Source organism: Thioalkalivibrio sp. ALE17, from assembly GCF_000425605.1.
Classification (GTDB): Bacteria; Pseudomonadota; Gammaproteobacteria; order Ectothiorhodospirales; family Ectothiorhodospiraceae; genus Thioalkalivibrio.
Window position 1 is genome coordinate 170,946 of sequence record NZ_AUDT01000001.1, and the last position, 194,183, is coordinate 365,128.

Genomic DNA, 194,183 nt, shown 5'->3' on the forward strand with positions numbered 1-194,183 from the left:
AGCAAGGCGGCAAGCCGCGCCGCCCAGTCCCCCGGGGCATGCGCCCGGCGCAGCCAGTCCCAGGCCTCTTCCAGCGCGGAGATCAGGGCCTCCAGCGGGCCCAGCAAGGCGGCGCTCAGCCCACCGATCTCGTCGTAGGGTTCCACCCCCTGCCACGGTCCCTGGTCGCCCAGGGCGTAGCCCAGCAGCATCCGCCGCAGGCCAAAGCGCCAGGTGTTCTGCTCCAGTCCCTCGGGCAGGCCCAGACCGGCGCGCTGCGCGGCATCCAGGCCCCAGCGCACCCCCGCGCCCGCGGCCCAGGCATGCAGCTGCGCCAGGTCCTCCTCGGCAATGCCGAAGCGCCGCCGGACCGCCGGCACATCCAGCAGGTCCAGCAGTTCGCTGACGCCCATCCGGCTCTCCGGCAGGGACAACAATTGCTCCAGCGCGATCAGCACCGGGTCGCGCCCGCGCGGCCCCTGGTCGGACAGCGTGTACGGGATGAAGCGCGGGTCGTCGGACTCGGGCTGGCCGAACACCGCCTCGATGTGGGGGGCGTACTGGTCGATATCCGGCACCATCACGATCACGTCGCGCGGGCGCAGCGCGGGATCGTGCGCGAAGTGGTCCAGCAGCCGGTCGTGCAGCAGCTCGACCTCGCGCAGCGGGCTGTGCGCCACATGGAACTGGATGGAGCGGTCCGCCACCGCAACCGCGGGCCAGGTCTCCCGCGTCTCGGCCAGCGGCCGCAGCGCGCGGATGTCCTCCTGCAACTGGTGCAGCAGGCAGTCCTCCGGCCCGCGCATGCCGTGCGGCTCGAAGACATCCACCCGCTCCCAGTCCAGTGTGCGCAGCACCCGGCCGTAGTGTTCGGGGTCATCGTGCTCGTCCAGCAGCCCGATGTAGTCGCGCCCCTGCTTGCCCCAGGCGGCCAGCAGCGGATGCGCGTGGTTGTGCAACTGGGCCTCGTCCAGGGCCTCCGGCATCCCGGCCTTGCGCGCCTGGCGCCGCCGGGTGGCGCGCAGCAGGTCCTTGTCGGCCACGATGTCGGCCCAGTAGTACTCGCAGGGGTTGTGCACGCAGACCAGCACCTGGCAGAAGCGCGCCAGCCCCTCCAGCGCCTCCAGGATCTGCCCCGGCAGCGAGGAGATCCCGAATACGATGACCCGCCGCGGCAGACCCTCGGGGCGGCGCTCCAGCGTACGCACCGTATCCAGGTAGCGCGCGTGTACCGCGGAGCGGCTCACCCCCTCCTGCGCGACACCGATATCCGCCTGCAGCAGCCGCCACAGCTCCGCCTGCCAGCGCTGCCCCGGCGCCAGGTCGCGCGCCTGCCCGCGGGCGTCGCGCAGCACGTCGCGCCCGGCCGCCCAGTCGGTCAGCCAGTCCGCGCGATACACCTGGTACTGATCGAACAGGTCCGCCAGGCGCTCGGCGAGCTGGAAGCGCTTGCGCAGGTCCCCGCCCTGGCCCGGGTCGTCGTCCTGCAGGAACTGTCCGAGCGGGGCGAAGGCCTCCTGCCCCAGGCACGTCGGCAGCAGGCGCATCAGCCGCCAGGTCAGCGGGCGCTTGGCATAGGGAGACTCCAGCGGCACGGCATCGGCCCCAAGCACCGCGCGGTAGGCCGACCACACAAAGCGCGACGGCAGCTGCATGTCCAGCGCGGCCGCGATCCCGCAGCCCGGCGGATCGGCATCCGGCGGCGCCGCCAGGGCGTGCCGCAGCCACTGCGCCATGCCATTGCTCTGCACCAGAATGGTCTCGTTCTCCAGCGGCGCCAGCGGCGCCCGCCGCATCCACTCCACCGCCAGCGTACGCAGCGACTCCAGGTGGTTGCCGTGCAGTACCACCATCCCTGGCTGTAACTCGCGCGACTCCCCCAACAGCGGCTCCTTGATCGGTTCCCGAACTCCCCGCGAGGCCTGTTAGCCGGGGGGCAATCCAGATGCGCCTACCCTACCACTCCCGGGCGACCCTCTCCGTCGCGCCGATCACCCCAATGTGCATCAACGGAGGCCGGGCGGTTGGGCCCGCTTTACGCGCGCGGCGCCGCCAGCAAGCTCTCGAACTCGGCGGCCGGGACCGGCCGGCTGGCGTAGTAGCCCTGGTAGTGGTCGCAGCCCAGTTCGCGCAGAACGGCCAGTTGCTCGGCGGTCTCCACGCCCTCCGCCAGCACGCTCAGTCCAAGGCCATGCCCCAGCCCGACGATGGACCGGGCGATCGAGCGGTCGTCGGCATTGCCCGCGCCCTCTTCTTCGGCCAGGCCATCGACGAAGCTCTTGTCGATCTTCAGCGTATCCACCGGGAAGCGCTTGAGCTGCGCCATGGAGGAATAGCCGGTGCCGAAGTCGTCGATCGCGAAGTGGACCCCGCGCTCGCGCAGGCGCTGCAGGATGCGGCGGGCACGGCTCGGATCCGCCATCAGCGCCGACTCGGTAATTTCCAGCTCCAGCTGATCCGCCGGAAAGTCGAAGTCCTCCAGCAACTGCCCCACCTGCTGGTCGATGGGCACGCGCTGGAACTGCAGCGCCGAGACATTCACCGCCAGCCGCAGAGGCGGGTGCCCGGCGGCGCGCCACTGATGTCCCTGCTCGATCACCCGGCGCAGTACCCAGCCGCCCAGTTCGACGATCAGCCCGGTCTGCTCCGCCAGCGGGATGAAGCGCCCCGGCGAGATCGGGCCCAGCTCCGGGTCGGTCCAGCGCAGCAGCGCCTCCGCCCCCAGCAGGCGGCCGTCCGCGACGTTGTACTGCGGCTGGTAGTGCACCTCCAGCGCATCCTGCTCGATCGCCCGGCGCAGCCGCGCGGACAGGTCGATGCGCTCGCGCGCCGCGCGGGTGAACTCGTCCGAGTAGTAGCGATAGCTGCCGCGCCCGTCCATCTTGGCCTGTGACAGCGCGGTGCTGGCCTGCTGCAGGAGGGTATCGGCATCCGCCGCATGCTCCGGGAACACCGCGATGCCCACCGTGGCGGTGACCTCCATCTCCATCCCGTTCCCGAGATCACAGGGGTAGCTCACCTCGCGGATGATGTTCTCCGCGACCAGCGCGGCGTCGTCCACGTGGCCCAGGTTCTCCACCAGCACCGCGAACTCGTCGCTGGCCAGGCGCGCCACGGTGTCGGTCCCGCGGCGCCCCACCTGCAGCCGCTCGGCGACCAGGCGCAGCAGGCGATCCCCGGCCGCATGGCCCTGACTGTCGTTGATGTCCTTGAAGCGGTCGATGTCCACGAACAACAGCGCCAGATGCCCCTGACGCCGCCGCATCAGCGAGATGCCGTGCGTCAGGCGGGCGCGGAGTAGCCGGCGGTTGGGCAGCTCGGTCAGCGGGTCATGGTGGGCGAGGAAGTCGAGCTCCGCCTCGGAGGCCTTGATCCGCGAGATATCCGCGAACACCGACACGTAGTGCGTCAGCCGACCCTGGCTGTCATGCACCGCGGTGATGCTCTGCAGTTCGGGGAAGATCTCGCCGTTCTTGCGCCGGTTCCAGATCTCCCCCTGCCAGTGGCCGTTCACCTGCAGCTCGCGGAACAGGTTCGCGTAGAACGCCTGATCGTGGCGCCCGGACTGGAACATCTTCGGCGTGCGGCCGACCACTTCGTCCTGGGTATATCCCATCAACTGCGTGAAGGCGCGGTTCACCGACAGGATGTGCGCGGTGGCATCGGTGATCACCACCCCCTCGCGGGTGTTTTCGAACACCACCGACGCCAGGCGCTGACGTTCCTCCTGTTCGCGCCGTTCGGTGATGTCCTCGACCGTCGCGACGACGCGGTCCAGCGCACCCTCGGGCGTGCGGCTGCACTTGACGTCGATATCCGCGACCATCACCCGGCCATCGCGCCGCAGCAGGCGCTTCACGACACTGTAGCCGCTGCGTTCGCCGCGCCGCATCTCGGCGTCCAGTTCCGCCTCGCAGCCTCGATCCTCGGGGGTCGCCAGCCGGTTCCAGTCCATCGCCGTCAGTTCGTCCGGGGCATAGCCCAGCATGTCCGCCAGACAGGCGTTCACGCGCTCCCAGCCCTCGCCACCCGGACCCGAGATCGCCATACCAACGAACGGCATGTCGAAGAAGATCCCCAGCATCCGGTCCTGGTCGGCATGGGCCCGCACCAGCGCCAGGTTGCGCCGCAGCCATTGCTGGCGCCACAGCAGCCCGCCGGCCGCCAGCACGACCAGCCAGACCAGCAGCGTGGCCCCGGCCGCCCAGACCGCCTGCTGGCGGGGTGCCAGCTGCACGCCATCGAGATCCCGCTTCAGCACCAGGTCCCAGCCGGCCGGCGCCAGGCCCTGCACACCCGCGAAGAAGCGGCTGTCCGCGTTGTCGAAACGCTCGATCACCACCGCGTCGCGCGGATGGTCCAGGATCCGCTCGCGTAGCCGCGGGAACGCAGCCGGAGCCGGGATGATCACCCCGCCGGCTGCGCTGATCCGGGCAATCGTGGCCCGCTGGTCGCCGCCCCGCACGACGATATGCGCCTGCGCATCCAGCCCGTTCCGGCTCTCCGTCAGCGTCAACAGCGGATGCAGGCTCTCGACCGTGGACGACAGCAACACCAACCCCACCACCGGATCGTGCGGTCGCGCGCGATCCCGCACCGGCACCGCCCAGCTGATCCGCGGGCGGCCGTCCGGGTCGGCATGCAGGATGGGTTCGCTGGTCTCCGCGCTGCGCCGCACTTCGCGCAATACGGCATCCATCTGCGATTCATCCAGCGCGCTGCGCCCCAGTTCGATCACCGGCTGCCGGTCGGCATCCAGCAGGGCAACACCGTCGTAGTCATAGGCCCGGCGCATCAGCTCCAGGCGATCACGCACCTGCTCCAGCGCCAGCACCGAGCGCCGTTCCAGCGCCGTCACCGCGAACAGATTGAATCCGCGCGCCTCGGCCAGCACCACGGCGTCCCCGGTACGCTCCGCCAGCCAGCGATCAATCACGCCCCCCTTCAGGAACGCGGCGCGTTGCAGGTCCTCGCGGGCCTGCGTCTCGGCGGCCGCCACCTGCCACTGCCAGGCGCCCAGCCCCACCGCCGCGGTCGACCCGATCACCGCGGCCGCCAGGGCCAACCAGGGCCAGTAGCCGAAGCGCCCGAGTGCCTGACGGGACCCCACCACCGGTGCCTCCGGGTTCGAGGCCGGCAGCCAGCGCATCGCCGCGTACAGCAATACGCCAGAGACCAGCACAAACCCGATCCCCTTGCCCAGGTTCGCGCGGGTCAATGCGTCAGGCACGTCCGCGCCGGCCCACCACGCCAGCGCCACATCGGACAGCGCAATCCACAACACCCCCACCACGACATAGCCCCCGGCGATCCAGCCGGCCGCGAAACGACGGGTCCTGTGGCGGGCGTCCGTCATCGACCGCCCGCGCACGCCCAAACGGCAGACGCAAAAAGGCGCCGCGCCCCGTTTCCGGTCCGCACGGCGCCCCAAAGGCCTGGTTCAATGGTTGTCACGTCGTCAGTCGACACTGCCAAAGGCATTCGCACCCGCAAAGAGGTCTCTGTCCAAATCCGTTGTCACCGGCATACCGATGTGCTGCCCGGCCCGAACAGCATGGGACCCGCCGAAGCGGGCCCCTAGGGAGACGCTGACTTAATCGCACGTTCGCGCTCGAGTCGCTTTTGCGTGCGAACAAGGCGCGGTGACTGCGGTGCAGTCATTCTGCACAAAGGAGCCGCAACGCCGTTCCCGCGCGAAAGCGGCCGAGCCCCTGCTTTCAATCGCTTGTGGGGTTGGTGCCCCCTGTTCCCCGATCCTGCGTTGCGCCGCTTGCGGGTAGAACCACTACCCGCTACACGACGCGCCTTGTCTCGGAAAACAGGGGGCACCAACGCGGACGTGCGATTAAATCAGCGTCTCCCTCGTACCGGTTCTCGCCCGAGAACCGGGTTACAGTACCGGACTGTACCGGATTGCGTTACTCGGCGACGGTCCGCTCGATGATCGCCTCGATCTCCTCCGAGGACTTCTCCATCACCTCGGCCACACCTTCCGGCATCATCGGCAGAAAGCCCGGCACGTTCATCCGCGAGATGAACACATCGCCCTGGCTGTCCTGATAGATACTCACGCGGCAGGGCATGAACGCGGACACCGGACGGAAGGCATCCTCCTCCAGGATCTGCGCGCTGTAGCGCCCGCTGCACACATCCAGGATCACCACCGGATCAATCGTGAAACCGCGCTCCGACAGCGTACCGGCCATGTTGTTGCGGCCCAGGATGCTCCACCCCGCCTCGGACGCCTCCTGTTCAAACGCGGCAAGCGTGGCCGGGAAGGAATGCGGGCTCGGCGTCACCTTCACCATGTCCGGCTGCTCGCCCCCATGACTGCCGGCCTGCACCGCACCGGCAAAGGCCAGCGCAACCAGCATCGCCAGAAGCGCGAGGAACCGCGCACCATGGCGCGTGGTCATCACATTAGATTGCATCTTGATTTCTCCTTTCCCTACAAGCGGGAATCGTCGTGATGGTCCGCCTCTTCGTTACGTTGGAGGCAGCACCCAGGGGAATTAGGCTAGCGACAATCGCCTGCACCCGTATTGATGCAGGTCAACCAGACACGAATCAGACCCGTTCCAGACGGGTCCCACCGGCGCAGCGTCGCCGCAAACGCAAGGAGATCGACATGGAAGCCACACTGAAAAACGGAACGGTCACCCTGAAGATCGACAAGAAGGCCGCCAAGGACATCGCCGAAAACATCACCGAACTCGGCGGCGAAATCAGCAACGGCGCGCGGGCCCTCGGCTCCGTACTGCAGGAAGGCGTCTACGAACTGGAAAACGAATTCCGCCAGCCCCCGCACGCCTTCGACGAGCACGCCCCCAAACAGCCCTCCATCGAGGACTGACGCGCCCGCCGCGGCCGCAACAAGCCAAACAAGAATACAAGGAGCACGACATGCACCTGGAAAAAGCCGAAAACGGCGAACTCGTCATCACCATGCCCGAGGCCGAAGCCGCCGACGCCCTGGCCACGCTGAAAAAGCGCGCCGACGAACTCGACGAATGCGAGGACCTCACCGAGGCCCTGGAAAACGCCGGCGTCCAGCTACCCGAACAACCCGACCACATCCGCCACGAATACATGCCCCCGGCGGACCACTAACCCCGCCCCACACTCTTGGGGCGGGCACGCCGTCACACCCCGGGGCGATGATTCGGGCCTATCCAGCACCCCATCGCCGAGAGGCTCGGCCCCTGCAGGCCCGAAAGCCCCGGACAGCGTAGGAGCCCAGCCCCCTGGGCGATCCGACCTGTCCAACACCCCGATCGCCGAGAGGCTCGGCTCCTACGCATCCCGAAACCACAGCCCCCGTAGGAGCGTGCTTGCACGCGAAGCCCCCGCCAAAGCCAGTCACGGAACACCTTCCGCAGCCCCCACCGGCTCACAAGCAAGAAGCCCAAATAAACCCATGCCCCAAAAAGAGAAAGAGCCACCCCAGCATCCGTGCCCGGGCGGCTCTTTCAGGGGGCATCCCTGTCCCCGCGACAAAAACTAGCACACAAAGTAGAGGATTCCACCCCATCCGCAAAAAAAATGCCCAACGGTCGTTTTCGCCCCCTCAGCGGTAGCGCCATACCCCACCATCGGACCAAACTCGAGCATTACACGACACCGTCGCATATCCAGCATCCCGGCACCATGCTACAGCCCGCTACTCCCGGCTCCCCCAGATCCCGAATAACCGCAACGCCGTTTCCGCGACAACGCCCCCGACAAGCCCCCTGTAGGAGCGGCCTCGGCCGCGAAGCCCCCGCCAAAGCCCGAAAACCACCCGGTCAGGGCAAACACCAAACCACAACCCTTACGCCTCTCCAGCCCGGCCCAGCGAAGATGCCGTAAGAACCCAGATCTCTCACGCCGGACCGCACCCGACGCCGGAGCCATTCCGGCGAAACCCCGGATAACCACAACGCGGTTCCCGAGATAACCATCGATGCACACAAATCAGCCCAGCAATGCCTGTGTCTCCGCGTCCAGCGCACTCCAGTGCTGGCGCAACCGCTCGGCCAGGTCCTCCGCCTCCAGCAGCATCACCGGCATCGGCAAGTCCGCTGCACGCTCCCGCGCCGCGGACGAGAACCCGCCCAGGTTCACGTACATTCCCCGGTCACCGGCGCCGCGTCCGGTGGCAAAGCGCTCCAGCTCGACCAGCCCCGTTTCGACCGTTGAATCATTTGCCACACCCACCACCAGCCGCGACACATCGTCACCCCCGCCACCGGCCGGAACCGTCACCCGCTCCAGCCACGGCCGGTCTTCGTCCTCCGACGCCTCGACCACCACATACCCCATTCCGCGCAACAGCCCCTGCACCAGCCGCATCCGCTCCGATGCCGCCAGTTGCTCCATCCGCTCAGCCCAGTCATCCATCACCATCTCCCGCATCCACCCCTCGACGCTAAGGGAAAGTCCCCACAGAAGCCAGACCCCCGCCCATCACGCGCCAAACACTGAACCATCCCCCTGTAGGAGCGGCCTCGGCCGCGAAGCCCCCGCCAACGTTCGATAACCACCAACCCCACCTCTTCTATGCCCCGAAGCCCCATCACCCGGCACAGCACCCGCCTCCTGCGCCGATCGGCAGAACCTCGACCGTATCCCGGCAAGACTCGCCCCAGAACACGGAATGGTGTACACTGTACGCTTGGGTGGTACAGACATAAGGACATGTCTCCACGTGCTCCATGCCATTGAATTCATTGAAACCCCAACGTTCACTCGGCAATTCCAGGCGATCGCTACAGATGATGACCTGAAAGAACTCCAGAACACGCTGATCGCCCAACCCGACAAAGGCGACCTGATCCAGGGAACAGGCGGCCTACGGAAAGTCCGCATCGGGTTGGGCCACCAGGGAAAGCGTGGTGGCGGACGCGTCATCTACTTTCTGGCGAGTGCGCAGATCATCTATCTGATTCTGGCCTATCCGAAGAACGTGAAAGACAACCTCACCGCCACCGAAAAAGTGGCCCTGAAAGCACTGACTTCACGGCTAAAAGAGGAAACTCCCCAATGAGCATCTACGACGAACTCCAGAGCTCACTACAGGAAGCCGTCGCCATCAAGCAGGGCAAGAAAGCACCCAGCCGCGTCACACGCCACGAAGTGGCGGACGTGAAGGCCATTCGCGCCCACTTGCACGTTTCGCAAGCCGAATTTGCCAAGGCCATGGGAACGAGCATCGACACCATCAAGAGCTGGGAAGCCAAACGCCGCAACCCCACCGGACTTGCCGCAAAGGTCCTCGCCACCATCCAGGACAATCCCAGCTTTTACAGCGAAATCGCCGCGCACTGACCCGAGCGAAACGCAAAGAATCTTCGTATCCCCCGTAGGAGGCCAGCCCTCTGGCCGATGGGGCGTCGGGCTGGCGTGGGTGATCGGCCAGAGGGCTGGCCTCCTACATCGAATACCGCCCCCGGTGGGGGCGAGTCGCCCACGAAGCCCCCAACGCGCTACTGCACACACCTGATCAATGCGCCGCCACCCAGTTCTCTACCTGCAGCCCGGATACGCGCTCGAATTCACGGCCATTATTCGTGACCAGCACGGCCCCAATGGCCCGAGCATGCGCTGCGATCAAAAGGCCGTTTGCACCAATCGGAGTCCCTACGCGCTCCAGCTCGGCACGGATGTCGCCGTAATGTTCGGCCGCTTCTTCCGGCCAGTCGCACACCCTCGCGAAAGCCAGAAAGCGCTCCAGTGCGGCCTCGCTGCGTTCCCTCTGATTCGACCGGCGAACCCCGTACCGCAATTCCGCCAGAACGACAGCAGAAAGGCCCACCTCCCCAACTGGGACACCCCGCAGCCGCGCATGCACCTCGGGTGGTCGGCGTTTCATGATGTAGATGCAGATGTTCGTATCCAGCATGTAGCGCATGGCTCACAACGCCTCGCGGTCCTGCGCCACGCGATCCTCGATCGAATCGGGAAAGTCATCCGGAAGGGTCTCTCCAGACCCCTGGAAGTAATCATCCCAGGACCTCGGCTTGGCCCGCAGGATCAGCGCATCGCCACGCTTCTCGATAACCACTTCATCCGCATCGAACGCAAAACCCTTGGGCAGCCGAACGGCCTGGCTGCGTCCATTCCGGAACAAACTCGCCGTGCGCCGCTTCATCGCCAACCCCACATCCTTTGCATATGCCTAAAGCATATCCTCCACCCGCTCCCATTCCAAGGCCCCGCTGCCACCCCTGTAGGAGGCCAGCCACCTGGCCGATTGTATGTTGGACAGGCCCCATCGCCCAGGAGGCTGGCCTCCTACAACCAATGCTACCCCCCTGTGGGAGCGGCCTCGGCCGCGAAGCCCCCGCCAAAGCCCGAAAACCACCAAAGCGCGGAACCTAACCCCGAACCCGATCCCCGGAACCCTTCCCCGTAACCGTCAAAACCAAATACCGGAAATAGCCCGCCAGCGTCAGCGACCCAATCATCTTCGCATCCACCTCGGCCAGCCTCTCGGGGTCCGACATATCGATCCCGTTCACCTGCGCCAGCCCGGTAATGCCCGGGCGCACCGCAAACACCCCTCGAGCCTCGCGCGCCGCGATCAACTCCACCTGACTCACCAGACAGGGCCTCGGCCCCACCAGGCTCATCTCCCCCTTCAGCACGTTCCAAAGCTGCGGCAGCTCATCCAGCTTCGTCTTGCGCAGAAAGCCCCCCAGCCGCGTCACCGACGAAGACTCCGCCAGATGCGTCGCCACCGACGCCGTATCCGGGCGCATCGTCCGAAACTTCACCAGCACAAACGGCCGCTGATACCGCCCCACCCGCTCCTGCCGGAACAGCGGCGAACGCGACTCCATCCAGCCCAGCACCCACAACAACGCCAGAACCGGCGCACCCACCACCAGCCCCACCAACGCCAGCACCACATCCAGAATCCGAATCAAAACGCCTCCTAAATCCCAACCAACAACGCCCCGTAGGAGGCCAGCCCCCTGGCCGATTGGACGTTGGACAGGCCCCATCGGCCAGAGGCTGGCCTCCTACACCGAGTGCCGCCCCTGCGGGCCTGGCCTCAAAGAACCCGCTCCAGCGACTGAATACCCGCTTCCACCGAACGCCGAACGGCGTCATGGATGCCAGCCGGGAACCCCGCCGGCAATTCATGTTCCACTCGATCCAGTGCGGATGCGGCCTGCAGAACCACGGATGCCAGAACCTCGTGCACCATCGCCGCAGGCAGACGGGCTGAAGCGCCCGTCTCCAGGAAGTGCCGCCCCTGGATGCCATCCACCCGATAGTGGTTGCGCCGCCCCACAGCGAGCGCCAGCCGAACCTGCTTGCGCTCAACCTGTCGGCTGGCCACGCTGGGCAATATCGTCAACACGTCATACAGCGGCGCGAGCCGGTACCCGCCGCCCGGTTGCAGGAACACACTGAAATTCTTGGCGTGCCCATCCGTGGCGCCGATCAGCCAGAACAGGGTCTGCGCCTTCAACACCGTCGCCTGGTCCGCCCCCGGCGTATCACTGCCCCGCAACAGCCCCAGCACATCCACCAGCCCGGGGCCACCTTCGCTCTGATACTTGCGGCTCGGCGGCACGCCCAGTGCCTGGCAGCAGTCCTCCTGCGGCAAGCGCAGCAACCGCCCATCGCGCGCCCAGTGTCGATCAAACCGCTCCACTACCAGCGCCCGCGCGCCTCCAAAGCGCCCGATCTCCGCGCGGGCGACCGGGAGACCGAACGCCGCCAGCAATCGCAGGCAGTAAAACTCGTTCTCCACGCTGTCCGACAGATCCAGCCCGTTGGGTAACTGCCCAATAGCGGGCTTCAGGATATGCGTAGTCGGCGTCGAGCCATGCGGCTTGAGCCAGCGACCCTCATGCCAGAGTAGTGCCGTCTTCTCCTGGGCACCAGCAATCGAAATGCGGAAAGCATCGTCGTCGCCCAGACCCAGCGGCGCCTGTGCCAAACCGCCCAGCAGCTCTTCGATGCCCCTATCATCGAGCGGCTCCCCCTGAATCCCTCCAGCGGGCCCGGACTCCTGCGCATCCGACAGCGAAAACTGCAAAGCCCCCACACAATCATGCCCGATCGCCGCCAGCAGGCTGTAGGCATCCGTCCCAGCGGCGCCCACACGTTGCGCCACACGCCGCCGCAGGGCATCGGCATCCGGCAACAAGTTCTCGAACACCGCGGCCACGGCCTCGCCGTGGTAGGCATCTTCCCGCAACGGAAGCGATAGCGAGACCGGCAGCGCATGCTCCCAGCCTAGCCAGCTGGCGTCATACCGAAACCGGATCGCCCCGGCCGCCGACTTCTCCAAAAACCCCACCAGGCGACCATTCAGCAAGACACGCAGCGGCGGATGGCGGCGCGTGCGCGGCATCAGAAGATTTCTTCAATGGACGCAGTCGACCGCGCACGGGGAGCAATATGAAACTCCAGATCCAGCGCCGCCAGAACCGCAAGCAACGTCTCCAACCGGGTGGCCGGGTTTCCGTTCTCGATCAGAGAGATCGTCTCCTGGCGCAAGCCCGACTTCTCGCCAAGCGCGGCCTGCGTAAGGCCCTGCTTTCGCCGGACCCGGCGCACAATCGTCCCAATCTGCTTAGGTGTTCGCGCAAGCAATTTCATAACACCCAATTATGCGCCCAACCCGATAACCAATCAATATCGGAATCAACCCATAAATCAAGCACCCCGCCGCCCCCTGCCCGGTCACCACCCCAATCCACACCCCATCGACCAAGGGCTACCCCCTACACCAAACCCCACCCCCTGTAGGAGCGGCCTTGGCCGCGAAGCCCCCGCCAAAGCCGGAAACACCACCAAACCTACCCAACCAACGGAACAACCGCCCGCCGCAACCCCTCATCCACACTCACCGGCGGCTCCCACCCCAGCGTCTCCCGCGTATCCGAAATATCCACCTGCAACGAATCCAGCAACCGCCGCGCCATCTCCCCGCGCCCCACCGCACGCGCCCCAGCCCGCAACACCACCGGCGGCACCGGCACCAACCGCGCCCGCCGCCCCATCGCCACCGCCACCCGGCGCAACAGATCCGTGGTGGAAAGATCCTCCCCATCCCCCGCCAGGAACACCCGATTCGCCGCCGCCGGATGCTCCAGACACGTCACCAGCAGATCCACCAGGTTGTCCAGCCCCACCAGCGAGCGCCGATTCCGCGTCACCGCGCCCAGCGGCAGCGGCACGCCCTTGCCCACCCAGCGCGCCATGCGCGCAAAGTTGCCACCGGCGCCCGGGCCGACCACCAGCGGCGGTCGCACCGCCACGATCTCCATCCCCGTCTCGCGCCCCAGCGCAAACAGCGCCGCCTCCGCCTCCGCCTTGGAGACGCCGTAAGCGTCCTCCGGCGCCGGCGCATCCGCCGCGGAAAAGGCGCTGCCGGGCGCAGTCTGCTCCCCGTTCACCTTGATGGAGCTGACAAACACAAACCGCCGCACACCCGCCTGCGCCGCCTGCCGCGCCAGTGCCAGCGTGCCCTCCACATTGGCGCGTCGATACTCCGCCAGCGGATCGGCCGCGTCCTCGTCCATCACATGCACGCGGGCCGCCGCATGCACCACGGCCTCCACACCCTGCAGCGCGCTGCTCCAGTCCGCTTCCGGGCCAAGCGACGGCGTCACCGCCAGCTCGGCACCCGCCGGCACCGAGACGCTGCGCCGACACCCCGCGACCGGCACCAAGCGGCCCTCAGCCACCAGCCTCTGCACCACGGCGCCGCCCACGAAGCCCGTCGCTCCTGTTACCAGAACCCGCTGCGTCATCCGCCGTGGCCTCCATGCAAACGCCTGTAAATCTCCAGGTGGGCGTCCACCACCTTCTCGATCGCGAACTCCCGCTCCGCCAGCGCCCGCCCGGCACGCCCCATGGCCTGCCGCCTTTCCGGGTCTTCCACAAGCGCCTGCAGCGCATCGGCCAGCGCCGGCACATCACGCACCGGCACCAGCACCCCGGTCTCGCCGTCCTCGATGGCATCGCGGCAGCCGGGCACATCCGTGGTGACCACCGCCCGGCCACAGGCCGCCGCTTCGATCAGCACCTTCGGCAGCCCTTCTCGATAGGACGGAAGCACCACCACATGGCTCTCACGGAAGATCCGGGCTATGTCTTGCCGGAAACCGAGGAACTCCGCAACACCCTCTGCCCTCCACCGATCCACGTCCTCCGCGCTGACCGACGACGGATTACCCGGATCGGGGTCGCCCACGACCAGGAACCTGGCCTGGACTCCCCGCGCTACCACCAGCCGGGCGGCCTCGATGAACTCCTCGATCCCCTTCTCGCGCAGTAGACGAACCGCCATCACCACTACGGGGGTTCCTAAGGGTTCGGCGTGGCAGGCGTACCCTTCCAGGTCCACTCCCGAGCCGCGGATGATTTCCGTCTTCTCCTCCCTGAGACCACCCTCCCGGATCAAGGCCATCCGATCATCCGGATTCTGCAGGATCACAGTCTGGTTTCCATGGCCCAGGGCTACGCGATACATGGCCTGGGCAACCCGTCTCATCAAGCCGGCACGCCCGCCGGACGTGGTGAACAGCGTCCCCAATCCGGAAATCGCGGACACCACCGCCGGCACTCGCGCCAGCCGCGCCATCATCCCGCCGTACAGCACCGGCTTGATCGTCACCAGATGGACCAGGTCCGGCCGCAGGTGCCGGAACAGCCGATACAACGCCCACAGCGAGCGCGCCTCGGCGAACGGGTTGGCACCGCGTCGCGATATCGGTACCGGCACGGCCTTCAGGTCCTGCTCACCGAGCTCCGCCGGCGGCTCGCCCGGCGCCGCCACGTACACATCAAACCCTGCATCCCGGGCACCCACGCCCACGGCCAGCCGATGCGACACAAAAAAGCCGAAGTCGTTGACCACGAACAACAGTTTCCCCCGCACTCCGTTGTTTTCCCGTGTCATTTTCCTCACTCGGAACATTCCCCAGGCGCCCGCTCGTCCGTACGCGCACCCTGAACTACAATCGTCCCGGACGGCACATCCCGGAGGAACCCATGCCCCGGAACACCGACTTCTGCCGCGTCGCTCTGTGGAAGCGGGCTCGCCCGCGAAAGCGGCAACGGCCTGGGTTCATCTCGTTATTCGCGGGCAAGCCCGCTCCCACAGAATTCCCGCGCCCTGTAGGAGCGGCCTTGGCCGCGAACAGCGTACAAAAAGGGCGGGGCCCATTTATCCCGACACAACCTCGCCAACCCTGTCCCAGCCCAGCACCCGCACAGCCTTCCGCTGGTGCTCGCCCTCGCCCCCGTAAATAAGCGTCGGCGAACGAGCCATATCGCCGGCCAGCGCGGTCCAGCGCTCGAGCCCGGTGAAAAAATCCCGATTCAACGTCTGGCCGGACTTGATCTCCACCGGCATCAGGCCACCCGCCCACTCGATCAGCAGGTCGACCTCATTGCCATTACTGTCGCGCCAGAAGTGGAAGAGCGGCGGCTCGCCGCGATTGAGAAAGGCCTTTCGCAGCTCCGAAATCACGTACGTCTCGAACACCTGTCCGCGTAGCGGATGCACCACCAGCTGTTCCGGCGTCTGCACCCCCAGCAGCCAGCACAACAGTCCGGTGTCGTGGAAATACAGCTTCGGCGACTTGATCAGCCGCTTGTTGAAATTCGCATGGTGCGGCCTCAGGAGAAACAGCACATAGCTGGCCTCCAGCACCGAGATCCACGCTTTGGCCGTGTTGTGGGTAATACCGCAATCGGCCGCAAGCGATGACAGATTCAACACCTGACCACTGCGCCCAGCACACAGCCGCACAAAGCGCTGAAAGGCGTCCAGATCCTGAACCTGGAGCAATTGCCGCACATCCCGCTCCACGTAAGCCGTCACATACGCCGGAAACCAGTGCCGTGGAGCCAGCGGCCGGTCATACAATGCCGGATAACCACCGGTAAACATCATCGCATCCAGAGCCGTTGGTGCCTGCCTGGCCTCCACCAACTCCACATGGCTCAGCGGCAGCAACTCCACAAACGCCGAACGCCCGGCCAGCGACTGCGAAATCCCGGACATCAACCCGAACTGCTGCGACCCCGTGAGCAGAAACCGCCCCATGCGTCCATCGCCGTCCACATGCGTCTGCAGATAGGAGAACAACTCCGGTGCCCGCTGAACCTCGTCCAGCACCGCCCCATCGGGGCACTGCGACAGAAACCCGCGCGGATCATCCAGCGCCAGCGCCCGCACATCCGGATCTTCCAGGGAGCGATACGGGCGGTCCGCCATCACCGCGCGCGCCAGCGTTGTCTTGCCGGACTGGCGCGGCCCCGTGACGGTGACGATGGGAAAGCCGCTCAACAGCTCCCGGACCAGTGTTTCGGCAGTGCGCGGTATCATGCGCCTACCCTATCGCCACTTATGCAAACTGGCAATTGCTTTTACAAATTCCATACACCCGTCATTCGCGGGCGAGCCCGCTCCCACAGACCCCCGGGCCCGGACCACCACCGCGCAAACACCCCCCGTGGGAGGCCAGCCCCCTGGCCGATAACTCTCGCGCGACAACCCTCATCGGCCAGAGGGCTGGCCTCCTACAACGAATCCTGCCCCCAGTGGGAGCGGGCTCGCCCGCGAAGCCCCCGCCAAAATGCCCCCGAAAATATTCATCCCACGAGCGGGGTTTGACGCTCAGGGCCAAGCCACAACGTACCGGAGTGCCCGTCGAGCCGAGCCGCTTCGCGGGCCACATTCACATGCATGGCTTCGCGCGCGACCTCCCGCAATGCCGGGTCCACCGATCGCCCTTCCCGGGCGAACCACTCCAGCACATCCGCCAGATGCCAGAGCGCCGACCGGCCCTCGTGCAAAGGCAACGGGAAACTGTCCCGGTGGGTCTGCACCAGCTTGCGCATGTTCTGCCGGGAAAAGCCGAACAGGTCGGCCACATCGGACACCCCCACGAGATCCGGCGCCACTTCGACGAGCACCGCTGCGGGGACCGCGTTACGCACGTCGCGTATCGCACTCGTCACCGCGTCGCACGCCGACGCCGCCTCGCGCGAAAAAGAAAGCGCGAGACGCCCCTCCTGGCCCGTTCCCATCAGTGCATCATCGCACCCGCCCTCGAACAGCCGGGCTTCCAGCCAGGAACGATCCCAATCGGATGGAATAGCGAATTTCAGCGTAAACTCGTAATGACTCATGATGGTTCCTCATCCCCGACAGCCCCGGTACAGCCGTCTACCACACGGACAATCTGGCGAGCATGAGCGGGCGGATTTCGCGGCGTACTCCATACGCTTACGATGCAGAACTCACCACAGCGAGACTCGTTGTCGTTCCACGGGCAATACATGCGTGCCCAGGCATGCCCGCTCGCCTGCTTGACCCGCCACCCACGAGCCTCGGCATAAGCCAGCGCGGCTTCCACATCCTTGTTGGGGTGTTTCCTCCGTTCCATGGGTGTCCTTACACGCTAGGCCCGGCGCCCCCGGTTGTCAACTGACAACCGGGGGCGCCGGGCCACCTGCAGGAGCGGCCTCGACCGCGAACAAGGCCCCGGACTCGGCCCGGATTTCGCGTGCAAGCACGCTCCCACAGGGCGCTGGTTTTTTGTGGGAGCGTGCTTGCACGCGAAACCGGCGGCGGGTTAGGCCCACCCCGCCGTTCGCGGCCAAGGCCGCTCCTACAGGCGAAGATCGGCCGCTTCGGCCGGCAGCACCGACTTCACGTCGAACACCACGGCGTTCTCGCGCCCCAGGCGGCGCACGCCTTCGCCGCCCAGCGCCACGAACTCCCGGTGCGGCACGGTCAGCACCACCGCATCGTACGCGGCGGCCTCCGGCCCGGCCTCCAGCAGGTCCAGGGCGTATTCCTCGCGCGCCTCGGCCGTGTCCACCCACGGGTCCCACACGTCCACCTGTGCGTTGTAGCCCTGCAGGTCGGCGATGATGTCTACCACCCGGGTGTTGCGAACATCCGGGCAGTTCTCCTTGAACGCCAGCCCCATCACCAGAATGCGCGAGCCCACCACCGGGAAACCCTTGCGGATCATCGCCTTCACCAGACGGTCGGCAATATGCCCGCCCATGCCGTCGTTCACCCGCCGCCCGGCCAGGATCATCTCCGGATGGTGGCCCACCGCCTGGGCCTTGTGCGTCAGGTAGTACGGGTCCACCCCGATGCAGTGCCCGCCCACCAGCCCGGGCCGGAACGGCAGAAAGTTCCACTTGGTGCCCGCCGCCGCCAGCACCGCCTCGGTATCCAGCTCCAGCCGGTCGAACAGCAGCGCCAGCTCGTTCACCAGCGCAATGTTCACATCCCGCTGGGTGTTCTCGATCACCTTGGCCGCCTCCGCCACACGGATGCTCGGCGCCCGATGCGTGCCCGCGCGGATGATGCGCGCGTACAGCTCATCCACAAACCGCGCCACTTCCGGCGTGGAACCCGAGGTCACCTTCACGATGTCCGGAATGCGATGCGCCTTGTCCCCCGGGTTCACCCGCTCCGGGCTGTAGCCCAGGAAGAACCCCTCGTTCACCGTCAGGCCGGATTCCGCCGCCAGCACCGGCGCGCAGTCTTCCTCCGTGGCCCCGGGATACACCGTGGACTCGTAGATCACCACATCGCCCTCGCCCAGCGCCCGCCCCACGGTACGGCTGGCCGCCAGCAGCGGTCCCAGATCCGGCCGCCGGTGCGCATCAATCGGCGTGGGCACCGTCACGATGAACACATTGCAGCCCGCCAGCGCCGCCGGGTCCGCCGTCATCTCCAGCTGCGCGGCCGCCGCCAGCTCCTCCGGCTCCACCTCCCGCGTGCGATCATGCCCCCGGTTCAGCTCCGCCACGCGCTGGGCGTCGATATCGAACCCCAGCGTAGGCAGCACCCGCCCGAACTCCGCCGCCAGCGGCAGGCCCACATAGCCCAGGCCGATTACGGCAATGCGTACGTCTTCTCGTTGCTGCATCAATTTAGCCCTGCCCCTTGCCATCAATCCTATTTTCGGGCTTCTCTGCTGCCTCGCGCATGACATCCATCAGCCGAGGCGCCTGAGCCGCTCTGCTGTACCATGTCTCCACCTTCCGACGTCCATGCGCACCCATGGCCGCACGTTGCTCGCCACGCCCGGCCAGCTCCGTGAGAGTTTCTATCCAGTCACCCGTAGCCGACGCCAGAAAGCCATTACGCCCGTCTTCTACGATTTCCCTGTTCACACCAACGGGCGAAGCCACCACCGGAAGGCCGCAGGCCATGTATTGGATCAGCTTGTACCCGCACTTACCGCGTTCCCATGGTGAGTCTTCGAGCGGCATGATGCCGATATCGAACTGCTGAATTGACGAAACCTCGGTCACCTCTGACCAAGGCCAGACCTCCACCGGGGTATTGGCGAAGTCGGCCGCGCGCGCACCCACTGCCACGAAGCGTACGCCTAGATCGCGGTGCAGCCTTTCGAAGACAGGCACCAACGGTTGCAGGTAGCGACTAGTCTTGGGCGTACCGATCCACCCAACCACCAGCGGGCCCTCCGCGCGTTTGGCGGCCGGCTGATACCGTTCGGTATCCACTACCGTTGGGATGATCTCGATACGCTGAGCGCCCGTGGCGCGCGCCCGGTCCGCGAGGTACTCATTGCCGGCAATAACCAGCGCGGAATGGCGCATTACCGAATCGATCTTCCGGCCAAGCAGCCCCCGAACCACTGCCCGTCTGTGCAGATCGTACCGATGAAACAGGGCGTCGTCATAGTCGACCACATAGGGCACGCTGAGTTGGGCCAAGATCCGCTCGAACCAGGCCGGAAGAAAAGGAAACAACTCTTTCTCGATAATCAGTACATCGAACTCGCGTGCCCGTAGCAGGGCATACAGCCGCCTCAGATACCCCCTAACCGTTTCCCGTGCTCGCCCTTTGCCCGCGTAAAGAGCTTCCAGGTAAGCGTTAGAAAAAAGCGGGCTTACCTCCACCCTCCACCCTTGCGCTTTGAAGATTTCAAGGTACTGCATATACCTTACTCGGGAGCTAGCACCAAGTGAGTCGTAACGGCATAACAATAGTACTTTCAAAGCGAGCCCCTCCCGAAATCGCTAGCTTATGCGGCGCTCGAGTCTATTTATACGTTTACTCAAACCGTACGCATGGTTCACCACACGCGCCAGCCCCGGCACCACCATTTGGTAGGCCTCAATAAAAGCGAAAACATTCCTAATGATTGACTCCGAGCGATGCAAACCGCGCCGAAACGCTCTATTCGTACCGTGAGCGTCTTGATCTAGATAGCCTATCTCGATTTGATGTTTCCATCGCAAAAAATCGAAACTCAACTGATCTCTTTTAGACATACCCTCGATCCAGAGCCACCACTCATTCATCATGTCTATCACGTTTGGCTCTAAATGTTTCCGGAATAGAATATTGGTCTCGGTCAGTCCAAATTCTTCCGGAAACCCATAATTCTCAATCGAAGACATCTGCTCTTCAATAACGCCAGGAATATCTTTATTTAGTAATTTGCACTCCCTACCCTCCGAGTAAATACAGCTCCTCGTCGGATGCTTAACACCAACAATCTTTTTACTGCTGTTATTAAAGCTTTCGAGGTGCGGAAGGAGGCCTTCATTGAATGATATATTTCCATCAAGCCACAAAGACATCTCGTGCTTTGGGAAAAACTTATGAGGATTAACCTTGACGAAACGGCATGCCCGAGTCGAATCAGTCGCAATGGAAGTTAAATCGACGATCTTCCAGCCATTTATGTGATCACGCCGATAGTTTTGGTTTGAAAAACAAACGAATTCCATCTTCCCCCTCAAGTTCCTCGGGACAGGCCTCAGAAAGTCATAGGCGTCTGCGATCGCCGTGTAAACCACCGCTTTTCTCATTTAATTATCGCCAACAAGCATTCCACTTGGGCCTCCTGCGTATATAGATATAACGAAAAAATAAATCACGTGCAACACTAAAAGCCCCTTAAAGGATAGAAGCCGATATCCAGTTAGCTGAAGTCCTGCCAACACAATGAGAGGCGAGAAGATCTGAAGGAATCTACTAATAGGCGGAAAGAAAATCACTCCGTATAAGTAGATCGTGATAGCTATTATTGAAATAAGATTATTCTTAATAAAATCTCTTTCTGAGGTTAGCATCAATATAAGCACAACACCCGAATACAGAAATCCAAAGCCAAGATTTAGTGAAATCTTTTCAGCGTACCCGAGAGACAGAGATTCGAGTTCTTTGATTGGAATTAAAACCCACCCGCTAACGATAGAAAGTACTAGGATTGATGACAATATCGCAAAAATATTCAGCGAAAGGAGGCGAACAGAGTTCGTTACTTTTCCGGCCTTTAGCACATTTGCCAAAATCAGTACCACCAACACCAAAAAGAACGAGTAATGTATGAGCGGTGTAATGGCATACAAGACCCACCTCCATCGTCCAGCAAGGTAGAAGTGAGCGTATAAAAGGACCGCAATAGCCACCCCTTGGCGCAAGGTCATGATGTAGTTTACTAGAAACCAAGGAAAAACAAGAATCAAAGCTTTCCAGAAAAAGGGAACACCCCTGCGCTCCAATATGACAAATGACGCGACTAAAGAAGATGAAAATATCAAGACCTTAAGGGCCGACAATTCTGTGTCTGTTACATGAGATAGCGACACCCAGAGAAGAGTAAACACGGGCTCGGATGTGACAATAGAAAGAAAATTACCCTGGAGTAAAGACTCCAGCAATGACTCGTGAACAAAAAAATAATTTAGGTAATTTTGCCGATCCTTGATTTCGCCCCCCCACACAAAGAGAGTCTCGATATTGGCTAGTGCTGATGCATAAGCAGCTGCAACAAAAAAATGCACATAAGAACGTTGAAGGCTTGGGATCATAATTCCGTGAGTGTATGGCATAACGAGCTATTGCATACTCTATTGAACCGCGCTCGCGGAAGCAGGCTGTTCCGGTGGACGCATATGGTTTTAGCAGGATTCAAAAAGCTTTAAAAAACTCGATCTTCCAGCATGCGGATGAGATATTTGCCATAATTATTCTTGGCCAGTGGCTCGGCGAGCTTCCGGACGGCATCAGCATCGATCAATCCCACGCGGTAGGCCGTCTCAGCGGGCGAACAGACTTTCAACCCCTGGCGCTTCTCGATGGTCTCGATGAAGGTGGCGGCCTCGATCAGCGATTCGTGGGTACCGGTATCCAGCCAGGCCATGCCGCGGCCCATGACCTCCACGTTAAGTTCAGCCCGCTCGAGGTAGGCGCGGTTCACGTCGGTGATCTCGAGTTCGCCGCGTGCCGAGGGGCGAACCTCCCTCGCAATGTCGGTGACCTGCGCGTCATAGAAGTACAGGCCGGTGACGGCGTAGCGGGAGCGTGGCTCGGCCGGCTTTTCCTCCAGGCTGGTGGCGCGCCCGTTCTCGTCGAAGCCGACCACGCCGTAGCGTTCTGGGTCCGTGACCGGGTAGGCGAACACCGTGGCGCCGTGCTGACGCTGGGCCGCCGATGTAACGAGCGCACGCAGGTCGTGGCCATGGAAGATGTTGTCGCCGAGAATCAGGGCGCTCGGGTGCCCGTCGAGGAAATCTTCGCCGATAATGAAGGCCTCGGCGAGGCCGTTGGGCTGCTCCTGAACCGCATACTGCAAATCGAGCCCCCACTGGCTCCCGTCGCCCAGCAGTTTCTGGAACAACGGGACATCATCGGGCGTCGAGATCACGAGGATCTCCCGAATACCCGCCATCATCAGCGTGCACAGCGGGTAGTAGATCATCGGCTTGTCGAACACCGGCAGCAACTGCTTCGATATCGCCTGCGTCACCGGATACAGCCGGGTTCCGCTGCCGCCGGCCAGAATGATGCCCTTGCGTTGTTTCATTGGCAGATCCCCCGTCATGCGAAGCATTCGGCCTGTGCCAGTGGCCGTCCCTGCTGGTCCTTGGCGAAGACAAGCGGCTCGTGCTCCAGCGGCCATGCAATGCCAAGGTCCGGGTCATCCCAGCGGATGCTGCGCTCGTGCTCCGGGGCGTAGTAGTCGGTGCACTTGTACTGGAACTCGGCCGTATCGCTGGTCACACAGAACCCGTGGGCAAAACCCGGTGGCACCCAGAGCATGCGTTTGTTTTCGGCCGTAAGGTATTCACCCACCCAACGGCCAAACGTGGGCGAGCTCTTGCGGATATCCACGGCCACGTCGAAGACCGCACCGTGCGTGACCCGCACCAGCTTTCCCTGCGGCTGGCGGATCTGGTAGTGCAAGCCCCGCAGCGTGCCCTGTACCGACCGGCTGTGATTGTCCTGGACGAAGTCGTAGTCGATTCCGGCTTCGGCGAACTTGCGCCGCTGCCACGTCTCCATGAAGAAGCCACGCTCGTCGCCGAACACGGCGGGCTCGATGAGCAGGACTTCGGGGATTGCGGTCGGGGTCACGTGCATCGTCAAATGGCTCCTTCGCAGGCGAGTATCTCGGCAAGGGCATGGTCCACGCCCTGTTGCCAGGCGGGCATGCGCAGGCCGAATGCCGCCTCCAGGCGCGAGCAGTCCAGCCGGGAGTTGCCGGGCCGGCGGGCCTTCACGGGGAAGGCATCGGTAGTAACTGGCGCAATGGCCTGTTCGGTTACTTTGACCGGCCATCCGGCCCGGCGGGCGCGCTCGATCACCCGGCAGGCATAGCCGTGCCACGTGGTCTCGCCCGACGCGGCCAGATGATACAGGCCTTCAAGCTCGGGGTGTTGCATGGCCAGAGGCAGTGCCTGCGCGGTCACATCGGCGATGAGCGGAGCCCCCGTTGGCGCCCCATGCTGGTCGTTGATGACCTGCAAGGCATCCCGTTCAGCCGCGAGGCGCAGCATGGTGCGGATAAAATTCTTGCCGCAGGAGGCATAGACCCAACTGGTGCGGAAGATCAGGTGCCGGCAGCCGCTGTCCTGAATCGCCACCTCCCCTTCGCGCTTGGTACGGCCGTAGACGTTGAGGGGCGCCGTCTGGTCACCCTCGTGCCAGGGGCGCGTGCCCGTTCCGCCGAAGACGTAATCCGTCGAGTAGTGGACCAGCCAGGCGCCAATGGAGCTCGCTTCACGGGCCACCACGGCCGCTGCGGTAGCGTTCACCGCCTCGGCCAGCTCTGGCTCGTCTTCGGCCTGGTCCACCGCGGTGTAGGCCGCCGCGTTGACGATCACCTGTGGTGCGACCTGCCGGACGGTGCTTGCGAGCGCCTCGGGCCGCGTGAGGTCGCCACACAGGCCCTGTTGTTCACGACGCGTTATGGCGATCACCGTGCCAAGCGGAGCAAGGGCACGTTGCAGCTCCCAGCCAACCTGACCGTTGCCACCCAGAACGAGGATGTTCATACAGCGCGCCCCCTGCGGGCGTAATTGGCGTCGATCCATTCACGGTAGGCCCCCGTGCGAACCCGCTCGACCCATCCCGCGTTGTCGAGATACCACTGCACGGTCTTCCTCAGACCGGTCTCGAAGTTCTCTGCGGGCTGCCAGCCCAGTTCATTCTCCAGGCGGGTGTCGTCGATGGCATAGCGCCGATCATGGCCCGGCCGGTCTGAAACGAACTCGATCAATCGCGCGTAGCTCCCCTGCTCGTCGGGCACCAGTTCGTCGAGCGTCGCGCAAAGGGCATGTACAACCTCAAGGTTCGTCCGCTCGCATCGCCCCCCGATGTTGTAGGTGCGCCCGACGGCTCCATGGGCCAGCACATGGCGCAGCGCCCGCGCATGATCCTCCACATAGAGCCAGTCACGGATATTGTCCCCGCGCCCGTACACCGGCAGCGCCTTGCCATCCAGCGCATTGAGGACCATGAGAGGAATCAGCTTTTCGGGAAACTGACAAGGTCCGTAGTTGTTGGAGCAGTTCGTGATCACGACCGGAAGCCCGTAGGTGCGATGCCATGCACGCACCAGATGGTCGCTGGCCGCCTTGCTCGCCGAGTAGGGAGAGCTCGGAGCATACGGCGTGTCCTCCGTGAAGGCCGGATCCTCCGGCCCGAGATCCCCGTACACCTCGTCCGTGGACACATGATGGAAGCGGAAGCGTTCTTTCGCTTCACCCTCAAGCTCCGACCAGTAGCCTCGAGCCGCTTCCAGCAGGTTGTGCGTACCGGTCACGTTGGTCTCCACGAACGCCGCCGGCCCTTCGATGGACCGATCCACATGAGATTCGGCCGCCAGGTGCATCACGGCGTTCGGCCGGTGTTCCCGGAACACCCGTTCCAGGGCCGCACGGTCGGTAATGTCCACATGCTCGAACCGATACCGCGGGTGCTCCAGCGCATCCCCCAGAGACTCGAGGTTTCCCGCGTAGGTGAGCGCATCGACGTTAATCACGGTCGCATCCGTCTCGCCAATGTACTGGCGCACAACCGCCGAGCCGATGAACCCGGCTCCCCCGGTAACAAGTATTCGTTCTGGATGACTCACTTAAACACCATTTTACAAAACATCAAATTTTACTAAATACTAAATAAAGATAAACCAACTAGGAGGATAAACAATGAAATACCCGAACAACCTAACGATGAACTATGATCGGTTCGTTGAGGACATCCGCAATGATCATTCTTACCTGACCGAAACCGAGATTGCTCGCGCCATAGATTCAGGCTTCAAGATCACGCTTCTCGTCTATCACCACAACCGAAATCACCCCGACATCATGAAAACTATCACCACATGGGACGATTACGTTCTTTGGCGTGATCAAGTACGTCTGACCCGATGAAACGGATATCACACTGCGAAAACGGAAAACGGGGAAAGATTTACTTCCCAACCTCCGGCGTGATAGCGGACGGCCAGGCCGGCGCTCGATGCGGCAACCGATAATCTGCTCGACCTCGTCCACGAGGCGCGGGTTACCGGTGAGCTGGCCGCGCTGTAGCGCCTCAGGCATCAGCTTCAGCTCCGGCTCCGGCTCCGGAACGCCCTGCTGCACGAAGCGGGCGTATCGTGCTTGCCGCCTGGCTTCGTTGTCGGCCAGGTCCAGATAGGCCGGGTCCGGGTTGATCCAGCAGTCCTCCCCGCCCGTGCGCTGGCGATAGCCGGACCAGGGGTAGTCTTCGACGGCCGGCCCCAGCAACAGGTGCACATGGTTGGTCAGCAGGCAGTACGCATACACTCGAATGTCCAGCGCACTGCTCAGCTCGCGCAGGTCCTCCAGGTACCGCTCGTAATCCTCGGCCCCGGTAAACACCACCTGCCCATTGTGCCCACGCTGCACCACATGGTGCGGCATATGCGGCAACACCCCTCGCGCCATCCTTGGCCTACCGTTCCTCCTGCATCACCGCCGCATCCTTGCGACGGAAAATCAATCTATCCCCGTTTCGGTCAGACCTCGATCAGCGTTATGCCTGGGGCTTCAGGCGGGTGTCGAAGGAGAACGCTTGCGGCCCGGCGATCGACAGGTCTTCGAAGGCAGGGTGTGCCGGGTTCAGGAGCAGGTTGTGCTCGCTGGGAATCACCGCCGAGGGGACCCACAGGCCGACACTCTGCTGGCTCTCGACCCATTGGCGACCGACTTCTTGCAGCGCGGGATAATCCAACCCCTCCCGCGCGATGGGGCCGAGGTCGCCCGGGTCGACCGCGAGCAGCTCGATAGAGTCTGGGATCTCGATGTCGAAATACACAAACACCTCACCGAAGTCCTCGGCCTCCATGTGGACCAGGACCTCCAGGGTCGCGAGGGATAACGACTGCGCGGTGTAGACGACCGGGACACCGGCCGGGTTCCAGCGTCCGCCCCTGCGGGCGGCGCCCTGGCCACTGAAGGCCGTGTCGGCGCGCTCGCCACGCAGGAGCCGGAACACCCGGGTCAACTAAAGACCCCGTGGTCGATCCGGTGCAGGACGGTCTCGACCAATTCGGTTCCGGCCTCGGTATCGAGCAGGTTGATCGGGACCTCCTCGAGCACGCGGTTGTAGGTGTTCATCCAACGTTTCGCCTTGCCGTGGTCCTCGAAGATGGTCTCGGCCAAGGCCGCAATACGCGCGACCCGATACGCGCGGTCGGAGGCTTCGGGATCCAGGCGCTCGTTCTTGCTCAAGCGGCGCTTGTAGGTGGTTTCAGAAACCCCCGCCAGGTGTACAAGCGTCACGCGCGGGATGCCATACGACTGCCCAATCTGCTCCAGGCTGCGCGCAGGCAGTCCGAGCCGCACCGTTTCGATAATGTGCGCGTAAGGTCCGTCCTTGCCTTGGATGGGGCGGGCTTTGGTCTCGATCCCGATCATCTTGGCGACAAGTCCGTACACCGTGACGCGCTTGCGCGCCTGCTGGGTGTCGAAACGAAACGTGCGCGCCTGATCCGGGCGATTCGGGGTGGCGTTTTCGGTCGTCGTGGTCATGGGGCGCCCTCCAGTGGGCCATTTGGCCTCTCATTGTAGACCATATGACCTCACCGGTCCTCCAGGTACCCCTCGTAATCCCCATCCCCGGCAAACACGACCTGCCGATTGCCCCCCGCTGCAACACATGATGCGGCATATCCGGCAACACCACTCGCGCCATCCTTGGCATAACGCTCCTCCTGCATCACCGCCGCATCCTTGCGACAGAAAATAAATCTGTCCCCGTTTGCCGCGCTTCACGCACACAGATCTCGCCCGCTTTTGAGATCACCGGAACAGCAGGTCCCGGATGGCGCTCTTTGCACCCGCGAACTCGCTGTAGGAGCCCTTGCGCCAAAGACGCAAAACGCCCGGCAAGCGCATCCAGCGGGCCTTGTCGCGTACCGCCAAGCGACCGTCCAACGCCGAGAGGCGATTCTCGAGTTGGCGCAGATAGGCGCTGAATTCGTCGGAAAGCGGCGGTCCCGACCGGTCACGCGCCTCACGCACGCCGGCAAGGAACGCTCTCAGCTGACCAGCAGAAGCAGCGGACTGCTCCTGCTGCTCAGCCCCCTGGATCAAACGGGACACGGACTGCTTGAGCACCATCCCCCGCGTAACTTTGCTGGTCCTGTTTGCGATGAACTGCGATTCATTCTCGTCGTGCCGGCGATACCATTGCAGTACATCCGCGAACACACACTTGCGTCCGACCCCCTCGGCCATCTTGACGATCCAGCCATCGTGGCCCTTGTACCCTGCGGGGATCGGCAGGCACAGGTCGAGCAGTTCCCGCCGCACTGCGGCGCAGCATCCCATCACGAAGCTCGAATCGCGCATACCGGCGGAGGCGATCTGTCCAAGCTTCGTCAACCCGGTGTCGTTGAGGTCGCCATCGGTCAGCGCGGCGTCGTTCATCACCACCAGTGCCTCGGGGTCTTCGAGGGCGTAGCGCTCCATGCGCTCCAGCTTTTCGGGGAACCAGACATCGTCCTGGTCGCTGAGGAAGACCAGATCGCCGGCCGCCTTCATCAGCGCTTTGTTGAAATTGCCCGTGTAGCCGAGATTTTCCTCGTTGCGCTCCCACCGCACTTCGAAGGGCGCCGTTGCGGCAAACGTTTCAATGATCGCCAGCGTGTCATCGGTCGAGCAGTCGTCCGTGATCACCAGTTCGTCCGGCAATCGCGTCTGCGCGAGGAAGCTGTCGAGCTGCTCGCGCAGGTACTTGCCGCCGTTGTAGGTTGCCATGGCGATAGAAACCTTCATCCGGCCGCCCTCTTCTTGATTCGCGCCTCCCTGACATACTCGTACAATGCAAGATCCTCGCGGTAATATTCCTTGATAAAGCCGATCATGTTTTCACTGGAAAACAGTGACTCGTGACGGCTGTTTCTTGGGACGTAGATCATTGACTTCAGGCGTTGCTGCGGGGATTTCGGGACAGCCCGATAAATCACTCTCGCGAACGGGCAACGGACGTCGACCAGACGTCGTACTGCCTCATTGCGATAACCTATGCTGCGGTTGAACACGCGCGGCTCGCACTTGGCGTCTTGCAGTCGTAGTTTTCCCCCGACCCGTGCGCTCAAATTGCGGAAGGAGTGCTCGACCTCATCCACCAAGTAGAAGGCGCCCACCATCGCTCCTTTCTCTAATGCGAATCTTAAAACGCTCTGCTTGCTGAATCAGTTGCTTCTGGTCTTCGGCGGTGCACACATTACTCAAGGCGTTCAAAATTCCCAACTGACTAATATCGTTAGTATACTTAGATAGTAGCTCGCCGCGTTTCAGTGCTGGCGGAACACCAGCGCGTACGATAAACCAGGGATCAAAGAGATCGGTGTTGTGGAACTTTTTTAATCTATAATTATGATTTCTGAGGAGATCCGTTAGGACACTTCCGAATGGTTTATAAAACTCCCAATCAATTATCTTCGGCTCGCCATCTTTGGACACCATAATATTTCGATCTATTAAATCACCATGAGCCCCAGTAACTGGTAGCTTTAATCCACAAAGACTGGCAAGGACGAATTCAGATTCCTTGCTACCGAGAACATCTAAGGCGGTTTCTAAGCTGACCCTATCAAACGAATTTTTCCAATCAACGAACTCCACTGAAACGAATGCATCAACATCTTGGGCAAGGCCATACATCAGCCTATCGACTTCGTCCGTGGTCGCTTGTCGGTCCAGCTTGTAACTTTTCCCGACGACAACTGGAGACCCACTAGGCGTGCACATCTTTAAACAAACTGCCCTGTTACACCAAAATCCATATTGGTCAATTCTTGCCTCATTCGCTAAAAACTCATTACCTATTCTAGACGAGGAAGCACCGACCTGGACTTTGTATACGTGTGAGAAACCAGGGATTACAAATGCCCTCCTTCTCAGGCATCGACGCCCCTGGCGGAATATCTTTAATATCCTTTTAATTAGTCCAATATAAATCACTGAAGTCCTTTGGCAGCCCTCTCCGGACCCCGCCTGTCGACTTCCCCGGATTAGGTCCACGCATAACTAGAGGTTTCCGGGGTGTGTGTAATTGCCGGTATTCGACCGGCGTCAGGTCCCCCAGCGACTCGTGAGGGATGGTTTCGTTGTAGTCCTGCAGCCACTGCTCGGTGTGTTCCCGGACTTCAGTCAGCGTTCGGAAGACGTAGAGGTCCAGCACGCCGCGGCGGTAGCTGCCGTTGAACCGTTCGATGAACCCGTTCTGTATCGGTTTACCCGACTGGATGAAGCTCAGTTCCACGCCCCGCTGCTCGGCCCAGTCAGCGATCGCGGCCGAGACGAACTCGGGGCCGTTGTCGAGGCGGAGTTGCTGCGGATAACCTCGCCAGGCGGCGATACGCTCCAGCACCCGGATCACACGGGGTGCGGGCAGATTCAGATCGATCTCCACGGCCAGCGCTTCCCGGTTGAAGTCATCCACCACGTTGAAGGCGCGAAAGCGCCGTCCGTCCCACAGCGCATCCGACATGAAGTCCGCTGACCAGCACGCGTTGGGGGCCTCGGTCGACGCCAGGGGCCGTGGCTCCCGTGGTGGCAAACGGCGCTTGCCCTTGCGCCGCAGGTTCAGCTTCAGGGCGCAGTACACGCGCCAGACCCGCTTGTGGTTCCAGGGCATGCCCCGACGCCGGATCAGCTTGAACAGCTTGCCAAAGCCCCGTTCCGGATAGCGCTCCACCAACTCCTGCAGTAGCGCGATCACCGCATCGTCCCGGTCCGGTTGCTTGCGGTACCGCACCACCGACCGCGCAACCCCTGCCGCCTGACAGGCCCGGCGCTGACTCAGCCCGTGGTCCTGCGTCAACGCAGTGACCACACGACGCTTATCGTCCGGGCTCAGCGCTTTTTTGTGATCACGTCCTTCAGGGCCGTGTTCTCCAGGGCCAGCTCGGCATACATCCGTTTGAGCCGGTTGTTCTCGTCCTCCAGCTCCTTCAGCCGTCGGACGTCCGCAGCCTCCATGCCACCGTACTTCGACTTCCACTGGTAGTAGGTCGCCTCAGAGACCCCGATCTCCCGACAGACGTCCTTCACCTTCCGGCCGCCTTCGACCTGCTTCAGCGTCTGAACAATCTGGCTTTCCGTAAACCGACTCTTGCGCATCTCGGCCTCCTTTGGCTCTAGTGTGCCCGGAGACCTCCAGCTTTCAATGGACCGAATTTACGGGAAGGCGACACGCCAATCCAACCCTATCCTATGCGAAGCCGTTTTCTCAGTTTTTCTACACCAGAACTAGCCGATAACCACCCTGTCTTAAGGCGCGCTCTCACAAGGCCCCCTTTTCTTGGTTTAATATCTTGGTCCGCGGCGAGCCATATTTCCCTTGTCTTTGATACCCGTCCAATCATTTTAATGTGCGAATAGTTTTCGCTGAGCGCTTTAACAAACTCCTTTTTATTATATGGAGCTTTCTGCACTTCGCGATTTTTTCTTATATGACCCTCCTTTACGATTGCCGGATCGCTGTTATCAATCCACTCTATAAATAAACATGTACCCCCTAAACGTTTCAAGTCCGATACTGCGGAACCAAGGCTGCCATACCTCGCCGAATAAGAATATATCCAGTGAATAATCGCAAATGCAAAAGCGACATCCCCTCTCCCATTATACTTATCTATTGGTGAACAAATCACCCGCGCAGTCTCTACACCAAGCTCTGACGCAACCTCTTCTAGTAGACCCAAATATTCTTTGTCGTGATCCAAAAAATAAAGGTTTTTATAGCCATCGAAATACGCTTGCAGCCCGATTACACCTGCTGAACACCCTATATCGATAACGCTACAATCCGGGGAAATCTGGCGAAGATACGGCCTTATTATCTGATACTTCAATGCGTGTTGCAGTTTTTCGGGTTTTATTCGATTCTTTTTTATTTTATAAGACTGATACCCTTCTACTGTAATGCCGCCATCTTTGTCATGACGAATTCTCGGCTCCTCTTTTTGGCTACCAACTTTTCTCGTATACGCATGTGGTTTGATCATATTCAAAAACTCCAGTTTTCCGCGCAATTGTCGCCATCACTCATAGGGGTCCGGGCCGCAGGTTGAGAACGCGACTGACGTACCCAGCTAGCAATATATTTAAAGAGACTATTGAGACCGCCGCCGCCACTGCGGCGCCCGATGCACCAAGCTTGGGTATTAAAGCGACACACAAGCAGCCGTTAGCTACTAACGCAAACAAGTGCGGCGAAACAATCATTTTTTCGTTCCCGGTCATCATTAAGAGCATCCCAACGGCGCCAAAACCCACGTTTATCAACTGCGCCGCGACTAAAATCACTAGTGGCATGCTCGCTATAGCCGCATACTCGGCTCCAAATACCCAGTCAAGCACAACCGACGGCATCACAAGCATTGGGAGAGCAAGAACAGAAGAGAAAATTAGCGCGACTCGAGCTGATGCCCGGGATAAAGTTTGGAGGCGACGGTGGTTGCCGTCCCTATGCGCTCCGGTGATGTGAGGGCCGATCACTAGGTTTACGATGGTCAGCGACAGAACCACGAGCATGGCACCCTGCTGCGCCACCCGCAGTGCCGCGACATCTTCATCCGTGCCCAGCCACCCAAGGGCAAGGATGCCGATCTGGGCGTTCAGGGTGCTGACAGCGGCCAGCAGGGTGAACGGGAGCAGGGCGCGCCCCCATTCGCCATGACGATAGTCCGGGTCGGCCTGCTCGACCTGCGCGGGCCGACAACGGCTGAGGAGCCACGCACCCAAGAGGAAGGCCAATGCGGTGGCGGCAATCTGACTCCCCAGTGCGGTAGCCGGAGTGAGCGCACCACCGACAAGCAGCACGCCAGCAAACAGCAGATGAAAGGCCGGCCGGGCCAGCAGCTCGGGCAACTGCGCCTGGAACACGTGGCGCAGCCCCCGCAGGGTATGGCTCCGCAAGGCGTTGAGACCCAGAAGAGGCAGCATGAGGCTGGCGATGAACAGCAGTGTCCAGCGGTCGTCCACCGCCCACGCTGCATTGTGGCCGGCAACGATGAGGACGGCGCTGATGATCACCACCGAGCCGAGCAATACCCATTGGTGAGCTCGACGCAGCAGCCCGCGGAAGAGCGACCAGTCCTCGCCATGGTGATAGCGGGCGACTTCGCGCGTGACAAGCTGGCCGAGCCCCGGCCCGATAGGGAGGGCGAGCAGGGCGATCACCGCCATCACGAAGACATATTGCCCATAGCCTTCCGGTCCCAAGGCGCGGGCCAGGAGGATGGACGCCGCCAGCGTGAGGGGCAGGGACAACAGCTTGAGCCCGCCCACACCCATCGCCCCGCGGACAAGCTGGGCACGCAGGCCATCGCCCTGCCCCAACGCCAGCAGTCGTCGGATGACGGCGGTGTTCAATCAAAAACCTCCGCGTTGCGGAAGATCGCGGCCTGCGCGTCCTTGCCGGAGATCAGCGGGTCAGCGTCGAGGGGCCAGTCGATGCCCAGGGCAGCGTCGTCCCAGCGGATGCTTCGCTCGCTGGCGGGGGCGTAGAAATCGGTGCACTTGTACTGGAACTCGGCGATGTCGCTGGTGACCACGAAGCCGTGGGCGAAGCCGGGTGGAATCCATAGCTGTCGGCGGTTTTCGGCGGAAAGCGTTTCCCCCACCCACTGCCCGAAGGTGGGCGACCCGCGGCGGATGTCGACGGCGACATCGAAGACCTCACCCAGCGTGACGCGCACCAGCTTGCCCTGGGGGTGCGGCGGCAGCTGATAGTGCAGACCGCGCAGGGTCCCCTTTACAGAGCGGCTGTGGTTGTCCTGTACGAACGCGACCGGGTGGCCAACGGCCTCGTCGAAGGCCTGCTGGTTGTAGCTCTCGTAGAAGAAGCCGCGCTCGTCTTCAAATACGCGGGGCTCAAGGAGCAGGACATCGGGAATGGATAGCGGGTGGGCTTTCATACTCAAAAGACTCGTTCTTCCAGGACACGCCGTAGGTAGCGGCCATAGCCGTTCTTGAGCAGGGGTCGGGCCAGCTCCTCGAGCTGGTTCGCATCGATCCAGCCGGCGCGGTAGGCGATTTCCTCCGGGCAGGCGACCTTCAGCCCCTGGCGTTTTTCCAGCGTGGCGATGAACTGGCTGGCGTCGAGCAGGGAGTCGTGCGTTCCGGTATCCAGCCAGGCGTAGCCGCGGCCCATGATCTCCACATGCAGTTTCCCGGCATTCATGTAGGCGATGTTGAGGTCGGTGATTTCCAGTTCGCCGCGGGCGGAGGGCTTGAGTTCCCTGGCCATGGCCACGACGTCGGCATCGTAGAAGTAGAGGCCGGTCACGGCGTAGCTGGATTTCGGTTGCTCGGGCTTTTCCTCCAGCGATTGCACCTTGCCGTTGGCGTCGAACTCGGCGACACCGTAACGTTCCGGCTCGTGGACGTGGTAGGCGAACACGGTTGCGCCCTCATCGCGCCGCTTGGCTCTCCCGAGCAGGTCGTCGAAGTGGTGGCCGTAGAAGATGTTGTCGCCGAGGACCAGTGCACAGGGGTCTCCGCCGATGAAATCCTCGCCGATGATGAAGGCCTGCGCCAGACCGTCAGGTGACGCTTGCACGGCGTATTGCAGGCTCAGACCCCATTGACTGCCATCCCCCAGCAGTTGCTCGAAGCGCGGGGTGTCCTGCGGGGTGGAGATGATCAGGATGTCACGAATGCCCGCGAGCATCAGGGTGCTCAGCGGGTAGTAGATCATCGGCTTGTCGTAGACCGGCAGCAACTGCTTGCTGATCGACAGCGTAGCCGGATGCAGCCGGGTGCCGGAGCCGCCAGCGAGGATGATGCCCTTTCGTCGCATTATGCGCTGCCTCCTGTTGTCTCGCAGGCGAGGATCTCGTCGAGGGCACGTAGCGCACCACCGCGCCAGTCCGGCATACGCAGGCCGAAAGTGGTTTCCAGCTTTCTGCAGTTCAGGCGGGAATTGCCTGGACGCCGTGCCGCCGTGGGAAACGCCTCCGTTGGCACGGCCTCGATCGCTTGATCCGTAACCCGGACGGGCCAGCCGGCATCGCGCGCCGTGGCGATCACCAATCGGGCAAAGCCATGCCAGGTTGTCTCGCCTGCGGCGGCAAGATGATAAAGCCCGGAGATCTCCGCCCGGTCCAGCGGTTGCGACAGGATCTGTGCGGTGGTGTCTGCGATGAGCTCCGCGCCGGTGGGGGCACCGAACTGATCGTCGATCACCTGTAGCGCAGCGCGGTCGGCTGCCAGGCGCAGCATAGTGCGGATGAAGTTGCGCCCCCGGGAGGCATACACCCAGCTGGTTCGGAAGATGAGATGCCGACAACCACTGGCCTGGATGGCGGCTTCTCCTTCCCGTTTCGTCTGTCCATACACGTTGAGCGGGCCTGTGGCGTCGTCCTCGGACCACGGGTCGGCTCCCGTGCCATCAAACACGTAATCGGTCGAATAGTGGACCAGCCAGGCTCCAAGGGCTTGTGCTTCGGCCGCCAGGACCTCCGGCGCGGTAGCGTTGATGGCATGGGCCAGTTCCGGCTCCGACTCCGCCTGGTCCACCGCAGTGTAGGCGGCCGCGTTGACGATCACGTCCGGCGCTACCTGTCTCACAGTGGCGGCCAACCGATCCGGTCGCGTGAGGTCGCCACACACCCCACCCGTTTCCGTGCGTGTCGGTGCCGTAATTTCGCCCAGGGGAGCGAGCGCGCGTTGCAGCTCCCAGCCCACCTGACCGTTGCTTCCGAGAAGAAGGATCTTCATACGGCCCGCCCTCGGTTAGCGTAATTCGCGTCGATCCACTCGCGGTAGGCGCCGGAGCGCACGCGCTCGATCCATTCCGGGTTGTCGAGGTACCACTGCACGGTTTTCCTCAGGCCCGTCTCGAAGTTCTCCCTCGGCTGCCAGCCCAGTTCATTCGCGAGGCGGGTGTCGTCGATGGCGTAGCGACGGTCGTGGCCGGGGCGATCCGTCACGAACTCGATCAGGCGTGTGTAGGGGCCCTGCTCGTCCGGTACGAGTTCGTCGAGGACCGCGCATAGCGCGTGGACGACCTCCAGATTGGTGCGTTCGCAGCGCCCTCCGATGTTGTAGGTGCGTCCGCTTGCGCCGTGGGCCAGCACGTGGCGCAGCGCCCGTGCGTGGTCCTCCACATACAACCAGTCGCGGACGTTGTCCCCGCGCCCGTAGACCGGCAGCGGCATGCCGTCCAGGGCATTGAGGACCATCAGTGGGATCAGTTTTTCCGGGAACTGGTAGGGCCCGTAGTTGTTCGAGCAATTGGTGATCACGACCGGCAGCCCATAGGTGCGATGCCATGCGCGCACCAGATGGTCGCTTGCCGCCTTGCTGGCCGAGTAGGGAGAACTCGGGGCATACGGCGTCTCTTCCGTAAAGGCGGGATCCTCCGGCCCGAGATCGCCGTACACCTCGTCCGTGGATACATGATGGAAGCGGAAGCGTTCTTTCGCTTCACCCTCAAGTTCCGACCAGTAACTGCGCGCGGCCTCCAGCAGATTGTGCGTACCGGTCACGTTGGTCTCCACGAACGCCGCCGGACCCTCAATGGACCGATCTACGTGAGATTCGGCCGCCAGGTGCATCACGGCATTGGGGCGGTGCTCCCGGAAGACCCGTTCCAGGGCCGCACCGTCGGCAATATCCACGTGCTCGAACACATGTCGCGCATGTTCGCGCGCATCAACCAGGGACTCGGGGTTCCCGGCATACGTCAGTGCGTCGACATTGATCACTGTCGCATCGGTCTCGGCGATGTACTGGCGCACAACCGCCGAACCAATGAAACCGGCACCGCCAGTAATTAGGATGCGCATCAGTTCGCTCCCCTAACTTCGCTTCTGAAACAGGAAAAAACAGAGACGAAGACCAGAATAGAACAGGAAGCGGCCGCACTCAGCGCGAGGATAAAGGCCTCCACCGAGGTAAAGCCGAGGCCTTCGTGCACGATGTTGAGCACCAGGTTGGTCTGCACCACTTGGGGATTATCCAGCACGCTCAGAAACGGCATGACCGAGGCGACACCGGCGGTTTCCAGCACGGCCATGACGATGACCATGCCGAGCACGAGGCCGCCGCGGCGTTTTTCCTTGGGGGTTAGGAGGGCCAGGGCTTTGCGGTAGGTGCTGAACATTGCTGGGTACTGGATTCCGGGTGCTGGTTCTGGAGGGGGCAGCGCGTGCGAGAGGGGGTAGGTCTCGCGTGGGTTTTCGCGTGCGAGCACGCTCCTACAGGGGTGTGTTCAGCGGTTGAACGCGGATTGGACCATGGTTGGGGGGTTGGGCTCAAGGTTGGGTGGGTGGCTCGGGCAACAGAAAGCAAGGTTGCCGGCCACAGGTAACGATGAAGAGCCCGGGGCTCTGGCCAGTTGGATTCGGGACGTGCCCCATCGCGCAGGCGCCGCATTCCTGCGACGGCGTTGCAATCAGCCGTACGAGCGTGTCTGTAGTAGAAGGCCCTGCCGGCGTCCGACGCGGGCAGGGCCTTCGCGGCCAAGGCCGCTCCCACAGGTGGAGGGTTTAGCGCACGGGGTGGATCTCGATGTCCAGGTCGAGATGGGTCCACGCCCGGTCGGCGGTCAGCACCGGGAGGGCCTTGTCCCTGGCCAGCGCCAGGCAGGCTCGGTCGGCCATTGACAGGCCATGCCGGCGCGAGGACTCCCACAGCTGTGCGGCGAGGTCCGCCTGTTGCGCTGTGAACGGCTCGAAAACGAGCCCGACGTCGACAAACTCCTGCCGCATGCCCTGGACGTCGACCTTGCGCTGCAGTGATTTTTGCAGCACCTCGGACCAGTTCACGGTGGACACGCATCCGCCATCAAGGGCGCGGGCGACCCTGTCCCCGCCCGGCTCGTCATGCAGGAAGGTCAGGGAAACACTGATGAATGTACACGCTCGCGTTGGTACCCCAGGTTTTCCGAGGCAAGGCGCGTCGCGCAGCGGGTAGTGGCTCTACTCGCCAGCGACGCAACGCAGGGTCGGGGAACCTGGGGGTACCAACCCCGCGGGGCTCGGCCGCTTTTGCGCGCGCACGGCGTTGCGGCTCCCTTGTGCAGAATGACTGCACAGCAGTCACCGCGCCTTGTTCGCACGCAAAAGCGACTCGAGCGCGAGTGCGTACATTCATCAGTGTTTCCCTACCAGGGCGGAGGCATCCAGCACGGTGGTCATGACTCCCCATGCTCGTGTTTGGCTTCGGCCCGCCGATCGCCGATGAGTTCATCCACAAGGCTGACGTCCTGCGGGATGTGCCTGAATCGCTCACGGAGCCGCCGCTCGACCCGCTCGCGCCGTTCCAGCACGAGGCTCTCCCCGACCAGTCGGGCGACCAGGCGGTCGCCAGGGCGCAGCTTTAGGGTATTGCGCAGCGCGGCCGGGATCACGACACGGCCTTGTGCGCCGACCTGCACCTCGTTTTCATTTTGTGCCACCGCTTTCTCCCTCTGCCACGCTTGGCTCCAATATGGCACACAAAGGCGGAACGAGCCATGCTGGTCACGGGCGCCTGACATCCCCGCGCCTCGAACCACAACAACCTCCCGGAAACCGCTCAGCGGTTATCCGCCCCCCTCGTCTGGGCCACTACAGGAGCAGTAGATCCCGGCTCTGCGCTACGCGAAGGCCGGGAAGGCTGGTGGAGGTTGCGTGGCTTGGCTAGTTGTGAAGATTGGGTGGTTTTCTGGCGTTGGCGGGGGCTTCGCGGCCAAGGCCGCTCCCACAGGGGGGGGGGAGTGGCATTGGGTGTGGGGGGCCAGGCCTCTGGCGGATTGTGCGCTAAGGGTTGCGGATGAAGCCCATGGCTTCGAGTTTGAGGAGGATGCGGTGGGCAGCTTCGTCCGGGGTCATCTCGCGGGTGTCGAGGCGCAGCTCGGGGCTTTGCGGCTCCTCGTAGGGGTCGTCGATGCCGGTGAATTCCTTGATGAGGCCGGCGCGGGCCTTGGCGTAGAGGCCCTTGCGGTCGCGGGCCTCGCAGGTTTCCAGCGGCGTGGCGACGTGGACCTCGATAAAGCCCCCTACCCGCTCGATGCGTTCGCGCACGCGGCGGCGCATGTCGGTGTACGGCGCGATGGGGGCGCAGATGGCGCAGCCGCCATTCTTGGTGATTTCGCTCGCCACATAGCCGATGCGCTGGACGTTGATGTCGCGGTGCTCCTTCGAAAATCCCAGCTCGCTGGAGAGCTCCTTGCGCACGATGTCGCCATCCAGCAGCGTGACGGCGCGCCCGCCCAGTTCCATCAGCTTGACCCGCAGGGCATTGGCCATGGTGGACTTGCCGGAGCCGGACAGGCCGGTGAAGAACACGGTAAAGCCCTGCCGGTGGCGCGGCGGGAAGGTGCGCCGCAGCTCCTGGATGACCTCCGGGTAGGAGAACCACTCGGGGATCTCCAGGCCCTCGCGCAGCCGGCGGCAGAACTCGGGGTTGTCGAGGTTGAGGGTATGTTCGCCTTCGCGTACCTCGTTGGCCGGCACGAAATCGGCGCGGTCCTGCACATAGGTCATCGCCTGAAACGGGACCATCTCGATGCCGATCTCGTCGGCGCGGCGCCGGAGCAGTTCCTGTGCCTCGAAGGCGCCATAGAAGGTCTGGCCATCCGGGCCCGGGTCGGGGCTGGCGTGGTCCTGACCGACGATCAGATGTGTGCAGCCATAGTTGCGACGGATGATCGCGTGCCACAGCGCCTCGCGCGGGCCGGCCATGCGCATGGCCAGCGGCAGGAGGCTGAGCTGGGTGGTCTGCTCCGGAGCCTGGCGCAGTACGTGCTCGTAGCAGCGCACGCGCACGAAGTGGTCCACATCCCCCCGTGCGGTTACGCCCACCGCGGGCTGAATCAGCAGGTTGGCCTCGGTCTCGCGCACGGCCCGGCGGGTGAGCTCCACCTGGGCGCGGTGCATGGGGTTGCGGGTCTGGAAGGCGACCACGCGGTTCCAGCCGAGCTTCTGGAAGTACTCGCGCAGCTCCGTGGGGCTGTAACGATAGTTGCGGAAGTCGTGGTGGACCGGGGGCTCCAGACCGTGCAGTGTGCCGCCCAGATAGACGGGGCCCGTGCGATGCAGCAGCTCGTTGACACCCGGGTGCGCGGTATCGGTGGTGCCAAACACCTGTTCTGCCTCGCGCGTGTGATCGGGGGTCCAGCGATACTCCACGTCCATTACCGCGATGAGCATGCCCTCCGCGTCGCGCAGGGCGATGCGGCTGCCCTCCTCCACCTGCGCGGCGAAGGCTTCGGTCACGTCCAGCGTGATCGGCATCGGCCACAGCGTGCCATCGGCCAGACGCATGTTCTCGAGCACGCCGTCGTAATCCGCCGGGCCCATGAAGCCCGTCAGCGGGGAAAAGCCGCCATTCAGCAGCAGCTCGGCGTCGCACTGCTGGCGCTCCGTCAGATCCCAGGAGGGCATATCCCGCGCCGCTTCATTCAATTCGCGGGCCGTCGCCTCGTCCACATAACGCTCGCAGAGCGTGCCGCCATACGGCGTAATCAATTCCATTCCATCATCCGTTCTCGTTTTACCCCCTGTAGGAGGCCAGCCCCCTGGCCGATTGGGGCATCACCACCACCCCATCGCGCAGGGGCTGCGCTCCTACAGGGACATGCCACCGCCATACGAGCAGCCAGCGCGCGGGCCGCCACGGCGTGATCCATTCCATTTCGTCATCCGTCGTCGTCTCGCCTTCTGTAGGAGGCCAGCCCTCTGGCCGATTGGGCATCACCAGAACCCCATCGCTCAGAGGGCTCAGCGCCTACAGGGGAGATTTTTCATGGTCCTGGAGCTCGGCGCGGAGTTGTTCGATTTCGGCCATCAGGGTTTCGTGTTCGACGCGCTTGCGCTGGAGCAGGCGGTAGGCCAAGCGGGCCTTTTCGTGAAGCCCGCTCGGGGTGAGTTTGTACAGATAGGCCGAGCGGTTGTCGGAGCGGCGGAAGTTCTGTGCCTTGACCCACCCTCGATCCAGCACGGCCTTGAGGGCGTAGTGCGTCTTGCCGACCGACAGGCCCAGCGCTCGAGCAAGCTGGCGCTGGCTCATGTCCGGTTCGCGCTCCAGCAAGCGGAGCACTGCCAGATGAAGATCCTCGTCAATCAATGAATCATCCTGCCAGCCGGTAGCGTGTGGGAACGGTACGAGACAGCGCGACGCGACCGGGCTTTCGCATGCCCGGCCCGTCGCCACTTGGGTTGGGCCTGGCGTTCACGGGGTGAACAATTTCCGGATTCGATCACATCCGGGCGTCACATCGCAACGAGGCGCGGGCGCAAACCGTGAGCGCGCGCCTACCCTTCAAGCTCTGGGATGACGAATCCGCGCACCCGGCGGATCAGTTCGGCTCCGGCCGGCGGCTGCGAGCGTTGCTGACGAACTCCCAGAAAAACGCCGCGAAGAGCCCGAGCATTCCCCCAAGCACCACAGACAGCGCGACGATTAGCGAGCGGCCAGGGCCCACTGGACTGTCAGACTCCCTGGCAACGAAGGTTTCTTCCATCTCGCGGCTCATCGCCTGGATCGTCTCGGCCTTCGATCGTGCATCCACTCGTTGTTTGCGCAACTCGGCAAGCTCCCTCCGGATATCGCTAACGCGCTGCGCCATAATCAGACCGGCTACGTCTTCCCTTTCGTCAAGACGCTCACGCAATTCATCGAGGTCGTCCTGCAAGATGGCAATCTGTTCATCAAGTAGTTCCATGCGGCTGTAATGGGGCCTCAGACTCGCTGCCAGGCTTTCGTCAAAGCGCACACCCAGCCACTCACTCAAGGCCGCAACCACCTGACGATGCAGGTCTGCCACTTGGTTCGCGCGATCGCGCGTACTCTTCGAGGTCAGCGTCAGGCTGTACTCGGAGCCCTCTGCAGAAACACGAACCGCTGGGGCACCTTGCTGCCCGTGATCGAGCGCTGCGCGTTGCTGCGGGATCAATACATCCTCAAGCCTTTCAATCACCTTCCCCCTCGAGACCACATCAACGGTCCCGGGAGAAGCCTCATTGGCCAACTCCGAGTAGACCCCCGGAAGATCGACACCGGACCTGTATTCGTACTCAACCGGCTGCATAAATGCGTACACCGCACCCAAAACAACCGTGAGTACAGCCACACCCAGGATCAACAGCAAACGACGCATCACCACGTCGTACAGGTCATAAAGGCTGATTTCGTCGTCGTAGGGGCGGGCTTGTGGCCCTGCGGAATCCGTCATGAGTACGTGTCAGGTCTCGTCTGGTCGTATACACGTTTTCGAAACAAATCGGGGCGTTCATGCTGCCAGGCCTTGAGGGTTTCCACCGGTGTCCGATGCCCCAGCGCCTTCTGTCCGATGTGATGGTTGTACAGCCGCTGGTAGTGTCGCAGGGCTTCGTCCAGGTGCTGGCCGGAGTCGAAGTGGCGGGTGCGCAGCAGATCGGCGATGCGCCCGTTGAAGCGTTCGACCATGCCGTTGGTCTGAGGCCGCTTGGGCCGGATCAGGCGATGCTCGATCCCGTGCTCGGCACACAGCCGGTCGAAGGGGTGATGCCCCGTCGGCTCGCGCTCGCCGGTCGCGGCAAATCGGTCCGTGAACTCCTTGCCGTTGTCGGTGACGAGGTGGGTGATCTGGAACGGCGCTTTCTCGAGAAGCTTCTTCAGAAAGCCGCGCGCGGCCTCGGCGCTCTTGGTCCGTCGCACATCCAGGTAGACCCAGCGGCTGGCGCGGTCGATGGCCACGAACAGGTAGCCCCGCGAGGCCTGGTCCGCCATCTGCGGCAGGTACTTCACATCCACATGCACAAAGCCCGGTACATAGTCCTTGAACGGCTTGTGGGCCGGCTCCTCGGGCTCTCCATCCCGTTCCCGCTGCAGGGCCCGCAGGTCGCCCACGCCGTGCCGGCGCAGGCAACGCGCCAGAGCCGCACGGCTCAGCTCCGGGTTCAGAAACTCGCGCGCCACGATCAGCAGGTCATCCAGCGACAGCAGGGCCACTTCTCGGACCTGGACCACGATCGCTTCCTGCTCCGGTGTCAGGGTGGTATGCAGCCGTTGCGGGCAATGCGAGCGGTCTTCGACCTCGTTGCGGTAGCGCCACTTGCGCACGGTCATGCGGGTAATGCCGTAGCGCCGGGCCAGCTCGGGATCGCTCACGCCCGGCGGTGCTTCCTGCAGCTCCCGCCGGATCTGGGGGGTGGTGCGTGCGTTCGAATGGATCGTACTCGCCATGCTATCCGTCCTGCGTGGACCCGCCGCACACGATACTCAGCCACTCCCGGGCACGAAACAGGGGTGCCTTCTCGTGCGGTATAGAATCATCCGTTACCCAATAAGTACGTTCCTGTGTAGTCAATCATCCAGTAGCAAGCCGCTTACGCGTCTTAGGGGGCCACCCGGAATTCGGCCGCCCCAGGCTTCAGTGCATGGGGGCTCATGCGGCCAGGCGTTCCCGTATCGCCGGAAGGGCCACCCTGACAACAACCGCCTGCAACCAACAAGCGCCGCGATTGGACCACGCACCACCCCTACCCGCAAGCCAGCCCCGGTAGGAGCCCGCTTGCAGGCGAACGCTCCTGCCCACGTTGGGGCTGGCGTAGCTTCGTGCCAAGGGCTGGCTTTGGCGGGGGCTTCGCGAGCAAGCTCGCTCCCACAGGTTGTTGGCTGGGTTCTAGTTAGTCGCTGTTGAAGAGGTCGCGGGTGTAGATTTTGTCGGTCTGGTCGCGGATGTCATCGGTGATGCGGTTGGCGACGATGACGTCGCTGATGCGCTTGAACTCGTCGAGGTCGCGGATGACGCGGGAGCGGTAGAAGTCGTCTTCGGGCAGCTCCGGCTCGTAGACGACGACCTCGATACCCTTGGCCTTGATGCGCTTCATCACGCCCTGGACGGCGGAGGCACGGAAGTTGTCGGAGCCGCTCTTCATCACCAGCCGGTAGACCCCGACCACCCTGGGCTGGCGCTTGATGATCGCATCCGCGATGAAGTCCTTGCGCGTCCGGTTGGCGTCCACAATGGCCTTGATGATGTTGTTGGGCACCTCGTCGTAGTTCGCCAGGAGCTGCTTGGTATCCTTCGGCAGGCAGTAGCCGCCAAAGCCGAACGACGGGTTGTTGTAGTGGCTTCCGATACGCGGGTCCAGACAAACGCCATCGATGATCTGGCGGGTGTCCAGACCGTTGGCCTCGGCGTAGCTGTCCAGTTCGTTGAAATAGGCCACCCGCATGGCCAGGTAGGTGTTGGCGAACAGCTTGATCGCCTCGGCCTCGGTGGAGTCGGTGAAGACCATGGGGATAGCGTCGTCGACCGCGCCTTCCGCCAGCAGGTTGGCGAATGCCTTGGCCCGGTCGGACCGCTCGCCGACGATGATGCGGGAAGGGTGCAGGTTGTCGTACAGTGCCCGGCCCTCGCGCAGGAACTCCGGCGAGAACAGGATGTTGTCGGTCTCCATCTGCGCGCGGATCTCGCGCGTGTAGCCCACCGGCACGGTGGATTTGATGACCATCGTGGCGTGCGGGTTAATGGTCAGCACGTCGCGGATCACGGATTCGACGGTGCTGGTATTGAAGTAGTTGGTCTGCGGGTCGTAGTCCGTGGGCGTGGCGATGATGATGAAGTCCGCGCCCTCGTAGGCCGCCTGCTTGTCCAGCGTCGCCTTGAGGTTCAGCGCGCGGTTCTCGAGGAAATCCTGGATCTCGGCATCGATGATCGGGGACTGCCGGCGGTTGATCTGCTCTACCTTCTCCGGCACCACATCCAGCGCGACCACCTCGTGGTGCTGCGCGAGCAGGACGGCGTTGGAAAGCCCGACATAGCCGGTTCCGGCGACTGCGATTTTCATCCCTTGCTTCCTTTCTGTCTGGATCTTTGTGTCTGCGTTTGCGGTCGCCCCGAACCCGTAGGAGCCGCCTTGGTGGCGAAGCCCCTGCCAGGGTCCGGCTTTGGCAGGGGCTTCGCCTGCGAGCAGGCTCCTACAGGGGGGCTGAACCACCGCACGCGATTATTCAGGGCCCGAGGATACTGGGGCGGCGTGAACCATGATGCGATCGGGGGCACGAAAGGCTAACGGCCTGCTTACCCCGCGAACCGTTCTTGCGGCGGGTGGTCGGCCGGGGTGTACTCGCGCACGACTGCCCGGATGGTGTGGCAGGCGCGCTCGGTATCCATTTTGCGGTCGGCCTGGTCCAGCTGGTTCAGGGCCGCCTGCAGGTCCTGTGGCGCGACGCAGTCCTCGCGGGCGCGCATGATCCGGGCATGCGCGGTGGGCTCGACGTTGTCGCCGATCAGCAACTCCTCGTAGAGCTTCTCGCCCGGGCGCAGGCCGGTGAAGACGATCTCTACCCCGTCCTCGGGCATGCCGTCTTCCTTCACCTGGCGTCCGTGCAGGCGGATCATGCGCCGGGCGAGGTCGATGATCCTGACCGGCTCGCCCATGTCCAGCACATAGACCTCGCCACCTTCCGCCATGGCACCGGCCTGGATGACCAGCTCGGCCGCCTCGGGGATGGACATGAAGTAGCGCGTGATCTCCGGGTGGGTCACCGTGACCGGCCCGCCGTCACGGATCTGCTGGTGGAACAGCGGCACCACGGAGCCGGAGGACCCGAGCACGTTGCCGAAACGCACCATGCTGAAGATCGTGCCGCGCCGCTCGCGGGCCCGATCCTGCAGGACCATCTCGGCCAGACGCTTGGTGGCTCCCATCACGTTGGTGGGACGCACGGCCTTGTCGGTGGAGATCAGGATGAAGCGTTCCACACCCGCGTTCAGCGCGGCTTCCGCCAGAACGGCGGTGCCAAAGACGTTGTTGCGCACGCCCTCGATCAGGTTGGACTCCACGATCGGCACGTGCTTGTAGGCCGCCGCGTGATAGAGCGTCTGCACGCCGTGTTCTTCCAGCACCGCGGCCACGCGCCGCGCATTGGCCACGGAGCCCAGGACGGCGTGGATCGCCGGGTAATGCTCCAGCTGTGCCGCAAGCTCCTGCATCTCGCGCTCGATGCTGTAGAGCGCGAACTCGTTGCGCTCGAACAGGATCAGCGCGGCCGGCTCGAGGCGGATAATGCGCCGGCAAAGCTCCGACCCGATGGAGCCACCCGCCCCGGTCACCATCACCACCCGGCCGCGCACACTGCGGGTGAGCAGCTCCGGGTCCGGCGGAACCGGATCCCGGCCCAGCAGATCGCCGATGTCGACGTCCTCCAGCTGCTCGAGGCTCGCGTGTCCGGAGACCACTGCCTCCATCGACGGCACGGTCTGCACGTACACCGGCAGCGGTTCCAGCTGCTCGAGGATGCGGCGGCGCTCCTGGCGCGTCGCGGACGGGATCGCCAGCAGCACGCGGCCGACCCGGAAGCGATTGACCAGACGCGCGAGGTGGGCCGGCTTGTGAACCGGAATTCCGTCGATCGAGCTGCCCTGCAGGCTGCGGTCCTCGTCCACGAACGCGACCACACGGAAGCGGCCTCCGGCCTTGAGCCCGGACAGCAACTGCACACCGGCCTCGCCGGCCCCGAACACGATCACCGGCTCGGCACCCGCCGACGCCTCGATGATGGAGCGATACCAGGTGCGCACCAGGAATCGGCTGCCACCGACGTAGATGAAGGCCACGATCGCGAAGTTGATCGGCACCGAACGCGGGAAGCCTTCCACCTGCGCCAGGGTTGCCGCGGCCCACAACACCAGCGCCAGGATCACCACACCGGATCCCACGGACCAGATCGTGCGCGACCCCATGAAGCGCACCACCGCCCGGTAAAGCCCCAGCTTCACAAAGAGCGGGATACCCAACAAGACCACCAGCGGGAACAGCCACCAGGTGTCCAGCATGATCGGCGGGAACGGCTCGGCCAGGCGGATCGCGAAGCCGGACCACAGCGCCAGCGGCAGCATCACGACATCCGCCAGCACCATGAGCCAGCGCTTCTGCGAGCGCGGCAGGTTGAGCAACCTTTCCAGGCTCCTGCTCAGCATGAGCTGCAACACCCTTTACGCATTGGCCGTCCGGCTCCGATCTCCACCAAGACCACCCGGATACAGTACATCAAGCGCACATCCCGAGGGCCACCGCGATCCGTCACGGCCCGCGGAGCATAAGCAACCCCTGATAAAAATGCACCCCGACTCCGTGATCCACATAATGGGAGCCTGCTTGCAGGCGAAGCCCCCGCCCGCGCTGGGAAACCAACCTCGGGCAGGAGCTTCGCTGCCAAGGCGGCCCATTCGGGGCTGCCCCAACGCGCGACCATCTTCCTGCTCTGGCAGGGGCTTCGCGGCCAAGGCCGCTCCCACAGTTGACAGAACCCAGGGTCCCGCTGTGGGAGCGGGCTTGCCCGCGAAGCCCCTGCCGAAGTCGATTCAGCCCCTCACTCCAACCAGATCGCATCCCACAGCGGATATTGGCCCAGATTACTCACCAGCCCAGCCCGTAGAGGATTAGCCACCACGTAACGCGCGACGGCCTGCAGGTCCTCTTCCCGCCGCAAGGCGCGGTCATGGAAACTCGGCTGCCAAACCCGGCAAGGTCGGCCACGCAACTGCCCGATTCGGCGAGTCGCGGAACCCTTCACCTTCTGCACAACGCGGGAGAGATCCCCAGCTTCGAGCTGCATCAACCAGTGCAGATGGTCCGGCATCACCACGAAGCAAAGCGTACTCGCTTCGCCTTCCAGTTCACTCAGCGCATGGACGCAACAGCGCCCATGCTCGAACCGAGAGAACCAGCCGTACCGATCGGCACATACCGCCGTGACCAGGTAAACCCTTCCGTGCTCGTTAACCCGCCCAAGCCGCAGCCGGTGGGATCGTGCCTTCCGTGGCATTCGAGCCTCCCGAGATTGTTACCACTCCATAGTTCTGTGGGAGCGGGCTTGCCCGCGAAGCCCCTGCCCGGATCCGACTTTGGCAGGGGCTTCGCGGCCAAGGCCGCTCCCACGGTGCACACCCACCAAAAAAACCGTCTCGCCCGTTCGAGCTAGGTGCGTTGTTCAGCCCAATGAGCGAACTGGGTGTACACCTGAAGGGCTGGCGTGACCGCGTCGATGACCCGCTCCAGATCGATCGTGTCGTACAGGTGTGTAAGGACGTTGCGCATCGCGCAGGCGTCCATCAACTGCTCGGCCAGTGTCTCCTCGAGATCAAGACGATCGCGAAGGGTCTCGAAAACGTCGCGTTAGGGAAACACTGATCCATGTACACGCTCGCGCTCCAGTCGCTTTTGCGTGCGAACAAGGCGCGGTGACCGCCGTGCAGTCATTCTGCACAAGGGACCCGCAACGCCGTTCCCGCGCAAAAGCGGCCGAGCCCCTTCGGGGTTGGCACCCCAGGTTCCCCGATCCTGCGTTGCGGCCCTTGCCGGTAGAACCACTACCGGCTGCGCACCGCGCCTGGTCTCGGAAAACCTGGGGTGCCAACGCGAGCGTGTACATGGATCAGTGTTTCCCTGGGTCGCGGCGAGGCGATAGCCATCACGGCGCAACAGCTGCAGACCGATGTCGGCAGAAGACTCACACAGGAGTTGGAGCAGGCGCTCGATGGCGTAGTGTTCGCGACGCTGCTGGCGGGGTTCCAGGGCACTGTATTGCTCAAGGTCCGACAGGAACTGGCGCAACATCGACAACTTGCGCTGCATCACCTCGGAGGTATCAGGCGACATCCGAACCCTCTGTCTGGTGGCGCTGGAACAGGACAGAATCCGCGTGCAGGAAAAACGCACGGTCCTGCTCCGCATGGAATCGCCCTTCACGCTCCTCGAACAGGCATTCGCCATCGCGGAACACCTCGAAGCGGGTGACGGGCGACACACGATCCGAAAGGAGCAGAAGATCGACCGGCACGGGTTCGAAGATCGCTTCCAGTTCTCGTTGCCACCGTCCCTGCGTCATCAGGTCCGGCATTGCCTGCGGTTCGACGGCCAGATCCACATCCCGCCCGTGCCCTTCCCGTGCTACGGACCCGAACAGGATCACCAGTCGCCATTGGTGCCGGGCGGCGAGTTCATTGATGCGGCTGATCCGTTCCGGCTGAAGCATGGGAATCACGATTCGAGGCTAAGTCGTATCGTCAGAGTAGCAAACGCGCGGTCGCTTATCCTCGGCGTTGCCGTGATGAGCCTTGTGGGGGCAGTTTTTTCAGACCAGATCTGTGGCATCTATCCCGTGGGAGCGGCCTTGGCCGCGAAGCTCCTGCCCGGGTCCGACTTTGGCAGGGGCTTCGCGGCCAAGGCCGCTCCCACAAAACAACCCCCACAAATCCACTCCGACCAGACTACTTCCTCCAGCCCAATCCTACAGGTGGGCTGATCAGGCGAGGAGCTGGGCGAGGTCGTCGGGGCCGAGGATGGGGATTTCGAGGGATTCGGCCTTGGTGACCTTGGAGCCGGGGTCGGCGCCGGCGATGACGGCGGTGGTCTTTTTGGAGACGGAGCCGGTGACCTTGGCGCCGCGGGCCTCGAGGGCGGCCTTGGCTTCGTCGCGGGTCATGGTGTCGAAGCTGCCGGTGAGGACGTAGGTGTTGCCGGCCAGCGGGGCCGCGTCGCCCGACTCTGCCGCTTGTGGCCGGGGCGGATCGGGCCAGTGGACGCCGGCGTCGCGCAGGGCCTGGATCACGTCGCGGTTGTGCGGCTCGGCGAAGAAGTTGGCGATGTGCTCGGCGACGATGGGGCCGACGTCCGGGACCTCCTGCAGAGCCTCGGCATCGGCCTGCATCAGTGCGTCGAGATTGCCGTAGTACGTGGCCAGGTTGCGGGCGGTGACCTCGCCCACCTCGCGGATGCCGAGGGCGAAGATGAAGCGCGCAAGCGTCGTCTCGCGCGCCTGTTCCAGGGCGTGGACGAGGTTGGCCGCGAGTTTGGGCCCTACCCGCTCCAGCGCCTCCAGGCGCTCGGCGTCCAGCGCGAACAGGTCGGCCGGGCTTTGCACGATGCCGCCGTCGGCCAGTTGCTCGATGATCTTCTCGCCGAAGCCCTCGATGTCCATCGCGCGGCGCGAGACGAAGTGCTTGAGCGCCTCGCGCCGCTGTGCGGGGCAGACCAGCCCGCCGGTGCAGCGGGCCACGGCCTCGCCCTCCGGGCGTTCGATGTGCGAGTCGCACTCCGGGCAGGTTGCCGGCATCTCGATCGCGCGGGTATCCGCCGGCCGTTCGCCGCCGGCACGGCCGACCACCTCGGGGATCACGTCGCCGGCGCGGCGCACGATCACGCGGTCGCCGATGCGCACATCCTTGCGCGCGATCTCGTCCATGTTGTGCAGGGTGGCGTTGCTGACCATCACGCCACCCACCAGCACCGGCTCCAGGCGCGCCACCGGCGTCAGCGCGCCGGTGCGCCCCACGCGGAATTCGACATTGCGCAGCGTGGTGGTGCGTTCCTCCGCCGGGAACTTGTGGGCGATGGCCCAGCGCGGCGCGCGCGAGACGAAGCCCAGCGCCTGCTGGTCGGCCAGGGCATCCACCTTGTACACGATGCCGTCAATCTCGTAGTCCAGCCCCGCGCGCCGGGCGGCGAGCCGTTCGTAGTAGTCGAGACAGGCCTCTACACCCTCCAGCACCTCCCGCTCCGGGCAGGCCGGGAAGCCGAGCTCCCGCAGCCAGTCCAGCGTGCTGGACTGGGTGTCCGGCAGGGTCCCGCCCTCGACGAATCCCACGGAGTAGGCGAAAAAGCTGAGCGGCCGGCGCGCGGTCACCTGCGGGTCCAGCTGGCGCAGGCTGCCGGCGGCGGCGTTGCGCGGGTTCATGAATCCGCGCTGGCCGTCGGCCTCCAGGCCGGCGTTCAGGCGCTCGAAGTCGGCGCGGCGCATGAACACCTCGCCGCGCACCTCCAGCACCTGCGGGGCGTCGTCGGTAAAGCGGTCGCCCAGGTGCAGTGGGATCGGACGCACGGTGCGCACGTTGGCGGTCACGTCCTCGCCGGTCTCGCCGTCTCCGCGGGTGGCGGCCTGGACCAGACGCCCATTCTCGTAGATCAGGCTGATGGCGAGCCCGTCCAGCTTGGGCTCGGCCATATAGGTGACGGCGGCCTCGCTGCGTGCCGGATCGCCGGTCTGCTTCGCCAGGCGTTCGCGCACGCGGCGGTCGAAGTCGCGGATCTCTTCCGCCTCGAAGCCATTGGCCAGCGACAGCATCGGCAGACGGTGCCGCACCGTGGCGAAGCCCTCGGCCGGCGCGGCCCCGACGCGCTGGGTAGGCGAGTCGGGGGTGACGAGATCGGGGTGCTCCGCCTCGAGCTGCTCGAGTTCGCGCATCAGCGTGTCGAACTCGGCGTCCGAGACTTCGGGATCGTCGAGTACGTAGTAGCGGTAGTTGTGGTGCTCGATCTGCCGGCGCAGCGCGTCCACGCGCGCCGCGGCAGCCGCCGAATTCTGCCCGGCCGGCGTACCCGACGGGCTCATCGCGTGCTGCGCCGGCGCAGCACGTCCGGGCGGTGGCGGCGCAACCAGTCGTTCAGGTCCTCGCGCATGTAGGCCAGGGTCTGGTTGGTCGCGGTGGACTGCTGCGCGTCCAGGATGCTGCCGCCCAGGTCGCGCGCCAGCACATGGGCATGCTCCAGCAGCGCCTCGAAGGCCCGCTGCGGCTCGGCACTGCGATGCACCTGGGTGAACAGCGTGACGCCGGGTGTCATCATGTCCGCCAGGTCCTCCTCGCGCAGGGTGCCCGGCGGCACCATATTGGCGGCGGAGAACAGCGGCACACGGTTGTCCGTCTCCGGTTCCTGGAAGTGGTAGATGTCCATCTCGCCGGGGGTCATGCCGGCGCGCTGCATGGCCGCGCCCAGGGCCACGCCGGTGAACGGCTTGTTGCGCGGGGCCACCACGTGCAGCAGCAGGATCTTCTCGTCGGTCGCGCGGCGCTCGGCCTTCGGATTGCGCCCGACCACGCGCGGCTCGGAGACATACTCGCCCAGGGTCTCCATATCCGGTGCCGGCTTCTCGATCAGGTCCGGGTCCACCTCGTGGTCCGGGTGCAGGTGCTCGCCCAGGGTGTCGTCGGCGCGTGCGGGCTTGAGCCGTTCCGGCCGCACACGCTCCATGCCGGCGCGCAGGCGGGCGCCCATGCCGCCGAGCGCCGCCCGCACACGCTCCACCGGCGCGCTCGCGCGGCCCTTGCGCCGGGTGTGCAACGGGCGGTCCTCCGGCGACGGCTCGAAGGCACCGTGCGGCGGGGGCGGCGTGGGCTCCTCGTCGCTGTCCAGCACGCCGTAGATATCCTGGGCGCGGTCGCCCCGGCGTCCGTAATCGGGCTCCAGGTCGGGTTCGTCGTCGCTGGCGGTCACGCCCAGGTGGGGCTCGTGGCGATCCTCGCGGGACGCGCCGGGGATGCGCGGTTCCTCGAATGCGGGCTCGCGCGCCCCGCCGGTGCGAACGCTGCCGGTATCCAACGGATCCCCCCAGCCCGCCTCCGGCTCGGAAACGCTGCCAGGCTCGGCCGGCTCGAACCAGCGCTTCTGCCCCGGCTGCTCACTGGCGCGGATATGCACGGCCTCGTCGCCCCAGTCCGCGGCATCGTCCTCCTCGTCGCGCGCTGCCGCGCGCGTGCGCAGGCGATGGCCAAGCCAGATCCCCGCGATCAGGACAATCCCCAGTATGACCAGACTGATGCGCATCCAATCCACGCAGTACCTCGTTGTGTTGCTGTTTTGTGCCGTGGGCTACCAGGGCGCAAAGCCCGCTAGAACACGCTGCGAAGCCCCCGGAGATTGCTTCGCTTCGCTCGCAATGACGGGGCGGTTCGTTCAGGCCTCCGCCAGCTCCACGGCCTCGTCGATATCGACGCTGACCAGGCGCGACACGCCCGGCTCGTGCATGGTAACGCCAATCAGCTGCTCGGCCATGGCCATGGTCGCCTTGTTGTGCGTGATGAAGATGAACTGGATCTGCTCCGACATCTCGCGCAGCAGATCACAGAACCGACCGACGTTGGCCTCGTCCAGCGGGGCGTCCACCTCGTCCAGCATGCAGAAGGGCGCCGGATTCAGCTCGAAAATCGCGAACACCAATGCCGAAGCCGTGAGCGCCTTCTCACCTCCGGACATCAGATGAATGGTGGACAGCCGCTTGCCGGGCGGGCGCGCCATGATGGTCACGCCGGTATCCAGCAGGTCGTCCCCGGTCATCTCCAGGCGCGCCTCACCGCCGCCGAACAGGCGCTGGAACTTGTGCCCCAACCCGGCATTCACCTGGTCGAAGGTCTGCTTGAACAGCGCGCGCGTCTCGCGGTCGATGCGGTGCATCGCCGCCTCCAGGGTCTCCAGTGCCTCGATCAGGTCGGCGTGCTGTTCTTCCAGGTAGCGCGAGCGTTCCTCCAGGCTGCGTGCCTCGTCGATGGCCGCGAGGTTGATTGGCCCCAGCTTTTCGATCTTGCGGTCCAGTTCGCCGATCGCCTGCTCCCAGGCCGGGACGGTGGCGTCCTCCGGTAGCTCGGGCGCAAGGGCCTCGGCGGCAAAGCCGGATTCCTGGAACTGGGTCTTCAGTTGTTCGATCTGCACCGAGCGCTCGCGCAGGTCCAGGCGCAGCTCCTCGCAGGTCGAGCGCTGCGCCTCCACGCGATTGCCGAGCTCGGTGCTGGCACCGGCCAGTTCGCGCAGCCGCGCGTCGCAGGCCTCCAGGTCGGCGCGCGCCCGGGTCAGGCGTGCCTCGGCCTCCTGGCGCTGCTCCGCAGCGGTCTGCAGATCCGTGCGCCACTGCTCCAGCGGGCCCTGTCGCTCGTGCAGCCCCTGTGCAAGGCGCTCGCGGCGCTGGGCGTCGTCCTCGCGCTGGCGCTCCAGACGCTCGCGCTCGTTTTGTTCGCGCTCCAGGCGGTGGCGCGCCTCCTGCTCGGCCATGCGCGCCTGGTTCGACGCGTCGCGCGCCGCGCGCAGCGCATCCCGGGCCTCGGCCTGTGCGGCGCGGGCCGCCTCGACGCGTGCCTCCAGCGCCGCGCGGTCGGCCTCCAGGGTCTCGATGCGCGCCAGCGCCTCGTTGCGCTCGGCCTCCGCGGTCGCGAACTGCTCGCGGGCACGCGCGGCCTCCTCGTCCAGCTCGCCGGCCTCGCGGTCGATGCGTTCCTGCTGCTGCTCGAGCTGCCGGGCCTGGTCACGCAGGCGCTGCACGCGGCGCTCGCGGTCGTCGATCTGGGCCTGCTGCTCGCGGATCTGCCCGTCCAGCGCCTCGCGCCGGGCGCGGGTGGTTGTGATGGTCTCGTTGCGCTCTTCCAGCGCAGCCTGCAGGCGGTTCACATCGGTCGCGAGTTCCTCCTGACGCTCCTGCAGCTCGCGCGCCAGACGCACCCGCGCGACCGCGCCGCTGGCCCCGCCCTCCAGCGTGCGATGCGCGACCCAGCCCGGGCCCAGCCAGGTGCCATCCGGGGTGATCACGCTCTCGCCCGGACCCAGCGTCGCCACCCGGGCGCGGGCGGTTGCGAGATCGTCCGCGCAGTGCACCGCGGCCAGCCAGGCGGTGACCACCGGCGAGCCCTGCACGCGGGCGGCCAGGCTGCCGGCCGGCGCCTGCGCGCCCTGCGGCACCTCGCCACCGACCAGGCGCAGCATGGCGTCGGGCAGATCCGGCGCGGCTTCGGCGTTGGCGGTCACGGCGGCCTCCAGCCAGGCCCCCAGCACCATCTCCACGGCGGTATCCCAGCCCTCGGCGACCTCCAGCTGCCGCACCAGCGGGCGCGACAGATCCAGCCCGTGTTCGCGCGCCCAGGCGTCGCGCCGGGCGCGGGTCTCCTGCGGGTCGTCCTCGCCGGCGAAGTGCTCCAGCCCCGCCAGACGCCCGGCGACCTCGCGCGCCTCGCGTTCGGTGGCGTGCAGGCGGTCCTGCTCCTCGCGCTGGGCCTGTTCCAGTTCGGCCAGCGCGTTCTGCTGCTGTTCGCGATCGCCCTGCAGGGCCTGCAGCCGCTCGCGCAGGCCGGCCAGTTCCGTATCCAGGCGGTCCGCCTCGGTACCCGGGTGGGTCTGCGGCAGGGCCGCGCGCTCGGCCTCGAGGCGCTCGCGGCGCTGGGCGACCCGCTTGAGCAGGTGCTCGGCGTTGTCCATGCGCGAACGCGCGAGCTGCGCGTTCTGGCGCGGCTCCGCCAGCGAGCGTTCCCATTCGGTGAGGGCCTCGCGCGCGGCCTGGTATTCGGTCTCGGCCTCTTCCGCGGCCGCCTCCAGACGCTCGCGCTCGGCCTCGGCGGTGGCAGTGGCCTGCTGGCGTTGCGCGCTCTCCTGCTCGGCCTGAGCGATGCGCGCCTCCACCGCCTGATGCTCGCCGGCGGCGGCCTCGATGCGGCTGTCCAGCTGGCGCAGCTCGGCCTGTTCGCGCGCCAGTTCGTCCTCGGCATGGCGAATGGACTGCTCCAGCCGCGAGACCTCGGCGGCGCGATCGTAGTAGGCACTCTGCGCCTGGGTGGTGGCGGCCTCCAGCTCAAGGCGCTCCTGACGCGCCTGTTCGGTGCCGGTCTGCGCCTTCTGGGCCTCGGCCTGCGCCTGGGCCAGCGCGGTCTCGGCATCGTTGAGCCGGGTGCGGCTGGCCTCCATCTCGCGTTCCTGCGCCTGCAGGCGCAGGAGGATGGCCTCGGCGCGCTTTTGCCGGCGTTCGGCCGCCAGGGCCTGATAGCGCTCGGCGGTGGCGGCCTGGCGGTTCAGGCGCTCGGCCTGCTTGGCCACCTCGTCGCGCACGTCGTCCAGGCGCTCGAGGTTCTCGCGGGTGTGGCGCACGCGGTTCTCGGTCTCGCGCCGGCGCTCCTTGTACTTGGAGATGCCGGCCGCCTCCTCCAGGTACACGCGCAGCTCCTCCGGCCGCGCCTCGATCAGCCGCGCGATCATGCCCTGCTCGATGATGGCGTAGCTGCGCGGCCCCAGGCCCGTGCCGAGGAACAGGTCTACCACGTCGCGCTTGCGCGCACGCTGGCCGTTGAGGAAGTACTTGGACTGGCCGTCGCGGGTCAGCGCGCGTTTGACGGCGATCTCGCCATAGCCGCTGTACTCGCCGCCCAGGCGGCCGTCGGAGTTGTCGAAGACGAGCTCGATGGAGGCCTGCCCCACCGGCTTGCGGCTGGAGGAGCCGTTGAAGATCACGTCCTCGCTGGAGTCTCCGCGCAGGTGCTTCGCCGAGGACTCGCCCATCACCCAGCGCACGGCGTCGATGGTGTTGGACTTGCCACAGCCGTTCGGCCCGACCACGCCCACCCGATTACCGGGCAGGACGAGGGTGGTCGGGTCCACGAACGACTTGAAGCCGGCCAGCTTGATTCGGGCGAGTCGCACGTTCGGCGCTATCCGCGGTCAGGGAACTCGGGGTTAGAATGGTACACGCTTACACCCTCAGAGTGACCCGCCCCCGAGCACCTGGCACCTGTCCCGCTGTAGGAGCCTGCTTGCAGGCGAAGCCCTGCACGTGTCCGGCTTTGGCGGGGGCTTCGCCTGCGAGCAGGCTCCCACAGGGGGCTGTCACACGCAGGGGCCATCCATTCAACGACGAGAGACGTAGATGCCCAGCCAGCCGAGCAAGACCCTGGAGACCTTCGACAATCCGGCGCCGGAGAACGACTTTGCGATCTATATCCGCGTACCGGAATTCACCTGCCTGTGCCCCGCGACCGGACAACCGGACTTCGCCGAGCTGCACATCCAGTATGTGGCGGACCAGAAATGCGTGGAGCTGAAGTCGCTGAAGAACTACATGTGGTCCTACCGGGATGAGGGGGCCTTCCACGAGGCCGTGACCAACCGCATCCTGGCCGATCTGGTGGCGGCGACCGACCCGCGCTACATGCGCCTGACCTCGTACTTCAACGTGCGCGGTGGCGTCTATACCACCGTGGTGTCGGAACACCGCAAGCCCGGCTGGACCCCGCCGGAGCCGGTGCAGCTGCCCTCGCCCACGCGCAGCCCGCTCGACATGAACGGCTGAGCTCGCGCGCGATGCACGCCATCGGCATCGACCTCGGCACCTCGGGGATCCGGCTCGTGCTGCTGGACCCGGCGGGCGAGCGGATCCATGCCGCGCAGCGGGCGCTGCCGGCCTCGGTCGGTGGCGAGGCGCAGCGCGCGGAGCAGAACCCGGCCCTTTGGTGGTCCCATGTACGCGAGCTCCTGCGCGAGGCCGCTACGCATCTGAATGGCCAGCCGGCGGCGATCGCGGTGGACGGGACCTCGGCGACCCTGCTGCGCCTGGACGCCGATGGACGCCCGACCCACCCGGCATTGATGTACAACGATGCCCGGGCCACCGACATGCTGCCCGTGCTGGCCGGGGTGGCCCCGGCCGCTTCCGCCGTGCACAGCCCCAGTTCCTCGGCCGCGAAGCTGCTGTGGTTGCGTCGCCACGAGGGGCTCTCGGGCGTGCGCCGCGTCCTGCATCAGGCCGACTGGATCGCCGGGCGCCTGCGCGGGCGCTTCGACCACATGGACGAAAACAACGCCCTGAAACTGGGCTACGACGCCCTGTGGGGGGGATGGCCGAACTGGCTGCAGGAAACCCTCGGGACCGACGCCACCCTGCTGCCGGAAGTGGTCCCCGCCGGCACCGTGCTGGGCCCAGTGGACCCGCAGGTGGCGGAGGCACTGCACCTGAACCCGGCCTGTCGGGTGGTGGCCGGCACCACCGACAGCATCGCCGGATTTCTCGCCTCCGGTGTCGCCGATGACACCACCGGGGTCACCAGCCTGGGCTCGACGCTGGTGCTCAAGCAGCTGGCACCGGAGCCGATCTACGCCCCGGAACTGGGTATCTACAGCCACCGGTTGCTGGGGCGCTGGCTGGTCGGCGGCGCCTCCAACAGCGGCGGCGCCGTGCTGCGCCAGTACTTCGACGATGCGGCGCTGGAGCGGCTGAGCGACACCATCGACCCGGAGAGCGACAGCGGGCTGGACTACCGGCCCCTGCCCCGGCCCGGCGAGCGCTTCCCGGTTAACGACCCCGAGCTGGCACCTCGCCTTTCCCCCCGGCCCGACGATGATGCGCGATTCCTGCAAGGCCTGTTCGAGGGGATCGCCCGCATCGAACGCGACGGCTACCAGCGCCTGACCGAGCTGGGCGCCCCGCGTGTCGAACGCGTGGTGTCCCTCGGCGGCGGCGCCCGAAACCCCGTATGGACCCGCATCCGCAGCCGGATTCTGGCGCTCCCGGTCACCCTGGCCGAGGACGACGATGCCGCCCGGGGCGCCGCCCGGCTCGCGCGCATCGGCGTGGGGCTGGAGCCGGGCCCCGCGGACTGACCATCCCCTTTGCCGCGAACGTCCATGTAGGAGCCGCCTTGGCGGCGAAGCCCCTGCCAAAGCCAGAGACGGCCCCGAATGGGATGAGTTCGGCGATCCAGTTCCCGTAACACGGATATCCGGTTTTCCAGAACCGGACGCGGGCAGGGGCTTCGCCGCCAAGGCGGCTCCTACCGCATGTCCGGGGGCAGGGCCCAATCTAAAGGTGGTGATCGGTGCTACATTCGGGAGAGAACCCCCCAACAAAGGGATATGACATGCACTGGACGCGAGTTCTCGGGATTGCCCTGCTGGTGGGCGGGATCATTTTGCTGGTGATGGGCTATAACGCGACCGAAAGCCTGGGCGAGGAGCTGCACCAGGAATTCATGGGGCGCTACACGGAAGAGACGCGCTGGTACCTGATCGCAGGCGGCGTGATGTCGGTCGTTGGGCTGGTGCTGGCGATCTTCGGAGTGCGCCGCTGAATCCACCGTGCCGGCCCCTTCGCTCCGCCTGACACCGCTGTTCGCGTTCCTGGCACCCTTTCGCGGGCTCTCGCGCGTATTCGAGCCGGGCCTGCGGGGCCTGGTGATCGGGCCCCTGATCATCAACATCGTGGTGGTGATCGGCCTGGCGACGGCGGCCGCATTTGGCTTCGAGGCACTGCTGGCCACGTGGCTCCCGAGTGGCTGGGACTGGCTGGCCTGGCTGCTATGGCCGCTGTTCGCCCTGGCGCTGCTGGTGGCCTTTGCGGTATCGGCAGTGGCCCTGGCCGCGATCATCGCCAGCCCGTTCTCCGGCCCGCTGGCCTACCGTACCGCCCGCGGCCTGGGCCACGAACCGCGCCAGCCGGCGCGCTCGTTTTTCGGCGAGATGGGTCACGCGAGTATCACCGCGCTGCGCAAGACCGGGTACTACGCCCTGCTGTTCATCCCGGTGCTGATCATCACGGTGGTCCCCGGGCTGAACCTGCTGGCCGGACTGGCGTGGTTCCTGTTCGGTAGCTGGGTACTGGCCGTCGAATTCATGGAGGCCCCGCTGGCGAACGACGGCCTGGAGTTTGCGGCGGTCCGCCAGACGTTGCGCGCCCACCGGTTGGAGACGCTCAGCTTCGGGGCCGGCACCACGCTGCTGGCGATGGTGCCCGTGGTCAACCTGCTGCTGGTTCCGGCCGCCGTGATCGGCGCGACCCACCTGCGCGTGCGCCTGCCCGACCCCCGGGGCAACGCCTAAAGCATTTCTCACCACGGAGCGCACGGAGGGCACAGAGAAAGAAATTCAAAAGCGGGTTACAGGAAGTAGGGAAGGACGCTGGAAGGAATAACAACGGCCGGATCGATTCTTCCGGCATCACTCATCTCGGAGGCAAGCCTTCCGGGGCAAGGCGACTCGCCGAAACCCTGCGAGCCCCAGGCCCTCCAGCCCATCATCCCTTCCAACCTTCAAACCTTCCTGTAAATCGCCCTTGCCCTTCTTCGTGCCTTCGTGCGCTTCGTGGTGCCAAACGCCCTTGACCTCGTGAGAGGCGGGATCCGAATCAGCCCAGTAGCGCATCCAGCGGGTTGTCGGTCGGCAGCGGGCGCATGCGGCCCTCGCGCAGCTCCTGCGCGACGCCCTGCAGGGAATGGCGGCGGCTGGCGCCTTGGTCGAGCGACAGGAAGAGATAGCCGCGCGTGGCCTCGCCGCGCCACACGAGGCCCATGCGGTGCAGCTGCCCGCTGGCCTTGTCCACCAGTTCGAACCACTCGCCGGTGCGCATCCGGCTGGCATCGAAGACGCAGGGGTCGTCGAGATCGGTCAGCAGATCCGGGTCGTCGTCCTCCAGGCGCGTGGCGCGACGCGCCTGGATGCGGGCCTGCGGGTCGAAGCGCGGCTCGTCGGCCGCGGCACGGATGCGCTGCAGGTGCGCCTGCCCGAGGTGCTGCACCACCGCCTTGATGCGCGCCTCGTCGGCGCCATGCTCGCGGGCAGTGGCGACGATCTTCTGCACCAGCGGATTGACCTCCTGCGGGGTAACCCCGTTGCAGATTGCCCGCACCACCTCCTGGACCTCGGCGTCCAGGACCTGCACGGCCGCCTCGTCCACGGCCAGGAGGTCTTCCCAGGCCTCGGCGATCTGCTCGGCGGCGCGCTCCGGCAGCTCGGCACCGGTCTCCAGCACGCATACGGTCAGGGTGCGTCGGGCGCGGGCGGCGCGTTCCTTCTGGCACATCGGCTCGGCAAGTGCGTCCGCCTGCGCCTGCCAGTGCGCGTCCTGCTCCGCCAGGGCCGTATCCCATTCCTCGCGCAGGGTCTGTGCGCCGGCTCGATCAAGGACATCGACCTCCTTTTCCAGGCGTTCGACGCTCTGGCGCATCGCGTCGAGGTAGCCTTTGACCAGCGCGGCGTCCTCCGCGCCGTTGTCGGGGCTGATGCGCACACCGGTGTTAATCAGGCTGCCCACCCATTCACGCAGCGGGTGGGCGGGGTCGTGGAAGAATTCGAGATCGCGGCTGACCACGCGCGCGAGCAGCGGTTGCAGCTTCAGCATGATCGCGCGGAACTCGGGATGGCACTCGAGCTGGCGCGACACCTCGGCGAACACGCCCGCCAGCACACCCGTGATGACGTCCTCCAGGGGGGCCTCGACCGCCGAGCCACCGGCGCCCGCCGCCGGGCCCATACCCGCCCCGCCGGCGGCCAGCAGCCAGCCGGAGGACGCCGCCCATTGCTGCCAGGCCTCCGGGGCCGCATCCGCCGCGGGCATCGGCGCGCGGGCCGCCACGCCCACGCCAGCGCCGGCTTCCGAAGTGGCCGCCTCGTCCGCCTCGGTCGCGGGCGCCGCCGCGCCGTCGGGGGCCGGTTCGGCGCTGGCGGCGCCCCAGCTCGCGCGAGCCGCCGGCCGGTCCAGATCGCCATCCGGTTCCTCGGAAACCGGCTCGCGGACCAGCCCACAGGACTCCACCGTCTCGACCACGAAGGCCAGGGTCGGCGCGGCGGTGCTGCCCAGGCAGCGCACATACCCGCGCATCAGGTCCAGGGTCATGTCGGTACGGCCGAACTGGGCCTCGGCGGTCTCGATCAGGCGCTCGTACCAGTTCAGCGGCGACCACGGCGCCCAGCCGGGGTGCTCGAAGCGATCCTCCTCGCGCGCCGCCTGCAGGAAGACAAACCAGGAATAGCGATTGTGCTCGCGGACCAGTCCTTCCAGTTTGTGCCGCAGGGAGCGGCGGGTGGACTGGTAGTCGTCCAGGATCTGCAACCCGGAGTTGTCGCCCGCGTAGCTGGAACCGGAGAATTCGTACTTCGGGGGATAGGTCGTGGCCAGGAAGTCCCGTTCCAGGGCCTCCTCGAACTGGCGGCGCAGCACGAACTGATAGCCCTGAAGCTCGTTGGCCCACTCGCTGCTTTCGGAGTCCTTGCCGCCGGCGGTCCAGTCCCGGGCGATCGCCTCCAGACAACGGTCGAGGTGGTCAGCCACTCGTGGAACGATGCCACGCGCCAGTTGCTGGCGCTGCGCATCCGACAATCCAGCCAGTCCCGACCATAGCTTCGCTGGATCGGCCCCCGGGCCTTCCCGGCCTGTCTGCTCCGTGCCTGCCATTGCTTGGGTGCCCTCGTCTAGCCGCGCGATTGCCCCCGTAAGTTCAACGTGAGGCACCCATTAGTGTACAGGCGCGGCAAAAGCAGAGCATCCGGGGCAGCTTCCGGCTCGATCCTAGGGAAACACTGATCAAGGTACACGCTCGCGATCGAGTCGCTTTTGCGCGCGATTAAATCAGCTTCTCCCTAGCCCGATTCAGTCGTCCAGTGGCTGCGCGCCCACCTGGACCATGTCGCCTTCGATGCGCACGGGGAACCGGGTCAGCGGCTCTTCCGCCGGCGGCTCCATGACCTCGCCGGTGCGCAGACAGAACTGGGCATCGTGCATCGGACAGGTAATGCAGTCGTCGGGGTCGATCTCGCCGTCGGCGATGGGTACATCCTCGTGGGTACAGAGATTCTCCACCGCGAAATACTCGCCGCCGAGGTTGAAGATGGCGACCTCGGTATCCGCCGTCTCCACCAGGCGATGGTCTCCATCCTCGATCGTCCCGACCGGGGCTACATCAATCCAATGTGTCATTGCGTCTCCCTTGGCAAAACCCGGGGTTCAGGCAGCAGATTCGTTCAACGGGCGGATGCACGCAGGGCCGCAGTGGCGGCCGGGTCAATCTCGATCCGCCGCCCTTCTTCCGGGTGATAGGAAAAGCGCCCGACTACGCGCAGGTTCTCGCCCAGGTGGTCGCGGACCGCCGAACCGGGGGTGACCGCCACCCGGTTGATGGCGTCGTCCTCGAGCCAGTAATGCTCGGGATCGTCGAAGCGGTTCACCACTCCCTCGGTTTCCACCAGCTCGCCGTCGAACGCCGGAGCCGACGCCGCCAGTTGCTCCAGCGTTACCGGCGCCACGCGCTCGCCACCGCAGGCTACCAACAAGGCTGACGCTACCAACCCCAGAATCAGGGCCTTCATCCCCTTCCACACGATCGTTTCTCCCGGTTCCGCTCACGGCGCATGCCGCATCCTTCTCCATACAGCCTAACGAAAGGGGCATTCGTCGTGCCGATTCACCCGCGAATCACAGGCTCAAGCGAGACGGTTCGCTGCCGTTACCCGGGAATGACGACCCGCACACGCACCCGACAGGGACGCTCAAACGCATGAATTCGGCACATCAGAACCGCTCCCGCTCGCCCTCGCGAATGACCCGGCCTCGGTCGAGCGCCGGCCCGAAGGCCACGGGGGCACTGGACCCGAACGAACGGCGACACCTCGCTCCAAGGGAAGACTGGGTGGAACTGGCGGAGGAGACCCTCAGACTGATCCGGCAACTGCGGGTTTAGGCCCTGCGGCGCGCCGGGCGTTAGCGGGCGTGCTGGGCGAGCCAGCGGTCCAGGGCGTTGCCGAAGGCCTGGCGGTCGCGCGGGCCCAGGGCCGCGGGACCGCCGGTATCCACGCCGCTCCCGCGCAGGGTGTCCATGAAATCGCGCATGCTGAGGCGCTCGCGGATGTTGTCGCGGGTATAGAGCTCGCCGCGTGGATTGAGCGCCTGGCCGCCCTTCTCGATCACCTCCGCGGCCAGCGGGATGTCGGCGGTGATCACCAGGTCGCCCGCCGCGAGGCGCCGGACAATCTCGTTGTCGGCCACGTCGAACCCGGCACCCACCTGGATGGAGTCGATCAGCTTGGACGGCGGCGTACGCATCGGCTGGTTGGCCACCAGGGTCATCGGTGTCCCGGTCCGCTTCGCCGCGCGAAACAGGATTTCCTTGATCACAGCGGGACAGGCGTCCGCATCCACCCAGATCTTCATGGGCCTCCTTCCGGGGCGTTCAATGACGGTTGCGGCACAGGGTATCGGTTCGCGGCGCCCGGCACATTTTTCGCCGCCCGAGTTGGCACCCGCACAAGCCCGTGTTATCAGGGACCCGAACAGGAGAGACCTGCTCCTGCCTTCAAACAGGGCGTGCGTTCCGGTCGGGCCACGCATCCAACCCGCAAGGAGCATCCCATGGGCATCGAAGTTACCGGCATTCTGGGCCTCGTCTGGCTGCTGATCGTCATCTGGGCGATCGTGCGCACCGCGCAAAGCCCCGCCGGCCCGGTCGTCAAGTTGCTGTGGATCCTGATCCTGCTGTTCCTGCCGCTTCTGGGGCTGATCGCCTGGCTGCTGCTGGGCCCCCGATAGGCGCCCGTCGCGCCCTTCACAGGCGGCGCAGAAACGCCGCCAGGTCTACGTCCCGGCCCTCCAGTTCGCGTAGCCGCGCAAGCAGCGCTTCCTGGGATCCGAACCGCTCGTGATCAAAGCCCGGGGCACGGGATGTCCGCTGCCGCCCCGGGATACCCGGGTCCGGGTCCGCAGCACGCCAGCCGAAGTCCGGTGGCGGGTCGGACGTCCGCGTATCGGCAGCCGGAACGGCATCCCGCTCCGCAGGGGCCGCCGGCCTCGGCGGATCGGCGGGGCCCAGCGCCTCACCCAGCGCGACATCCTCCGCAACCTCGGGGCTGGCCGCCCCTTCCGGCGGCGCATCGACCGAAGGCTCAACCCCCTTGATGGCCGGTCGCCCGGTGCGCGCCCGGTACTGCTCGTGCAGGGTGTTCAGGACCTCGGCCAGGGCTTCCGGGTCCGCCACCTCCAGCGCGTTCTCGAAGGCCCGGCGTAACGGGGCCAGGCCCTGGTCGGCATCCACCTCCGGCGGGGGCGTCTCGCCGGCCGGGGAATCCACAGCTTCCTGGACCGCCGTTGCCGGCGGGGCCGTGGCTTCGAATCCGTGATCCCCGGCGGAACCGGCAGTGGATCGGGGAGCGGGTGGAGACCCCTCGAGCCGCCCGCGCCAGAAGCGGCTGAAGGCCGCGTCGGGCCCCTGCGGCGGGTCGTCGTCCAGCGCGTTGGCCAGGCGCTGAAACGGGCGGAACGACGGATCGCCCTCGGCAAACAGCGCGACCGGGTGCTGCAGGGTGACCGCCGTACGCAGACTCTCGTCGCGCTGGACGAAACCCAGGAAATCGACCCGCGTATGCAGGTATTTTTCCACCGCGTTGCCGAAGCGCTGGAACACGCTGCGCGCCTCGGCAACGTCCGCGACCATGTTGACGACCACCCGTACATCCAGCGCCTGCCGGCGCAAGGCGAGTTTCAGCAGGGAGAAGGCGTCCGTCAGGGAGGTCGGCTCCGGGGTGAGCACCAGCAGGACCTGATGGCTGGCCGCGAGGAAGTCCAGCGTGGTGTCGCCGATGCCGGCGGCGGTGTCCAGCAACAGGTCGTCGAAATCCGATTCGATGCGCGCCAGCTCCGTGACCAGGCGCTGCTGGTGGGCCTCGGAGAGCTCGGCGTACTCGCGGATGCCACTGGCGCCCGGGATGATCCGCAGGCCATGGGGCCCTTCCAGGAGGATCTCCTCGATGCCGCATTCCCCGGCCAGCACCTCGGGCAGCCCCCGTTGCGGACGCAGCCCCAGCAGGATGTTGACGTTGGCCAGCCCGGTGTCGCCGTCGAGGATGCACACCCGCCGCCCCCGGCGCGCCAGGGTAATCCCGAGGTTCACCGCGAGGCTGGACTTGCCCACGCCACCCTTGCCACTGGCCACGGCCAGGACCCGTGGCCGCGCCACCGCTGCGGATCGGGAATCCGCCGAGGCACTGCGATCGGACATTGCGGCTCCCTGCATGGCACTCATCGGCATGGATTAAGGAAACCCTGATCGGTAAAGGATGACGGCGAACTCACGGCCGGTCTACCCCGTCCGGTAGCGTGTCCGAATACCGCACAGTATAGTCGGTTATCAAGAGCGGCCCGGCGCGCAGGCGCCACACGGTGCCAACACCGGGTTCGCGGTTCGGGCAACTGAGACGGCGGGTCGGCTACAGCGTCTCCGGGGAACAGCATGGCGAGGGTCAACACGGCAACGGACGCATTACCCAGCCTGCCCCAGGCGCTGATCCCCGTTCTTGATGCCACCCAGGCAGATGAAGCCGATTTCCAGTCCCTCGCCCGCGCCATCCTGCAGGATGCCGGGATGTCCGGCCGCCTGCTGCAGGCCGCCAACTCCCCCTTCTACTACCGTGGCTCCCCCTGCCGCACCATCGACCGCGCCCTGTTCAGCCTGGGCCTGGACACGGTGCGCAGTCTGGCCCTCACCGCGGCGATCCAGCAGCTGTTCGGCGAGTTCGCACCCCGGCATCGCGGCTACCTCCGCGTAATCTGGCGCCGCGCCCTGACCACCGCCAGCCTCGCCCAGGTCCTCGCGACCCTGACCCGCTACCCCCGCCCGGAAGAGGCCTACCTGGCCGGGTTGCTGATCGACATCGGCCGCCTGATCCGGCTTGCCGGAGACGAGGGCCACTACTGGCCCCTGCTGCAGGCGGCGGAGGATGACCCGCACCTGGTGGCCCTGGAACGCAACAGCTTCGGGTGCCACTACGGCGAGCTGGGCGGCGACTGCCTGGAGACCTGGGGCCTCGGCCCTTTCGTGGCCGATGCCGTGCGCTACCACCTGGAGCCGGCCGAACGCGTGCGTGATGCCCACCACCTGGTGAAGCTGGTGAACCTGGCACATGCCATGGCCTGCCTTCCGGCCACCCTCGCGGCCAGCACCGAGGCCACCTGCAACGAAACGGCGCTGGCCGCCGCCGACACGCTGTTCGGCCTGAACGAGGGTCTGGCACGGGCCCTGCGCGAACGGGTGGCCGAAGATGTCCGGCGCATCGCCGGCTCGCTGGAGATCGATCTCGACGCCCCCGCGCCGGGTCCAGAGACGCAGGACGGGCCGGAATCGAACGACCGGGCAGCCGAACGCGCCCTTGGGGCACGGGTCCGGGACCTCACCGAACTGGAACGGATCAACGCGGAGATGGCCCGCGCGACCCGCCTGCAGGACCGCTGCCTGGCCGCGCGGCGCACCCTGTTTTTGACCCTGGGCGTGAGCCAGAGCCTGCTGTTTCTGGTCGACGACGACCAGCAGTCGGTCTCCGCCTGGGTAGAGGATGACGAGACACCCGATTTCACCCTGCCGCTGCTGCCCGGGCGCAGCCTGGTCACCGACACCCTGCTGGACCGCGAGATCCTGCGTCACGAGGAGGAAAACGCCGCCGGCCTCCCGGTGATCGACCAGCAGCTGTTCCGCCTGTGCGAGGCGGAACGCCTGTGGAGCTTTCCGCTGCTGGCCGAGGGCCAGCAGCCCGCCGGCGTGCTGATCCTCGGGCTGACGCACGGCCAGGCGGAGGGCCTGGAACCCCGCAGCGACTTCATCCGCTCCCTGACCCGCGAGATCGCGCGCGCCCTGACGCAGCCCCGCCCCGAGCCCCGAGACACGGACGCTACCGAACAGCGCATCCGCGAGACCGTGCACGAGGCCGGCAACCCGCTCAGCATCATCCAGAACTACCTGGGCGTGCTGCACCACAAGCTGGGTGCGGAGCACGAGGCCCGCCACGAGCTGGGCCTCATCAAGGACGAGATCGACCGGGTCGGGCGCATCCTGCTGCGCCTGCGCGATCCGGAGGCCGCCGCGACCGGAGAGACCGGACCGGGCTCGCTGAACGCACTGGTGCGCCAGGTCGCGGACATCGTCGACGGATCCCTGTGCCGGACCCGGGGCATCCAGCTCCATCTGGACCTCAGCCCCTCGGACCCGCCGCTGTCCGTGTCGGCGGATCACCTGCGCCAGATCCTGACGAACCTGCTGAAGAACGCCGCAGAGGCGCAGGAGAACGGTGGTGAGATCAGTATCGCCACCCGCGCCCCGACCACGGTCAATGGCCGCCGCGTGGTCCCCTTGTCGGTCACCGACAAGGGACCCGGCCTGCCACCGGCGGTCCAGGCCGCCGCGTTCGCGCCGGTGGCGTCCAGCAAGGGGCCGGGCCATGCCGGCCTCGGGCTCAGCATCGTCAAGCGCCTGACCGAGGAGATCGGTGCGGGCTTCACCTTCACCAGCACAAGCGCCGGGACGCGCTTCGAAATCACCCTGCCCCTGGTCACACAGGGGACAGCGGACGCATCAGGGATGACGCAATCATGACGCCCTGAGGCCTTGATGACCGACCGCGACACGCCGATCGACCCGCAGTCCGTCCGCATCCTGATCGCCGATGACGATCCCGGCCTGCTCGAAAGCCTGCGGGGCCTGCTGAGTTTGGAAGGCTATCCCGTACGCACCGCCCCGGGTGGCGGCGCCGCCATCGAGGCCCTGCGCGAAAAGCACTATGACCTGCTGCTGCTCGATCTCGCCATGCCGGAACTCGACGGTCTCGATGTCCTGCGCTTCATGCAGGCCGCCGGCCTGGAAACCCTGACCGTGGTGGTGAGTGGCAACAGCACCGTGGAGGACGTCGCCGGGGCCCTGCGCGAGGGCGCGCACGACTATCTGAAAAAACCCTACGAACCGGCCGAACTTCTGGCGACCGTACGCAACGCGCTGCAGCACAAGGCGCTGGAAGACGCCAACCGCGCCATGCGCGCGCGCCTGGAGAAATCCGAGCGCCTGCACCGCATGATCGTGAACAACTCGCCCGACATCGTGTTCGTGCTGGATGCGGAACACCGCTTCCGTTTCGTGAACTCGCGCGTCCACGAACTGCTGGGCTATGCCCGTCAGGACCTGCTCGAGTCCTCCATCCTGGACCTGGTCGAACCCGAGGACCGCGACAAGGCCGCGTATTTTTTCGAACAGGCCACCCGCCGCCAGGCCCATATCCGCTCCGTCGAACTCGCCCTGAAACCGGCGCGCCCGTCCCACACCCGGCACTTCTTCGAGGTCGCGGTGTGGCCCAACGGGGCCGGGGACGAAAACGCCGAGGGCCGGCATGAGGCGCTGACCTACGGCACCGCCCGCGACATCACCGAGCGCAAGGAATCCGAGGCCTTCATCAACTTCCAGGCCTACCACGACCTGCTCACTCGCCTGCCCAACCGCGCACTGTTCCGCGACCGCGTGGATGTGGCTATTTCCCACGCCCATCGCTCCGGCACGCAACTGGCCGTGCTGTTTATCGACCTGAACCGCTTCAAGGTGATCAACGACTCGCTCGGGCACACGGTCGGCGACCGCCTGCTGCAGGGCGTGGCGCAGCGCCTGCAGGGCTGCATCCGCAAGGGGGACACGCTGTCGCGCTTCGGCGGCGACGAGTTCACCCTGCTGATCCCGGGCCTGGCCAGCAGCGAGGCCGCGATCCAGGTCGCCGAGAAGATCCTGGAGAGCCTGCAGGCCCCGTTCCAGATCGGCGACCACGAACTGTTCGTCGGCGCCAGCATCGGCATCGCAATCTACCCGGATGCCGGCGACAACCTCGAGGCCCTGATCAAGAACGCGGACATCGCGATGTACCGCGAAAAGAGTACCGGCAAGACCGGGGTGCGCGTGTACAGCCCGGACATGGGCGGCCACCCCCCGCGCCGGCTGCAGCTGGAACAGGACATGCGCCGTGCCCTGGAGCGCGACGAGTTCCATATCCTCTATCAGCCTCAGGTCGACACGGAAACCGGGCAAATGGTCGGCGTCGAGGCGCTGATTCGCTGGGACCACCCGCAACTGGGGCTGCTGGGCCCGGCCGAGTTCATCCCGGTCGCCGAGGACACCCGCCTGATCGTGGATCTCGACCGCCTGACCCTGCGCACCGCCATTCGCGAGGTGCAGCAGCACATGCAGTCGGGCTATCCGGAACTACATTTGGCCGTGAACCTCTCCCCCGTACTGGTGGAGCGCGACGATTTCGTCGAGGACTTCCTGGGCATCCTGGGCGAGGCCGGCTTCCCGCCCGATCTGCTGGAGGTGGAGATCACCGAGAACCTGCTGATGAGCGACACCCCGGACACGGTGCACAAACTGAACCGGCTGGGGGCCGCCGGCGTGCAGATCGCGGTGGACGACTTCGGCACCGGCTACTCGTCCCTCAGCTACCTTCAGAAGCTGCCGATCCATACCCTCAAGATCGATCGCAGCTTCACGCAGACCATCTGCCGCGAGGACGAGGCCTGCATCGTCAACGCGATCATCTCCATGGCGCGCGGCCTGAACATGAATATCGTGGCCGAGGGGGTGGAGACCGACGCCCACCGCGATTACCTGCGCAAGCTGGAGTGTCCGATGATGCAGGGCTTCCTGTTCGGTCAGCCCGCCCCGCTGCACCGCCTGCTGGAGAACGACGCGATCGCGCCCCGGCCCGTAGCCTGTCAGTAGGCCGCGACCACGACCGCCTGCTCGACCTACTCGACCGCGGCCACCTGCGACTCGGTATCCGCCAGGAAGCGGTGCCCCTGGCGCAGGCAGTAGCGCAGCCACTTGTACAGGAACCGGTTGTGCCGCCAGCGACAGACCAGGCCCGGGTGGCCGCTCAGCATCTCCGGGACGGCACCGTCCCCGATGGTCCGGCAGTGCAGCTCCAGCACCTCGGCCTGGCGCGCGTCATGGAACAGGCGCACGCGCATGTCTGGCTGCTCGCGGCGTTCACCCTGATGATCGAACCGGTAGGTGAGGTGCAGCGTGGTGGTATAGCGGGTGCGCTCCAGCACCTCCAGGTACAGATCCAGCGCGCCCGCCACCCGCGAGACCGAACGCACCGGCTGCCGCTCGAGTTCGGGACACAGACGGCGCAGCGCGAGGTAGTTCTCCTCGTACATCTCCATCAGTGCCGCGAAGCTCTCGGGCCTGGGTTCCAGGTGGGACGGGGTCTGACGCTCCAGCAACATGTCGCGCAGTCTAACAGGCCAGGGCGGCTTCGCCGCGAGCGCCAGTAGTGCCAGGCGGGACACCCCCCGGGGTTTTTGGTACCTTCGAATCGACCAACAAGGATCCGCGACCCCATGGACATAAGCGTCGTCACCACCCGGCCCTTTTCCGACCAGAAGCCCGGCACCTCCGGCCTGCGGAAGCGCGTCCGCCAGTTCCGCCAGCCGCACTACCTCGAGAACTACATCCAGAGCATCTTCGACGCCTGTCCCGACCTGAAGGACGGCGAACTGCTCCTGGGTGGCGACGGGCGCTTCCACAACCGCGAGGCGATCCAGCTGATCCTGCGCATGGCCCTGGCCAACGGTGTGAAGAAGGTCGCCGTGGGGCACGCCGGCCTCCTGTCGACCCCGGCCGCATCGCACCTCATCCGCTCGCGCGGGGCGACGGGCGCCCTGATCCTGTCTGCCTCGCACAACCCGGGAGGCCCGGAGGGCGATTTCGGGGTCAAGCTCAACACCGCCAACGGCGGCCCCGCTCCGCCCTCGGTGACCGACGCCATCTTCGAGCAGAGCACCCGCATCCAGCACTACCGCATCGCCAATGGCACCGAGCACGTGGACATCGATCACCTGCACGCCGGACAGCTGGGCGACATGGCCGTCGAGGTGGTCGATCCGGTCGGGACCTATGCCGATTACATGGCCACCCTGTTCGACTTCGAGCGCATCGGCGAACTCCTGCGCTCCGATCACTTCCGCATGCGCTTCGATGCCATGCATGCCGTGACCGGCCCGTATGCCGAGGAGATCCTGGTCAACCGCCTGGGGGCCCCGGCCGAGACCATCCTGCGCGCCGAGCCGCTGGCCGACTTTGGGGGCCGCCACCCGGACCCGAACCTGTCGCACGCGCGGGAGCTGCGCGAGGCCCTGTACGGCCGCGATGCCCCGGATTTTGGCGCCGCCTCGGACGGTGACGGCGACCGCAATATGATCCTCGGCCGGCATTTCTTCGTCACGCCCTCGGACAGCCTCGCGATCATGGCGGCCAACGCCCACCACATCCCGGCATTTGCCGACGGCCTGAAGGGCGTGGCGCGCAGCATGCCTACCAGTCAGGCCGTAGACGTGGTCGCCAAAAAGCTGGACCTCCCCTGCTTCGAGACCCCGACCGGCTGGAAATTCTTCGGCAACCTGCTGGACGACGGACGCATCCGGCTGTGCGGCGAGGAAAGTTTCGGCACCAGTTCCGACCACGTGCGCGAAAAGGACGGCCTGTGGGCCGTGCTGTTCTGGCTCAACCTGCTGGCGGCCCGGCGCCAGTCGGTGGAGGAGATCGTGCGCGATCACTGGCGCCAGTACGGACGCCATTACTACACCCGGCACGACTACGAGGCCGTGGAGAGCGACCGCGCCGAACAGGTGATGGCACGCATCCGCGAACAGCTCTCGGTGCTGCCGGGGCAATCCCTGGCCGGCATGCGCGTGGCGCGCGCGGACGACTTCGCCTACCGCGACCCGGTGGACAACAGCCTGACCGAGCACCAGGGCCTGCGCGTGCTGTTCGAGAGCGGTGCCCGCATCGTCTTCCGGCTGTCCGGCACCGGCACCGAGGGCGCCACGCTGCGCCTGTACATCGAGCAGCACGAGACCCATCCGGAACACCTCGATGCCGACCCGCAGGAACTGCTGCGTCCGCTGATCGAGGCCGCCTCCCGGCTCGGCGACATCCCCGGCCTGACCCGCCGCGAGAAACCCGACGTCATCACCTGACCGGGCCCGCGCGGCATGGATATCACCGCCACCCGCATCCGCTGGCGGCACGCCTATGCCTTCGTGCTGGCCGCCACTGCCTCGGCCGTCGGCCTGGGCAACATCTGGAAGTTCCCCTATATCCTGGGCGAGAACGGCGGGGGTGCGTTCCTGCTGGTCTACCTCGCGGCGATTGCCGTAATCGGTATCCCGGTCATGATGGCCGAGGTCATGATCGGCCGGCGCGGGCGCCGGTCACCGGGCTATGCGGCGCTGGCCGTAGCCCGCGAGAGTCGGGCGCACGATGGCTGGCAGATGGTTGGCTGGATCGGGATCCTAGCGTCATTCGTGATCATGGGCTTTTATGTGGTGGTGGCGGGGTGGGTGTTTTCCTACATCCCGCAGGCGGCGGCCGGGGCCTTTTCCCAGGCCGATGGCGAACAGGTACGGGCGGTCTTCGTGGCCACCACCACCTCGGCCAGCGGAATGCTGTCGTGGACGGCCTTCGGGATCGGTGCCACCTTTCTGATCCTCGGCCTGGGGCTGCGCGGCGGCCTGGAACGCAGCGTCAGCGTCCTGATGCCCCTTCTGTTCGCGCTGTTGTTGCTGGCAATGGCCAGCGGCCTGTGGATCGGCGACGTCCGCAGCGCGGCCGCCTTCATGTTTTGGCCCGATTTCGCGGCGCTGGAGCCGCGCAGCCTGCTGATCGCCGTCGGCCATGCCTTCTTTACCATGACCCTCGCGGCCGGCGTGCTGATGATGTTCGGGGCCTACCTGCCACAGGAGATCTCGATCGGCGGCACCGCCGCCGGCATCGCAATCGCGGACACCCTGATTGCCCTGACCGCGGGGCTCGCGATCTTTCCCGTTGTATTCGCCTTCGATCTCGATCCCACGGCCGGCCCCGCTCTGATGTTCGAAGCCCTGCCACTGGCGCTCAGCGCGATCACGGCCGGCGCGCTCCTGACCGTGCTGTTCTTCGTCATGCTGGGCCTTGCCGCCTTCGGCACGATGATCACCGGCGTTCAGGTCTTCGTGCACCTGCTCCACGAACGTTTCGGGCTTGGGCACTGGTGGGCGTCCCTTACGGCCACGCTGAGCATCGGGGCGTGCAGCCTGATCACCATTTTTTCCTTCAGCGGGGCGGAATGGGCGCAAATCGATATCACGCTACTTGGGCGCGAACTGCCAACGCTTTACCACCTGCTGGAACACACCTCGATCAATATCCTGCTGCCCCTTTCCGGGCTGATGATCGCGGTGTTCGCAGGCTGGGTGGTCCCGGCGCACATCGCGGCGCAGGAGCTGCCGCACCGGCCGCTTGTCCTGGCCACCTGGCGCTGGACCCTGCGTTTCGTGGCCCCCGCCGCACTCCTGCTGCTGTTCTGGCAGTTCTCGTCCTTCGGCAGCCACCTGCCCCGCCTTTAGGGAAATACTGGGGTAACTAACCCAGCAGGGTCTGCAGTCTCTCCACGGCCTCGCGCAGTCGGGTCTCCGACTGGGTATAGGCGATCCGCAGATAGTCCCGCCCCCGAGTCGGGCTGAAATCCGTACCTGGCGTCAGGGCCACGCCGGCCTGGTCGAGAATGCGTGCGCAAAGCGCCTCGGAGTCCGGTCCGTGGGCGGTACAGTCGGCATAGATGTAGAACGCCCCTTCCGGACGCGCCTGGACCTCGAGCCCGAGCCCCGGCAGCGCGTCCAGGAGCACGTCGCGCCGCTGTTCGAGCTCGCGCACCTGCGTCTGCAGCAGGGCCTCGGTCGCCGGGGTGAAGGCCTCCAGTGCCGCCGTCTGGGCCATCGTGGCCGGGGCCACGAACAGGTTCTGCGCCAGGCGACGCACCGGGTCCACCCAGGTCTCGGGCACCACCATCCAGCCCAGGCGCCAGCCGGTCATCGCGAAGTACTTGGAGAAGGAATTGATCACCACCACGTCCGGGAAGCCAGCCGCGGCACTGGGCTCGGGGCGGTCAAAGACGATCTGGGCGTAGATCTCGTCCATGATCACCAGCCCGCCGCGCTCGCGCACGACCTCGACGATCGCGGTCAGGCGTTCGCGCGACAGGCAGGTCCCGGTCGGGTTCGCCGGGGAACCCAGCAGCACCGCCCGGGTGTTCGCGTGCCATGCCCCGGCGATGGCCTCGGGCGTCGGCTGGAAGGCATCCTCGGCGTGCACCGGCAGGCCCACGGGCAGCGCGCCACGCGCGGCGACGAACTGCCGGTTGCAGGCGTAGCCCGGGTCCGGAAGCAGGACCTCCTCGCCCGGATTCACCCCGGCCGCCAGGGCCAGCAGGATCGCCGCCGATGCGCCCGCCGTGATCACGATCCGCTCGGGATCCACATCGGCACCGTGGCGCCGACGGTAGTCGGCGGCCAGTGCCTCGCGCAGCGCGCGGGTCCCGTGGGCGGGGGTGTAGCGCGTATCCCCGGCGGCCAGCGCCGCACGACCGGCGGCAATCACCGGAGGCGGCGTCGGGAAATCCGGCTCCCCGACCTCCAGATGGATGATATCGCGCCCGTTGCGCTCGGCCTCCTGGGCCCGGGCGAGGATGTCCATCACGCGGAACGGCTCGACCACCCTGGCGAATGCCGACAGGTCCGGGTCATGGGCCGGGCTGGCGAGAGGCGCCGAGGTCATCCTGGACTCAGCGGCGCACGTGCCGCATCAGGCGCTTGCGCTTTTGCTGCTGCCGCGGAGTCAGCTTGTTGCGCCGGCCGGCATACGGATTGCGACCGGACCGGAACTCCAGGCGCAGGGGCGTCCCGACCAGCTTGAGGTGCTTGCGGAAGAAGTTTTCCAGGTAGCGCTTGTAGCTGCCCGGCAGAGAATCGGTCTGGTTGCCGTGGACCACGATCACCGGCGGATTCTGCCCGCCCTGATGGGCGTAGCGCAGCTTGATCCGGCGACCGCTGACCATGGGCGGCGCATGCTCCGCCACCGCGGCCTCGAGCAGGCGCGTGAGTTCCGGCGTGGAGACCTTGCGAAAGGCGCTGGCATGCGCCTCGCGCACATCATCCAGCAGGTGCCCGACATTGGTGCCGTGCAACGCGGAGATCAGGCGCATGCGGGCGAAGTCGACAAAGCCCAGGCGGCGGTCCAGCTCGTCCCGGATGCGCTCGCGCGCATGGTCCTCCATGCCGTCCCACTTGTTGACCGCCAGCACCAGCGCGCGCCCTGCCTCGATCACCATGCCCAGCAGGTGCGAATCCTGGTCCGACAGCCCGGACTGGGCATCGACCACCAGGATCACCACGTGGGCGGCCTCGATGGCCTGCAGCGTCTTGATCACGCTGAATTTCTCGATCACCTCGTGCACCCGCGCCCGGCGCCGCACACCGGCGGTATCGATCAGGGTGTAGTCGGTGCCGTCACGCTCGAAGGGTACGAAGATGCTGTCGCGGGTGGTCCCGGCGACATCGGTGGCCACCACGCGCTCGTCACCAAGGATGCGGTTGACCAGGGTGGACTTGCCGACATTGGGCCGCCCGACAATCGCCACGCGGATGCCCGGCCAGTCGTCCAGGGCCGCCTGCTGCGAGGCCTCGTCGAGCCCGTCGCTGGACGCCGCTTCACTGGCCTCATCGCCTCCGGCCTCCAGCGCCGCGCGGCGCGCCGCCGCCACGTCCTTGCGCACTCCCTGCATCAGGCCCTGCACGCCCCGCCCGTGGGCGGCCGCGATGGCCGTGATCGAGCCCAGGCCCAGCGCGTAGAACTCGGCGCTGACCGAGTCGGCGTCCAGACCGTCGGTCTTGTTCACCACCACCCGGGCCTTCACGCCGGCCGCCCGCAGCTGGTCGGCGATGACCTGGTCCTGCGGCGTCAGGCCATCGCGGGCGTCCACCAGGAACAGCACGTGATCGGCCTCGGCCACCGCGCGCCGGGTCTGCTCGGCCATCGCGCGGTCCATTTCCGCGCCCTCGCCCGACAGCCCGCCGGTGTCCACCACCAGGTAGGGGAAGTCGCCCACCTTGCCGATGCCGTACTGGCGATCCCGCGTGAGCCCCGCGACATCGGCCACCAGGGCATCACGCGAGCGCGTGAGCTGATTGAACAGGGTGGACTTCCCGACGTTGGGGCGCCCGACCAGCGCGATCACCGGGATCATCGGTGTTCCCGACCCCCGCGGTACCCAGAGGCGGCTGGCCTAAGCGGGCTCACTCGGCGCCCCGGATCGCGGGGTTCACCGCGGTCAGTTGCCCGTTGTCGGTCACCACGTACAGCGTCCCGTTGACCAGCGTCGGGCGGGTCACCACGGAACCCGAGCTCGCGCGCAGCCGCGCGACGATGCGCCCATCCTCGAGATCGATCCAGTGCAGGTAGCCCTCGTAATCGCCGACGATCGCATGCGGTCCCACCACGACCGGCGCCGTGACCCCGCGCAGGCGCAGCCCGTCCATCTGCCACAGGTCGCCGCCACTGCGCGGCTGCAGGCCCCACACGTGGCTCTCGGCATCGGTCACCACCAGCACGTCGGAGTCGGTGTCCACGTCCGCGCCCTGGTAGGACGAGAAATCGCGGGTCCAGAAGAGCTCGCCGGAATTCAGATCCAGCGCGGCCAGACGGCCCTGATAGCTCGCGGCAATGGCCGCACCGCGATACAGCGGGATATGGCCGTCCACGTCCACCATGCGCTCGACCTCGGTGCGACCACTGGGGATGCCCAGCGTGGTCTCCCACAGGACATTGCCGCGATTAAGCCCCAGCATCAGCAGGCGCCCGTTGTCGAAACCGGCCAGCACGCGTCCGGAGGTGATCTGCGGGCGCTGGGCGCCGCGCAGGCTCAGCGAGGGCGTGGTCCGCAGCGCGGTCCACTGGGTCGCGCCCGAGGCGGCGTCCAGCGCATGCAGGCGGCCGTCATTGGTGCGCACGACCACCAGCCCGCCAGCGACGTCCGAGACGGCCAGCACCTCGCTGGACAGCGCGGCGCGCCAGCGTTCCCCGCCCCCTTCCAGGTCCACGCCGATCGCATAGCCGTCCAGGGTCCCGACCACCGCGAGGTCTTCGCCAACTCCGACACCGGCCGAGACTCGGGCGTCGTCCAGGCGCACCTGCCAGCGCTGGCTGCCACTCTCCGGATTCAGCCCGGAGACACGTCCGCCGGCGTCGGTCATCACCACAAGCTCGTCGGTGATCCCCGGGTAGACCTGCCACAGGAAACGCTCGCCGCCGCTGCCCACCGAGCGCGACCACAGCCGTTCCGGCTGTCCCTCCGCCTCGAACTCCGGCAGTTCGGCCGGGGGCTCGGTGGTATCACGCTGCCACAGCCCGCAGGCGCTGAGGGACAGGATCAGGGCGCCGGCAATCAGCAGACGCATGGCCGGACTTGCAAGGTAAGGCACTGACATCGGGCGACAGATCCTCTCGGGAAACAAGGGTTTATGTACACACTCGCGTTCGTGTCGCGGGTGCGCGCGAACGACGGGCGGCCCAGGAATCTGGCGGATTCGGGCGATCGTCGCGAGCGTGGCGGGAGAGCGAGTCCATTTTTTCGGTCTCTCGAGGCGCATAGTGGGCACTATGTAACGAGAGAGAGCGGAAAAAGGGGCCGTTCTCCCACGCGCGCAGCCGATCAGTTCCAAGTCCGACAGACTCCGCCCCCCTCATTCAAACGGAAAGCTCTTCGTATTTCAGGCGCAGGTATTCGGGGCTGTGGCCCGCGTCCAGGGCCGCCTCGTAATGTTCCCGGGCGCCCTCGCGATCGCCGCGAGCACGGGCGAGATCGCCCTGCAGCTCGCGCTTCAGGCCGTTGAAGGCCTCACTGCGCACATCCGCGAGGGTGGTCTCGGCGTCGTCCAGACGCTCGGCCAGGATCATCTGGCGCGCGAGACGCAGGGTCAGCACCTCGCGGTAGCCCCGATCGGGGGCCGCGTCGCGCGCGGCCTGCAGGGCGCTGATCGCCGTGTCGTGATCGTCCTGGGCAATGGCGACATCCGCGCGGTAGACCCAGGCCAGCGCACGGTATGGCGTGCCCCGGCCCTGCTCGATGATCGCATCGGCCAGTTCCTGGGCGCGATCGGTCTGCCCGGTCTGGCCGGCCACCTGCAGGGCCTGATACATCTCGGAGGCCGCCTGGGCTCGGGTTTCTTCCCGATCGCTCCACCAGTTCCAGCCGAACAGACCGGCGACCCCGAGGACTAGGCCGGCCACGATCGCAAGGCCGTTGTCCGCCCACCACTGTTTGATGCGTTCGGCTTTTTCTTCGTCGGTGAGATCGCTCATGCTGTTCCTTGTTCTTGCTGGATCCGCGCTGGAGCGGTTACGACCGCTGCGCCAGCGCTGTACGGAGATGATCGGCCAGTGCGGTACGCTCCACGGCTACCTGCTCGCCGCCCTGCGATCTTAACGGCTTCACCGTCACGGTGCCCGCGGCGTGCTCGTCACTCCCGAGGACCAGGGCGTAGTGGGCGCCGAGGCGATCGGCCCGCTTCATCTGCGACTTGAAGCTGCCGCCGCCACAGTGCTGGACCAGGCGCAAGCCGGGCAGCTCGCCACGCAGCGCCTCGGCCAGTTGCAACGCCGGCCCCACCAGTTCGTCGCCCCCGACGATCAGGTAGGCATCGGGTCCGGGCGCGGCGGGGGCCTCTTCGCGGGCCTCCAGCAACGCCACCAGGCGCTCCAGGCCCATGGCCATGCCGATGGCCGGGGTCCCGCGCCCCCCCAGCTGCTCGACCAGGCCATCGTACCGGCCCCCGGCGCAGACCGTGCCCTGGGCACCGAGATCGTCGGTGATCCACTCGAACACGGTGTGCGTATAGTAATCGAGCCCGCGCACCAGTCGCGGATTGTGCTCGTAGGGGATGCCCAGCGCATCGAGGTGCGCGCACAGGGCATCGAAATGGGCACGGGAGGCCTCGTCGAGGTCGTCCATCAGGCTGGGGGCGTTGGCGACGATCGCACGGGTCTCTGGGTGCTTGCTGTCGAGGATGCGCATCGGGTTGTCGTAGAGCCGACGCTGCGCCTCCTCGTCCAGGGCCTCCCGGTGCTGTTCGAAATAGGCGATCAGATGGTCGCGGTACCGGCGGCGGCTTTCCGGCGTCCCCAGGGTGTTCAGCTCCAGGCGCACGTTGGCCAGCCCCAGCATGCGCCACAGGCGCGCGGTCATCGCCAGCATCTCGGCGTCCACATCCGGCCCCGGCAGACCGAAGACCTCGACCCCGACCTGGTGGAACTGGCGGTAGCGCCCCTTCTGCGGCCGCTCGTGGCGGAACATCGGCCCCAGATACCACAGCCGCTGCACCTGGTTGTGCAGCAGCCCGTGCTGGATCCCCGCGCGCACGCAACTGGCCGTGCCCTCGGGGCGCAGGCTCAGGCTGTCGCCGTTGCGGTCATCGAAGGTGTACATCTCCTTCTCGACGATGTCCGTGACATCCCCGATGGAACGCTTGAACAGCTCGGTCGCCTCGACGATCGGCATGCGGATTTCATGGTAGCCGTAGCCCTCCAGGACCTCGCGCAGCGTGTCTTCCAGGTGCTGCCAGACGTGAACGGACTCGGGCAGGATGTCGTGCATCCCGCGGATCGACTTGATCGCTTTCATGATGTCTTTTCTTGTACGTGATGGCCGCGCGGGCAGATCCCGCGTCAGCCTTCCAGGTCGAAGCGCGCGGTGCGGTCGCTCCGAATATGCGGCTCGAGATCGACGGGCGTGCCATCCAGTGTCAGCGAGACCCCCTCGGCGTTGCCGAGGATCACACGGCCTGGCAATTCCAGGCGCAGCGTCTCGCGATCCCCCAAACTGAGAACGCCGGTCAGGACGACCTCGTCAGCGGCGTCGCGGATCTCCACCCAGGAGGTTTCGGAGAACTCCAGCACCAGCTCGGCGCCCCCTGCGGTGTCCGCCGGGGCCGGCGACGTCTCGGCCGGGGCTTCGGCCTCCGGCAGCGAGGCCATCTCGGACGCGACCTCGGGCGTGACCGGTTCCTCCGGCACGGCCACACGCTCGGTCAGGGACTCGGGCGTGATCGCGAGGGTCTGGCCATCCTCAATGCCAGTGTCAGGGGTACCCTCGCCCGACTCGATGGGCTCGGCTTCGGCGGCCTCGGCCGCCGCGCTACCCTCCGCTCCGCCCTCGGTCGGGAGCGCTTCCGGGGGCGCGGCTTCACCATCCGGCACCCCGGCCGGTTCTTCGTCCGTCAACGCCGGATCCGCAAGCCCCTGTACAGCTTCCCGGGCGTCCCCAAGGTTGATGGACGGCAGGCCGAGCGCGTCCGTGCGCTCGTTCCAGGCATAGACCCCGAGCCCCAGCAGGGCCACAAGCAGCAACAGTGCCAGCCAGTAGATCCCGCGGCTGCGGCGGCGCCGGCGTGCCCGCGCCGAGGGGGTCGCAACCGCCTGCAGCTCGGGATCCACCAGCCCGTGCTGTTCGAACGACTGGATCCAGGGTCCCGCGTCCACCCCCAGCTCGCGGGCACAGGAGCGCAGGTACCCGCGTACATAGGCCGGCGGCATGTGATGAAAGCGATTGGCCTCGAGATCTTCCAGTGTGCCGCGCCCGAGGTGGATCCGACTGGCCAGGGTCGCGGTATCGAGCCCCGCGGCCTCGCGGGCTCGGCGCAGACTCGCACCGGGCTCGTTCTGGCCCCCGGGCGTCTCTGCCTCGGCCTCGGCAGGACGGTCGCGCGTGGTCAGGCCGTGCGCGGCCGAGAACGAGGGCTCGGGGTCCGGGTCGCTCCCCTCGGTACGCAGGGGGGCGACGTTGGTGGTCGAATCGTCAACGTCCTCGACCCGCCCCAGGTCCGGTTCCTTGTCGCGCGGATCACTCATCCTTCACGCTCCAGACGCCGCAACTCGGTCATCTCGTCGCTGTCCGGATGCTGACGGCTCAGGCGCTCGGCGCAGGCATTGGCCGCGCGGCTGTTGCCCAGCGCGGTTTCGGCCTGATAGCACAGCAGAAGGGTCTCGGCGCTCTCGATACCCTGGCTGTCCAGCCGCTGCAGGAAGGCGCGGGTCTGCATCGGCCGGCCGTCCTGGTAGGTCAGCCGGGCCATCTCCAGCAGCGCGCGCGGATACTGCGGGTTCAGCTCCAGGGCCCGCCGCAACTGGCGTTCGGCCTGCTCCACATCCCCCGCATCGGCGTGGCAGACGCCGGAGTTCATGTAGGCGATGTCGCGGCGGTCATAATCCGGATTGTCGATGGCGCGCGCGAACAGGGCCTGCGCCTCGTCGAATTCCTCGCGGCTGCACAACAACGCCCCCAGGTTGGTCTGGGCGAAGGGGTTGCCCTCGTCACGGCGCAGGGCCCGGCGGTAATGTTCCTCGGCGCGATCCAGCTGGCCCTTGCGCTCGAGGACCGCGGCCATGCCGATATTGGCCAGGGCATCGCCGGGGTCATAGTCCAGCGCCCGACGCAGGTTGCGTTCGGCCTGTTCGAACTCGCCCTCGCGCAGATACCCGATCCCGAGCTCGGCGTGCACCTCGGCGGCCTCCTCGCGCTCGCCGGATACCGGCCGGTCGGCCGTGGCGGCACAGCCCCCCAGCACCAGCGCCAGCGCCAACGCCGCGGCGAGGCGCCAACCCGCGCGTCCCGTCATGAAGCCCTCCGATCCGTCTGTGGCAATTCGGCATGCAAGCGGAACATGCGCATCCCGCGATTGGTACGGTCCTCGACCTGGCCCACCAGCTGGCCGCAGGCGGCATCGATGTCATCCCCGCGGGTACGCCGCACGGTGGTGACGTAGCCGGCCTTTTGCAGCCGTCGTTCAAAGGCCAGCACATCGGCCTCCCGCGGGCGGTCGAACGGGGCCCCCGGGAACGGATTGAACGGGATCAGGTTGATCTTGCCGGGAATACCGCGCAACAGTCCGGCAAGCTCGTTGGCATGTTCCGGCTGGTCGTTGACCCCGGCCAGCAGCACGTATTCGAAGGTCACGCCACTGTGGGCATCGGTCGCCTCCACATAGCGGCGACAGCTGTCCAGCAACTCGGCGATCGGGTACTTGCGGTTGATCGGCACTAGACGGTCGCGCAGCGCATCATTCGGCGCGTGCAGACTGACGGCCAGCGCGACATCCGTGTGTTCGCTCAGACGATCCAGCGCCGGCACCAGACCGGAAGTGGACAGGGTCACGCGCCGCCGGCTCAGGCCGTAGGCGTTGTCGTCGGTCATGAGCTGGCAGGCCGGCACGACCGCGTCGAAGTTGGCCAGCGGCTCGCCCATCCCCATCAGCACCACGTTGCTCACCGCCCGCTTGCGCCCTTCCGGCGCCGGCAGGCGCTGCATGGCCAGCCACACCTGGCCGATGATCTCGGCGCTGGCGAGGTTGCGGTTGAAACCCTGCTGAGCGGTGGAACAGAAGGTGCAGTCGAGCGCGCAGCCGACTTGGGAGGAGATGCACAGCGTGCCGCGCCCGCCCTCGGGGATGAAGACGGTCTCGATGGCATTGCCGTCGGGGAGCCGCAGCACCCACTTGACGGTGCCGTCGGCGGAGGCCTTTTCCAGCCCGATCTCGGGGACGCGGATCTCGGTCTCGCGCGCCAGGCGCTCGCGCAGCTTGCGCGAGACGTCGGTCATCTGCTCGAAGTCGGTGACCCCGCGCTGATGGATCCACTTGACGAGCTGGGTGGCACGAAAACGCGGTTCACCCCACTGCGCCAGCAGCTCGACAAGCTGTTGGTGGCTGTAGCCCAGCAGATTCAGGGGGGTGGAGGATGCGCTTGCCATATCAGGGACCGGTTGGCTCAAGTCCCCTAGTGTACTGTGCCGAAGGGATGCCTGCCTACGGGGCCCGGCGCGCGGTGCAACCGGGCCCCGCAGCACATGCGGACCGTCTTAGCGGGTGCGCGGGCAGACGCCGTCGTCACCGAAGAAGAAGGCGATCTCGCGCTCGGCGGTCTCCGGGGCATCGGAGCCGTGCACGGCGTTCTCGTCGATGGATACGGCGAAATCGGCGCGGATGGTGCCCGGGGCCGCTTCCTTCGGGTTGGTCGCGCCCATGATGTCGCGGTTCTTGGCAATGGCGTCTTCGCCTTCGAGGACCTGAACCAGCACCGGGCCGGAGATCATGAACTCAACCAGATCGTTGAAGAACGGGCGCTCCTTGTGCACGTCGTAGAAGCCTTCGGCCTGTTCGCGGCTCAGGTGCATCATGCGCGCGCCAACGACCTTCAGGCCGGCCTTCTCGAAGCGGCCGATGATGTCGCCGATCGCGTTCTTGGCAACGGCGTCGGGCTTGATGATGGAAAGGGTGCGTTCAACGGCCATGGGGCGGCTCTCCTGCTACTTGGATGGATGTCATTCGCCGGGCCCGTCTGTAAACGCGAGAACCCGCCGTACGGCGGGTTCCCAACGCAAAACGACGCGGACACAACGTGCGGCGCGTAGTCTAGCGACCTCCCACGCCCACGGCAATCCTCCGCCGCAAACCCCGATTTCACCACGAAGCACACGAAGGCACGAAGAAGGTCAAGGTCGGTTGAACCACGGAGTTCTCGGAGGACACGGAGCCAATGGATGAAAAACACCAAAGTACTGGGCTGGGGCGTCAACCAAACCCGAAAGCGGATGGTGCTTCAACGCACTTCCCTTCTCTGTGTCCTCTGTGTTCTCAGTGGTGGAAAAGGGTTTCGCCCTTGAATTTCTTCGTGCCTTCGTGAGCTTCGTGGTGAATAAACGCCCTTGAACGCCAAAGCGCCCGGTCAGTCGTCGACGTCGGCCTCGTCCATCCAGGCGGCCTGGATCGCCTCGAGGATGCGCTCGCCGGAGCGGTTGGGGTCATCGTCGAAGTCCGGCAGGTTCATCACCCACTGGCGCAGGTCCACGAAGTTGATGTTGCGCGGGTCGACGTCCGGGTGTTCGTCGGCCAGCTGCATCGCGATTTCCTGGGTATCGGTCCACTTCATCGCCTTTCCCTCGCTCAGTGGTTCTCGGAGACCTGATTGATGGTGTACTTCGGCAGTTCCACCACGAGGTCCGTGTCCGCGACGATCGCCTGGCAGGACAGCCGCGAGTCCGGCTCCAGGCCCCAGGCCTTGTCGAGCATGTCCTCTTCGTCCTCGGTGGCCTCCTCCAGACTGTCCAGCCCCTCGCGCACGTAGACGTGGCAGGTCGTGCAGGCACAGGACTTCTCGCAGGCGTGTTCGATCTCGATCCCGTTTTTCAGGGCGAGATCGCAGATGCTGATGCCCGGCTCGGCCTCGATGGAGGCCCCCTCCGGGCAGATTTCCTCGTGGGGCAGAAAGATTACCTGGGGCATGGTGTCAGTTCCCTGCGTCGTATTCGCTAACGTTGTGTCCGGCGAGCGCGCGCCGGATGCTGTCATTCATGCGCCGCGCGACAAAGGCCTCGGAGGCCTGCTCCACGCGCTTGCGCGCCGCCTCGATGGCGTCGGGGTCGACCCCCTTCTCGCGTTCGGCGCGCAGGGCGTCGCGCGCCTGCTCGATGGTCTGGCGTTCCGCGGCCTCGAGGTAGCGGTCACCGTCCGTCTCCAGCGCGGCGTCCAGCGCCTCGAGCACGCGGTCGGCCTCGACCTGTTCCTCGCGCAAGCGCCGCGCCTCCATGTCCTCGCGCGCGGAGGAGGCGGAATCGCGCAACATCTGCTCGATCTCGGAATCGGTCAGGCCGTAGCTCGGCTTGACCTCGATATGCGCCTCCACACCCTGGGTCTGCTCGCGTGCCGTTACGTTCAGCAGGCCGTCGGCGTCCACCTGGAAGGTCACGCGAATGCGCGCAGCGCCCGCGACCATCGGCGGGATGCCCGACAATGTGAACCGGGCGAGCGAGCGGTTGGCATCGACCACATCGCGTTCGCCCTGCACCACGTGCAGCGACATCGCGGTCTGGCCGTCCTTGAAGGTGGTGAACTCCTGCGCCCGCGTGACCGGGATGGTGGTGTTGCGCGGGACGATGAACTCGACCAGACCGCCCATCGTCTCCAGCCCCAGCGACAGCGGGATCACGTCCAGCAGCACCAGTTCGGTATCCGGCTTGTTGCCGGCGAGGATGTCCGCCTGTTGCGCGGCCCCGATCGCGACCACGCGGTCCGGGTCGATGCCGGCGTGCGGGGTGCGGCCGAAGAAGCCCTCCACCGCCTCGCGCACCGCCGGCATGCGGGTGGAACCACCCACCAGCACCACCTCGTCGATGGCGCCGGGCTCCAGCCCGGCATCCTCCAGCACCTGCCGGCAGGCGGCCATGGTGCGCTCCAGCAACGGCCGCGCCAGCTCCACCAGGGTGTCGCGATCCAGCTCGCCGGACCAGGTGGAGCCGTCGGCGCGCCTGACCTCGACCGGGGTACGCGCGGCATCGGTCAGGGCCTCCTTGGCCTGGCGGGCGGCCAGCAGCACGCGGCGCAGGCGCTGCGGATCGGTCTCTCCGGCCATGCCGGCCTGGTTCAGCAGCCAGTCGGCGATGGCGCGGTCGATGTCGTCGCCGCCTAGGGCGGAATCACCGCCGGTCGCCAGCACCTCGAACACCCCGCGGCGCAGCTGCAGGATAGAGATATCGAAGGTACCGCCGCCCAGGTCATAGACGGCAATGGTGTTCTCTTCGCCCTGGTCCAGTCCGTAGGCGACCGCCGCCGCGGTCGGCTCGCTGATCAGGCGGAAGACATTCAGGCCGGCCAGCTGTGCGGCGTCCCGCGTGGCCTGGCGCTGGGCATCGTCGAAGTACGCGGGCACGGTGATCACCACGCCTTCGAGTTCGTCGCCCAGGGTCTCCTCGGCCCGCTGGCGCAGGGTATGCAGGATCTCCGCGGACACCTCCACCGCCGTCTTGTCGCCCGCGGCGGTCTCGATGCGCGGCACGCTGGACTCGCCGGTCTTCAGCCGGAACGGCAGCTCGCCGGACAGCGTGGCGACGTCCGCCGCGCCGCGCCCGATGAGCCTTTTGACCGAGGCGATGGTGTTGTGCGGGTCATCCGCGGCGTGCTCGGCAGCCGCATGCCCCACGCTCACCGCATCCGCGGCATAGTGCACCACCGACGGCAGGATATGCCGACCCTGTTCGTCGGGCAGCGTGTCCGCCTCGCCGCTGCGCACGGTCGCGACCAGCGAGTGGGTCGTGCCGAGGTCGATCCCGGCCGCGAGATGGCGCTGGTGCGGCGCGGACTCGGCTCCGGGTTCGGTGATCTGCAATAACGCCATCGGGTATTCGGCTCCTTCACACGGGCGCGGCGGGTGCTACTTGCCGCGCGCCAGGTTCTGTCGGGTTCGTTTCGTTTCTTCCAGCAGGCGATCGAAGAAGCGCAGCTCCAGCACCCGGTCCTTGGCATCCGGCGCCGGGGTCCCCGGCTCCTTCAGGGCATCCGCCACCTTCGCCCGTGCCTCGGCGCGAGCCTGCGCCAGCTCGGTCGCGACCGCTTCCAGTCCGGCCGCATCCCCGCTCGCCGCGGTTTCCTCCAGGCGTTCACGCCATTCGATCTGCGCCTCGATGAACTCGATGTCCTGACTGGTATCGCGTTCGGGGTCAAAGGCCACCCCGGTCCGTTCCAGCAGGTGCACGGCCCGGCGGTAGTCGTCACCCAGGATCGCGTAGGCCTCGTTCACGTCGGCCGCCACCGCCGCCGCCATGCGGCGCGCCTGGTCACCCTGGCGCACGAAGCGGTCCGGGTGCAGTTCCGCCTGCAGGCGACGAAAGCGCTCGTCCAGCTGTTGCCGGTCGACCTCGAAGGCCACCGGCAGGTCAAACTGCTCGAATGGGTCGTTCATTGCGTCCCTTGCGACGGGCTTGCAAAAGAAAAGGGGTGGGACGACAGCCACCGGGGACGTATCCCCGGGCAACCGCCATGCACCACCCCGCGTGCGAGGCTCAGTCAGATGCTGAAGCTTTCACCGCAGCCGCACCGGGCCTTCTCGTTCGGGTTGTTGAACTTGAACCCCTCGTTCAGGCCTTCCTTGCCGAAGTCCAGCTCGGTGCCGTCCAGATACACGAGAGACTTCGGGTTCACGACCATCTTGACGCCACGATCCTCGAAGACCGTGTCGGTCTCCTCGATATCGTCGGCGAACTCCACCACGTAGGCCATGCCGGAGCAGCCGGTCGTCCTGACGCCCAGCCGGACGCCCACACCCTTGCCCCGCTTTTCGAGGAAGTTGTGGATGCGTTCGGCCGCGGGTTCGGTCACTGTAATCGCCATAGGGCCCTCAGGCAGATTTCTTCTCGGCTTCCGCGGACTGGCCGTGGCGCTCCTGGTAGTTCGATACCGCCGCCTTGATGGCGTCCTCGGCCAGCACGGAGCAGTGGATCTTCACCGGCGGCAGGGCCAGCTCTTCGGCGATCTGGGTGTTCTTAATCTGGCTCGCCTCTTCCAGGGTCTTGCCACGCACCCATTCGGTGAGCAGCGAGCTGGAGGCGATCGCCGAGCCGCAGCCATAGGTCTTGAACTTGGCGTCCTCGATGATGCCCTCGTCGTTGACCTTGATCTGCAGCTTCATCACGTCGCCGCAGGCCGGGGCGCCGACCATGCCGGTGCCGACCGTGTCGTCGTTCTTGTCGAAGCTGCCGACGTTGCGCGGATTTTCATAGTGGTCCAGAACCTTGTCACTGTACGCCATGACCGTTCTCCTGTTGCGTGTGTACGCGTTGCGTTAGTGGTGTCGAGCGGGCCCCTAGTGGGCCGCCCACTCGACGGTGCTCAGATCGATGCCGTCCTGGTACATCTCCCACAGCGGGGAGAGCTCGCGCAGCTTGGCGACCGCAGCGCGCACGATCTCGACCGTGTGGTCGATCTCCTCCACGGTGGTGTAGCGACCGATGGAGAAGCGGATCGAGCTGTGTGCCAGCTCGTCGTCGCGGCCCAGTGCGCGCAGCACGTAGGACGGCTCCAGGCTGGCCGAGGTGCAGGCCGAGCCGGAGGACACCGCGATGTCGCGCAGCGCCATGATCAGGCTCTCGCCCTCGACGAAGTTGAACGACACGTTCAGGTTGTGCGCGACACGCTGTTCCTGGTCACCGTTCAAGTAGACCTCTTCCATGCCGTCGAGACCGGCCCAGAGGCGGTCGCGCAGCATGCGCACGCGCTCCAGCTCGGGACCCATCTCGGCACCGGCGATCGCGAAGGCCTCGCCCATGCCGACGATCTGGTGCGGCGCCAGCGTGCCGGAGCGCATGCCGCGCTCGTGGCCACCGCCGTGCATCTGGGCCTCGATGCGCACGCGCGGCTTGCGCCGCACGAACAGCGCACCGATGCCCTTCGGGCCGTAGGTCTTGTGCGCGGAGAAACTCATCAGGTCCACCGGCAGCTTCGACAGATCGACCGCGACCTTGCCGGTGGATTGCGCGGCGTCCACATGGAACACGATCCCGCGCTCGCGGCACAGGTTGCCGATCGCCTCGATGTCCTGGATGACACCGATCTCGTTGTTCACGTGCATCACCGAGACCACGATGGTGTCGTCACGCATCGCGTCTTCCAGCTCCTGCATGTCGACCAGGCCGTTTTCCTTCACGCCCAGGTAGGTGACCTCGAAGCCTTCGCGCTCGAGCTGGCGCGTGGTGTCCAGCACGGCCTTGTGCTCGGTCTTCACCGTGATGATGTGCTTGCCCTTGCGCTGGTAGAAGTGCGCAGCACCCTTGATCGCCAGGTTGTCGGCCTCGGTCGCGCCGGAGGTCCAGATGATCTCCTTCGGATCGGCGCCCACCAGCTGGGCCACCTGGCCCCGGGCGTTCTCGACCGCCTTCTCCGCGTTCCAGCCAAAACTGTGGCTGCGCGAGGCCGGGTTCCCGAACAGCCCGTCCTTGGTCAGGCAGCCCGCCATCTTTTCCGCCACGCGCTCATCGACCGGCGTGGTGGAGGAATAGTCGAGATAGATCGGCAGTTTCAGGTCACTCATGGGGCGTTAGCTCCTCTCCGCGGCCGTCTCGGCGGCCGCATGGCTTTTGTCGGACGAGGCCTGCAGGGAGGCGCCGTGCATCACGACCTCCTGCACACCGTCTTTTTCCATTTGTTCGCGGTGGCGCTGCAGCACATCCGCCAGCGAGCGGGTACTGAGAAAGTCGTAGACCTGCTGGCTCAGATCGGTCCACAGGTCGTGCGTCAGGCAGCGCGAATCGGAATTGCAGTTGGCCTTGCCACCGCAGCGGGTCACGTCCACCGGCTCGTCCACCGCCACCACGATATCGGCGACGCTGATGCCCTCCGGATCCCGGCTCAGGGCATAGCCTCCGCCCGGCCCGCGGCTGCTGTTCACCAGCCCCTTGCGGCGCAGCCTGGAAAAGAGCTGCTCCAGATAGGACAATGAAAGCTTCTGCCGGCGCGCAACCTCGGCCAGGGATACCGGCCCGTTGCGGGTGTGCATCGCCACATCCAGCATGGCGGTCACGGCGTAGCGGCCTTTGGTCGTCAGTTTCATGGTTGAGTGCACTTGTCGGTCATTTGCCGGCAAGCTTAGCAATACCTGACAAAAACGATCAAGTATTCCCCTGCTGTTTACGTTCTTGTTCGCTCGTGGCAGCTCCCGGGACCTCGCATTCGTCCGGCTCCAGGCCCTCCAGATCGCAGGCCTCCAGCGGGCCGGAATCGTCTTCGCCCAGGGCCTCGCCCGGGTCGATCCCGGCGCGCTTGAGCGCCTGGCAGGCCCGCTCCATGCGTTCGTCCAGGTCGTGCACCCGCTGCACGATACGGTGGATCGCGTTGGCCACCGGGTCGGGCATGTCGCGCGACAGGCCGTAGGCATCGAAGCCCATGCGGTCGGCCATCTGCTGGAATCGTGGATCGGGCTCGGGCCGTGGCCCGATGACCCGGGCCGGGATGCCGACCGCGGTCGCATCGGCCGGCACGTCCTTCAGGACCACCGCGTTGGAGCCGATGCGCGCATGGTCGCCAACGTGGATCGGGCCCAACAGCTTGGCACCCGCCCCGATGACCACCTCGTTGCCGAGCGTCGGGTGGCGCTTGCCCCCCTCCCAGGTCGTGCCGCCCAGGGTGACCTGGTGATAGATCGTGCAGTCGTCGCCCACCTCGGCGGTCTCGCCGATCACCACGCCCATGCCGTGGTCGATGAAGAAGCGCCGGCCAATGGTCGCACCGGGATGGATCTCGATGCCGGTGAGCCAGCGGCTGAAGTTGCCGACCACCCGGCCCAGCCAGCGCAGGCGATGCGTCCACAGCCAGTGCGCGAGGCGGTGATACCACAGGGCATGCAGCCCGGGGTACGCGGTCAGCACCTCGAAGGCGTTGCGTGCCGCCGGGTCGCGGTCAAACACGCAGCGAATGTCCTCGCGCATCCTGTCAAACATCGGCCGGCCTCATTCCTGAGTCTTGCACTAAGGTATCACGCGCCCCGCGCGCGCTCTCAGCGGCCCCTTTCCGTGTGCGTCAATATACCGCGCAGCATGCGCACCTCGCTGGCGCTCAGGCCGGCCCGCAGATACAGGTGGCGCAGGCGCCGCATCAGGTGGCGCGGGTTGTCCGGATCGAGCACATCGATGGTGGTCAGGGCCTGCTCGAAATGCCGGAACAGCCCCTCCATCTCCGCCTGGGTCGCGGGCGGGTCCCGCTCCACCCCGGTCGGCTCGGCTCCGGACACGGCGGGTGCTTCGCCATTCAGCGCCGCCATGCGCAGCGCGTAGGTCATAACCTGAACGCTGCCGGCCAGATTCAGGGAGCTGAAATCGGGGACGGTGGGTATCTGCACAAAGGCATTGCAATGATCGAGTTCGGCGTTGGTCAGACCGCTGTGCTCGCGGCCAAAGACCAGGGCCACCGGCCCCTCGGCGGCGTTTCCCAGCGCCTGCCCGGCCGCGACATCGGGGCCCAGGACCGGCACCGAGTGGGTGCGCAGACGGGCGCTGGTCCCCACCACCCAGACACAGTCGCGGATCGCGGCGGCGAGCTCCTCGACCACGCGCGCACCCGCCAGCAGATCGTCCGCGCCCGAGGCCAGCGCCGTCGCGTCGGCATGCGGGAACCGCTCCGGCGCCACCAGCACGAGGTCGGTCACCCCCATGGCCTTCATCGCACGTGCGGCGGAACCGATGTTGCCCGGGTGCGTCGTGCCCACCAGCACGACCCGCACCCGGCCGAGGCGTTCTTCCATTCCCGGGGCCCTGTATTGAACGGTGCGGGATTGTACACGCGCACGGTCACGACTTCCCAAGAAAGAGCCGCTTGTGTATTGTTCGCGGCCTTCCCGCGGCGCGCCACAGGCGCCCGCCGGACACCCCGCAGAACACCAGGAGACCCCCATGCACCCCATGCTGAACACGGCGGTATCGGCGGCCCGCGAGGCCGGACGCATCACCACCCGCGCCTGGGGCCGGCCGGATCGCATGAATACCCGCGAGAAGGCCCGCAACGACTGGGTTTCGGACGTCGACCTCTCGGCGGAACAGGCGATCGTGCAGACCCTGCGCCGCGCCTATCCCGATCACGCGATCATGGCCGAGGAAGGCGGCGAGCAAAGCGGTGCCGACGCCGATTTCGTCTGGATCATCGACCCGCTGGACGGCACCACCAACTACCTGCGCGAGATCCCGCAGTACGGCATCTCCATCGCGCTGAAGCACAAGGGACGGCTGGAACAGGCGGTGGTCTACGACCCGCTGAAGGAAGAGCTCTTCACCGCCACCCGAGGTGCCGGTGCCTTCCTCAACAGCCGCCGCATCCGGGTCTCCGAGCGCAAGGACCTCAACGGCGCGCTTCTGGGTACCGGCATCCCGTTTCGCGAGGGCCAGGACCTGGAGCGCTACCTCAGCAGCCTGCGCCACCTGATCCCGGGCACGGCCGGCGTGCGCCGCCCGGGCTCGGCCGCGCTGGATCTGGCCTGGGTCGCCTGCGGGCGCTTCGACGGCTTCTGGGAGATGGGCCTGCAGCCCTGGGACATGGCCGCGGGCCTGCTGCTGGTGCAGGAAGCCGGCGGCGTGGTCAGCGACTGGCAGGGCAACCCGGACGTGATGCGCCGCGGCGACGTCGTCGCCGGCAACCCCAAGGTCCTCAAGGCGATGCTCCAGCGCCTGCACAAGGCCGAAAAGGAAGCCTCCGCCCGCTCCGACGCCTGAAGGGCCTGTTGGGTCACCACGAAGCACACGAAGGCACGAAGAAGGTCAGATGCGACTAACAGGAAGGTTAGAAGATCGGAAGGAATTTAGTTTGGATGAATGACCCCGGAAACGGGCAAATCGCCACCAGAAATCGTTCCTTCCAGCCTTCCCTTCTTCCTGTTAACCGCCCTTGACCTTCTCCGTGTCCTCTGTGCGCTCTGTGGTAATACAGCCCTTCAGCGATCGCGCTGCTGCAGCCAGAGGATCAGGCGGGCGTGGTGGTGCGGGTCGGATTCGATGGCGCGCCCCGGGCGCAGGTCGTATTCCGCGAACGCCGCATCCACCGCCTCGCTGGCATCACGCCACTCCGCGCTGAGACGGAAGATCAGGGTCGTCGGCGACGGCCGGTGCACCGCTGGATGGAAGCGCTGCGAGATCATCCCCGGCAGCGGCGGCTCCGGCTCCGAGCGGAAGCCGTCGTCATCGCGGAAGCGTTCCCAGGCCGCCTCCAGCAGTGCCAGCGCCGGCCCCTGCTCACCCTCGCCCGTGGCGGCCTTCCAGTCCCGCAGGCCGCGCGCGACAAAGGCGTAATCATTCAGCGTGGCCGTCCCGGCCTGATCCGCGGGCAGCCCCATCAGCGTGGGCAATTGGTCCGGATCGGAAGCGACCTCCAGCAGCCAGCCGTGCACCGCCGCACCCGCCTCGCGGAAGCGCTCGTCATGCTGCGCCCCCTCCGCAAGGGCGGAGAGCAGCAGGCCATGCGCCCCGGTCAGGACCTTCTCGTCCCGCGGCAGGCCGCGCGCCTCGCGCGCCCGGATCAGCATCTCGCGCCCGGCGTTCACCTGCTCGCGAACCTCCGCCTCGTCCAGGTCAAAGCGCTCCGCCAGGGCCTCGACCCCCGCGCCGCGCCGGGGCAGGTAGCCGAGATCGAACACGGAACTGCCCTCCATGCCGAACCACGCGCGCACCAGGTCCGGGTAGTCATGGTCCGCCAGCGCGGACTCCAGATCCGCCTCGGGCCACAGGTAGGCACCCCCCTCACGCCCTTCCTCGTCGACCGCCGACAGGCTGGAGGCGAACCCGCGGAAACCACCCTCGGCGGTATCCGCCTGCTCGCCGGTCTCGTCCTCGCGCAGGGCCATGTCGCGCTTGACGAAGTCGAGGTTCTCCAGCCCCAGCTCGATCCAGTCTTCGCGACCGAAATGCTCACCGGCCCGTAGATACAAAAGCGCGAGCTGGGCCTGATCCTCCAGCATCACCTCGAAATGGGGCTCGTTCCAGTCCGGCGACTCGGAATAGCGGAAGAACCCGCCCCCCAGCACGTCACGCAGACCGGAGTGCGCCATCTCGTCGAGCGTGATTTCCAGGAACTCGCCGACCCAGCCAGGCGCGGTGCCCGCCTGTTCGGCCTCCAGCATCGCGTGCAGATACGGCGAATGCGGGAACTTGGTGGAGCTGCCGAACCCGCCCTGCAGGTCGTCGGACTCGCGCTCCAGGCGACTCCACAACACCTGCGGCAGGCGGCCGGCGCGGCTTTCCGACAAGGGCTCCTCGCCCGCACGCAGTTGCTGGGTCAGCTCGTCACTGCCGCGCCGCGCCAGATCGATCAGCCGGTCGTAGTCCGCCTCCAGGCGTTCGGTAATGCCGTCGAGGAACTCGGCGAACTGATCGCGCGGGGCATAGACCACGCCGGTCAGGGCATGCCCCTGGGGCGTAACCACCACGTTGAGCGGCCAGCCCGCGCTCCCGGCGGTGGCCCGCTGAAACTCCAGCAGGTAGCTGTCCAGCGCCCCGTCGACCTCGCGATCGACCTTCACCGGGATAAAATTCTCGTTCAGCCGCTCGGCGATGCCCTCGTCCTGGAAGCTCTCTTCCTGCATGACGTGACAGTAGAAGCAGGAGTAGTAACCGCTGGAGATCAGCAGCGGCCGCCGCTCCTCCCTGGCCTGTTCCAGCAGGGCCGGATCCCAGGCCCGCCACTGGACGGGATCGTCCGTGTGCAGCCGGAGGTAGGGCGAGATGCTGTCGGCCATCTCGGGGTTGGCCTGCGCCGCGCCGGGCATCGCGAGGGCTGCGACCAGCAGCGAAACGACCAGACCGGCCCGGCGATTTTCCGGCGTTGCAAACATGTGACCCTCCAGCAGCATCTAGAAAAGGTTGCTACCCTTTGGGACGCGAAGACCGGGAAGGTTCATCCCTGCAGCCCAATGGTCTCCGCGGATCGCATCCGGGATCCGGCACTTGTACATGCGCTGTATAAATGTCGTACAATTTCTCCATGGCGAGCGCAACGCACATCGAACTTCAAGACGAAGAAGGCCTGTACCCGATCCGGCACGTTTGCGCGGAGACGGGCATTAACGACGTGACGCTGCGCGCCTGGGAGCGTCGCTACGGGCTCATTCGTCCCATGCGCACGCCCAAGGGCCACCGGCTCTACAGCCCCGGCGATATCGCCCGCATCAAGCGGATCATGGAACTGCTGGACCAGGGCATCCCGGTCTCCCAGGTCCACCGGGTTCTGGACGACGAACCCGCAGCCGCCACTCCCCGCCCGGATCCGGACGCGACCGAAGACGCCCCGGACACCACCACAACGCCCCGTCATCGCGACAGCCCCGGCCCCGGGATCGCACCCCACACCATGGACCCGGTTGCCGAGGCACTGTACGACTCGGTCACGGATCTGGATGCAGGGGAGCTGGATCGCGTCTACGCCCGGCTGGTCATGCGCCACGGCTGGAATGGCGTGCACGAAAGCGCCTTCCTCGAGGTGTACCGCCGCCTGCGCGAGGCATCCCGACACAATGCCGAGGGCGAGGTCCGCCTGGCGGTGTTCGCCGCCTGGGCCACGGCGGCATTCGCGGACCAGCTGCGCTCGGCCACGCGCGCCTGCGACGACCCGTCCTACCCCTGCCTGGTGCTCGGCGGCGGCCACCAGCAAGTCGGCGGACTGCTGCTGCAGCTTGCCTGCGCCCGCCGCGGCCTGAAGACCCTGCCCCTGTTCGACGCCACCAGCCCCGAGGGCCTGGAGACGCTGATGCGCCGTCTGCGTGCCCCGGCGCTGATCATCCATGGTTCCTCGCAGTTGATGCGCAGCCCCGAACTGCCCCGGGTGGAGGCCATCCTCAACCAAGCCGGACCGCCCTGCTACCTTGCCGGCTCGGCCGCGCTGGAGCTTTCCAAGGTCAAGCACGGCCGCACGGTGGAGGTTCTGCCCGGACCGCCGCTGGAGGCCGCCGCACGACTCTCCCGGCACCTGCCCCAGTAGCCGCCGCGCGCGCCTCCCGGCTCAGTGGCCACCTCCGCCGCATCCGTGCGCACCCTCCTGGTTGTGCTCGGCGACCAGCTCGCCCCCGACCACCCGGTTCTGCAGGAGCTGGACCCCGACCGGGATGCCGTGTGGATGGCCGAGGTGGCCCACGAATCCCGCCACGTCCTCTCGCATGCGGCCCGCACCACCCTGTTTCTGTCGGCGATGCGCCACTTCGCCCGGCAGCTCCGCAAGGCAGGCCTGAGCGTTCACTATCGCCATCTCGGGGAGCACCCCGAGCCAACCCTGGGCGAGGCCCTGGACACCGACCTGGAACGGCTCCAGCCGACCCGGGTGATCGTCCTCCAGCCGGGGGAACATCGTGTATGCCGTCAGCTTGAGGCCACCTGCCGCACCCGGGGCGTGCCACTGGAGGTCCGCGAGGACCCCTGCTTCCTGGTATCGCAGACGACCTTCGAGCAATGGGCCGGGACGCGCAAGCAGCTGCGCATGGAGTACTTCTACCGCCAGCAGCGAGCCGCCCTGGGCATCCTGATGAATGGCGACGAACCCGCCGGCGGACAGTGGAACTTTGACGCCGACAACCGCGGACATTTCGGCCGGGACGGGCCCGGCCTGCTGCCGCTCCCCGTCGCCTTCGAACCCGACACGATCACGCGCGAATGCCGGGATGCCGTCGCCCGGTATCTGCCGGAACTGGCGGGCCAGACGGATGCGTTCGACTGGCCGGTCACCCCGGAACAGGCACAACAGGCCCTGGCCGACTTCATCCAGCACCGCCTGCCCCTGTTCGGCACCTATCAGGACGCGATGTGGACCGACCAGCCGTGGCTCTATCACGCCCGCCTGTCGGCCGCGCTGAACCTGCACCTGATCCATCCGCGCGCGGTGATCGACGCGGCGGAACAGGCCTGGCGTGACGGCCATGCGCCGCTCCCCGCGGTCGAGGGGTTCATCCGGCAGATCCTCGGCTGGCGCGAATACGTGCGCGGGCTGTACTTCCACTTTGGCGAGGCCTGGCACGAATGGAACGCCCTGGAGGCGGATCAGCCGCTGCCGGCCCTCTACTGGGATGCCGAAACCTCCATGCAGTGCCTGCACCAGGCCGTGGGCCAGACCCTGAAACGCGGTTATGCGCACCATATCCAGCGACTGATGGTCACCGGGCTGTTCGCCCAGCTCCTGGGCGTGCGCCCGGCCGAGATCCACGCCTGGTATCTGGGTATCTACGTCGACGCCGTGGAGTGGGTGGAACTCCCCAACGTGGTCGGCATGTCGCAGTATGCCGACGGCGGCCGCATGGCCTCCAAGCCGTACGTCGCCACCGGCCGCTACATTCAGCGCATGAGCAACTACTGCCGGCACTGCCCGTTCGACCCGGCCGAGGCCCTCGGCGCGAAGGCCTGTCCGTTCACCACGCTTTACTGGGACTTCCTCGACCGTCACCGCGAGCGGTTCGCCCGCCACCCGCGCACCGCGCTGCAGTGGAAGCACCTCGAGAAGATGGACCCCGAACGCCTCGAGGCCATCCGCGCCCAGGCCCGCCACATCCGCGACACACTCGCGCAGGGAGACCGTATCTGATGCCGCGCCCCGGCCCCACCCTCGTCTGGCTGCGCCGCGACCTGCGCCTGGCCGACCAGCCTGCCCTGCACGCCGCCAGCGAGCGCGGCGGGCCGGTCATCCCGGTGTTCATCCATGCCCCGGAGGACGAGGCGCCCTGGCAACCGGGGGCCGCATCCCGCTGGTGGCTGCACCACAGCCTGCAGGCCCTGGACCAGGACCTTTGCAAGAACGGTTCGCGCCTGATCCTGCGCGCCGGCCCCGCCCTCGACACGCTGCGGGCCCTGGTACGCGAGACCGGCGCCACCGCCGTCTACTGGAACCGCCTGTACGACCCCGCCCGGGTCCTGCGCGACCCGGAGATCAAGGCCGGCCTGCGCGCCGATGACCTCGAAGTCCACAGCTTCAATGCCCACCTGCTGGTCGAACCCTGGGAGGTCGAGACCGGCCAGGGCCGGCCCTACAAGGTCTTCACCCCATTCTGGAAGGCCTGCCTGCACCGCGGCATTGATCGCGACCCGCTGCCCGCGCCCAACGACCTGCCGCCCCCCGATGCCTGGCCCGCCAGCCTGCACCCGGAAGACCTCGGACTCCTGCCCGAGATCGACTGGGCCGGGGGCCTGCGCGCCGCCTGGGCGCCCGGGGAGGACGCGGCCCACCAGCGGCTGACGCAATTCCTCGACGGCGCGCTGCACGCCTACGCCAGCGAACGCGACCGCCCGGACCACGACGGTACCTCGCGCCTGTCACCGCATCTGCACTTCGGCGAGATCTCCCCGCGCCAGATCCTGCGCGCCCTGCGCCAGACCGGCCTGCACCCGGACCACGGAGGACCCGAGGCCTTCGTGCGCGAGCTCGGCTGGCGCGACTTCGCCCATCACGTGCTCTATCACTTCCCGCACACCCCGGAACGGCCGCTGAACCCGCGCTTCGAGGCCTTCCCCTGGCGCGAGGACGCGGCGGCCCTGCGCGCCTGGCAGCAGGGCCGCACTGGGCTCCCGATCGTCGATGCCGCCATGCACCAGTTGTGGGAGACCGGCTGGATGCACAACCGCCTGCGCATGGTGGTCGGCTCCTTCCTGACCAAGAACCTGCGCCTGCACTGGCAGCATGGCGCGCACTGGTTCTGGGACACCCTGGTGGATGCCGACCTCGCCGCCAACACCCTGGGCTGGCAGTGGGCCGGAGGCTGCGGCGCCGATGCCGCGCCCTACTTTCGCGTGTTCAACCCGCAAACCCAGGGCGAACGCCACGACCCCGACGGCGCCTTCGTGCGCCGCTTCGTCCCCGTACTCAAGGACGTCGAAACGCGGTATATTCACGCGCCCGGCGCCGGCGGCGCACGCGGCTATCCGGCCCCCATCGTGGACCTGAAAGCCAGCCGCCAGGCCGCACTCGAGGCCTTCCAGGCCATCAAAGACCACTGATCGAAACAGGCCCCTACCATGAGCTTCTCCGAACAGAACCTGCAGTACCCCAAGGACGTGAGCTACAACTTCAGCCGCTACGACGACACCACCCCGGTACGCGTCACCCACGAGGGCAAGCGCTTCATCGGCCAGCTGCTGAACCACGAGGCTCCCTACCGTATCCGCGTCACCGAGGAGGTCGTCAGCCCGGGCGCCTCGCGCTTCATCCCGGTGCGCGAGATCCAGGTCCAGACCCTCGAAGCGGTGGAATATCTGCACAACGGCCACCACGGGCACTGAGCCACTGCCGACGGCCGCGCCCGACTCCGGGCGCGGCCGTTCCCCCGGCGTCGATCCGACATCGCTGCACGCAGCGCGCGCGGGACTGCTACTCTCGTAACAGGACCTCCGCGAATAGGGACGAACGCCATGCATCGATTACTCGCCTCCTTCCTGCTTGGTGCCCTGCTGCTCCCCGGCCTGGCACTCGCCGACAAGCCCGGCGATCAACGCGCCATTGCCGGCATGGACACCGGACGCATCCTCTGGGACATCACCATCGCCGAGCCGGACCGGCTGATCGCCCGCCTGAGCGTGATCCGCGAGACCTATGACGACATGCAGCGCCAGGGCCTGGACCCGGAGATGGTGTTTGCCTTCCGCGGCGGCGCGGCGGGCCTGATCGCCCGCTCCACCGACCACCTCGATATCGAGGACGTCTCCGCCGTGCGCCATATCCACGAACGGCTGGCGGGCCTGCTGGAACTGGACGGCATCCACATGGAGGCCTGCAGCATTGCCACGCGGCGCTTCGACCTCGAACAGGACGACCTGCTGCCCGGGATTCACCTGGTCGGCAACACGTTCCTCTCGATCATGGGCTACGAAAACCAGGGCTATGCAACCATCCGCATTGACTGACCCCGGCCGCGGAATGCCGGTACAATCAACCCGGACGGAGATGGGGCCCGCCCCTGCACCGCAAATGTGGCGGCGGCCCGGTACACGAACGCCCTGACCGGATCGCGGAAGGCCACAAACGGCCGCTGACGAAGAAGACGGGAGACCTGCTTGGCGCATATGGAAATCACGACCTTCGGCACCGTCGGCGTGCGCGTGGAGGACCGTGACATACCCGCTCTCTCCGGGACGAAACTCGGCCTGCTCCTCACCTATGTGGCGGCCGAGAGCCCGCGGCGTATCCCGCGCGAGGAACTGGCGCGCCTGTTCTGGCCCGACTTGGACGCCGACAGCGCCCGGGTCAACCTGCGCCAGGGCCTGTTCCAGCTGCGTCGCCAGCTACCCGCCGGCGACCCGCCCCTGCTCGACACGACGCCCCGCTATGTGCGCTTCCAGCCGCAACCGGACTCGCGCATCGACTTCCTCACCCTGCAGCGTGCGCGCTCCGAGCGCCGCACGACCGAGGGGCGGGAGACCACGGCACCCCCGCCGGACCTGGCCATTGTGTGCGAGTACCGCGGACACTTCCTCGAGGGCCTGCGCGCCCTGCAGGACCTGCCGGAACTATCCGCCTGGGCCCAGTCCCAGCGCGACCATCACTGGCAGAATCTTCTGGTCTTCATCGGCCACAATCTCCCCGAACTCGCCAAGCCCAACGAGGGCGAACCCCTGCTGGCCGAGCTCCACCGCCTGCTGGCCATAGAGCCCCACGACGAGACCCTGCACCACCTCCTGATGAAGGCCCTGGCGGCCAGCGGCCACCCCAAGCGCGCGCTCGAGCACTATGCCCACCTGGAGGCCGAGGCCGGCAAGCCCCCGGGCGAACTGCTGGCGCGCACGCGTGAGGAAATCCTGGGCGCCGAACGCGCCGAGGCCAGCCATCAGCACGCCAGCCCCGAGGATGCCGAGCCCGCCACCCTGCGCCCCGAGCGCCGTCGGGTCACGGTCGTGGCCTGCCATGTACAGCCCGATGCCGACGCCGACATCGAGATCCAGCAGCAACAGGTCAACCGCACGCTGGAGCATGTCGACTTCGTCCTGTTGAGCCACCACGGCCATGTCGTGCCCTCGCCCGGCCATGGCCTGCTCGCCTATTTCGGCTATCCCGCCGGACGCGAAGAGGCGACGGTCGACGCCGTGCATGCCGCCTGGCAGGCGCTGGAGAGCGCCCCCGGTGACTGCCAGCTGCGCCTCGCCGTGGATACCGACCTAATCGTCACCGGCGCCGACCCGGATCTGCCCGACCCCGCCGGCCAGCTCACCGCCCGCGTACACGAGTGCGCCCAGCGCGCCGACCCCGGCACCCTGCGCGTCAGCGCACCCACCCATGCCCGCGTGTCCGGCTACTTCAGCTTCCGCGAGGCGGAGGACGGCACGGGCGCCTACCGCGTCACCGGCGATCCCGGTCCGCTGGACCGCGTGGATGCCCAGACCCTGCGTGGCCTGACGCCGCTGACCGGCCGCAGCCCGGAACTGCAGGCACTGCGTGGCCACTGGGATCAGGTACTCGACCGCGACGAGGTCCGCTTCGTGCTGGTTCAGGGCGAGGCCGGTCTGGGCAAGAGCCGCCTGGCCCGCGGACTCGATCTCCAGGTCCGCGGCCAGGCCCGCTCACGCTACCTGCTCAAGTGCCGCGAGGACCGCGCCCGCCAGCTCCTGGCCCCGGTACGCCAGGCCTTCGCCACCTGGATGGGACACGACACCCTGCGCGATGCCCGAAAGCGCCGACTCGCCGGCGCCCTCAAGCATGCCGGGGTCGCCCCGGAGCTTGCGCCACGCCTGGCCCACTGGCTCACCCATCCGGACGCCGACGGCCCCGAAAGCCTCGCCCACGAAGGGCTGGACCGCGACCGCATCATCGACACCCTGGTCGAACTGGTGCAGCGGCGCGCCGCCCACGGTCCGACCCTCCTGATCTGCGACGATCTCCACTGGATGGACTCGGGCACGGCGGAGTTCCTGCGCCGGCTGTACCAGCGCCTGCAGCACCAGCCCCTGATGGCCATCCTGACCGCGCGCATGAGCTTCCGCTCCTCCTGGCGCGATCTCTCGCTGCAGCACATCCGCCTGCACGGCCTGGACGATGCCGCCGCCCGCGACCTGGTCGATCGCCTGGACCCCCACGGCCGCCTGGCCAGCGGCCTGCGCGACCAGCTGGTCGAACGCGGCGAAGGCGTGCCGCTGTTCCTCGAGGAACTCACGCGGTATGCCCTGGAGGCTGCCCGCAGCGGTCAGCTCCCGGACACCCTGCCACCCGGTCTCTCCAACCTGCTGGTCGCACGCCTGGAACAGCTGGGCAGCGCCCGGGAACTGGCCCACTCGGCCGCAGTCATCGGCCGCGACTTCGATACCCGCATCCTCAGCCGACTGCGTGGTCAACCCGCCGACACCATCCGGCGGCAGCTGACCCGGCTGACCGGAAAGGGATTCATCGAACCCGCCGGCATGGTGGATGGCGTGCGTTATCGCTTCCGCCACGCCCTGTTCCGTCAGGCGGCGTACGAGTCGATGCTGCTGAGTGAACGCACGCGCCTGCACGGCCAGCTGGCCGACCTGATGCAGGAAGACGGCGAGAACGGCATGCAGACCGCGGACTGGGGCCGCATCGCCAGCCACCTCTACCATGCCGCTCGCTACCCCGAGGCGGTCAGCGCCTGGCTGCATGCCGGCGAGGCGGCGTTCGCGCGCGGCCTCCTGCCCGAGGCCTCGCACTACTTCGAGGATGCCCTGGCCTGCCTGGAGCGCCATCCGGAGGCTCACAAGGAACATGAGCCGACGGATTTGGAACACAACACGCTGCGCGCCCTCGGCGGGCTCGGCGCGTCCAATCTGGCCCTGCTGGGCTATGGCTCACGCACGGTCAATGACATCTTCGAACGGGCCATGCACCTGACCGCGCCGGAGCAGGATCCGGTGCAGTACTTCCGCGTGCTGTGGGGTTTGTGGCACGGCGCCGGCTCCTGGCATGGCTTCACCGAGGCCCACCGTCTCGCCGGGGAGATGGAACAGCTCGCCGAACGCTCCGGCGATCGCCTGCTGCGGATCGCCGCCCATTACGTGCAGGGCAACACCCACTTCTGGACCGGCCGCTACGCCGAGGCCCTGGAACACCAGACCCGGGCGGTGGAGCTCTATCGCGAGGAAGACCACGCCGCCCTGGTAGCCCGGCACACCGAGAACCCGGCCATCAGCGCGCGCGGCTTCATGGCCTGGACGCTGCTCCACCTGGGGAACCACGCGCGCGCCTGGGCCGAGATGGACACCGCCTGCGAGCAGGCGGTCGCACTCGGCCATCGGCCCACCGAGGCCTTCGTGCAGGCCTTCCGCGCCGTGCTCGGCTTCTACAGCGGGGATCCGGACTCCACCCTGCCGGCGGCACGCCGAACGCTCGCCATCGCGCACGATTACGACTACCCGCTGTGGCGCGCCGCCGGCATCACCCTCGAGAGCTGGGCCCTCGCCCGCCAGGGACAGGGCGACGCCTGCCAGGCCATAAAGCAGCAGGTGGAGGCCATGCGTCACATCATGGACGGGGTCAACACCATCTTCCAGTACATCCTGCTGGACGCCCTGCAGGCCAGCGGCGCCGCGGCGGACCAACGCCTGAGCGTCGCCGACGACGCCCTGGCCGGCTGCCGCAAGCGGGGCGACCTCGCGTTCGAAGCGCCGGTCCGGCGCCTGCGCGCCGTGGCCCTGCTCGACCAGAGCCAGGGACGCGACGAAGAAGGCTGGCACGAACTCGAGCGCGCCCGCCGTATCGCCCACGAACAGGGCAACCCCAATATCGAGCGCCAGGCCCTACTGGACCATGCGCGCTACGCCACGGACCCCCAGGTGCAGTCCTGGGCCGAGCGCGAACTCCTGCGCATCAACCACTGCATCATCCCCCGCCCGCACCCCGACGAACCCCGCCAGCGCGACCCCCGCCTCGCCTGAGGCCGGACACGATCCAGCGAACGGGGCAGACCGCAACCGGGGCCGCGGCGGTGGTGCTGCCACCACCCAAAAAAGAAAAGGCCCGAACCTTCCGGTTCGGGCCTTTTCGGGATATGGCGTCCCCACGGGGATTCGAACCCCGGTCGCCGCCGTGAAAGGGCGGTGTCCTAGGCCTCTAGACGATGGGGACGTAGAGGCAACGTCTTGTTGCTATTCCGGTGGGCCTTTGGGCCGGTCTTCTTCGCTACCCGGTGGCCGATGCAGAAGCGTCGTCACCAGACCGTTGAATACCAGCAAAAACCCGATCGGTACCAGCGCGATGAGGGGCTTGGACCAGGTCTGTTCCCCGGTGAGCATCAGCCCGAATCCGCCGATCAATCCGACTACTGCCAGCACCAATCCAACGTAGAGTGATATGACCCCGAAACGATGCATTGATGAACTCGCAAATCACCTGAGTGGTGGAGCCAGGCGGGATCGAACCGCCGACCTCCTGCATGCCATGCAGGCGCTCTCCCAGCTGAGCTATGGCCCCGTGTCAGGCGAGCGCGTACTGTAGCCAGCACCCCGAAATGTGTCAACCCGCTTCGGCGGAAATTTTCGCCAGCGCGCGGTCGATGCGGGCCAGGGCGCGCTCGCGCCCGATGAGCACCAGCGTATCATCGATAGGCGGGGAGACCGTACCCCCGGTGAGGGCCACGCGCAGCGGCTGTGCGACCTTGCCGAGCTTCAACTCCAGGCGCTCGCCGGTATGCACCACCACCTCGTGCAGCGGCTCCTTTTCCCAGGCGCCCAGTGCGCTGAACCCGTCGTGCAGGGTCTGCAGCACGAGCTTTGCCTCGGCGGTCAGCTGCTTGCGTGCGGCCTTCTCGTCGTAGTCCTCGAACTCGCGATAGAAGTACACGCTGTTCTCGGCCATCTCGCGCAACGTGCGCGCGCGTTCGCGCTGGGCGATCACCACATCGCGCATCGCCGGACCATTGGCCGGATCGATGCCCAGCTGGCCCAGGTGCCAGCCGAACTCCAGCGCCACATGATCCGGGTCCAGCGTCTTGATGTAGTGCTGGTTCAGCCACAGGAGCTTGTCGGGGTTGATCGCCGAGGCGGACTGGTTGACGTCCTCGATATCGAACAGACGCACCAGTTCGTCCACCGAGAAGATCTCCTGGTCGCCGTGGGCCCAGCCCAGGCGCACCAGGTAGTTCAGCAGCGCCTCCGGCAGATAGCCCTCGTCACGGTACTGCATCACCGAGACCGCGCCGTGGCGCTTGGACAGCTTGGCACCGTCCGGGCCCATGATCATCGGCAGGTGGCCGTAGCGCGGCGGTTCCACGCCCAGCGCTTTCAGGATGTTGATCTGGCGCGGGGTATTGTTCAGGTGGTCATCGCCACGGACCACATGGGTGATCCCCATGTCCATGTCGTCGACCACCACCGTCAGGTTGTAGGTCGGCGAGCCGTCGGAGCGGGCGATGATCAGGTCGTCCAGCTCGCTATTCTGGAACGCGACCTTGCCGCGCACCATGTCATCGACGACGGTCACGCCCTCGTCCGGCGTGCGAAAGCGGATGACCGGCTCCACGCCCTCGCGCGGCTCGGTGCGCGCACGGCAACGACCGTCGTAGCGCGGCTTTTCCTTGCGCGCCTTCTGCTCCTCGCGCATCGCATCCAGCTCTTCCTTCGTGCAGTAGCAGCGATAGGCGTGGCCTGCAGCCATCAGCTGGTCGATCACCTCCTTGTACCGGTCGAAGCGTTCCGTCTGGTAGAACGGCCCGTGATCGTAGGTCAGCCCCAGCCAGTTCATGCCCTCGAGGATCGCGTTCACCGACTCCGCGGTGCTGCGCTCCAGATCGGTGTCCTCGATCCGCAGTACGAACTCGCCACCATGGTGGCGGGCGTACAGCCAGGAGAACAGCGCGGTGCGGGCACCGCCGATATGCAGATAGCCGGTCGGACTGGGGGCAAATCGGGTGCGAAAACTCATGCGGGCTACTCGTCTCGATCGGGAGGTGGAAAACGAAGGCGCATAGGGTAGCAGAACGCCACTGCACTGCCGCGCGGACCGCCGACTATACTCGAAATGAGTACACAGACCGGCCGAACCCGGGCCCAAGGAGTACCCATGAAACCCGCTCTTACTCGGCTCTCCACACTGCTCGTGCTGACGGGAGGCCTCGCGCTGGCCGGAAGTGCCATGGGCAGCGACCGCATCGCGCCGCCGGATGGCGCGAAGGCCTATTTCATCAGCCCGCAGGATGGCGAAACGCTCGAAAGCCCGGTGCGGGTCCAGATGGGCCTGCGCGGCATGGGTGTCGCCCCGGCCGGTGTGGAGATGGACAACACCGGCCACCACCACCTGCTGGTGAACAAGCCGCTCGACGAGGTGGACCTGGACGCCTCGCTGCCCTTCTCCGACCACAAGCGCCATTTCGGCGGCGGGCAGACCGAGGGCGAGCTGGAACTGGAACCCGGCGAATACACCCTGCAACTGCTGTTCATGGACTACCGTCACATCAGCTTCGACCCGCCCGTTGTCTCCGAGAAGATCACGATTACCGTGGAATAGATCTGTACCACCCCATCAAAAAGCCCCCCTCCGTTTCCGGAGGGGGGCTGGCACATTCGATTCCGATGCGGCCGGTTACGGCAGCGCAGGAATCTCGAACTGCGGCATTTCGCCGGTCAGCGCGTGCATGAAGGCCTCGATATCCGCGACCTCGTCATCACTGAAGTCCTGCCCCAGCATTTCCTCGCCCATGATGCGGATCGCCTCTTCCAGCGTGGCGGTCTCCCCGTTGTTCATGTAGGGATAGGTCAGGGCTACGTTGCGCAGGGTCGGGGTCTTGAACGCAAACCGGTCGCTCTCCTCACCCGTGACCAGGTAGCGGCCCTCGTCCTCCGAACCCGGCACCTGGATGCGGTGGAAGTTGCTGTCGGTCAGCGCCGGCCCACGGTGACAGGCCACGCAGCCGTTGTCGGCGAACAGCTTCATCCCGCGCATCTGCTGCTCGCTCATCGCGCCCTCATCCCCGGCCAGCCAGCGATCCAGCGGCGAGTTCGGGGTGTTCAGCGTACGCTGGAACGTCGCTAGCGCCTTGGCCACGTGGTCGGTATTGATCACGTTGTCGCCGTCATAGTCGGGATAGGCGGCCTCGAATTTCTCCTGGTACTCATTGAACTCCTCCAGGCGGGCGATCGCATCCTCCAGCGGCATCGCCATCTCGATCGCGTCCTGGATCGGGCCCAGGGCCTGCCCCTCCAGGTCGTCCTCGCGGCCATCCCAGAACTGCGCAGTGAAGAAGCCGGAATTCAGCACGGTCGGGGTATTGCGCTCGCCAACCTGGCCATCGTGGCCCACCGCGCGCGGGATGCGGTCCGCCCAGCCCAGCGCCGGGTTGTGGCAGGTCGCGCAGGAGATCACGCCGGAGCTGGAGATGCGCGGCTCGAAGAACAGCATCTTGCCCAGCTCGATCTTCTCCTTGGTCATCGAGTTGTCCGCCGGGATCGGCGGCAGCGCCGGCAGCGGCTCGAACACATCCCGGTACTGCGAGTAGTCGGTATCCGCCACGGCGGGCGCGGCCACGCCAAGCGCCAGGGCGGTGCAGGCCGAAAAGATGGCGCTGCGAAGATAAGAACGTCGGATCATGGCAAGTCTCCCTGAGATTGGATCGGTGTCGGCGAAGACCGATATAGACTCGGTCCAAATCACCTGAATCCCACCCTATCGACCCGGTATTCGATCGACCAGCGAAATCAGCGCTCCCGTTGATCCAGATCAATCAATGCGGTTGGTCGCTCATCAAACGCACCTCTTGCCAGCCTATTTGTAACCCCAGTAACCTTCGCCCCGCCTCCAGGTGCCCTGGCGTTCCATCGCCGGGGATAATCGGGAAGCCGGTGCGCGAACTGCCGTTCGCAATGCCGGCACTGCCCCCGCAACGGTAGGTGAAGACAACGGATCAACAACCACTGCGCCGCAATCCGGCGTGGGAAGGCGATCCGCCCGGGCACCCCCGCCCGCTTCACGAGTCCGGAGACCGGCCAGGAGGAAACCTGACGCTGCGGCGGGCAAGTGGTCGGGTCGGGCTCGCTGTGTCCATAGTCCCCGACCTCCCCTGGCCCACCCAGCGTCGTTCCATCCACGGCGCACGGGGTGTGCGTCCCAGGGAGAATGACCTTGAACAAACCGACCCGACGACCCGGCCGGCCGCCACTCCTGGCTCCGGCCCCGACCCTTCTCGGCCTGTTGATCGCCAGCGGCGGGGCTTCCCCCCTCCAGGCACAGTTCGAGTTCGGCAGCGAAGCCGACGGCTTCGCCATCACCCTGGACCCGCTCATCCAGGGCCGCTACGCCATCGAGCGGGGCGACGAGGGAACCACCACCGAATTCGACTTTCGCCGCGCCTGGCTGGATACGACGGGCACCCTATTCCACCCCGATCTTAGTTTTCGCCTGCAGCCCGACTTCAGCAGCGGCGAGCTCTCGATGCGCGATGTCTGGCTCCAATACGCACTGACCGAGTCCCTCGACCTGCGCGCCGGCCAGTTCACCGTACCCTTCGGCCTGCCGCGGGACATCGGTGGCCCCAACCGGCTGTTCACCGAATTGAGCATCGCGGGGAATCAGTTCGAGGTCCCGGCTGGACGCGATACCGGCGTCACCCTACTGGGGGGCGACAGCGACGACCGGGCCTGGGCCATCGGCGTGTTTGATGGTCGCGGCCGCCTTGACCAGCGGGATGACCGACCGTCCACCTCCGGCCACCTGTTCAGCGCTCGGGGGGCCTGGGCACCGGTAGGCACCCTTCCACGCGACAACACGACCGTCGGCAAGCCGGTCGAGCATACAGTGGCCCACGGCGTCGGCCTGCAGGCGGCGAACCGCAATCACCTGCGCGACTGGACTCGCGGGCGGGAGAACCAGGTAAATCAGCAACGCGCCGACTGGGTCACCGCAACGGCCGACAGCGTCGTCAAGTTTGCCCGCACCGCCATTTCATTCGCCGCCTTCCGCCGCGACGTATCGCCCGATCACGGCCCCTCCTACCACGACTTGGGCGCCGAACTCGAGCTGGCTCAGGCACTGCCCTGGGAGGGGCTCGAGGTTGCCGCGCGCCACGCTGTGCTGCGCCACGACGCCGGCAACGACCTCGGCACCGACGAGCGCTGGCAGCGCGAGCGGGGCGCCGGCCTCAACTGGTACCACCGCGGCCAGCGACAAAAAACCCAATTGATGTGGCTGGACCGCGACGCCGGCACTTCGGACTGGGAGCTGCACTTGCAGCACCAATTCCGCTTCTGACACTGGAAAGGAGATCCGACATGACTCGACCCCCCTTTACACCGGCCCTCCGGATCGCCGGCCTTGTCCTGTTCCTGCTTGCCGCCACCGGCGCCCATGGCGACGAGGTGACGCTCCCCATGCCCGGCCCCTGGGGCAAAGACTACAGCGAGACGATGGACAACCCGGCCACAGTGGACGCCACCGAGGCCTTCCAGCGCTTCCGCCAGCAAAGCATGCAGGGCACCTCAGCCACCTACCGCAGCATCGAGCAGATCCTGCGCTACGACGCACCGTTCGCCGAGCGCCTGCCCGACCTCGCCGAGGAACTGGCGCGCCGAGCCGCCGACATCGAAACCTGGTTCGCTCGCGAGACCCCGGCGCGGGGCGGCGAACCCGGCGCCCTGCCCGCGGCCTGGGAGGACCCGGAGTTCTCCGAGTACAAGGCAGCCTACCGCGAGGCCGCCGAACGACTGCAGCGCAAGGTCGAGGCGGCCGAGGACCTGGAGAACGAAGACTTCCAGCTTCGCGCCACCGAGGCCCTGAACGGCGTGCGCCACCATTGCTTGGCCTGCCACGACCACTACCGCCGCCGCTAAACCGGGCGGGAACCAAGGGGCCGCCTCACGGCGGCCCTTTCCGTGGTCCTGATCGAGAAGAAACCGCCTTCGCCTGCAAGCAGACTCCTACAGGTTCCTGGCGATGTGGGAACCTGCTTGCAGGCGAAAAGCCCAGTGCCCCACAACACCCACCGGAGTCACCCCTGCCTGCGGAAGATCGGGGCCGCCGCCGCTTAGTCCCCGTCCATGCCGCGGTAACGGCGCACATGCGCCGGGTCGTACAGCGCACTGTCGCGGAAATCGCCCGGGTCCAGCGCCGGGCCCACCAGGATCAGCGCCGAGCGCCGCGTGGTCAGGGCCTGCGCCCGTTCCGCGATATTCCCCAGCGAACCGCGCACCACGGTCTCGTCCGGCCAGCTGGCACGGAAGACGATAGCCACCGGGCAGTCGCAGCCGTAGTGCGGCCGCAGGTCCTCGACCACGGTCTCGATATTGTGCAGCGAAAGATGGATCGCCAGGGTCGCCCCGGTGGCGGCAAAGCTCGCCAGCCGTTCGCGCTCCGGCATGGAGGACGCCCGTCCCGGCGTGCGCGTCAGCACCACCGACTGCGCCACCTCCGGCACCGTCAGTTCCCGCCCCAGGGTCGCGGCGGCGGCGGAGAATGCCGGCACGCCGGGCGTGATGCTGTACTCGATCCCGGCCGCCTCCAGCCGACGGATCTGCTCGCCCAGCGCGCTGTAGACCGACAGGTCGCCGGAGTGCAGGCGCGCCACGTCCTGGCCCGCCGCGTGGGCGCGTTCGATCTCCTCCATGATCGCGTCCAGCGTCAGCGGCGCGGTGTTGACCACGCGCGCCCCCTCCGGGGCATGTTCCAGCACGGCCTCCGGCACCAGTGAACCCGCGTACAGGCACACCGGACAGGCCGCAATACGATCCCGGCCGCGCAGGGTCAGCAGATCCGCGGCACCCGGGCCTGCACCGACAAAATGAACCGTCATGATGACTCCTCGAAAAGATGTTGGCGGTCGACCCAGGCCACCGCGCAGCTGGCCTGCGGTGACAGACGCCGCGGCAACAGCAGACGCGCGCCCTCGCCGGCCGCTGCCAGCGCCGCTGCCTCGGCCACGGAACCGACCCCGGCCGTTGCACGCACCCGTGGCGACTCCGTCAGCATTCCCCCCTGGCAGTCCGCAAGGGCGGCCATGGACGGGAATACGAGTTCCAGTTCCAGCTCCCGCGCGACCGTCGCCAGCATGCGACTGTCACTCTTATGCACCGGTGCCGCCAGCTGCCGGGCCCCGAGCACTCCGGCACGCTCCACTCCCAGCACGGCGCGAGCCTCGGCCAGTACCTCGCGCATCAGACCCTCCAGCTCCCGGGCCGTACAGGCGGAGGCGAAGCCGACGCCCGGCACGACCAAGCCCCCCTCCTGGTTCAGATCCGGCGCAGGGCCCACAGGGTCACCGGCCGCAGCGGTTTCCAGCCGGACATCGCGCCCAGCGGTTCCGAGCGACTCACATTGATGCGTGTCAGCTCGCCACCATGGCGCTCGCGAGCCGCCGCCAACACCGCATCGCCCTCCACCGTCACGCTGCTGGCGACCAGGCGCCCCCCCGGGCACAGACGCTCCACGCAGTGTTCCACCAACCCGGGCGTCGTCAGCCCACCACCGATGAAGATCGCGTCGGGGGCAGACAGGTCATCCAGCGCCTCCGGCGCGCGCCCGTGGATGCGGCGCAGTGCCGGCACCCCCAGCGCGCTCGCGTTGCGCGCGATGCGTTCCAGACGCTCCGCACGCGGCTCGATGGCCACCGCTTCATTGGCCGGGTCCGCCAGCATCCACTCGATGCCGATGGAACCGGAACCGGCACCCACGTCCCAGAGCCGTTCGCCACGACCAGGTGCCAGCAGGGCCAGTGCCACCGCACGCACCTCGCGCTTGGTAATCTGACCATCCTGCTCGAACTCCGCCTCCGGCCGACCGGCGCTCGCCGCAAGCACCGTTGCTGCCGGATCGGCCCGGCACTCCAGCGCCACGGTGTTCAGTGCCTCGATCCCGACCTCCGGCCAGGCATCGGCACGCGCGCTGACGGCCGTCTCGTTGGCCGCGCCCAGGGACTGCAGTACGGTCAGGGTGGAATCACCGAAGCCGAGCCCGGTCAACCAGCGTGCCAGCTCCGCCGGCGTGTCTCCGTCGCGGCTCAGGATCAGCAACCGCGCGCCGTTGTGCAGCCAGGGCCGCAGCGCCTCCATGGGCCGGCCGTGCACCGACAGGCAGCGGGTCTGCTGCAGCGGCCAGCCCATCCGCGCAGCCGCCAGGCTGAACGCCGAGGGCGCGGGCCAAACACAGGTCTGAGCGACCGGGAAACGTCGCATCAGGGTCGCCCCCACCCCGAACCAGAAGGGGTCGCCGCTGGCGAGCACGCACAGCGGCTGCCCGGCGCGTGCCTCGATCCAGTCCAGCGCGGTCTCCAGCGGCGACGGCCACACCAGGCGCTCCTGCCCCGGCCGCTCCGACAGCATCTCCAGATGCCGGGCGCCGCCGATCACCGTCGCCGCCGTGTCCAGCGCCATGCGGGCCCCGGGTGCCAGCCCGGCAAGCCCCTCCGCGCCTACGCCGACGATATTCAGCCATGGCGTTGGTTCACTGTTCGTCGCTAGACTGGTCATCCTCATGAGCTCCCGTTCATCTCCTGACTCCAGCCCCCGGGCGGCTCGCCCGCGGCAGATCCTGCTGCTGGGCGGCACGACCGAGGCCGCGGCGCTGGAACCACTGCTGGATGTGCACCCGCGGCTGCAGGCCACCGTCTCGCTGGCCGGGCGCACCCGAAAACCGGGGCCGGCGCGGCTGCCTCGGCGCACCGGCGGGTTCGGCGGCGTCGACGGCCTCGCCGCCTGGCTGCACGAACACGCCATCGACGCCCTGGTGGACGCGACCCACCCGTTCGCACGGCAGATCTCGGCCAACGCCGTCTCGGCTGCGCGCCAGACCGGCATCCCGCTGGCCCGCCTGACCCGACCGTCGTGGGAGGCCGGACCGGAGGACCGCTGGATCCGCGTGCCCGACCTCGCGGCCGCCGCCCGCGCCCTTCCGGAACTCGGCCGGCGCGTGCTGCTGACCACCGGCCGCCAGCACCTGGAGGCCTTCGAGGCCGCGCCCGAACTGGACTACGTCATCCGCACCATCGACCCGCCCGAACCACCGCCGGCGCTGCCGCGGGTTACCTGGATCCACGCCCGGGGCCCGTTCACGGCCGAAGACGAGGCGCGCCTTTTGCGGGAACACACGATTGACGTGCTGGTGACCAAGGACAGCGGCGGCGATGCCACGGCCGCCAAGCTGCAGGCGGCCCGCGAACGGGGTATGCCGGTTGTGATGGTGGAGCGCCCGCCGGATGCCCCCGGGGTGCCGCGATTCCACGCCCCGCAGGCGGTACTCGACTGGCTGGAGGATCTCCCGGACGCGCACGGCTAACGCGGCTCCCGCCTCATTCCGCGGACTCGACATAACGCGGGGTGTACACGTGCCGCCGGCCCGAAGGACGCTCCAGCACCCGAGTGGAGGCGGCGCCCACGATCACCAGCGTGCTCATGTTCGCCGTCGTCGGGTCCACCTCGCCGAGGGTGGAGATCTGCACGTCTTCGCGTTCGCCGCGGCCCACCGCGGTGGCCAGCACGACCAGGGTGTCCGGCCCCTGCACCTCGCGCACGATGCCCAGTGCCTCGCCCAGCTGCCAGGGACGTGCGCGCGAGATCGGGTTGTAGAAGGCCATGGCGAAGTCGGCCTCGGCCGCCAGCCGTACCCGACGCTGGATCAGCGACCAGGGCTTGAGGTTGTCCGACAGCGAGATCACGCAGAAATCGTTTCCCAGCGGTGCACCCAGCCGCGCCGCGGCGGCCTGCATCGCCGACACCCCGGGCAGCACCTCCACCGTCACCGCGTCCCAGCGACCCGGCTCCGAGCCTTCCAGGGCCTCGAAGACCGCGGCCGCCATCGCGAACACACCCGGGTCGCCGCCCGAAACCACCGCTACGTCCCGCCCCTCGGCGGCCAAATCCAGGGCGTGGGTTGCGCGCGCCAGTTCCTCGCGGTTGTCCGAGGCGTGCACACGGTGGTGGGCGGCCGCAATCCGTTCCAGGTACGGCCCGTATCCCACCAGGTCGGTCGCCGCTTCGAGACGGGCAGCGACCTCCGGCGTGATCCATGCCGGCCCCGCCGGACCCACCCCGACCACACTCAACCGACCGACCACCGGACCACCATCCCCGCTCATCGCCGAACCCCGCGCCCGGGGATCACGATCATCGAGAAATAGGGCACCCGCTCCGGGATCTCGGACACTGGCAGGACCCGCTCCTCGGCGGTGCTGGCGCGTTCCACGTACCAGGCGCGCTCGTCCAGCCCCAGCTCCTGAAGGACACCCACCACCGCATCGCGATGGGTTCCGACCTTCATGATGACCGCCGCATCGGTCCCCTGCAGGGCCTGGCGCAGATCGTCGATCGGCATCGTGCCGGGGATCACCGTCAGCAGGTCATCGCGCATGGTCAGCGGCGTCGACAATTGCGCAGCCGAGGCCATCATCGAGGTCACGCCAGGGACCACGTGGGTGGGAAACCGATCCTTCAGCCGCAGGTAGACGTGCATGAACGATCCGTAGAAGAACGGATCGCCCTCGTTCAACACCACCACCGAACGCCCGGCTGCCAGTTCGGCAGCCAGTTGCTCGGCGGCGGCGTCGAAGAACTGCTCGATGCGGCGGCGATACTCGTCAGAGCCGTGCGGGATCTCGTTGGTCACCGGATACTCCAGCGGCATCTCCTGCTGCCCCGTGCCCAGGTGGGCGTCCACGATGGCGCGCGCCTGGCCACGGCCACCCCGGCGACAGAAATAGGCCACTACCGGGCTCTCTGCAATCAGGCGCGCGGCCTTCAGCGTCAGCAACTCGGGATCACCCGGCCCGGTGCCCACGCCGTACAGACAACCCGCGGCCGCGGGTTCATGCAGCTTGGGGGATGTCGTCATATCCGGTCACTCGCAAAGGCGTTGATGGCCGCCGCGGCCATGGCGCTGCCACCGCGGCGTCCGAAGATGGTCAGGTACTCGAGGTCCAGCGGGCTGGCGGCCAGCGCCTCCTTGCTCTCCACCGCACCGACAAAGCCCACCGGGATACCGAGTACCGCGGCCGGACGCGGCGCGCCCTGGTGCAGCATCTCCAGCAGGTGAAACAGGGCCGTGGGCGCATTCCCGATCGCCACCACCGCACCCTCCATATGCGGTCGCCACCATTCCAGCGCCGCCGCCGAACGCGTTGTGCCCATACGCTCGGCAGCAGCCACCACTCCGTCCTCGCGCAGGCTGCAGATCACCGGGTTATCCGCCGGCAGCCGGGCGCGCGTGACCCCATGCGCCACCATGTTGCTGTCGCAGAGGATCGGCGCGCCAGCAGCCAGCGCCGCGCGAGCCGCCCGGGCCACGCCAGCCGAAAACCCGACGTCCTGCGGCAGGTCGGTCATACCGCAGGCATGGATCATGCGTACCACCGCAGACACCAGATCCTCCGGAAAACGATCCAGCGCCGCCTCGGATCGAATAATCGCGAAGGATTCCCGGTAGATGGCTGCGCCGTCGCGCTCGTAATCCGGTACGACCCCCGCGGTATCGCTCTGCGTCATGTTTCTTCTCCGTTATTCATCATCGCGTTGAGGCGCCGACGCAGGTCGGTCGGGCCCAGCCTGCGCAGGGCCGCGAACATCCCGACGCGCTCTGCGTGCGTAATCTGTTCAAGCGCCGACAGGGCCGCTCGCAGCTGATCCGGTGAAAGACCCTCAAGAAGGGCCTCCCAGTGCGCCGGGGCAGATTGCAGCGACAGGTCGTAATGCCCCGCCCGCGCCGCAAGGACCACCCGGGCATTCGCGGGCCTCCCGCAGTGCTTCTCGCAGCCACTGACATGCAGATATTCGTCATCCGCCAGCAGCCCGCGGGCGGCTGTCCCGAGCATCGCGGCGTCCGCCCGAGTGAATGTCGTACCCGCCGAGCATCCCCCCTGACCGACACAGGCGCTCACCACTAGGCGAGGATCTCGTGGATCCGTTACTCCGCCCCATTCAGCCAGCCGGTCCAGGGTGATCGGCCGCGCCCCGACCAGCAGCACGCTGCGCCAGGGAGTCAGCCGCAGGCGCCCTTCTTGGCCGCGGATCTGCTCGGCCAGCCCCCGCAGGGCCTCGGCGCGCAGGGATCCGAACGGGAACGCGACCCCGAAGGCATCGCCATTCAGGCACGCACCAATCCCGGAGTCGGCGTTTTCGCTGCTCCGTGCCGCAACCGGATCCCCACCCGGAAGCACCCGCTCCAGCCCGGGAGGCGTCAGGGCCTTCGCGCCGAACCGAGCCAGTGCGCCGGGCAAACGGCCCGGCGGATCCGGATCCCCCTGGCGCAGCGCCACGAATTGCTCGAGGACTTGCAGGGCAGCGTCCACGGCCTTCTCCGGGCGTGCCCACCCAAGCACCGTCGCGGCGTGAGCCGACGCCCCGACGGCCACGCGAATCCACACGCCACCCGGTCCCGTACAGGCCTCCAGTCGAAGGTCCGCCGGCACTCTACCCAGCGGCAACCCGCCACCCGCCTCCACCAGCACCCCGACCTTCGGCGGCAGTGCGCGCAGGCGCGGGGTTGCGCCCAGTGCCCGCGCAAGTTGCCGCGCGATGGGCTGTACATCCATGGCGGCCTCCGGGTCGATATCCGTCGCTGGTGCCACCAGCACATTGCGCACCGCCTCCGCCTCGGGATCGCGATCCGCCAGACCCGCCGCCTCCAGTTCGGCCCGTGCCGTCTCCAGGCCCGGCGTGTCCAGACCGCGCAATTGCAGATTGCCGCGACTGGTCAGCTCCAGGTCACCGGAACCGAAACGCAGCGCCACCTCGGCGAGGATGCGCGCCTGCGCCGCGTCAAGCCCTCCGATCGGGTGACGTACCCGCATCAGAAGCCCGTCTCCGGTCGTCATGGGCGCAGCGACTCCGGGACACGCCCGGCGCACACGCGGATGCTCGGCACCCAACGGCTTCGGACCCCTGCTCATGACCGGATCCGCACGCCGCGAGCGACCAGGGTCCAGGCCACCCCGCCGACAACCAGGGTGGTCCCCACGAGCACCCAGAAGGTTGTGGCCCAGGCGAAGGACCCGGTCCCCAACAGGCCGTAGCGAAAGCCCTCGACCATGTAGTACAGCGGGTTCAGCGCTGCCAGCGACTGCCAGGGCTCGGGCATCCGTTCCACCGGATAGAACAGCCCTCCCAGATAGATCAGGGGGGTCAGCACAAACGTCGCCACCACGGAGGTGTGGTCGAAACTGCGCGCGTACAGGCCATTCAGCAGGCCGGCCAGGGCGAACAGCGTGGCACTGACCAGCGCGATCCCCAGAGTCGCCGCCAGGTGGTGCAGTTGCAGGTTGGTAAACGGGATCGCAACCAGCGCCACTAGCGCCCCGGCCAGCAGACCGCGGATCACCCCGCCGGTTGCAAAGCCCGCCACGATCAGCCAGGCGGGGAGTGGCGCAACCAGCAATTCCTCGATGTGCCGCTGCAGGCGCGCGCCATAGAACGCCAGCGTCACATTGCTGTAGGCATTGGTGGCCACCGCCAGGATGATCAGGCCGGGCAGGATAAAATCAGCGTAATCGACACCCCGCATGGTGCCGAGCTCGCGCCCGATCAGGTGACCGAAGATCACCAGGAACAGGACCGTCGTCACCACCGATGGCAGGAGATTCTGCACCCAGGCGCGCAGGAAACGCCGCACCTGTTTGACCACCATCCCGCGATAGGCAAATCCGTACGCCGCGAGCCTCATGTCTTCCTCCCCAGCGGTGCGGCGGCGCGTTCGGCGATGCGCTGCAGGAACAACGACTCGAGCCGGTTGCGCTTGTTGCGGACTCCCGCGACACGCACCCCGCTTGCGTCCAGGCGGTCGAACAGGTCATTCACCTCCATGCCCTGCGGCAGGTCGACCTCCAGGGTCCAGCGATCACTCAAACGAATCGCCAGCCCGTCCAGCGCCGGGGCCGCGTCCAGCGGCATGTTCAGTTCCAATACCAGGGTCTGCACGTTCAGCCCGTGCAGCAGTTCGCCCGTATCACCGCGCGCGACGATCTCGCCCTGATCCAGGATCGCCAGGGTGTCGCACAGGGTCTCCGCCTCCTCCAGGTAGTGGGTGGTCAGCAGGATCGTTACGCCGTCCGCGTTCAAGCCACGCAACAGCTCCCAGGTGGCATGGCGCCCCTCCAGGTCCACCCCCGCCGTCGGCTCGTCCAGGAGCAGGACGCGGGGGCGGTGCACCAGGGCCCGGGCAATCATCAGCCGCCGCTTCATGCCACCCGACAGGCCCCAGGCCGACTGTTCGCGCCGGTCCAGCAACCCCGCCTGTTCCAGCACCTCGCCGGTTCGCTCGCGCGCCCGCCTTGGGGACAGCCCGTAGTAAGCCGCCTGGGCCTCGACGATCTCGCCCACCGGTTCGAAGCTGTTGAAGTTGACCTCCTGCGGTACCACGCCCATGCACGCCTTCGCCGCAACCGCCTGCGTGGCCACGTCGTACCCGCAGACGCGGATCGAGCCCCGATCCGCCCGCACCAGCGTGGTCAACAACCCCACCAGCGTGGTCTTGCCAGCCCCGTTCGGCCCCAGCAGGCCGAAAAAGCTGCCCGCCGGCACCTCCAGATCCACGTTCGCCAGCCCAACCCGGCCACCGGCGTAGCGCTTGGCCACCGACTGCAGGGCAATCGCGGCGGCCGTCATGGCGCGAGCCCCCCGGCACCATCGGCAAACCCCACGATACGGCCCCCCCGATCCACCGCGCAGACCTCCAGCGCCGTGGTCTCCGGCAGCATCCCGCGGGCCCGCTGCCAGGCGCGTGCGCTGATCCGGTCGGCCAGCGCCACGCCTTGTTCCAGGCAGTCCGTTAGGGCCTGGGCACTGGTGTTGGCCGCGCGGATGCGCCCCACCAGGGCCGGGCCGGCGCCAAGATCCGCGGCTTCCTCGGCCAAAGCGTCGAGATCGATGCGCGACTTGCGGCTATGGGCATCCAGATGCCCGGCCGCAAACTTGCTGAGTTTGCCGAAGCCCGCGGCCAGCACCACCGCGGGCAAGGGGTTGCGCCGCAGGTATTTCAGCGCCGCCCCGAACAGATCCCCCATCTCGATCAGCCCCATGTCGTCCAGGCCGTAGCGTTCGCGCACCGCCGCCTCGCTGGTGCCGCCGGTACAGCAGGCCACACGCGGACACGCGTTGGCGCGGGCCACGTCGATGGCCTGATGGATGGATGCGATATAGGCAGCACAGGAAAACGGCCGCACGATCCCGGTCGTGCCCAGAATCGAAAGACCCCCGAGGATACCCAGGCGGGCGTTCATGGTCCGCTCGGCAATCCGTTCGCCGCCGTCCACGCCAACCGTGACGCGAAAGCCCCCGCTGTATCCGCTCGCCTCGGCGAGCGCCTCCAGGTGGCCCTGCATCATGCGTCGCGGGACCGGGTTGATTGCCGGTTCGCCCGGCGCCAGCACCAGACCCGGGCGCGTGACCGTACCCACCCCCGCGCCCGCCATGAACTGGACGCCGGGTTCACCGCACAGGGTGACCTCAACCCAGACCCGCGCCCCGTGGGTCGCATCCGGGTCGTCACCGGCATCCTTGATGACCCCGGCCACCGCACCACCCGAGGTCGGTTCCAGATCGTTCAGTGCCAGGCTCACGACCTGCCCCCTGGGCAGGGTGACGTCGACCGTCTGGAGTCGCTGCCCCTGCAGTAGCCAGCGGACCCCGGCAATGACAGCCGCGCTCGCGCAGACACCGGTGGTCAGACCGGTGCGCAGGCGCCCAGTGGTCTCGGGCGTCTCCGGGCGCATGGCACCCTGCGGACGGTTCGAGTCAGCCGATTTCATGCGTTCCCGGGACGGACTGGGCATCTTGCGCGGCAATCGTCTCGCGCAGCCGCACCACTTCGCCCACGATCAGCAGCGCCGGCGACTGAATGGCCAGATCCGCCACCCGCGCCGGAAGGTCGGCCAGCGTGCCCTCAATAACGCGTTGCGTCGGGCGGGTGCCCTGCTCCACCAGCGCGGCCGGCATCGCGCCATCCGCGCCCGCCGCCATCATCTCGCCGCAGACCTCGGCCAGGGTGTGCAGCCCCATGTAGACGACCAGGGTCTGCTGCGGATGGACCAGCGAGGCCCAGTCCAGATCGGTCTCGCCGGCGCGACGATGGGCGGTCACGAACTGGCAGCGATAGGCATGATCGCGATGGGTCAGCGGGATCCCGGCATACGCCGCGCAGCCACCCGCTGCGGTAATCCCCGGCACGATGCGAACGGGGATCCCGGCGGCGGCAATGGCCGCCGCCTCCTCGCCGCCGCGACCATAGACGAACGGATCTCCACCCTTCAGGCGAACCACGTAGTGGCCCTCCCGGGCCAGCGCGATCATGCGCTCGTTCAGGTCCCCCTGATCGCAGCTGTGCCGTGAGCGGGCCTTGCCCACATACAGGCGATGCGCCTCCGGGTTGGCCAGCTCGAGGATCGCCTCCGGGATCAGGCGGTCGTGCAGCAGGACATCGGCGTGCTGCATCGCGGCCACGGCGTCCAGTGTCAGCAGGCCCGGATCGCCCGGCCCCGCGCCGACCAGATCCACGCAGCCGGGCTTTCGCTCGCCGCGCAACGGGAGGCGGGCCCCGGCGGGTGCCCCGGGCCCGATCCGCGTCACATTGTCCCACGGTCGATCACTCATGCTCGAAACAGCTGGGCCGTGGCCTCCGGGTTGGAAGGGAACCAGGCATGCAGATAGGTCGCGGTCAGGCGACCATCGCGATAGATCGCCTCGCCCTGCGACCCCGTCCCGCGCGCGCGCCAGCAATGGCCATAGGGCTCGAGCCCGACCTCGGAGCGGGTGTGATGGAAGGTGTGCCCGCGCAGCTCGCCCTCCGGCAGCGGGGCCGCCTGAAGACCCAGACCCTGCAGGCGGTCCGCCAGCTGGGCCTTGCCCGGCACCAGCCCGGCCATAGCCGCGGCATGGCCCTCGCGATTGGCCAGTTCGTCCAGCAGGTAGAGAAAGCCCCCGCACTCCGCCAGGATGGGGCGGCCCGCCGCATGATGGGCCTCCAGGTCCGACTTCAGGGCCGCATTGGCGGACAGCTGATCCAGATACAACTCGGGGTAGCCACCCGGCAGCCAGACGGCATCGGCCTCTGGCAACCCGTCCCCCGCAAGCGGGGAAAAGAACCGCAGTTCGGCGCCCATCTTCTCCAGCAGACGCAGGTTGGCCGGATACATGAAGGCGAAGGCCGCATCCCGCGCGATCGCAATGCGCACGCCGGACAGCGCCGCCTCGATCGGCGCAATTGTTTCCGGATGAAAGGTCACCGGCTCCGGCAGCCCGGTCACCCCGGCCTCTTCAATCGCGGCCGCTGCCGCCTCCAGCCGTGCATCCAGATCGGCGATCTCGCCCGCCTGCACCAGACCCAGGTGACGATCCGGGACACTCAGCGTCTCGTTACGCTGCACGGCACCAAAGAAACGGATCGCCTCCGGGGTGCAGTCCTCCAGCATCCGCGCATGGCCGGGACTGCCCACCCGGTTGGCAATCACACCTGCGAACGACAGGCCCGGACGGTAGGTCGACAAGCCATGCACCAGCGCCCCGAAGGTCTGGCCCATGCCACTGGCATCGACCATGGCCAGGATTGGCAAGCCGAAGGCCTGGGCCAGATCCGCACCGGAGGGATCCCCATCAAACAGCCCCATCGAGCCCTCCACCAGGATCAGGTCGGATTCCTGGGCCGCCTCGTACAGCATCGCTCGACAGGCTTCTTCCCCGACCATCCACAGATGCAGGGCGTCGACCGGATGGCCGGAGGCCTGTTCCAGGATCATTGGATCGAGGAAGTCCGGGCCGGTCTTGAACACACGCACTCGGAGGCCCTGGTTGCGGTGGTAACGGGCGATGGCGGCGGTGATCGTGGTCTTGCCCTGGCCCGAGGCCGGGGCCGCCACAAATGCGGCGGGGCAGCTCACACTCACAGCTCGATCCCCTTCTGCGCCTTGATGCCGGCCTGGAAGGCGTGCTTGACCACGCCGATCTCGCTGACGGTGTCGGCGGCCTCGATCAGGGCCTTCGGCGCGGCGCGGCCGGTGGTAATCACGTGCTGCATCGGCGGGCGGTTCGCCAGGTCTTCCAGCACCTCGTCCACATCCAGGTACTGATATTTCAGCGCGATGTGCAGCTCGTCGAGCAGCACCAGGTCGACGTTCGGATCGCGCAGCATGTCGCGGGCATGCGCCCAGGCCTCGCGCGCCGCGGCCACGTCCTTTTCGCGGTCCTGGGTCTCCCAGGTGTAACCCTCGCCCATTACGTGGTACTGCACGTTGTCCTGGCCACGGAAGAAGGCCTCCTCGCCGGTGGCGAACTGGCCCTTGATGAACTGCACGATACCCACCTGCATGCCGTGCCCCAGGGCCCGGGCGACCATGCCGAAGCCGGAGGAACTCTTGCCCTTGCCGTTTCCGGTCAGGATCAGGAACACGCCCTTTTCTTCCTGCGCCTCGGCGATCTTGCGGTCCACCACTTCCTTCTTGCGCGCCATACGCTGCGCGTGGCGTTCGGCCTTGGCCGCGTCGGTATCGTTGGTCATGTCGCTCTCTCCTGCAGTTCGTAATGGAAAAACGCGGTGCGGGTGCGGCCGGACAAGCTACTGGGCCTCCGCCCACTCGGTGTGCCGCGTTTGAAGCTCGGCCAGTCCATCCAGGATCACCGGTGCCGGGTGCGAGAAATACCCGCTTGGCAGACTCACCACCCTCACCGGGCTCGATGCGACCACCGCTCGGCAGCTGCGAGCCTCGGACCCAGAAAAGGTGAACACCACGTCGGCGTCATACTGGTTGATCAGATCGGCCAGTTCGTCAGTGTCCTCCGACAGCCTCAGGTGATGCACACCTGACTGGTTCGCAACGACGTCGAATCCCGCGCGGGTGAAGGCATCATGCAGCCAGGTCTTCGGGCCGTACACGTAGGCCTGCGCGCTGCACGAGGACATCAGGACCGCTCGCTCGCCGGAGGCTCCTACGGCATCGGCCGCCTCCTGCCACGCATCGTCGAATTCGGCGGCGCGCACCGCACCGTCGTCCAGGCCCGCAGCATCCGCAATGCGTTCGAGATTTTCGCGCACGGCATCCATCCCTTCGAAGCCGCCCAGCACGATGGCCCGGGTCCCCGCCGGCACGGTATCGGCCCAGTCATCGCGCTCGACCCAGCTCGAGGTGAACGCCAGATCCGGTTCGACGCGGCTGATCGCCTGCGCGTCCGGGTCCAGAATGCCGCCGGTATCCTCCACGTCGAGATCGTCGTAGCGGCTCGCGCCCACGATGCAGGATGCCAGCCCCAGGTACTCCAGCGAGTGCGTAATGTACGGCGACTGGCTGACAATCCGCGGGCACTCGCCCGCTGTCGCCGTTACCGGAAACACCAACCCCGCGGTCAGGACAAGGGCCAGAAACCCGGTCCCCGGGGTCCATGGCAAGCTGCAACCGAAAGCGCGCGTGTATCGGCAGACCTGAGTGATCATCGGAAACTCCCCTTGTTTGCTGCCCGCGGGCCAACACGGTACGCAACCACGTTCACTCTCCGATCAGGATCATGCGACCGGTGTCCGGGTCGCGGTAGACCTGCCCCATGGATTCGAAGCCCGAGCCGGCCTCGCCGGCGCCCTCGGGCGGGTCCGGGATCTCGCGCCCAGGTTCGATCTCGGCACCGCCGCTGGCCGGTTCCAGTCCGCTCCCCGAGGCGGCCATCACCACCATCAGGCCGACAGCGAACACGAGCATGATGTCGGCCAGATTGGCCAATGGCCCCATCGGCTCTTCGTCAGGGGCATCGAAGCGGCTGGCGCGGTAGTGCGGGACCCTCATGCCGCCGCCTCCAGGCGCTCCATCGCGGCGTCATACCAGCGCCGCCGGAGGCGTCCAAGCAGGAAGCCGAGGATGCCGACCAGCAACCCCAGTACCGTGGTGTTGAACGCCACCGTAACGGCCTGGGCCAGGATTTCCAGTTCCCCACGACCCATCGCGGCCAGCCCTGGACCCAGCGGGATCAGCGTCCCCATCAGCCCGAGCATCGGGCCGATGCGTGCCAGCAGATCCGCGCGGTCGATGCGGCGTCGTGCGCGGTAGGCCAGGCGCTCGGCGTCACCGGTGGCCTCCAGCCGGCGCACTCCGCCGGAACGTTCGCCCAGTGCGAGCCCAAGCTCCCAGACGGCCACCGCGACCAGCACCAGCAGGCCGATGATCACCGGCTCCAGCAGCCAGCGCACCACGGTATCCATCAGCTCCATCGTGATCGAGAACGGCATTCGCGTTTACCTCGTTACCCTTCGTTCATTCATGAAACCGGCCCCGTAGGAGCCTGCTGGCAGGCGAAGCCCCTGCCAAAGTCGGACACGGGCAGGAGCATTCGCCTGCAAGCAGGCTCCTACAGCAAACCGATCCAGCGAGCGTTATCGGCGGCGGCCCGCAACGATGCCGCCAAGCAGCAGCAGGAACAGCGCAGCGGCGACCAGCCACGGGAGCCAGGGCATGCCCGCCGCCGCGTCGCCGGCCTCCTGGCCGCCTTCGGCTTCGGCCGGTTCGGGGATCTCCTGCATCTCTTGCGCCGCCGGGTCTTCCAGCGGCTGGATCTCGGTGACACGACTGGGGTCGGCTTCCGGCTCCGCCCGATCGATCTTTGCGGCCGCCCGCACGGCCTCGAAGGCCTCGCGCAGTTCGGGGTCCTCCAGGCGCTCGGCCACCTCGTCCAGCATGGGGTGATCCGGGCGCGTGTGCCCGCTGCCCGGCAGGCCGTGTTCCGCCACCAGTTCGGCAAAGCGTTCGGACAGTGCCTCCAGTACCTCCGGATCGGCCTCCCAGAACCCGCGACTGGCGGCCACCAGATGCACGGCCTGCAGGTGGGTCTTCACATGCACGTTGTGGCCGTCGGCGAGGAATTCGTCCACGCCCAGTCCGTGCCGATCCTGCAGATACACGTCGTGCACCTCGTCCCAGACCCAGGAGCGGATGATCTCCGGATTCGTCACCTGCCAGCCCCACAGGTTGTCGACGAAGTCCCGCGCCATCGTGCGCGCCCCGGCGTAGCCGTGATCCATCAGCGGCTCGATCCACTGCGGGTTCAGGTTCTGCCCCTGCAGCTCGCGCATCAGCGCGCGGCCGAGGGTCTCCACCCGCGGGTCGTCCGGATCGGCGTGCTGCAGCACGCGGTTGTCCGGCACCTCGCCGCGGATGTTCTCGACCGCGGTCGAGAGCCCGCCCTGGAAATCGAAACCGTCATCGTTGTCCAGCAGGCCGTAGAGGTGCGAGGCGCGCCCGAGGTAGGTGCGCCCGACCTGGCCCAGCCGGGCCTCGAAGGCCTCGTGCGCGGAGCCGCCGGATTCGTCCGCCCCGTAGGCATGTCCCATGCGGCGCATATAGGCGGCGCCCAGTTCGGCACGATCCTCCCAGGCACCGGAACGGTCCGCGAGACGATTGACCCCGGCCCCATAGGCCCCGGGGGCGGTACCAAACACACGCAGCGCGGCCTGCTGACCCGCTTCGACGCCATTGAGGCCTGCGCCGCGCAGGGCCTGGGTGTCTTCCACCCACTGGGCGGCCACGTCGTTGCGCGCCAGCGGCTCGGCGCCCGGATCGCGCAGGTCCGGCCCCAGCGGGGCCAGGGCCGCATCCAGTGCCTCTTCCAGTTCGGGGTACTCGGCAAGAATGGTCTCGGACGATCCGTCCAGCGCGAGGCGGGCGGCGCGATCCAGCCACACCAGCTGGTCCTCGTAGAGGTCGCGGAACAGACCCGAGGTGGTGAACAGGGCATCGCGACGGCGATCGCGCCCGGCTTCGTCGAGGTCCATGCGCTCCAGGCCCTGGACGATCCCGCGACTGTTCCAGGCCGGACGAATGCCCAGCATGTCCATGCCGAAGGCGATCATCACGCCCTCGTCGCGCACGGTATCCGACGCCCAGAGGATGATCGCCTCGCTGCCATCCGCCTCGGGATCGCCGTGTTCGCGGGCATCCGCGGCCAGCTCCTGGCCAATGCCCCAGGCGATGCGTGTGGGCACCAGATCCGCCGCCAGCGCATGGAAGTTGCGCCCGGTCGGCAATACCTCCGGCGTGCGGATCGGGTCGTTGCCTTGCCCGGGCGGCACGAAGCGTCCCTCCAGCGCCGCCAGCAGATGTGCGCGCTCGCTGGCCGGGGATCCACGCAGCTTCGCGTCCCAGTCGTCGCCGATCGCATCATCGCCGGCCATCGACTCGAGCATGGTGTCCACGGCCTCGTCGCTCCAGTCACGCCCGAACACGTGGAGCCCCAGCGGCATCTGGTCTTCCTGCATGTCCGTCAGGTAGTGGCCGATCTCGTGGACCAGCAACTCCTCGTCCATCTCCGCCAGCGCGGTCGTTGCGTGCTCGTCATGATCCTCGCCCGCATGTTCGTCGTCGTGGTCATGCTCATGGGCGTGCTCGTGCGCTTCGTCCCCATGTTCGCGGTGATGATCCGCGTCACGATGCTCGTCACCGTGTTCGTCCGCGTGACCTTCGCCGTGCCCGGTGGTATCGGGTTCATCATGATGACCGTCGTGGTGATCCCCGTGGTCGTCATGGTGGTGCCCGTGGTCGTGATGATGGCCCCGGGCCAGCTCGCGCTCGATGGTCTCGGTCAGGCCGAGATCCTCGATACGTTCGCGCAGGGTCTGGACGGCCCGCGAGCGCGTCGCGGCATCCGGCTGCGCGGCGGCCTCGTAGGTCTCCACCAACTGACGCAGCTCCAGCAGACTGTCGTACAGCTCGGTGGCCGCCAGTGGCGGGGTCAGGTGACTGATCATCACGCCCATGGCCCGGCGTTTGGCCTGGATGCCCTCGCCCACGCCATCGACGATGTAGGGGTAGATAATCGGCAACGCGCCGCCGAGGATCTCGGGGTAGTCATCCGGCGCCAGCCCCGCGCGCCGGCGCGGCAGGAATTCGCGGGTCGAATGACGCCCGACGTAGACCAGCGCGTCCGCCTCGAAGTGATCGCGGATCCAGTGGTAGAAGCCGACATACTGGTGGGTCGGCGGGAACGTGGTATTCGCGTGCAGCAGGCGCTCGCTGACCTCCCAGCCGCGCGGCGGCTGCGGCCCGATGAACACGTTGCCGAACTCGATCCCCGGGAACAGCATCTCGCCATCGCGGGTCATCGCCTCGCCCGGCGGGTCGCCCCAGCCGGTCAGGCCGGGGATGCCCGTGCGCACCAGCGCCTTGCGCAACTGCTCGGTGGTCGCGTGCGCGTCCTCCCCCGCCAGCGTGGCCTCCCAGGCCTCCTCGTACTGGGCCAGCAGGTCCAGTGCACGCTCCTGCGCCGCGTGCGGATAACTCTCGAGCATGTGGCGCAGATCACCGACACCGCTTTCCAGCCCAGCTTGCGCGATCTCGACCTTGTCGGCGGCCCTGGCGGCCTCCAGGCGTGCCTGCAGATAGCCGATCGGGCCGTCGACCAGTTCGGCCCGGACGGGCTCCGGCAGGCTATCGAAATACGCCTGATACTGGTCGCGATCCAGCGAGGCGACCCGGCCGGCGATCGCGTCCAGCGCGTCCGCCTGTTCCGGCAGGTTCACGGCCCGATCCTGGATCATCTCCAGCAGGGTCTCGGCGTCCTCCGGCACCGCGTCGCCCAGGTCGTACCCGGCAGCCTCGAGGCGCTGCAGGATCTCCAGCAGCGACTCGGGGACATCCAGCTTGTCCGCACCGATGTTCTGGCGACCCGGCGGATGGTTGTAGTAGACCACCGCCACGCGCTTGTCCGCGTTGTCCAGGCGGCGCAGCCGCTGCCAGCTCGCCACCCGATCGGCCAGGGCCTCGACCCGCTCGTCGACCGGCTCGGTCAGGGTCAGGCGCACGCCGGTGCGTTCGTCCTGTTCCGGCGCGCCCGCGGTCGCGAGCACCATCGGCTGGCTCATGCCCTGCAACTCCGGCATGGCCACGTGGTAGTGGACCTTGTCCCAGGGGATGCCCTCGTGCGACAGCCGCCACTGGGTCGCGCTCACATCTGCCAGACGGATGCCCTTGATCACCGGGACATCCAGCTCGCCGAAGGCCTCGGCCACCGCCTCGCGGTTGCCGCCCCCGCCGACCACGAAGTCCTGCAGGCTGACGATACCCGCCAGATCCGCCGGCCCGGCCGCCTCGGCCAGCGTCTCGACCGCCTCGCGGCTGGCCCCGCCCCAGCGCGCGAGTACCGCGAAGCACTGGATATCCCGGGCCTCCAGGGCCTTGCAGGCGGCGTCAAGCAGCGCCCGGTCGCCCGGCCGGTCACCGGTATCCAGATCTAGCAACGCCACGGCGGGCCCGTCGTCCAGCTCGAGAGCGTCCGGATTCGGGCTGGAGCTGCCATGCCGGTAATAGCGGACGGTCTCGCGCGGATCCGGCTCCGGCACCTCGATCTCGTGCCCGCCACGCGCGGCCAGCCAGCGCATCAGCCCCTCCATATTCTCCGGCGTGCGTCCCTGGTAAAACGCGCGCCCGGTCAGCCAGTCCGCCTGTTCGGGGAAACGCTCCCGCTGTTGGGCCAGGTGCACGCGCGGGTCTTCGCCCGGGTCGGGGTTGGCCGCCAGTTCGGTTCGCTTCTCGTCATCGAGACCCACGAGTACGGCCTCGCCGCCGATCCGGGACAGCGCCGTCAGGTGACGCACGCTGTTAATGGCCAGAATCGGGGCCCCCTCGGGCGGCGGGGCCTCCCGCAACAGACGGTCGAGGCGCGCGGCCTGGTCCCCGAAAACAGCCGCAACGAGTATGGCGTCGGCCTCCCGCCACAGCGCCGATACCGCCTCGTCCGACTTGTCCGCGAGTTGCTTCGGTGTCCGCAGGATCACCTCCGCCTGCGGATGAGCCTCCAGGAAGCGATGCGCGCCAGCGGCCACCTCCGCCGCCGAGCGATCGGAGACCACACCCACCACGAGCGGACCCGCATGGGCCGGTACCATTCCGAAAAGAAAAAGCGCGAAGATGCTCAGGATCGTGCAACGAAAACGCATGGAAACTTCCCGATAAACAGGTGCAATAGGGCGCGAGGCGTGTACTCGACACGCCTCGACCGTTGCAATGGGAATGGGACGCCGCCACCGCGGCGCCCCCACGAAGACCCGTCAGCCGCGCTGGTTCGCCGGTTGCCAGAGGACCTCGGTACCGTTTTCGTGACGAGCCAGCACACGGCAGAGCACGAACAGGAGATCCGACAACCGGTTGACATAGGCCAGCGACGCCGGACGCAATGCCTCGTGGTGATTGAGCGCCACCAGACGCCGTTCCGCACGCCGGCAGACGGTACGCGCAATGTGACAGTCGGCCGTAGCGGGACCCCCACCCGGAAGGATGAACTCCTTCAGGGCGGGCAGATCCGCGTTGAAGGACTCCAGCTCCACGTCCAGACGCTCCACGGAAGCCTCCGGGAGGGCCTGATGCCCCGGCACGGCCAGTTCCGCTCCGAGATCAAACAACTCGTGCTGTACCAGCGCGAGCGAGCGCCGCACCTCCTCCGGCAGGTCGTGGACCAGCAACCGGCCCACCACACTATTCAGCTCATCCACGTCACCAAACGCCTCGACGCGATGCGAGTCCTTGTCCACCCGCGAGCCATCCCCGAGGCCTGTCCGGCCTTCATCACCCGTACGGGTCGCAATCTTCGACAGTCGATTACCCATGGATCACCTCTGCTGATAGCGGAGCTTCATGAACGCGGCGCGCCCCGGCTGGTTGTAGCCAAGGGCCGTCTCGTAGTCCTTGTCGAACACGTTCTGAACCGAAGCTTGGAGCTGCCATTCCGGATGGATCTGATAGCTCGCGCGCAGGTTCAGCAAACCGTACCCGGAGAGACGCTCGTCATTATTGGCGTCGTTATACGAGCGGCTCTTGGCAATCACCGAGCCCCCCAGCGAGAAACGCTGAAACTTCCGATCGATATCCACACGGGCCGTCACGGGTGAACGCCGTTGGAGCTCGTTGCCTGTTTCACGATCCTCTGCATTCAGAAGGGTCAACGAAGCGCGCGAAATCCAATCATAACGTTCGTATCCACCCTCCAACTCAAGCCCGGCAATCCTCGCTTCGTCGACGTTTTCAGGCGGCCAAACTGGAATCATTTTTTCCACTCTCGATTGGAAAATCGAGGCATCCAGATACCCTTGATCAAAGCTAGCGCGAAGGCCTATTTCAGCCGTTTCGGACTCTTCTGCTTGAAGTTCTGGATCACCCGCCCCCGGCCAATACAGTTGGTTAAACGTAGGCGCATTGAAGGCCGTTCCATAAGACGCGCGCAGCCGTAGGATGTTGGTAGCCTGCATACCCCAGGCTACCTGCCCCGTCACCTTGTCGCCGAACTGTTCATTATCGTCGTAACGCAAACTTCCCTCGAGATCATGGCGGCCCAGGCCAACCTGCACCACCGAGTATGCGCCAACGTTGTATCGCGAATCTTCAACGTAATCGTTGGTGCTATCCACCCGGTCTTCATACGCATCGATCCCGGCAATCAAATAAACACGATCCGTTATCTCGAGATCGTTTCGCCAATCCACACCATTGCGTTTAGTGTCGAAGCGGGAAGAAAAAACGCCATCGCTAAAGTTATCGTTCTCATCGCGACTGTGACTAACACTGACTTCGGTATCCCAAAGCGGTGTTACAGGCACTCGCAAGCCAGCACGAAGGGCGGCATGCCGAAAATCGGTTTCATCTTCGAAGCCGTCGATTTCGGTTCTACCCTCGGAATACAGCACACTACCGAAAACCTCGACCCCATTATCGAGCCGGTGCGAGACCTTGGTGGCAAGTGAGGTGTTGTCATAGCCATCGCGGTCTTCATCGCCCACACCGTCCTGGACGTTGATACCGTCGGTATCAAAGTGGCTGACCGAAAAGCTGTAGTTCGTATTATCGGTACCCCCGGCGACACCGACCCCGGTCTCCCAGGTATTGAAGCTCCCACCGCCGACGAAGGCATTGACCTTCGGTGGGCCCTTGCGGCCCTCACGGGTAAAGACTTGCACGACCCCGCCGATCGCGTCCGAACCATAGATGCTGGTGCGCGGGCCGCGCACGATCTCCACCCGCTCGATCTCTTCCGGAGGCAGGAATTGCCAGCTTGCCCCGCCACCCGTCGCCGAACCCATTCGAACTCCATCGACCAGCAACAGGGTGTGCCCAGAGCTCGACCCCCGCGTGAAGACGGAAGTGGACTTGCCGAAAGCGCTGTTCTGGGAAGTTTCGACCCCCGCGCGGCCCTCCAGCAGATCGGTGAACTGCTGGGGCTGCAGGCGCTCGATCTCTTCGCGGTCGATGATGGTGACCGAAGCGAGCGTCTCGTCGACGGTCTGCGCGATGCGAGAGGCGGTGACCTGGACGGTCTCCAGGGTCTGCGCGTCGTTGGTATCCGGCGTATCCGCCAGAGCGGGACTGGTGGCCAGCAGGATGGCCGTGGAAAGTGCTGTGCGTTTCATGTCGTCTGTGTCTCCCGGCGAGCCGCCCGCACGCCGTTGATTCGTCGGGATCGCGCGAACAGGGGGAGACAGACACGAGGGGGATCGGCCACAACCGGCTAGCGGCCAGGCCCGATCATCCGCCTCGCATGCCCGCCGCATGCCGCGCGATCATTCCCTGGCCGGTCTCCGGGCTGACGAGCGTTCCGGTGCGGCGCCTTCCCGAACCTTATGTTCAGTGGCACTGGCCGCGACCATCAGGGACCGTCGGGCGGTCCCTCGCTCGATCACCGTTGCGGGGGCAGCGTCGGTTTCGTCCGTAGGCCTCGGAGACCTGCCCGGACTCACCGAACTTCCCGTTTAACCCGCCAGGTCGAGCCTGGCCGGGCACCGGGGAACGCGGCGAACACTACACAATTGGGCGCAAAATTACCAGCCGGGGGAGATTCGATCTCGCACAACCGGAACCGTCGAACCAGGCCCGTCGCGACGGATCATCAGCGGCGGCGCCGCTCCTCGGCGTGGAGATAGCGGGTCCCGCGCTTCAGCAGCAGGCCCCAGGTCTTGTCCTGCAGCATGGCGTCAAACTCGGGCGACCGCTCGGCGCGCAGTGCCACGGGATGCGACTCGTCGCCGGCATGCGTTGCCAGCATGTCCAGGCGCTCGCGGTTGGCGCCGTACTGCTCGACCAGGAAATCGCGCATCGAATCGCTCAAAGGCAGGTGATAGATACGCGTGAGGCGCATCGCCAGCCATTCGGCCATGCGCCCGAGATCCTGGCGGACCTTGCGCACCATGGCCGAGCCCAGACCCGCCTTGGCATCCGCGCTCATGCCCACATACAGCCCCCCGAGATACGCGGCCGGGTTGGCGTAGATCGCACGCTGGATGCTCGGGTTGGTGAGGTCCACCAGCGGCTCCAGGATCAGGGCCAGCTGGATGCCGATGCGCTTGGCCGTCTCGGCGTCCAGCGCTGCCCCTCCGAAGTAGAACAGGTCGCCCTCACGCTGGATCTTCAACTCCTTAAGGAAGTTGCAGAAGTCGTTGGCCAGCTTCAGCTTCTGGTCATCGGTCAGCTCGATCAGCTCCTCGCTGACCCGGATACCGCGCACACTGCGCTTGAACCAGCGCTTCTCGCCCCGCTTCTCCACCTGGGCGCGGCGCAGGGCCTCCCAGCGCTCCACCGCATTGGCGTAACGGCTCTGCGCCTGCATCAGCTGGTCGCGCGCCTCGCGCAGGTCCTCGACCCGCCGCAGTGCCAGTCCCAGGAGCTGCCCGTCCGGCGAATGTTCCCCCGGTTCCCGATCCTCCAGAGTGCGCAGTGCCTCCAGGACCTGGCGCCCCAGGTCGGTTACGGGCTCGCGCAGAGCCTGCGGATCCAGCCCCGAGGCATCGCTCTGGGACAGCAGAATACCGAGCGAGCGCAGGCGGCTGACCACCCCGGCCTGCGCCACGCGAAAGCGGTTGCCCTGGGATTCCAGTCGGTCCAGGGCGGCCCCGAGCTGCCAGCCACCGGACCATTCGAAGCTCAGGCGCTTGATCTGGCGCCCGTTCACGAGCTCGAACGCGAGCACGAAGATCGCCTGCACATCGTCGAGGGTGCACCGGGCCAGGTCGTCGGCATCGGCGGCGGAAAACAGGCGGTCCAGGAACTGGTCCACCCGGCGCACGCCATCCTCCTGGGTCGGCGCCACGCCGCGCAACCGATCGCGCAGCAGGTCGGCGACCTCCGGGGCCTCGTGGTGCAGCTTCTCCAGGGCCGCGAGCCGCGAATCCTCGGTCGCGCCCACCAGATCGCCCACGCGCGAGCGCAGGCCCAGGCGGCGATAGATCTCGATCTGCTCCGCGGCAGCCGCCAGGCTGGTATCGCCGGTCATCTCGCGCACCGCGACGGCCACCCCCTCGGGCGAGATATCCACCTCGTGGAGCAGCACCTCGGCCGCCTTGCGCCGGCGCATGTCCGGTGCGAGCTCGCTCATGGCCAGATCACGGGTCACGAACAGCAGGTCCGGCAGCAGGTCGATCGTGTTGCGCAGCTGGTCGCGCGACTGTTCCTGGCGTTTGCCGCGGGTGGCATCGGCGACAAAGCGCGCCACCAGGCCGATCACCCCGAACAGCAGGGTGTAGACGGCGAAGAAGATGAAGTTCTGTGCCGGGGCGGCATGCCCGAAACCGAGAAAATACCCGCCCTGCATGGCCAGGAACGTGACCGGTCCCGCCGCCCACAGCAGCTGGAGGAAATTGAGCGACCAGGGGACGCGCCGCGCGGTGGCCGCCACCTCGGTGATGCGGCTGCGGCCGGCCGCCTCGATCAGGACGTTCTCCTGCGACGGCCCGACGGCCTGCGGGTCTTCCTGACCCGGTGCCTCCCTGCGTTTACGAAAGCGACCGAACACGCGCCCCTGCTCCGGAATGGATGGTCACCGCCGGCATGGCCGCAACGTCCCCATTAGTGTAGGGAAAGTACGTTCGGTTCGCGCGCTCCGGACCCCGTTTTCGCGCCGTTCCCGGCGCATTCGGCCACCCCTCAGGCCGCGTTGCTGCGCCGTGCCTGGGCCTCGCCGGGCGGGATCGAGACCACCTCGGAAGCGTCGTCGCGGTAGAGGTAGTCGCGCGTCAGCGGCACCGCGTCCTGCTGCTTGGCCATCTGCACGTGGAAGACCACCTGTCCCCACCAGCGGAAGGTCCCCTCGCAACTGGCCAGATAGAACTCCCACATGCGGCAGAAGCGCTCGTCAAAGCGCGTCACGGCCTCGGCCCGGACCTTCTGGAAGCGGCGGTACCACTCAGCCAGTGTCTCGGCATAGTGCAGCCGCCAGAACTCGATGTCCGTGGTGTACAGCGGGGTGGGTTCCAGCGCACTCATCACCTCGGACAGCGCCGGGGTGTACCCGCCCGGAAAGATGTACTTGCTGAGCCACGGGTTGGAGGTGCCCGGCGGCTCCTGCCGCCCGATGGTATGCAGCACGGCGATGCCGTCGGGCGTCAGGAGGTCGTGTACCCGCTGGAAGAACGTACCGTAGTTGGGTGTGCCGACATGCTCGAACATGCCGACGCTGACAATCCGGTCGTACTGGTCCTCGTGCTCGCGGTAGTCCTGGTAGAGAAACCGCACCCGATCCTCCAGCCCGCGTCGCCCGGCCTCCTCCCGGGCCACCCGCAGCTGCTCCCGGGACAGCGTCACGCCGTCGACCTGCACGTCCGCGTGCTCGGCCAGATGGAAGGCCAGGCCGCCCCAGCCGCAACCGATATCAAGGACTCGCATGCCGGGTTCCAGGCGCAGCTTCCTGCGCAGCATCGCGCACTTGGCCTGCTGCGCTTCCTCCAGCGTCATATCGGGCCGCTCGAAGTAGGCACAACTGTAGAACATGCCCTCGTCCAGGAACTGGCGATAAAGCCACTCGTCTACATCATAATGATGGGCGATGTTCTGATAGCAGCGCGCCACCTTGTTGCCCTGCTCGATCAGCGCCCGGAGCATACGCACCGCCGGATTGACACGCTGCTGGAACATCGGCGCGAAGTTGCGCATAGCCACATCCAGGAACACCTGCAGGCCCTCGGGGCCAGGCGACCACATGCCGTTCATGTAGGTCTCGCCCAGCTGGAATCCCGGATCGCGACCGATCTTGCGCAGCGCCGCCCGGTCATGCAGCTGCATCGTGATCTCCGGCGTACCGCTACCGAAACGCTGCTCGCGGCCATCCGGGTGCCGCAGCACAAAGGTCCCGTAGCGCATGTATTGCTCGAGTAACCGCTCGATCATCTTGACTCCTGTCCTTGTCTCGGCGGCCCGTGCGCAACGCGTGGGTTCCAGGCCGTTGCCGCGCCACCCAATGTAAACTGAGTCTAAATATTGTTATCTCGCGTTGTCCATGCCTGATGCCGCGCGCGGTGAAGTGGGCGGCCGGCGCCGCTTCGAGACCCGTAATAACCCCGACCCGAATCACCTGCATTCCACAGGGACAGTAGCGCATTCCCGAGCGTGATGGCAGACCCCGAAAATCCCTTTCCCCAATTCCGAAAAAACGGCTACCCTGCACTCATGACGCTACGACCCACCCAAGCCTGTCAGCACTGCACCCTGCGCCAGCTCTGCCTGCCGGTCGGCCTGCCGCAGGACGAGCTCTGGCAGCTCGACGAGATCGTCCAGCAGCGCCGGCCGATCGCCAAGGGCGCGGCCCTGTTCACCATGGGGACCAAGTTCGACGCGCTGTATGCGGTCCGCACGGGGGCGCTGAAGACGGTGCTGATCTCCGATGACGGCACTGAACAGATCACGGGCTTTGCCCTGGCCGGCGACCTCCTGGGACTGGACGCGATCCATTCGGGCAAGCACCCGGTGAGTGCCGTGGCCCTGGAATCCACCAGCGTCTGTGCCGTGCCCTACGGGCATGTCGACGACCTCGCCGGGCGCCTGCCCACGTTCCGCCAGCACATGATGAGCGTGATGAGCCAGGAGCTCGCGCAGGACGAAAGCCTGCATGCGCTGCTTGCCCAGCGCACGGCCGAGCAGCGCCTGGCGACATTCCTCGTGGGGCTGTCGGAACGCCAGCGCACTCGCGGCCTGTCCCCCGAGCGGTTCTACCTGCCGATGTCGCGCGCCGACATCGCCAACCACCTGGGCCTGACCCAGGAGACCATCAGCCGACTGTTCACCCAGCTGCGCAACCAGGGCGTAATCAGCCTGCACACCCGCGACCTCGAGATCCTGGAGCCCGAGAGTCTGCGGAACACCGCCGGGGTTACGTTCACCTCCTCCGCCGCGAGCAGTGCCTGAATCCGGAGGCACCCCGGAGGAGCCGTCGACGGACTTCGAGGCCTTCTGGCGCTTCGCCGGAACCCTCTGGGCCGACCCCGATGCACGCGCGCGCCTGCTGCGCTGGCAGGAGCACTTCGGGGTGGATGTGATGCTGGCGCTGTTCGCCCTGTGGTACCCCCGACCGCTGACGACCTCTCAGTGGCAACGGCTCGCGCAAACCGCCCGCCGCTGGCAGACCTCAGCCACCGGACGCATCCGCGCCCTGCGCCGCCAGTTGCACACCCCCGAGCGCGACACGCTCTACCGCGCGGTACTCGCGCTCGAACTCCAGAGCGAGCGCCTGGCGGGCCTGCAACTGCTCGCGCAGGCCCGCCAGCTCTCGACGCCGGATAGCCGGTCCCACGCCGTGAACCACCGGCGCCGACTGCACACGCTGTTCCCCGCATTGCCGGAGGCCGAGATCCGCGACGCGCCACACACTCCGGATGGGTGTTCTCAATAGCGTGTCCACGCAGGGACGTACGTAGCGGCATGCCGGCTGCATGCGCTGGCGGTTCCGGCTATCCTCCCCGGCATACAGACCCTACACGGCAGGATTCATGTCCGACGATCTGCGCACCCAGCTCCTGAAGACGGGGCTGGTGGACGAAAAACAGGTTCGCAAGGCCAAGGCGCAAAAGCATCAGGCGCAAAAGGGCAACGCGAAAAAGAAGAAGGACCGCAAGACCGGCCCCGAGCCCGGCGTGGCCGAGGCGCGCAAGGCCGAGCAGGCCGAACGCTCGCGGCAGAAGAACCGCGAACAGCAGGAGCGTGCCGAACGCCGCGCCCGCCACGCGCAGATCCGCGAACTGGTCAGCACCCACTTGGCGCCGATCCCCGCGGGCGATGCCGCGCTGGACTATCACTTTCAGCAGGGGGGGCAGATCCGTCACCTACCGGTGACAGCGGATCTGCAAAAGCGCCTCGCCGACGGGCGCGCCGCGATTGCGGGGCTGGATATCCGACCGGAGAAGGGCTTCCGGGTCATCCCGCGGGAGACAGCGAACCGCATCCGCGAGCGCGATCCGGAATGGCCGCTGGTGATTCCGGCCGAGGATGATGCGTCGTCCGAGCCCGACCCGGACGACCCCTACAAGGATTACGTCGTCCCCGATGACCTGATGTGGTGAGGGCAAGGGGCACGCACGGACCGGCGGCCCCGCGGGTCCGTCAGTCCGTGGTGCGCTTCACGTCCGCGGCCGGCATGCCGGACTGCTGCGGACGCCGGGCCTCGTCACTGGACATATCCTGAGGGGTTAGTCCCCCCTCCCCCAGACTCTGGGGTGCACCCACCGACTCCTCCTCCGGCGCGCCGTTGCCACAGCCCAGGGCCAGCAGGCCCACGGCGGTCAGTCCGATCACCAGGGGGGTCGCTCGCTGAATCTCTCGCATCGCTATCGCTCTCGGGTGTTTTCAGGTCAAAGCGTGCAAGCCCACGGCCCGTCGCGCAAGCGCCGGCGTGAAGATCACGGGCCTGGCACACGCCCTTGAGACCCGCCTGGCTGCGGATTCGCTGTCAGACGGTCCCGACCGGCAGGATGCGGGTCCCGGCCTGGCCGTCCAGGATATCAGCGGCATGCCCCAGCGCACCGATCCCGACCCGGATGCCGCCTTGCGCCGCGCGCCGCGCCGCCTCCATCTTCGGGCCCATGGAACCCGCGGGGTAGGCCGCCGGCTCCACGGCCGTGACCAGCAGGGCCTTCAAGCGCCGAGCGTCCGGCGTACCCCAGTCCATATAGACGCCGTCGACATCGGTCAGCATCAGCAGCCAGTCGGCCTCGACATGCGCGGCCAGACGGGCGGCCGTCAGGTCCTTGTCGACCACAGCCTCGATGCCCTGCAGGCGCCCGGCCGCGTCGCGCACGACTGGCACACCCCCGCCACCGGCGCAGATCGCGACAGCGCCACTATCCACCAGGGAGCGTACCGCCTCCATGCCCAGCAGGCGCTGCGGCTCGGGCGAGGCTACCACGCGCCGCCAACCCTCGCCGTCGGGCGCGATATCCCAACCGCGCTCGTCGGCCAGCGCACGAGCACGGGCTTCATCCCAGGTGGGGCCGATGAATTTCTCCGGATGGCCAAAGGCCGGATCGTTGGGGTCGACCTCGGTCTGCGTCAGCAGGCTCGCCACCCGGTCATGCCCCAGTGCGTTGTGCAGCTCGCGCGCCAGGATGTAGCCGATCATGCCGTGGCTCTCGGCGCCGACAACGTCCAGCGGCCAGGCGATGCGATCGCACTCCGCCTGATTGGCCAGCAAGCCAACCTGCGGCCCGTTCCCGTGGGTGACGACCACCTCGTGCTCGCGCGCCACGGCGGCGATCGCCTCGGCGGCCTGTTGCGCGTTGCGCTGCTGGGCCTCGGCCGAGGGGGTCTCGCCACGTTGCAACAGGGCGTTGCCGCCCAGCGCGATCACGATGCGCATGGCGGTCCTCCGGGGGATTTGGTGGGTGTCAGGTCCGCGGCAGGGTGACGCCGCGCTGCCCCTGGTACTTGCCGCCGCGATCCTTGTAGGACGTCTCGCAGACCTCGTCGGACTGCAGAAACAGCATCTGCGCCACACCCTCGTTGGCGTAGATCTTGGCCGGCAACGGCGTGGTGTTGGAGAACTCCAGCGTCACGTGGCCCTCCCACTCGGGCTCCAGCGGGGTCACGTTCACGATGATGCCGCAGCGGGCATAGGTGGACTTGCCCAGGCAGATGGTCAGCACATCGCGCGGGATACGGAAGTACTCCACCGTGTGCGCCAGGGCAAAGGAGTTGGGCGGGATGATGCAGACATCCGACTGCACATCCACGAAGCTGCCCTCGTCGAAGCCCTTGGGATCGACGATGCTGGAATTGATGTTGGTGAAGATCTTGAAATGATCCGAACAGCGCACGTCGTAGCCGTAGCTGGAGGTGCCGTAGGACACGATCCGCTCCTCGTCGCGGTAGCGGATCTGGCCGGGCTCGAAGGGCTCGATCATGCCCTGCGTCTCGGCCATCTCCCGGATCCAGCGGTCCGACTTGATGCTCATTGGCCCTGTCCCTGGTCGGCGGTTCGCCGGATCAGTTGTTCTGAATCACGATATTGGGGAACTTGCTGCTGTAGTCCTTGGACTGCTCCGCCAGCTTGGCGCCGGTGCGCCGCGCGATCTCGCGATAGATCTCGGTAATGCGCCCATCCGGGTCGGCGATCACGGTGGGCTCGCCGCCATCCGCCTGTTCGCGGATGCGGATGTCCAGCGGCAGGGCGCCCAGCATATCCACGCCGTACTCCTCGGCCATGTTCTCCGCCCCGCCCTGGCCGAAGATGTACTCTTCGTTGCCGCACTTCGAGCAGATGTGGATGCTCATATTCTCGATGATGCCCAGCACCGGCACCTCGACCTTCTCGAACATGCGCAGGCCCTTGCGGGCGTCCAGCAGCGCGATGTCCTGCGGCGTGGTCACGATCACCGCGCCGGACACCGGAATCTTCTGCGACAGCGTCAGCTGGATGTCGCCGGTGCCCGGCGGCAGGTCGATGATCAGGTAGTCCAGATCCTTCCAGTTAGTCTCGTTCAGGAGCTGCTCCAGCGCCTGGGTCACCATCGGGCCACGCCAGATCATCGGCGTGTCCTCCTCGATCAGGAAGCCGATGGACATCGCCTGTACGCCGTGGCGCTCCAGCGGCTCCATGCTCTTGCCGTCCTTGGACTCCGGGTTGCCCTTGATGCCCAGCATGCGCGGCTGGCTGGGGCCGTAGATGTCCGCATCCAGGATGCCGACCTGCGCGCCCTCGGCCGCCAGGCCAAGCGCCAGATTCACTGCGGTGGTGGATTTGCCCACCCCGCCCTTGCCGGAGGCCACGGCGATGATGTTCTTGATCCCCGCCATCGGCTTGAGACTCTTTTGCACCGCGTGCGTCGTGACCTTGGTGTTGATGGTCACTTCCGAGGATTCCAGCCCGGCGACACCGGCCAGCGCCCCCTGGATGGCTGCGCGGAGCTCGTCGTGATAGCCGTTCGAGGAGTAGCCCATCTCGATGGCAATGGAGGCGCGCGCGCCCTCCACCTGAGTGTCCTTGACCGCGCCGGCGGCCACCAAATCCTGCTCCAGGTACTTGTCCTGAACAGTCTTCAGGGCGTTTTCGATCTGCTCGCGCGAGAGTTCGGCCATGGTGTTCGTTCCATCCAGCAATTGAAGGGTGACCGCGCGATTCTACTGGCACCGGTACGGCACGCCAATGGCAACACGCAGTGCCAGTCCTTTCCCGGGGCCCAAACATGCTCATCCGGCCGGGTGTCAAGCCTTTCGCAACGGTTTTATGCACAAACATGGCGCATACGGGGAAGACAGGCCTAGATAGCCGCACAAACGTCCAAACCGCTGCACAATAGTTGCTCAACTTGCTGTTTTATTTGATTTCTTTTGGGTTGGTCGATTTTTAACCAATTTGTCATGCGCCCTTGTGTGGCAAGGGGTAGCGACCGATTCCACCGGGTTTCCCACAGACTTATCCACAGCTTCTGTGGACAAGCGGGCCCAGCCCGCGCTGCGCCTCGACAAGCCGCCGGACACACCCGACAATAGCGCCCCTGCACCCGCGGCCCGGCGCCGCCCATCACGAGCCAAGCAATGACCGAAACCCCGCGCAAGATCCTCGTCACCAGCGCCCTGCCCTACGCCAACGGCCCGATCCATCTCGGGCACCTGGTGGAATACATCCAGACCGACATCTGGGTGCGGTACCAGCGTGCGCGGGGCCACGAGGTGATCTACGTGTGCGCGGACGACGCCCACGGCACGCCGATCATGCTCAAGGCCCGTGCCGAGGGCATCGAACCCGAGGAACTGATCGCGCGGGTGCGCCAGGAACACGAGGCCGACTTCAGCGAATTCCTGATCGGCTTTGATCACTACCACTCGACGCACTCCGACGAGAACCGCGAGCTGGCCGGCCAGATCTACAAGGCCCTGCGCGACGCCGGGCACATCGAGACCCGCACCATCGACCAGGCCTATGACCCCGAGGCCGGGATGTTCCTGCCGGATCGCTTCATCAAGGGCACCTGCCCCAAATGCGGCGCGCAGGAGCAGTACGGCGACTCCTGCGAGGCCTGCGGCGCGACCTACAGCCCGATGGACCTGAAAGACGCGGTATCGGCCATCAGCGGCGCGCGCCCGGAGTCCCGCGCCTCGGAGCACTACTTCTTCAAGCTGGGCGACTTCGAGGCCTTCCTGCGCGACTGGACCCGCTCCGGCCGTCTGCAGGACGCGATCCGCAACAAGCTGGACGAATGGTTCGAGACCGGCCTGAGCGACTGGGACATCTCCCGTGACAAGCCCTACTTCGGCTTCGAGATCCCCGACGCGCCGGGCAAGTACTTCTACGTGTGGCTGGACGCCCCGATCGGCTACATGGCGAGCTTTCGCGCCTTCGCCGAGCAGCAGGGCCTGGACTTCAACGCCTGGTGGGGCGCGGACTCCGACGCCGAGCTGTACCACTTCATCGGCAAGGACATCGCCTACTTCCACACCCTGTTCTGGCCGGCCATGCTGCATGGCGCGGGCTTTCGCACCCCGTCGGCGGTCTTCTGCCACGGCTTTCTGACGGTCAACGGCCAGAAGATGTCCAAGTCGCGCGGCACCTTCATCCGCGCCCGCGACTACCTGGACCACCTGAACCCCGAATCGCTGCGCTACTACCTGGCCGCCAAACTGGGGGACGGGGTCGACGACCTGGATCTGAACCTGGACGACTTCGTGCAGCGCGTGAACTCGGACCTGGTCGGCAAGGTGGTCAACATCGCCAGCCGCTGCGCCGGCTTCATCCACAAGCGCTTCGACGGCCAGCTGGCCGCGGAACTCCCGCGCCCGGACCTGCACGACGCCTTCGTCGCCGAGGGCGAGGCGATCGCGGCGGCATTCGAGCGGCGCGAGTTCGCCCAGGCGATGCGCCGCATCATGGCGCTGGCGGATCAGGCCAACCAGTACATCGACGAGGCCCAGCCCTGGGTGCTGGCCAAGCAGGAAGGTCGCGAGGCCGAGGTGCAGGCCATCAACACCCAGGGGCTGGACCTGTTCCGCATCCTGATTGTCTATCTCGCCCCGGTGCTGCCGAAGCTGGCGGCCGACGCCGCCGCGTTCCTGAACCTGGACGACACCCGCTGGGCGAACCGCGAACCCCTGATCGGACGTTCCATCCAGAAGTTCAAGCCGCTGATGACGCGCATCGAGCCGGAGACCATCGAAAAGCTGCTGGAGGCCTCGAAGGCCACTCTGGCCGCCCGCGAGACCGCCAGCCCCGACAACGCGGCCCCTGAACAGGCCACGGAGGCGAACGTGGACCCGATTGCCGAGACCATCGACTTCGATACCTTTGCCCGGGTCGATCTGCGTATCGCCCGCATCGCCAATGCCGAGCACGTGGACGGCGCCGACAAACTCCTGAAACTCACCCTGGATATCGGTTCCGAGACGCGCCAGGTATTCGCCGGCATCAAGTCCGCCTACGCCCCGGAGGACCTGATCGGCCGGTATACCGTGATGGTCGCCAACCTGGCCCCGCGCAAGATGCGCTTCGGCGTCTCCGAGGGCATGGTGCTGGCCGCCGGCCCGGGTGGGTCGGAGCTCTACATCCTGAACCCGGATGACGGGGCCCGCCCCGGCATGCGCGTCAAGTGATGCCCACCGCAACCGACGAGAACGGCATGGAACGCGCGCGGCCCATGGATTTGCACCCGAGCCTCGCGTAAGCTGCCGCTCTTTTGTCGACACCCGGACGCATGGAACAAAGCCCCGAATTCAAAGCGCAGGTTCGCCTGCTGGCCGAAGCCGGACGCGAACTCGCGGACCGCGGCTGGCTCCCCGCGCGCACCGGGCACTTCTCCGCGCGTCTGGACGACCGGCATATCGTGATTACCGCCCCGGGGCGCAGCAAGGACCTGCTGGACGCCCACGACTTCATGGTGGTGGATCTCGAAGGGCATCGGGTCACCGGCAGCGGCGAACCCGGCCCCGAGACCTTCCTGCACATCATCATGTACCGCCGCGACGCGCAGCTCGGCGCCGTCCTGCATACGCACAGCGTGCAGGGTACCGTGCTGTCGCGGCAGGTCACGGGCTCACTGCTGCTGCGCGACTACGAGGCCCTGCGCGAACTCCCCGGCTGCGAACACCCCGCGCGCGGCATCCGCATCCCGGTGTTCGCCAACGAGCCGGACATGCAGCAGCTGGCCGCCCGGGTCGACGCCGCCATGGACCGCGACCCGGCACTTGCCGGTTACCTGATCGGTGGTCACGGGCTCTACACCTGGGGCGAGACGGTGGAACGGGCCATGCAGCGCACCGAGGCCTTCGAGTTCATGTTCGAATGCGAAACGCTGGCCCGCCAGCTACCCCTATGACCCCGACCTCCGCTCACCCCGCCCCCCAAGCCGTCATCCTGGCCTTCGAGGGGGTCCTCGCCCCGTCCGGCGTGCTGCGCGATACGCTGGAACCGCACGCCCTCGAGGCGCTGCCGGACTTCCTCGAGCGTCACGCCGAGTCCACCGCGGTCCAGCGGACGCTGACGGACATCCTCGCCTACTCCGGGCGCGAGCTGGACGTGGACGGGCTGCTGTCCCAGATCCGCGCGTGGATCCGGGGCGGGCAGGACATCACGCCGGTGCGCCAGCTCCAGGGGATGGTCTGGGCCGATGCGCTGGAGGCCGGGGCCCTGCAGCCACAACTCTCCCGGGAAACCGCCGCGACGCTGGACCGGCTGCACCGCAGCGGAGTGGCCCTGTACAGCTTCGGCGCGACCCCGGCACCGGTACAGCGCGACTGGCTGCGCCACGGCCCGCACCCGGAGGTCGAACAACACCTGACCGGACTGTTCGACACCCGCATCGGTGGCCGCCGCGATGCCGGCAGCTACCGTCGTCTCGCGGAGGAGATCGGCCTGACGCCGGAGACCGTGCTGGTGCTGTCCACCCGCCGTGACGAGCTGGACGCCGCCCACCAGGCCTGGCTGCTGACCGCTCGCCCGGCCGCGGACCCCCAGGCCGAGGACGACCATCCGGTGCGGCCCTTGACCTCGCTCATCTCCGACACCGCCGACGGGCACTAATCTGACTCGACATTCCCGGCCTCGGCCACGCGCCGGACTAGGGAGATGCTGATTGAATCGCACGTCCGCGTTGGTGCCCCCTGTTTCCCGAGACAAGGCGCGTCGTGTAGCGGGTAGTGGTTCTACCCGCAAGCGGCGCAACGCAGGATCGGGGAACAGGGGGCACCAACCCCACAAGCTATTGAAAGCAGGGGCTCGGCCGCCCGTTTTTTTGATCAACAACGGGCGCGGGAACGGCGTTGCGGCTCCTTTGTGCAGAATGACTGCACGGCAGTCACCGCGCCTTGTTCGCACGCAAAAGCGACTCGAGCGCGGACGTGCGATTCAATCAGCGTCTCCCTAGGTTTCGCGCCGGGAAAGAGCAATCGCCCCGCCGCGGGAAGGGTTGAGCGGGCACCGCCCGTCGCCGATACTGTGTTGTTGACCTGACGACTCGGATTTTTCGTGGAATACGTCCTGATCCTCATCAGTACGATCCTCGTGAACAACTTCGTACTGGTGAAGTTTCTGGGCCTGTGCCCGTTCATGGGGGTCTCGCGCAAGGTCGAGACGGCCACCGGCATGGGCCTGGCCACGACCTTCGTCCTGACGTTGTCCGCCGTCAGTTCCTACGTGATCAATGAATACCTGCTGACCCCGCTCGGGCTGGAATACCTGCGCACCATCGCCTTCATCCTGGTAATCGCGGCGGTGGTGCAGTTCACCGAGCTGGTGGTGCGCAAGACCTCGCCCCTGCTCTACAACGTGCTGGGGATCTTCCTGCCGCTGATCACCACCAACTGCGCGGTGCTGGGCGTGGCCCTGCTCAACGTCCAGGAGGCACACAATTTTGTCGAGTCGGCCCTGTACGGTTTCGGCGCCGCGGTCGGTTTTTCGCTGGTGCTGATCCTGTTCTCCGCGATCCGCGAGCGCATCGCCGTGGCCGATGTGCCGGTGATGTTCCGCGGTAGCGCCATCGCCATGGTCACCGCCGGGCTGATGTCGCTGGCGTTCATGGGCTTTTCCGGGCTGGTGCGGCTGTGAGCGTGCTCTACGCCATCCTCGCGATCGGCGGCCTGGCCGCTGCATTCGGGCTGATCCTGGGGTTCGCCGCGCAGCGCTTCCGGGTCGAGGCCGACCCGGTGGTGGACCAGATCGACGCCCTGCTGCCGCAGACCCAGTGCGGCCAGTGCTCCTACCCCGGCTGCCGGCCGTATGCCGAGGCCATCGCCGCCGGCGAGGCGGACATCAACCGCTGCCCGCCCGGCGGTCAGGCCACGGTCCAGGCCCTGGCCGACCTGCTCGACCGCGAGCCCACCCCGCTGGAGGAAGAAGAGCAGGAGAAGGCCGTCGCGATCATCGACGAGAACATCTGCATCGGCTGCACCCTGTGCATTCAGGCCTGCCCGGTGGATGCCATCCTCGGGGCCGCCAAGCAGATGCACACCGTGATCGAGGAGGAATGCACCGGATGCGAGCTGTGCATCGAGCCCTGTCCGGTCGACTGCATCACCATGGTTCCGGTCGGCACCGACATCACCGAATGGCGCTGGTCGGAACCGGAACCCTCGCCCATCGAGCAGCCCATCAAGCGGCCCATCCACGCCATCGCGGACGGTTCGGGGGCTTCCGACTGAGTCGGATGTCCGCAAACCGTTAGAATACGCTTATGCAGCTGCATCGCTTCCACGGGGGCCTGAAACTGGCCGACGAGACCGAAGCCAGCACCCGCGATCCGGTGCTGGTGATGGGCGTGCCTCCGCAGCTGATCGTCCCGCTGGGCCAGCACATCGGCGAGGCCGCGGAGCCCTGCGTGGCGGTCGGCGACTACGTGACCAAGGGTCAGCGCATCGGCCAGTCCAAGGGATATATCGCCGCCCACGTGCACGCCCCCAGTTCCGGGGAGGTGATCGAGATCGCCCCGCACGCGGTGCCCCATCCCTCCGGTCTGGACGCCCCCTGTGTGGTCATCCAGACCGACGGGCGCGACGCCTGGGGCGACACCCGCATGGAACCCTGGCTGGACTGGGATACCCGCGAGCCGCGCAAGCTGCGCCAGCGCATCCGCGACGCCGGCATCGTCGGGCTGGGCGGGGCCGCCTTTCCCACCGCGGTCAAGCTCAACCCGCGCGCCGGTCAGCGCATCCATACATTGATCGTGAACGGGGCCGAGTGCGAGCCCTACATCAGCGCCGATGACATGCTGCTGCGCACCGCCCCGGAGGCGGTGTTCGAGGGCATTCGCATCGTCGCCCACCTGCTGGACGTCGAACGGGTGCTGTTCGCGGTGGAAGACAACATGCCCGAGGCGATGCGGGCCCTCACCGAAAACCTGCCGGGCGAACTGCGCGAGCTGATCCAGCTGGTCTCGGTCCCCTCCCTCTACCCCACCGGCGGCGAACGCCAGCTGATCAAGGTGCTGACCGGCCAGGAGGTCCCCAGCGGCGGTCTTCCGGCCGATATCGGGATGGTCTGCAACAATCCCGGCACCTTCAAGGCGGTCTGCGACGCGATCATCCAGGGGCGCCCCCTGCTGTCGCGCATCGTCACCGTTACCGGGCCGGGCGTGCGGCACCCGCGCAATGTCGAGGCCCTGCTGGGGACCCCGTTCGCCGACGTCATCGCCGCGACCGGCGGTTACGCCGATGGGGTGGATCGCCTGGTGATGGGCGGCCCGATGATGGGTTTCGCGGTCCACGACGACGCCATACCCGTGATCAAGGGCACCAACTGCCTGCTCGCCACTCGCCCCCAGGACACCCCGCCCCCGGGGCCGGTGATGCCCTGCATCCGCTGCGGCGAGTGTGCGGCCGCCTGCCCCGCCCAGTTGCTGCCGCAGCAGCTCTACTGGCAGGCCAAGGCCAAGGACTTCGACGCGATCCAGGACTACGGCCTGTTCGACTGCATCGAGTGCGGCTGCTGCGCGCATGTCTGCCCCAGCAACATCCCGCTGGTGCAGTACTACCGCTACGCCAAGAACGAGATCTGGGCGCGCGAGAAGGAACGGCAGAAGTCCGACATCGCCCGCGAACGCTATGAGTTCCGCCAGGAGCGCATCGAGCGCGAGGAACGCGAGAAGGCCGAGCGCATGGCCAGGAAGAAGGCGGCGGTAAAGAAGAAAGAGGGCGAGGAAGGCGCCGACGACGACAAGCAGGCCGCCATCCAGGCCGCGCTGGAACGCGCCCGCGCGCGCAAGGCCGCCAAGGCCGCACAACCCGCCGAGACCCCGGGGGACGGACAGGACAACGCCGGCACCGCGGAGGCCGGCACATCCAGCGAATCCGGCCCGCGCGATTCCACGGACTCGGGCAGCCGCTGATGCGCTTTCGCACCGAATCCTCGCCGCACATGATCCCGGCCCACTCGGTGGGCGGGGTCATGCAGCAGGTCCAGATGGCCCTGGTACCCGGCACCCTGGCCATGGCCTGGTTCTTCGGCTGGGGCGTCCTGGTCAACGTGGTCCTGGCGGTGCTGTTCGCCGTGGCCTTCGAGGCTGCGATCGTGGCGGCCCGCAAGCGCCCGGTCATGGCCACCCTGAGCGACAACTCGGCCATCGTGACCGGCTGGCTGTTCGCCCTTGCCGTACCGCCGCTGACGCCGATCTGGGTCACCCTGATCGGTATCGCCTTCGCGATCGTGGTGGCCAAGCACCTGTATGGCGGGCTCGGCTACAACCCGTTCAACCCCGCGATGGTCGGCTACGTGGTCGTGCTGGTCTCGTTCCCGCGGGAGATGGCCCTGTGGCCCGCGCCGGACACCCTCTCCGACCTGTCGCTGGGCCTGGGCCAGACGCTGCAGACCGTGCTCACTGGCAGCCTCCCGGCCGCACTCGAGTGGGACACGATCACCCGCGCCACGCCCCTGGACGCAATGCGCGAGGGCCTGGGAGCCGGGCGTACCGTCAGCGAGGTCACCGCGAGCCCGCTGTTCGGCAGCTTCAGCGAGACCAGCTGGGAGTGGATCGGCAATTTCTTCCTGCTCGGCGGCCTGTACCTGCTGTTCCGGCGCATCATCCACTGGCATATCCCGCTGGCGGTGATCCTGGGCGTGGCCATCCCGGCCGGCTTCTTCTGGATGCTGGACCCGGACTCCTTTGCCTCGCCGGCGTTCCACGTCTTCAGTGGCGCGGTCATCATCGGCGCCTTCTTCATCGCCACCGATCCGGTCTCCGCCTCCACCACGCCGCTGGGTCGCATCCTCTACGGCGCCGGCATCGGCGTGCTGATCTTCATTATCCGCACCTGGGGCGGCTACCCGGATGCGGTCGCCTTCGCCGTGCTGCTGATGAACATGGTCGCCCCGACCCTGGACCACCTCACGCGGCCGCGCATCTTCGGGCGCTCGCGCCGCGGACCGCCGCCGGGGGACGGGCATGCTTGACCTGAAGCCCCGCGACATCCTGCTGGCCACCGCCCTGCTCGCCGGCTTTGCGGCCGCCGGGGCGGGGATCGTCGCCCTCGTCCAGGGCACGACCGAGGCCCGCATCGAGGAGAACCGCATGGCGGTCAACCGCAACCGCATCGCGGAGCTGACCGGCGACCTGGATTACCGGAACGACCCCGTGCACGACACCATCGATCTCGGCCATGACCTCCTGGGCGGTGACCACCTGCCGGCCTGGTTCGCCCGCGATGCCGATGACGAAGTGGTCGGCATCGTGTTTTCCGCGATCGCGCGCGATGGCTACAGTGGCGACATCCACCTGCTGATCGGCGTGGATCGCGACGGCGAGCTCCAGGGGGTGCGCGTCTCCGCGCATCGCGAAACCCCGGGTCTGGGAGACGCCATCGAGGCCGAGCGCTCCGACTGGATCCACGACTTCGACGGCCGCTCGCTGGGGAACCCCCCGGCCGAGGACTGGCACGTGCGCAAGGACGGCGGCGTGTTCGACCAGTTCACCGGCGCCACCATCACCCCGCGTTCGGTGGTTCGCGCCGTTTATCGCACGCTGCAATACTTCGACGAACACCGCGAGGAGCTGCTGGCGACCCGGCCCGACGACGCCCGCTCCATGGCGGAACCGCTCCCGCAGCCCGAGGACCACGGGGACGACGAGGCAAGCCGATGAACCCGACCCTGACCGACATCATTCGCGACGGCCTGTGGCACAACAACCCCGGGCTGGTGCAGCTGCTGGGGCTGTGCCCCCTGCTGGCGATCTCCGGCACCATGGTCAACGCGATCGGCCTCGGCATCGCGACCACCCTGACCCTGCTGCTGTCCAATGTGCTGGTCTCGCTGATCCGCAATCACGCGCGCCCGGAGATCCGCATCCCCGTGTACGTGCTGATCATCGCCTCCATCGTCACCGCGATCGAGCTGGCGATGAATGCCTGGTTCCACGGGCTGTACCTGATCCTCGGGATCTTTATCCCGCTGATCGTCACCAACTGCGCCATCATCGGTCGCGCCGAGGCCTTCGCCTCGCGCAACTCGGTGCCGCGCGCCGCCCTGGACGGCCTGATGATGGGCCTGGGCTTCACCGGCGTGCTGATCGCCCTGGGTGCGCTGCGCGAGGTCCTTGGCCAGGGCACGCTGATGGCCAATGCCCACCTGCTGTTCGGCGAGTGGGGGCACGGAATGACCCTGCAGCTCTATCCCTCCGAGCACGGCTTCCTGCTGGCCCTGCTGCCCCCGGGCGCCTTCATGGCCATGGGCCTGCTGATCGCCGCGAAGAACTGGATCGACAGCCAGTTCGAGCCGGAGCCGACCGCCAGCCGCGACGAGAGCGCCACCGATTCCGAAGCCGCGCCCGACAACGCCTGAACCGAACCGGCCTTGATTCCTGGCCGTCAGCCGGTAAACTTCCGGCGCCACGAATCCGTTCTACCGGGGCCGCGCGCCCCGGACACTCAAACGTCCCAGGAGATTGGCATGGCTGGACATTTCCCGTTTGCTGGCAAGCGCGGCACGCGCTACGGCCTCGCCCCGCGCGGCACGATCGCCGCCTTTTTCGAGAACCACGGGTTCAACGACGACCTGCAGGAGAAGTACTACAAGTGGTGGTACGACTGGGCCAAGGACTTCGTCGAGAAGGACAGCGACCTGTCCTACACCATGATCCGCAAGTTCGACAGCTACCCGATGGGCACCCACGCCCACCACTCGTTCCACCTGAACGACAAGTACTGGCCGAGCTGCCTGGACGAACTGGGTTCGTTCATCCGCGACGTCATCTTCCCGAAGCTGGACGAAAAGGCGATGCATGATCTGGAAGAGAAGCACGCCAAGCTGATCAAGGATCTGGAGAAGGAAGCCGAATCCAACCCGCGCGACGCCGCGCCGGATGTCGGCATGTTCCGCCACGTCTGAGCAACGCCACTACGCGAGTTGCCGGCCCCGCGAAGCGGGGCCGGTTTGTTTGGAGCCTCCGCATCCATGAACGCCGCAAAGCGAGAAGCCATCTTCGAGCGCCTGAAGGCGGCGAATCCCGAGCCGACCACCGAGCTCGAGTACGACACCCCCTTCGAACTCCTGATCGCGGTCATTCTGTCGGCCCAGGCCACGGATGTCGGCGTCAACAAGGCCACCCGCCGCCTCTACCCCGTCGCCAACACCCCCGAGGCCATCCTCGAACTGGGTCTCGACGGGCTGAAGGAACACATCAAGACCATCGGCCTGTATAACGCCAAGGCCGAGAACGTGATCAAGACCGGCCGCATCCTGGTCGACCAGCACGGCGGCGAGGTTCCACGCGACCGCAAATCGCTGGAGGCCCTGCCGGGTGTGGGCCGCAAGACCGCCAACGTCATCCTCAACACCGCCTTCGGCGTCCCCACCATCGCGGTGGATACCCATATCTTCCGGGTCGCCAACCGTACCGGGCTGGCCAGGGGCAAGACCGTGCTCGAGGTGGAGAAGCGCCTGATGCGCCTGACCCCGAAGGCCTACTTGCAGGACGCCCATCACTGGCTGATCCTGCACGGCCGCTACGTCTGCAAGGCGCGCAAGCCGGAGTGCTGGCGCTGCCCGATCGCCGACCTGTGCGAATACAAGGCCAAGACCCCGCCGCCCGCGGGCGCCTGACACCCCCAACTCCGAGGACAACCCGCATGTACGGCAACCGCGACCAGATCCGTACCCAGTTCGTCGACGCCTGGCAGAAGGCGCAGGCCGGCGAGCCAGTCACCGACCTGGAGCAGCAACTGGTGGACGTGATCTCGGAACACCCCGAGTACCACGAATACCTGAAGGACCGCGAGACCGCGCTGACCGGCGAGTTCCCGCCCGAGCTGGGCACCTCCAATCCGTTCCTGCACATGGCGATGCACCTGAGCCTGCGCGACCAGGCGCGGACCGACCGGCCCGCGGGCATCCGCGAACTGCACCAGGGCCTGTGCGCCCGGTTTGGCGTGATGGACGCCGAGCACCGCATGATGGAATGCCTCGGCCAGACCCTGTGGGAGGCCCAGCGCAGCAACAGCGCACCGGACGAGAACGCCTACCTCGAGTGCCTCAAGCGCCTGGCGAGCCGGTAGCCGACTGTTCGGCCGGCGCCGGCTGCCGGTCCAGTCCCAGCCGATCCAGCAGCACCAGCATCGCGGGGGTGAACAGCAACGTCAGCGGCGTGGCAATGAACAGCCCCCCGGCGATCGCGGTCGCGAGCTGCACCCAGAAGCCGGTCACCGGCGCCCCGACGTAGAAATCCCTTCCGGCGAAGTCCACGGTCCAGGCCAGCACCATCGGCATCAGGCCGAGGATGGTGGTGATCGCGGTCAGCAGCACCGGCCGCATGCGCTGGGCCGCCGCGCGCAGGGCCGCCTCCAGGGCATCCAGCCCGCGCCCGCGCTGCTCGTTGTAGGTGTCGATCAGCACGATGTTGTTGTTCACCACGATCCCGGCCAGCGCCAGCACCCCGATCCCGCTCATCACGATGCCGAATGGCTCCCCGCGCAGCAGCAGGGCCAGTAGCACCCCGGCGGTGGAGAACACGATCGCCGACATCACCAGCAGCGCCTGCGAGAACCGGTTGAACTGGGTAACCATCATCGCGAGCATCAGGAACAGCGACAGCGCAAAGGCCGCGAGCAGGAAGCGCGCCGCCTCGGCCTGCTCCTCGGCCTGGCCGCGAAACCGCAGCTGCACCTCCGGGTCCAGGTCCATGCCGGCGATGCGCGCCTCCAGCGCGCGCTGGCGCTCGTCCACCAGGTAGCCACTGGCCGCATCCGCCTCGAGGCTGTAGGCGCGATCGCCGTCGCGGCGCTTGATCAGACCGGTGGCCGGTACCGGCACCAGTTCCGCGAAATGCGCCAGCGGCACCAGCCCGGTCGCGCCGGGCAGGTTCAGGGTGGCCAGTTGCTGCAGGTGGCGCTGCTCCGCCGGCAGGCGCAGGCGGATATCCACCTCCTCGTCGCTGTAGTCCGGGCGGTAGCTGCCGAGCTGGATGCCGCGGGTCAGCAGCTGCACCCCCTCGCCCAGCAGCGGCACGTCCGCGCCGAAGCGCGCCGCCTGCTCACGATCGAAGCGCACCTCCAGCTCCACCCCGGGCAGTGGCAGGTCGTCGGTCACGTCCTCGAAGCCGCCCAGCTCGTCCATCGCACTGCGGATCTCGCGGATCACCGGCGCGATGCGGTCAGCCTGGCGGCTGGAGGCCTCGACCACGATCGGCCGGCCCTCGCGCGGCCCGCGTTCCTGGGCGCGAAACTGCAGGCGGATGCCCGGCAGGTCGGCGGTACGCTCGCGCAGGTCCTCGATGATCGCGGCCGCCGGCGGGCGCTCGCGCCAGGAGATCAGTTCCAGCTGGATCAGGCCGACCAGGTCTTCCGGGTAGTCGCCCTGCAGCCGCCCGAGCTGGGTACCGATGGTCCGCGCATAGACATGCTGGATCTGCGGCACCCCCTGCAGGCGCCCCTCCACCTGTCTCACCAGGGCGTCCGCCTCCCACACCGACAGGTCGCCGCGCGCCTGTACCTGCACCTGCACGAAGTCGGGCTCCACCTGCGGGAAGAACTCCACCCCGCGCCCCTGCTGGGCATACAGCGCATAGGCGGCGGCGACCAGCGCCAGCGTGCCCGCGAGCGTCCAGCCGGGGCGACGCACCAGCGGCTGCAGCAGGCGGATGTAGGCGCGGGTCAGGCCCTGCAGTTCGTCATAGCGACCATCCTCGGCCGCGCGCACGTAGCGCGTCTGGGCCGCGTTGATCGGGTGGCTCTGGCCGATCACCGACCCCAGCGCCGGAATAAATACCAACGCCATCGCCAGCGAGGCGATCAGGGTCACAATCACCGTGGCCGGCAGGTAGACGATGAACTCACCGACCATGCCGGGCCACAGCAGCATCGGCGCGAACACCGCCAGCGTGGTCCCGATCGCGGTGGTGATCGGCCAGGACATGCGCTGGGCCGCGGCGCGGAAGGCCTCCCGCCGCGGCATACCCTCGGCCACGTAGCGATCGGCCAGCTCCACCACCACGACCGCGCCATCCACCAGCATGCCGACCACCAGAATCAGCCCGAACAGCACCACCACATTGAGCGTGAAGCCCATCAGATAGATCGCCAGGATGCCGCCGAGGAAGGCCCCGGGGATGGCCACCCCCACCAGCAGGGCCGCGCGCGCGCCCATCATCGCCAGGATCACCAGCGCCACGATCAGCACCGCGGCGATCACGCTGTTCTCGAGATCGCCCAGCAGGTCGTCGACATCACGCGCCATGTCCTGCAGGTAGGTGACCTCGACCGTCTCCGGCCAGTCGGCCCGCGCCGCCTCGATGGTCGCGCGCGCTGCCGCCACCACCTCCAGGATGTTGGCCTCCGAGGCCTTGCGGATCTCCAGCGACACCGAGGGCTGGCCGTCGATGCGGGTGAAGCCCTCCGGGTCCAGATAGCTCTGGCGGACCTCGGCGACATCGCGCACCCGCACCACCGCGTCGCCCTCCACCCGGATCGCGGTATCCAGCACGTCGTCGACGTCATCGATGGTGCCCGGCACCCGCAGCGGGATGCGCCCGGCGCCGGTATCCAGCGCCCCGGCCGCAACCAGACGGTTGTTGCGTTCGATCGCCCGGGTCAGCTCGTCGAACGACAGCTCGAAGGTCTCCAGCACCAGCGGATCGACCAGCACCTCCATCTGCTCCTCGCGATCGCCGCCGACATCCGCCTCCAGCACCCCGGGGATCGCCTCCACGCGGTCGCGCAGGTCGCGCGCCAGACGCACCAGCGTGCGCTCGTCCAGCGGCCCGGACAGGTTCAGCGTGAGCACCGGGAACAGCGACAGGTCGACCTCGGAGACGCTCGGGTCCTCGGCCCCGGCGGGCAGTTCCGGGCGCACCTGGTCGACCTCCTCGCGCAGGTCCGACAGGGCCCGGCGGTTGTCCCAGCCGGGCTCGAAGTCCAGCCGCACCAGGGCAAAGCCCTCGCCGGCCCAGGACTGCATCTCGTCCACCCCGGGCAGGGTCTGCGATTCGCGCTCCAGCGGGCGCAGCATCAGGCGCTCGGCATCCTCCGGACTGACCCCCGGATAGGGCACGGACACGAAGAAGATGGGGATGTCGATCTCGGGGGCCGCCTCCTTGGGCACCACCTGGTAGGCGGTCGCGCCCAGCACCAGGATCAGTAGCAGGAACAGCAGCACCGTCCGGGCGTGCTCCACCGCCCAGGCGATCAGGGCTTTCACCGCAGGGCCTCGCCCACCGGTTCCGGCCCGGCCGCGCCCGTCGATGCCTCCATGGGCCGGGGCCGCACGGTCTCGCCCGGGGTCACGAAGCCGTGGCCGATGGTGATCACCCGCGCGCGCTCCGGCAGCCCGGTGACCCAGACGCCGTCGGTGGCGGCACGGATCACCTCGACCGCGTGGAAGACCACCCGGTCGTCGTCATCCACCGTCTTCACCCCGACCCGGCCGCTGTCGTCCAGCCCCATCCAGGCCGGCGACAGCTTGTGCGCCGCGACCGTCTCGGTCGGGATCTCGACCCCGGCGCTGATCCCCGAGGGCAGCGCCTCGTCGGCATTCGGGACCTCGACCTCCACACGGAAGGTCTGGGTGCCAGACTCGGCGACCCGCGAAACGAACCGCACCTCGCCCTCGGCGCGACGCCCGTCCAGGAAGCGAATACGCGCCGCCTGGCCCGACTCCACCCGCCCGATCTGGTGCTGCGGCACGTGCACCACCGCCAGTAGCGGGTCGTTGTCCACGATCTCCGCTACCGGGTCGCCACGGGCCACGAAGTCGCCCCGTTCCGCCAGACGCTGATTCACCACCCCGGCCACCGGCGCGATGATGCGCGTGTTGCGGATATCCAGCTCGATCGCCTCCAGCTCCGCGCGGGCGGCCTCGCGCTCGGCCTCGCGGGCCTCCAGCTGGGTGCGCGACACATGGCCCTGATCGTGCAACCGCTGGGCGGCCTCGAATTCGCTCTCGGCGCCGCGCAGCCGGGCGATCGCCTGGCGCCGGCGCGCCTCGCGGTCGTCCATGCGCAGCCGCGCCAGGGGCGCATCGGCGGCCACGCGCGCCCCGCGGGCCACCTCCCACTCGGCCACCTGCCCGGCGGTCTCGGCGCGCACCATCACGCGCAGATCCGGCTCCACCCGCCCCTGCAGCACCAGCAGACGCTCCACCGGCTCCGCCTCCAGCGCGGTCACGGCCACCGCCATCGGCTGCGGCTCGGCCGCCCGCGGCGCCTCGTCGGCCTCGCGCCCGAACATCCCCGAGGCGATCCAGAGGATCACCAGCAGCAGGATGCCCAGCGCGATCAGCACGCGCGTCTGTTCGCGCAGGCGCTGCCACCAGGAATCAGCCATCGCCCCGTCTCCCCTGTGTACCGGCGGTACTCATTTCGCCCCGCCGAACAGGCGCTGCCACCAGCGCCGGCGGCTGCCGGTCGGCGGCATCGCCGCCTGCAGGTCCACCGGCGGCACGCGCGACAGCACCCAGCCCGGCAGCACCCGCAGCCCCGAGGAGCCGCAGCTGGAGCCGAGGTTGTTGGGGTCGAAGATCTTCACGAATTCCGGCGCCTCGCGGTCATCGACGTAGACGATCCCGCAGTAGTCCTCGTCGTGATCCTGCCGCAACAGGGTGTCGACCTCGTCGATGAAACGCCGGAAATCCTCTGCGGAGACCGGTTCCACGGGCACGGTATCCCCTACCGCGTAGACGTACCAGCCGCCATCGGCGCGGTCGCGCAGCAGCGTCCACAGCCGCTCCAGCTGCTCCCAGTACAGGATGCCGGTGGAACCGGCCTCGAAACGTTGCAGGAAGTCGGGCACGGGCCCTTGGGACGCTGGATTCATACGGAGATCCGTTTATCCGGAAAAGACCCTTATCCTAGGGAAACACTGATCAATGTACACACTCGCGTTGGCACCCCAGGTTCTTCGAGACCAGGCGCGTCGTGCGGCGGGTAGTGGTTCTACCCGCCCGTTTTTGATGGATTCGGGGCGCAACGCAGGATCGGGGAACCTGGGGTGCCAACCCCACAACCTATTGAACGAAGGGGCTCGGCCGCCCGTTGTTGACAAAAACGGGCGCGGGAACGGCGTTGCGGCTCCCTTGTGCAGAATGACTGCACGGCAGTCACCGCGCCTTGTTCGCACGCAAAAGCGACTCGAGCGCGTGCGTGCACATTAATCAGTGTTTCCCTCGGGAAACAGCGGTGAATGTACACGCTCGTGTAGTTCCCGCATGGCTTGCAGGGAACCCCCGACCGGGGCCAGGCTCTTAAACGGAAAGCCTTTAGCCAAGAAGACTGCGCCATGCGAACCATCTCCCACGCCACTTCCCTGCGCGCCGAGCCGGAACGGGTCTTCGAGTTGCTGAGTCACGTGCCCAACTTTGTCGACCTGTGCGACCACGTCGAGCATATCGAGTGCCTGGGTGACGACTGCTATCGCTGGACCATTCGGGCCGCCGGGATGCGCATGGATTTCGATGTCGAGGTCTGCACCGCGATCGCGCCGGAGCACTTTGCCTGGCGCTCCATCCGCGGGGTGCAGAACCGGGGCAGCTACCGCCTGAGCCCCGAGGGCGAGGACCGCACGCGCGTGGAGTTCGAACTGGAGTACAAGCTGAACCCGCTGCTCGACGCGGCCGTGCGGCGCGCGGCCCAGTCGCTGGTCGACCGGGTGTCGGGCCAGCTGATGGAACGGGCCCAGCAGCGGCTGGACGCCGAGGCGGCCCGTTCCTGACCCCAAACCTGGCCCCAGCGTGGCCGGGTGTCAGGCGGTCTCCGCCGCGGCGCTGGCATCGGGGCGCGCCAGCAGGTCGCGCAGGGTGCGCCCGTTCAGGCGCTCCTCGCGCGCCTGATCCACCTCTTTCAGCGTCGTCTCCACACTCAGGCTGCCGCGCAGACGACGAATGGCGTGATCATCGCTGTCCTCGCGCAGCGCATCCAGGATTTCGTCCACGCGGATCGCGTCCAGGTCGCGGGCCGGTACCAGATGCTGGCCCTCGCTTCCCGCCTTCAACAGCAGACCGGCTTCTTCCAGCCGGCGCGCCGCATCGCCCAGGGCATTGCCCGGCACCGCCAGGGTCGCGGCCACCTCGTCCAGGGTGGGTGCCGGGCGCCCGTCGTGGAAGCGCTGGCCAACCTGCTGCATCAGGTGCAGCCCCATGCGTTCGCGTGCCGCCCCGGACAGGCGCAGGCGGATGCCGCGCACGTTCATGTACTCCGGGTGCTGGACGAAGAAGGCGACATTGGCCCCGATCAGCAGGATCAGCCAGGCGAGGTAGATCCAGATCAGCAGCATGATCATGATGGCGAAGCTGGAATAGATCGCCGCATAGCGCGTTGAACCCGCCACCATGTTGGCGAATACCCAACCCACGCTCTGCCACAGGAAACCGGCCACCACCGCGCCGATCAGCGCCGGGAGGATCTTGACCCGGGTATTCGGCACGAATACGTAGATGAACGCGAACGCGGAGATGATCAGGATGTACGGCACCAGCCGCGAAATCTCGGTAATCAGCATGCCGAAGGGTTCGACCCCGGCAATCGCCTGCATCGCGGCCGATGACATCACCGTGGCGGTCAGCCCCAGCGCCGAGACCACCAGCACCGGACCGATCAGGATCACCGACAGGTAGTTGGAAAAGCGCTGGGCCAGGCTGCGGCTGTTCTCCACCCGCCAGATGGTGTTGAAGGCCAGCTCGATCTTCTGCACCAGCGCGATGACGGTATACACCAGGAACAGCAGGCCGACGAAGCCGAGCACGCCCACGCGCATGTTGTCGACAAAGTCGAGCACGTTGTGGGCGATCTCCACCCCCTGCTCGCCCAGCGGTTCAAGCACGCCCAGCAGGAACGGCTCCACCGCGTTGTGGGCACCAAAGGCCTTGAGCACCGAGAACGACAGCGCCAGCAGCGGCACCATCGACAGCAGGGTGGTGTAGACCAGGCTCATCGCCCGCAGCGTCAGCTGGCCCTCGGAGACCTCGCGGGCCAGGCCGAACAGGCCCCGCACGACACCCAGCGGGACCGCCTTCCACCAGGGCAGCGCCGACAGGTCCGTGTCCTGGACCAGCTCGACCAGCTGGCGCCGGCGGGCATCCAGGCGTTCGGCCCAGGCTACGCCCGCCACGCATCACTCCCGTGGGTATGTGGCCCCGTCACCAGGCCCTACTTCTGCCGCCACTGGCCGTTACGGTCCTGGTACCAGTAGCCCGCCGGGGCCTCTTCCACCCAGACGCGGGCAAAGGTCTCGCGGATCTGACGTTCCCAGTCCGGGCGGTCATTGGCGCGCGCGATCTCGCGGTAGAGCGAATCGCGGTCGGAGTTCTCCTCGCTGACCAGGCGCTGTACGGTGCTGCGGTCCCGCAGCGGCACCTCGGAGAGGTCACGGATCACCACGTCGCCGTTGTTGCCGAACCCGATCGCCCCGCTGCGGAAATGCGGCGCCAGCTGCGGCGCCCGCTCACGCATCGAGGCCCGGATGCGATTGATCGCCGGGGTCTCGATCTGCAGGTCCGGGCTCTGCGCCGCGGCCGGGCTGACCAGACGCTCCAGCACCCAGGCCAGCACCGGCGTGCTGCCCGTCGCGGCCCCGGCATGACGCGGCTGGGCCGGAAGCTGCGCACCGGACTCGGACTGCGGCGCGGCCTCGCTGTCCGGCACCTGCAGCGCGTCGCGCACGATGGCACGCGCCGCCTCCTCCGCCGCGGCGGTGGGGAAGTAGATATTGATGGTCACGCAGCCGGCCAGCAGGGCAAACACCAGCGCCAGTCCCGGAACACTCCACAAAGCCTTCATGCCTGTCATCCCTTGTTCGAGCGGGTCCGTCCCGCATGTGCCCAATCTACACCATCATCCTGAATGGCAACCAAACGCCAGGGAAACACGGATTGATGTACACGCTCGCGTTGGTACCCCAGGTTCCCCAATCCTGCGTTGCGGCGCTTGCCGGTAGCGCCACTTCCGGCTGCGCACCGCGCCTTGTTCGCACGCAAAAGCGACTCGAGCGCGAGCGTGTACATGAATCCGTGTTTCCCGGGTTCCTCACTGCACCACCGGGCCCTCGCCCGCCTGGATCGTGGCCAGGCGGTTGATCAGCTCCGGCCAGTCGACCCGCCGGTTGTACCCGATCACCTGGATCTGCGGCAGCCCGCCACCCTGGACCAGTACGAACCCGTCATCGGGGCGATCGGCGACGCCAGAGGCGGTGCATACGTCCCCGCGCAGCTTGCAACGGAAACCCAGGCGGCGATAGCTGAAGTTCTCGAAGAAGCGCAGAAAGATCGACGACGCCGCCGCCTGGATCCCGCCGCCCAGCTCGGTGATGTTTTCCACCGCGCGCTGGCTGATGCGCCGCCGCCCCGGCGCGTCCATCGGCGTCATCAGCTCCAGATCCATATGCACCGGCGACCAGTCCACCATCACCAGGTCGTTCACGTGGCCCGACAGACGGCCCTGGATACGCCCGAAATCGAAGGCACGGGTGACCAGTTCCAGGTCCAGGCGCTGAATCTGCGTCGACAGCCCCAGCTCCGGGGCGTAGCCGAACAGATCGTGGATATAGACATCGCGCAACACCACCTCGCCGTCAAACACCTGCACCAGCAACCGCCCGTCCACGTTCAGGTCGCCATCCTCCAGGCGGACGCGCGGGATCATTCCCGCCACCTGCCCGGAGAACCGGGGCCATCCCAGCACCTCGGTCAACGGCTCCAGGCTGATGGCCCGGATGCCGCCCTGAAACTGCACATCCGGCCCGGTCTCCGTCTGCTGCAGACTGAAGGCCCCGACCCGCAGCCCACCATCGAGGATCGGGATCTCGGTCGCCTCCAGTAACTCCAGTCCCTGTGGCCGCGCCCGCACCTGCGCGCTGAAGGCATCGAACGGGAGCCCGTAGAGATGGGCGGCATCCACTTCGATGCGCCCCGGACCGCCCGGCACCGTGTCCGACCAGTCGAGTCCACCCCGCGCCCCACTGAGACCGAAGCGTCCCCGGCGATCCTGCGCCTCCACCCCGGACCACTCCGCACGCATGTAACGCGGCATGGAATCCTGCAGTTCGATCTCGCCTGCCAGGTGACCCGCGACATCCAGCTCGCCCAGCGGGGTCCCCACCAGCCAGGGCGACAGCAGGGTGTCGTAGATCACCCCCAGCGCCGCGATCTCCGCCTGGACCCGGCCCTCCAGCCCGCGCCCGGGCGCGAACGCCAGGTCCTGCCCCTGCAGGGCCGCCGCCGCCCCATAGTCCAGCGAGAGCAAATCCGTGCGCGCCGAGCCGTTGTCGGCGTCCGCCACCAGGCCACGGGCCTCCAGCACGACCGGCCCCTCGGCGTCGAGATCCACGAACCAGGGATCCACGAACACCACGCCTGCCGTCACGGCCGCCTCCACATCCCAGCCGTTCGCGTCCCCCGCGACCCACAGTCGCGCATCCAGCTCCTCGCCCGCCTGCAGCCCGAGGTCATCGCTGAAGGCGAGGTCATGGACCCGCAGGGTGCCTTCCGAACGGCCGCGTTCACGCCAGCGCAGCGCGACATCCGCCCGGCCCTGGCCAAGGTGCACGGGCAGCTCCATCGGCAGGCGCGGGGAGGCGGCCAGCGCCGCCAGATCAATGCCGTCGAGATCGGCCCGCACATCCCAGCCGCGCGCCGGGTCGCGGTGCACACGAACATCCCCGCTGGCCCCGAACCAGCCCGGCCAGGCGCCCGCCAGGGTCAGCTGACCGCTCTCGCGGCCCCAGACCAGGCGCACCCGCGCGCCGCGCAGGTCCAGATCCCCGGCATCCCCCCAGAGTCGGGCGGCCTCGCAGCGGACCTCGGTACGGCCGAGCCGCAGGTCGCCACATTCCACCCGCAGTCGTCGCAGGGTCCCGATCGGGGCGGGAAGCTCGACGCGTTCCGCGCGGATTTCCAGCGACAGGCCTTCGCGCGTCCATTGCACCCGCGTACTCAGGCCGCGGGCATCGAGATCCTCGCGCAGCAGGGATTCGATCTGCAGGTCGAGCTGGACACCGCCGGCAGCCGATGGGGATTCGGCGGCCGTCACCGACCCCGCCAGCAGGAAAAGCACCAGCCCGGCCGCCGCGGCCACTGCGCCCGGTGCACCGCGCCGCGCGTGCATCAGGCCGGGTCGCCCCGCTCCGGCAGGCGATCGCGCAGCGGGCGCGCCAGACGCGCCACCCACTCGCGCAGGGCGAAGCGGGAGGTCTCCAGGGCGTCCAGTCGCGGCAGGAAGTCCTCGACCCGCATCGGGTCGCCGGTCGGGCCGCGAAAGCCGGCCGGGGCCGGGTCGGCGGCCAGTCCCGCGCGCTCGAAGCAGGCCAGTGCACGCGGCAGATGCAGCGCCTGGGTCACCACCAGTACCCGCTGCACATCACTGTTCTGGAGTCGCTGGCGGGTGTGGGAGGCGTTCTCGCAGGTGTTGCGCGAGGTGTTCTCCAGCCAGCGCACCGGCACCCCCAGATCGCCCTGCAGGCTCGCCGCCATCAGCTCGGCCTCGGAGCGCCGGCCCGGCAAGGCACCCGGACGCCCGCCGGAGACCAGGATCGGCAACCCGGTATCGCGGTGCAGCCGCGCCGCATGTCGCAGGCGCTCGTGGGTCTGCGGATTCAAGGCGTCACGCCCGCCGTCCTCGGCGCGCCCGGGCCAGCGGCCACCCCCCAGCACCACGATGGCATCGGCCCGGCCCACCGCGATCACGCCGTCGCGCAGGTCACGCTCGATGCTGTGGGCCAGCGGCTGGGCCACGATGTTCAGGCTCGGCAGCACCAGCGCCAGCAGGCCCAGGGCGAGCAGCGCCCGCCCGCCCCGCCAGTCGGCGCGCCACAAGGCCACGCCCACAAGGGTCAGCGTGATGCCCAGCCCGGGCGGCAGCAGCAGGTGCTCGGCGATCGTCTGCAGGGTGGCGAGCACGAGAGTCTCCGCCCGCGACCGGGGTTACTTCTTGCCCGGGGAGTAGAGATAGTGGGCGTAGGTGGCCACGTCCTCGGAGACCCGGCGGATCAGGTGATCCAGGCTGATGATGGCAAACTCGAGCAGGTTCACCGCGATGTACGGCTGCTCGACACGCAGGCGGTCGTACATGGAGCGCGACAGGCGCAACAGGCGGGTATTGTCGCTCAGGGCACGCATGCGCACGCCGCGCGGCACGCGGTCGAAGAACGACATGGACCCGGCCAGTTCGCCGGTCTGCATGCGGCCGACCTCGATCTCCTGGCTGCCGTCGTCGTGGTACAGCGCAGCGGTCCCGCTGACCACGAAGAACAGCGACTCCCCGACCTCGCCGATGTCCGCGATCACCTGCTTGTGATGGGTCTCCACCACTTCCAGGTACTCGAGCAGGACTTCGACCTCGGCCGGCGTCAGGGACGCCGAGATCGGGTGCTTGGAGAGGAATTCGGTCAGCAGTTCCTTGGACATGGAGAGGGTTCCTTCTGACGGGTCCGCGGTAGAAGTGAGAGTGCTTTAGAGTATAACGAACACGGCCCCGGGACGGGGCCGACACGCCACGGAACGCCGGGGAGGTAGCCCTTGATCGACATCGACGTCCTGCGCCGCAACCTGCCGCGACGCCTGCGCGAGGGGCGCACCCTCCTGCTGGTCGCCGCCCCTGAGACCACGGACAGTCCACCGGATGTGGAGCAGGAAACGGTGGCAGCGTTTCTCGAGCATCCGCCCGAGCCACGAGTGCCGCTGGTCCTGCTCCCGGACACCCTCAGCGCGCTGGATGTGACCACCGGACAACAACTGCTGGGCGGCCTGCGCGACCGCTGGGCCGACGAGGTGCTGATTCTGCATCGGCTGGACGACCAACGCTGGGACCTGAACGACTTCCTGGCGCTCGGATTCCGGCGCGACCCCGAAGCCGAGACCGCCGCGCCGGATCACGCGGTCTATCGCACCAGCCTGTACGACTACAAGCTCACTCCCGACTGGCTGAACGCCCGGTTCTGGGCGAACCCCGAGATGTGGGACAAGGCCCGCTGGTAACGCTGTGCCGGGCGAATCGCGACGCGGGGACTACTCGTCGCGGGGGTTCAGGCGCGGATGCGTCTCGTCACCCCACCACCAGACCAGCGCACCGGATGCAAACATCGCGATCACCACGAACCAGAAGCCCCAGATCACCGAGCCGCCCAGGTGGGCCACGATGCCCAGGCCCAGGGCCCCAACGCCGTAGCCGAGATCGCGCCAGAAGCGGTAGGTACCGATGGCCGAGCCGCGCCAGTTCGGGTGCGCAATGTCCGCCACCGCCGCACTGAGGTTCGGGTACAGCAGCGCCATGCCGAACCCGGTCACCGCCGCCGCGAAGGACCACCACAGTACGCCCTCGCCGAGCAGGGTCAGGGCGACCCCGCCGCCACAGATCCACATCCCCCAGATGATCGGCTGGCGTCGCCCCACGTGATCGGACAGACGCCCGGTAAGGAACTGCGAACCGCCCCAGACGAAGCCGTAGATCCCGACGACCCAGCCGATCGCCGCCAGACTGAGCCCCTGCTGATATAGGAACACCGGGTAGAACACCCAGACCAGCGCATCCACGAACTTCTCCACCAGCCCGGCCTGGCTGAACGCCGCCATGCGCCGGTCACGCCAGGACATCAGGGTGAACACCTGCCAGGTCGTCGGCGTGTCGGGGATATTCGTCGGGTAACGCGGCACCGGGCCGGTGGACTGACCGGCCGCATGCCGGGCACCCTCGGCCTTTGCCCAGTCGAGGGTCTCGCGCACGAACACGGCGGTCATCACGATCGCCAGGGCGATCACCACCAGGCCGAAGATCAGCAGGCCCCAGCGTGGCCCGAACGCGGCCGCCATATAGCCGGTCACGATCCCCGCCACGGCAACCCCGACATACCCGGAGAACTCGTTCATGCCCATGGTGAAACCGCGCTCGTCGGCGCGGGTGATATCCATCTTGGCGGTCTGCGTCATCGACCACGCCAGCCCCTGGTTCACGCCCAGCAGGACGGTCGCCGCGACGATCCAGCTCCAGGACGGTGCGTAAAGGATCATGAAGGGGATCGGGATGGCCGCCACCCAGCCCAGCATCAGGACCGTCTTGCGCCCCAGCCGCTCGGACAGGCGCCCGGCAACGAAGTTGAGCGCCCCCTTCACGACCCCGAAGGCGACCACGAACGCGGTCAGCAGCATGAACGAGCCCTCGGCCACACCGAACTCGCTCTCCGCCAGCGCCGGCACGACCGTGCGCATCATCCCGATGGTCAGACCAACGAAGAAGACCTGGATCAACTGCTGACCGAACTGCCCGAGGTTCTCCCGAATCCCGTGCGTCAGATGGGCGTAGGCCTCCGCGGCCTTGTGATGGTCCGTCATGAAGAGTCCCTCTGCTCTCGGATCAGGAGGCGATATTCGCCGCGACGTAGGCATCCATTCCCACCGGGCGCGGGGGGATGTTCTGGGTCAGAAAATCGACGAACGCCTCCCGCTCACCGATCGCAAGCCCCGGGTTGAAGCGCTTTTCGAACCCGAGCGTCGACGACGGCTTCCCGGACAGCCCCGCGCCGCAGGCACTGCCGGCATAGTGACCGGGATAGATCTCCAGTTCGTCCGGAAGGCCCAGGAGGCGCTCGTGAAGGCTGTCGAACAACCGTCCCGCCATCTCGCGCTCCCGCCCGGCCAGATCGGGGCGTCCAACACTGCCGATGAACAGCGTATCGCCCGTAAGAACGAACCAGGGCTGGTCCCCGCGGCGTTTGTCGGTCACCAGAAGACACAGGCTGTCCTCCGTGTGACCGGGGGTATGGATCACCTCGACCTCGACGTTGCCGACCTCGAGCCGATCGCCATCCTCCAGCGCATGGAAGTCGAACTCCACCACCGAACGATCCGACGCATGCAGGCAATACTCCGCCCCGGCACGTCGGGCCAGGTCACGGCCACCGGAATAGTGATCGGCATGCACATGCGTGTCGATCACATGCGTGATGGCAACACCCGCCTCGGCGGCCCGCTCCAGGAACCATTCCTGGTCCCCGTCCACGACATCCACCGCGATGGCCTTGCCCAGCGATCCACAGCCGAACAGGTAGGACAGCGACGACTCCCGGGTGGGCAATTGATGAAAAAACATGACACTCCTCCTGGACCGTTCACCGGTCGCGTTCTTTTTGTCGGTTGTCCTCATCGGCGCTCACGGGCAGACCGTGGTAGCGCCACTCCGCGATGCCGTCCTCGAGCCGGCTGGCCCGGATGCCGTGCCGACCCAGGATCTGGACGGCCTCGCTCGCCATCAGGCAGTACGGTCCTCGGCAGTACGCCACCACGGGGCGGTCAGTCGGCAATTCGCCCAGCCGGTCGCGCAATTCGCTGACGGGGATGGATCGGGCATAGGGAAGATGGGCGCTGGCGTATTCCATGCCCGGACGTACGTCGAGCACGATCACCTCGCCGCGCCGCGCCCGCTCGAGTAGCTGTTCGCCCGCCATGGGGGCCAGATCGCCCGCACCCTCGGCGATCTCTCGAGTGGCGGCCTGCAGCTCCAGCAGCCGTTCTTCGGCCAGTGTTCGCAGCATCACCCAGAAATCGGCGACATGCCGATCGACCAGGCGGTAGAACATGTACCGGCCTTCGCGCCGGGCCTCCACCAGCCGCGCAAGGCGCAGCTCCTTCAGGTGGGCACTGGCCAGCTTCACACTGATCTCCGCGTCCGACGCCAGTTGTTCGACGCTCTTCTCCCCCTGCACGAGGATCTCGATCAGCTCCAACCGCTTGGGACTGGCGGCCGCGCGGGCAATGCGGGCCACCTGCTCGTACAGGAGATCTTTGAGTTCGCGTCCGGACACCGCACACATTCCAATATTCGTTGGAATATAAGCTAACCAACGCGCGCCGCCAACGCAAGCCCTGCTTACGCACCCGCGCGGGACCGGACCCTCCGGTTTTTGGGGCATTCTGGCGAACCCGGGTATTCCTGAGTACGGTACTCGGGAACTTCGATTAGAAGTTGCTTACTAACTGAATGACTATCCCGTGCCCACGGGCACCCTTCCCCTGCAAAAGGAGGACGTCATGAGCCAGCTGATCAACAACTTCCCGGCCGACGGCGTGGTCACCATCAACCGCGTGATCCTGAAGCCGGAGTACACCATCGACGACCTGCAGGAGCGTGTCGCGGTCCTCTGCGAGAACGTGAAGACCTACCATTCGGATACCGGCTTTGTCGGCGGCTTTGTCGCCCTGAACTCCGGCGCGGTCTCCAACGAGGGCTCGACGATCGGTCAGGCGGTCGAGAGCCCGATGAAGGACAAGGAAGCGCTGATCATTACTTTCTGGAACAGCTTCGAGGAACACGAGGCGTCGCATCAGAGCGAGACCTTCCAGCCCCTGTTCCAGCAGGTCCTGGAACTGTGCGAGAACGGGAACGAGGAGATCGCCTACGAGATGCTCTGGTCCGGCGCGGCCTACGACCCGGAACAGGCCAAGGCCGCCCGCCAGGCCAAGGAAACCCACGCGGCCTGACGGCTGCATGCCGGGAGCGATCCCGGAACAAGGAACTGTCGTCTCTCCAACGACTGTACCCATTGCCGGGGCCTAACGCCCCGGCTTTTTTGTCGGCCGCCCTGGTCGCGCCTCCATAGCGCCCTGCAGGAGCCTGCTTGCAGGCGAATTCCCCTGGCCACGTCTGACTTTGGCAGGGGCTTCGCCTGCGAGCAGGCTCCTGCGATTTTCGGGGTGTGCTGAACCGGGGGTCATCTCAAGCATCCGGGCTCTTGCTGACGCCGGAGATCCCGGCTCTGCGCTTCACTCCGGCCGGGTGACCGCATGGCCTCCGAACGCAGATGGGTGTCCTCTCGCCCCGGCCGCGCCAGCCCCAAACGAACGAACCCCGCGGCATGGCCACGGGGCTCGCTGGGTATACCGAAAAGCATCGGTCTCAGCGCGATGCGTCGTCCCGATCCTCGGGCTCGTGCATCTCCGGCGGCGAAGACAGGGTGTGAGTCTTCTCGTCGTAGCGTCCCTTCAGCTCGTCGGTCTTGCTGTGTTCCCACAGCGGGACACCGACGAAATAACCCGCGCGCCCGATCGCATGGGCGGCCACCGGCGCGGTCAGCAGCAGGAAGCCGATCACCGCCACCGCGCGCGTGGTCACGCCGCCGTCACCGAAGTACACCGCGACCCCGACCATCATCAGGCCAGCCCCCAGCACGCCCGCCTTGGTGGTCGCGTGCAGGCGCATCGGCAGGTCGGGCATGCGCACCAGGCCCAGAGCCGCCACGACCATGAACGCCGCACCCACCACCAGAAACAGCCCCGTGAAGAACTCAGTCATCGTCGCGATGCCCCCCTTTCTCCAGGTAACGGGCAAAGCCGACCGCCGCGAGGAACGCGGTCAGCGCCAGCACCATCGCCACGTCGATGAACGGGGTGCGGCCGCTGGAGATTACATACACCGCGATAAAGCCGATCGTCAGCGATGCGATCAGTTCCAGCGCGACCACGCGATCGGGCAGGGTCGGCCCCAGATACAGCCGCCAGAACCCCAGTAGCAGGGCGATACTCAGCAGCACATTGGAAGCGATGATGGCGATATCGAACATCTGCATCCCCTGCGCCTAGCGCAGGACCTCCAGCGCGCGGTGTTCCAGGTACTTGATGGAGCGGATCACCTCGTCGCGATCCTCGATGTACATCACGTGGATGTACAGCACCTTCTTGTCGGTGGACACGTCGAGGCTCAGCGTTCCCGGGGTCAGCGAGATCAGGTTGGCGACGATGGTGATCTCGCCATCGGTCCTGGCATCCAGGGGGAAGGCGATCACGCCCGGCACCATGTGGTGGGTCGGCGTCATCACGTCATACGCCACCTTCAGATTGGACAGGAACAGCTCCCAGAGGAAGTAGCCAATGAACGCGATGAACTTGGGCACCCGCCGCGCGTAGCTCGAGAAACCCGGCTTGTCGCGCAGCGCGAAGGCCAGCAGCACATAGCCGAGGAAGAACCCCACGAGCAGGTTGCCGGTGCTGAACGTGCCGGTCAGGAAGACCCAGATCAGGGCCAGCGCGATATTCCAGGTCAGCGCGATCATGGCTGTGCCCCCAGTACCGCCTCGATGTACTGCGACGGATCCAGCAGCTGTTCGGCCGACATCAGGGCCATCTGGTAGATCGGCTCGCCGTACAGGCCAATGGCCACGGTCATCAGCGCCAGCATGATCACCGGGAGCCACATCCAGATCATCGGACCGGAGGTCACGTCATCGGTCTCCACGCCTTCCGGCTGCGCCTTCCAGAATACCTCGGCCCAGATCTTGATCATCGAGTAGAGCGTCAGCAGCCCCACCACCAGCGCGACCGCCACCACCCAGTAGGCCTCGGCCTCGATGCCCGCGCGGATGATGATGAACTTCGCGAAGAACCCGGACAGCGGCGGCAGCCCTGCCAGCGACAACGCCGGGATCAGGAACAGCACACCCAGCATCGGATTCGTGCGGTAGATCCCGCCCATCTGCTTCAGCTCGTGGGTGCCCTTCATCACGAAGGTGATCCCGCTGATCAGGAACAGATTCGCCTTCACGATGATGTGGTGCATGATGTAGAACACCCCGCCGACCAGCGCCAGCGGCGTAAACAGCGCCAGCCCCATGATCATGTAGCCGATCTGGCTGATGATGTGAAACGACAGGATGCGCCGGAACTCGTAGTGCGCGGCGGCCCCGAGCACGCCGGTCAGCATGGTGCCCGCGGCCACCCACAACAGGATCTCGTGGGTGTAGTCCACCTCCTGATTGAAGATCAGGGTGAACACCCTGAACAGCGCGTACACACCGACCTTGGTCAGCAGGCCCGCGAACAGCGCGGAGACCGCGACCTTGGGCGTGTGATAGGACGCCGGCAGCCAGAAGAAGAACGGGAACGCCGCCGCCTTCACCCCGAACGCGACCAGGTAGAGCATCGCGATCACCGTCACCAGGCCGGTGTCCTCGACGGTGGCGAGCTTGGCGCCGATGTCCGCCATGTTCAGCGTACCGGTCAGGCCGTAGGTCAGACCGATCGCGGTCAGGAAGATCATCGACGACAGCAGGTTCAGGGTGACGTACTTGATCGCCCCCTCCATCTGCGAGCGTTCGCCTCCCAGGATCAGCAGCGCGAAGGACGCCACCAGCATCACCTCGAACCACACGTAGAGGTTGAAGATGTCGCCGGTCAGGAAGGCCCCGTTGACCCCCGCCAGCAGCAGGTGCAGCAGCGGGTAGTAGCCGAATTTCTCCGACATCTTGCCGATGCCGGAAAGCGAGTAGATCGCGGTCGCGAACCCGATGATGCCGGTCAGCACCACCATGATCGCCGCCAGCATGTCGGAGACCAGCACGATCCCGAACGGCGCCGGCCAGGAGCCCATCTCCATGACCACGTGGCCATGCTCCCAGGTCTCCATCAGCAGCCAGATCGTGGCTAGCAGCATCGCGCCGGTGCCGAGCACGCCCAGCGAGCGCTGCGCGAAATGCGAGCGCCAGAACATCACCGACAGCGCGCCGAAGAACAGCGGCAGGATGACCGGCAGGGCAACGGACATATTCATCGATCCGTGTCCTTCATCTGGTCCATGTCATCCGCCTTGACCACCTCGTAGGCGCGATGAATCAGCACCACGGCAAACGCCAGCACACCAAAACCAATCACGATCGCGGTCAGCACCACGGCCTGTGCCAGCGGGTCGGCCGATGCGCCATCGGGCATGGTCATGCCCGGCGGGATCAGGGGCGGGGCCCCGGACTTCATCCCGGCCACGGTGAAGATCAGCAGATTGGCCGCATTCGACAGCAGCACCAGCCCGATCACCAGCTTCACGATCGAGCGGCGCAGCATCATGTAGATGGCCGCGGCATACAGGCCGCCGACCACGAAGGCCATGACGACTTCCATCAGTCTTCCGCCTCCGCCAGGTTGAGCATGATCGTCAGCACCGATCCGATCACGACCAGGTACACGCCGATATCAAAGATCAGCACGGTCGAGAGCTTGATGTCGCCAAAGATCGGTGCGGTGAATTCCCACCACTGCGCGGTGAAGAACGGCTGGCCGAGGAACACCCCGGGGATGGTGCTGAGCACCGCCAGCACCATCCCCGCGCCCAGCACGTCACGCGGATCGACCCGCAGCACCTTGCGCGCCGATTCGGTGTCCATCGAAAACAGGTACAGCACGATCGCGGCCGCAGCGACCAGCCCGCCGATAAAGCCGCCACCCGGCTCGTCGTGCCCGCGCAGCAGCAGGAACACGGAAAACAGCAGCAGCAGCGGCAGCAGGAAGTGCCCCGCCGTGCGCAGGATCAGCGAATGCATGTTCATCGGCGGTCCTCTGCGCGGAAGCGGAGCATCGCGTAGACCCCGATCGCGGCCAGCGCGAGCACGAAGATCTCGCCCAGGGTATCCAGCGCCCGGAAGTCGACCAGCACCACGTTCACGATATTGCGGCCGTAGCCGGACGGCTCCGACTCCTCGATGAAGTATTGCGAGATCGAGGGGAACAAGCGCGCATCCAGGGTGCTCAGGATCAGCAGGGTGATCATCCCGCCGGTCACCAGCGCGATCCCGGCGTCACGCACCCGCAGCGCGCTCGAAGACAGATTGAGGAACCCAGGCAGACGGAACAGCACCAGCACCAGCAGAATCACCGTCAGCGTCTCCACCAGCACCTGGGTAATACCGACGTCCGCGGCGCTGTAGAGCACGTAGACCAGCGCCACGGTAAAGCCGAGCGAACCCAGCGCCGCCACTGCCCCCAGGCGCGAACGCGTCAGCACCGCAAACAGCATCGACGCCACCAGGATGGCGATGATCGCCATTTCGTGGGCCTGCAGACGCTCGAAGTGGACGGTACCCACTCTGACCTCGAACAGCTGGGCGGTCACCCCGACCAGCCCGGCGGTCATCGCCACGGTTACGATCACGTAATAGCGCAGGTAGCCGTTCTGCAGGACCCGGGTCTGCCATTCGGAGATCCAGACCAGGCCGTCCATCATCTTGAAATAGCCCTTCTCCGGGCCGTATTCCGCGGCACGATCGACCCAGGCCAGCGCCCGGCGCGCCTGCTCCCAGCGCCAGTACAGCAGCCCACCGGCCACCAGACTGAACGCCGAGATCGCCAGCGGGAGATTGATGCCGTGCCACAGCGCCAGATAGCCCGCCACCGGTGCCCCCTGCACGCTGGCCGCGGCGGCGTTGATCAGACCCTGGTCGGCCAGGCCCGGCCCGAGGCCGAAGATCAGCCCCAGGCTGGCCAGTACCGCCGGCCCGGCCAGCATCGCCACCGGTGCCTCGTGCTGCGGCGTCTTCGGCGTGTCGGCGCGCGCGCCGAACCAGGGACGGATACCGACGATCGCCGCCACCGCAACCCCGAGGATGGCCGTAAGCACCGCGAACAGGCTGAGGATGCCGACCAGGCCCGGGGCGTCAAGCACCGCCTCCAGCATCAACTCCTTGGCGACAAAGCCGAACAGCGGGATCACGCCCCCCAGCGACAGCGCGGCCAGGATCGCGAACGCCGCCGTCACCGGCAGTGCGCTGCGCAACCCGCCGGTCTGCAGGAAATCCTTTGCGCCGGCCTCGTGATCCAGGATCCCGGCGACCATGAACAGCGCGCCCTTGTACAGCGAGTGCGCCAGCAGGAAGGCCATCGCCGCCAGCAGCGCGGTCTCGGTACCGATCCCGATCAGCATGGTCAGCGTACCCAGGGCCATCACCGTGGAGTACGCGAGCACCTTCTTCACGCCCGTGGAGCGGAACGCCAGGAACACACCGGTAAACATGGTGACCGCGCCGAACAGGGCCAGCGTGGTGAACCAGATGTCAGTGCCGCCCAGCGACGGATTCAGGCGCGCCAGCAGGTAAACGCCGGCCTTCACCATGGTCGCGGAATGCAGATAGGCCGAGACCGGGGTCGGCGCGGCCATCGCGCGCGGCAGCCAGAAATGGAACGGCACCTGGGCCGATTTGGTGAATGCCCCGAGGAGGATCAGGAGCAGCAGCGGCAGATACAGCGCATGTTCGCGCACCACGTCGCCGTTGTTCAGGATCTCGGACAGCTCCCAGGACCCTCCGGCCATCGCGAGCATGATGATGCCGGCCAGCAGCGCCAGCCCGCCGCCCACGGTCACGAACAGGCCCTGCAGGGCGTACTTGCGGGCGTCCTTGTCCTCGTGGTTGTAGCCGATCAGCAGGTAGGAGGTGATGCTGGTCAGCTCCCAGAACACGAACAGCGCAATCAGGTTGTCCGCCAGCACCAGCCCCAGCATGGAGCCCATGAAGGCGAGGATGATCACGTAGAAACGCCCGAGGTCGCGGTGCGCCTGCAGGTAGCGCCCGGCATAGGTGACGATAAAGAATCCGATACCCGACACCAGCAGCGCGAACAACAGCGACAGGCCGTCGACCAGGAACGACAGCTGGATATCCAGCCCCGGCATCCATGGCCAGGCCAGCACGATGGACTCGCCGCTGGAGACCGCCGGCAGGAAACTCAGGAAATAGACGAACAGGACCGCCGGGAGCAGGCCCAGCACCCAGCCACTGGCACGGCCGGTCAGACGGTGGACCACGGGGGCAACCGCCGCCACCAGAAATATTGACAGAATCGCGTAGAGCATCCGGCCAGTTCAGTCCTTTCAGTTCCGGGCCAAGGGCGCAACGGTCGCGTTACGCTGGGGGAGTCCTTCCGTCGCCGAAAGCGAGGCCGGTGCATGGCAGCCCCTGGCAGACGAACGCGGAAGCCTACCGACTGCGATGGGACCGTGCAAGAAGCGGGTGGTTCCCCGCGGACAGCCCGCGCCGCGATCGCCACGCGGCGCGCGGGGCCACCGCGGTCAGACCCAGTCGCTGCGGCGTCGGCGGGTGGGGATCCGGGTCAGGATGATGCCGAGGATCACCGAGCCCACCGTGACCAGGGCTCCGGTCATGAACCACTTGCGCTGGCTGTCGGCCTGCATCACCTCGACCTGACGACGAAACTCGTCGGCGGCATCCCGCGCCTCGACCAGATCGCCTTCCAGGCGCCGGTTTTCCCGCTGGATCTCCTGGGGGCGCGAGGCAATATCCCGCAGTTCCTCCAGCTCCGTCTCCATGTCCGCAAGCTGCGCCTGCAGCTCGTCGCGTTCGGTCGTGAGCGCGTTGCGCCGGTCCAGCAACTCCGCGATCCGGCCCTCCTGATCATCCGCACCGGAACGGATCTCGGCCAGCTCGGCCTCGACCTCGGCCAGGCGCTCGCGGGAGTGCGGCTCGTCCTGCAAATAGCGGGTCAGGATCCACGCCTCGTTACCACTGGGCAGCCGCACCCGGCTCCAGCCGTCACCGGACTGTTCCATCACCGTGACCGGCTGCCCGGCGCGCACCGCACTGACAATGCGGTTCTGGTTCGAGGGGCCGCCCCGCACGCCGACCTCGAGTTCCTCACTGACATAGCGCGTCTGCTGCGCGGCCGCCCCGCTCCAGGCCACCAGCATCACGCTCCCCAGAACCAGCGCCATCACGCGCATCGACCACCGTTTCATCGTCATTTCCGCTGCCATCTCTTGATTCGCCCGGGATCTCCGGCGCCGCATTCTACAGGGGACAGAAAGCCGCGCACGCAAAGCCGTACCGGGGGTTGATCGAGTTCACATTCCGGCTTCCTGACACTTACACGAACCGCTCGCGCACGGCCCGCGAGGGGAACGTGATCAGATCAAATGCCACCGGAAGCAGACGCCGCACTTGCGCCGCCGCGACCGCCAGCAGGTACAGGATACCCGCCAGCACCGCCAGCACGAGCGTCAGCAGGCCGCCCAGAATAACCCGGGTCGCCTGTAGCACCCCCACCAGCCAGATCGGCGCCAGCGCAACGATCAGGGGTACCAGAAGGCCCAGAACCGCGCCCACCGACTGCTCGAACAGGTTCAGGGTCGGCGGCAGCGCCTCGCCCCCGGCCAGCAGGGTATCCATCAACTCCTGACGATACGCCACCCACTCCAGATGAAAGCCGCCCAGCGCGGAGATCAGCGCGAGCACGGCCAGCGCAACGCCTGCCACCACCACCAGCGCCCGGCGCACGCCCTCACTACCATCCATCATCGCCTGCGGCAGCAGACGGGACACGCCGCGGGCCTCGGCCAGCAGCCAGCCGGAGACCGCCGCGGCCCCCAGCAGGGTCGCCACCACCAGATCCGGGAAGGCCACCCCGCCGGCCTCCAGCGAGGCCGGAAACTGCGTCCCCAGGGCCGGATCGAACAGCCGCTGGTACACCACCACGGCCACCGCGGTCAGTACCAGTCCGGCCGCGCCCAGCAGCCACTGACTGCCGGCCTGGGCATACGCGGGCAGGTGCCGCTGCGCCGGATGGTCCCGGTTCTCGCAGTTCGCCAGACCGTTATCCAGGCGCTCGCCCTGGCGTTGCAGGTCGGCCAGGCGCCGGTGTACCTGCTCCAGGCGCCCGGTCAGTTCGTGCAACGGGGCTTCCAGGCGTCGCCGGGCCGACAGCAGGCCACGCGCCATCTGTCGGTGCTCCTCCATGCCGAGCCGTGCAATCCGCAACACCGTTTCCTGCATGTCCTGCGCCAGGCGCTGCCCCTGCGGGCTGTCGCCCACCGGCGTGCTCGCCAGGGCCTCCAGGCGGCTGACCCAGCCGGGCTCGGCGGACAGGCGCCCCTCGTCGCGGGCATAGGCATCCTCCAGCTGGCGCAGGGTCTCGTGAACCTGCTGGCGCAGATCGGGGATCTCGGCCAGATCGTGGCCCACCAGGCGAGCGTAACGCCGCTCCAGGGCATGGACCGCCACATGAACGCGTTCGGCCTCCAACCGGGCCAGGTGGGCGTGGTGCCAGCGCTGGGTCGCGTCGCGCAGATGCAGCACCTGCCGCCGCAGGGCACACGTCAGGCGTGTCACGCCGCCGGTCAGCCCCACCAGCAGGCGGCGCAAGGGCCGCCGTGCCAGGTCCAGCACCACGATTGCGACCACGATCCCCAGCACCCACAGCATTACAGTGACGGCCACGACTCCCCCTCGCTTGTTGTTCTTTCAGGCATGGTCCGCGCCCGCCACCTCGGGCGCAACTCCGGGCCCCACCAACCGGTTGCCTGATTATGTCGAATCGTTCCGGTTCCCGTCTCCACGCCGGGCCAATCACGCTCAAGTTTGCCGCGCCCGCGCCGATACCCGGATTAAATCCCCGGAGACCTCGCGATGCTCAGCCTCGACCTCATGCCGGCACCCGAACCGGCCCGCACCGAGAACCCCGCCTGGCTCGACGCCGGCTTCACCGCCGGCTGGCTCCCGGCCTTCCGCAACCGCCGCACCGGCGAGGTTCGCGCCAGCCACCTGGAAGACGGGCGCCTGGCCTGTACCCACATCCTGGATACGGTCCCGACCGCGTGGGTGGCCGAGCACGACGATCAGGGCCGCCCCGGCGCCCTGATCGCCGACATCCAGGCCGGCTACCTGCGCGGCGACCGCTTCTTCACCCTCGCGGAACTGCTACGGTATCCCTCCGACGCCTGATCCGGGGCACGCAGAGCTCTCGACAGGTTGTCCCAGGACGTTCCGAGGACAACCTAATCAGCCCCACCCCCGGGACCATCGGCGCACCGCCGAATCCCGTCGCAATTGCTTTTGCGCGCGGGTTTCGGTCCAATACCGGCCTTTTCCCCGAGCGGCGCTCCCATGCAGAAGAATCAGTACGATCGCGACGAACTCCTGGCCTGTGGCTACGGCAACATGTTCGGTCCGGGCAACGCCCAGTTGCCGGTCCCCAACATGCTGATGATGGACCGGGTCCTGGAGATCAACAGCGACGGCGGCCAGTACGGCAAGGGCGAGATGATCGCCGAGCTGGATATCAATCCCGACCTCTGGTTCTTCGCCTGCCACTTCCCCGGCGACCCGGTGATGCCCGGCTGCCTCGGCCTCGACGCCATGTGGCAGCTGGTCGGCTTCTACCTCGCATGGCTCGGCAATCCGGGACGCGGGCGCGCCCTGGGCGTGGGCGAGGTCAAGTTCACCGGGCAGGTCCTTCCGACGGCCAAGAAGGTCACCTACCATATCGACATGAAGCGCGTGATCTCGCGCAAGCTGGTCCTCGGCATCGGCGACGGCATCGTCAAGGTCGACGGCCGCCCGATCTACGAGGCCCACGACCTCCGCGTCGGCCTGTTCACCTCCACCGAAAACTTCTAGGCCCACCGGCTTCCGCCATCGCTAGCGCGGGAGCCGGTTTTCTTCGGGTTCCTACCTTTCCTTGCTTTCTACCCGCCGCCTGCCTCGTGGTGGCTGGTCCTGGTTCGGCATCCGGTGTTTACGGTGCCTTCGGTCCACATACTGCCCGGCGCTGACTCGCCAGCGCGCCCCGAGGTACTTCTTTGCTCGTGCAAAGAAGTACCCAAGAAACACGCCCGACTGCCGCGACCCCGGCCCGCTGTGCGGGCCGGGGTTTCCCTCGCTCCGAGGCTTTTCGCGGGCGGCGCTGAACTCGCTGCGCCTGCGGCTCCGCTCAGACATCCAGCGCCTCTAATCCCGCGAAAACCCTCTCCGCTCGGCGCGACGACAACGGGGGGGGGTCAAGGTCAAGACAACAGCGGTCCCTACGTGCGCGTTATTGGTTGGGGGCTCGCTGTTCCGACATCTGGGCACGCTCGGCCTTTGGCCGTTGCGTGCCGCGCCCGCGAGCGGGCGCCGGGGGCTTTCGGACGGCGATGCCTATGGTTAGGCGCAAACGTGGGGATATGTTCGGTTTTGACCTTCGCTTCCCGTATGGAGCCCCTTGCGGAAGGGTTCTCGGGCCGGCCCGTTTTCTATAAATTCGGGGCGCTGGGTGTCTGAGCGAAGCGCAGCATAGCGAGTTCAGCGCCGCCGGCCCGAGGACCCTGGAGCAAGGTTCCCGGGCGAAATCCGGGTGCTCTTCTTTGGGTGCTTTCTTGGGCAAGCAAGAAAGCCAGTTGTTGATCAAAAACGGGCGGGGCGCGCTGGCGAGTCAGCGCACGGCAGTATGTGGACCGAAGGCACGTAAACACCGGAGGACGAACCAGGACCAGCCACAGAAGGGCATGCGGCTGAACGAAGTCCCCGGATACACCCGATGCCGAACCAGGGTCTTGATGGGGCCGGGCAACCGAGGCGCTCGGCCAACGGCGGACAAGCCGCGTCACCCGTCCACTTTGGATGACGCACCGAACGCGTCGCGCAGCCAGCCTCGCAGGGCATCAAACCCTTCTTCGGCAGACTCGGACGGCGGCTGCATCCCCGACACAAAGCCGCGCGCGCGGAACGGCTCCAGCAACTCCGGATCGCCCGAGATCACATGCACCGGCACCGCCCAACTGGCGTCCTGCCCGGTGATCAACGCCGCCGGCTGATGATCCCCCAGCAGGAAAAACAGCGTGTCCTCGTCCGCATAGCGTGCCGCATAGTCCCCAGTCACCTCCAGCGAATAGCGCACCGACTCCGCGTAGAAATCGCGCACCCGGTCGAAGTCGCGCCAGAGCACCTCCGGCTCCGGCCCCTTCCCCGCCCACTCGTGGAACCGTTCACCATCCCCGATGCCCTCCCAGTCCTCCAGGACCGGCAGGATGGGGGTCCACGGCGCATGCGAACTGACCAGCGCGAGCATCGCGAACACCGGTGCATCGGAAGGCGACCGAACCTGCTGTTCGAAGAACGACCAGGTGTACTGGTCCGGCATGGTCACCCAGAAGAACGGCGGGCCGGCGTAGTCAAAGCCATGCTTGTCTACGATCCGATCCCAGCCGAACCAGCGTCCCTCGGGCCAGTCGAGCTGGATGGCCGGGGACAGCATCGCCGTGTGGTGGCCGGTCGCCTGGAAGTCCTGCACCAGGGTGTCGCGCGACGTGTCCTGCAGCGCCTCGTAATGCCCGGCGTAGCGCACCTGCAGGCCGGAGAGCAGGGAGGCATGGGCCAGCCAGGACTGGCCGCCGGCGATCGGCGCCTCCAGTACGCCGCTCACCACGTGCAGGTCCGCGGCCTCCAGGTCCCCTTCCAGCCGGTCGAGCGCGGGAACAATGACCGGCGCGTAGCGCGCGTCGAAAACGGCGGAGACGCCATAAGACTCCACCAGCCCGAGGATCACGTCGACCTCCGCGAGCCCCGGAAGGGCTGCCGCAGAGGCCTCTTCGCGGGTCGCCTCCAGGCGGGCACGAAAGCGCTGGTTCTCGGCAAGGGCCGACCGCCCCGCCGCAACCTGCTGCTGGATCATCGCCGTACCCGGCGCAGCCGTTCCCGGGGGTGCTGCTCCGCGCTCGGCGGCCAGCACGCCCCCCAGACCGACGCCGAGCGCCCCGATGGCGATGGCCAGCGGAACACGACGACCGCCCCCCGCAGGCGCCGCGAGGGCACCGAGCCCCCTCCCGGCTCCCCAGATGACCGCCACCAGCAGGGTCACCAGGAAGACCCCCAGCAGCCCGGTCGCCAGCGCGCCCAAGTTGCCGGTCACCAGGCGGTAGACGGCGTCCAGCAGCACCCAGTCCTGCACCACGTTCAACGGCCGGGACAGGCTCGCGCGGGTCAGGGCATCGAACAACGCCAGCACCACCAGGATCAGGAGCACCGAAGCAACGAGCCAGGCCAGCCCCCGCGCAAGCCGGCCCGCCGGCAACAGTGCGAACAGGCCGACCAGCACGAAGGCCTCCCAGGCCAGCCCGTACGGCGCGAGCCCCGCATGACGCGGAATCTCCAGCCCCAGAAGGACCGCGTTCAGCGCCACCAGCGTCAGCAGCCACCGCGTCATCGGTATGCCGGGATCAGGATCGGCCTCGCCCGAAGGTCATGCGCTGCATCACCCCGTCGCGGCGAATGCGCCAGTGGTAGAGCGCGGCAACCACATGTCCCAAAACCAGGATCAGGGTCACCCTTCCCAACGCCTGATGCCAGGCAAACAGGGTCTCCGAAAAAGCCTCGTTCTCCGGGAACAGCCCCGGCAGGATCAATGGCCCCAGCTGCACCGGATACCCCCCGGCCGCGGTTCCCCACCACCCGATCACCGGCATCGCGATCAGCAGCACGTAGAGCAGCCCGTGCACCGCCTCCGACCCGACCCGCTGCCACCGGGCAAGGTCAACCGCATAGCCGGGCTTGCCGCGCCGGATCCGCAGCCCAATCCGCACCAGCATCAAGGCCAGGACCAGCACCCCAAAGCTCTTGTGCCAGGTGTAGATCGTGTTGGTCGTCGCTTCACCGAAGCGCGCCTGCAGGCCCTCGAAGCCGAACCAGCCGATCGTCCCGCCAAGGCCCACTGCTCCCAGCACCAGTACCGCCACCAGCCAGTGAAGCACCCGCTGCGCCAGGCTGTAACGGGGCCAGACCATCGAATCGCTCTCGTTTTGCATCCCGAACCACCTCCTGGACCCGAATCACTTGGTACCCCTCACCCTATCAAGCCGATTCGAACAGAGGGCTAGAGTATCCCCAGCGGCGTTAGCCGAATCTCCCCTGCAACCCGGCCCCACGCTACCCTTGGGCGAATGAATCATTCCATTGCAAGTGGACCACGCGGACCCGCGCCCCTCGATCCGGACCGCATCCGCTGCCTGACGTTCGACCTCGACGACACCCTGTGGCCGGTGATGCCGGTCATCCAGCATGCGGAAGCGCGCTTCTATGCCTGGCTGCGCGCACAGGCCCCCGCGGTCTGCGAACGCTTTGATCCAGACGCCCTGATCCAGTCCCGCACGGCCTTCATGCGCGCGGCCCCCGACCACGAGCGCCACGACCTGACCCGCCTGCGCAAGCGCTGGCTGCGCGAACTGGCCGAGACCTGTGGCTGCTGCCCGGAGCGTCTGTCGGGTGAAGGCTTCCAGGTGTTCTGGGAGGCGCGCAACGAGGTCACGCCCTACCCCGAGGCCGCGGGCGTGCTGACCACCCTGGCCCGCCACTTCCGTCTGGGCGCGATCAGCAACGGCAATGCCGACGTATTCCGCACCCCCCTCGGGCGGCACTTCGACTTCGCCATCGCCGCAGGCGAAGCGGGTGCGGCGAAGCCCGATCCGCGCATCTTCCACCAGGCCCGCGAGCAGGCCGGAGTCGAACCCGACGCCATCCTGCACGTTGGCGACGACAGCACCGCGGATGTCCTCGGTGCCCTGCAGGCCGGCTTTCGCGCCGCCTGGTTCAACCCGGCGTCCCTGCCCTGGGAGCACGGCCAGCCGCGCCCCTGCCTGACCCTCGGGCGTCTCGGCCAGCTACCCCGGCAACTCGGCATCCCCACCTGACCCTGCACCGCCTTCCGTAGGAGGCCAGCCCCCTGGCCGATAGGGCGCTGATGAACACCGAATCGGCCAGGGGGTCGGCCTCCTACAGGGGGGACACCACCACACCCGTGGGAGCCTGCTTGCAGGCGAAGCCCCTGCCCGCGCCCGACTCTGGCAGGGGCTTCGCCTGCAAGCAGGCTCCCACGGGGCAGAACCGATGAAGGAGCCAATCCTGCGATCCGGGATTGGCTTTGCCCCGCGATTCTTCCAAACTGCCGCCATGATCCCGACTGCCTCCCTGCGCCCATGAAGCTCCTGTGCGTGGGCGACATCCACCTGGGCCGCCAGCCCTCGCGCATCCCGCCAGCGGTCGATGACGCGGTCGGCATTGCGGCGCTCGGCCCCGCGGCGGCCTGGCGGCGCAGCGTCGACTACGCACTGGAACAGCCGGTCGACGCCGTCCTGCTGGCCGGCGACGTGGTGGAACAGGAGGACGACTTCTTCGAGGCCTACCGCGACCTGCGCGAAGGCGTTCAGCGCCTGACCACTGCCGGCATCCGCGTCCTCGGCGTCGCCGGCAACCATGATGTCCAGGTCCTCCCGCGCCTCGCAAAGGCCCTGCCGGCGTTCGAGCTGCTGGGCGCCGGTGGTCAGTGGGAGACCCGCGAGCTTCAGGGCCGCGAGGGCGGCCGCGCGCGCATCGCGGGCTGGTCATTCCCGCAGGCCCGCGTCAGCGAAAGCCCGCTGGAGTCCGGCTTTCCCGAGCCCGTCGACTGCCCCACCCTCGGTCTGCTGCACTGCGATCGCGACCAGGCGCGCAGCCCGCATGCACCGGTGCGCAGCAGCGCGCTGGAGGCGGCCCCGGCGGAGGCCTGGCTGCTCGGCCATGTTCACCGCCCCGATGCCCTCGCCGCGCCGCGCCCGATGGGCTACCTCGGCTCCCTGACCGGCATGGACCCGGGCGAGCCCGGGCGCCACGGCCCCTGGCAGCTGGAACTGGCCGCGAACGGCGCGCTCGCCATCCAGCAGATCCCGCTGGCACCGCTGTACTGGGACACCCTGGAGATCCCGGTCGACGGCCTGGACGCCACGGACATCCATCACCGTGTGACCGAGGCCCTGGAACGCCTGCACACCGAAATCGAGCAATGGCCGCAGCGGCCACGGGCGGTCGGCTGCCGGCTGCGATTCACCGGCCGCAGCGACCAGCGCGCGGCACTGGAGCGTGTCTTGCATGCGGACGATCCGCGCGTCACGGTGCAGACCCTGGGCGATCGCCTGTACTTCGTCCACGACTGGCGCCTGGAGGCCCAGCCGGCCGTGGATCTCGAGGCGCTGGCCGCGGGGAATGACCCGGCCGCCCTGCTCGCGCGCAAGCTTCTGCTGCTGCAGGGGGCGGACAGCGAGGCGCGCCGCGCCCTGCTGGACGCCGCGCGCGAGCCCCTCGCCGAGGTAACCCGCGCCCCGCACTACCGCGCGCTGGGGCGCGAGGCCCCGGATGACACCGCGCTCGCGGCGACCCTGGAGGCCGCGGCCCTGCACGCACTGGACCGCCTGCTGCTGCAGCGCGAGGGCGACCAGTGAAGCTGGAATCCCTGGACATCCACCGCCTCCCCGGCATCCATCCGGGCTTCCGGCTGGAGGCCCTGGGACCGGGCGTGAACGTCGTGGTCGGCCCCAACGCCTCGGGCAAGTCCAGCCTGCTGCGCGGCCTGCGCGCCACCCTCTATCCACAGGAACAGCGCAACAGGGGCGTGCAGGTCGCGGCCCGTTTCAACGACGCACAGGGCCGGCTCGAGGCGCAGCGCGTCGGCACCGACCTCTACTGGCTGCGCGACGGCCAGCGCGGCGATCCGCCGCCGCTGCCGGATCATCGTTTCATCGACTGCTACACCCTGCACATCGAGGACCTGCTGGCCGCGGACCACGCGACCGAACGGGCGATCGGCGACTGGCTGGCGCGCGAACTGGCCGGCGGCTACGACCTCCCCGCCCTGCGCGCGGACCCCGCCCTGGCCCTGAAGACCACTCATGCCCGCAGCGAAGCACAGGCCCTGGCCACCGCCGAGCAGGAGCTGCGCCAGCGCACGCGCGAACAGCGCGCCCTGCAGGAGGACGAACAACGCCTCGCCGAACTGGAGACGCAGCGCCAGGACGCGCAGCGGGCCAGCGACGCGGCGGCCCAGTACGAACGCGCCCTGGAGCTGCTGGAGGCCCGCCGCGAACGCCAGTCCCTGGAGACCCGGCTGGCGGCCTTCCCGGAGGGACTGGCCCGGCTGCGCGGCGACGAACTGGACAGCCTGGAACAGCTGCGGGAGACGCTGCGCCGCCTCGACCACGAGCGCCAGCAGGCCCAGGCCAGGCTCGATACGGCCCGCGACCAGCTGGACACCAGCGGGCTGTCCGACAGCCCTCTGGAAGCCGCCGCGTTCGACGACCCGCGCGCCCGCGTACGCGAACTGCAGGGACTGGAGAGCCGCGCCGATCAGGCCGCACGCGAGCTGCAGTCCGCCCGTTCGGCCGTCGCCTCGGCAGCTGACGCCCTGGGCGCCGACCCGGCTGCCGTCCCGACGCTGGACCCGACCGCGGTCCACACGACGGAACAGGCCCTCGAAACCCAGCGCCAGCTGCAGGCCGCGATCCACCGCCGCGAGGACGAACTGGCTGGCCTGCCCGCGGCCGACCCCGACCGGCCCGACCCGGAGGCGCTGCGCCGCGCTCGGGACGAACTGCTGCACTGGCTCGGCGCCCCGCGCCCGCCGGCGAACTCCGTCCTGCACCGTGCGGCGCGGATCACCGCCCTGGCTGCGGCCGCCGCGGCCATCGGGAGTGCGGCCCTGTGGGTCCACTGGGGCTTCCTCGTCCTGGCGCTCCCCGTGGCCTGGTCGGGCTGGATACTGGCACGACCGAACCACGACGCCGTCCCGCGCCAGGCGGCCGAGGCGCGTTACCGCGATACCGGCATCGAGCCACCCTCGGTCTGGACGCCGGAGGCGGTGCGTGAACGCCTGGAGGCCGTGGAACGGGAACTGCGCGCAGCCGAGGCCGACCGCCACGCGGCCGAACGCCGCACCCGGCTGGAGCGTGAACTGGAGGAGAAGCACGACGCGCTGGCGAGCGCGCGGGAACAACTGCGCCAGACGGCCGCGGCGGTCGGCTTCGACCCCGAGTGTCTGGATGCCTCGTTGCAGCGCTGGATCCACCTGAGCGCGGAACTGGACCGCGCCCGTCGCGACGAGGCCACGGCCCGGGGCGAGCAGGAGCAACTGACGGCCCGTATGGACGAACGGCGCACGGCCCTGGTGCGGTTCCTGGACGCGTACGCGGCCGCCCCGGAGGGCGCGCAGCCCACGGCCGACGCCCTGGCGCAGCGTCTGGAACGGCTGGCCCGCCGCCTGCAGGATCGGGACGAGGCACGCCGCGAACAGCACGAGGCGCAGCGCGAGCTCGAGCGCCTGGAAGTCGAGGCCGACACCACGCGCGCGCGCGTCACCGAACTGTACGTCCGGGCCGGGCTGGAAGAGGATGACGAAGCGGGACTGCGCGAACAGCTGCGGCTGCGGCCGGAATGGCGGCGCCTGCAGGATGAGCTGCGCGACGTCCGCGCCCGCGAAGGCGATCGCAGCCGTCACCTTGAAGCACAACCGGACCTGCTGGCGCTGGTCGATCAGGACGCCGAGGCGGCGCTGCGCGAAGCGCTGGCCGAATGCGAACACCAGGCGCAGCAGCGCGACGAGCTCACCCGCGAAATCACCCGCATCGAGACCGAGATCGACCGCGCCGGACGGGATCGCGCACTGGAGACTGCGCGCGCCCGGTGGGCCCAGGCCCGTGACGCCCTGGACACGCGTCTGGACGAGGCCCTGTTCGCCACGGCGGGCCAGTTTCTGCTGGACCAGGTCACCACCGAACACGAAGAGACCGCGCAGCCCGCTGCCCTGCGCCGGGCACGTGACTGGTTTCAGCGTTTTACGCGCCATCAATACGAGCTGCTGTTCAGCCCCGGCGAGACGGCCACGCCATTTGGCGCGCGCGAGACCGCCAGTGGCGACACCCGCGGCCTGTCGGAACTCTCCAGCGGCACCCGCATGCAGCTCGTGCTGGCCGTGCGCATCTCCTTCGCGCTGGAGGCCGAGCGCGGGCGCACGCCCCTGCCGCTGTTCCTGGACGAGGCCCTGGGCACCGCCGACCCCGAGCGCTTCCGAGCGGTCGCCGAAAGCCTCCAGCTACTGGCACAGGAGGATGATCGGCAGGTCTTCTATCTCACGGCCCAGCCCGAGGATGCGCGCTACTGGTCCGCCCGGGACGCCACGGTGCGGATCATCGACCTGCCGGCCGTGCGCGGAGCCCAGCACGCCATCACCGATGCCGGTGACCTGGCCCTGCCCGAACGCCGGGCGATCCCGAGCGCGGGCGACGCCCGCCCCGAGGACTACGCCACCACGCTCGGCGTGCCCGCGATCGACCCGTGGCAGGATGCGGCGCGGATCCACCCGTTCCATCTGCTGCGCGACGACCTCGACGCCCTGCACCGGCTGCTCACCCTGGGGGTGGACAGCATCGGCACGCTGGAGACCGTCCTGCGCGGGCCCGATGCCGAACTCCTGGGGGACCCGGCGCAGCGCGAGCAGCTTGCGGCCCGGGTCGCGGGCGCGCGCGCCTGGCTACGCGCCTGGCGCCAGGGCCGCGGGCGCCCCGTGGACCGTGCCGCGCTGGAGAGCTCCGGCGTGATCAGCGATACCTTTATCGAAGCAGTCAGTGAACTGGCCACGCAGGTGGACGGAGACGCCGAGGCCCTGGTCCGGGAACTCGAGCAGGGCGCGGTCAAGCGCTTCCAGAGCGCGACGCGCGAGCGCCTGGAGGCATGGCTCGGCGAGCACGGCTACATCGACCCGGAACCGACCAACAGCGAGACCACCCTCGAGCACCGGGTGATCACCACACTGCAACCCTTCAGCGCCTCCCCGGACGCCGCGACCCGCGACGGCCAGGCCCTGGCGCGCAGTCTGCAGGCGGGCCTGCGCTCGAACTGAGTCCGCGGGCGGGGATCAGGCGCGGGCGCGCCCGGACAGGAAGGCGTCGACGCGATCCAGATCCTCGGGGGTATCGACGCCGGGCGGATGGGCCTCGGCACGGCGGCCGACCTGGATCCACGCGCCCATGTCGAGGGCGCGCAACTGCTCCAGCTGCTCCAGCTGCTCCAGCGGGGCCGGCGGCTCGGCGCTCATACGCCGCAGGAACCCGGCGCGGTAGGCGTACAGCCCCAGATGACGGGTGGCCTGCTCTACTGCCGGTACCTGCCCGGCGCGGTGGGCCTCGCGATCCCAGGGGATCGGGGCACGGGAGAAGTACAGCGCCCGGCCTCTGCGGTCGGTCACCAGCTTGACCTGGTTGGGGTCCGCCAGGTCCTGTGCGCAGCGGATGGGCACGCCGAGGGTGGCCATATCCGCCTGCGGGGTCTGCGCCAGCAGGGCCGCCAGGTCATCCAGCAATGGTCCCGGGGTCAGCGGCTCGTCGCCCTGCAGGTTGACCACGATGGACTCGTCCCCCCAGCCCTCGGCGGCCGCGACCGCGGCGATGCGGTCGGTGCCCGAGGGGAGCGCGGGATCGGTCAGGAAGGCCTCGACCCCGCACTGGCGCGCCACGTCGAGGATGCGCTCGTCATCCCCGGCCACGATCACCCGTCGCGCGGCGCTCTCCTGCGCCCGACTGATCACGTGGGCGATCAGCGGCCGCCCGGCCACCGCGGCGAGCGGCTTGTCCGGCAGGCGGCTGGAGGCCATGCGGGCCGGGATAACGACGACGAAGCCCGTCATGCGGCGACTCAGGCCGCGCGCCAGCGTTCCTTCTCGTCCTCGGAGAGGGCCCGCGCCTCGTCCTCGAGCATCACCGGGATGTCATCGCGGATCGGATAGGCGAGACCGGCGGAGACGGAGATCAGCTCCTGGTTCTCGCGATCGTACTTGAGCGGCCCCTTGGTGACCGGGCAGACCAGAATATCGAGCAGACGCTTGTCCATGCATTACCCCAGGTGTTTGAGCCGACTGATGGTCTCCAGACGCGCGAGCAGCGCCGGCTCGAAAGTGGTTGGCAACCGGGCCGCGATCGGCCAGTACCAGTGATTGTCCTGCGCAAACGACCGGCATTTTACGGCATCCTTCTCCGTCATCAGAACCGGCAGTTCATCGTCGAACCGGATCTGGTGCGGCAGGAAGCGGTGATGGTCCGGAAACGGATGTCGAATGATATCGATCTTTGCCTCCTCGAGGGTACGGAAGAAGCGCTCCGGATCGGCGATCCCCGCGACTGCGTGGGCATCGCGCCGGGCAAAGCGACTGGGCTTGCGCGACGCCTCCGCCCCGTCCACCCGCTGCAGGCGGCTGGACGGGACCAGCTCCATCGGGATCTCGCCGGGTTCCGGCTCGCCACCGGTCACGATCACGAAGTCGGCCCGCTCGCGCGCCCGCTTGGGCTCCCGCAGCGGCCCCGCCGGCAGGCAGAGCCCGTTGCCGAAGCGGCGCTTGCCGTCGACCATCAGGATGGTGATGTCGCGCGGCAGGCGGTGATGCTGCATGCCGTCGTCGGCGATCACCACATCCACGCCCTGATCCGTCAGGGCCCGCGCACCACGGACCCGGTCACGGTCCACCTGAACCGGCACGCCGGTGCGCCGCGCGATCAGCAGCGGCTCGTCGCCCACCACGACCGGGTCGGAATCGGCCGTCACGGCGATCCCGGCGACGTCCCCGCGCCCGCCGTAGCCACGGCTGACAATACCCGGCCGATACCCGGCGGCACGCAGACGCTTGGCCAGCCAGACGGTCATCGGCGTCTTGCCACTGCCACCCAGCGTGAGATTCCCCACCACGATCACTGCCTTGGCCGGGATGGTGATGTCGCGCCGCAATTGTTCCTGGCGCTGACGGTTCCACTCGGCCAGCCCGGCATACACCAGCGACAGCGGAAACATCGCCGCCGCGAACGGCCCGCGCTGGCTCCACTGATCCCACAGCCGGGCACCAAACCATGCCTGCAGCGAGCCCATGGCTACCAGTCCCAGACCTGCTGCAGTACGGCGTCGAAATTTGCATCCACCTGGCGTCGCTCCTCCCAGAAGCGTCGGCGGGCCGCATCACCCTGCTGGCGCCGCGCAGCCGGGTCGTCCCGCAGTGCCTGCCAGGCCGCCAGCACCGCGGCCGGCTCGCCCAGCACCGGGCAGGGCACCTCCGCGGCCGGCGCCTCGCCCAGGCTCACGGCCGCCCCGCCAGCCAGGCCCTGCCACAGGGCCTGGCGATCCGGCGCGGCCAGATGTACTGCATGGGCGGCACTGGCCGCGGCCGCGAACCAGCGCCGATCATCCAGGTGCAGGATGGTCCCCGGCGGCAACGCCGACCGGTCCCAGCCCGAGACCACCTGATCGGCACCCGGCAACGGGGCGGCGTCTGTCTCCCCGCGCAGGCTGACCAGCAGGATGTCGGCCTGCCCCCAGCCGGAGCCCTCCCAGGCCGCCCGCCACTCCGCCCACTGCGCCGGCGTGCCATGCCACCACCACAGGCGTTCCACCCCGCCCCCGACCAGCGAGCGCAGCACCACATCGGCCTGCGCCTCGACGAACCGGGCCTGGGGGTCGGCCGGGTCCAGCGCCCGAACGCGGGCGGCCGGCCAGCCATCAGCGGCGACAGGATCGACGGGCCAGTGGCAGGCCACCGGGGACATGGCCCCGGCAGCCGGCGCGGTGTTCACCGCGATCACCGGCGCCTCGGTCTCCTGCAACAGATGGACCGGCGCCCGGCCACCGGCCAGCAGGATGCCGTGGGGCTGAAAGCGCCGCAGCACCCGGCGCACCACCCGCGGCCGGTCGCAGGGGCCGTAGCCCACCCCGACCTTGCGAAACGGCTGCATGTGGCGCTCGAAGAGCTCCGGGTAATCCTGCTCGAAGGTCAGGACGATGCGCACGTCCTGGCGCTTGTCGCGCACCGCCCCCAGCAGCTCGATCCCCAGGCGCACGTCCTCGGGGCTGCCGCCGGCCTTGATCCAGATCAGCCGACCGCGATCCGCGGGCGGGGTGAGGAAACCCCGCCGGGCCCGTGCCCGGCTGCCATCGCCCCGGCGGTAATCCCGCCAGGTCGCGCGCCAGACCGGGAGCGGACGATCCCCGTAGCCCCCGGCATCAGCCCGCATCCCCCGCCTCCTCGCGGAACTGGAGACGGTGCAGATGCGTATAGACCCCGCCTCGGGCGATCAGCTCCTCGTGCCGCCCGCTCTCCACGATGCGGCCGTTGTCCATCACCAGGATGCGGTCGGCGCCCTCAACCGTGGAAAGGCGGTGGGCGATGACCAGCGTGGTGCGCGTGCTCACCAGCGCATCCAGCGCGGCCTGCACCTGGCGCTCGGATTCGTTGTCCAGCGCCGAGGTCGCCTCGTCCAGGATCAGGATCGGGGCGTCCCGCAGCAGGGCGCGGGCGATCGCCAGGCGCTGGCGCTGGCCCCCGGAGAGTCGGGTACCGTTTTCCCCCACCAGGGTCTGCATCCCGTCGGGCAGGCGCTCAATGAATTCCAGTGCATGCGCGGCACGCGCCGCCTCGCGGATCTCCGCCTCGGTCGCCTCGGGGCGCCCATAGGCGATATTGGCGGCGACGGTGTCCGCGAACAGGGTGACGTTCTGGCCGACATAGGCAATCTGCCGACGCAGGTCGCGCAGGCGGATGGTCTCGAGGTCGTGGCCGTCCAGCAGGATGCGCCCCTCGGTCGGGTGATAGAAACGCGGCAGCAGATTGACCAGCGTGGTCTTGCCGCTGCCCGAACGCCCGACCAGGGCCACGTTCTCGCCTGGCTCCACCGCGAAGGAGATGGCCTTCAGCACATCCGGGCCGTCCGCGCTGTAGCGAAACGCCACGTCCTCGAATGCCAGCTGGCCCTCGGCGCGGTCCAGCGGCACGTGGCCGGTGTCGCGCTCCGGCGTCTCGTCCAGCACCGCAAAGATGTTCTGCCCGGCCGCGATACCCCGCTGCAGGGTCGCGTTGATCATCGACAGCCGGCGAATCGGACTCAACAGCAGCAGCATCGCGGTCAGGAAGGAGACGAACGTGCCGGCCGTGACCGTGTCGTCGCCGAAATCCGAGGTCGCGACCCAGATCACGAAGGCCAGCACTGCCGCGACCAGGAACTGGATAGTCGGGGTATAGGCGGCCTTGATGCCCTCCATGCGCATATGCAGCCGGCGATTGCGCTCGTTGATGTCCTCGAAGCGCCCGCGCTCGTAGGTCTCGCCGCCAAAGATGCGCACCACCCGGTGGCCCTCGATCACCTCCTGGGTCACGTGGGTCACGTCGCCCATGTTGTACTGCAGGCGGTGCGAGATGCGGCGAAAGTGCTTGGTGACGACGCGCACCAGCACGGCCAGCACCGGGGCGATGATCAGGATGGTCAGGGTCAGGGTCGGCGTCAGCCAGAACATCCAGGCCAGCAGCGCGATGATCGTCAGGGTGTCGCGCACCAGGGTACTGAAGCCGTCGGTCGCGGCCGTCGCCACCTGCTCCACGTTGTAGGTCACGCGCGAGATCAGCTCGCCGCTGCTCTGCTCCTGAAAGCGCTGCACCGGCATGTGCAGCAGCCGCTCGAACAGCTCCTCGCGCAGGCGCTTGACCACCTGCCGCCCGACATAGCGCATCGCATAGACCGACCCGAATTCGGCCACACCGCGGACCAGAAACAGGCCGATCAGGGCCAGCGGAATCCACGCCACCAGGGGATGGCCCTCGCCCTCGGCGAAGGACTCGTCCATCAGCGGCTTCATCAGCGCGGCGAAGCCCGCCTCGGTCGCCGCCATGCCCAGCATCGCGACCGTGGCAATCGCCAGCAATGGCCAGTAGACGAAGGCATAGCTCAGCAGGCGACGGTAGACCGTCCAGCCGGAATCGAAGTGCTGCGCATGCTGCTCGTCAGTCGTCATCGGCAGCCTCGCCCAGCGTGGCGATCGACACGGACGTAATGCCCAGGCGGCCCACCACGTCCAGGGCTCGCACGACCGACTGATGGCTGGCGTTGGCGTCGGCGCGGATCAGCACCGGGTCATCCTCGCGACCCTCGCGCGTCTCGGACAGCACACGCTCCAGGGTCTCGGCGCGGCGATTGATCAGCTCCTGGCCGTTGATGAAGTAGTTGCCGTTGGCATCCACCACGATGTCGATCCAGGCGCGCTCCACCGCTTCGGCCTCGCGGTCGGCCGAGGGCAGGGTCAGCTCGATGTCCGCATGCTGGTCAAAGGTCGTGGAGACCATGAAGAAGATCAGCAACAGGAAGACGACGTCGATCAACGGCGTCAGGTTGACACCCGGCTCCTCCTGGCGGCGTGGCGCGCGGAAGTTCACGCCTGCGCCCCGCCCTCGGCCGCGCCGGCCGCGCGCTCGCCGTGGATCACCTCGACCAGCTTGGTGGCCTCCTGCTCCATCTCCAGCACCAGCTCGTCGATATGCCCGCGGAAGTAGCGGTGGAAGGCCAGCGCCGGGATCGCCACGCCGATACCGGCGGCGGTGGTGATCAGGGCCTGGGAGATGCCCCCGGCCAGATCGCGCGGGCTGCCCACGCCGATCTCGGTGATTACGGTGAACACCTCGATCATCCCGACCACGGTGCCGAGCAGACCCAGAAGCGGCGTGATCATCGCGATGGTGCCGAGCGTGTTCATGTAGCGCTCGAGCTCATGCGCAACGCGCCGGCCGGCCTCCTCGATGCTCTCCTGCGTGATCTGTCGGGCCCGGTCATGGGTCGCAAGCCCCGCCGCCAGGATCGCGCCCAGGGGCGAGCCGGCCCGGAGGCGCTGGATATCGTCGAGCTTGAGCCCCTGGGTGCGCATCTGCTCCCACACCGAGGTCAGCAGGCGCGGCGGGACCACGCGCGAGCGACGCAGCGTCCACAGCCGCTCCAGCACGATGGCGACGGCCAGTACGGAACACAGCAGGATCGGCAGCATCAGCCACCCGCCCGCCTGTACGATCTCCAGCATTCGGTCTCTCCCTCTTGGCTCGTCGGGCTGGCGCGTCAGTCGCGCCGAAACACGGCCATGGATTCCACATGGGCGGTATGCGGGAACATGTCCATGATCCCGGCCCGCTCCAGGCGATAGCCATGATGATGCACCAGGCGCTCGGCGTCACGGGCGAGCGTGGCCGGGTTGCAGGACACATACACCATGCGCTCGATCCGCTGCGGCGCCAGGGCCTCGATTACCGCAGCCGCGCCGGTACGCGGCGGGTCCAGCAGCACGCGGTCGGCGCGCTCGTGCAGCCATGCGGCGTTCTTCAGGGCCTCAACGTCGTCCAGGTCGGCGCGTTCGTAACGCGTGTTGGCAATGCCCTGGTCACGGGCATTGGCACGCGCCCGTGCCAGCATCGCGTCGTCCACCTCGACACCAACTACTTCGCCGGCCACCTCGCCGTTCGTCACGCTGCGCGCCAGCGGCAGGGTAAAGTTGCCCAGCCCGCAGAACAGATCCAGCACCCGCTGGCCCGGCTGCAGGTCCAGCGCGGCCAGCGCCTGCGGGACCATCTTGCGGTTGATGCCGGCATGCACCTGGATAAAGTCCGTCGGCATGAACGGTACCGACACGCCGTAGTCCGGATGGCGATAGACCAGCGGCTCGATCGGCCCGGCCAGCGGTTCCACCGTGTCCGGGCCGCCGGGCTGCAGATACACCTGAATGCCCTCGGCCTCCGCCCAGGCGGACAGGCGCGCGCTGTCCGCCTCCGACAGCGGATCCAGGTTGCGGAAGATCAGCGCCACGCGCTCGTCATCGTCCACCGCGACCTCGATCTGCGGCAGACGATCGCGTGCCTCCAGACCACCGATCAGCTCCCGCAGGGCCCGGATGCGCTGCCCCACCGCCGGGTGCAGCACCTCGCAGTGGGTCATCTCGGCCAGATACGGGCTGCCGCGCTCGCGAAAGCCGACCAGCACCCCGCCCTTCTTCGGCACGTACTTCGCCCCCAGCCGCGCGGTGCGCCGGTAGCCGAGGGTCGTGTCGGTCAGCGGCTCGAAGCGGGCCTCGGCAGTCACGTGGCCGATACGCTCCAGGGCATCGAACAGGGCCTGCTCCTTGATCGCACGCTGGGTCTCGATGGAGGCATGCTGCAGCTTGCAGCCGCCGCACAGGCCAAAGAACTCGCAGGGCGGTTCGACCCGGCCCGGGGCCGGCTCCAGCACCTCGACCACCTCGGCGCTGTCGAAGCGGCGCTTGCGCCCGGTCTGCCGGGCCATCACCCGTTCGCCCTTCAGGGCACCGTGGATGAAGCAGGCCTTGCCATCGCGGCGGATCACGCCCTGGCCATCCAGCGTGACCTCCTCGATGGTGGCCTCGAAGGGGGTCTTGTCAATGCGTGCCATCAGTCCGTGCGTCCGGCCGGCTGCCAGGCGTCGAGGAATTCGCAGTGGTGTGCGGCACCGCTGGCCTCCAAATACTCGGCCAGCTGCTGCTGCCGGCTGGCCAGGGCCGCGTCGGTCAGATTGCCGCGCATGTACTCGAAGCGCAGCCAGACCAGATAGGTGTTCAGCACGTCGTGCTCCACGTAGTCGTGGATCTCGCGGGCGCGGCCGTCGCGCCAGGCCGGCCAGACCTTGGAGCCGTCCATGCCCAGCTTGCCGGGGAAGCCGAGCAGGCTCGCCATCATGTCGAGGCTCGCGACCGCACGGCCCTGGAACCCGGCCAGCACGTCCATCAGGTCCACATGGCGCCAGTGGAAACGCGACAGGTAGTTGTTGTAGCGAAACTCGCGGTCGTCGTCGCCCTGCTCCCAGTAGCGCGGGGCCTGCACGCCATTGACCAGCGCGCGGTAGTGCAGCACCGGCAGGTCGAAGCCGCCGCCGTTCCAGCTGACCAGCTGCGGCGTGCGCTTGTCGATTACATCGAAGAACTGGCGCAGCAGCTCGGCCTCGGTCGGCGCCTGGCCATCCTCGCCCTCGCGCCCGAAGGCAGAGAGCTTCAGCGCGTCGCCGCCCTGGTAGAGCACGCCGATGGAGACGATGCGGTGCAGCGGGTGCTTCAGGAACTCCGTGCCGGCCTGCGCGCGGCGCAGGGCGAACAGCGCCTCCGCCACCTCGTGATCGTCGAGGCCGTCGAAGTCGTGCAGGCGCCGGGCGCCGTCGATGTCGGGGACGGTCTCGAGATCGAAGATCAGGACCGGGGCACTCATGACGGGAACACGCCGGTGGAGATGTAGCGGTCGCCGCGGTCACAGATGATCGCGACGAAGGTGCCGCCCTCGGTCGCGGCTGCAAGCTTCAGGGCCGCGGCCACGGAACCGCCGGAGGAGACCCCGGCAAAGATGCCCTCCTCGGCGGCCAGCCGGCGCATGGTGTCCTCGGCCTCCTCCTGGGTCACGTCCACGGTCTGGTCCACGCGCGAGGCCTCGAAGATCGTCGGCAGGTACGCCTCCGGCCAGCGCCGGATGCCGGGGATGGAGGAGCCTTCAGTCGGCTGCACACCGACGATCTGCACACTGGGATCGCGCTCCTTCAGATAGCGCGACACGCCCATGATGGTGCCGGTGGTCCCCATAGCGGAAACAAAATGGGTCACCGTGCCCTCGGTGTCGCGCCAGATCTCCGGCCCGGTCCCGATGTAGTGGGCGTCCGGGTTATCGGGGTTGCCGAACTGGTTCAGCACTCGGCCCTTGCCCTCGGCCTCCATGCGGTCGGCCAGGTCGCGCGCGCCCTCCATGCTCTCCTCGCGCGAGACCAGCACCAGCTCGGCGCCAAAGGCCTTCATCGAGGCGCGGCGCTCGGCGGACATGTTGTCCGGCATCACCAGAATCATGCGATAGCCCTTCATCGCCGCGACCATCGCCAGCGCGATGCCGGTATTGCCGCTGGTCGCCTCGATCAGGGTATCGCCGGGCTGGATGTCGCCGCGGCGCTCGGCCGCCTGGATCATGTTCAGCGCGGGCCGGTCCTTGACCGAGCCGGCGGGATTGTTGCCCTCGAGCTTCACCAGCACCGTGGACGGCAGGTCCGCCGCCATGCGCTGCAGGCGCACCAGCGGCGTGTTGCCGACAAAGTGCTCAAGGGTCGGGAAGGATTCAGGGTGCAGGCGTTTCTTCATGCGCGCAGAGTATAACGACCGGGCCCCGTCCCTGCCCACGCTCGCGACGATCCGGCGCCGGGGCCTCCCATGGAGATTGCTTCGTCGCGTTGTTCCTCGCAATGACGCGAAGGGGGCACCGTCATCGCGTACATGGACGCCCCCGGTTTGCCAAGCGTTTGAGTGATGGTTTCGGGGCGACGATTGCTCCCGTACATTCGGACTGCGTGTGCGGCTTTCATTCGCCACGGTCCCGGATGGATTCCGCGGGTGGAGGGTCCCAGCGAGGTCACGCACTCGAGGTGCTTCGCAATGATCGGACTGGCCCCCACCGGGATCGCTCCCGTTGCCATCATGCTCAATCGCTTGCGCAATCGAGGGTTGGGTACGTAATAACGCGTTCGCTTCTCCGTTTTTGTAGGCTTACGCGGCGACGCCGCGCAGGCCGGGGTCGAACGTCCGGTCATGGGCCATCAGG

Annotated in this window: 179 protein-coding genes, 2 tRNA genes, 4 pseudogenes and 2 riboswitches (1 of these 187 only partly in view); of the genes and pseudogenes, 48 read left to right on the forward strand and 137 right to left on the reverse strand. The window is 67.1% G+C overall.

Going from position 1 to position 194,183, the window contains the following annotated elements; translation table 11 throughout:
- The 3 genes from recC to H609_RS0100770 form a co-directional block, all read right to left on the reverse strand.
- Positions 1–1,832: the 5' portion of an exodeoxyribonuclease V subunit gamma gene (gene recC, locus H609_RS0100760; RefSeq protein WP_038035971.1), read on the reverse strand. Its footprint begins 1,657 nt before the window's first position; only the first 1,832 of its 3,489 coding nucleotides appear in the window; the start codon lies at positions 1,830–1,832; the stop codon falls past the left edge of the window.
- A gap of 182 nt (positions 1,833–2,014) precedes the next feature.
- Complete coding sequence (locus tag H609_RS0100765) at positions 2,015–5,335, reverse strand: bifunctional diguanylate cyclase/phosphodiesterase (protein ID WP_028484053.1); 3,321 nt, start codon at positions 5,333–5,335, stop codon at positions 2,015–2,017.
- A 562-nt stretch (positions 5,336–5,897) separates the two neighbouring features.
- Entirely contained in the window at positions 5,898–6,395 is a 498-nt protein-coding gene (locus tag H609_RS0100770) for a DUF302 domain-containing protein (RefSeq protein ID WP_018875678.1), read from the reverse strand.
- Positions 6,396–6,607: 212 nt separating this feature from the next.
- On the opposite strand from H609_RS0100770, the gene H609_RS0100775 reads away from it, so the two are divergent.
- The gene (locus H609_RS0100775; RefSeq protein ID WP_018875679.1) at positions 6,608–6,832 is read left to right on the forward strand and encodes a hypothetical protein; all 225 of its coding nucleotides are present in this window, start codon (positions 6,608–6,610) and stop codon (positions 6,830–6,832) included.
- Between the two features lie 50 nt (positions 6,833–6,882).
- Positions 6,883–7,089, forward strand: coding sequence for a hypothetical protein (locus tag H609_RS0100780; RefSeq protein ID WP_018867106.1), 207 nt, complete (start codon positions 6,883–6,885; stop codon positions 7,087–7,089).
- Positions 7,090–7,932: 843 nt separating this feature from the next.
- On the opposite strand, the gene H609_RS0100785 is transcribed toward H609_RS0100780, so the two are convergent.
- Complete coding sequence (locus tag H609_RS0100785) at positions 7,933–8,358, reverse strand: restriction endonuclease (protein ID WP_026280238.1); 426 nt, start codon at positions 8,356–8,358, stop codon at positions 7,933–7,935.
- A 307-nt stretch (positions 8,359–8,665) separates the two neighbouring features.
- On the opposite strand from H609_RS0100785, the gene H609_RS0100790 reads away from it, so the two are divergent.
- The gene (locus H609_RS0100790) at positions 8,666–9,004 is read left to right on the forward strand and encodes a type II toxin-antitoxin system RelE/ParE family toxin (RefSeq protein WP_018875682.1); all 339 of its coding nucleotides are present in this window, start codon (positions 8,666–8,668) and stop codon (positions 9,002–9,004) included.
- Positions 9,001–9,285: a NadS family protein gene (gene nadS, locus H609_RS0100795; protein ID WP_028484054.1), complete on the forward strand. Its 285-nt coding sequence runs from the start codon at positions 9,001–9,003 to the stop codon at positions 9,283–9,285. The genes H609_RS0100790 and nadS overlap by 4 nt, the downstream gene beginning before the upstream one ends.
- A 175-nt stretch (positions 9,286–9,460) precedes the next feature.
- Here the strand turns inward: nadS and H609_RS0100800 are convergent, their stop codons facing one another.
- The 45 genes and pseudogenes from H609_RS0100800 to smc form a co-directional block, all read right to left on the reverse strand.
- Entirely contained in the window at positions 9,461–9,868 is a 408-nt protein-coding gene (locus H609_RS0100800) for a type II toxin-antitoxin system VapC family toxin (RefSeq protein WP_028484055.1), read from the reverse strand.
- 3 nt (positions 9,869–9,871) lie between these two features.
- Entirely contained in the window at positions 9,872–10,108 is a 237-nt protein-coding gene (locus tag H609_RS0100805) for an AbrB/MazE/SpoVT family DNA-binding domain-containing protein (RefSeq protein ID WP_018867111.1), read from the reverse strand.
- A 226-nt stretch (positions 10,109–10,334) separates the two neighbouring features.
- Complete coding sequence (locus H609_RS0100810; protein ID WP_028484056.1) at positions 10,335–10,886, reverse strand: sugar transferase; 552 nt, start codon at positions 10,884–10,886, stop codon at positions 10,335–10,337.
- Between the two features lie 128 nt (positions 10,887–11,014).
- On the reverse strand, positions 11,015–12,328 hold the full coding sequence (locus H609_RS0100815; protein WP_028484057.1) for a type II toxin-antitoxin system HipA family toxin: 1,314 nt from the start codon (positions 12,326–12,328) through the stop codon (positions 11,015–11,017).
- Positions 12,328–12,576: a helix-turn-helix domain-containing protein gene (locus H609_RS0100820; protein WP_028484058.1), complete on the reverse strand. Its 249-nt coding sequence runs from the start codon at positions 12,574–12,576 to the stop codon at positions 12,328–12,330. Before H609_RS0100820 ends, H609_RS0100815 begins: the two co-directional genes overlap by 1 nt.
- A gap of 200 nt (positions 12,577–12,776) precedes the next feature.
- Complete coding sequence (locus tag H609_RS0100825; protein WP_081659400.1) at positions 12,777–13,733, reverse strand: NAD-dependent epimerase/dehydratase family protein; 957 nt, start codon at positions 13,731–13,733, stop codon at positions 12,777–12,779.
- Entirely contained in the window at positions 13,730–14,884 is a 1,155-nt protein-coding gene (locus H609_RS0100830; RefSeq protein ID WP_028484060.1) for a glycosyltransferase family 4 protein, read from the reverse strand. Before H609_RS0100830 ends, H609_RS0100825 begins: the two co-directional genes overlap by 4 nt.
- Positions 14,885–15,151: 267 nt before the next feature.
- Complete coding sequence (locus tag H609_RS0100835) at positions 15,152–16,318, reverse strand: ATP-binding protein (protein ID WP_028484061.1); 1,167 nt, start codon at positions 16,316–16,318, stop codon at positions 15,152–15,154.
- A 266-nt stretch (positions 16,319–16,584) separates the two neighbouring features.
- Positions 16,585–17,124 (reverse strand): AlpA family transcriptional regulator, encoded by a 540-nt coding sequence (locus H609_RS0100840; protein ID WP_028484062.1) that lies wholly within the window; start codon positions 17,122–17,124, stop codon positions 16,585–16,587.
- A 482-nt stretch (positions 17,125–17,606) separates the two neighbouring features.
- Positions 17,607–18,887: a nucleotide sugar dehydrogenase gene (locus H609_RS0100845; RefSeq protein WP_028484063.1), complete on the reverse strand. Its 1,281-nt coding sequence runs from the start codon at positions 18,885–18,887 to the stop codon at positions 17,607–17,609.
- Positions 18,888–18,891: 4 nt separating this feature from the next.
- Positions 18,892–19,926, reverse strand: coding sequence for a glycosyltransferase family 4 protein (locus H609_RS0100850; protein ID WP_231369944.1), 1,035 nt, complete (start codon positions 19,924–19,926; stop codon positions 18,892–18,894).
- A gap of 81 nt (positions 19,927–20,007) precedes the next feature.
- Complete coding sequence (locus tag H609_RS13560) at positions 20,008–20,724, reverse strand: glycosyltransferase domain-containing protein (RefSeq protein WP_196800883.1); 717 nt, start codon at positions 20,722–20,724, stop codon at positions 20,008–20,010.
- 81 nt (positions 20,725–20,805) lie between these two features.
- Positions 20,806–21,810, reverse strand: a complete 1,005-nt coding sequence (locus H609_RS13565) for an EpsG family protein (RefSeq protein ID WP_196800884.1) — start codon at positions 21,808–21,810, stop codon at positions 20,806–20,808.
- 110 nt (positions 21,811–21,920) lie between these two features.
- Positions 21,921–22,805: a glucose-1-phosphate thymidylyltransferase RfbA gene (gene rfbA / locus H609_RS0100855; protein ID WP_028484065.1), complete on the reverse strand. Its 885-nt coding sequence runs from the start codon at positions 22,803–22,805 to the stop codon at positions 21,921–21,923.
- A 14-nt stretch (positions 22,806–22,819) separates the two neighbouring features.
- Positions 22,820–23,362, reverse strand: a complete 543-nt coding sequence (gene rfbC, locus H609_RS0100860; RefSeq protein ID WP_028484066.1) for a dTDP-4-dehydrorhamnose 3,5-epimerase — start codon at positions 23,360–23,362, stop codon at positions 22,820–22,822.
- Positions 23,363–23,364: 2 nt separating this feature from the next.
- On the reverse strand, positions 23,365–24,276 hold the full coding sequence (rfbD, locus tag H609_RS0100865) for a dTDP-4-dehydrorhamnose reductase (protein WP_028484067.1): 912 nt from the start codon (positions 24,274–24,276) through the stop codon (positions 23,365–23,367).
- Positions 24,273–25,358: a dTDP-glucose 4,6-dehydratase gene (gene rfbB, locus H609_RS0100870; protein WP_081659404.1), complete on the reverse strand. Its 1,086-nt coding sequence runs from the start codon at positions 25,356–25,358 to the stop codon at positions 24,273–24,275. The genes rfbD (H609_RS0100865) and rfbB (H609_RS0100870) overlap by 4 nt, the downstream gene beginning before the upstream one ends.
- Before the next feature lie 355 nt (positions 25,359–25,713).
- A pseudogene (locus tag H609_RS0100875) lies at positions 25,714–26,172 on the reverse strand (transposase); the annotation flags it as partial.
- Between the two features lie 112 nt (positions 26,173–26,284).
- Positions 26,285–26,746 (reverse strand): RES family NAD+ phosphorylase, encoded by a 462-nt coding sequence (locus H609_RS0100880; RefSeq protein ID WP_231369947.1) that lies wholly within the window; start codon positions 26,744–26,746, stop codon positions 26,285–26,287.
- 5 nt (positions 26,747–26,751) lie between these two features.
- Positions 26,752–27,282, reverse strand: a complete 531-nt coding sequence (locus H609_RS13570) for an antitoxin Xre-like helix-turn-helix domain-containing protein (protein ID WP_017942185.1) — start codon at positions 27,280–27,282, stop codon at positions 26,752–26,754.
- Between the two features lie 270 nt (positions 27,283–27,552).
- Entirely contained in the window at positions 27,553–28,512 is a 960-nt protein-coding gene (locus H609_RS0100890) for a glycosyltransferase family 2 protein (RefSeq protein ID WP_051206733.1), read from the reverse strand.
- Between the two features lie 14 nt (positions 28,513–28,526).
- Entirely contained in the window at positions 28,527–28,904 is a 378-nt protein-coding gene (locus H609_RS0100895; RefSeq protein WP_028484072.1) for a hypothetical protein, read from the reverse strand.
- Positions 28,876–29,721 carry a hypothetical protein gene (locus tag H609_RS14210; protein ID WP_196800885.1) on the reverse strand — a complete coding sequence of 282 codons (846 nt, stop codon included), beginning with the start codon at positions 29,719–29,721 and terminating at the stop codon, positions 28,876–28,878. The genes H609_RS0100895 and H609_RS14210 overlap by 29 nt, the downstream gene beginning before the upstream one ends.
- 50 nt (positions 29,722–29,771) lie before the next feature.
- Positions 29,772–30,882, reverse strand: a pseudogene (locus H609_RS13255) (IS3 family transposase).
- An 86-nt stretch (positions 30,883–30,968) separates the two neighbouring features.
- Complete coding sequence (locus H609_RS14145) at positions 30,969–31,769, reverse strand: hypothetical protein (RefSeq protein ID WP_155988710.1); 801 nt, start codon at positions 31,767–31,769, stop codon at positions 30,969–30,971.
- A gap of 40 nt (positions 31,770–31,809) precedes the next feature.
- Positions 31,810–33,138, reverse strand: coding sequence for an oligosaccharide flippase family protein (locus H609_RS0100910; RefSeq protein WP_028484074.1), 1,329 nt, complete (start codon positions 33,136–33,138; stop codon positions 31,810–31,812).
- Positions 33,135–33,683, reverse strand: a complete 549-nt coding sequence (gene rfbC, locus H609_RS0100915) for a dTDP-4-dehydrorhamnose 3,5-epimerase (RefSeq protein WP_028484075.1) — start codon at positions 33,681–33,683, stop codon at positions 33,135–33,137. Before rfbC (H609_RS0100915) ends, H609_RS0100910 begins: the two co-directional genes overlap by 4 nt.
- Before the next feature lie 2 nt (positions 33,684–33,685).
- Positions 33,686–34,567 carry a glucose-1-phosphate thymidylyltransferase RfbA gene (gene rfbA, locus H609_RS0100920; RefSeq protein WP_028484076.1) on the reverse strand — a complete coding sequence of 294 codons (882 nt, stop codon included), beginning with the start codon at positions 34,565–34,567 and terminating at the stop codon, positions 33,686–33,688.
- Positions 34,567–35,487: a dTDP-4-dehydrorhamnose reductase gene (gene rfbD, locus H609_RS0100925; protein WP_028484077.1), complete on the reverse strand. Its 921-nt coding sequence runs from the start codon at positions 35,485–35,487 to the stop codon at positions 34,567–34,569. Before rfbD (H609_RS0100925) ends, rfbA (H609_RS0100920) begins: the two co-directional genes overlap by 1 nt.
- A complete protein-coding gene (gene rfbB / locus H609_RS0100930) occupies positions 35,484–36,557 on the reverse strand; it encodes a dTDP-glucose 4,6-dehydratase (RefSeq protein WP_028484078.1) in 1,074 nt (357 codons plus the stop codon). Before rfbB (H609_RS0100930) ends, rfbD (H609_RS0100925) begins: the two co-directional genes overlap by 4 nt.
- Positions 36,558–36,610: 53 nt before the next feature.
- Positions 36,611–36,874: pseudogene (locus H609_RS13260) on the reverse strand (ABC transporter ATP-binding protein); the annotation flags it as partial.
- Positions 36,875–37,259: 385 nt separating this feature from the next.
- Positions 37,260–37,622, reverse strand: coding sequence for a PIN domain-containing protein (locus H609_RS0100940; RefSeq protein ID WP_028484079.1), 363 nt, complete (start codon positions 37,620–37,622; stop codon positions 37,260–37,262).
- Positions 37,623–37,906: 284 nt separating this feature from the next.
- Positions 37,907–38,170 (reverse strand): AbrB/MazE/SpoVT family DNA-binding domain-containing protein, encoded by a 264-nt coding sequence (locus tag H609_RS13580; protein WP_081619335.1) that lies wholly within the window; start codon positions 38,168–38,170, stop codon positions 37,907–37,909.
- 343 nt (positions 38,171–38,513) lie between these two features.
- Positions 38,514–40,229, reverse strand: coding sequence for a bifunctional sulfate adenylyltransferase/adenylylsulfate kinase (locus H609_RS0100950; protein WP_028484080.1), 1,716 nt, complete (start codon positions 40,227–40,229; stop codon positions 38,514–38,516).
- 253 nt (positions 40,230–40,482) lie between these two features.
- Positions 40,483–40,821 (reverse strand): MarR family EPS-associated transcriptional regulator, encoded by a 339-nt coding sequence (locus H609_RS0100955; protein ID WP_018866789.1) that lies wholly within the window; start codon positions 40,819–40,821, stop codon positions 40,483–40,485.
- Between the two features lie 232 nt (positions 40,822–41,053).
- Positions 41,054–41,929: a Wzz/FepE/Etk N-terminal domain-containing protein gene (locus tag H609_RS0100960; protein ID WP_028484081.1), complete on the reverse strand. Its 876-nt coding sequence runs from the start codon at positions 41,927–41,929 to the stop codon at positions 41,054–41,056.
- Positions 41,926–42,921 carry an IS481 family transposase gene (locus H609_RS0100965; protein ID WP_028484082.1) on the reverse strand — a complete coding sequence of 332 codons (996 nt, stop codon included), beginning with the start codon at positions 42,919–42,921 and terminating at the stop codon, positions 41,926–41,928. The genes H609_RS0100960 and H609_RS0100965 overlap by 4 nt, the downstream gene beginning before the upstream one ends.
- Before the next feature lie 443 nt (positions 42,922–43,364).
- Complete coding sequence (locus tag H609_RS0100970) at positions 43,365–44,531, reverse strand: nucleotide sugar dehydrogenase (protein WP_028484083.1); 1,167 nt, start codon at positions 44,529–44,531, stop codon at positions 43,365–43,367.
- Positions 44,532–44,764: 233 nt separating this feature from the next.
- Positions 44,765–46,666: a nucleoside-diphosphate sugar epimerase/dehydratase gene (locus H609_RS0100975; protein ID WP_028484084.1), complete on the reverse strand. Its 1,902-nt coding sequence runs from the start codon at positions 46,664–46,666 to the stop codon at positions 44,765–44,767.
- 392 nt (positions 46,667–47,058) lie between these two features.
- Positions 47,059–47,514, reverse strand: a complete 456-nt coding sequence (locus H609_RS0100980; RefSeq protein ID WP_028484085.1) for a transposase — start codon at positions 47,512–47,514, stop codon at positions 47,059–47,061.
- Between the two features lie 152 nt (positions 47,515–47,666).
- Positions 47,667–47,801, reverse strand: a complete 135-nt coding sequence (locus H609_RS13590) for a DUF86 domain-containing protein (protein WP_231369946.1) — start codon at positions 47,799–47,801, stop codon at positions 47,667–47,669.
- A gap of 535 nt (positions 47,802–48,336) precedes the next feature.
- Positions 48,337–48,723 carry a nucleotidyltransferase family protein gene (locus H609_RS0100990; protein WP_028484086.1) on the reverse strand — a complete coding sequence of 129 codons (387 nt, stop codon included), beginning with the start codon at positions 48,721–48,723 and terminating at the stop codon, positions 48,337–48,339.
- Between the two features lie 270 nt (positions 48,724–48,993).
- On the reverse strand, positions 48,994–51,078 hold the full coding sequence (ligA, locus tag H609_RS13265; RefSeq protein ID WP_038035975.1) for an NAD-dependent DNA ligase LigA: 2,085 nt from the start codon (positions 51,076–51,078) through the stop codon (positions 48,994–48,996).
- Positions 51,075–52,289, reverse strand: a complete 1,215-nt coding sequence (locus tag H609_RS0101005) for a cell division protein ZipA C-terminal FtsZ-binding domain-containing protein (protein ID WP_028484087.1) — start codon at positions 52,287–52,289, stop codon at positions 51,075–51,077. Before H609_RS0101005 ends, ligA begins: the two co-directional genes overlap by 4 nt.
- Before the next feature lie 129 nt (positions 52,290–52,418).
- The gene (smc, locus tag H609_RS0101010) at positions 52,419–55,913 is read right to left on the reverse strand and encodes a chromosome segregation protein SMC (RefSeq protein WP_028484088.1); all 3,495 of its coding nucleotides are present in this window, start codon (positions 55,911–55,913) and stop codon (positions 52,419–52,421) included.
- Positions 55,914–56,136: 223 nt separating this feature from the next.
- Here smc and queF point away from each other — a divergent pair, with 223 nt between their 5' ends.
- From queF to cysZ, 4 genes are all read left to right on the forward strand, one after another.
- Positions 56,137–56,559, forward strand: coding sequence for a preQ(1) synthase (queF, locus tag H609_RS0101015; RefSeq protein ID WP_018880488.1), 423 nt, complete (start codon positions 56,137–56,139; stop codon positions 56,557–56,559).
- A gap of 11 nt (positions 56,560–56,570) precedes the next feature.
- The gene (locus H609_RS0101020) at positions 56,571–57,866 is read left to right on the forward strand and encodes an FGGY-family carbohydrate kinase (protein ID WP_028484089.1); all 1,296 of its coding nucleotides are present in this window, start codon (positions 56,571–56,573) and stop codon (positions 57,864–57,866) included.
- 257 nt (positions 57,867–58,123) lie between these two features.
- Positions 58,124–58,333, forward strand: a complete 210-nt coding sequence (locus tag H609_RS0101025) for a DUF3185 family protein (RefSeq protein WP_028484090.1) — start codon at positions 58,124–58,126, stop codon at positions 58,331–58,333.
- A 7-nt stretch (positions 58,334–58,340) separates the two neighbouring features.
- Positions 58,341–59,081 carry a sulfate transporter CysZ gene (gene cysZ, locus H609_RS0101030; RefSeq protein ID WP_028484091.1) on the forward strand — a complete coding sequence of 247 codons (741 nt, stop codon included), beginning with the start codon at positions 58,341–58,343 and terminating at the stop codon, positions 59,079–59,081.
- A gap of 304 nt (positions 59,082–59,385) precedes the next feature.
- Here the strand turns inward: cysZ and H609_RS0101035 are convergent, their stop codons facing one another.
- The 4 genes from H609_RS0101035 to H609_RS0101050 all read right to left on the reverse strand — a co-directional run bounded on the left by H609_RS0101035 (position 59,386) and on the right by H609_RS0101050 (position 63,183).
- Positions 59,386–61,356 (reverse strand): DUF1631 family protein, encoded by a 1,971-nt coding sequence (locus H609_RS0101035; RefSeq protein WP_028484092.1) that lies wholly within the window; start codon positions 61,354–61,356, stop codon positions 59,386–59,388.
- A gap of 270 nt (positions 61,357–61,626) precedes the next feature.
- On the reverse strand, positions 61,627–61,953 hold the full coding sequence (locus H609_RS0101040) for a non-heme iron oxygenase ferredoxin subunit (RefSeq protein ID WP_018875713.1): 327 nt from the start codon (positions 61,951–61,953) through the stop codon (positions 61,627–61,629).
- 44 nt (positions 61,954–61,997) lie between these two features.
- Entirely contained in the window at positions 61,998–62,342 is a 345-nt protein-coding gene (locus H609_RS0101045) for a hypothetical protein (RefSeq protein ID WP_018878348.1), read from the reverse strand.
- A 391-nt stretch (positions 62,343–62,733) separates the two neighbouring features.
- On the reverse strand, positions 62,734–63,183 hold the full coding sequence (locus tag H609_RS0101050) for a YaiI/YqxD family protein (RefSeq protein ID WP_018866806.1): 450 nt from the start codon (positions 63,181–63,183) through the stop codon (positions 62,734–62,736).
- Positions 63,184–63,381: 198 nt separating this feature from the next.
- Here H609_RS0101050 and H609_RS13610 point away from each other — a divergent pair, with 198 nt between their 5' ends.
- Entirely contained in the window at positions 63,382–63,558 is a 177-nt protein-coding gene (locus H609_RS13610) for a PLDc N-terminal domain-containing protein (protein ID WP_018878923.1), read from the forward strand.
- A gap of 16 nt (positions 63,559–63,574) precedes the next feature.
- Here H609_RS13610 and H609_RS0101060 read toward each other — a convergent pair whose 3' ends face one another.
- Positions 63,575–65,023, reverse strand: a complete 1,449-nt coding sequence (locus H609_RS0101060; protein ID WP_028484093.1) for a P-loop NTPase — start codon at positions 65,021–65,023, stop codon at positions 63,575–63,577.
- 231 nt (positions 65,024–65,254) lie between these two features.
- On the opposite strand from H609_RS0101060, the gene H609_RS0101065 reads away from it, so the two are divergent.
- Both H609_RS0101065 and H609_RS0101070 read left to right on the forward strand, forming a co-directional pair.
- Positions 65,255–67,387 carry an HDOD domain-containing protein gene (locus tag H609_RS0101065; protein WP_028484094.1) on the forward strand — a complete coding sequence of 711 codons (2,133 nt, stop codon included), beginning with the start codon at positions 65,255–65,257 and terminating at the stop codon, positions 67,385–67,387.
- A gap of 15 nt (positions 67,388–67,402) precedes the next feature.
- Positions 67,403–69,544, forward strand: a complete 2,142-nt coding sequence (locus tag H609_RS0101070; RefSeq protein WP_028484095.1) for an EAL domain-containing protein — start codon at positions 67,403–67,405, stop codon at positions 69,542–69,544.
- Between the two features lie 26 nt (positions 69,545–69,570).
- Here H609_RS0101070 and H609_RS0101075 read toward each other — a convergent pair whose 3' ends face one another.
- A complete protein-coding gene (locus H609_RS0101075; RefSeq protein ID WP_018866811.1) occupies positions 69,571–70,053 on the reverse strand; it encodes a DUF1249 domain-containing protein in 483 nt (160 codons plus the stop codon).
- 114 nt (positions 70,054–70,167) lie between these two features.
- Here H609_RS0101075 and H609_RS0101080 point away from each other — a divergent pair, with 114 nt between their 5' ends.
- Entirely contained in the window at positions 70,168–71,805 is a 1,638-nt protein-coding gene (locus H609_RS0101080; protein WP_028484096.1) for an alpha-D-glucose phosphate-specific phosphoglucomutase, read from the forward strand.
- A gap of 15 nt (positions 71,806–71,820) precedes the next feature.
- Positions 71,821–73,212 (forward strand): sodium-dependent transporter, encoded by a 1,392-nt coding sequence (locus H609_RS0101085; RefSeq protein ID WP_028484097.1) that lies wholly within the window; start codon positions 71,821–71,823, stop codon positions 73,210–73,212.
- A gap of 16 nt (positions 73,213–73,228) precedes the next feature.
- On the opposite strand, the gene H609_RS0101090 is transcribed toward H609_RS0101085, so the two are convergent.
- The 19 genes from H609_RS0101090 to H609_RS0101180 form a co-directional block, all read right to left on the reverse strand.
- Entirely contained in the window at positions 73,229–74,419 is a 1,191-nt protein-coding gene (locus tag H609_RS0101090) for an aminotransferase class I/II-fold pyridoxal phosphate-dependent enzyme (RefSeq protein WP_028484098.1), read from the reverse strand.
- 7 nt (positions 74,420–74,426) lie between these two features.
- Positions 74,427–75,887 carry a ribosome biogenesis GTPase Der gene (der, locus tag H609_RS0101095; RefSeq protein ID WP_028484099.1) on the reverse strand — a complete coding sequence of 487 codons (1,461 nt, stop codon included), beginning with the start codon at positions 75,885–75,887 and terminating at the stop codon, positions 74,427–74,429.
- Positions 75,888–75,936: 49 nt separating this feature from the next.
- Positions 75,937–77,097 carry an outer membrane protein assembly factor BamB gene (bamB, locus tag H609_RS0101100; RefSeq protein ID WP_028484100.1) on the reverse strand — a complete coding sequence of 387 codons (1,161 nt, stop codon included), beginning with the start codon at positions 77,095–77,097 and terminating at the stop codon, positions 75,937–75,939.
- Positions 77,098–77,386: 289 nt separating this feature from the next.
- A complete protein-coding gene (locus H609_RS0101105; RefSeq protein WP_018866817.1) occupies positions 77,387–78,001 on the reverse strand; it encodes a tetratricopeptide repeat protein in 615 nt (204 codons plus the stop codon).
- A 37-nt stretch (positions 78,002–78,038) separates the two neighbouring features.
- On the reverse strand, positions 78,039–79,319 hold the full coding sequence (hisS, locus tag H609_RS0101110) for a histidine--tRNA ligase (RefSeq protein WP_028484101.1): 1,281 nt from the start codon (positions 79,317–79,319) through the stop codon (positions 78,039–78,041).
- Positions 79,320–79,363: 44 nt separating this feature from the next.
- Positions 79,364–80,545, reverse strand: a complete 1,182-nt coding sequence (locus H609_RS0101115; RefSeq protein WP_028484102.1) for a helix-turn-helix domain-containing protein — start codon at positions 80,543–80,545, stop codon at positions 79,364–79,366.
- Positions 80,542–81,312: a type IV pilus biogenesis/stability protein PilW gene (gene pilW / locus H609_RS0101120; protein ID WP_028484103.1), complete on the reverse strand. Its 771-nt coding sequence runs from the start codon at positions 81,310–81,312 to the stop codon at positions 80,542–80,544. Before pilW ends, H609_RS0101115 begins: the two co-directional genes overlap by 4 nt.
- Positions 81,309–82,442 carry a 23S rRNA (adenine(2503)-C(2))-methyltransferase RlmN gene (gene rlmN, locus H609_RS0101125; RefSeq protein ID WP_028484104.1) on the reverse strand — a complete coding sequence of 378 codons (1,134 nt, stop codon included), beginning with the start codon at positions 82,440–82,442 and terminating at the stop codon, positions 81,309–81,311. The genes pilW and rlmN overlap by 4 nt, the downstream gene beginning before the upstream one ends.
- A gap of 108 nt (positions 82,443–82,550) precedes the next feature.
- Positions 82,551–82,982, reverse strand: coding sequence for a nucleoside-diphosphate kinase (gene ndk, locus H609_RS0101130; RefSeq protein WP_017942415.1), 432 nt, complete (start codon positions 82,980–82,982; stop codon positions 82,551–82,553).
- A gap of 434 nt (positions 82,983–83,416) precedes the next feature.
- Positions 83,417–83,620, reverse strand: coding sequence for a Fe-S cluster assembly protein IscX (iscX, locus tag H609_RS0101135; RefSeq protein ID WP_018866822.1), 204 nt, complete (start codon positions 83,618–83,620; stop codon positions 83,417–83,419).
- A 14-nt stretch (positions 83,621–83,634) separates the two neighbouring features.
- Positions 83,635–83,973 (reverse strand): ISC system 2Fe-2S type ferredoxin, encoded by a 339-nt coding sequence (fdx, locus tag H609_RS0101140; protein WP_018866823.1) that lies wholly within the window; start codon positions 83,971–83,973, stop codon positions 83,635–83,637.
- 4 nt (positions 83,974–83,977) lie between these two features.
- A complete protein-coding gene (gene hscA, locus H609_RS0101145) occupies positions 83,978–85,861 on the reverse strand; it encodes a Fe-S protein assembly chaperone HscA (protein ID WP_028484105.1) in 1,884 nt (627 codons plus the stop codon).
- Positions 85,862–85,897: 36 nt separating this feature from the next.
- On the reverse strand, positions 85,898–86,425 hold the full coding sequence (hscB, locus tag H609_RS0101150; RefSeq protein WP_018878363.1) for a Fe-S protein assembly co-chaperone HscB: 528 nt from the start codon (positions 86,423–86,425) through the stop codon (positions 85,898–85,900).
- 104 nt (positions 86,426–86,529) lie between these two features.
- Complete coding sequence (gene iscA / locus H609_RS0101155) at positions 86,530–86,853, reverse strand: iron-sulfur cluster assembly protein IscA (protein ID WP_017942410.1); 324 nt, start codon at positions 86,851–86,853, stop codon at positions 86,530–86,532.
- A 7-nt stretch (positions 86,854–86,860) separates the two neighbouring features.
- Positions 86,861–87,271, reverse strand: a complete 411-nt coding sequence (gene iscU, locus H609_RS0101160) for a Fe-S cluster assembly scaffold IscU (protein WP_028484106.1) — start codon at positions 87,269–87,271, stop codon at positions 86,861–86,863.
- 54 nt (positions 87,272–87,325) lie between these two features.
- On the reverse strand, positions 87,326–88,549 hold the full coding sequence (locus H609_RS0101165) for an IscS subfamily cysteine desulfurase (protein ID WP_028484107.1): 1,224 nt from the start codon (positions 88,547–88,549) through the stop codon (positions 87,326–87,328).
- A gap of 6 nt (positions 88,550–88,555) precedes the next feature.
- Entirely contained in the window at positions 88,556–89,068 is a 513-nt protein-coding gene (locus H609_RS0101170; protein WP_018875727.1) for an Rrf2 family transcriptional regulator, read from the reverse strand.
- A gap of 58 nt (positions 89,069–89,126) precedes the next feature.
- Positions 89,127–89,954, reverse strand: a complete 828-nt coding sequence (gene cysE, locus H609_RS0101175; protein WP_196799349.1) for a serine O-acetyltransferase — start codon at positions 89,952–89,954, stop codon at positions 89,127–89,129.
- 56 nt (positions 89,955–90,010) lie between these two features.
- Complete coding sequence (locus H609_RS0101180; RefSeq protein ID WP_028484108.1) at positions 90,011–90,754, reverse strand: RNA methyltransferase; 744 nt, start codon at positions 90,752–90,754, stop codon at positions 90,011–90,013.
- A gap of 148 nt (positions 90,755–90,902) precedes the next feature.
- Between H609_RS0101180 and H609_RS0101185 the strand changes: the two genes are divergently transcribed.
- Positions 90,903–91,715 (forward strand): inositol monophosphatase family protein, encoded by an 813-nt coding sequence (locus H609_RS0101185; protein ID WP_018866831.1) that lies wholly within the window; start codon positions 90,903–90,905, stop codon positions 91,713–91,715.
- Positions 91,716–91,933: 218 nt separating this feature from the next.
- Here the strand turns inward: H609_RS0101185 and H609_RS0101190 are convergent, their stop codons facing one another.
- A complete protein-coding gene (locus H609_RS0101190) occupies positions 91,934–93,844 on the reverse strand; it encodes a thioredoxin domain-containing protein (protein ID WP_028484109.1) in 1,911 nt (636 codons plus the stop codon).
- A gap of 113 nt (positions 93,845–93,957) precedes the next feature.
- On the opposite strand from H609_RS0101190, the gene H609_RS0101195 reads away from it, so the two are divergent.
- From H609_RS0101195 to H609_RS0101220, 6 genes are all read left to right on the forward strand, one after another.
- On the forward strand, positions 93,958–94,968 hold the full coding sequence (locus H609_RS0101195; protein WP_028484110.1) for a MerR family transcriptional regulator: 1,011 nt from the start codon (positions 93,958–93,960) through the stop codon (positions 94,966–94,968).
- Positions 94,969–94,992: 24 nt separating this feature from the next.
- Positions 94,993–96,555, forward strand: a complete 1,563-nt coding sequence (locus H609_RS0101200; protein WP_028484111.1) for a cryptochrome/photolyase family protein — start codon at positions 94,993–94,995, stop codon at positions 96,553–96,555.
- Positions 96,555–97,961, forward strand: a complete 1,407-nt coding sequence (locus tag H609_RS0101205) for a deoxyribodipyrimidine photo-lyase (protein ID WP_028484112.1) — start codon at positions 96,555–96,557, stop codon at positions 97,959–97,961. Before H609_RS0101200 ends, H609_RS0101205 begins: the two co-directional genes overlap by 1 nt.
- Before the next feature lie 18 nt (positions 97,962–97,979).
- On the forward strand, positions 97,980–98,243 hold the full coding sequence (locus H609_RS0101210) for a hypothetical protein (RefSeq protein ID WP_018866836.1): 264 nt from the start codon (positions 97,980–97,982) through the stop codon (positions 98,241–98,243).
- A gap of 129 nt (positions 98,244–98,372) precedes the next feature.
- A complete protein-coding gene (locus H609_RS0101215) occupies positions 98,373–98,864 on the forward strand; it encodes a hypothetical protein (protein WP_028484113.1) in 492 nt (163 codons plus the stop codon).
- Between the two features lie 159 nt (positions 98,865–99,023).
- Positions 99,024–102,839: an AAA family ATPase gene (locus H609_RS0101220; protein ID WP_028484114.1), complete on the forward strand. Its 3,816-nt coding sequence runs from the start codon at positions 99,024–99,026 to the stop codon at positions 102,837–102,839.
- Positions 102,840–102,953: 114 nt separating this feature from the next.
- Here H609_RS0101220 and H609_RS0101225 read toward each other — a convergent pair.
- From H609_RS0101225 to gltX, 4 genes are all read right to left on the reverse strand, one after another.
- Positions 102,954–103,029: transfer RNA gene (locus H609_RS0101225), tRNA-Glu, on the reverse strand.
- Positions 103,030–103,049: 20 nt separating this feature from the next.
- The gene (locus H609_RS0101230) at positions 103,050–103,274 is read right to left on the reverse strand and encodes a hypothetical protein (protein ID WP_026279239.1); all 225 of its coding nucleotides are present in this window, start codon (positions 103,272–103,274) and stop codon (positions 103,050–103,052) included.
- 24 nt (positions 103,275–103,298) lie between these two features.
- Positions 103,299–103,374: transfer RNA gene (locus H609_RS0101235), tRNA-Ala, on the reverse strand.
- A gap of 42 nt (positions 103,375–103,416) precedes the next feature.
- Entirely contained in the window at positions 103,417–104,823 is a 1,407-nt protein-coding gene (gene gltX / locus H609_RS0101240) for a glutamate--tRNA ligase (protein ID WP_028484115.1), read from the reverse strand.
- Between the two features lie 138 nt (positions 104,824–104,961).
- On the opposite strand from gltX, the gene H609_RS0101245 reads away from it, so the two are divergent.
- Positions 104,962–105,405: a DUF4399 domain-containing protein gene (locus H609_RS0101245; protein ID WP_028484116.1), complete on the forward strand. Its 444-nt coding sequence runs from the start codon at positions 104,962–104,964 to the stop codon at positions 105,403–105,405.
- A 75-nt stretch (positions 105,406–105,480) separates the two neighbouring features.
- Here the strand turns inward: H609_RS0101245 and H609_RS0101250 are convergent, their stop codons facing one another.
- On the reverse strand, positions 105,481–106,485 hold the full coding sequence (locus tag H609_RS0101250) for a cytochrome-c peroxidase (protein ID WP_019583432.1): 1,005 nt from the start codon (positions 106,483–106,485) through the stop codon (positions 105,481–105,483).
- A gap of 192 nt (positions 106,486–106,677) precedes the next feature.
- A riboswitch (cobalamin riboswitch) is annotated at positions 106,678–106,900 on the forward strand.
- Positions 106,901–107,010: 110 nt separating this feature from the next.
- Between H609_RS0101250 and H609_RS0101255 the strand changes: the two genes are divergently transcribed.
- Positions 107,011–108,141 carry a porin gene (locus H609_RS0101255; protein ID WP_018880466.1) on the forward strand — a complete coding sequence of 377 codons (1,131 nt, stop codon included), beginning with the start codon at positions 107,011–107,013 and terminating at the stop codon, positions 108,139–108,141.
- A gap of 20 nt (positions 108,142–108,161) precedes the next feature.
- Positions 108,162–108,719, forward strand: a complete 558-nt coding sequence (locus H609_RS0101260; protein ID WP_018875739.1) for a cytochrome c — start codon at positions 108,162–108,164, stop codon at positions 108,717–108,719.
- Positions 108,720–108,913: 194 nt separating this feature from the next.
- Here H609_RS0101260 and cobM read toward each other — a convergent pair whose 3' ends face one another.
- From cobM to H609_RS0101275, 3 genes are read right to left on the reverse strand one after another with little or no spacing between them, the layout of a single operon-like run.
- Entirely contained in the window at positions 108,914–109,678 is a 765-nt protein-coding gene (cobM, locus tag H609_RS0101265; RefSeq protein WP_018875740.1) for a precorrin-4 C(11)-methyltransferase, read from the reverse strand.
- Positions 109,675–110,136, reverse strand: a complete 462-nt coding sequence (locus H609_RS0101270; RefSeq protein WP_038035979.1) for a cobalamin biosynthesis protein — start codon at positions 110,134–110,136, stop codon at positions 109,675–109,677. The genes cobM and H609_RS0101270 overlap by 4 nt, the downstream gene beginning before the upstream one ends.
- Complete coding sequence (locus H609_RS0101275; RefSeq protein ID WP_026280244.1) at positions 110,115–111,350, reverse strand: bifunctional cobalt-precorrin-7 (C(5))-methyltransferase/cobalt-precorrin-6B (C(15))-methyltransferase; 1,236 nt, start codon at positions 111,348–111,350, stop codon at positions 110,115–110,117. The genes H609_RS0101270 and H609_RS0101275 overlap by 22 nt, the downstream gene beginning before the upstream one ends.
- Before the next feature lie 4 nt (positions 111,351–111,354).
- Between H609_RS0101275 and H609_RS0101280 the strand changes: the two genes are divergently transcribed.
- A complete protein-coding gene (locus H609_RS0101280) occupies positions 111,355–112,155 on the forward strand; it encodes a cobalt-precorrin-6A reductase (RefSeq protein WP_018875742.1) in 801 nt (266 codons plus the stop codon).
- Between the two features lie 13 nt (positions 112,156–112,168).
- Here H609_RS0101280 and cobJ read toward each other — a convergent pair whose 3' ends face one another.
- From cobJ to H609_RS0101370, 18 genes are all read right to left on the reverse strand, one after another.
- Entirely contained in the window at positions 112,169–112,954 is a 786-nt protein-coding gene (gene cobJ, locus H609_RS0101285) for a precorrin-3B C(17)-methyltransferase (protein ID WP_028484119.1), read from the reverse strand.
- Positions 112,951–113,706: a precorrin-2 C(20)-methyltransferase gene (locus H609_RS0101290; RefSeq protein ID WP_018866852.1), complete on the reverse strand. Its 756-nt coding sequence runs from the start codon at positions 113,704–113,706 to the stop codon at positions 112,951–112,953. The genes cobJ and H609_RS0101290 overlap by 4 nt, the downstream gene beginning before the upstream one ends.
- On the reverse strand, positions 113,703–114,356 hold the full coding sequence (locus H609_RS0101295; protein ID WP_018875744.1) for a precorrin-8X methylmutase: 654 nt from the start codon (positions 114,354–114,356) through the stop codon (positions 113,703–113,705). The genes H609_RS0101290 and H609_RS0101295 overlap by 4 nt, the downstream gene beginning before the upstream one ends.
- Positions 114,353–115,684, reverse strand: coding sequence for a precorrin-3B synthase (cobG, locus tag H609_RS0101300; protein ID WP_018875745.1), 1,332 nt, complete (start codon positions 115,682–115,684; stop codon positions 114,353–114,355). The genes H609_RS0101295 and cobG overlap by 4 nt, the downstream gene beginning before the upstream one ends.
- Positions 115,685–115,755: 71 nt before the next feature.
- The gene (locus H609_RS0101305) at positions 115,756–116,529 is read right to left on the reverse strand and encodes an ABC transporter permease (protein WP_038035981.1); all 774 of its coding nucleotides are present in this window, start codon (positions 116,527–116,529) and stop codon (positions 115,756–115,758) included.
- Positions 116,526–117,470 carry an ABC transporter ATP-binding protein gene (locus tag H609_RS0101310; protein ID WP_018866856.1) on the reverse strand — a complete coding sequence of 315 codons (945 nt, stop codon included), beginning with the start codon at positions 117,468–117,470 and terminating at the stop codon, positions 116,526–116,528. Before H609_RS0101310 ends, H609_RS0101305 begins: the two co-directional genes overlap by 4 nt.
- Positions 117,467–118,576 carry a cobalt-precorrin-5B (C(1))-methyltransferase gene (locus H609_RS0101315; RefSeq protein WP_018866857.1) on the reverse strand — a complete coding sequence of 370 codons (1,110 nt, stop codon included), beginning with the start codon at positions 118,574–118,576 and terminating at the stop codon, positions 117,467–117,469. The genes H609_RS0101310 and H609_RS0101315 overlap by 4 nt, the downstream gene beginning before the upstream one ends.
- 22 nt (positions 118,577–118,598) lie before the next feature.
- On the reverse strand, positions 118,599–119,453 hold the full coding sequence (cobA, locus tag H609_RS0101320; protein WP_028484122.1) for a uroporphyrinogen-III C-methyltransferase: 855 nt from the start codon (positions 119,451–119,453) through the stop codon (positions 118,599–118,601).
- The gene (locus H609_RS0101325) at positions 119,450–120,742 is read right to left on the reverse strand and encodes a cobyrinate a,c-diamide synthase (RefSeq protein WP_028484123.1); all 1,293 of its coding nucleotides are present in this window, start codon (positions 120,740–120,742) and stop codon (positions 119,450–119,452) included. Before H609_RS0101325 ends, cobA begins: the two co-directional genes overlap by 4 nt.
- Positions 120,739–121,353, reverse strand: a complete 615-nt coding sequence (cobO, locus tag H609_RS0101330) for a cob(I)yrinic acid a,c-diamide adenosyltransferase (RefSeq protein ID WP_028484124.1) — start codon at positions 121,351–121,353, stop codon at positions 120,739–120,741. The genes H609_RS0101325 and cobO overlap by 4 nt, the downstream gene beginning before the upstream one ends.
- 57 nt (positions 121,354–121,410) lie before the next feature.
- Positions 121,411–122,283, reverse strand: a complete 873-nt coding sequence (locus H609_RS0101335; RefSeq protein WP_028484125.1) for an ABC transporter substrate-binding protein — start codon at positions 122,281–122,283, stop codon at positions 121,411–121,413.
- Between the two features lie 52 nt (positions 122,284–122,335).
- A complete protein-coding gene (locus H609_RS0101340) occupies positions 122,336–122,626 on the reverse strand; it encodes a DUF2149 domain-containing protein (protein WP_018866862.1) in 291 nt (96 codons plus the stop codon).
- Complete coding sequence (locus H609_RS0101345) at positions 122,623–123,066, reverse strand: MotA/TolQ/ExbB proton channel family protein (protein WP_028484126.1); 444 nt, start codon at positions 123,064–123,066, stop codon at positions 122,623–122,625. Before H609_RS0101345 ends, H609_RS0101340 begins: the two co-directional genes overlap by 4 nt.
- 144 nt (positions 123,067–123,210) lie before the next feature.
- Positions 123,211–127,764 carry a cobaltochelatase subunit CobN gene (locus H609_RS0101350; protein WP_028484127.1) on the reverse strand — a complete coding sequence of 1,518 codons (4,554 nt, stop codon included), beginning with the start codon at positions 127,762–127,764 and terminating at the stop codon, positions 123,211–123,213.
- Positions 127,765–127,875: 111 nt separating this feature from the next.
- Positions 127,876–128,430: a cob(I)yrinic acid a,c-diamide adenosyltransferase gene (locus H609_RS0101355; protein WP_028484128.1), complete on the reverse strand. Its 555-nt coding sequence runs from the start codon at positions 128,428–128,430 to the stop codon at positions 127,876–127,878.
- Positions 128,431–128,433: 3 nt separating this feature from the next.
- Positions 128,434–130,224, reverse strand: coding sequence for a TonB-dependent receptor domain-containing protein (locus tag H609_RS0101360; RefSeq protein ID WP_028484129.1), 1,791 nt, complete (start codon positions 130,222–130,224; stop codon positions 128,434–128,436).
- Positions 130,225–130,365: 141 nt separating this feature from the next.
- A riboswitch (cobalamin riboswitch) is annotated at positions 130,366–130,613 on the reverse strand.
- A gap of 87 nt (positions 130,614–130,700) precedes the next feature.
- Positions 130,701–132,599: a hypothetical protein gene (locus H609_RS0101365; RefSeq protein ID WP_018878381.1), complete on the reverse strand. Its 1,899-nt coding sequence runs from the start codon at positions 132,597–132,599 to the stop codon at positions 130,701–130,703.
- A 131-nt stretch (positions 132,600–132,730) separates the two neighbouring features.
- A complete protein-coding gene (locus H609_RS0101370; RefSeq protein ID WP_018866868.1) occupies positions 132,731–133,969 on the reverse strand; it encodes a cyclopropane-fatty-acyl-phospholipid synthase family protein in 1,239 nt (412 codons plus the stop codon).
- Between the two features lie 279 nt (positions 133,970–134,248).
- On the opposite strand from H609_RS0101370, the gene fnr reads away from it, so the two are divergent.
- The 3 genes from fnr (at position 134,249) to H609_RS0101385 (ending at position 136,134) form a co-directional block, all read left to right on the forward strand.
- Positions 134,249–134,983 carry a fumarate/nitrate reduction transcriptional regulator Fnr gene (gene fnr / locus H609_RS0101375; RefSeq protein WP_028484130.1) on the forward strand — a complete coding sequence of 245 codons (735 nt, stop codon included), beginning with the start codon at positions 134,249–134,251 and terminating at the stop codon, positions 134,981–134,983.
- Positions 134,976–135,467 (forward strand): DUF2390 domain-containing protein, encoded by a 492-nt coding sequence (locus H609_RS0101380; protein ID WP_028484131.1) that lies wholly within the window; start codon positions 134,976–134,978, stop codon positions 135,465–135,467. The genes fnr and H609_RS0101380 overlap by 8 nt, the downstream gene beginning before the upstream one ends.
- 97 nt (positions 135,468–135,564) lie before the next feature.
- Positions 135,565–136,134, forward strand: coding sequence for a DUF2058 domain-containing protein (locus H609_RS0101385; protein ID WP_028484132.1), 570 nt, complete (start codon positions 135,565–135,567; stop codon positions 136,132–136,134).
- A 40-nt stretch (positions 136,135–136,174) separates the two neighbouring features.
- On the opposite strand, the gene H609_RS0101390 is transcribed toward H609_RS0101385, so the two are convergent.
- The 4 genes from H609_RS0101390 to apbC all read right to left on the reverse strand — a co-directional run bounded on the left by H609_RS0101390 (position 136,175) and on the right by apbC (position 139,144).
- Complete coding sequence (locus tag H609_RS0101390) at positions 136,175–136,396, reverse strand: hypothetical protein (RefSeq protein ID WP_018866872.1); 222 nt, start codon at positions 136,394–136,396, stop codon at positions 136,175–136,177.
- 124 nt (positions 136,397–136,520) lie between these two features.
- Positions 136,521–137,426, reverse strand: coding sequence for a carbamate kinase (locus tag H609_RS0101395; RefSeq protein ID WP_018875757.1), 906 nt, complete (start codon positions 137,424–137,426; stop codon positions 136,521–136,523).
- A 28-nt stretch (positions 137,427–137,454) separates the two neighbouring features.
- On the reverse strand, positions 137,455–138,021 hold the full coding sequence (gene dcd / locus H609_RS0101400; protein ID WP_018866874.1) for a dCTP deaminase: 567 nt from the start codon (positions 138,019–138,021) through the stop codon (positions 137,455–137,457).
- A 31-nt stretch (positions 138,022–138,052) separates the two neighbouring features.
- The gene (gene apbC, locus H609_RS0101405) at positions 138,053–139,144 is read right to left on the reverse strand and encodes an iron-sulfur cluster carrier protein ApbC (protein ID WP_028484133.1); all 1,092 of its coding nucleotides are present in this window, start codon (positions 139,142–139,144) and stop codon (positions 138,053–138,055) included.
- Positions 139,145–139,603: 459 nt separating this feature from the next.
- On the opposite strand from apbC, the gene metG reads away from it, so the two are divergent.
- The 12 genes from metG (at position 139,604) to H609_RS0101465 (ending at position 150,535) form a co-directional block, all read left to right on the forward strand.
- A complete protein-coding gene (gene metG / locus H609_RS0101410; RefSeq protein WP_028484134.1) occupies positions 139,604–141,652 on the forward strand; it encodes a methionine--tRNA ligase in 2,049 nt (682 codons plus the stop codon).
- Positions 141,653–141,753: 101 nt separating this feature from the next.
- On the forward strand, positions 141,754–142,374 hold the full coding sequence (gene mtnB, locus H609_RS0101415) for a methylthioribulose 1-phosphate dehydratase (protein WP_018866877.1): 621 nt from the start codon (positions 141,754–141,756) through the stop codon (positions 142,372–142,374).
- A complete protein-coding gene (locus tag H609_RS0101420; protein WP_019558206.1) occupies positions 142,371–143,078 on the forward strand; it encodes a hypothetical protein in 708 nt (235 codons plus the stop codon). The genes mtnB and H609_RS0101420 overlap by 4 nt, the downstream gene beginning before the upstream one ends.
- A gap of 444 nt (positions 143,079–143,522) precedes the next feature.
- Complete coding sequence (rsxA, locus tag H609_RS0101425; RefSeq protein ID WP_018866879.1) at positions 143,523–144,101, forward strand: electron transport complex subunit RsxA; 579 nt, start codon at positions 143,523–143,525, stop codon at positions 144,099–144,101.
- On the forward strand, positions 144,098–144,694 hold the full coding sequence (gene rsxB, locus H609_RS0101430; RefSeq protein WP_018875761.1) for an electron transport complex subunit RsxB: 597 nt from the start codon (positions 144,098–144,100) through the stop codon (positions 144,692–144,694). The genes rsxA and rsxB overlap by 4 nt, the downstream gene beginning before the upstream one ends.
- A gap of 32 nt (positions 144,695–144,726) precedes the next feature.
- Positions 144,727–146,376 carry an electron transport complex subunit RsxC gene (rsxC, locus tag H609_RS0101435; RefSeq protein WP_028484135.1) on the forward strand — a complete coding sequence of 550 codons (1,650 nt, stop codon included), beginning with the start codon at positions 144,727–144,729 and terminating at the stop codon, positions 146,374–146,376.
- Entirely contained in the window at positions 146,376–147,437 is a 1,062-nt protein-coding gene (rsxD, locus tag H609_RS0101440) for an electron transport complex subunit RsxD (protein WP_018866882.1), read from the forward strand. Before rsxC ends, rsxD begins: the two co-directional genes overlap by 1 nt.
- Positions 147,430–148,125 (forward strand): electron transport complex subunit RsxG, encoded by a 696-nt coding sequence (gene rsxG / locus H609_RS0101445; RefSeq protein WP_028484136.1) that lies wholly within the window; start codon positions 147,430–147,432, stop codon positions 148,123–148,125. Before rsxD ends, rsxG begins: the two co-directional genes overlap by 8 nt.
- Positions 148,122–148,823 carry an electron transport complex subunit E gene (locus tag H609_RS0101450; protein ID WP_019583413.1) on the forward strand — a complete coding sequence of 234 codons (702 nt, stop codon included), beginning with the start codon at positions 148,122–148,124 and terminating at the stop codon, positions 148,821–148,823. Before rsxG ends, H609_RS0101450 begins: the two co-directional genes overlap by 4 nt.
- A 108-nt stretch (positions 148,824–148,931) precedes the next feature.
- Complete coding sequence (locus H609_RS0101455) at positions 148,932–149,369, forward strand: hypothetical protein (RefSeq protein WP_018866885.1); 438 nt, start codon at positions 148,932–148,934, stop codon at positions 149,367–149,369.
- 66 nt (positions 149,370–149,435) lie between these two features.
- On the forward strand, positions 149,436–150,083 hold the full coding sequence (gene nth / locus H609_RS0101460; protein ID WP_028484137.1) for an endonuclease III: 648 nt from the start codon (positions 149,436–149,438) through the stop codon (positions 150,081–150,083).
- Between the two features lie 26 nt (positions 150,084–150,109).
- Entirely contained in the window at positions 150,110–150,535 is a 426-nt protein-coding gene (locus H609_RS0101465; protein WP_018866887.1) for a DUF1841 family protein, read from the forward strand.
- On the opposite strand, the gene H609_RS0101470 is transcribed toward H609_RS0101465, so the two are convergent.
- The 3 genes from H609_RS0101470 to H609_RS0101480 are packed head-to-tail and all read right to left on the reverse strand — an operon-like array spanning position 150,513 to position 155,284.
- A complete protein-coding gene (locus tag H609_RS0101470) occupies positions 150,513–153,671 on the reverse strand; it encodes an efflux RND transporter permease subunit (protein WP_028484138.1) in 3,159 nt (1,052 codons plus the stop codon). The two genes, H609_RS0101465 and H609_RS0101470, sit on opposite strands and share 23 nt — an antisense overlap.
- The gene (locus tag H609_RS0101475) at positions 153,668–154,795 is read right to left on the reverse strand and encodes an efflux RND transporter periplasmic adaptor subunit (protein WP_018882501.1); all 1,128 of its coding nucleotides are present in this window, start codon (positions 154,793–154,795) and stop codon (positions 153,668–153,670) included. Before H609_RS0101475 ends, H609_RS0101470 begins: the two co-directional genes overlap by 4 nt.
- Positions 154,796–154,825: 30 nt before the next feature.
- A complete protein-coding gene (locus tag H609_RS0101480; RefSeq protein ID WP_028484139.1) occupies positions 154,826–155,284 on the reverse strand; it encodes a hypothetical protein in 459 nt (152 codons plus the stop codon).
- A 462-nt stretch (positions 155,285–155,746) separates the two neighbouring features.
- Here H609_RS0101480 and H609_RS0101485 point away from each other — a divergent pair, with 462 nt between their 5' ends.
- Positions 155,747–156,178 carry an SRPBCC family protein gene (locus tag H609_RS0101485; RefSeq protein WP_018875767.1) on the forward strand — a complete coding sequence of 144 codons (432 nt, stop codon included), beginning with the start codon at positions 155,747–155,749 and terminating at the stop codon, positions 156,176–156,178.
- A 30-nt stretch (positions 156,179–156,208) separates the two neighbouring features.
- Here the strand turns inward: H609_RS0101485 and H609_RS0101490 are convergent, their stop codons facing one another.
- The 5 genes from H609_RS0101490 to H609_RS0101510 all read right to left on the reverse strand — a co-directional run bounded on the left by H609_RS0101490 (position 156,209) and on the right by H609_RS0101510 (position 161,861).
- A complete protein-coding gene (locus H609_RS0101490; RefSeq protein ID WP_018880441.1) occupies positions 156,209–157,573 on the reverse strand; it encodes a YihY/virulence factor BrkB family protein in 1,365 nt (454 codons plus the stop codon).
- A 38-nt stretch (positions 157,574–157,611) separates the two neighbouring features.
- A complete protein-coding gene (locus tag H609_RS0101495) occupies positions 157,612–158,241 on the reverse strand; it encodes a YdbL family protein (RefSeq protein ID WP_018875769.1) in 630 nt (209 codons plus the stop codon).
- Positions 158,242–158,487: 246 nt separating this feature from the next.
- The gene (locus tag H609_RS0101500) at positions 158,488–160,563 is read right to left on the reverse strand and encodes a hypothetical protein (protein WP_028484140.1); all 2,076 of its coding nucleotides are present in this window, start codon (positions 160,561–160,563) and stop codon (positions 158,488–158,490) included.
- Complete coding sequence (locus tag H609_RS0101505) at positions 160,563–161,354, reverse strand: YdcF family protein (RefSeq protein ID WP_028484141.1); 792 nt, start codon at positions 161,352–161,354, stop codon at positions 160,563–160,565. The genes H609_RS0101500 and H609_RS0101505 overlap by 1 nt, the downstream gene beginning before the upstream one ends.
- Positions 161,355–161,378: 24 nt before the next feature.
- Complete coding sequence (locus H609_RS0101510) at positions 161,379–161,861, reverse strand: Crp/Fnr family transcriptional regulator (protein WP_018866896.1); 483 nt, start codon at positions 161,859–161,861, stop codon at positions 161,379–161,381.
- Between the two features lie 111 nt (positions 161,862–161,972).
- On the opposite strand from H609_RS0101510, the gene H609_RS0101515 reads away from it, so the two are divergent.
- Complete coding sequence (locus H609_RS0101515) at positions 161,973–162,431, forward strand: DUF6231 family protein (RefSeq protein ID WP_018866897.1); 459 nt, start codon at positions 161,973–161,975, stop codon at positions 162,429–162,431.
- Positions 162,432–162,461: 30 nt separating this feature from the next.
- On the opposite strand, the gene H609_RS0101520 is transcribed toward H609_RS0101515, so the two are convergent.
- From H609_RS0101520 to H609_RS0101530, 3 genes are read right to left on the reverse strand one after another with little or no spacing between them, the layout of a single operon-like run.
- Positions 162,462–163,781: an MFS transporter gene (locus H609_RS0101520; protein ID WP_018875772.1), complete on the reverse strand. Its 1,320-nt coding sequence runs from the start codon at positions 163,779–163,781 to the stop codon at positions 162,462–162,464.
- A 22-nt stretch (positions 163,782–163,803) separates the two neighbouring features.
- Positions 163,804–164,538, reverse strand: coding sequence for an MBL fold metallo-hydrolase (locus H609_RS0101525; RefSeq protein WP_018866899.1), 735 nt, complete (start codon positions 164,536–164,538; stop codon positions 163,804–163,806).
- 19 nt (positions 164,539–164,557) lie between these two features.
- A complete protein-coding gene (locus H609_RS0101530; RefSeq protein ID WP_018866900.1) occupies positions 164,558–165,259 on the reverse strand; it encodes a metalloregulator ArsR/SmtB family transcription factor in 702 nt (233 codons plus the stop codon).
- 217 nt (positions 165,260–165,476) lie between these two features.
- Here H609_RS0101530 and H609_RS0101535 point away from each other — a divergent pair, with 217 nt between their 5' ends.
- Positions 165,477–165,926 carry a hypothetical protein gene (locus H609_RS0101535; protein ID WP_018866901.1) on the forward strand — a complete coding sequence of 150 codons (450 nt, stop codon included), beginning with the start codon at positions 165,477–165,479 and terminating at the stop codon, positions 165,924–165,926.
- A gap of 415 nt (positions 165,927–166,341) precedes the next feature.
- On the opposite strand, the gene mnhG is transcribed toward H609_RS0101535, so the two are convergent.
- The 9 genes from mnhG to H609_RS0101580 all read right to left on the reverse strand — a co-directional run bounded on the left by mnhG (position 166,342) and on the right by H609_RS0101580 (position 174,415).
- Positions 166,342–166,737 (reverse strand): monovalent cation/H(+) antiporter subunit G, encoded by a 396-nt coding sequence (gene mnhG, locus H609_RS0101540; RefSeq protein WP_018866902.1) that lies wholly within the window; start codon positions 166,735–166,737, stop codon positions 166,342–166,344.
- Complete coding sequence (locus H609_RS0101545; RefSeq protein ID WP_026279247.1) at positions 166,730–167,005, reverse strand: monovalent cation/H+ antiporter complex subunit F; 276 nt, start codon at positions 167,003–167,005, stop codon at positions 166,730–166,732. Before H609_RS0101545 ends, mnhG begins: the two co-directional genes overlap by 8 nt.
- A gap of 15 nt (positions 167,006–167,020) precedes the next feature.
- A complete protein-coding gene (locus H609_RS0101550; protein ID WP_018866904.1) occupies positions 167,021–167,494 on the reverse strand; it encodes a Na+/H+ antiporter subunit E in 474 nt (157 codons plus the stop codon).
- Positions 167,491–168,987: a Na+/H+ antiporter subunit D gene (locus tag H609_RS0101555; protein WP_028484142.1), complete on the reverse strand. Its 1,497-nt coding sequence runs from the start codon at positions 168,985–168,987 to the stop codon at positions 167,491–167,493. The genes H609_RS0101550 and H609_RS0101555 overlap by 4 nt, the downstream gene beginning before the upstream one ends.
- Positions 168,984–169,331 carry a Na+/H+ antiporter subunit C gene (locus tag H609_RS0101560; RefSeq protein ID WP_028484143.1) on the reverse strand — a complete coding sequence of 116 codons (348 nt, stop codon included), beginning with the start codon at positions 169,329–169,331 and terminating at the stop codon, positions 168,984–168,986. Before H609_RS0101560 ends, H609_RS0101555 begins: the two co-directional genes overlap by 4 nt.
- Positions 169,331–169,756: a Na+/H+ antiporter subunit B gene (locus H609_RS0101565; RefSeq protein WP_028484144.1), complete on the reverse strand. Its 426-nt coding sequence runs from the start codon at positions 169,754–169,756 to the stop codon at positions 169,331–169,333. Before H609_RS0101565 ends, H609_RS0101560 begins: the two co-directional genes overlap by 1 nt.
- Positions 169,753–172,053 (reverse strand): putative monovalent cation/H+ antiporter subunit A, encoded by a 2,301-nt coding sequence (locus H609_RS0101570; protein WP_028484145.1) that lies wholly within the window; start codon positions 172,051–172,053, stop codon positions 169,753–169,755. Before H609_RS0101570 ends, H609_RS0101565 begins: the two co-directional genes overlap by 4 nt.
- Before the next feature lie 216 nt (positions 172,054–172,269).
- Complete coding sequence (locus H609_RS0101575; protein ID WP_155988711.1) at positions 172,270–172,938, reverse strand: TIGR04211 family SH3 domain-containing protein; 669 nt, start codon at positions 172,936–172,938, stop codon at positions 172,270–172,272.
- Positions 172,939–173,080: 142 nt separating this feature from the next.
- Positions 173,081–174,415: a hypothetical protein gene (locus tag H609_RS0101580; RefSeq protein WP_028484147.1), complete on the reverse strand. Its 1,335-nt coding sequence runs from the start codon at positions 174,413–174,415 to the stop codon at positions 173,081–173,083.
- A 204-nt stretch (positions 174,416–174,619) separates the two neighbouring features.
- On the opposite strand from H609_RS0101580, the gene H609_RS0101585 reads away from it, so the two are divergent.
- From H609_RS0101585 to H609_RS14270, 3 genes and pseudogenes are all read left to right on the forward strand, one after another.
- On the forward strand, positions 174,620–174,934 hold the full coding sequence (locus tag H609_RS0101585; RefSeq protein WP_018866910.1) for a hypothetical protein: 315 nt from the start codon (positions 174,620–174,622) through the stop codon (positions 174,932–174,934).
- Positions 174,935–175,096: 162 nt separating this feature from the next.
- The gene (gene fabA, locus H609_RS0101590) at positions 175,097–175,609 is read left to right on the forward strand and encodes a 3-hydroxyacyl-[acyl-carrier-protein] dehydratase FabA (protein ID WP_018866911.1); all 513 of its coding nucleotides are present in this window, start codon (positions 175,097–175,099) and stop codon (positions 175,607–175,609) included.
- Positions 175,610–176,042: 433 nt separating this feature from the next.
- Positions 176,043–176,251 (forward strand): annotated as a pseudogene (locus H609_RS14270) (hypothetical protein).
- A 322-nt stretch (positions 176,252–176,573) separates the two neighbouring features.
- On the opposite strand, the gene H609_RS0101595 reads toward H609_RS14270, so the two are convergent.
- Positions 176,574–178,172, reverse strand: a complete 1,599-nt coding sequence (locus H609_RS0101595) for a hypothetical protein (protein ID WP_028484148.1) — start codon at positions 178,170–178,172, stop codon at positions 176,574–176,576.
- 13 nt (positions 178,173–178,185) lie between these two features.
- The gene (locus H609_RS0101600; protein ID WP_028484149.1) at positions 178,186–178,770 is read right to left on the reverse strand and encodes a cytochrome b; all 585 of its coding nucleotides are present in this window, start codon (positions 178,768–178,770) and stop codon (positions 178,186–178,188) included.
- Positions 178,771–178,905: 135 nt separating this feature from the next.
- On the opposite strand from H609_RS0101600, the gene H609_RS0101605 reads away from it, so the two are divergent.
- From H609_RS0101605 to H609_RS0101615, 3 genes are all read left to right on the forward strand, one after another.
- On the forward strand, positions 178,906–179,652 hold the full coding sequence (locus H609_RS0101605) for an HAD family hydrolase (RefSeq protein ID WP_028484150.1): 747 nt from the start codon (positions 178,906–178,908) through the stop codon (positions 179,650–179,652).
- A gap of 285 nt (positions 179,653–179,937) precedes the next feature.
- Positions 179,938–181,215: a metallophosphoesterase gene (locus H609_RS0101610; RefSeq protein ID WP_028484151.1), complete on the forward strand. Its 1,278-nt coding sequence runs from the start codon at positions 179,938–179,940 to the stop codon at positions 181,213–181,215.
- Positions 181,212–184,664 (forward strand): AAA family ATPase, encoded by a 3,453-nt coding sequence (locus H609_RS0101615; protein WP_028484152.1) that lies wholly within the window; start codon positions 181,212–181,214, stop codon positions 184,662–184,664. Before H609_RS0101610 ends, H609_RS0101615 begins: the two co-directional genes overlap by 4 nt.
- Before the next feature lie 15 nt (positions 184,665–184,679).
- Here the strand turns inward: H609_RS0101615 and kdsB are convergent, their stop codons facing one another.
- The 10 genes from kdsB to cysM are packed head-to-tail and all read right to left on the reverse strand — an operon-like array spanning position 184,680 to position 193,726.
- A complete protein-coding gene (kdsB, locus tag H609_RS0101620) occupies positions 184,680–185,447 on the reverse strand; it encodes a 3-deoxy-manno-octulosonate cytidylyltransferase (protein ID WP_028484153.1) in 768 nt (255 codons plus the stop codon).
- An 8-nt stretch (positions 185,448–185,455) separates the two neighbouring features.
- Complete coding sequence (locus H609_RS0101625) at positions 185,456–185,650, reverse strand: Trm112 family protein (protein WP_017942319.1); 195 nt, start codon at positions 185,648–185,650, stop codon at positions 185,456–185,458.
- Positions 185,651–185,653: 3 nt separating this feature from the next.
- On the reverse strand, positions 185,654–186,676 hold the full coding sequence (gene lpxK, locus H609_RS0101630; RefSeq protein ID WP_028484154.1) for a tetraacyldisaccharide 4'-kinase: 1,023 nt from the start codon (positions 186,674–186,676) through the stop codon (positions 185,654–185,656).
- 2 nt (positions 186,677–186,678) lie between these two features.
- The gene (locus H609_RS0101635) at positions 186,679–187,812 is read right to left on the reverse strand and encodes a glycosyltransferase N-terminal domain-containing protein (RefSeq protein WP_028484155.1); all 1,134 of its coding nucleotides are present in this window, start codon (positions 187,810–187,812) and stop codon (positions 186,679–186,681) included.
- Positions 187,802–189,583 carry a lipid A export permease/ATP-binding protein MsbA gene (gene msbA, locus H609_RS0101640; RefSeq protein ID WP_028484156.1) on the reverse strand — a complete coding sequence of 594 codons (1,782 nt, stop codon included), beginning with the start codon at positions 189,581–189,583 and terminating at the stop codon, positions 187,802–187,804. The genes H609_RS0101635 and msbA overlap by 11 nt, the downstream gene beginning before the upstream one ends.
- Positions 189,573–190,001 carry a biopolymer transporter ExbD gene (locus H609_RS0101645; protein ID WP_028484157.1) on the reverse strand — a complete coding sequence of 143 codons (429 nt, stop codon included), beginning with the start codon at positions 189,999–190,001 and terminating at the stop codon, positions 189,573–189,575. The genes msbA and H609_RS0101645 overlap by 11 nt, the downstream gene beginning before the upstream one ends.
- Complete coding sequence (locus H609_RS0101650; RefSeq protein WP_018875791.1) at positions 189,998–190,636, reverse strand: MotA/TolQ/ExbB proton channel family protein; 639 nt, start codon at positions 190,634–190,636, stop codon at positions 189,998–190,000. Before H609_RS0101650 ends, H609_RS0101645 begins: the two co-directional genes overlap by 4 nt.
- Before the next feature lie 35 nt (positions 190,637–190,671).
- Positions 190,672–192,012, reverse strand: a complete 1,341-nt coding sequence (gene rlmD, locus H609_RS0101655) for a 23S rRNA (uracil(1939)-C(5))-methyltransferase RlmD (RefSeq protein ID WP_028484158.1) — start codon at positions 192,010–192,012, stop codon at positions 190,672–190,674.
- On the reverse strand, positions 192,012–192,818 hold the full coding sequence (locus H609_RS0101660) for a 3'-5' exonuclease (RefSeq protein WP_028484159.1): 807 nt from the start codon (positions 192,816–192,818) through the stop codon (positions 192,012–192,014). Before H609_RS0101660 ends, rlmD begins: the two co-directional genes overlap by 1 nt.
- On the reverse strand, positions 192,815–193,726 hold the full coding sequence (cysM, locus tag H609_RS0101665) for a cysteine synthase CysM (RefSeq protein WP_019584127.1): 912 nt from the start codon (positions 193,724–193,726) through the stop codon (positions 192,815–192,817). Before cysM ends, H609_RS0101660 begins: the two co-directional genes overlap by 4 nt.
- Positions 193,727–194,183 lie beyond the last annotated feature (457 nt).

Bases quoted from the DNA above. Each gene is read 5' to 3' on its own strand.
- queF (WP_018880488.1), top strand. From the start codon at position 56,137: ATGCCCAGCCAGCCGAGCAAGACCCTGGAGACCTTCGACAATCCGGCG.
- iscX (WP_018866822.1), bottom strand. From the start codon at position 83,620: ATGAAGTGGACCGATACCCAGGAAATCGCGATGCAGCTGGCCGACGAA.
- H609_RS0101115 (WP_028484102.1), bottom strand. From the start codon at position 80,545: ATGAGTGATCCGCGCGACAAGGAACCGGACCTGGGGCGGGTCGAGGAC.
- H609_RS0101315 (WP_018866857.1), bottom strand. From the start codon at position 118,576: ATGCGCCCGGAGACGCCCGAGACCACTGGGCGCCTGCGCACCGGTCTG.
- rlmN (WP_028484104.1), bottom strand. From the start codon at position 82,442: ATGGCAAGCGCATCCTCCACCCCCCTGAATCTGCTGGGCTACAGCCAC.
- H609_RS0100950 (WP_028484080.1), bottom strand. From the start codon at position 40,229: ATGGAATTGATTACGCCGTATGGCGGCACGCTCTGCGAGCGTTATGTG.
- H609_RS0100770 (WP_018875678.1), bottom strand. From the start codon at position 6,395: ATGACCACGCGCCATGGTGCGCGGTTCCTCGCGCTTCTGGCGATGCTG.
- fabA (WP_018866911.1), top strand. From the start codon at position 175,097: ATGCAGAAGAATCAGTACGATCGCGACGAACTCCTGGCCTGTGGCTAC.
- H609_RS0101495 (WP_018875769.1), bottom strand. From the start codon at position 158,241: ATGAAGGCTTTGTGGAGTGTTCCGGGACTGGCGCTGGTGTTTGCCCTG.
- H609_RS0101525 (WP_018866899.1), bottom strand. From the start codon at position 164,538: ATGTTTTTTCATCAATTGCCCACCCGGGAGTCGTCGCTGTCCTACCTG.
- H609_RS0101190 (WP_028484109.1), bottom strand. From the start codon at position 93,844: ATGCTGCTGGAGGGTCACATGTTTGCAACGCCGGAAAATCGCCGGGCC.
- cobA (WP_028484122.1), bottom strand. From the start codon at position 119,453: ATGAGTGATCGACCGTGGGACAATGTGACGCGGATCGGGCCCGGGGCA.
- H609_RS0101465 (WP_018866887.1), top strand. From the start codon at position 150,110: ATGTACGGCAACCGCGACCAGATCCGTACCCAGTTCGTCGACGCCTGG.
- nadS (WP_028484054.1), top strand. From the start codon at position 9,001: ATGAGCATCTACGACGAACTCCAGAGCTCACTACAGGAAGCCGTCGCC.
- H609_RS0101475 (WP_018882501.1), bottom strand. From the start codon at position 154,795: ATGGCTGATTCCTGGTGGCAGCGCCTGCGCGAACAGACGCGCGTGCTG.
- H609_RS0100990 (WP_028484086.1), bottom strand. From the start codon at position 48,723: ATGCTTCAGCCGGAACGGATCAGCCGCATCAATGAACTCGCCGCCCGG.
- rsxC (WP_028484135.1), top strand. From the start codon at position 144,727: ATGCAGCTGCATCGCTTCCACGGGGGCCTGAAACTGGCCGACGAGACC.
- H609_RS0101085 (WP_028484097.1), top strand. From the start codon at position 71,821: ATGGATATCACCGCCACCCGCATCCGCTGGCGGCACGCCTATGCCTTC.
- cobJ (WP_028484119.1), bottom strand. From the start codon at position 112,954: ATGAGCGGGGATGGTGGTCCGGTGGTCGGTCGGTTGAGTGTGGTCGGG.
- H609_RS0101600 (WP_028484149.1), bottom strand. From the start codon at position 178,770: ATGCAAAACGAGAGCGATTCGATGGTCTGGCCCCGTTACAGCCTGGCG.
- H609_RS0100825 (WP_081659400.1), bottom strand. From the start codon at position 13,733: ATGACGCAGCGGGTTCTGGTAACAGGAGCGACGGGCTTCGTGGGCGGC.
- H609_RS0101485 (WP_018875767.1), top strand. From the start codon at position 155,747: ATGCGAACCATCTCCCACGCCACTTCCCTGCGCGCCGAGCCGGAACGG.
- H609_RS0101390 (WP_018866872.1), bottom strand. From the start codon at position 136,396: ATGCGAGAGATTCAGCGAGCGACCCCCCTGGTGATCGGACTGACCGCC.
- H609_RS0101340 (WP_018866862.1), bottom strand. From the start codon at position 122,626: ATGAGGGTCCCGCACTACCGCGCCAGCCGCTTCGATGCCCCTGACGAA.
- rfbA (WP_028484076.1), bottom strand. From the start codon at position 34,567: ATGCGACGAAAGGGCATCATCCTCGCTGGCGGCTCCGGCACCCGGCTG.
- cysM (WP_019584127.1), bottom strand. From the start codon at position 193,726: ATGAAGAAACGCCTGCACCCTGAATCCTTCCCGACCCTTGAGCACTTT.
- H609_RS0101480 (WP_028484139.1), bottom strand. From the start codon at position 155,284: ATGAATCCAGCGTCCCAAGGGCCCGTGCCCGACTTCCTGCAACGTTTC.
- hscA (WP_028484105.1), bottom strand. From the start codon at position 85,861: ATGGCGTTATTGCAGATCACCGAACCCGGAGCCGAGTCCGCGCCGCAC.
- H609_RS0100895 (WP_028484072.1), bottom strand. From the start codon at position 28,904: ATGGTGGGCGCCTTCTACTTGGTGGATGAGGTCGAGCACTCCTTCCGC.
- H609_RS13570 (WP_017942185.1), bottom strand. From the start codon at position 27,282: ATGACCACGACGACCGAAAACGCCACCCCGAATCGCCCGGATCAGGCG.
- lpxK (WP_028484154.1), bottom strand. From the start codon at position 186,676: ATGGGCTCGCTGCAGGCATGGTTTGGTGCCCGGCTGTGGGATCAGTGG.
- H609_RS0101255 (WP_018880466.1), top strand. From the start codon at position 107,011: ATGACCTTGAACAAACCGACCCGACGACCCGGCCGGCCGCCACTCCTG.
- H609_RS0101450 (WP_019583413.1), top strand. From the start codon at position 148,122: ATGAACCCGACCCTGACCGACATCATTCGCGACGGCCTGTGGCACAAC.
- rsxD (WP_018866882.1), top strand. From the start codon at position 146,376: ATGCGCTTTCGCACCGAATCCTCGCCGCACATGATCCCGGCCCACTCG.
- H609_RS0101610 (WP_028484151.1), top strand. From the start codon at position 179,938: ATGAAGCTCCTGTGCGTGGGCGACATCCACCTGGGCCGCCAGCCCTCG.
- H609_RS0101025 (WP_028484090.1), top strand. From the start codon at position 58,124: ATGCACTGGACGCGAGTTCTCGGGATTGCCCTGCTGGTGGGCGGGATC.
- H609_RS0101165 (WP_028484107.1), bottom strand. From the start codon at position 88,549: ATGAGTGACCTGAAACTGCCGATCTATCTCGACTATTCCTCCACCACG.
- H609_RS0101295 (WP_018875744.1), bottom strand. From the start codon at position 114,356: ATGACGCAGAGCGATACCGCGGGGGTCGTACCGGATTACGAGCGCGAC.
- H609_RS0101455 (WP_018866885.1), top strand. From the start codon at position 148,932: ATGGCTGGACATTTCCCGTTTGCTGGCAAGCGCGGCACGCGCTACGGC.
- H609_RS0101040 (WP_018875713.1), bottom strand. From the start codon at position 61,953: ATGACACATTGGATTGATGTAGCCCCGGTCGGGACGATCGAGGATGGA.
- H609_RS0100765 (WP_028484053.1), bottom strand. From the start codon at position 5,335: ATGACGGACGCCCGCCACAGGACCCGTCGTTTCGCGGCCGGCTGGATC.
- H609_RS0101555 (WP_028484142.1), bottom strand. From the start codon at position 168,987: ATGAATATGTCCGTTGCCCTGCCGGTCATCCTGCCGCTGTTCTTCGGC.
- ndk (WP_017942415.1), bottom strand. From the start codon at position 82,982: ATGGCCGTTGAACGCACCCTTTCCATCATCAAGCCCGACGCCGTTGCC.
- H609_RS0101260 (WP_018875739.1), top strand. From the start codon at position 108,162: ATGACTCGACCCCCCTTTACACCGGCCCTCCGGATCGCCGGCCTTGTC.
- H609_RS0101185 (WP_018866831.1), top strand. From the start codon at position 90,903: ATGCACCCCATGCTGAACACGGCGGTATCGGCGGCCCGCGAGGCCGGA.
- cobO (WP_028484124.1), bottom strand. From the start codon at position 121,353: ATGACCAACGATACCGACGCGGCCAAGGCCGAACGCCACGCGCAGCGT.
- H609_RS0101215 (WP_028484113.1), top strand. From the start codon at position 98,373: ATGCATCGATTACTCGCCTCCTTCCTGCTTGGTGCCCTGCTGCTCCCC.
- H609_RS0101290 (WP_018866852.1), bottom strand. From the start codon at position 113,706: ATGACGACATCCCCCAAGCTGCATGAACCCGCGGCCGCGGGTTGTCTG.
- H609_RS0101205 (WP_028484112.1), top strand. From the start codon at position 96,555: ATGCCGCGCCCCGGCCCCACCCTCGTCTGGCTGCGCCGCGACCTGCGC.
- H609_RS0101070 (WP_028484095.1), top strand. From the start codon at position 67,403: ATGACCGACCGCGACACGCCGATCGACCCGCAGTCCGTCCGCATCCTG.
- H609_RS0101195 (WP_028484110.1), top strand. From the start codon at position 93,958: ATGTCGTACAATTTCTCCATGGCGAGCGCAACGCACATCGAACTTCAA.
- H609_RS0100850 (WP_231369944.1), bottom strand. From the start codon at position 19,926: ATGCAGTACCTTGAAATCTTCAAAGCGCAAGGGTGGAGGGTGGAGGTA.
- rfbC (WP_028484066.1), bottom strand. From the start codon at position 23,362: ATGCACGTGACCCCGACCGCAATCCCCGAAGTCCTGCTCATCGAGCCC.
- H609_RS0101305 (WP_038035981.1), bottom strand. From the start codon at position 116,529: ATGAGGCTCGCGGCGTACGGATTTGCCTATCGCGGGATGGTGGTCAAA.
- gltX (WP_028484115.1), bottom strand. From the start codon at position 104,823: ATGAGTTTTCGCACCCGATTTGCCCCCAGTCCGACCGGCTATCTGCAT.
- hisS (WP_028484101.1), bottom strand. From the start codon at position 79,319: ATGAAAGCGATCAAGTCGATCCGCGGGATGCACGACATCCTGCCCGAG.
- H609_RS0101250 (WP_019583432.1), bottom strand. From the start codon at position 106,485: ATGATCCGACGTTCTTATCTTCGCAGCGCCATCTTTTCGGCCTGCACC.
- H609_RS0100775 (WP_018875679.1), top strand. From the start codon at position 6,608: ATGGAAGCCACACTGAAAAACGGAACGGTCACCCTGAAGATCGACAAG.
- H609_RS0101370 (WP_018866868.1), bottom strand. From the start codon at position 133,969: ATGATCGAGCGGTTACTCGAGCAATACATGCGCTACGGGACCTTTGTG.
- H609_RS0101060 (WP_028484093.1), bottom strand. From the start codon at position 65,023: ATGTCCGATCGCAGTGCCTCGGCGGATTCCCGATCCGCAGCGGTGGCG.
- H609_RS13590 (WP_231369946.1), bottom strand. From the start codon at position 47,801: ATGGACGCCTGCGCGATGCGCAACGTCCTTACACACCTGTACGACACG.
- rfbA (WP_028484065.1), bottom strand. From the start codon at position 22,805: ATGAAACAACGCAAGGGCATCATTCTGGCCGGCGGCAGCGGAACCCGG.
- H609_RS0101420 (WP_019558206.1), top strand. From the start codon at position 142,371: ATGACCCCGACCTCCGCTCACCCCGCCCCCCAAGCCGTCATCCTGGCC.
- H609_RS0101545 (WP_026279247.1), bottom strand. From the start codon at position 167,005: ATGTTCGATATCGCCATCATCGCTTCCAATGTGCTGCTGAGTATCGCC.
- H609_RS0101570 (WP_028484145.1), bottom strand. From the start codon at position 172,053: ATGCTCTACGCGATTCTGTCAATATTTCTGGTGGCGGCGGTTGCCCCC.
- H609_RS0101080 (WP_028484096.1), top strand. From the start codon at position 70,168: ATGGACATAAGCGTCGTCACCACCCGGCCCTTTTCCGACCAGAAGCCC.
- H609_RS0101595 (WP_028484148.1), bottom strand. From the start codon at position 178,172: ATGACGCGGTGGCTGCTGACGCTGGTGGCGCTGAACGCGGTCCTTCTG.
- H609_RS0101520 (WP_018875772.1), bottom strand. From the start codon at position 163,781: ATGACGGACCATCACAAGGCCGCGGAGGCCTACGCCCATCTGACGCAC.
- H609_RS0101360 (WP_028484129.1), bottom strand. From the start codon at position 130,224: ATGAAACGCACAGCACTTTCCACGGCCATCCTGCTGGCCACCAGTCCC.
- H609_RS0100890 (WP_051206733.1), bottom strand. From the start codon at position 28,512: ATGGCAACCTACAACGGCGGCAAGTACCTGCGCGAGCAGCTCGACAGC.
- H609_RS0101660 (WP_028484159.1), bottom strand. From the start codon at position 192,818: ATGAGTGCCCCGGTCCTGATCTTCGATCTCGAGACCGTCCCCGACATC.
- H609_RS0101500 (WP_028484140.1), bottom strand. From the start codon at position 160,563: ATGCACGCGCGGCGCGGTGCACCGGGCGCAGTGGCCGCGGCGGCCGGG.
- iscA (WP_017942410.1), bottom strand. From the start codon at position 86,853: ATGGCGATTACAGTGACCGAACCCGCGGCCGAACGCATCCACAACTTC.
- H609_RS0101625 (WP_017942319.1), bottom strand. From the start codon at position 185,650: ATGGACAAGCGTCTGCTCGATATTCTGGTCTGCCCGGTCACCAAGGGG.
- H609_RS0101535 (WP_018866901.1), top strand. From the start codon at position 165,477: ATGAGCCAGCTGATCAACAACTTCCCGGCCGACGGCGTGGTCACCATC.
- H609_RS0101580 (WP_028484147.1), bottom strand. From the start codon at position 174,415: ATGCTGTGGGTGCTGGGGATCGTGGTCGCAATCGTGGTGCTGGACCTG.
- metG (WP_028484134.1), top strand. From the start codon at position 139,604: ATGACCGAAACCCCGCGCAAGATCCTCGTCACCAGCGCCCTGCCCTAC.
- H609_RS0101310 (WP_018866856.1), bottom strand. From the start codon at position 117,470: ATGACGGCCGCCGCGATTGCCCTGCAGTCGGTGGCCAAGCGCTACGCC.
- H609_RS0101180 (WP_028484108.1), bottom strand. From the start codon at position 90,754: ATGGAAGAACGCCTCGGCCGGGTGCGGGTCGTGCTGGTGGGCACGACG.
- H609_RS0101635 (WP_028484155.1), bottom strand. From the start codon at position 187,812: ATGCGGGCTGATGCCGGGGGCTACGGGGATCGTCCGCTCCCGGTCTGG.
- mtnB (WP_018866877.1), top strand. From the start codon at position 141,754: ATGGAACAAAGCCCCGAATTCAAAGCGCAGGTTCGCCTGCTGGCCGAA.
- kdsB (WP_028484153.1), bottom strand. From the start codon at position 185,447: ATGACGGGCTTCGTCGTCGTTATCCCGGCCCGCATGGCCTCCAGCCGC.
- cobG (WP_018875745.1), bottom strand. From the start codon at position 115,684: ATGACGACCGGAGACGGGCTTCTGATGCGGGTACGTCACCCGATCGGA.
- dcd (WP_018866874.1), bottom strand. From the start codon at position 138,021: ATGAGCATCAAGTCGGACCGCTGGATCCGGGAGATGGCCGAGACGCAG.
- H609_RS0100820 (WP_028484058.1), bottom strand. From the start codon at position 12,576: ATGAAATTGCTTGCGCGAACACCTAAGCAGATTGGGACGATTGTGCGC.
- H609_RS14145 (WP_155988710.1), bottom strand. From the start codon at position 31,769: ATGATCAAACCACATGCGTATACGAGAAAAGTTGGTAGCCAAAAAGAG.
- H609_RS0101585 (WP_018866910.1), top strand. From the start codon at position 174,620: ATGCTCAGCCTCGACCTCATGCCGGCACCCGAACCGGCCCGCACCGAG.
- hscB (WP_018878363.1), bottom strand. From the start codon at position 86,425: ATGAACGACCCATTCGAGCAGTTTGACCTGCCGGTGGCCTTCGAGGTC.
- H609_RS0100845 (WP_028484063.1), bottom strand. From the start codon at position 18,887: ATGCAGCAACGAGAAGACGTACGCATTGCCGTAATCGGCCTGGGCTAT.
- H609_RS0101275 (WP_026280244.1), bottom strand. From the start codon at position 111,350: ATGACCAGTCTAGCGACGAACAGTGAACCAACGCCATGGCTGAATATC.
- nth (WP_028484137.1), top strand. From the start codon at position 149,436: ATGAACGCCGCAAAGCGAGAAGCCATCTTCGAGCGCCTGAAGGCGGCG.
- rlmD (WP_028484158.1), bottom strand. From the start codon at position 192,012: ATGGCACGCATTGACAAGACCCCCTTCGAGGCCACCATCGAGGAGGTC.
- cysE (WP_196799349.1), bottom strand. From the start codon at position 89,954: ATGTTTGACAGGATGCGCGAGGACATTCGCTGCGTGTTTGACCGCGAC.
- H609_RS0101530 (WP_018866900.1), bottom strand. From the start codon at position 165,259: ATGTGTGCGGTGTCCGGACGCGAACTCAAAGATCTCCTGTACGAGCAG.
- H609_RS0100785 (WP_026280238.1), bottom strand. From the start codon at position 8,358: ATGGATGACTGGGCTGAGCGGATGGAGCAACTGGCGGCATCGGAGCGG.
- apbC (WP_028484133.1), bottom strand. From the start codon at position 139,144: ATGGCCGAACTCTCGCGCGAGCAGATCGAAAACGCCCTGAAGACTGTT.
- H609_RS0101050 (WP_018866806.1), bottom strand. From the start codon at position 63,183: ATGAAGATCTGGGTGGATGCGGACGCCTGTCCCGCTGTGATCAAGGAA.
- H609_RS0101090 (WP_028484098.1), bottom strand. From the start codon at position 74,419: ATGACCTCGGCGCCTCTCGCCAGCCCGGCCCATGACCCGGACCTGTCG.
- pilW (WP_028484103.1), bottom strand. From the start codon at position 81,312: ATGACGGGACGCGCGGGTTGGCGCCTCGCCGCGGCGTTGGCGCTGGCG.
- H609_RS0100970 (WP_028484083.1), bottom strand. From the start codon at position 44,531: ATGAAAATCGCAGTCGCCGGAACCGGCTATGTCGGGCTTTCCAACGCC.
- H609_RS0101220 (WP_028484114.1), top strand. From the start codon at position 99,024: ATGGAAATCACGACCTTCGGCACCGTCGGCGTGCGCGTGGAGGACCGT.
- fdx (WP_018866823.1), bottom strand. From the start codon at position 83,973: ATGCCCCAGGTAATCTTTCTGCCCCACGAGGAAATCTGCCCGGAGGGG.
- H609_RS0101395 (WP_018875757.1), bottom strand. From the start codon at position 137,426: ATGCGCATCGTGATCGCGCTGGGCGGCAACGCCCTGTTGCAACGTGGC.
- H609_RS0101345 (WP_028484126.1), bottom strand. From the start codon at position 123,066: ATGCCGTTCTCGATCACGATGGAGCTGATGGATACCGTGGTGCGCTGG.
- H609_RS0101355 (WP_028484128.1), bottom strand. From the start codon at position 128,430: ATGGGTAATCGACTGTCGAAGATTGCGACCCGTACGGGTGATGAAGGC.
- H609_RS0101005 (WP_028484087.1), bottom strand. From the start codon at position 52,289: ATGCGCATCAGTCTGGTCATACTGGGGATTGTCCTGATCGCGGGGATC.
- H609_RS0101565 (WP_028484144.1), bottom strand. From the start codon at position 169,756: ATGAACATGCATTCGCTGATCCTGCGCACGGCGGGGCACTTCCTGCTG.
- H609_RS0100800 (WP_028484055.1), bottom strand. From the start codon at position 9,868: ATGCGCTACATGCTGGATACGAACATCTGCATCTACATCATGAAACGC.
- H609_RS0101575 (WP_155988711.1), bottom strand. From the start codon at position 172,938: ATGCGCGTGATGGCGCTGGTTCTGGGGAGCGTGATGCTGGTGGCCTGG.
- bamB (WP_028484100.1), bottom strand. From the start codon at position 77,097: ATGCGTCTGCTGATTGCCGGCGCCCTGATCCTGTCCCTCAGCGCCTGC.
- H609_RS0100840 (WP_028484062.1), bottom strand. From the start codon at position 17,124: ATGAGTCATTACGAGTTTACGCTGAAATTCGCTATTCCATCCGATTGG.
- H609_RS0101350 (WP_028484127.1), bottom strand. From the start codon at position 127,764: ATGCGTTTTCGTTGCACGATCCTGAGCATCTTCGCGCTTTTTCTTTTC.
- msbA (WP_028484156.1), bottom strand. From the start codon at position 189,583: ATGACGACTGACGAGCAGCATGCGCAGCACTTCGATTCCGGCTGGACG.
- H609_RS13560 (WP_196800883.1), bottom strand. From the start codon at position 20,724: ATGGAATTCGTTTGTTTTTCAAACCAAAACTATCGGCGTGATCACATA.
- H609_RS0100965 (WP_028484082.1), bottom strand. From the start codon at position 42,921: ATGGCGAGTACGATCCATTCGAACGCACGCACCACCCCCCAGATCCGG.
- H609_RS0101385 (WP_028484132.1), top strand. From the start codon at position 135,565: ATGTCCGACGATCTGCGCACCCAGCTCCTGAAGACGGGGCTGGTGGAC.
- der (WP_028484099.1), bottom strand. From the start codon at position 75,887: ATGATCCCGGTGATCGCGCTGGTCGGGCGCCCCAACGTCGGGAAGTCC.
- H609_RS0101075 (WP_018866811.1), bottom strand. From the start codon at position 70,053: ATGTTGCTGGAGCGTCAGACCCCGTCCCACCTGGAACCCAGGCCCGAG.
- rsxG (WP_028484136.1), top strand. From the start codon at position 147,430: ATGCTTGACCTGAAGCCCCGCGACATCCTGCTGGCCACCGCCCTGCTC.
- H609_RS0101170 (WP_018875727.1), bottom strand. From the start codon at position 89,068: ATGAAACTGACGACCAAAGGCCGCTACGCCGTGACCGCCATGCTGGAT.
- H609_RS0101650 (WP_018875791.1), bottom strand. From the start codon at position 190,636: ATGCTGGAGATCGTACAGGCGGGCGGGTGGCTGATGCTGCCGATCCTG.
- H609_RS0101105 (WP_018866817.1), bottom strand. From the start codon at position 78,001: ATGAGCGATCTCACCGACGAAGAAAAAGCCGAACGCATCAAACAGTGG.
- H609_RS0100805 (WP_018867111.1), bottom strand. From the start codon at position 10,108: ATGAAGCGGCGCACGGCGAGTTTGTTCCGGAATGGACGCAGCCAGGCC.
- fnr (WP_028484130.1), top strand. From the start codon at position 134,249: ATGACGCTACGACCCACCCAAGCCTGTCAGCACTGCACCCTGCGCCAG.
- rfbC (WP_028484075.1), bottom strand. From the start codon at position 33,683: ATGAAAGCCCACCCGCTATCCATTCCCGATGTCCTGCTCCTTGAGCCC.
- H609_RS13565 (WP_196800884.1), bottom strand. From the start codon at position 21,810: ATGATCCCAAGCCTTCAACGTTCTTATGTGCATTTTTTTGTTGCAGCT.
- H609_RS0100830 (WP_028484060.1), bottom strand. From the start codon at position 14,884: ATGACACGGGAAAACAACGGAGTGCGGGGGAAACTGTTGTTCGTGGTC.
- mnhG (WP_018866902.1), bottom strand. From the start codon at position 166,737: ATGACTGAGTTCTTCACGGGGCTGTTTCTGGTGGTGGGTGCGGCGTTC.
- H609_RS0101230 (WP_026279239.1), bottom strand. From the start codon at position 103,274: ATGCATCGTTTCGGGGTCATATCACTCTACGTTGGATTGGTGCTGGCA.
- H609_RS0101245 (WP_028484116.1), top strand. From the start codon at position 104,962: ATGAAACCCGCTCTTACTCGGCTCTCCACACTGCTCGTGCTGACGGGA.
- H609_RS0101065 (WP_028484094.1), top strand. From the start codon at position 65,255: ATGGCGAGGGTCAACACGGCAACGGACGCATTACCCAGCCTGCCCCAG.
- H609_RS0101210 (WP_018866836.1), top strand. From the start codon at position 97,980: ATGAGCTTCTCCGAACAGAACCTGCAGTACCCCAAGGACGTGAGCTAC.
- H609_RS0100835 (WP_028484061.1), bottom strand. From the start codon at position 16,318: ATGATACCGCGCACTGCCGAAACACTGGTCCGGGAGCTGTTGAGCGGC.
- H609_RS0101510 (WP_018866896.1), bottom strand. From the start codon at position 161,861: ATGTCCAAGGAACTGCTGACCGAATTCCTCTCCAAGCACCCGATCTCG.
- H609_RS0101335 (WP_028484125.1), bottom strand. From the start codon at position 122,283: ATGATCACTCAGGTCTGCCGATACACGCGCGCTTTCGGTTGCAGCTTG.
- H609_RS0100960 (WP_028484081.1), bottom strand. From the start codon at position 41,929: ATGACGGATTCCGCAGGGCCACAAGCCCGCCCCTACGACGACGAAATC.
- ligA (WP_038035975.1), bottom strand. From the start codon at position 51,078: ATGAGCCCGTCGGGTACGCCGGCCGGGCAGAATTCGGCGGCTGCCGCG.
- H609_RS13610 (WP_018878923.1), top strand. From the start codon at position 63,382: ATGGGCATCGAAGTTACCGGCATTCTGGGCCTCGTCTGGCTGCTGATC.
- rfbD (WP_028484067.1), bottom strand. From the start codon at position 24,276: ATGAACATCCTCGTTCTGGGTGGCAACGGTCAGGTTGGCTGGGAGCTG.
- H609_RS0101550 (WP_018866904.1), bottom strand. From the start codon at position 167,494: ATGATCGCGCTGACCTGGAATATCGCGCTGGCCCTGATCTGGGTCTTC.
- H609_RS0101280 (WP_018875742.1), top strand. From the start codon at position 111,355: ATGAGCTCCCGTTCATCTCCTGACTCCAGCCCCCGGGCGGCTCGCCCG.
- H609_RS0101020 (WP_028484089.1), top strand. From the start codon at position 56,571: ATGCACGCCATCGGCATCGACCTCGGCACCTCGGGGATCCGGCTCGTG.
- rfbB (WP_028484078.1), bottom strand. From the start codon at position 36,557: ATGCGCATCCTAATTACTGGCGGTGCCGGTTTCATTGGTTCGGCGGTT.
- H609_RS0100815 (WP_028484057.1), bottom strand. From the start codon at position 12,328: ATGCCGCGCACGCGCCGCCATCCGCCGCTGCGTGTCTTGCTGAATGGT.
- cobM (WP_018875740.1), bottom strand. From the start codon at position 109,678: ATGACGGTTCATTTTGTCGGTGCAGGCCCGGGTGCCGCGGATCTGCTG.
- iscU (WP_028484106.1), bottom strand. From the start codon at position 87,271: ATGGCGTACAGTGACAAGGTTCTGGACCACTATGAAAATCCGCGCAAC.
- H609_RS0101560 (WP_028484143.1), bottom strand. From the start codon at position 169,331: ATGGAAGTCGTCATGGCCTTCGTGGTCGGCGGCCTGTATGCCGCGGCC.
- H609_RS0100975 (WP_028484084.1), bottom strand. From the start codon at position 46,666: ATGCTGAGCAGGAGCCTGGAAAGGTTGCTCAACCTGCCGCGCTCGCAG.
- rfbD (WP_028484077.1), bottom strand. From the start codon at position 35,487: ATGAAGATCCTTCTTCTCGGAAGCAACGGTCAGGTGGGCTGGGAGCTG.
- H609_RS0101605 (WP_028484150.1), top strand. From the start codon at position 178,906: ATGAATCATTCCATTGCAAGTGGACCACGCGGACCCGCGCCCCTCGAT.
- H609_RS0100780 (WP_018867106.1), top strand. From the start codon at position 6,883: ATGCACCTGGAAAAAGCCGAAAACGGCGAACTCGTCATCACCATGCCC.
- H609_RS0101045 (WP_018878348.1), bottom strand. From the start codon at position 62,342: ATGAAGGCCCTGATTCTGGGGTTGGTAGCGTCAGCCTTGTTGGTAGCC.
- H609_RS0100980 (WP_028484085.1), bottom strand. From the start codon at position 47,514: ATGCCACGGAAGGCACGATCCCACCGGCTGCGGCTTGGGCGGGTTAAC.